Origin of the sequence: Nocardia sp. NPDC057668 (genome assembly GCF_042799795.1) — a bacterium.
Classification (GTDB): Bacteria; Actinomycetota; Actinomycetes; order Mycobacteriales; family Mycobacteriaceae; genus Nocardia.
Genome location: NZ_JBHVIC010000007.1, coordinates 342,917 through 573,102, shown reverse-complemented (window position 1 = coordinate 573,102; position 230,186 = coordinate 342,917). Strand labels below are relative to the sequence as shown.

Annotated in this window: 210 protein-coding genes, 1 tRNA gene, 3 pseudogenes and 1 riboswitch; of the genes and pseudogenes, 81 read left to right on the top strand and 133 right to left on the bottom strand. The window is 68.8% G+C overall.

Annotated elements, in window-relative coordinates; translation table 11 throughout:
• Positions 1–88 precede the first annotated feature (88 nt).
• The 3 genes from ACFVBH_RS35930 to ACFVBH_RS35920 all read right to left on the bottom strand — a co-directional run bounded on the left by ACFVBH_RS35930 (position 89) and on the right by ACFVBH_RS35920 (position 1,550).
• A tRNA-Thr gene (locus ACFVBH_RS35930) sits at positions 89–160 on the bottom strand.
• A 171-nt stretch (positions 161–331) separates the two neighbouring features.
• A complete protein-coding gene (locus ACFVBH_RS35925) occupies positions 332–574 on the bottom strand; it encodes an MbtH family protein (protein ID WP_019931522.1) in 243 nt (80 codons plus the stop codon).
• 142 nt (positions 575–716) lie between these two features.
• The gene (locus ACFVBH_RS35920; protein WP_354985888.1) at positions 717–1,550 is read right to left on the bottom strand and encodes an alpha/beta hydrolase; all 834 of its coding nucleotides are present in this window, start codon (positions 1,548–1,550) and stop codon (positions 717–719) included.
• A 230-nt stretch (positions 1,551–1,780) separates the two neighbouring features.
• On the opposite strand from ACFVBH_RS35920, the gene ACFVBH_RS35915 reads away from it, so the two are divergent.
• Together ACFVBH_RS35915 and ACFVBH_RS35910 are read left to right on the top strand one after the other, a co-directional pair.
• Entirely contained in the window at positions 1,781–1,951 is a 171-nt protein-coding gene (locus ACFVBH_RS35915) for a hypothetical protein (protein WP_354985889.1), read from the top strand.
• Complete coding sequence (locus ACFVBH_RS35910) at positions 1,887–3,443, top strand: trehalose-6-phosphate synthase (RefSeq protein WP_379008674.1); 1,557 nt, start codon at positions 1,887–1,889, stop codon at positions 3,441–3,443. The genes ACFVBH_RS35915 and ACFVBH_RS35910 overlap by 65 nt, the downstream gene beginning before the upstream one ends.
• 57 nt (positions 3,444–3,500) lie before the next feature.
• On the opposite strand, the gene ACFVBH_RS35905 is transcribed toward ACFVBH_RS35910, so the two are convergent.
• The 5 genes from ACFVBH_RS35905 to ACFVBH_RS35885 are packed head-to-tail and all read right to left on the bottom strand — an operon-like array spanning position 3,501 to position 7,670.
• On the bottom strand, positions 3,501–4,316 hold the full coding sequence (locus ACFVBH_RS35905) for a class I SAM-dependent methyltransferase (RefSeq protein WP_379008672.1): 816 nt from the start codon (positions 4,314–4,316) through the stop codon (positions 3,501–3,503).
• On the bottom strand, positions 4,313–4,777 hold the full coding sequence (locus ACFVBH_RS35900) for a nitroreductase/quinone reductase family protein (protein WP_379008670.1): 465 nt from the start codon (positions 4,775–4,777) through the stop codon (positions 4,313–4,315). Before ACFVBH_RS35900 ends, ACFVBH_RS35905 begins: the two co-directional genes overlap by 4 nt.
• The gene (locus tag ACFVBH_RS35895) at positions 4,774–5,484 is read right to left on the bottom strand and encodes an SDR family NAD(P)-dependent oxidoreductase (RefSeq protein WP_379008667.1); all 711 of its coding nucleotides are present in this window, start codon (positions 5,482–5,484) and stop codon (positions 4,774–4,776) included. Before ACFVBH_RS35895 ends, ACFVBH_RS35900 begins: the two co-directional genes overlap by 4 nt.
• 52 nt (positions 5,485–5,536) lie before the next feature.
• Complete coding sequence (locus tag ACFVBH_RS35890; RefSeq protein WP_379008664.1) at positions 5,537–6,475, bottom strand: 3-oxoacyl-ACP synthase III family protein; 939 nt, start codon at positions 6,473–6,475, stop codon at positions 5,537–5,539.
• A 16-nt stretch (positions 6,476–6,491) separates the two neighbouring features.
• Positions 6,492–7,670, bottom strand: a complete 1,179-nt coding sequence (locus ACFVBH_RS35885; protein WP_379008662.1) for a cytochrome P450 — start codon at positions 7,668–7,670, stop codon at positions 6,492–6,494.
• A 375-nt stretch (positions 7,671–8,045) separates the two neighbouring features.
• Between ACFVBH_RS35885 and ACFVBH_RS35880 the strand changes: the two genes are divergently transcribed.
• The gene (locus ACFVBH_RS35880) at positions 8,046–9,980 is read left to right on the top strand and encodes an AMP-binding protein (RefSeq protein WP_379008659.1); all 1,935 of its coding nucleotides are present in this window, start codon (positions 8,046–8,048) and stop codon (positions 9,978–9,980) included.
• A gap of 45 nt (positions 9,981–10,025) precedes the next feature.
• On the opposite strand, the gene ACFVBH_RS35875 is transcribed toward ACFVBH_RS35880, so the two are convergent.
• The 22 genes and pseudogenes from ACFVBH_RS35875 to ACFVBH_RS35770 all read right to left on the bottom strand — a co-directional run bounded on the left by ACFVBH_RS35875 (position 10,026) and on the right by ACFVBH_RS35770 (position 41,781).
• Positions 10,026–11,495 (bottom strand): flavin-containing monooxygenase, encoded by a 1,470-nt coding sequence (locus ACFVBH_RS35875; RefSeq protein WP_379008656.1) that lies wholly within the window; start codon positions 11,493–11,495, stop codon positions 10,026–10,028.
• A 9-nt stretch (positions 11,496–11,504) separates the two neighbouring features.
• Positions 11,505–12,629 carry an acyl-CoA dehydrogenase family protein gene (locus ACFVBH_RS35870; protein ID WP_379008654.1) on the bottom strand — a complete coding sequence of 375 codons (1,125 nt, stop codon included), beginning with the start codon at positions 12,627–12,629 and terminating at the stop codon, positions 11,505–11,507.
• A 26-nt stretch (positions 12,630–12,655) separates the two neighbouring features.
• On the bottom strand, positions 12,656–13,846 hold the full coding sequence (locus ACFVBH_RS35865) for an acyl-CoA dehydrogenase family protein (RefSeq protein WP_379008652.1): 1,191 nt from the start codon (positions 13,844–13,846) through the stop codon (positions 12,656–12,658).
• 34 nt (positions 13,847–13,880) lie between these two features.
• Positions 13,881–14,699, bottom strand: a complete 819-nt coding sequence (locus ACFVBH_RS35860) for an acyl-CoA thioesterase domain-containing protein (protein WP_379008650.1) — start codon at positions 14,697–14,699, stop codon at positions 13,881–13,883.
• Between the two features lie 39 nt (positions 14,700–14,738).
• A complete protein-coding gene (locus ACFVBH_RS35855) occupies positions 14,739–16,196 on the bottom strand; it encodes a polyketide synthase (protein WP_379008648.1) in 1,458 nt (485 codons plus the stop codon).
• Between the two features lie 20 nt (positions 16,197–16,216).
• Positions 16,217–22,429, bottom strand: coding sequence for an SDR family NAD(P)-dependent oxidoreductase (locus ACFVBH_RS35850; protein WP_379008646.1), 6,213 nt, complete (start codon positions 22,427–22,429; stop codon positions 16,217–16,219).
• A 49-nt stretch (positions 22,430–22,478) separates the two neighbouring features.
• Positions 22,479–26,783, bottom strand: a complete 4,305-nt coding sequence (locus ACFVBH_RS35845) for an SDR family NAD(P)-dependent oxidoreductase (protein ID WP_379008774.1) — start codon at positions 26,781–26,783, stop codon at positions 22,479–22,481.
• Positions 26,784–26,969: 186 nt separating this feature from the next.
• Positions 26,970–27,416: pseudogene (locus ACFVBH_RS35840) on the bottom strand (beta-ketoacyl synthase N-terminal-like domain-containing protein); the annotation flags it as partial.
• Between the two features lie 65 nt (positions 27,417–27,481).
• Positions 27,482–28,711, bottom strand: a complete 1,230-nt coding sequence (gene ccrA, locus ACFVBH_RS35835; RefSeq protein WP_379008644.1) for a crotonyl-CoA carboxylase/reductase — start codon at positions 28,709–28,711, stop codon at positions 27,482–27,484.
• 46 nt (positions 28,712–28,757) lie between these two features.
• Complete coding sequence (locus ACFVBH_RS35830) at positions 28,758–29,681, bottom strand: acyltransferase domain-containing protein (RefSeq protein ID WP_379008643.1); 924 nt, start codon at positions 29,679–29,681, stop codon at positions 28,758–28,760.
• Between the two features lie 441 nt (positions 29,682–30,122).
• Positions 30,123–30,617, bottom strand: coding sequence for a h domain protein (locus ACFVBH_RS35825; RefSeq protein ID WP_379008641.1), 495 nt, complete (start codon positions 30,615–30,617; stop codon positions 30,123–30,125).
• Positions 30,614–31,459: a hypothetical protein gene (locus ACFVBH_RS35820; RefSeq protein ID WP_379008639.1), complete on the bottom strand. Its 846-nt coding sequence runs from the start codon at positions 31,457–31,459 to the stop codon at positions 30,614–30,616. Before ACFVBH_RS35820 ends, ACFVBH_RS35825 begins: the two co-directional genes overlap by 4 nt.
• Positions 31,456–32,904: an MCE family protein gene (locus tag ACFVBH_RS35815; RefSeq protein WP_379008637.1), complete on the bottom strand. Its 1,449-nt coding sequence runs from the start codon at positions 32,902–32,904 to the stop codon at positions 31,456–31,458. Before ACFVBH_RS35815 ends, ACFVBH_RS35820 begins: the two co-directional genes overlap by 4 nt.
• 5 nt (positions 32,905–32,909) lie before the next feature.
• Complete coding sequence (locus ACFVBH_RS35810) at positions 32,910–34,133, bottom strand: MCE family protein (RefSeq protein WP_379008634.1); 1,224 nt, start codon at positions 34,131–34,133, stop codon at positions 32,910–32,912.
• Positions 34,133–35,377 carry an MCE family protein gene (locus ACFVBH_RS35805; protein ID WP_379008632.1) on the bottom strand — a complete coding sequence of 415 codons (1,245 nt, stop codon included), beginning with the start codon at positions 35,375–35,377 and terminating at the stop codon, positions 34,133–34,135. Before ACFVBH_RS35805 ends, ACFVBH_RS35810 begins: the two co-directional genes overlap by 1 nt.
• Positions 35,374–36,438: an MCE family protein gene (locus tag ACFVBH_RS35800; protein WP_379008629.1), complete on the bottom strand. Its 1,065-nt coding sequence runs from the start codon at positions 36,436–36,438 to the stop codon at positions 35,374–35,376. Before ACFVBH_RS35800 ends, ACFVBH_RS35805 begins: the two co-directional genes overlap by 4 nt.
• 2 nt (positions 36,439–36,440) lie before the next feature.
• Entirely contained in the window at positions 36,441–37,466 is a 1,026-nt protein-coding gene (locus ACFVBH_RS35795; protein ID WP_379008627.1) for an MCE family protein, read from the bottom strand.
• Complete coding sequence (locus ACFVBH_RS35790) at positions 37,463–38,638, bottom strand: MCE family protein (RefSeq protein ID WP_379008772.1); 1,176 nt, start codon at positions 38,636–38,638, stop codon at positions 37,463–37,465. Before ACFVBH_RS35790 ends, ACFVBH_RS35795 begins: the two co-directional genes overlap by 4 nt.
• An 85-nt stretch (positions 38,639–38,723) precedes the next feature.
• Positions 38,724–39,575 (bottom strand): MlaE family ABC transporter permease, encoded by an 852-nt coding sequence (locus tag ACFVBH_RS35785; RefSeq protein ID WP_379008624.1) that lies wholly within the window; start codon positions 39,573–39,575, stop codon positions 38,724–38,726.
• Positions 39,576–39,579: 4 nt separating this feature from the next.
• Positions 39,580–40,344, bottom strand: coding sequence for an MlaE family ABC transporter permease (locus ACFVBH_RS35780; protein ID WP_379008622.1), 765 nt, complete (start codon positions 40,342–40,344; stop codon positions 39,580–39,582).
• 301 nt (positions 40,345–40,645) lie between these two features.
• Positions 40,646–41,548 carry a 3-oxoacyl-ACP reductase gene (locus ACFVBH_RS35775; protein WP_354991148.1) on the bottom strand — a complete coding sequence of 301 codons (903 nt, stop codon included), beginning with the start codon at positions 41,546–41,548 and terminating at the stop codon, positions 40,646–40,648.
• A 44-nt stretch (positions 41,549–41,592) separates the two neighbouring features.
• A complete protein-coding gene (locus ACFVBH_RS35770; RefSeq protein ID WP_379008619.1) occupies positions 41,593–41,781 on the bottom strand; it encodes a ferredoxin in 189 nt (62 codons plus the stop codon).
• A 153-nt stretch (positions 41,782–41,934) separates the two neighbouring features.
• On the opposite strand from ACFVBH_RS35770, the gene ACFVBH_RS35765 reads away from it, so the two are divergent.
• The 3 genes from ACFVBH_RS35765 (at position 41,935) to ACFVBH_RS35755 (ending at position 44,721) form a co-directional block, all read left to right on the top strand.
• Positions 41,935–43,122 carry an acyl-CoA dehydrogenase family protein gene (locus tag ACFVBH_RS35765; protein ID WP_354991150.1) on the top strand — a complete coding sequence of 396 codons (1,188 nt, stop codon included), beginning with the start codon at positions 41,935–41,937 and terminating at the stop codon, positions 43,120–43,122.
• A 21-nt stretch (positions 43,123–43,143) separates the two neighbouring features.
• Positions 43,144–44,271 (top strand): acyl-CoA dehydrogenase family protein, encoded by a 1,128-nt coding sequence (locus ACFVBH_RS35760; RefSeq protein WP_354991151.1) that lies wholly within the window; start codon positions 43,144–43,146, stop codon positions 44,269–44,271.
• A 150-nt stretch (positions 44,272–44,421) separates the two neighbouring features.
• On the top strand, positions 44,422–44,721 hold the full coding sequence (locus ACFVBH_RS35755) for a hypothetical protein (protein WP_379008616.1): 300 nt from the start codon (positions 44,422–44,424) through the stop codon (positions 44,719–44,721).
• 33 nt (positions 44,722–44,754) lie between these two features.
• Here the strand turns inward: ACFVBH_RS35755 and ACFVBH_RS35750 are convergent, their stop codons facing one another.
• On the bottom strand, positions 44,755–45,450 hold the full coding sequence (locus ACFVBH_RS35750) for a maleylpyruvate isomerase family mycothiol-dependent enzyme (RefSeq protein ID WP_379008613.1): 696 nt from the start codon (positions 45,448–45,450) through the stop codon (positions 44,755–44,757).
• A gap of 51 nt (positions 45,451–45,501) precedes the next feature.
• A complete protein-coding gene (locus tag ACFVBH_RS35745; protein ID WP_379008611.1) occupies positions 45,502–46,698 on the bottom strand; it encodes a glycosyltransferase in 1,197 nt (398 codons plus the stop codon).
• A gap of 173 nt (positions 46,699–46,871) precedes the next feature.
• On the opposite strand from ACFVBH_RS35745, the gene ACFVBH_RS35740 reads away from it, so the two are divergent.
• Positions 46,872–47,291 (top strand): VOC family protein, encoded by a 420-nt coding sequence (locus ACFVBH_RS35740; protein WP_354991155.1) that lies wholly within the window; start codon positions 46,872–46,874, stop codon positions 47,289–47,291.
• A 117-nt stretch (positions 47,292–47,408) separates the two neighbouring features.
• Here ACFVBH_RS35740 and ACFVBH_RS35735 read toward each other — a convergent pair whose 3' ends face one another.
• The 3 genes from ACFVBH_RS35735 to ACFVBH_RS35725 form a co-directional block, all read right to left on the bottom strand.
• Positions 47,409–48,410, bottom strand: a complete 1,002-nt coding sequence (locus tag ACFVBH_RS35735; RefSeq protein WP_354991156.1) for a sigma-70 family RNA polymerase sigma factor — start codon at positions 48,408–48,410, stop codon at positions 47,409–47,411.
• 174 nt (positions 48,411–48,584) lie between these two features.
• Positions 48,585–50,231: an acyl-CoA synthetase gene (locus ACFVBH_RS35730; RefSeq protein WP_354991735.1), complete on the bottom strand. Its 1,647-nt coding sequence runs from the start codon at positions 50,229–50,231 to the stop codon at positions 48,585–48,587.
• Between the two features lie 197 nt (positions 50,232–50,428).
• Positions 50,429–51,466 (bottom strand): LLM class F420-dependent oxidoreductase, encoded by a 1,038-nt coding sequence (locus ACFVBH_RS35725; protein ID WP_354991734.1) that lies wholly within the window; start codon positions 51,464–51,466, stop codon positions 50,429–50,431.
• A gap of 62 nt (positions 51,467–51,528) precedes the next feature.
• On the opposite strand from ACFVBH_RS35725, the gene ACFVBH_RS35720 reads away from it, so the two are divergent.
• The 4 genes from ACFVBH_RS35720 to ACFVBH_RS35705 are packed head-to-tail and all read left to right on the top strand — an operon-like array spanning position 51,529 to position 55,153.
• Complete coding sequence (locus ACFVBH_RS35720; protein ID WP_379008607.1) at positions 51,529–52,494, top strand: Zn-ribbon domain-containing OB-fold protein; 966 nt, start codon at positions 51,529–51,531, stop codon at positions 52,492–52,494.
• A gap of 12 nt (positions 52,495–52,506) precedes the next feature.
• A complete protein-coding gene (locus tag ACFVBH_RS35715; protein ID WP_379008605.1) occupies positions 52,507–53,580 on the top strand; it encodes a thiolase domain-containing protein in 1,074 nt (357 codons plus the stop codon).
• Complete coding sequence (locus ACFVBH_RS35710) at positions 53,577–54,743, top strand: thiolase domain-containing protein (protein ID WP_379008602.1); 1,167 nt, start codon at positions 53,577–53,579, stop codon at positions 54,741–54,743. The genes ACFVBH_RS35715 and ACFVBH_RS35710 overlap by 4 nt, the downstream gene beginning before the upstream one ends.
• Entirely contained in the window at positions 54,740–55,153 is a 414-nt protein-coding gene (locus ACFVBH_RS35705; RefSeq protein WP_354991730.1) for a nuclear transport factor 2 family protein, read from the top strand. Before ACFVBH_RS35710 ends, ACFVBH_RS35705 begins: the two co-directional genes overlap by 4 nt.
• Positions 55,154–55,301: 148 nt before the next feature.
• Here ACFVBH_RS35705 and ACFVBH_RS35700 read toward each other — a convergent pair whose 3' ends face one another.
• Positions 55,302–56,573, bottom strand: coding sequence for a cytochrome P450 (locus ACFVBH_RS35700; RefSeq protein WP_354991627.1), 1,272 nt, complete (start codon positions 56,571–56,573; stop codon positions 55,302–55,304).
• 135 nt (positions 56,574–56,708) lie between these two features.
• Between ACFVBH_RS35700 and ACFVBH_RS35695 the strand changes: the two genes are divergently transcribed.
• Together ACFVBH_RS35695 and ACFVBH_RS35690 are read left to right on the top strand one after the other, a co-directional pair.
• Positions 56,709–57,875: a steroid 3-ketoacyl-CoA thiolase gene (locus ACFVBH_RS35695; RefSeq protein ID WP_379008599.1), complete on the top strand. Its 1,167-nt coding sequence runs from the start codon at positions 56,709–56,711 to the stop codon at positions 57,873–57,875.
• Positions 57,876–58,235: 360 nt separating this feature from the next.
• Entirely contained in the window at positions 58,236–58,652 is a 417-nt protein-coding gene (locus ACFVBH_RS35690) for a helix-turn-helix domain-containing protein (protein WP_011207048.1), read from the top strand.
• A 666-nt stretch (positions 58,653–59,318) separates the two neighbouring features.
• Here ACFVBH_RS35690 and ACFVBH_RS35685 read toward each other — a convergent pair.
• The 5 genes from ACFVBH_RS35685 to ACFVBH_RS35665 all read right to left on the bottom strand — a co-directional run bounded on the left by ACFVBH_RS35685 (position 59,319) and on the right by ACFVBH_RS35665 (position 64,881).
• Positions 59,319–60,341, bottom strand: a complete 1,023-nt coding sequence (locus ACFVBH_RS35685; protein ID WP_379008597.1) for a hypothetical protein — start codon at positions 60,339–60,341, stop codon at positions 59,319–59,321.
• Positions 60,338–60,850 (bottom strand): ImmA/IrrE family metallo-endopeptidase, encoded by a 513-nt coding sequence (locus ACFVBH_RS35680; RefSeq protein ID WP_354991624.1) that lies wholly within the window; start codon positions 60,848–60,850, stop codon positions 60,338–60,340. The genes ACFVBH_RS35685 and ACFVBH_RS35680 overlap by 4 nt, the downstream gene beginning before the upstream one ends.
• 10 nt (positions 60,851–60,860) lie before the next feature.
• Positions 60,861–62,237 (bottom strand): hypothetical protein, encoded by a 1,377-nt coding sequence (locus ACFVBH_RS35675; RefSeq protein ID WP_379008594.1) that lies wholly within the window; start codon positions 62,235–62,237, stop codon positions 60,861–60,863.
• A gap of 895 nt (positions 62,238–63,132) precedes the next feature.
• Positions 63,133–64,044 (bottom strand): SDR family oxidoreductase, encoded by a 912-nt coding sequence (locus tag ACFVBH_RS35670; RefSeq protein WP_379008592.1) that lies wholly within the window; start codon positions 64,042–64,044, stop codon positions 63,133–63,135.
• Between the two features lie 42 nt (positions 64,045–64,086).
• Entirely contained in the window at positions 64,087–64,881 is a 795-nt protein-coding gene (locus ACFVBH_RS35665; protein ID WP_379008590.1) for an SDR family oxidoreductase, read from the bottom strand.
• A 67-nt stretch (positions 64,882–64,948) separates the two neighbouring features.
• Between ACFVBH_RS35665 and ACFVBH_RS35660 the strand changes: the two genes are divergently transcribed.
• The 6 genes from ACFVBH_RS35660 (at position 64,949) to ACFVBH_RS35635 (ending at position 70,657) form a co-directional block, all read left to right on the top strand.
• The gene (locus tag ACFVBH_RS35660; protein ID WP_354989506.1) at positions 64,949–65,713 is read left to right on the top strand and encodes an enoyl-CoA hydratase family protein; all 765 of its coding nucleotides are present in this window, start codon (positions 64,949–64,951) and stop codon (positions 65,711–65,713) included.
• A 5-nt stretch (positions 65,714–65,718) separates the two neighbouring features.
• Entirely contained in the window at positions 65,719–66,594 is an 876-nt protein-coding gene (locus ACFVBH_RS35655; RefSeq protein ID WP_379008587.1) for a CoA transferase subunit A, read from the top strand.
• The gene (locus ACFVBH_RS35650; protein WP_379008584.1) at positions 66,594–67,355 is read left to right on the top strand and encodes a CoA-transferase subunit beta; all 762 of its coding nucleotides are present in this window, start codon (positions 66,594–66,596) and stop codon (positions 67,353–67,355) included. Before ACFVBH_RS35655 ends, ACFVBH_RS35650 begins: the two co-directional genes overlap by 1 nt.
• Positions 67,352–68,434: a nitronate monooxygenase gene (locus ACFVBH_RS35645; RefSeq protein ID WP_354989503.1), complete on the top strand. Its 1,083-nt coding sequence runs from the start codon at positions 67,352–67,354 to the stop codon at positions 68,432–68,434. The genes ACFVBH_RS35650 and ACFVBH_RS35645 overlap by 4 nt, the downstream gene beginning before the upstream one ends.
• 256 nt (positions 68,435–68,690) lie before the next feature.
• Positions 68,691–69,548 carry a metallophosphoesterase gene (locus tag ACFVBH_RS35640; RefSeq protein WP_379008581.1) on the top strand — a complete coding sequence of 286 codons (858 nt, stop codon included), beginning with the start codon at positions 68,691–68,693 and terminating at the stop codon, positions 69,546–69,548.
• A 143-nt stretch (positions 69,549–69,691) separates the two neighbouring features.
• Positions 69,692–70,657 (top strand): cation diffusion facilitator family transporter, encoded by a 966-nt coding sequence (locus tag ACFVBH_RS35635; protein ID WP_354989501.1) that lies wholly within the window; start codon positions 69,692–69,694, stop codon positions 70,655–70,657.
• Here ACFVBH_RS35635 and ACFVBH_RS35630 read toward each other — a convergent pair.
• Positions 70,645–72,075: a uracil-xanthine permease family protein gene (locus tag ACFVBH_RS35630; protein ID WP_379008578.1), complete on the bottom strand. Its 1,431-nt coding sequence runs from the start codon at positions 72,073–72,075 to the stop codon at positions 70,645–70,647. The two genes, ACFVBH_RS35635 and ACFVBH_RS35630, sit on opposite strands and share 13 nt — an antisense overlap.
• A gap of 462 nt (positions 72,076–72,537) precedes the next feature.
• Between ACFVBH_RS35630 and ACFVBH_RS35625 the strand changes: the two genes are divergently transcribed.
• A complete protein-coding gene (locus ACFVBH_RS35625) occupies positions 72,538–73,812 on the top strand; it encodes a hypothetical protein (protein WP_379008576.1) in 1,275 nt (424 codons plus the stop codon).
• Between the two features lie 91 nt (positions 73,813–73,903).
• Here the strand turns inward: ACFVBH_RS35625 and ACFVBH_RS35620 are convergent, their stop codons facing one another.
• The 6 genes from ACFVBH_RS35620 to ACFVBH_RS35595 all read right to left on the bottom strand — a co-directional run bounded on the left by ACFVBH_RS35620 (position 73,904) and on the right by ACFVBH_RS35595 (position 80,812).
• Positions 73,904–75,733 (bottom strand): multicopper oxidase family protein, encoded by a 1,830-nt coding sequence (locus ACFVBH_RS35620; RefSeq protein WP_379008574.1) that lies wholly within the window; start codon positions 75,731–75,733, stop codon positions 73,904–73,906.
• 187 nt (positions 75,734–75,920) lie between these two features.
• Positions 75,921–77,072 (bottom strand): acetyl-CoA C-acetyltransferase, encoded by a 1,152-nt coding sequence (locus ACFVBH_RS35615; protein ID WP_379008770.1) that lies wholly within the window; start codon positions 77,070–77,072, stop codon positions 75,921–75,923.
• Positions 77,073–77,192: 120 nt separating this feature from the next.
• Positions 77,193–77,801: a TetR/AcrR family transcriptional regulator gene (locus tag ACFVBH_RS35610; protein ID WP_379008572.1), complete on the bottom strand. Its 609-nt coding sequence runs from the start codon at positions 77,799–77,801 to the stop codon at positions 77,193–77,195.
• Between the two features lie 42 nt (positions 77,802–77,843).
• On the bottom strand, positions 77,844–78,596 hold the full coding sequence (locus ACFVBH_RS35605; protein WP_354989496.1) for a hypothetical protein: 753 nt from the start codon (positions 78,594–78,596) through the stop codon (positions 77,844–77,846).
• A gap of 180 nt (positions 78,597–78,776) precedes the next feature.
• Positions 78,777–79,571 carry an SDR family oxidoreductase gene (locus tag ACFVBH_RS35600; protein WP_354989495.1) on the bottom strand — a complete coding sequence of 265 codons (795 nt, stop codon included), beginning with the start codon at positions 79,569–79,571 and terminating at the stop codon, positions 78,777–78,779.
• Positions 79,568–80,812 (bottom strand): acyl-CoA dehydrogenase family protein, encoded by a 1,245-nt coding sequence (locus tag ACFVBH_RS35595; RefSeq protein ID WP_379008767.1) that lies wholly within the window; start codon positions 80,810–80,812, stop codon positions 79,568–79,570. Before ACFVBH_RS35595 ends, ACFVBH_RS35600 begins: the two co-directional genes overlap by 4 nt.
• Before the next feature lie 91 nt (positions 80,813–80,903).
• Between ACFVBH_RS35595 and ACFVBH_RS35590 the strand changes: the two genes are divergently transcribed.
• The 5 genes from ACFVBH_RS35590 (at position 80,904) to ACFVBH_RS35570 (ending at position 86,702) form a co-directional block, all read left to right on the top strand.
• Positions 80,904–82,451, top strand: a complete 1,548-nt coding sequence (locus ACFVBH_RS35590; protein ID WP_379008765.1) for a FadD3 family acyl-CoA ligase — start codon at positions 80,904–80,906, stop codon at positions 82,449–82,451.
• Entirely contained in the window at positions 82,448–83,356 is a 909-nt protein-coding gene (locus ACFVBH_RS35585) for an enoyl-CoA hydratase (protein WP_354989494.1), read from the top strand. The genes ACFVBH_RS35590 and ACFVBH_RS35585 overlap by 4 nt, the downstream gene beginning before the upstream one ends.
• Positions 83,357–84,487 (top strand): acyl-CoA dehydrogenase family protein, encoded by a 1,131-nt coding sequence (locus tag ACFVBH_RS35580; protein ID WP_379008567.1) that lies wholly within the window; start codon positions 83,357–83,359, stop codon positions 84,485–84,487.
• Positions 84,488–84,505: 18 nt separating this feature from the next.
• Positions 84,506–85,531 (top strand): acyl-CoA dehydrogenase family protein, encoded by a 1,026-nt coding sequence (locus ACFVBH_RS35575; RefSeq protein WP_379008565.1) that lies wholly within the window; start codon positions 84,506–84,508, stop codon positions 85,529–85,531.
• Positions 85,532–85,658: 127 nt separating this feature from the next.
• Positions 85,659–86,702 carry an acyl-CoA dehydrogenase family protein gene (locus tag ACFVBH_RS35570; RefSeq protein WP_379008563.1) on the top strand — a complete coding sequence of 348 codons (1,044 nt, stop codon included), beginning with the start codon at positions 85,659–85,661 and terminating at the stop codon, positions 86,700–86,702.
• Between the two features lie 61 nt (positions 86,703–86,763).
• On the opposite strand, the gene ACFVBH_RS35565 is transcribed toward ACFVBH_RS35570, so the two are convergent.
• Positions 86,764–88,161, bottom strand: a complete 1,398-nt coding sequence (locus tag ACFVBH_RS35565; protein WP_354989490.1) for an amino acid permease — start codon at positions 88,159–88,161, stop codon at positions 86,764–86,766.
• Between the two features lie 189 nt (positions 88,162–88,350).
• Here ACFVBH_RS35565 and ACFVBH_RS35560 point away from each other — a divergent pair, with 189 nt between their 5' ends.
• Positions 88,351–89,097 carry a DUF427 domain-containing protein gene (locus tag ACFVBH_RS35560; RefSeq protein WP_379008560.1) on the top strand — a complete coding sequence of 249 codons (747 nt, stop codon included), beginning with the start codon at positions 88,351–88,353 and terminating at the stop codon, positions 89,095–89,097.
• A gap of 66 nt (positions 89,098–89,163) precedes the next feature.
• Here ACFVBH_RS35560 and ACFVBH_RS35555 read toward each other — a convergent pair.
• The 7 genes and pseudogenes from ACFVBH_RS35555 to ACFVBH_RS35525 all read right to left on the bottom strand — a co-directional run.
• Positions 89,164–89,295 (bottom strand): annotated as a pseudogene (locus ACFVBH_RS35555) (type II toxin-antitoxin system RelE/ParE family toxin); the annotation flags it as partial.
• Between the two features lie 19 nt (positions 89,296–89,314).
• A complete protein-coding gene (locus tag ACFVBH_RS35550) occupies positions 89,315–91,132 on the bottom strand; it encodes an ABC transporter ATP-binding protein (RefSeq protein WP_379008557.1) in 1,818 nt (605 codons plus the stop codon).
• The gene (locus ACFVBH_RS35545) at positions 91,129–92,058 is read right to left on the bottom strand and encodes an ABC transporter permease subunit (RefSeq protein WP_354989487.1); all 930 of its coding nucleotides are present in this window, start codon (positions 92,056–92,058) and stop codon (positions 91,129–91,131) included. The genes ACFVBH_RS35550 and ACFVBH_RS35545 overlap by 4 nt, the downstream gene beginning before the upstream one ends.
• On the bottom strand, positions 92,055–92,951 hold the full coding sequence (locus ACFVBH_RS35540; protein ID WP_379008763.1) for an ABC transporter permease: 897 nt from the start codon (positions 92,949–92,951) through the stop codon (positions 92,055–92,057). Before ACFVBH_RS35540 ends, ACFVBH_RS35545 begins: the two co-directional genes overlap by 4 nt.
• 1,343 nt (positions 92,952–94,294) lie before the next feature.
• Positions 94,295–95,791: an ABC transporter substrate-binding protein gene (locus ACFVBH_RS35535; RefSeq protein ID WP_379008555.1), complete on the bottom strand. Its 1,497-nt coding sequence runs from the start codon at positions 95,789–95,791 to the stop codon at positions 94,295–94,297.
• Positions 95,792–95,945: 154 nt separating this feature from the next.
• Positions 95,946–96,683: a Sir2 family NAD-dependent protein deacetylase gene (locus ACFVBH_RS35530; RefSeq protein WP_354989484.1), complete on the bottom strand. Its 738-nt coding sequence runs from the start codon at positions 96,681–96,683 to the stop codon at positions 95,946–95,948.
• Positions 96,684–96,737: 54 nt separating this feature from the next.
• Positions 96,738–97,655: an AraC family transcriptional regulator gene (locus tag ACFVBH_RS35525; protein ID WP_379008552.1), complete on the bottom strand. Its 918-nt coding sequence runs from the start codon at positions 97,653–97,655 to the stop codon at positions 96,738–96,740.
• A gap of 118 nt (positions 97,656–97,773) precedes the next feature.
• Between ACFVBH_RS35525 and ACFVBH_RS35520 the strand changes: the two genes are divergently transcribed.
• Positions 97,774–98,964: a saccharopine dehydrogenase NADP-binding domain-containing protein gene (locus ACFVBH_RS35520; protein WP_379008550.1), complete on the top strand. Its 1,191-nt coding sequence runs from the start codon at positions 97,774–97,776 to the stop codon at positions 98,962–98,964.
• A 193-nt stretch (positions 98,965–99,157) separates the two neighbouring features.
• Here the strand turns inward: ACFVBH_RS35520 and ACFVBH_RS35515 are convergent, their stop codons facing one another.
• Both ACFVBH_RS35515 and ACFVBH_RS35510 read right to left on the bottom strand, forming a co-directional pair.
• Positions 99,158–99,487: a hypothetical protein gene (locus ACFVBH_RS35515; RefSeq protein WP_354989481.1), complete on the bottom strand. Its 330-nt coding sequence runs from the start codon at positions 99,485–99,487 to the stop codon at positions 99,158–99,160.
• On the bottom strand, positions 99,487–100,722 hold the full coding sequence (locus tag ACFVBH_RS35510) for a Rieske 2Fe-2S domain-containing protein (RefSeq protein ID WP_379008548.1): 1,236 nt from the start codon (positions 100,720–100,722) through the stop codon (positions 99,487–99,489). The genes ACFVBH_RS35515 and ACFVBH_RS35510 overlap by 1 nt, the downstream gene beginning before the upstream one ends.
• A gap of 214 nt (positions 100,723–100,936) precedes the next feature.
• Between ACFVBH_RS35510 and hsaA the strand changes: the two genes are divergently transcribed.
• Genes hsaA through hsaB form a run of 4 tightly spaced genes read left to right on the top strand, consistent with a single transcriptional unit; the run spans position 100,937 to position 104,494 of the window.
• Positions 100,937–102,106, top strand: a complete 1,170-nt coding sequence (gene hsaA / locus ACFVBH_RS35505) for a 3-hydroxy-9,10-secoandrosta-1,3,5(10)-triene-9,17-dione monooxygenase oxygenase subunit (protein WP_354989479.1) — start codon at positions 100,937–100,939, stop codon at positions 102,104–102,106.
• A 3-nt stretch (positions 102,107–102,109) separates the two neighbouring features.
• Positions 102,110–102,988 (top strand): 4,5:9,10-diseco-3-hydroxy-5,9,17-trioxoandrosta-1(10),2-diene-4-oate hydrolase, encoded by an 879-nt coding sequence (gene hsaD / locus ACFVBH_RS35500; protein ID WP_379008545.1) that lies wholly within the window; start codon positions 102,110–102,112, stop codon positions 102,986–102,988.
• 2 nt (positions 102,989–102,990) lie between these two features.
• On the top strand, positions 102,991–103,890 hold the full coding sequence (gene hsaC, locus ACFVBH_RS35495) for an iron-dependent extradiol dioxygenase HsaC (protein ID WP_354989477.1): 900 nt from the start codon (positions 102,991–102,993) through the stop codon (positions 103,888–103,890).
• Between the two features lie 25 nt (positions 103,891–103,915).
• Positions 103,916–104,494 (top strand): 3-hydroxy-9,10-secoandrosta-1,3,5(10)-triene-9,17-dione monooxygenase reductase subunit, encoded by a 579-nt coding sequence (gene hsaB, locus ACFVBH_RS35490; RefSeq protein ID WP_379008543.1) that lies wholly within the window; start codon positions 103,916–103,918, stop codon positions 104,492–104,494.
• A 54-nt stretch (positions 104,495–104,548) separates the two neighbouring features.
• On the opposite strand, the gene ACFVBH_RS35485 is transcribed toward hsaB, so the two are convergent.
• Together ACFVBH_RS35485 and ACFVBH_RS35480 are read right to left on the bottom strand one after the other, a co-directional pair.
• On the bottom strand, positions 104,549–105,421 hold the full coding sequence (locus tag ACFVBH_RS35485) for an esterase/lipase family protein (RefSeq protein WP_379008541.1): 873 nt from the start codon (positions 105,419–105,421) through the stop codon (positions 104,549–104,551).
• Positions 105,422–105,589: 168 nt separating this feature from the next.
• Positions 105,590–106,183 carry a QsdR family transcriptional regulator gene (locus tag ACFVBH_RS35480; RefSeq protein ID WP_379008539.1) on the bottom strand — a complete coding sequence of 198 codons (594 nt, stop codon included), beginning with the start codon at positions 106,181–106,183 and terminating at the stop codon, positions 105,590–105,592.
• A 53-nt stretch (positions 106,184–106,236) separates the two neighbouring features.
• Here ACFVBH_RS35480 and ACFVBH_RS35475 point away from each other — a divergent pair, with 53 nt between their 5' ends.
• Positions 106,237–106,827, top strand: a complete 591-nt coding sequence (locus ACFVBH_RS35475) for a hypothetical protein (protein WP_354989717.1) — start codon at positions 106,237–106,239, stop codon at positions 106,825–106,827.
• On the opposite strand, the gene ACFVBH_RS35470 is transcribed toward ACFVBH_RS35475, so the two are convergent.
• A complete protein-coding gene (locus ACFVBH_RS35470) occupies positions 106,824–107,018 on the bottom strand; it encodes a hypothetical protein (RefSeq protein ID WP_354989718.1) in 195 nt (64 codons plus the stop codon). The genes ACFVBH_RS35475 and ACFVBH_RS35470 overlap by 4 nt on opposite strands.
• Positions 107,019–107,337: 319 nt before the next feature.
• Here ACFVBH_RS35470 and ACFVBH_RS35465 point away from each other — a divergent pair, with 319 nt between their 5' ends.
• Both ACFVBH_RS35465 and ACFVBH_RS35460 read left to right on the top strand, forming a co-directional pair.
• The gene (locus ACFVBH_RS35465) at positions 107,338–108,204 is read left to right on the top strand and encodes an oxygenase MpaB family protein (protein ID WP_354989719.1); all 867 of its coding nucleotides are present in this window, start codon (positions 107,338–107,340) and stop codon (positions 108,202–108,204) included.
• A gap of 3 nt (positions 108,205–108,207) precedes the next feature.
• The gene (locus tag ACFVBH_RS35460) at positions 108,208–108,828 is read left to right on the top strand and encodes a TetR/AcrR family transcriptional regulator (protein ID WP_379008535.1); all 621 of its coding nucleotides are present in this window, start codon (positions 108,208–108,210) and stop codon (positions 108,826–108,828) included.
• A gap of 12 nt (positions 108,829–108,840) precedes the next feature.
• On the opposite strand, the gene ACFVBH_RS35455 is transcribed toward ACFVBH_RS35460, so the two are convergent.
• Entirely contained in the window at positions 108,841–109,515 is a 675-nt protein-coding gene (locus ACFVBH_RS35455; protein ID WP_379008533.1) for a hypothetical protein, read from the bottom strand.
• 96 nt (positions 109,516–109,611) lie between these two features.
• On the opposite strand from ACFVBH_RS35455, the gene ACFVBH_RS35450 reads away from it, so the two are divergent.
• The 3 genes from ACFVBH_RS35450 (at position 109,612) to ACFVBH_RS35440 (ending at position 112,483) form a co-directional block, all read left to right on the top strand.
• The gene (locus ACFVBH_RS35450; protein ID WP_379008531.1) at positions 109,612–110,796 is read left to right on the top strand and encodes an acyl-CoA dehydrogenase family protein; all 1,185 of its coding nucleotides are present in this window, start codon (positions 109,612–109,614) and stop codon (positions 110,794–110,796) included.
• Between the two features lie 16 nt (positions 110,797–110,812).
• Positions 110,813–111,928, top strand: coding sequence for an acyl-CoA dehydrogenase family protein (locus ACFVBH_RS35445; protein WP_379008529.1), 1,116 nt, complete (start codon positions 110,813–110,815; stop codon positions 111,926–111,928).
• 120 nt (positions 111,929–112,048) lie between these two features.
• Complete coding sequence (locus tag ACFVBH_RS35440; RefSeq protein WP_379008527.1) at positions 112,049–112,483, top strand: SgcJ/EcaC family oxidoreductase; 435 nt, start codon at positions 112,049–112,051, stop codon at positions 112,481–112,483.
• Positions 112,484–112,584: 101 nt separating this feature from the next.
• On the opposite strand, the gene ACFVBH_RS35435 is transcribed toward ACFVBH_RS35440, so the two are convergent.
• Both ACFVBH_RS35435 and ACFVBH_RS35430 read right to left on the bottom strand, forming a co-directional pair.
• Positions 112,585–113,520 (bottom strand): AraC family transcriptional regulator, encoded by a 936-nt coding sequence (locus ACFVBH_RS35435; RefSeq protein ID WP_354989724.1) that lies wholly within the window; start codon positions 113,518–113,520, stop codon positions 112,585–112,587.
• 38 nt (positions 113,521–113,558) lie between these two features.
• On the bottom strand, positions 113,559–114,494 hold the full coding sequence (locus ACFVBH_RS35430; RefSeq protein ID WP_379008524.1) for an NADP-dependent oxidoreductase: 936 nt from the start codon (positions 114,492–114,494) through the stop codon (positions 113,559–113,561).
• 197 nt (positions 114,495–114,691) lie between these two features.
• On the opposite strand from ACFVBH_RS35430, the gene ACFVBH_RS35425 reads away from it, so the two are divergent.
• Positions 114,692–115,381: a ZIP family metal transporter gene (locus ACFVBH_RS35425; protein ID WP_354989726.1), complete on the top strand. Its 690-nt coding sequence runs from the start codon at positions 114,692–114,694 to the stop codon at positions 115,379–115,381.
• Between the two features lie 16 nt (positions 115,382–115,397).
• Here ACFVBH_RS35425 and ACFVBH_RS35420 read toward each other — a convergent pair whose 3' ends face one another.
• The 3 genes from ACFVBH_RS35420 to kstD form a co-directional block, all read right to left on the bottom strand.
• A complete protein-coding gene (locus ACFVBH_RS35420; RefSeq protein ID WP_379008521.1) occupies positions 115,398–115,739 on the bottom strand; it encodes a DUF5713 family protein in 342 nt (113 codons plus the stop codon).
• 129 nt (positions 115,740–115,868) lie between these two features.
• Complete coding sequence (locus ACFVBH_RS35415) at positions 115,869–116,729, bottom strand: MaoC/PaaZ C-terminal domain-containing protein (RefSeq protein ID WP_379008518.1); 861 nt, start codon at positions 116,727–116,729, stop codon at positions 115,869–115,871.
• Between the two features lie 348 nt (positions 116,730–117,077).
• Entirely contained in the window at positions 117,078–118,793 is a 1,716-nt protein-coding gene (gene kstD, locus ACFVBH_RS35410) for a 3-oxosteroid 1-dehydrogenase (RefSeq protein WP_379008516.1), read from the bottom strand.
• A gap of 143 nt (positions 118,794–118,936) precedes the next feature.
• On the opposite strand from kstD, the gene ACFVBH_RS35405 reads away from it, so the two are divergent.
• From ACFVBH_RS35405 to ACFVBH_RS35390, 4 genes are all read left to right on the top strand, one after another.
• Positions 118,937–119,722: a 2-keto-4-pentenoate hydratase gene (locus tag ACFVBH_RS35405; protein ID WP_354989730.1), complete on the top strand. Its 786-nt coding sequence runs from the start codon at positions 118,937–118,939 to the stop codon at positions 119,720–119,722.
• A gap of 23 nt (positions 119,723–119,745) precedes the next feature.
• Positions 119,746–120,654 (top strand): acetaldehyde dehydrogenase (acetylating), encoded by a 909-nt coding sequence (locus tag ACFVBH_RS35400; protein ID WP_354989731.1) that lies wholly within the window; start codon positions 119,746–119,748, stop codon positions 120,652–120,654.
• 14 nt (positions 120,655–120,668) lie between these two features.
• Complete coding sequence (gene dmpG / locus ACFVBH_RS35395) at positions 120,669–121,721, top strand: 4-hydroxy-2-oxovalerate aldolase (protein ID WP_354989732.1); 1,053 nt, start codon at positions 120,669–120,671, stop codon at positions 121,719–121,721.
• Between the two features lie 348 nt (positions 121,722–122,069).
• Complete coding sequence (locus tag ACFVBH_RS35390; RefSeq protein ID WP_354989733.1) at positions 122,070–122,417, top strand: hypothetical protein; 348 nt, start codon at positions 122,070–122,072, stop codon at positions 122,415–122,417.
• 12 nt (positions 122,418–122,429) lie between these two features.
• Here ACFVBH_RS35390 and ACFVBH_RS35385 read toward each other — a convergent pair whose 3' ends face one another.
• The 8 genes from ACFVBH_RS35385 to zapE form a co-directional block, all read right to left on the bottom strand.
• Positions 122,430–122,879, bottom strand: a complete 450-nt coding sequence (locus ACFVBH_RS35385; protein ID WP_379008509.1) for a hypothetical protein — start codon at positions 122,877–122,879, stop codon at positions 122,430–122,432.
• A complete protein-coding gene (locus ACFVBH_RS35380) occupies positions 122,876–124,150 on the bottom strand; it encodes a DUF58 domain-containing protein (RefSeq protein ID WP_379008506.1) in 1,275 nt (424 codons plus the stop codon). Before ACFVBH_RS35380 ends, ACFVBH_RS35385 begins: the two co-directional genes overlap by 4 nt.
• Before the next feature lie 96 nt (positions 124,151–124,246).
• Positions 124,247–125,212 carry a MoxR family ATPase gene (locus tag ACFVBH_RS35375; protein WP_354989736.1) on the bottom strand — a complete coding sequence of 322 codons (966 nt, stop codon included), beginning with the start codon at positions 125,210–125,212 and terminating at the stop codon, positions 124,247–124,249.
• A 27-nt stretch (positions 125,213–125,239) separates the two neighbouring features.
• Positions 125,240–125,740, bottom strand: coding sequence for a hypothetical protein (locus tag ACFVBH_RS35370; protein ID WP_354989737.1), 501 nt, complete (start codon positions 125,738–125,740; stop codon positions 125,240–125,242).
• Between the two features lie 46 nt (positions 125,741–125,786).
• A complete protein-coding gene (locus ACFVBH_RS35365) occupies positions 125,787–126,722 on the bottom strand; it encodes a DUF4129 domain-containing protein (RefSeq protein WP_379008502.1) in 936 nt (311 codons plus the stop codon).
• 528 nt (positions 126,723–127,250) lie between these two features.
• Positions 127,251–128,723, bottom strand: coding sequence for a UDP-glucose dehydrogenase family protein (locus tag ACFVBH_RS35360; protein WP_379008761.1), 1,473 nt, complete (start codon positions 128,721–128,723; stop codon positions 127,251–127,253).
• A gap of 2 nt (positions 128,724–128,725) precedes the next feature.
• Positions 128,726–129,952: a glycosyltransferase family 4 protein gene (locus tag ACFVBH_RS35355; RefSeq protein WP_379008498.1), complete on the bottom strand. Its 1,227-nt coding sequence runs from the start codon at positions 129,950–129,952 to the stop codon at positions 128,726–128,728.
• A gap of 189 nt (positions 129,953–130,141) precedes the next feature.
• Complete coding sequence (gene zapE / locus ACFVBH_RS35350; protein WP_379008494.1) at positions 130,142–131,185, bottom strand: cell division protein ZapE; 1,044 nt, start codon at positions 131,183–131,185, stop codon at positions 130,142–130,144.
• 76 nt (positions 131,186–131,261) lie between these two features.
• On the opposite strand from zapE, the gene ACFVBH_RS35345 reads away from it, so the two are divergent.
• Positions 131,262–131,960, top strand: coding sequence for a TetR/AcrR family transcriptional regulator (locus tag ACFVBH_RS35345; protein ID WP_379008490.1), 699 nt, complete (start codon positions 131,262–131,264; stop codon positions 131,958–131,960).
• 176 nt (positions 131,961–132,136) lie between these two features.
• Here ACFVBH_RS35345 and ACFVBH_RS35340 read toward each other — a convergent pair whose 3' ends face one another.
• Both ACFVBH_RS35340 and ACFVBH_RS35335 read right to left on the bottom strand, forming a co-directional pair.
• Positions 132,137–132,445, bottom strand: coding sequence for a hypothetical protein (locus ACFVBH_RS35340; protein WP_354989742.1), 309 nt, complete (start codon positions 132,443–132,445; stop codon positions 132,137–132,139).
• Between the two features lie 84 nt (positions 132,446–132,529).
• Complete coding sequence (locus ACFVBH_RS35335; protein ID WP_379008485.1) at positions 132,530–132,877, bottom strand: DoxX family protein; 348 nt, start codon at positions 132,875–132,877, stop codon at positions 132,530–132,532.
• Between the two features lie 122 nt (positions 132,878–132,999).
• Between ACFVBH_RS35335 and ACFVBH_RS35330 the strand changes: the two genes are divergently transcribed.
• The 3 genes from ACFVBH_RS35330 to ACFVBH_RS35320 all read left to right on the top strand — a co-directional run bounded on the left by ACFVBH_RS35330 (position 133,000) and on the right by ACFVBH_RS35320 (position 133,918).
• The gene (locus ACFVBH_RS35330) at positions 133,000–133,200 is read left to right on the top strand and encodes a DUF5808 domain-containing protein (RefSeq protein ID WP_354989744.1); all 201 of its coding nucleotides are present in this window, start codon (positions 133,000–133,002) and stop codon (positions 133,198–133,200) included.
• 77 nt (positions 133,201–133,277) lie between these two features.
• Positions 133,278–133,487: a type II toxin-antitoxin system VapB family antitoxin gene (locus tag ACFVBH_RS35325; protein WP_379008480.1), complete on the top strand. Its 210-nt coding sequence runs from the start codon at positions 133,278–133,280 to the stop codon at positions 133,485–133,487.
• Positions 133,484–133,918, top strand: a complete 435-nt coding sequence (locus ACFVBH_RS35320; RefSeq protein ID WP_379008477.1) for a PIN domain-containing protein — start codon at positions 133,484–133,486, stop codon at positions 133,916–133,918. The genes ACFVBH_RS35325 and ACFVBH_RS35320 overlap by 4 nt, the downstream gene beginning before the upstream one ends.
• 82 nt (positions 133,919–134,000) lie before the next feature.
• On the opposite strand, the gene ACFVBH_RS35315 is transcribed toward ACFVBH_RS35320, so the two are convergent.
• The 6 genes from ACFVBH_RS35315 to ACFVBH_RS35290 are packed head-to-tail and all read right to left on the bottom strand — an operon-like array spanning position 134,001 to position 140,972.
• Positions 134,001–135,176 (bottom strand): lipid-transfer protein, encoded by a 1,176-nt coding sequence (locus ACFVBH_RS35315; RefSeq protein ID WP_379008474.1) that lies wholly within the window; start codon positions 135,174–135,176, stop codon positions 134,001–134,003.
• Positions 135,173–135,586, bottom strand: a complete 414-nt coding sequence (locus ACFVBH_RS35310; protein ID WP_354989748.1) for a MaoC family dehydratase — start codon at positions 135,584–135,586, stop codon at positions 135,173–135,175. Before ACFVBH_RS35310 ends, ACFVBH_RS35315 begins: the two co-directional genes overlap by 4 nt.
• A complete protein-coding gene (locus ACFVBH_RS35305) occupies positions 135,583–136,548 on the bottom strand; it encodes a bifunctional MaoC family dehydratase N-terminal/OB-fold nucleic acid binding domain-containing protein (protein ID WP_379008471.1) in 966 nt (321 codons plus the stop codon). Before ACFVBH_RS35305 ends, ACFVBH_RS35310 begins: the two co-directional genes overlap by 4 nt.
• 17 nt (positions 136,549–136,565) lie before the next feature.
• Positions 136,566–137,735, bottom strand: coding sequence for an acyl-CoA dehydrogenase family protein (locus tag ACFVBH_RS35300; protein ID WP_354989750.1), 1,170 nt, complete (start codon positions 137,733–137,735; stop codon positions 136,566–136,568).
• Positions 137,720–138,787 (bottom strand): acyl-CoA dehydrogenase family protein, encoded by a 1,068-nt coding sequence (locus ACFVBH_RS35295; protein ID WP_354989751.1) that lies wholly within the window; start codon positions 138,785–138,787, stop codon positions 137,720–137,722. The genes ACFVBH_RS35300 and ACFVBH_RS35295 overlap by 16 nt, the downstream gene beginning before the upstream one ends.
• A gap of 25 nt (positions 138,788–138,812) precedes the next feature.
• Positions 138,813–140,972 (bottom strand): acyl-CoA dehydrogenase, encoded by a 2,160-nt coding sequence (locus tag ACFVBH_RS35290; protein ID WP_354989752.1) that lies wholly within the window; start codon positions 140,970–140,972, stop codon positions 138,813–138,815.
• Positions 140,973–141,130: 158 nt separating this feature from the next.
• Here ACFVBH_RS35290 and kstR point away from each other — a divergent pair, with 158 nt between their 5' ends.
• The 5 genes from kstR to ACFVBH_RS35265 all read left to right on the top strand — a co-directional run bounded on the left by kstR (position 141,131) and on the right by ACFVBH_RS35265 (position 147,791).
• Positions 141,131–141,778 (top strand): cholesterol catabolism transcriptional regulator KstR, encoded by a 648-nt coding sequence (gene kstR, locus ACFVBH_RS35285; protein WP_354989753.1) that lies wholly within the window; start codon positions 141,131–141,133, stop codon positions 141,776–141,778.
• A 277-nt stretch (positions 141,779–142,055) separates the two neighbouring features.
• Entirely contained in the window at positions 142,056–144,626 is a 2,571-nt protein-coding gene (otsB, locus tag ACFVBH_RS35280) for a trehalose-phosphatase (protein ID WP_354989754.1), read from the top strand.
• A 333-nt stretch (positions 144,627–144,959) separates the two neighbouring features.
• Positions 144,960–145,934: a metal ABC transporter solute-binding protein, Zn/Mn family gene (locus ACFVBH_RS35275; RefSeq protein ID WP_379008464.1), complete on the top strand. Its 975-nt coding sequence runs from the start codon at positions 144,960–144,962 to the stop codon at positions 145,932–145,934.
• A gap of 10 nt (positions 145,935–145,944) precedes the next feature.
• Positions 145,945–146,916, top strand: a complete 972-nt coding sequence (locus ACFVBH_RS35270) for a metal ABC transporter ATP-binding protein (protein WP_379008461.1) — start codon at positions 145,945–145,947, stop codon at positions 146,914–146,916.
• Positions 146,913–147,791, top strand: coding sequence for a metal ABC transporter permease (locus ACFVBH_RS35265; protein WP_354991671.1), 879 nt, complete (start codon positions 146,913–146,915; stop codon positions 147,789–147,791). The genes ACFVBH_RS35270 and ACFVBH_RS35265 overlap by 4 nt, the downstream gene beginning before the upstream one ends.
• Positions 147,792–148,013: 222 nt before the next feature.
• Here the strand turns inward: ACFVBH_RS35265 and ACFVBH_RS35260 are convergent, their stop codons facing one another.
• Positions 148,014–148,883, bottom strand: a complete 870-nt coding sequence (locus ACFVBH_RS35260) for an A/G-specific adenine glycosylase (protein WP_354991672.1) — start codon at positions 148,881–148,883, stop codon at positions 148,014–148,016.
• Positions 148,884–149,013: 130 nt separating this feature from the next.
• On the opposite strand from ACFVBH_RS35260, the gene ACFVBH_RS35255 reads away from it, so the two are divergent.
• Positions 149,014–149,637, top strand: coding sequence for a carbonic anhydrase (locus ACFVBH_RS35255; protein ID WP_354991673.1), 624 nt, complete (start codon positions 149,014–149,016; stop codon positions 149,635–149,637).
• Positions 149,638–150,158: 521 nt separating this feature from the next.
• The gene (locus ACFVBH_RS35250) at positions 150,159–150,827 is read left to right on the top strand and encodes a hypothetical protein (protein WP_354991674.1); all 669 of its coding nucleotides are present in this window, start codon (positions 150,159–150,161) and stop codon (positions 150,825–150,827) included.
• A 639-nt stretch (positions 150,828–151,466) separates the two neighbouring features.
• On the opposite strand, the gene radA is transcribed toward ACFVBH_RS35250, so the two are convergent.
• The gene (gene radA / locus ACFVBH_RS35245; protein ID WP_379008455.1) at positions 151,467–152,858 is read right to left on the bottom strand and encodes a DNA repair protein RadA; all 1,392 of its coding nucleotides are present in this window, start codon (positions 152,856–152,858) and stop codon (positions 151,467–151,469) included.
• Positions 152,859–153,058: 200 nt separating this feature from the next.
• Positions 153,059–153,682, bottom strand: coding sequence for a hypothetical protein (locus ACFVBH_RS35240; protein WP_354988211.1), 624 nt, complete (start codon positions 153,680–153,682; stop codon positions 153,059–153,061).
• Positions 153,683–154,038: 356 nt separating this feature from the next.
• On the opposite strand from ACFVBH_RS35240, the gene carD reads away from it, so the two are divergent.
• From carD to ACFVBH_RS35210, 6 genes are all read left to right on the top strand, one after another.
• Positions 154,039–154,527 carry an RNA polymerase-binding transcription factor CarD gene (gene carD / locus ACFVBH_RS35235; protein ID WP_067569016.1) on the top strand — a complete coding sequence of 163 codons (489 nt, stop codon included), beginning with the start codon at positions 154,039–154,041 and terminating at the stop codon, positions 154,525–154,527.
• Between the two features lie 2 nt (positions 154,528–154,529).
• The gene (gene ispD / locus ACFVBH_RS35230) at positions 154,530–155,258 is read left to right on the top strand and encodes a 2-C-methyl-D-erythritol 4-phosphate cytidylyltransferase (protein WP_379008450.1); all 729 of its coding nucleotides are present in this window, start codon (positions 154,530–154,532) and stop codon (positions 155,256–155,258) included.
• 17 nt (positions 155,259–155,275) lie between these two features.
• Positions 155,276–155,743 carry a 2-C-methyl-D-erythritol 2,4-cyclodiphosphate synthase gene (gene ispF / locus ACFVBH_RS35225; protein ID WP_354988265.1) on the top strand — a complete coding sequence of 156 codons (468 nt, stop codon included), beginning with the start codon at positions 155,276–155,278 and terminating at the stop codon, positions 155,741–155,743.
• Positions 155,744–155,838: 95 nt separating this feature from the next.
• Positions 155,839–157,239, top strand: a complete 1,401-nt coding sequence (cysS, locus tag ACFVBH_RS35220) for a cysteine--tRNA ligase (RefSeq protein ID WP_354988213.1) — start codon at positions 155,839–155,841, stop codon at positions 157,237–157,239.
• A 228-nt stretch (positions 157,240–157,467) separates the two neighbouring features.
• Entirely contained in the window at positions 157,468–158,451 is a 984-nt protein-coding gene (rlmB, locus tag ACFVBH_RS35215; RefSeq protein ID WP_354988214.1) for a 23S rRNA (guanosine(2251)-2'-O)-methyltransferase RlmB, read from the top strand.
• A 227-nt stretch (positions 158,452–158,678) separates the two neighbouring features.
• Positions 158,679–158,957 (top strand): DUF4190 domain-containing protein, encoded by a 279-nt coding sequence (locus ACFVBH_RS35210; protein ID WP_354988215.1) that lies wholly within the window; start codon positions 158,679–158,681, stop codon positions 158,955–158,957.
• 34 nt (positions 158,958–158,991) lie between these two features.
• On the opposite strand, the gene ACFVBH_RS35205 is transcribed toward ACFVBH_RS35210, so the two are convergent.
• From ACFVBH_RS35205 to ACFVBH_RS35195, 3 genes are all read right to left on the bottom strand, one after another.
• Entirely contained in the window at positions 158,992–159,804 is an 813-nt protein-coding gene (locus ACFVBH_RS35205) for an enoyl-CoA hydratase/isomerase family protein (RefSeq protein WP_354988216.1), read from the bottom strand.
• Positions 159,805–159,934: 130 nt separating this feature from the next.
• A complete protein-coding gene (locus ACFVBH_RS35200; RefSeq protein WP_354988217.1) occupies positions 159,935–161,104 on the bottom strand; it encodes an acyl-CoA dehydrogenase family protein in 1,170 nt (389 codons plus the stop codon).
• 185 nt (positions 161,105–161,289) lie between these two features.
• Positions 161,290–162,069 (bottom strand): alpha/beta fold hydrolase, encoded by a 780-nt coding sequence (locus ACFVBH_RS35195; protein ID WP_379008443.1) that lies wholly within the window; start codon positions 162,067–162,069, stop codon positions 161,290–161,292.
• 73 nt (positions 162,070–162,142) lie between these two features.
• Here ACFVBH_RS35195 and ACFVBH_RS35190 point away from each other — a divergent pair, with 73 nt between their 5' ends.
• The 3 genes from ACFVBH_RS35190 to ACFVBH_RS35180 all read left to right on the top strand — a co-directional run bounded on the left by ACFVBH_RS35190 (position 162,143) and on the right by ACFVBH_RS35180 (position 163,668).
• Positions 162,143–162,457, top strand: a complete 315-nt coding sequence (locus ACFVBH_RS35190) for an antibiotic biosynthesis monooxygenase (protein WP_354988219.1) — start codon at positions 162,143–162,145, stop codon at positions 162,455–162,457.
• 204 nt (positions 162,458–162,661) lie between these two features.
• The gene (locus ACFVBH_RS35185; protein WP_354988220.1) at positions 162,662–162,859 is read left to right on the top strand and encodes a CbtB domain-containing protein; all 198 of its coding nucleotides are present in this window, start codon (positions 162,662–162,664) and stop codon (positions 162,857–162,859) included.
• On the top strand, positions 162,850–163,668 hold the full coding sequence (locus tag ACFVBH_RS35180; protein WP_379008440.1) for a CbtA family protein: 819 nt from the start codon (positions 162,850–162,852) through the stop codon (positions 163,666–163,668). The genes ACFVBH_RS35185 and ACFVBH_RS35180 overlap by 10 nt, the downstream gene beginning before the upstream one ends.
• Positions 163,669–163,782: 114 nt before the next feature.
• Here the strand turns inward: ACFVBH_RS35180 and ACFVBH_RS35175 are convergent, their stop codons facing one another.
• The 4 genes from ACFVBH_RS35175 to ACFVBH_RS35160 form a co-directional block, all read right to left on the bottom strand.
• A complete protein-coding gene (locus ACFVBH_RS35175; protein ID WP_354988221.1) occupies positions 163,783–164,226 on the bottom strand; it encodes an OsmC family peroxiredoxin in 444 nt (147 codons plus the stop codon).
• Positions 164,227–164,314: 88 nt separating this feature from the next.
• Complete coding sequence (locus tag ACFVBH_RS35170; RefSeq protein WP_354988222.1) at positions 164,315–164,761, bottom strand: SRPBCC domain-containing protein; 447 nt, start codon at positions 164,759–164,761, stop codon at positions 164,315–164,317.
• A 70-nt stretch (positions 164,762–164,831) separates the two neighbouring features.
• Positions 164,832–165,152 carry a multidrug efflux SMR transporter gene (locus tag ACFVBH_RS35165; RefSeq protein ID WP_354988223.1) on the bottom strand — a complete coding sequence of 107 codons (321 nt, stop codon included), beginning with the start codon at positions 165,150–165,152 and terminating at the stop codon, positions 164,832–164,834.
• A 1-nt stretch (position 165,153) separates the two neighbouring features.
• On the bottom strand, positions 165,154–165,801 hold the full coding sequence (locus ACFVBH_RS35160) for an FMN-dependent NADH-azoreductase (protein ID WP_379008437.1): 648 nt from the start codon (positions 165,799–165,801) through the stop codon (positions 165,154–165,156).
• Between the two features lie 103 nt (positions 165,802–165,904).
• On the opposite strand from ACFVBH_RS35160, the gene ACFVBH_RS35155 reads away from it, so the two are divergent.
• Complete coding sequence (locus tag ACFVBH_RS35155; RefSeq protein ID WP_379008435.1) at positions 165,905–166,507, top strand: TetR/AcrR family transcriptional regulator; 603 nt, start codon at positions 165,905–165,907, stop codon at positions 166,505–166,507.
• 47 nt (positions 166,508–166,554) lie between these two features.
• On the opposite strand, the gene ACFVBH_RS35150 is transcribed toward ACFVBH_RS35155, so the two are convergent.
• Positions 166,555–167,568, bottom strand: coding sequence for an ABC transporter permease subunit (locus ACFVBH_RS35150; RefSeq protein WP_379008432.1), 1,014 nt, complete (start codon positions 167,566–167,568; stop codon positions 166,555–166,557).
• Entirely contained in the window at positions 167,565–168,461 is an 897-nt protein-coding gene (locus ACFVBH_RS35145; RefSeq protein WP_379008430.1) for an ABC transporter ATP-binding protein, read from the bottom strand. The genes ACFVBH_RS35150 and ACFVBH_RS35145 overlap by 4 nt, the downstream gene beginning before the upstream one ends.
• A gap of 293 nt (positions 168,462–168,754) precedes the next feature.
• Between ACFVBH_RS35145 and ACFVBH_RS35140 the strand changes: the two genes are divergently transcribed.
• The 3 genes from ACFVBH_RS35140 to ACFVBH_RS35130 all read left to right on the top strand — a co-directional run bounded on the left by ACFVBH_RS35140 (position 168,755) and on the right by ACFVBH_RS35130 (position 171,745).
• Complete coding sequence (locus ACFVBH_RS35140; RefSeq protein ID WP_379008427.1) at positions 168,755–169,972, top strand: sensor histidine kinase; 1,218 nt, start codon at positions 168,755–168,757, stop codon at positions 169,970–169,972.
• Between the two features lie 154 nt (positions 169,973–170,126).
• Entirely contained in the window at positions 170,127–170,789 is a 663-nt protein-coding gene (locus ACFVBH_RS35135) for a response regulator (RefSeq protein WP_379008424.1), read from the top strand.
• A gap of 161 nt (positions 170,790–170,950) precedes the next feature.
• A complete protein-coding gene (locus ACFVBH_RS35130; protein ID WP_379008421.1) occupies positions 170,951–171,745 on the top strand; it encodes an LLM class flavin-dependent oxidoreductase in 795 nt (264 codons plus the stop codon).
• Between the two features lie 345 nt (positions 171,746–172,090).
• Here ACFVBH_RS35130 and ACFVBH_RS35125 read toward each other — a convergent pair whose 3' ends face one another.
• The 19 genes and pseudogenes from ACFVBH_RS35125 to ftsH form a co-directional block, all read right to left on the bottom strand.
• Entirely contained in the window at positions 172,091–174,652 is a 2,562-nt protein-coding gene (locus ACFVBH_RS35125) for an ATP-dependent Clp protease ATP-binding subunit (protein WP_354988231.1), read from the bottom strand.
• 280 nt (positions 174,653–174,932) lie between these two features.
• Positions 174,933–175,892, bottom strand: a complete 960-nt coding sequence (locus ACFVBH_RS35120; protein ID WP_379008418.1) for an esterase/lipase family protein — start codon at positions 175,890–175,892, stop codon at positions 174,933–174,935.
• Positions 175,893–176,120: 228 nt separating this feature from the next.
• Entirely contained in the window at positions 176,121–176,762 is a 642-nt protein-coding gene (locus tag ACFVBH_RS35115; RefSeq protein ID WP_379008416.1) for a DUF1772 domain-containing protein, read from the bottom strand.
• Positions 176,763–176,914: 152 nt separating this feature from the next.
• The gene (locus ACFVBH_RS35110) at positions 176,915–177,538 is read right to left on the bottom strand and encodes an FHA domain-containing protein (protein ID WP_379008414.1); all 624 of its coding nucleotides are present in this window, start codon (positions 177,536–177,538) and stop codon (positions 176,915–176,917) included.
• A gap of 198 nt (positions 177,539–177,736) precedes the next feature.
• Positions 177,737–178,099, bottom strand: coding sequence for an Lsr2 family protein (locus ACFVBH_RS35105; protein ID WP_354988234.1), 363 nt, complete (start codon positions 178,097–178,099; stop codon positions 177,737–177,739).
• A gap of 117 nt (positions 178,100–178,216) precedes the next feature.
• Positions 178,217–179,683, bottom strand: a complete 1,467-nt coding sequence (gene lysS / locus ACFVBH_RS35100) for a lysine--tRNA ligase (protein ID WP_354988268.1) — start codon at positions 179,681–179,683, stop codon at positions 178,217–178,219.
• 394 nt (positions 179,684–180,077) lie between these two features.
• Entirely contained in the window at positions 180,078–180,512 is a 435-nt protein-coding gene (locus ACFVBH_RS35095; protein ID WP_354988235.1) for a rhodanese-like domain-containing protein, read from the bottom strand.
• Positions 180,509–181,135 carry a cysteine dioxygenase family protein gene (locus tag ACFVBH_RS35090; RefSeq protein WP_354988236.1) on the bottom strand — a complete coding sequence of 209 codons (627 nt, stop codon included), beginning with the start codon at positions 181,133–181,135 and terminating at the stop codon, positions 180,509–180,511. The genes ACFVBH_RS35095 and ACFVBH_RS35090 overlap by 4 nt, the downstream gene beginning before the upstream one ends.
• Before the next feature lie 269 nt (positions 181,136–181,404).
• Positions 181,405–182,202 carry a type III pantothenate kinase gene (locus ACFVBH_RS35085; RefSeq protein ID WP_354988237.1) on the bottom strand — a complete coding sequence of 266 codons (798 nt, stop codon included), beginning with the start codon at positions 182,200–182,202 and terminating at the stop codon, positions 181,405–181,407.
• Positions 182,203–182,319: 117 nt separating this feature from the next.
• Positions 182,320–182,742 (bottom strand): aspartate 1-decarboxylase, encoded by a 423-nt coding sequence (gene panD / locus ACFVBH_RS35080; RefSeq protein WP_354988238.1) that lies wholly within the window; start codon positions 182,740–182,742, stop codon positions 182,320–182,322.
• Between the two features lie 13 nt (positions 182,743–182,755).
• Positions 182,756–183,682 carry a pantoate--beta-alanine ligase gene (gene panC, locus ACFVBH_RS35075; RefSeq protein WP_354988239.1) on the bottom strand — a complete coding sequence of 309 codons (927 nt, stop codon included), beginning with the start codon at positions 183,680–183,682 and terminating at the stop codon, positions 182,756–182,758.
• Positions 183,682–184,632, bottom strand: coding sequence for a Rossmann-like and DUF2520 domain-containing protein (locus ACFVBH_RS35070; protein WP_379008408.1), 951 nt, complete (start codon positions 184,630–184,632; stop codon positions 183,682–183,684). Before ACFVBH_RS35070 ends, panC begins: the two co-directional genes overlap by 1 nt.
• Positions 184,633–184,737: 105 nt before the next feature.
• A complete protein-coding gene (locus ACFVBH_RS35065) occupies positions 184,738–185,928 on the bottom strand; it encodes a DUF6779 domain-containing protein (protein WP_379008406.1) in 1,191 nt (396 codons plus the stop codon).
• Between the two features lie 138 nt (positions 185,929–186,066).
• Positions 186,067–186,537 (bottom strand): DUF3180 domain-containing protein, encoded by a 471-nt coding sequence (locus tag ACFVBH_RS35060; protein WP_354988242.1) that lies wholly within the window; start codon positions 186,535–186,537, stop codon positions 186,067–186,069.
• On the bottom strand, positions 186,534–187,118 hold the full coding sequence (folK, locus tag ACFVBH_RS35055; RefSeq protein ID WP_379008404.1) for a 2-amino-4-hydroxy-6-hydroxymethyldihydropteridine diphosphokinase: 585 nt from the start codon (positions 187,116–187,118) through the stop codon (positions 186,534–186,536). The genes ACFVBH_RS35060 and folK overlap by 4 nt, the downstream gene beginning before the upstream one ends.
• Positions 187,119–187,121: 3 nt before the next feature.
• On the bottom strand, positions 187,122–187,496 hold the full coding sequence (gene folB / locus ACFVBH_RS35050) for a dihydroneopterin aldolase (RefSeq protein WP_379008402.1): 375 nt from the start codon (positions 187,494–187,496) through the stop codon (positions 187,122–187,124).
• Positions 187,497–187,654: 158 nt separating this feature from the next.
• Positions 187,655–188,452: pseudogene (folP, locus tag ACFVBH_RS35045) on the bottom strand (dihydropteroate synthase); the annotation flags it as partial.
• A gap of 749 nt (positions 188,453–189,201) precedes the next feature.
• Positions 189,202–189,822 carry a GTP cyclohydrolase I FolE gene (gene folE / locus ACFVBH_RS35040; protein ID WP_354988245.1) on the bottom strand — a complete coding sequence of 207 codons (621 nt, stop codon included), beginning with the start codon at positions 189,820–189,822 and terminating at the stop codon, positions 189,202–189,204.
• Positions 189,823–190,109: 287 nt separating this feature from the next.
• A complete protein-coding gene (gene ftsH / locus ACFVBH_RS35035) occupies positions 190,110–192,509 on the bottom strand; it encodes an ATP-dependent zinc metalloprotease FtsH (RefSeq protein ID WP_379008399.1) in 2,400 nt (799 codons plus the stop codon).
• 305 nt (positions 192,510–192,814) lie between these two features.
• Here ftsH and ACFVBH_RS35030 point away from each other — a divergent pair, with 305 nt between their 5' ends.
• The gene (locus ACFVBH_RS35030) at positions 192,815–193,732 is read left to right on the top strand and encodes a hypothetical protein (protein ID WP_379008397.1); all 918 of its coding nucleotides are present in this window, start codon (positions 192,815–192,817) and stop codon (positions 193,730–193,732) included.
• A 55-nt stretch (positions 193,733–193,787) separates the two neighbouring features.
• Here the strand turns inward: ACFVBH_RS35030 and ACFVBH_RS35025 are convergent, their stop codons facing one another.
• Positions 193,788–194,648 (bottom strand): DUF1266 domain-containing protein, encoded by an 861-nt coding sequence (locus ACFVBH_RS35025; protein WP_379008395.1) that lies wholly within the window; start codon positions 194,646–194,648, stop codon positions 193,788–193,790.
• Positions 194,649–194,799: 151 nt separating this feature from the next.
• Between ACFVBH_RS35025 and ACFVBH_RS35020 the strand changes: the two genes are divergently transcribed.
• A complete protein-coding gene (locus tag ACFVBH_RS35020) occupies positions 194,800–195,063 on the top strand; it encodes a DUF2277 domain-containing protein (RefSeq protein ID WP_379008392.1) in 264 nt (87 codons plus the stop codon).
• On the opposite strand, the gene ACFVBH_RS35015 is transcribed toward ACFVBH_RS35020, so the two are convergent.
• Complete coding sequence (locus ACFVBH_RS35015; protein WP_379008389.1) at positions 195,060–196,346, bottom strand: PucR family transcriptional regulator; 1,287 nt, start codon at positions 196,344–196,346, stop codon at positions 195,060–195,062. The genes ACFVBH_RS35020 and ACFVBH_RS35015 overlap by 4 nt on opposite strands.
• 170 nt (positions 196,347–196,516) lie before the next feature.
• Between ACFVBH_RS35015 and ACFVBH_RS35010 the strand changes: the two genes are divergently transcribed.
• Positions 196,517–198,172, top strand: a complete 1,656-nt coding sequence (locus tag ACFVBH_RS35010) for an aldehyde dehydrogenase family protein (protein WP_354988251.1) — start codon at positions 196,517–196,519, stop codon at positions 198,170–198,172.
• Positions 198,172–199,011: an SDR family oxidoreductase gene (locus tag ACFVBH_RS35005; protein WP_379008386.1), complete on the top strand. Its 840-nt coding sequence runs from the start codon at positions 198,172–198,174 to the stop codon at positions 199,009–199,011. Before ACFVBH_RS35010 ends, ACFVBH_RS35005 begins: the two co-directional genes overlap by 1 nt.
• A 57-nt stretch (positions 199,012–199,068) precedes the next feature.
• Here the strand turns inward: ACFVBH_RS35005 and ACFVBH_RS35000 are convergent, their stop codons facing one another.
• The gene (locus ACFVBH_RS35000) at positions 199,069–200,499 is read right to left on the bottom strand and encodes a TerD family protein (protein WP_379008383.1); all 1,431 of its coding nucleotides are present in this window, start codon (positions 200,497–200,499) and stop codon (positions 199,069–199,071) included.
• Between the two features lie 52 nt (positions 200,500–200,551).
• Here ACFVBH_RS35000 and ACFVBH_RS34995 point away from each other — a divergent pair, with 52 nt between their 5' ends.
• The gene (locus ACFVBH_RS34995) at positions 200,552–201,598 is read left to right on the top strand and encodes a PfkB family carbohydrate kinase (RefSeq protein ID WP_379008380.1); all 1,047 of its coding nucleotides are present in this window, start codon (positions 200,552–200,554) and stop codon (positions 201,596–201,598) included.
• Here the strand turns inward: ACFVBH_RS34995 and ACFVBH_RS34990 are convergent.
• On the bottom strand, positions 201,583–202,266 hold the full coding sequence (locus ACFVBH_RS34990) for a nucleoside/nucleotide kinase family protein (protein WP_379008377.1): 684 nt from the start codon (positions 202,264–202,266) through the stop codon (positions 201,583–201,585). The two genes, ACFVBH_RS34995 and ACFVBH_RS34990, sit on opposite strands and share 16 nt — an antisense overlap.
• A 50-nt stretch (positions 202,267–202,316) precedes the next feature.
• Positions 202,317–203,258 (bottom strand): GlxA family transcriptional regulator, encoded by a 942-nt coding sequence (locus tag ACFVBH_RS34985; protein ID WP_379008374.1) that lies wholly within the window; start codon positions 203,256–203,258, stop codon positions 202,317–202,319.
• A 109-nt stretch (positions 203,259–203,367) separates the two neighbouring features.
• Between ACFVBH_RS34985 and ACFVBH_RS34980 the strand changes: the two genes are divergently transcribed.
• Positions 203,368–204,300, top strand: coding sequence for an NAD-dependent epimerase/dehydratase family protein (locus ACFVBH_RS34980; protein WP_379008370.1), 933 nt, complete (start codon positions 203,368–203,370; stop codon positions 204,298–204,300).
• 34 nt (positions 204,301–204,334) lie between these two features.
• Here ACFVBH_RS34980 and ACFVBH_RS34975 read toward each other — a convergent pair whose 3' ends face one another.
• Together ACFVBH_RS34975 and ACFVBH_RS34970 are read right to left on the bottom strand one after the other, a co-directional pair.
• Positions 204,335–206,614: a protein kinase gene (locus tag ACFVBH_RS34975; protein ID WP_379008367.1), complete on the bottom strand. Its 2,280-nt coding sequence runs from the start codon at positions 206,612–206,614 to the stop codon at positions 204,335–204,337.
• Positions 206,611–208,707 carry a serine/threonine-protein kinase gene (locus ACFVBH_RS34970; RefSeq protein ID WP_379008757.1) on the bottom strand — a complete coding sequence of 699 codons (2,097 nt, stop codon included), beginning with the start codon at positions 208,705–208,707 and terminating at the stop codon, positions 206,611–206,613. The genes ACFVBH_RS34975 and ACFVBH_RS34970 overlap by 4 nt, the downstream gene beginning before the upstream one ends.
• Positions 208,708–210,086: 1,379 nt before the next feature.
• On the opposite strand from ACFVBH_RS34970, the gene ACFVBH_RS34965 reads away from it, so the two are divergent.
• Positions 210,087–211,595: an amidase gene (locus tag ACFVBH_RS34965; protein ID WP_379008364.1), complete on the top strand. Its 1,509-nt coding sequence runs from the start codon at positions 210,087–210,089 to the stop codon at positions 211,593–211,595.
• A gap of 109 nt (positions 211,596–211,704) precedes the next feature.
• Here ACFVBH_RS34965 and ACFVBH_RS34960 read toward each other — a convergent pair whose 3' ends face one another.
• The 5 genes from ACFVBH_RS34960 to dacB all read right to left on the bottom strand — a co-directional run bounded on the left by ACFVBH_RS34960 (position 211,705) and on the right by dacB (position 217,793).
• Positions 211,705–212,601, bottom strand: a complete 897-nt coding sequence (locus ACFVBH_RS34960) for a LysR substrate-binding domain-containing protein (protein ID WP_354988261.1) — start codon at positions 212,599–212,601, stop codon at positions 211,705–211,707.
• A 434-nt stretch (positions 212,602–213,035) separates the two neighbouring features.
• The gene (gene hpt, locus ACFVBH_RS34955; RefSeq protein WP_354988262.1) at positions 213,036–213,590 is read right to left on the bottom strand and encodes a hypoxanthine phosphoribosyltransferase; all 555 of its coding nucleotides are present in this window, start codon (positions 213,588–213,590) and stop codon (positions 213,036–213,038) included.
• 16 nt (positions 213,591–213,606) lie between these two features.
• A complete protein-coding gene (gene tilS, locus ACFVBH_RS34950) occupies positions 213,607–214,614 on the bottom strand; it encodes a tRNA lysidine(34) synthetase TilS (protein WP_379008359.1) in 1,008 nt (335 codons plus the stop codon).
• A gap of 618 nt (positions 214,615–215,232) precedes the next feature.
• A complete protein-coding gene (locus ACFVBH_RS34945; protein WP_379008356.1) occupies positions 215,233–216,354 on the bottom strand; it encodes a zinc-dependent metalloprotease in 1,122 nt (373 codons plus the stop codon).
• A 14-nt stretch (positions 216,355–216,368) separates the two neighbouring features.
• On the bottom strand, positions 216,369–217,793 hold the full coding sequence (gene dacB / locus ACFVBH_RS34940) for a D-alanyl-D-alanine carboxypeptidase/D-alanyl-D-alanine-endopeptidase (protein ID WP_379008755.1): 1,425 nt from the start codon (positions 217,791–217,793) through the stop codon (positions 216,369–216,371).
• 183 nt (positions 217,794–217,976) lie between these two features.
• Between dacB and ppa the strand changes: the two genes are divergently transcribed.
• Positions 217,977–218,465, top strand: coding sequence for an inorganic diphosphatase (gene ppa, locus ACFVBH_RS34935; protein ID WP_354991491.1), 489 nt, complete (start codon positions 217,977–217,979; stop codon positions 218,463–218,465).
• A gap of 72 nt (positions 218,466–218,537) precedes the next feature.
• On the opposite strand, the gene ACFVBH_RS34930 is transcribed toward ppa, so the two are convergent.
• Positions 218,538–219,356: a crotonase/enoyl-CoA hydratase family protein gene (locus tag ACFVBH_RS34930; protein WP_379008352.1), complete on the bottom strand. Its 819-nt coding sequence runs from the start codon at positions 219,354–219,356 to the stop codon at positions 218,538–218,540.
• Between the two features lie 147 nt (positions 219,357–219,503).
• On the opposite strand from ACFVBH_RS34930, the gene ACFVBH_RS34925 reads away from it, so the two are divergent.
• The 3 genes from ACFVBH_RS34925 to ACFVBH_RS34915 all read left to right on the top strand — a co-directional run bounded on the left by ACFVBH_RS34925 (position 219,504) and on the right by ACFVBH_RS34915 (position 220,905).
• Complete coding sequence (locus ACFVBH_RS34925) at positions 219,504–219,824, top strand: 2-oxo-4-hydroxy-4-carboxy-5-ureidoimidazoline decarboxylase (RefSeq protein WP_379008350.1); 321 nt, start codon at positions 219,504–219,506, stop codon at positions 219,822–219,824.
• Between the two features lie 39 nt (positions 219,825–219,863).
• Entirely contained in the window at positions 219,864–220,337 is a 474-nt protein-coding gene (locus ACFVBH_RS34920) for a YbaK/EbsC family protein (protein WP_354991488.1), read from the top strand.
• 103 nt (positions 220,338–220,440) lie between these two features.
• Positions 220,441–220,905 carry a flavin reductase family protein gene (locus ACFVBH_RS34915; RefSeq protein ID WP_379008752.1) on the top strand — a complete coding sequence of 155 codons (465 nt, stop codon included), beginning with the start codon at positions 220,441–220,443 and terminating at the stop codon, positions 220,903–220,905.
• A 94-nt stretch (positions 220,906–220,999) separates the two neighbouring features.
• Here ACFVBH_RS34915 and ACFVBH_RS34910 read toward each other — a convergent pair whose 3' ends face one another.
• Positions 221,000–221,635 carry a LysE family translocator gene (locus ACFVBH_RS34910; RefSeq protein WP_354991486.1) on the bottom strand — a complete coding sequence of 212 codons (636 nt, stop codon included), beginning with the start codon at positions 221,633–221,635 and terminating at the stop codon, positions 221,000–221,002.
• 118 nt (positions 221,636–221,753) lie between these two features.
• Positions 221,754–222,413, bottom strand: coding sequence for a heme oxygenase (biliverdin-producing) (locus ACFVBH_RS34905; RefSeq protein WP_379008345.1), 660 nt, complete (start codon positions 222,411–222,413; stop codon positions 221,754–221,756).
• A 183-nt stretch (positions 222,414–222,596) separates the two neighbouring features.
• Positions 222,597–222,710: riboswitch (SAM riboswitch) on the top strand.
• A gap of 51 nt (positions 222,711–222,761) precedes the next feature.
• Between ACFVBH_RS34905 and ACFVBH_RS34900 the strand changes: the two genes are divergently transcribed.
• Positions 222,762–224,075, top strand: a complete 1,314-nt coding sequence (locus ACFVBH_RS34900) for an aminotransferase class V-fold PLP-dependent enzyme (RefSeq protein ID WP_379008342.1) — start codon at positions 222,762–222,764, stop codon at positions 224,073–224,075.
• A 130-nt stretch (positions 224,076–224,205) separates the two neighbouring features.
• Here the strand turns inward: ACFVBH_RS34900 and ACFVBH_RS34895 are convergent, their stop codons facing one another.
• The 3 genes from ACFVBH_RS34895 to ACFVBH_RS34885 form a co-directional block, all read right to left on the bottom strand.
• Entirely contained in the window at positions 224,206–224,394 is a 189-nt protein-coding gene (locus ACFVBH_RS34895) for a hypothetical protein (RefSeq protein ID WP_354991483.1), read from the bottom strand.
• 261 nt (positions 224,395–224,655) lie between these two features.
• A complete protein-coding gene (locus ACFVBH_RS34890) occupies positions 224,656–225,105 on the bottom strand; it encodes a DUF2752 domain-containing protein (RefSeq protein ID WP_379008338.1) in 450 nt (149 codons plus the stop codon).
• Between the two features lie 132 nt (positions 225,106–225,237).
• Entirely contained in the window at positions 225,238–225,870 is a 633-nt protein-coding gene (locus ACFVBH_RS34885; protein ID WP_354991481.1) for a TetR family transcriptional regulator, read from the bottom strand.
• 159 nt (positions 225,871–226,029) lie between these two features.
• Between ACFVBH_RS34885 and ACFVBH_RS34880 the strand changes: the two genes are divergently transcribed.
• From ACFVBH_RS34880 to ACFVBH_RS34870, 3 genes are all read left to right on the top strand, one after another.
• A complete protein-coding gene (locus ACFVBH_RS34880; protein ID WP_379008334.1) occupies positions 226,030–226,818 on the top strand; it encodes an SDR family oxidoreductase in 789 nt (262 codons plus the stop codon).
• Between the two features lie 13 nt (positions 226,819–226,831).
• Entirely contained in the window at positions 226,832–227,896 is a 1,065-nt protein-coding gene (locus ACFVBH_RS34875) for a diacylglycerol kinase (protein ID WP_379008331.1), read from the top strand.
• 393 nt (positions 227,897–228,289) lie between these two features.
• On the top strand, positions 228,290–229,033 hold the full coding sequence (locus ACFVBH_RS34870; RefSeq protein WP_379008328.1) for a DUF5131 family protein: 744 nt from the start codon (positions 228,290–228,292) through the stop codon (positions 229,031–229,033).
• A gap of 2 nt (positions 229,034–229,035) precedes the next feature.
• Here the strand turns inward: ACFVBH_RS34870 and ACFVBH_RS34865 are convergent, their stop codons facing one another.
• Complete coding sequence (locus tag ACFVBH_RS34865) at positions 229,036–230,034, bottom strand: three-Cys-motif partner protein TcmP (RefSeq protein ID WP_379008325.1); 999 nt, start codon at positions 230,032–230,034, stop codon at positions 229,036–229,038.
• Positions 230,035–230,186: the final 152 nt, after the last annotated feature.

Below are 230,186 nucleotides of genomic sequence, written 5' to 3'. Positions count from 1 at the left end.
CCCAGAACTCAGCCACCTTCGTAGGTGAGTCCGGGGATGAAACGCAATGGCCTCCCCGGCGACCGTAAAAGTCGCGGGGAGGCGGGGGAGCCCCCTGTCAGGATTGAACTGACGACCTTCGCTTTACAAGAGCGGTGCTCTACCACTGAGCTAAGGAGGCGGGAAAGCGGTGCCCATCATAACCAGGTAGGCCGGCTGCGCGGAAAAGCCGGGTTCCCCAGGTGATTTCGATACCGTCGGGGTCAGGGCCGAGCGGCGGCCGGGCGGGGCTTGTGGCCCCACCGGCCGCGTTCGGAATCGTTCCCACGCAGTATCGGGTCAACCGCTCTTGTCAGGACTGCGCCGCCTGACGGGCCGCGTCATCGGCGGCCATGGCATCACGCAGGCTCTTCGGACGCATATCCGTCCAGTTCTTCTCGACATACTCGACACACGCGGCGCGTGAGTCCTCGCCGAAGACGACTCGCCAACCCGCCGGGACCTCGGCGAAGGCGGGCCACAGCGAATGCTGCTCCTCGTCGTTGACAAGGACGAAGAACCGGCCGTCTTCGTCGTCGAAGGGATTGGTGCTCATTTCACCTCACTGGATACTGGCGCTGTGTACGGGAACGCTGACGGTTCGTCCGTCGACCACGGTAGGGCACCGCGGCGACGGGACTAGCCCCCGACGTTGATTCGACCCTAGCAAGGGTGGTGTTACGCCCGGGCGGTTACCTTCACGCGGCGAAGAATTCCAGCAGGATCTTGTTCACCGCTTCGGGTCGTTCCAGGTAGCCGAAGTGCCCGGCATCGGGGATCTCGTGGTACCGAGCGCCCGGGATGGCCTCGGCGACCTCGCGGGACAGATAGGGCGGAATCATGCGGTCATCGGCGAATCCGACCGACAGGCACGGCACGTTGATCGCCCGGTAGGCCGCCAGGCGCTCGAAGTCGTGGTCCATGCGGCGCTGGGCGCGCACGCCGGGCTTGGACGGCCCGCCGGTGAACTCGAACAGGTCCAGCCAGTCGCGCGCGGCGTTGACGTCGGCCATGGTCGCCGGGGACAGGTTCATCAGCGCGGTCAGCGCGGCCTCGTACTTGGCCGGCAGCTGCACCCCGGAATCGTCGAGCGCGTGCTCACCGAGCGAGAGCGTGCGCTGGAACTGGTCCAGGCGGGCGTGCCCGGCCAGGAAGACGGCCTTGCGCACGAGATCGGGTCGGGCCAGCGCCAGTTCCTGGGCGACCCGCGACCCCATGGACTGCCCGACCACCAGCGCCGGGCCCTCGTCCAGGAATTCGATGAGGGCGGCGGTGTCGCGCACCAGATCATCGATGGTCATGCCGTCGGCCGCCTCGTAGGACGGTGCGATGCCGCGATTGTCGAAGGTGCAGACCCGGTATCCGGCGGCCACCAGCGCGGGCACCTGATGCAGTTCCCACACGCGGCCCGGACTGCCGGTACCCATGATCATGACGACCAGCGGCCCCGCGCCCTTGACGTCGGTTCCCCGGGTGCGGTCCCCTTTGACCTGGTAGTTCAGCGAGATTCCGTTCACCGTGGCCAACGGCATTCTGGCTACCCCTTCATCCGATTCGAGCGACTGGTTTCCACGCTCACCGTAGCGGTCGCGATTCGGACCTGCTTCCGCACCGGTTGTCGGGTTCCGGCCCCGCGATGTTTCAGATCCCCGGTCCATTGCGTTTCCGGCTCGCTGTGTGCCGAGGGGTGCGGTTGAGGATCCGAGGCCAGATACGATGGACTCCGCGACACTCGAGCAGAATTCCCCGAGAGGACATCATGATGGCCGCGAAGAGCAGCGCAAACGACATCGCGGACGACGAACTGGAACCACTCGCCGACGAGACCGCGCGTCAGGCGCAGCGCGTCGTGGCCGCCTACGCCACCGATGCGGACGAATGCCGCATGCTGCTCTCGATGCTGGGCATCGCTCCCCTCACGCGAGGCGAATGAGAACGTGAACCCGGACAGTTCGGGCGCCGGTTCCGGCTTCGTCGTCGTAGCCAATCGGCTACCGGTCGACCTGGAACGCCTGCCCGACGGCACCACACGATGGAAGCGCAGTCCCGGGGGCCTGGTCACCGCACTGGAACCGGTCCTCCGCAATAACAAGGGCGCATGGGTCGGCTGGGCCGGTGTTCCCGACGTCGAGATGGACCCGATCACCGAGGACGGGCTGGATCTGCATCCGGTGCCGTTGTCCTCGGAAGAGGTCGCCGACTACTACGAAGGTTTCTCCAACGCCACGCTGTGGCCGCTCTATCACGATGTGATCGTGCGCCCGGTCTACGACCGCAAGTGGTGGCAGGCGTACGTACAGGTGAACCGCCGCTTCGCCGAGTACACCGCCAAGGTGGCCGCCGAGGGCGCCACCGTCTGGGTGCAGGACTACCAGTTGCAGCTGGTGCCCAAGATGCTGCGCATGCTCCGCCCCGATCTGACGATCGGCTTCTTCCTACACATCCCGTTCCCGCCGGTCGAGCTGTTCATGCAGATGCCTTGGCGCACAGAGATAGTCGAGGGTCTGCTGGGTGCGGATCTCATCGGCTTCCACCTCCCCGGTGGCGCACAGAACTTCCTATATCTGGCCAGAAGGCTTGCCGGGCAGCCGACTTCGCGCGGCAACGTCGGCGTGCGCTCGAAACTCGGTGTGGTGCAGGTGGGTTTCCGCACCGTGCGCGTGGGCGCGTTCCCCATCTCCATCGCCTCGACCGAGCTCGACGAGTACTCGCGCCGGCGCGGCGTGCGCGAACGCGCGGCGAAAATCCGTGCCGAACTGGGCAACCCGAAGACCATCCTGCTGGGTGTCGACCGCCTGGACTACACCAAGGGCATCGACATTCGGCTGGCGGCGCTCGAAGAGCTGTTGCACGAGAACAGGATCGACCCGGCCGACACGGTGATGGTGCAGCTGGCCACGCCGAGCCGCGAACGCGTCGAGTCCTACAAGCAGATGCGCGGCGACATCGAACGCCAGGTGGGCCGGATCAACGGCGAGTTCGCCCGGGTGGGCTACCCGGTGGTGCACTACCTGCACCGCCCCATCCCCAAGGAGGAGCTGGTCTCGTTCTTCGTGGCCGCCGACGTCATGCTGGTGACCCCGCTGCGGGACGGCATGAATCTGGTCGCCAAGGAGTACGTGGCGTGCCAGGGCGGCCTCAGCGGCGCCCTGGTGCTGTCCGAATTCACCGGTGCGGCAGCGGAATTGCGCCAGGCATACCTGTGCAACCCGCACGACCTGGACAGCGTCAAGGACGCGATCGCGGGCGCCATCGAGGACGACCGGGACACCCGCCGCCGGCGGATGCGCTCGCTGCGCCGCCAGGTCCTTACCCACGACGTCGACCGCTGGGCCCGGGCCTTCCTGGACGCCCTGGCGCACGATCGGGTGGCGGGCAGCGCCCTGCTCACCGACGACGACGTCGATCCGGACATCAGCGGCTAGGGCCGGCACACCACGGCGGCCTCCACCGATTCCGGTGGAGGCCGCCGTCGTCGCCCGTCACTCGTCGAATGTCAATCGCGCGATCAGGTGCCGGTGATTGCGGATCACCGGCGCCTTGCGCATCAGCGTGAGGACGGCCGGCCGACACCAACCGCGGCCGGGTGTCATCACCAGCTCGCGGTAGTGGCTGACACCGGGTATTCGCCGCGGCAACGCCCGGGTCTCGGCCACCGTGAGACCGAACGGCATCGGCGGTACCACGTAGGTCGAATTGCGGGCCAGCGTCGTGCCCTTGACGGTGCGGGCCGTGAAGGAGGGCGGAAGGACATCGAAGATCAAACTCGACCCGGGAAACCGCCGCGCCATATCGCCGATCAACCCGTAGACTTCATCCGGCTGCAGATACATGAACAATCCCTCAGCGGTGATCAGCACCTCACCCGCGGGGACCAGATCGAACCAGGAACGGTTCAGAGCCGACATCGCCACGCCGCGATTCCACGGCCCGGCCGGCAGCAATCGCTCGCGCAGCGCGATCATCTCGGGTAGGTCCACCGAAATCCAGTTCAGGTCCGGCGCGCCCAGTCGCCAGTACGTCGTCTGCAGGCCCTCACCCAGGGCGACCACGGTCCCATCGGGCGAAACTCGTTGGAAACGTGCGACTTCCGCGTCAATGGTGCGCGCCCGCAGCACTTGAGTCTGGGACGGGGTGCCGAAGCTCCGGTAGTCGAAGTCGAGGCCCGCGCACACCTGCTCCGCCAGTGGATCGGTGAATTCGCTGTCATTACGCGCAGATTCGACCGCACGGCTCCACAGGGTCCACAGCGCCGTCACCGGAACACCTTGCAGCGCGGCCGCGTTCACGTCGTTCACAGTTCGTGTAACCGCACCAGCGGAATCCGGCGCTCGGTCCGGGATTGGTAATCTCGGTAGAATTCCCGGTCCGTGGTCAACGCGTCCCACAACCGGTGATATTCGGGCTCCTCCACGATCTCGGGGCGGGCGAGCAGCTCACCGGACCGCAGTTTCACTCGAACCTTCGCGTTGGCTTCACTGTCGGTGAGGTTCCAGTACCAGGCCGGATGACGCGGTGCGCCGACGAAGGAAGCCACGACGACGCGGCACCCCGTCGAGTCGATCCAGAACGGAAGCGCCACCTTGTGCGGTTTGCCGCTCTTTCTACCCACGGTGCGCAGGAGCAAGTGTTCCATCCCCGAACTGATCCAGACCTGTTCCGCGTCGGTGTATTCCATACCCATCACGTGTTTACGTCCGAGTTCGATGAGCCGCTGAACCTCCGGCTCGATGAACGATTCGTTGCGCTGATCGGTCACGCCCACATCAAACCTCCATTGACATCGAGAACCGCTCCGTTGACGTAGGAAGCGTCAGCGGAAGCGAGGAAGACCGCCGCCTGTGCGGCTTCGCCGACCCGTCCGGCCCGACCGAGTGCGAATCGCTTGCGATACGCGGCCCACACACGGTCGTTCTCGGCCAGCCGCCCGCCCATACCGGCGTCGAGGATTCCCGGAGAGAGCGCATTTACCCTGATTCCGTACTGCCCCAGCTCTATTGCGCTGGTCCGGGTGAACATTTCGATGGCCGCCTTGGTGGCGCTGTAGCCGGCCGCGCCGACCGCTATCCGGCTGGCCATGGACGACGACATGTTGATGATCACGCCACCGTGATCGCGCATATGCGGCACAGCTGCGCGGGTGCACAGGAAGGTGCCGGTGAGGTTGGTGGTAACCATGGCATCCCAGGCCGCGGGCTCGAGATCCTCGATCCGACCGTCACAGCTGACCCCGGCATTGGCGACCACCACATCCAGTCCCCCCAGCGCTTCCACCGTCGCGGCCATCAGTCGCTCGACCGAGTTCGGGTCGGCGACGTCGGCCGGATGGAACAGACAGCGATCGGGGTATTCGCTCTTCAGGAGTTGAAAGTCCCCGGCGGTTCGGGCCGAGACCATGACCGAGGCACCTTCCGCGAGAAACGCTTTCGCGATCGCGAAGCCCAGCCCTCGGGTGCCACCGGTCACCACCGCGGCTCTTCCTTCTAGTCGCATCGGCTGGACTTCCTTCCGGTTCGCGTCAATACCACGTCAAGACCGCCGCCCCGGCGCTCATGCCACCGCCGACTCCGGCCAGCAGGATCCGCTCGCCACGCCGCAACGGGCGTTCCCGATGAGCGCTGTGCAGGGTGATCGGGATCGAGGCCGCACCGGTGTTCCCATAGCGGGGCGCGGTCAGCGGCACCCGATCCGGGTCCATGCCGAGTTCCCGGATCAGCGTCTCGAGCAGCCGAGTATTGGCCTGGTGCAGAATGATCCGGTCCATGTCCGCGAGTGTGAACCCAGATTCATCCAGCACCTCGAACACCAGTTTCGGCAGTGTCGTGCGAACGTAGTCGCGTACCGCGCGGCCGTCCATCCGGAACAGCCCCGTATCACCGGGAACCTCTACCAGCGAGCGCAACTCACCGTCGGTGACCAATCTGGACGCGAGCAGTCCATAGCCCGTCGGCACCTGTCCGACCAGGGTCGCACCGGCACCGTCGCCGAACAGGCTCACCGTCTTGCGGTCGGCCCGATTCATGATCCTGGAGTAGATGTCGGCCCCGACCACGAGAGCGACTCCGTCGTCACGGCCGCGCGCGATCAGCCCCGCAGCCACCTCGAACGCGAACAGATACCCCACGCAGACCGAGTTCAGATCGAACGCCGGTATTCCAGTCAATCCCAACTTGTCCTGCAACGCGGCGGCGGTGGCGGGCTGGGCCTGATCGCCGGTCGAGGTGGCGACGATGACACTGTTGATCCGGGGCCAGCCCTCGCGCGGGCCAAGCAGGTCGACGGCCGCCTGGAACGCCAGATCGGAGGTGGCCTCGCGGTCATCCGCGTAGCGCCGGGTGTCGATTCCGGTGCGATCGCGTATCCACTCGGGGGTGGTTCCGGCCCACTCGGCGATGGTCGTGTTGTCCACCGCCCGGGGTGGGACATACGCACCGGTGCGCAGGATTCCGACGGTCATCGGCACGATCCCGTTGTCATAGGTCAGCACCCTCGAACAGCACGGGTTCCTCGCGTCCGGCTGCTACTCCCAGATCCACCGGAAGTTCCGCCAGCTGCCAGACCGCCGAGCCGCTGTGCCACCGCACCTGGGCGGGATCGACCGCCAACCGAGCGTCCGGATAGTCCCGCAGCAGCATTCCGACCGCGACTTCCAGTTCCATCCGAGCGATCTGCGAACCCAGGCAATAGCGGGTACCGTGCCCGAACGCCATATGAGCCTTGGCGTTTCGACCGGTATCGATCCGGTCCGGATCGCTGAAGACGGCCGGATCCAGGTTGGCCGCACCGATGGCCGGTACAACGAACTCACCGGGCGTCAGATCGACTCCGCCCAGCTGGACCGGCTCGCGCACCCGCCACGGCAGTCCCTCACCGCCGGCCAAGGTGATGGTGCGCAGCAGTTCGTCTACCGCCGCCGGGATCCGCTCGGGATACGCGCGCAGCTCGGCCCGCAGGTCCGGGCTGAGCAGCAGTCGCAACACGATCTTGCTGAGCATGTGCGCGGAGGATTCGTAGCCGCCGACGATGAGAGCGAAAACCACGGTCACCAACTCCCACTTCTCGAGATCGTCGCCGTGGCGCACCAGGTCGGATACCAAATCCGAGGTGGGATTGGCCCTGCGATCACGAATGAGCTCCATGACGAAGGCACCGAGTTCGGTGAGTGCGGTCTCCGCGCCCGAGGCACCCTCTTCGGAGGTAGAGGCGTCGGACAGCAGCGCGCTCACTCGCTCGCCAGTGAGTGGTTGATCGGCTTCGGCGATACCGACGAGCTCGCCCAGCACGTTCAGCGAAAATGGTTTGGCGACAACGGATACGTAGTCGCCCCTCCGCTCGCTCGCGAGTTCGGCCAGGCGCCGAGCCATGATCGATTCGGTAGCGGTGCGCAACCCGGCCATACGCGCGCCGGTCAGCTCCCTGCCGATGACCCGGCGCAGTTTGATGTGAACGCTGTCGTCGAGACTGCCGATGCCACCCTGCAGCAGCAGGCCCGCCGTCAGTCGTGGCGCCGATTCCTGTGACATACCGGTGCGAGTGAATGCCTTCTTCGAATAGACGGCGCGGACGTCCTCGTAACCGGTGACCAGCCAAGCGGTGTCACCGTAGGGATATCTCACCCGCGCGATTCCGGATCCTGCACGCACCTCGTCCATTACCGGATCCAGGCCGAGCGATCGCGTCGCCGCCGACGGATATCGGTGCACCGGACAGTCGAATTTCTCCACGATATGCCCTCCCATCGGCGAAGCGCTCGTGCACAGCTCCGCCAATCCGTTTCACGTCCACAGCGCGACGTTGCGCATATACGTTGCAGCGCTTGAGATTTCGCTGCTCTTGTGATCAAGAACCCCACTCCGTCTTCGAGGCTATAACGTGTTCTACCGATCATGACAGTGATTCTTCGCAAAAATCCGCTGTGACTAAAGACATATGGACCATCTCCTCACTTTTCACTAGAACTCGTTCTATCTGTGCTGTGAGGCTTCACCGGAGACGGTGTGTGCCAGCCGATTTCACTGGGGAGCGCGATGAATCCGGTCACTAGTCCATACGCCGTCATCGAAGGCCGGCCCATGTACCGATTGCGGCGCTACTTTCCACAGCGGCCCGCGAGCGGACCGGCAGCCGTCCTGATACCGCCGCTGATGATGTCCGCCGAGGTGTTCGATCTCGATGCCGAGCAAGGGGCGGTCGCGCTCCTCCGCAATGCCGGAATCGATCCCTGGGTAATCGATTTCGGCTCGCCGGCGACCGAGGAAAACGGCTGGACGCGCACGCTGGACGATCACGTGCTCGCCGTGTCCGCGGTCGTGGACACGATCGGCAAGCAAACAGGCCGCGAAGTACACCTGGTCGGATACTGCCAGGGCGGTATGTTCGCCTACCTGACCGCGGCGTACCGGCGCGGCTCGGGGATCGCGAGCATAGTGGGCATCGGCAGCATGGTCGATTGGACTGCCGCCGGGCTGCCCTTCGGTCCCAGGGTGGCGAACTACCTCGCTGAGACCGTGCGCGAGGGCGCTCAAATCACCGATACCGTGCTGAAAACCTGGTGGGATCTGGTCGATCCGGTGAGCATGGTGCGTAACCGCGCGCGAAGCCTGCGGAATCGCTCGGCGCCCACGCTCTCGCCCGCGCAGGAGCGCAGGCGCCGGTTCATGGCGGGCGAGGGCCGGATCGGCTACCCAGGTCCGGCCGCATCGGATCTACTACGGCAGTTCGCCATCGGGAATCGTTTGCGCAACGGCGGGTTCGTGATCGGCGGCCGGGTGTACAGCATGGCCGAATCGACCTGTCCGATCCTGGGTGTGATCGGACATCGAGATCAACTCGCTCCTGCGGCGTCGGTACGCGGCATCACGCACGCGGCCCGTAGTGCTCCCGTCTACGAGATCGGCGTCGATGCCGGGCACTACAAGATGGTCTCCGGGGGCGATGCCGTCCGCGACACCTGGCCCACCATCGCCGATTGGCTACGCTGGCACGAGGGTGCAGGATCGCGGCCTGAGCAGATTGTGGAGATGGCCACGGCGACCGCGCCGGTTGCCGGCCGGAAGCCGGGCTCGAAAGGCGCGCTGTTCGCCCCGCCTCGACTCGTCCGGGCCGGCCGGATTCGCCCCGCTACTCGAATCTCGCTGGGCTTGACCTGGAGCAGACGCGCTTCCTCCCGGGATTGCCTGCTCCACGCCGGCCGGGCATATACCGAGTCGGATATGAACGGGCGGATCGACGCCATCGTGCGCGCGCTCATCGCGGTCGGCGTAACTCCTGGCGACCGTGTAGGGGTGGTGCCGGGATTGCGCCCTGGAACGCTGATCGCCATGGCCGCGTTATCCCGGCTCGGCGCGGTGGCGGTTCTGCTACCGGCCGACCAGCATCTCGCGGCCGCTGCGGCGCACGCCCGAGTCGGCACGGTCGTAGCGGGTCCGATGGATATCGACCGGATCGGTGAGCACGATTTCCGGCTCCTGGTGCTTGCCGACGACGAGTCGTCCGAAAGCCGAAAGCTGCTCACACACAACGAGATGTATCTCGACGAGATTGACTCCTCGCTGGTGCGGTTGCCGGACTGGTACGCCCCGAACCCCGGGACCGCGGACGAACCGGCTGTCGTCCTGTTCAGCTTCGCCACGGCGTCGCCGAGCGGCCGGGAGGCTCGGCCCGAGGCGGAGGTCTTCACCAACGCACAGTGGGCCGCCCGGGCCTACGCGGCTGTGTCCGTGACCAGTGTCGACTATCGCGACACCGTGTATTGCACAGGCGCGCTGGCCGATTCGGCGGTTCTAGCGGCCGCCGAGGCAGCCCTGGTCAGCGGTGCACGGATCGCGCTGGCGAGTTCGCAGCGATCCGAGACGATCGACGACGAGATTCGCCTCTACGGCCCGAGCGTCGTCGCCGGCGCCACGAACACGCCCGCCCGAGTGACCTCCCCGGTGCGTGGCGCGATGATCCGGCCGGAGTAGCGCGGTGGCGCACCGCGACTTCTCCGACCGAGTCTCGGCGTACATCTAGGTGATCGAATAGTTCTCGATGTCGAACACGCTGAGTTGCTCTTTCATGTCCCGAAGCGGTCCCGGCCACAGCGCCGTGTTCACACCACGATCATTGTGGAAGTAGCTCGAGCAGCCCCCGGCGTTCCATACCGAGGCGGCGAGCTTGGCGTCCTTATCCCGGTTCCACGCGCGCTCGGCAGCCAAGGTGACCTCCACGGTACGAACGCCCCTGCGGTGCAATGTGTCTATCGCCGACAAGATGTAACGAGTCTGTGCCTCGGAGACGAGAGGGTTGGAGGCCGTGATCCCGTTCGGCCCCACCATGACGAACATGTTCGGGCATCCGGCCATGGTCGTCGCCTTGTACGCGTGATCCGTTCCGGACATGTCCGCGCCGTCACGGCCTCGAATACGTTTGAGCACCTCGGTGTGCCCCGGCTCGAAGCCGGTTCCCCAAATGATCGTGTCCACCAAGAATTCCCGGCCATCGGCGGCGATGACCGAGTTCTCGGTTATCCTCACCAACCCGGCGGCGACATAGTCGACGTTGGCACTGGAGACAGCAGGGTAGTACCTGTTGGATTGGAGCACTCGCTTGCAGTTGATGCGGTAGTCGGGGGTGAGCGCCGCGCGCAGGATGGGATCCTTGATCGAGTCGCGTAGATGCTTGCGCGCGGCCCATTCCACCAGCCGCGAGCGCTCTGCGCGGGCGGCTACGAAATGGAACAGCTCCAGGAGCGTGAGCACCAGCCCGCGTAGCCGGCGTTGCCGGCGCTGCGCCCGGTGACGGTTCAGTTTCCTGTGGACCACATCATTTTTCGGCAGTACCCACGCCGGTGTGCGTTGCAGCACGACCAGGCGTTCGGCCATAGGCTGCACGGCCGGAACGAATTGCACCGCGGACGCACCATTGCCGACGACCGCTATCCGCCTGCCCGCTGGATCGAAGTCCTCCGGCCACTCCGAGGAGTGGAACATCGTTCCGGCGAACTCCGCCTTTCCCGCGATGGGCGGGATGTTCTTGTTGTGCAGGACGCCCGTCGCGAGGATGAGAAACCGTGCGCGAATGAAACCCCGGTTGGTCTCACAAATCCAGCGATGAGCACGCGAGTCCCACACCGCTTCCAGCAACTCGGTTTCGAATCGGATATGCCGGACCACGTCGTTGTCCGCGGCGACCTGCCGGAGGTAGTCGTGTATCTCCGCGCCCGGGGCGAACAGCCGGCTCCAGTCGTGCAGGGCGAAGCTGAAACAATATGCGGGAGAAGGAATATCGCAGGCGACGCCCGGATACCTGTTGTGGTGCCAGGTCCCACCCACGTCATCGCTCTTCTCCAGGACCACAACGTCCTCGATGCCATGGAGTTTGAGCGCCCGAGTGAGGCAGATCCCGGACATTCCCGCACCGACCACCACGGCTTCGGCCTCGCCTGGCCAGTCGCCGTCAGTGGTCCGCGCGGCGGCGTTCGACCGGACTTCACTCATTCCGTGCCCCTACAGGGCCGTGGCCAGCGTCGCGCCGAGCGCCCGGAGATGATCCGTCGCACCACCGAGCGCGAATTCATTGTGCTTGGCGGCGGTGAAGTACTGGTTCACGATGTGGTCCCGATCGATCCCGACCCCACCGTGCACGTGCACGACCGCGTGTGCGACCCGGTGACCCGCCTCGGCCGCCCAGAACTTCGCGGTGTGTACCTCGGCGGTGGCGGACAACCCCTCGGCCAGCCGCCACGCAGCCTGGGTCACCGTGAGGCGCAGGCCTTGCACATCGATGTAGCTGTCGGCCAGCCGTTGTGCAACCGCCTGGAAGCTACCGATCTTGCGCCCGAACTGTTCACGGTCGCGGGCATAGTCGGCGGCCAGCGTCAGCGCCCGTTCCAGGGTGCCCAGCTGACTCGCGGCGGTGCCGAGCCACGCGTGCTCGAGAAGCCGGTTCATGATATCCGCACCCTGTTCGACCGAACCCACCAATTCGCCCCGCACGGAGTCGAATTCCACCGCGTACTCGGCGCTACGGTCGGTCGGGACCTGCGGAGTCAGGGTCACGCCCTCGGCGCCGGGATGCACCAGGAACAGCGCGGTTGATCCGCCGACCGTTGCGGGCACCAGAATTCGTTCCGCCTGTGCCGCGAACGGTACGGCGTTCTTCGCCCCGGTCAGCTTCCAGCCCTCGGCGTCGGCCGCGATCGTGAGCGGCTCACGCGGTTCCCAATTCAGGGCCTCGCTCAGGGCGACGGTCAGAATGATCTCGCCGGACGCCGCCCTGGTAGCGAATTCTCGCTGGGTGTCCGAACCGAACGCGGCGAGGGCATCCGCCGCGAGCGCGATGGAGCACAGATAGGGCACGGCCGCGACGGATTTGCCTAGCTCTCGCAGGACGGCGGTCCGCTCCAGCACGCCGAAGTCGTCACCCCCCACCGTCGACGGCAACGCCGCGGCCAGGACGCCGGCGCCGGCGAGCGCTTTCCACAGCTGTTCGTCGAACCGTACGACCGCCTCGCCGTTGGCGTCGGCATTCCGGTCGAGCTCACGCAGCCGCTCCGGCGTGACCAGCTCGCGACATACCTCGCCGGTCAGCCGGGCAAGATCTTGCTGAGCTTCTGTTTGAGTGAAATCCATAGTGAATACCTAGCTTTCGAGAATATTCAGCGCACAGACGGCGGCTGCTTCAGGGCGAACATGGCGATAATGTCGCGCTGCACCTCATTGGTGCCGCCGCCGAAGGTCATGATGAGGCTGGCGCGATGCAGCCGCTCGAGGACACCGCCCAGTTGCGCCCCCGGCGAATCCTGGCGCAGATGCGCCTGCGGTCCGAGAATCTCCATCAGCAGCCGATACGCCTCGGTCGCCAGTTCGGTGCCGTATACCTTGCAGGCGGAGGCATCCCACGGGCGAGGGGCGGTGTTCCCTGCATCGACGCGCGCCGCGATCTCGTAGTTCAGTAGCTTCAGGTACTCGACTTTGGCGTGTACTCGAGCCAAATTCGTTCGCACCCACTCGCTGTCGATCACACGGGCGCCGTCGGCGGTCTTGGTTTCCCGGGCCCAGTCGATGGTGTACCGCAGCGCCATGACCAGATGTCCAGCGCCGCTGAGTGCGACACGCTCGAAATTGAGCTGGTTGACGATCAGGCCCCAGCCGCCGTTCTCCGGACCCACCATGTCGGTGTGTGCGACACGCACATCCTGGTAGTACGTGGCGGAGGTGTCCGGCCCGGCCATGGTGTGCACCGGTGTGGTGGAGAACCCCTCGGCGGTGGTCGGCACGATGAACATGGATATTCCGCTGTGCTTCTCGGCCTCGGGGGCGGTGCGCACCGCCAGCCACACGTAGTCCGCGTAGCCGATGAGGGAGGTCCACATCTTCTGCCCGTTGATGATCCAGTCATCACCATCGCGAACCGCCGAGGTGCGCAGCGCGGCCAGGTCGGTGCCGGCGCCGGGCTCGGAATAGCCGATGGAGAAGTGCAACTCGCCGGCGGCGATCTTGGGCAAGAAGAACTTCTTCTGCTCTTCTGAGCCGTAGTGCATGATCGTCGGCGCCACCGTGTTGATGGTCAGGAACGGCACCGGCACCGTCGCGATAGCTGCCTCGTCGGTGAAGATGAGCTGGTCCATGACCGAGCCGCCCTGTCCACCGAACTCTTTCGGCCAGCACAGCGCGAGCCAGCCGTCTCGGCCCATCTCGGCGATGACCTCGCGATAGGTATCGCCCTCGCCGTACTCGCCGACCGGAGCCGCTAGCGCCGCGCGCCGCTCGGGAGTCATCAGGCGGCCGAAATACTCACGCAGCTCGGCCCGCAGGGCCTCTTGTTCCGGTGTGAACGCAATCCGCATCGCGGTTACCTCTCATGGTCTATGTGGTGTCGAGTCAAGAGTTCAGAGCGGCTTCGTCAGCGGAGGCGGCCACCTCGGCGGCGTAGCTCGCGGGATCGACCCGGCGAACGTTGGAGACGCCGGTGGCGACGCATACGCCCAGTGGACCGCTCCGGTCGTACAGGGTCGCGGCAGCGATGGCCACCCCGCCGGTAGCCAGGTGTTCCTGGGCTTGCAGGCCGATCTCGGATCCCACGGGCAGCCGGGAAATCGCCAAGGTCGTGTCGCAATTGATGTAGCCGATTCCGTCGGTGCCCCAGTTGCACACCAGATTGGTCGTGTCCGCGACATAGGCCGCCATCTGAAACGGGCTGTTGACCTCGCCTTCAACCAGCGGAACCACGTCGTGCCAGACGCACTTTCGCTCGCCGTTCATACCGGCGGTGAGATCACCGGTCCATTCGAGCTCTCCCGATTTGAATCGCAGCGGATTCCACTCGCCCTGCTCCGGAACCGGCAATTGCCGCACCGGCTGCCACACCTGCCCGGGCGATTGCGCCGAGACGGACAGGTACATCAGGGTCGCGCGAACCCGCAACTGCTCGCGCTGCATGATCGAGACATCAACCACTCGAACCCGGGATCCGTCACGCACCACCTCGCTGCGCAATTCGATCGGTTCTGCGACCACCGGCCGGAACAGATCCACCGTGAATCGACCGGGAATGAATCCCGTTCCGGGGTCATGTGTTTCGGCCTGGCGCGCCAAAAGGCCGCACAGCGCGGTACCGCTCACCTGTCCGGCTGCCCACGGACTCGACGCCAGTTCGGTCGGTACATAGCGAGCCCCGGCCCGCTTGAAGAATGAAACCACCGTGTATTACCCATTCCGTCGGCTCTTCGAGTATTTGTTTCACTTCCGGCTGCCGGACGAACTACCGAGGAAGGCAGGTACGCAGGGCGTCCGGTTCCAGTCGGGGCGCGGAATCTCTGCTCGCGGCGGGGCGGCAGACTCGGGCGCCGGCCCGACGATGGCATGCGCGTTGGTACCGATGAGGCCGAACGAGCTCACTCCGGCCAACGGACCCGAATCCCCGAGATCCCACGACGCGGCCTGCCCGGATATCCGAATATCACTTCCTGCCAAATCGATTCGTGGATTCAAGGTCCGGAAGTGCGCTACCGGTGGCACCGTACGCTCACGTATGCACAGCAGCGCCTTGATCAGGCCGATCACGCCCGACGCCGCTTCGAGATGGCCGATGCTGGCTTTGGCCGACCCCACATGCAGACCTTTGCCACCATTGCGAGAGCCCAGTGCGGCGACGATCGCGCTGACTTCGATGGGGTCGCCGAGGGCGGTACCGGTGCCGTGGGCCTCCACCAGCCCGATCTCCGCGGGCTCGCACCCGGCATCGGCGAGCGCCGCCTCGATCACTTGCCGTTGGGCGTCGGCATTCGGCGCCGTGAAACCCGAGGACCCGCCGTCTTGGTTGACCGCGGTGCCGTGAATGATCCCTAGCACCGGATCGTGATCACGCTCGGCGTCGGCCAGTCGTTTCAGTACGACCATCGCACAACCCTCACCCCGGACGTAGCCATTGGCTCTCGCGTCGAAGGTCTTGCACAAACCGTCCGGAGCGAGCGCTCCGGTCTGCGCGATGACCTCGGTGGATCCGGGGGCCAGAACGAGATTCACACCGCCCGCGAGCGCGACCTCCGATTCACCACGCCGCAGCGCGCCGACCGCGTGATGAATGGCCACCAGCGATGAGGAACAAGCGCTGTCGAAAGCGACAGCGGCGCCGCTGAATCCGAAGTGATAGGCAATGCGCCCCGCGGCCAGGTAGTGGCCGTTTCCCAGTGCCCAGTGCGGGTCCATATGATCGCGGCCCCAGTCGGCGTAATCTTGTCGGCCCGTGATGCCGACGAAGGTGCTCACCGATTTCCCGGCCTCGTCGCGACCACGAATACCAGCGCTGGCCAGCGCTTCCCAGCTCACTTCGAGCAGCAGGCGATGCTGCGGGTCCATGGCCTGCGCCGCACGTGGTGTCAGGCCGAAGAAGTCGGGGTCGAAGTCGAGCGCGTCGTCGATGAAACTGCCGCTGCTGGGCAGGAATTCCCATTCGTCGGCGAACGGCCATGCGCGATGCCTCGGCATATCGGAGATGAGACTGCGACCTTCGAGCAGCGCCGCCCAGTAGCCATCCAGATCGTCGATACCGGCGGCCAGGCGGAGGCCGACGCCGACCACCGCGATCGGCCCGCCCACCGGTTGCTGGTTCGCCGCCTGTTCCCTCAGCTCCCTGATGGTTTCCGTGGCACGACGCAGAGCCGCGGCCCAGGCATCGTTCTGACCTGGTTCATCCATGTGTGCCTCCTGGTTTCTTGTCAGCCCTCGACCGTGGCGAGCGACTCGGCGAGCTGGTCGCCGATCGCCCCCGCCAAGGCTTCTGCGTTGCCGTAGGTCCACAGCAAAGTGGTGGAAAAGCGCAGTGCGAAAACCGATTCCAGTCGGTTTCGCATCTCCAGGCTCATGAGTGAGTCGAGCCCGAGCGCCTTGAACGAGGCTTTGGCATCCAGGTCCGCAGGGCGCATGCGCAGGACACGCGCGGCCACCTCGGCAATCTTGTCGCGCACCAGAATCCGGCGATCGTCGGCTGTCGACCCGGCGAGCGCGGCATGAAACTCTCCACCGCCCGCAGCAGTGCCGATCGCGGCCCGCCGCAGCAGCATCTGCCAGCTCGTCTGGGCCGCGGAATCGGGATACGCATCGAACCACTGGCGTGGTTCGAACGACGCGTAAGCGACCTGCGACCGGTCTTCGGCCAGGAACGTGGACAAGGCCGCCCATGCTTCCGCCGTACTGAAACTCGAAATGCCGTGTTCGATCAAACGCGCGCTGCGGTGTTCGGCCGCGGCGGCGAGCCCCACGTCGGCGAAGAACCCCCACTGGATGCTCAACCCGGGCCGGCCGTCGTACCGACGAGCCACCGCCAGCGCGTCGAGGTAGGTGTTGGCCGCCGCGTACGCGGCCTGTCCCGGGTTGCCGATCAATGCGGACACCGACGAGAACAGTACGAAGAGATCCAGCGGGTCATCGGCGGTGAGCGCGTCCAGATGCCTGGCGCCGTCCACCTTCGGGCGCAGGACTCGCTCGAACCGCTCGGCGTCGACGCCGAGAATCGTAGCGTCGTCGAGTATGCCCGCGGCGTGGAACACCCCGCGCAGTGGCGGCATGTCGGAGCGGATCGAATCCAGCACGCGGGCCAGCGTGTTCCGGTCGGCGACATCGGCCCGGAAATTGCGGACGGTGGCGGAGTCCACCGCGTCGGAAGCGCCGCGGCCCACCAGCGCCACCGCCCCCGCTCCGTTGGCGAGCAGGTGAGCGGCAAGGCTCTGCCCGAGTGCGCCACGACCGCCCGTGATCAGATAGGTGCCGTCCGAGCGGAAGCGACCCTGTGGCATGGGACTCGGTCCGATGTCCGTGACGCGCCCCGGATGGGTGAGCACGACCCGAGCGGACGATGCCCCGTCTCGCATCGCGGGCAACAGCGCTGCCGCGCAGTCGAATTCGTGCGCTTCAACAGGTTCGGCAGTGTGCCCTCCGGCCCAGATCTTCTGCCACGCGGTACTCAACGCCGCAGCGAAGCGGGTGGGACGACGGGCCATCAGTCCGGCGAGATCCGCCGCCGCGAACATGATTCCTCGCGCGAGGGGAGGCACGCCGATCCGGCGATCCTCGCGAACTCCGGCATCGCCGAGTTCGATGAAGCGGCCGTCCGCGGCCAGCAGATCCAGGCCCGCACCGATCGCCGCGCCGGTCAGGGAATTGAGCACGACGTCGACACCCTGTGCGCCCGCCACCGCCCTCACCTTGTCGGCCCAGGTCCGCGAGCGGGAATCGAAGACGTGCTCGATATCGTGCGTACGTCGCAGGTGATCACACAGATCCGCGCCCGCGGCGGTCGCGATGATCCGGGCGCCGGTGCTTCGGGCGATGGTGATCGCAGCCGATCCCACTCCCCCGGGGTCCGCATGAATCAACACCGTCTCCCCGGGTGCCAGCCGAGCGAGAGCGTCGAGCGCGTACCAAGCCGTCGCTACCGCCATCGGCGTAGCCGCCGCCGTGGTGTGCGCCATGCCGTCCGGGATCGGCTGGGTGTGGTCGGCACGCACCGTCACATGCGATGCCGGAGGACCGAATCCGCAGGCCACCACACGATCTCCCACCGCGCGATCCCGCACCTCGTCCCCGATGGCCCGAATCACGCCCGCGCATTCGTGCACGAGCCGATCGTGCCCAGGTTCGTCAGCTGCGCGAATAGCGGTAGCCGCGGCGGCGAACGAATTCAGGATGGATGCTTCGACCTCGATCACCACCTCGTCCCGTGCGGGCGACCGCACCTCCAGCGGCGCGAAGCGTACGACCTCGCCCTCGTCACCGGGTGTGAGTTCGAGGCGGAACGGCTGCGGCGCGGAACACCACGGACGGCGAGCAGCACTCGGCTCCCTTCGCCGCCCCTGCGCGATCCAGCCGATATAGCGCTGCCCGGAACGCAGCGCGACCTGGTCCGCGCCGACCCCCGCGACGAGTTCGGCCGCACAGTCGTCGAATTCGCCGTCTCGCTCCTGTCCGTCGCCATACAACGTCGTGAGATCGATGATCTCGGCGGACAGCCCGGGATGCTCACGCCGCGCCACGCGCACCAGTCCCCAGAACATGGCTCCGCCCGGATCAGGTGATTCGGTGGTGTCCACCGCTTGTGCCCGGCTGGTCACCACGACCAGACGCGTTGTCGCCGAATTGGTTCGGGCACACAAGCCGATGAGCTCGGCCAGGTCGACCAATCCGCGACGTTGCGCGTCCAGCCCGGCCACCTCCGAGGGCGCGACATAGACAACGGTTCCCGCCCTGGCCGCCGCGCCGGGTTCGGCCGGAGTCGAAACCTCGGTGCCGGCCCGGCGCAACGCATCGGACAAGGCTTCGACGGCGGTGCCGGCGCCGATGATTGCGAAAGAACCGGGGACCGCATCCGTTTCCGCGCGCTCATCGGGACTCCAGTCGAACCCGAACTCACGGTCGTATGCCCGGTCCTCGGTTCGCTCGTCATCGACAGCGTGCAGTTCCAGACCGAGAATGCGGGCCAGCGGTGCGCGCCGGGTATCGAAGAGATGAATATCGGCCGAGTTGTCCGAGCGCCGGATCGCATACGCCCACGCGGTACCGACGGGCTCGGACGGCACCCCGTCCAACAGCAGTTCACCGATACCGGCGGGAAGCACCGCACGTTCGTCGTCGAACAGCGCGAGGGCGGTCTGCATGGCGCAGTCCACCAGTGTGGCGTGGAGTTCACCCGGTTGAACGTGGACACGGGCGCGTTCACCGAGCACGATCTCGGCCAGCACACGATCGCCCCGTGCGTCGCGCAGGCGTCGGATGTCGCGGATACCCCTGAAGTCGGGCCCGTAGTTCAGGCCACGCCGCGCGCAGTGCGCGTAGAAATCGTCGATCGAAAGTACCTCGCCGGGCGCGGGGACATCGGCGGCGTCCACCGGGAAGGGCAACGGTGCGGCGAGCTGCACGGCCCGATGCCTGGCGTGCCCGTGCGCGTACAGGCTCCAGCTGTTCGATCCGGCATCCAACGCAGCGACCTCGAAGCTGATCTCGTCCGAGAGGTCTTGGCGCAGAGTCACTTCGACCCTGATCGGATCGTCGCCAATGGTGAGTACATCCAGGAAGCGCAGCCCCGAGAGCTGCGCGGGAAGGACACCGAATCGAGTACGGACGACCGCGATGGCCAGCGCGGCCTGCATCGCACCCGGAATTACCACCGCGTCGCCGACCCGATGATCGGTCAGCCAGGGCATGGCCCGAAGCCCTATGGGAATGGACGCCTGCCAGGCGCCGGGCTCGATGGAACTGGGATACACAGGCACCCGCAAGGTACCCGTTCCCACTTCGCTGCCGGACGCGATATCCGGCAGCCAATACGCCCGCGCCTGCAGCGGATACGGCGGCAACTCGATCGCGGAATCGGCGACCGCGCCGAAAGGACGCAGACCCGAGACGAAGGCGCGCGCCCGCGACCGGTTCAGTTCTGCGACCGGATCGCAATCCCGATAGAACGACGGCAGCACGACCGGGGGATCGGGACGCTCGGCTGCCTGCTGCTCCACCGCGGGCAGCAGCACCGGATGCGGGCTGATCTCTACCACGTGCGTCACGCCGGAATCGAACAGTTCTGCCATGGCGTCGGCGAAAAGCACCGGCCGGCAAAGGTTTTCCACCCAGTAGTCGCCGGTCAGGTCCACCGCGGTGACCGTGCCCACGCGCACGGTAGACATCATCTCCACGGCGCCCGCCAGCGGCGCGACGCCGGTCAGTTCGGCCCGCAGCGGGTCACGCACCCGCGTCATCAGCGGGCTGTGTGAGGCGTAGTCGACGTTCACCATGCGGCAGAACACACCTCCGGCGGTGAGCACTTCGCCCAGCGCCTCGATGGCGTCGGCGTCACCGGACAGCACACAGGAGGTCGGCCCGTTGTGCACCGCCAGAGCCACCAGGCCCTCGAATCCTGCTATGGCGCCGGGAACCTCGGCCGCGGACAGCTCGACGGACAGCATGCGGCCGGTCCCGGCCACCGAACGTAACAGAGCGCTGCGCCGGGCCACGATGAGTGCGGCATCGTCGAGGCTCAGCAGCCCCGCCACGGTCGCGGCCGCGATCTCGCCCTGACTGTGTCCGATAACGACGTCGGGCACGATTCCGGCGCGTTGCCAGCTCGTCGCGATCGCGACCGAAAGCGCCCATAGCACCGGCTGCACCTCATCGACACGCTCGAGCCAGCCCGGACCCGAAGCGCCGGACAGCACCGCGACCGCATCCCAATCGACGTGCGGTTTCAGTGCGCGCGCACAGGCGTCCACGGTCTCGGCGAATACCGGGTCGTGTTCGTAGAGAACAGCGGCAAGGCCGTGCCACTGGCTGCCCTGACCGGGAAAGACGAAAGCTGTCCGGTCGGCCGTACGAGCTCGGCCGGACAGGATCGCGGGCGACTCACGTTCCGCATCCACGGCGTGTGCACGTAATTCAGCCATCACCTCGCCGGGTTCAGCGGCCAGGATCGCACAACGCAGCGGCAGTGTCGGCGCGCGCCGGGCCAGCGCCGCGCTGATCTCCGCCAGCCGGGTCGGCGCGTCCGCCACCAGGTCCGCGATGTCGCCGCAGCGGAGCCGCAGCGCATCGCCGTTGTGCGCCGAGATGGGCACGAAGCCCGGGCTGCGTGGCAGTGCCGTCGCCATCGGGGGGGCCACGTCGGCATCGGACCTGCGCAGGACCACGTGCGCGTTGGTGCCGCCCCAACCGAAGGAGTTCACACCGATGAGGGCGGTGCCGTCGACGGGAAGTGCGCTGTGCTCGTGGACGATTCGCACGTTCAGCGCGTCGAACGCGATGTCGGGATTCGGAACCTCGGAGTGCAGGCTCGGCGGCACCGTGCCGTGTTCGAGGCACAGCACCGCCTTGACCAGACCCGCGATGCCCGCGGCCGCTTCGAGATGACCGATGTTGGACTTGACCGAACCGATCAGCAGCGGACCGTCGGCCGGCTCGCGGGCCGAGCCCAGGATCTCGCCCAGCGCCCGCGCTTCGATCGGATCGCCACGACGCGTACCGGTTCCGTGTGCTTCGACATAGGCGAGCCGCCCGACATCCACCGCGGTTCGCAGGTATGCCCTGCGCAGTAGATCACGCTGACCGTCGAGGCTGGGCGTCACCAGGCTCTCGCCACCGCCGTCGTTGTTCACCACGGTCTCCACGATCACCGCCCGCACCCTGTCACCGTCGCGTCGCGCGGCGCGCAGCGGTTTCAGGTAGAGGGCGATCACACCCTCACCACGGACGAAGCCGCTGGCCCCCGCACCGAACGCCGCGCAGCGACCGTCCTGGGTCAACCCGCCAAAATGCGTAAAGCCGATCGAAACATCCGGTGTGAGAAGCAGATTCACACCGCCGACCAGGGCCGAGTCGACATCCCCGGACCTGATCGCCCGAACCGCCAGATCGAGTCCGACCAGCGCAGAGGAACATCCGGTCTCCACCGTCATGCTGGGTCCGGTCAGCCCGAGCGTGTAGGACAGCCGCGAAGCGATGACGTCCAGCTGGGTTCCGACCAGACTGTGCGGACCGGCACCCAACCCACGACGCTGACGCAGGGTCTCGTAGTCGTGCCACGACGCCCCGACGTATACGCCGGCGCGGGTCCCGCGCACCCTGTCCGGTTGCACCCTGCCGTCTTCCAGGGCTCGCCAGGCCATTTCGAGCATGAGACGCTGCTGCGGATCCATCTCGGCCGCTTCGCGCGGTGACACTCCGAAGAAGCCCGCGTCGAATTCGTCGACGCCGTCCAGAAATCCGCCCATCGACGGAATTGGCTTCTCCGGATCCAACGGCACACTGGTGTCCCACCGCTCCGGTGGAACGGGCCGGATTGCGTCACCACACGAATTCAGCAGCTCCCACAGCGCGTCGATACTCCCCGCGCCTGGGAACCGACCCGACATGCCGACGATCGCGACGGGTTCGCCCATTGGGGTGGTCATCCGGTTCTCCTGCTTCGCAGTATCAGAATCGTTGGCGCCGACACCGAACTCATGGCCGGCTCGCCGCCGGTCCGTGCGGCTGCGGTCGCAGACGTGACAGGCTCGCCCCCAGGCGGGTCACCAGTTCCGCGGGGACCGGGGCATCGGCGTGTACGACGGACAGGCGATCGAACAGCATCTCGATCTCGGCGACGATCGGCGCGGCGAGTTCGGCGGTGCGCGGCGTGATCTGCTCCAGCACTCGACCAGCCAGCAATCGCACGGTCGGGTACTGGAAGATCACCGCGTTGCCCAGCTTCACACCGGTCAACGCCCTGATGCGAGCACCGAGCTCGATGGAATTGAGGGAATCCAAACCCATATCGGCGAACTGACGATCCGGCTGCACTGCCTCGGGCGTCGCGTAGCCACACACCATCGCGACCGGCTCCCGGACCAGTTCGATCAGTGCCTCGTGCTGCGCCTCTGGGGTGAGTCCCGCCAGCCGCGCGCCGAGCGTGCCCTGGTCGCTCACCTGCTGACTGCCGCGAGGGCGCACATTGGGCAGGGCGTGGAAAAACGGTGGCAGTTCGGTCTCGGGCTCGGCAGCTCGCAGCACCGACACATCCATTCCGATGGGGAGGGCGCACGGCTCGCCGGTGCGCAACGCGTCATCGAACAGGCTCAGGGCGGCGGATGTCGGAATCGGGGTTATCCCCATGCGGCCCAGGCGTGCCCGGTCTCGGTCGTCGAGTCCGGCGGTGTTGGCGGTTTCCTGTCCCCACCAACCCCACGCCAGGGCCGTGGCGGGTAGACCGGCACGGTGCCGATATCGGGCGAGCTCGTCGAGGAAGACGTTGGCCGCGGCGTAGTTGGCCTGCCCGGCGGTGCCGAATGTGCCGGCAGCGGAGGAGAACAGCGCGAACACCGACAAGTCCATATCCCGGGTGAGCTCGTGCAGGTACCAGGCCGCAGCGGCCTTCGCAGGCAGCACAGCGTCGAGATCGCCGGGGGTGAGTGCGGCGAAGGTCGCGTCGGCGAGCGTGGCCGCGATGTGGACGACCGCGCCTACCGGATGGGAGGGGGGCACGTCCGCGATCACTCGGGCCAGCGCGTCACGATCGCTCACATCGCATGCCGCCACCGACACATGCGCCCCAGCTGCTTTCAGTTCCGTTGCCAGTTCGGTGATTCCCACCGCCGCCGCGCCACTGCGCCCGAGCAGTAGCAGATGCTTCGCACCGTGCGCCGCGACCAGATGCCGGGCGATGATCGCACCGATCGTGCCGGTGCCGCCGGTGATCAGTACCGTCCGGTCCGGCTCGAAGGAGCCGAAGCGGGCGAGTGCCTGATCGCCGGGCGGGCCGACAATCTCTGCCGGCCCGCCGTCGCAGAGCAACCGCCTGCCGAAGAACTCGCCGTCGCGCACCACGATCTCGGGTTCGGCCGCACGCAGAGCGATGGTCAGCTGATCCAGGCCTATATCACCGGCGCCGATGTCTACCTGCACGATCCGGCCCCGATGCTCGGATTGTGCGCTGCGCACCAGTGCCGCGACCGCGGGCGCAATCAAGCTCGCCGCGTCGTCGGTGGCTTCGACCGCATGGACACCACGGGTGAGAACAATGAGCGAGGTGTCGGCGAATCGTTCGTCTGCGAGCCAGGTTTGCAGTTCGACCAGGGTTCGGCCGAGCTCGTCGCGCAGCCCGCGCACCGGAGAAACAACCGACTCCCCCGCTACCCGGGACAGCACCACCACCGGTGGCACCGGGACGCCGGAAGCCACTGCCGCGTAGAGATCGTCGAGAACGGAATAGGACCTGAGGCCTGGTTCGCCGCGAACACCGGCGGGTGCCGGACCGACCACCGCCCAGTCACCGAGCCTGGAGGAGTAGCGTGCCCGCCATACCGGAAGCGGAAGCCAGCCGACGCGATAGCGTGAGTCCGGCCGACCAGCGATTGCCCGGGTGTCGATTGCGGCGGTATCGAAAGCACCCACCCGCACATGCCCCTCGGCCACAACTCGACCACCGGGATCCGCCAACGACCACGCGAAACGATCAACGCCCGCGGGGGTCAACCGCGCTCGGACGGCAGTCACGCCCAGCACGCGTAACTCGACGTCCTCCCACTGCACCGGCAAGCGTGTAGCGCCGACTTCGGCAGGGACGGCCGCCACTACCGGCCGCACAGCCGCGTCCATCAGGGCGGGATGCAGGCAATAGCCCGTCGAATCAGCACTGCCGCTCGGCAACTCGACCTCGGCGAAGAACTCCTCGGCACGCCGCCATACCGTCCGCAGGCCTTGAAACAGCGGGCCCAGCCGTTGCCCGAGGGCTGCGGGATCCGCATCCACGGCCTCGAGATCCCTGGCCCGATCCGCGCCGACCGGCGGCCAGACGCCGAACCCGCGGCCAGCTATTCCCGCGCTCCCGGACGCCGGGCCGAGCGCCCCCTCCGCCTGCAGGCTCCAGCGGGCCTGCCGGTCCGCATCCGCCGGTCGCGAATAGACCGATACCGCGCGCTTTCCCCCCGCCCGGGGATCTCCGACTACGACCTGTACCTCAACGACGGCGTCGACCGGCAGAGCGACCGGGGAGTGCACGATCAGTCGCTCGACCCGTGGCACACCGAGTTGTTCGCCGGCGTGCAACGCGAATTCCAGCAGGGCCGTACTCGGCAGCACCGGGGTCCCGCGCAAGGAGTAATCCGCCAGCCAGGGGTGGCTCACCGGCGAGACTCGAGCGCGAAAGAGGACGTTCCCGGTTCCCGGTACCTCGATCGAGTCGCTGAGCAGCGGATGCGCCGACAGCTTCGTGTCGGCCGCGATCCGCGTAGCACCCCCGCCGCCGGTGGCGAAGTTGGGCCGGTAGGTTCGACGCTGAAAAGCGTAGGGCGGCAGCGGAATCGACTGCACGGAACCCCTGGGATAGATTGTCGACCAGTCCGGGGAGACGCCTCCGACATGCGCCCGGGACACTGACGACAGCAGACGCCGCAGCCCGGAGTCCGCACGTTCCAGAGAATCGACGACCAGACAAGAATCCGCCGCAGGGCCGAGAGATTCGTGCACAGCGGCCGTGAGGACCGGGTGCACGCTGATCTCCAGAAAAGCGTCGTATCCGGCGGACGCGGCCGCCAGTACCCCTTCTTCGAAACGCACCAGGTCACGCATATTGCCGAACCAGTAATCGGGGCCCAGCTTCTCGGTCGCCAGCGCGCCGCCGGTGGTAGTCGAGAAGAAGACGATGTCACGGGCTATTGCGGTGATCGGGGCCATCGCGTCATCGAGCCGCTCGCGTAGCGAATCGACGTGCGAGGTGTGTCCGGCGCACGACGCCGGAACCCGCCTGGCTCGAATCTTGTCGCGATCGCAGGCCTCGATGATTCGGTCCACGCCCGCGATGGCGCCCGCGACCACGGTCGCGGACGGCGAGTTGATCGCGGCGATGTACAAATCGTCGATCCCGGCCAGGAGTTCACGCACCCGCGCGACCGGTGCGCCGATCGAGGCCATGCCGCCGGTGCCGTCGAGTTCGCGCAGAAGCTTGCTGCGCAGTGCCACGACCCGTGCCGCGTCGGAAAGCGTCAGCGCACCCGCGACATACGCCGCGGCGATTTCGCCCTGCGAATGCCCGAGCACCGCTGCGGGTTCGATGCCGAACGAACGCCATAGGGCCGCGAGTGACACCATGGTCGCGAACAGCGCGGGCTGGACCACGTCGATCCGTTCGAGCGACGGCGCTCCCTCGGCTTCGTGCAGTACCGCGGTCAGCGACCAGTCCACGAACTCCGACAACGCCGCCTCACATTCGGCGATCTTCGCTGCGAATACCGGAGATTCGGCCATCAACCGCACCGCCATCCCCGCGTACTGCGGACCCTGCCCGGGGAAGACGAAGACCACTCGGCGTGGGACAGCTGTGCCGCGAATCGGCCCGCGCGGCCTGTGCTCGGCCAGCGCGGAAAGCCCACCGAGTAGCTCGATCGTGTTCTTGCCCAGTACCACCGCGCGATGGGCAAGATCGGTCCGTGTCGCCGTGAGAGCGTGCCCCACCTCACGCGCGGTGAATTCCGGATGCGTCCGGACGTGGTGCGCCAAACGTTCCGCCTGTGCGGTGAGCGCTTCGGGGGTATGGCCTGAAAGCGGCCACAAGGCCAGCGGCACACGCAGTCCGGCCGAAACCGGGGCGATAGGCGGGGTCGGGGGGGCCTGTTCGAGGACCAGGTACGCGCCGTCGGAACCGGACTGCGGTACCACCACACGCCGCGGGTGATCCGGACCGGACCAGGCGGCACCGCCGACGGCCGGATAGGGCGGTGCGATTCCCGATCCCAGAGCCTCGATCAGGGTGATCACAGTTGCAAGCCCCATCACACCGTGAGCCGGTGGAATCACCACCTCGAACTCATCGACCTCCGCTCCGCTCCGCGGGCCGACAGCCTCGTGTTGCACGGCCAGCACCCGGTGACCGAGCCGATGGGCATCGGCAAGCCGCTCCAGCACGAGGACGGCAACACCATCGGGAGCATCGTCGGCGTCACAATCGCCGCGAGGCAATGCAATCGAGACTGCACCGGCCAGAGCAAGGGAACACTCCCGCGCGACGAGCGCCCTCGCGGCCAGGCGTAGCGCGCCCAGTGCCGACGAGTCGGCCATGTCGACACCCAGCGCAGGCCCACTCAATCCCAGCAGCCCTGCGACGGGGCCGGGCAACGCGCCACGGCCGACACCGGTGTTCGCACCCACGTACATGCCGGTCGCGCTGTCGCACAGTTCTGTCGGCAGAATCCCCGCGGCTTCCAGTGCATGCCAACATGATTCGAGTAGAAGTCGCTGTTCCGGATCCATCGCCGCGGCGATATCCGGCCCGGTTCCAAAGAAATCGGCATCGAATTCCTCCGCGTCCGCGATCGCACCGGAGATCGACTTCCCTGCGACCACCGAGCCCCACAGCTCTTCTGGTGACTCGATACCACCTGGGAAACGGCATGAGATTCCGACCACGGCGATAGCACGATCGGAAACGAGATGATCTGTCACAACTGGATCCAATCCGGGCCTGTCGCCCGTCAGCTATCCGACCGAGCGTTGACAAGCACAGCCATGTTCCCCGGGGGCTGCCGGTTGTCACACATCAGCTGATGCAATTTGCCGATTTCCGAAAACGCGCCGACCTGGGAAAGACAGGGATCCACATCCCCGGCCGAGACCAGTTCGGTAATCGCACGGCATTGTTGAAGATTCGCGAAATGCGAACCCTGCAAACGCTTCTGCCGCATCCACAGGTAGCGGAGATCGATATCCGCGTTGTACCCGGTAGTACCACCGCAGATGACCACCATGCCGGCGTTGTCACACAGATAGATCGAGGTCGGAATGGTGTCCTGACCGGAGTGCTCGACCACGATCCTGGGCGCTCGCTGGGATCCCAGCGCCGCCCGATACGCGCCGCCGAATCGGCGCACCTCGGAGAGCCATTCGCCCATCCCGCATTCATCGCCGATATCGGGCAAACGTCCCCAATGCGAGAAGTCCCGGCGATCGACGACGCCGACCGCGCCCAGATTCGCGCAGTGTTTCTCACGCTCGGCACTCGACACGACAGCCACCGGACGCCCGCCGTGTGTCCTCGCGATTTGAATAGCCATGGAACCGAGCCCACCTGCCCCACCCCAGATCAGAACAGGATCTCCGGGGCGCACCACGTTCGGATACCACCCCAGCAACTGCCGGTACGCGGTCGCGCCCGTCAGTATGTACGCGGCGGCCTGTGCCCAGGAAAGCCGGTCGGGCTTGGGATGACACTGGTAGTCCTGAACCACTGTGAACTGCGCGAAAGAACCGTAATTCTGTTCGTAGCCCCAGACGCTCTGGCTCGTCGACGTCATCTGGTCCGCGCCCATCCTGATGTCCTCGGCCGACTCGTTCCAGACGCAGGACGACAGCACGACGGCGTCGCCGACGCGGACGCCGTGTGCGCGATCGCCCACCGCCCAGACAATGCCCGCGCCCTCCGAGCCGCCGATGTGAAAATCTTCCGTCTCCCCGCGCCGGCGTCGGGCGGCGATCACGTCGAGTGGTGTGCCGCGCGCGGCCCAGACATTGTTGAAATTGATTCCGGCCGCCATCACATAGACGAGCACCTCACTCGGCCCGATCGGCGGCACGCCGACGACCTCTTCGCGAAACGCGTCGGCCGGTTCGCCATACCGTTCCGGCCGGATGACCGAGGCCAGCATTGTCTCCGGTACGTAGCCGACCGGCGGCAGCTCACCCAGCTCGTACAGTGCCTTCTTCAACGATTTCCCCTAACCGCGAATGCCCCCGACAGGCCCGTACTCCCCACTACCTCAGGGTTTTCGCGGCCACTTCGAGTTCGCCGGGGGTCAGAATCAATGTCATCGTCAACGGCGCTACTACCAGACCCTGCGGCAGCCCGGGCCCGAGACCGACCACCGCGCTGGCACCCGCGCGTTCCACCTCGACCATCAGCGGCTTCACGCCGACAGGCCGAACATGGTTGTGCAGAAACAGATCTCGCACCGTATCGGCGTCTGTAACCACGCCCGCACTGTGCGAGGAGAACAGCGGCAGCTTCGGGTCTCGGAACGTCATCGAGGCGATGTGTGGCGCCATGTAGTCGACCGCGTACTGCGCCAGTGGACTATGGAAGGCACCCGGGTATTCGTCCAGCATCTGCATCTTGCGGGGATGCTCGGCGACCAGGTCCTCGAGGGCGTCCACGAATCCCGATAGCACGATCACGTGCACATCGCCCCCGTACGCCGCGTCGTAGTCCGCGGCGAGATATACCCCAGGTCGGCGGTCTCCGTAGTAGGCAAGTGGATCGTCGCCCAGCCTCAGGGCCGCCACGGCCATCCCCTGCGGGGGCGAATCGGCGGGCAACGGCGGAATCAGCCGGTGGTGGTGCAGCATCTCGAACAGTTCACGGCGTTCGACGGCGCCCGCCAGACAGGCGCCAACCAGTTCACCGAGGCTGATTCCACCCAGTGCGCCCGGATGCACGCCGGACTCGGCCAATACGTCGTGCAACCCGATCACCAGCGCCGACTGCCGCAGCGCGTCGTAACTGTGCAGCACTTCCCGTTCCTGATGCTGCCCGCCGGCGAGCAATTGCGCGACCGACAGCCCCGTCCACTCGGAAGCCTTTTCGAACGAGCGGCGTATCGCTGAGAATCGATCGTGAAATTCCCGGACAGACGAATCGGTCAGCGGAATATGCCCGCCGAGCAGGTATGCCGTAGTCACTTCGAACAGCCCTCCCAGCTGTCGCGGGGTCGCCGAACCCACCCCTGATCAGCCTTGAAATACGTTCGCCCGCAAAAGTTCTCACATGATGGAGCTTCAAGAAGGAAGCCATCGATGCCCGCGGCGCCTGCGCGCCGTCTCCCCACCCGGTTCAGGATGTACCACCGAACTTAGAACCGGTTACAGTTGCTGTCAAGTCGAACCGCTCACGAAAGTTGCTGTAACTCAACATACTCCGGCAGCGGTCGAATAGAAGTGCTCGAAAGTTGCTAATTATCATCGGCATTCAAATAACTTGCCTGCGCGATGCGCGAAATGCGCTGCAAACTAACCGATTTCAGTCTCGGCCGTTGTCGAAGGAATGCTGCAACAAGCAGAAAAGCCCGGGTACACACCTCAGTAGGTGCGTACCCGGGCCGTAGGAGTCGGTTTTCGAGTGCTCTAGACCGGCGTCACCTCGGCGACCAGCCAGCGATCGCCATCCTTGTCGAGAGAAACCTTGACGCGGCTGCCGCTGGTGGTGGCCTCCGGTTTGTCCTTGCTGGTGGTTACCTGATTGAGGAAGAGCAGTACCTCGGCGTGCTCGACATCGACGCTGATCACGCCACCGGCCTGCGCGGTCGCCTGAACCGTCAGGCTTTTTTCCTTGGCGCCGGGCGCGATCGCTTCCTTGACCAGCTTGAGGTAGTCCTCTTGAAAACCGGGTGCGAGGTTGTCAGCGACCTTGGGCAAGGTCGCGTCGACGGTCTTGAAGTCGTAGCTGAACATGGATTCGACAGTCTTACGTGCGGCCGTCACCGAGTTCTCACGTGCCTGCTCGAGCCGGTCGTATTCGTAGGCTCGATAGCCCAGAAATCCCGCGCCGGCCAGCACGGCGGCGATGGCCGCCAGAGCGATCGCTACGACAGGCCAGGTGAGGGTGTGCTTGATTCTCATGCCACGAACTCCAACTGAGAGGCGGTGAAGTGGTCGCCGTCGCGGGTCACGGTGACGCGAAAGCGGTAGTACCGCTGTTGCGGATCGGCGGACCCGGCATTGGTCAGCGTCTGCTTGGCCGCGATCAGCACTTGGGCCGTGTTCTCATTGGAGGACTCGATGGCCACCTCGATGATCTCGCCGGTGGCCTTCACATTGGCGGTCTTGACCACATCGGCGTAGGCGTCCTTGCGCGAAGAATACTCGGCCGCGAGCTGCCCCGAAGCCACCGCGAGCACGCGGTCGATATCCTCAGCGGCACTGTCCGCCTTGATCGTAGTGATGTTCAGGATCGCCTGTTTGGCTGTCTGGGCGTAATCCGCGCGCAACTCGTCCACGTTGCCGCTCTCGCGGTAGGCCGGGACCCAGAAGGCGAGGCTGACGATCAATGCGATGATCGCGACGGCGGCAGCGGCGGCCAACGCGGTAACGGTCCAGTTGCGGGGGATCTTCTCGCCCGCCGGAGCGGTCGGTTCATCCGCCGTGCCGGCCGTGGACTCGGCAGCCGGCGGCCCGGCCCCCTCCGAGCTCCCCGCTTTGCTGAGACTCACGACTTCAGCTGCTGCTTCTTCCTTCGGGACCGCGTCGGCGACAGCTTCGTCACCACCGGTCGTGGAGTCGGCATCCACGGCCGGAGTGGGTTGCTTATCGATCTTCACGGTGTCCGCCGCCGCAGGGGCGGCAGGCTTCGCCGCGGAGACCTTGACATCGACCTGCTCGGTGACGTCCGTCGCCGGTGGCGGCCCTTCGGACCGCTGTGCCTTGCGTCGGTTCCGACCGTTCACCGAACTGGTTTCACTCATTTTTGCTGCTCCTGGAGCATTGACTGCCAATTCACCGGAACGGTTCCCGAACCATCTTTCGCGATGTCTGCCTGTCGATAAAGCAGACCGTCTGGTCCGACATACGTACCGTTCTTCGGATCATACGTGCGCGTCGTCACACCGGCAGGTTGGGTATCCGGTTGGCCACTCGCGGGCTGCTGATTGTTCGCTGGCGCCACGCCGCCGGCGGCGGCATCACTGCGCGGCGGCACCGAAGGTGAGTTCGGGCCTTCCGGAACATAACCCTGCGGGTCCCGGCACAGCTCCGGCGTCGGCGCCCGCTTGCCCGGCACCTCCATACACGGGACGTTGCGCAGGCCGCGGACTTCCTCCTTCGAATCCACCGGAGTCTTGCAGTACATCCCCCGCGGCGTCTCCGGCGTGGGGCCGCGCCAATCATCCGCGCCACGACGCTGTTCCGGCGCCAGGAAGCCGACGGTGCAGCCGGGCGGGTCGTTGAGGCTGACCATGAAGTCCACCCGCACGCCATAGTCCAGCGGGCTCGTCTTCGCCGAAGTCATCAGCGCCGCCACGAGCGGCGGGTACACGACGAGGAGTTGTTCGATACCGGCGTTATAGGTGACTGCGACCTGTCCGACACTCACCAGATTGCGAGCCAGCAGCGGCAGCGTTGGTTGCACGTCCCGGAAGAGCTGCGACGCCTTGCTCAGCGCGCCGGGTGCGTTGTTCAGCACGCCGCGCAGGGCCGGATCATGTTCGCGCAGTTGATCGGTCACCGTCGCCAGATTCGCGGTCCAGGCCCGCATCGCGCTGTCGGACTCGATCTGGGTGTCCAGCAACGGCCCGATCTGATCGAGCAGATCCTTGGTCACCTGGGTGTTGTCCTTGGCCTCCTGCACCAGCAGCGCAGCGGAGTCGATGAGCCGGGCCAGTTCCGGTCCTGCGCCGTCGAACGCCTTGAACGCCTCGTCGATGACCAGGCGCAGCCGGGTGTCGGCAACGCTGGAGAGCAGGCGATCGGTCTGATCGAGCAGGGTGCCGACATCCTGGGGCAGTTTGGTGCGATCCACCTGGATCACCGAACCATCGGACAGATTGCCGCCCTTGGGATCTTCGACCGGCTTCAAATCGACGTACTGTTCGCCGATGGCCGAGACACTGCGAACCCAGGCGTCCACATCGGCGGGGATCTTGTAGTCGCTGTCGATGGAGAGCTTTGCGTCCACACCCTCACGGGTGAGCCGAACCTCTTGTACCTTGCCGACATTCAAGCCTCGGTAGGCCACATTGGCATGCTCGTACAGGCCGCCGGTGGCGGCCAGTTTCACGGTCACCTCGTAATGACCGATACCGAAGAGCATGTTGGGCAGACCCACATAGGTACCGCCCATGACGAACAGTCCGATCACCGTCAGTATCGAGAACGCGATGAGCTGGAACTTGACGAAGCGGGTGAGTTTCATGGTCCTTAACCCCCTTGCGGCACAGTGATACCCGGGATCGCGGGCAGACCCGGGATCGGGGGCAGACCCGGGATGCTCGGCACCGGCTGGGTCGTCGGATCGGACGGGGGCGCCGGCTGCAGCGGTGCGACGGACGGGTCGTTCTTTTCACCGGCGGGACCGGAGAACGCGCCCAGCGCGCCCTCGATACCGCCGAAGCGCCCGCCCAGCGGGGTGCCGGTCAGGAAGTTCGCGTCCAGCCGGGCCGCGGTGATGTCGTACATGATCTTGACGTTCATGTAGTCGCCACGCATGTACTGATCGAGGTGCTTCAGCGGGAACGGGAACGACAGCATGATGTCCAGCGCGTCGCCGAAGTTGGAGCCGGTATTGGCCAGCGCCTCCAGGGTCGGCCACAGGTTGGCCAGGTTGGCCTTCAGATCGTCGCCACTCTCGGTGATGATCCGGTGCACGATATCGCTGAGACCGGCCATGGCCGTGAGGGTTCCGGTGATGTTCTCACGCCGATCGGCGAGCACCGTCAGTGCCGGATGGATCTGATCGATGGCAGCGCCGAGCCGGTCCTTCTCCGCCGCGAGCGTTCCGGTCAATCTGTCCAGCCCGCTCATGGCGTTGATGATGTCGGTGGTCTGCGCGTTCAGATTGGTCGTGAGCGTGGCCAGCTGCGGCAGCAGGTCCGCGATGGCGTCGGTGCGGCCGTTGAAAGCGGTGTTCAGCTCTTTGGTGATGTTCTCCAGCTGGCTGATTCCGCCGCCGTTGAGCACCACGGACAGCGAAGAGAGAACCTGTTCGGTGGTCGGAAAGGCCCCGGCACGGTCGAGCGTGATGCGATCTCCGGCGTGCAATTCACCCTGTGCCGCCACGTCGGTAGGCGGACCCAGCTCCACGTGATTGCTACCGAGAAGGCTGGTCTGCCCGATCTTGGCGATGGCGTTGGCGGGCAGCTTGACCGCCTTGTCGAGACTCACGGTGACCAGCGCATGCCAGCCCTCGACCTCGATCCCGGTCACGGTGCCCACGGTGGCGTCATCGACGCGCACCGGTGAATTCCTGGTCAAGGTGGTCACATTCGGCATTTCGATCTGGACCTGATACGAGTCGCCATCGGTGCCCGTGGTGCCGGGCAGGGGCAGCGAGTTCAAACCGTCCCATTCGCAACCGGAGGTGCCCAGGGCGAGCGTCACACCCAGTGCAACGCCCGCTACCCGCATGCGTCGTGCGCGCGTCATCAGTTCCCTCCCGGAACGGCGAGTCCGGCGATGCCCTGGGGCACGCTCACCGGTGCACCACGCTGCGCGGCCGCCGCGGCGGCGACATCGGGCGTGCTGTAGACGAGTTGATCCGGCGTAGCACCGGCCGAGGTAGCCGGGCCCAGCATCAGCGCCGGGTAGTTGATCGCCATCTGCTGCATGACCGGCGCGAGGTAGGTCGCGCAGAGGTCGGCGCTGCGGTCGGAGTCGTTGGCTTCGAGGGCCTTGACGCCGCCGCACAGGAAGCTCAGCGGGTCGGCAAAATTGGTGAACACCGGGTAGCCGGTGAGACTGCCGGTCGCGGGCTTGTAGATCTGGTAGAAGTTCACCAGCGCGGTGGGACCGCTGTGCAGCACCTGCTCGATCTGGGGCTTCTTGTCCACCAGCAGCTGGACGACATCGTTGAGCCGCTCCAGATCCTCGGTCAGCGCACCGCCGCGACTGTCGATGAATCGCTCGACATCTCGAACCGCGGTATCCAGGTTGTCCAGACCGGCGCCGAGATCGCTGGAAACGCCGGCCAGTACATCGGTCACCGAGGCCAGGCGGCCACCGAACTGCACGATCTGGTCATTGCTCTTGGAGAGCACATCCACGAACTTCTGCAGATTGCGAATCGTAGAGAAGAGATCGGTCCGGCCATCCGAGAGCGTTGCCATGGTGTTGGACAGCTCTCGCAGGGTCGAGCGGAACGCGTCGCCATTGCCGTCGAGATTGTTCGCGGCGGTATCCACGAAGCGCCCGAAGGAGCCCTGTTCGTCATCGCCGACCGGTCCCAGAGTGGTTGCCAGCTTGGACAGCTCGGTCTTGATGTCATCCCACTCCACCGGAATCGCGGTGCGCTCGATGGGCACCACCGCACCGTCCTCCATCTTCGCGCCGCCGTCGTAGGCGGGCGCGATCTGGATGAACCGCGCAGCGACCAGGGACTGCGAGACCACGACGGCCTTGGCGTCAGCAGGTAGGTCGATGCCCCGATCGATGGTCATCTTCACAACGACCTCATCGGCGTTGGGCTCGACCGAGTCGATGGTCCCGACCTTCACACCGAGAATGCGCACATCGTCACCGGCGTAGAGACCACTGGTGGCCTGGAAGTGCGCCGTGATCTGCTTGGTGCCCACGGTTGCCACCGCGGTATAACCCAGGCCGATCACCAGTGCGGCGAGCACGGCCACCGCGACGACCCGTGCCCAAGTGGGCAGGCTTGCGAGTGCTTTCATCGCGGCAGCTCCGGAAGGGGAAGGTTGGGATCGAACGAGGGCAGGGGCAGGAAGCTCTTGCGCAGCGTCTCGGGCAGGTGCTCGGGCCAGACCAGCGCGTCGACCAGCGTCTGCAGGTAGTAGCTGGCGGCGTTGGAGATGTACGCCTGGAAGTACGGGCCGCTGCCGACCTGTTCGCCGAGCGCGCCCGCGTACGGTCCGAGCTCGTCGAGGGCATCGGAGAGGTTCTGCTTGTTCTTCTGCAGCAGAGCCAGTACCGAATTCAGCTTGTCCAGCGTCGGGCCGAGTTGCGCCTCGTTGTCGTTCACGAAGCCGGTGAGCTGCTGAGCCAAGCCGTTGATATAGACGATCATCTGACTCAGCGCGCTACGACGGGCATCGAGTTCACCGAGCAGGTTGTTGCCGTCCACGATGAGGGCGTTGACCTTCGCCGCCCGGTCCGAGAGAACGCTGGTAACACCCTGCGCCTTGGAGAGCAGGTCGGTCAGTGCTTGATCGCGGGTATTGATGCTGCGAGACAGAGCGGAGATGCCGTCCAGGGCAGAGCGCAGCGGCGCCGGGGTATCGGCGAAGGTCGTGGACAGGGTGTCGAGTGTCTTGTTGACCGACTCCATGTCGAGATCCCGCACGGTGGTGGACAGGTCCCCCAGCGCGTCATTGAGCGAGTATGGAGAAGTGGTGCGCTCCAACGGGATCGGCTCGTCACCTCGGATGGCGCCGGAACCCGATGGCGTGACCTCCAGCGACTTACGACCCAGCATCGTGTTGGTCTTGATGGCTGCGGTCGTCTTGCCGCCCAGCTCGATTTGCTCGTTCAGTCTGAAGCGAACCTTCACTTTCGGACCGTCCAGCTCGACCGACTCCACCCGGCCGGACCGGACGCCGGCGACCTGCACCGGATCTCCGGTCACCAGCCCGCCGGCATCGGCGAAGTATGCCGAGAAGGTAGCGCCCGAAGCGACGAGCGGCAGCCGATCGAACTGCAGCGAGGACAGCGAGATCGTCACCGCCAGCACGATTCCGACAATGCCGATATTGATTACGCGGTTTCCGGTGCTCATGGTTACGCACACCTTCCCGTGTCCTGATGGGCAGCGAGGTTGACCTTCACCGGCTTTCCGTTCGGACCGTCGATGAGCAGGTCGGTGCCGCACACATAGATGTTCATGAACGAGCCGTATGCACCGACGCGCGCGAACTTCCGGTACGCGTCCGGCAGCTGCTCCACCGTCCACTGCACCATGTCGGAGTTGCTGTCGATAGTGGTCGCTGCGCGGCCCAGCTGCTCGACGGTCGCCTTCAGATCCGGGCGGGCCACGGTCAGCAACTCGGTGAGATCGCCTGTGGCCCCCGCGATCCGCGGGATGGCGTCGGCGATCGGATCCTTGTCCGCCGCCAGGCCGCTCACCAGCCGCTGCAGCTCGTCGATGGTGGTGGCGAACTGGTCCGACCGCGAATCGATGGTATCCAGCACGGTGCGCAGATTGTTGATCACGCTACCGATCAGCGCATCGCGATCGCCCAGGGTCTTGCCGAAGTCGCCGCCACTGTTGAGCAGGGTGACGAGGGTACCGCCCTGGCCCTGGAAGACCTGCAGCAACGCCTCGGTGAGGCTGTTGACCTGATTCGGATTCAGGCCACGCAGCAGGGGTTTGAATCCACCGAGCAGCATGTCCAGATCAAGGGCAGGCGCCGTGCGATCCTTGCCGATGGTGCTGCCGTCGCCGAGGACTCGCGCGTTTCCGGGGCCCTCGAGCATCTCCAGGTAGCGGTCGCCGACGAGGTTCTCGTAGCGAATCGCGAGCCGGGTGCTTTCGTAGATCCGGTATTTGCGGTCCACGTCGAACTCGACATGCGCGAGATCGTCGTCGCCGACGAAGACCCGCGATACCGAACCGACCGGGACGCCCGCGATGCGCACCTTGGCCCCGGGCAGGATGCCCGAGGACGAGGTGAAGACCGCCTGGTAACCGTTCTCCCGAGCGAAGCGCGCCTGGCTGAAGATGACCGCCAGCATGCCGAGCACCAGAATCATGGTCAGCGCGAATATGCCCAGCTTGACGCTGCTGGCGTGTGGCTTGAACTTCACTTGGTCACCCCCGGCAGGCCCGCGAAGAGCACTTCGAATACCGACTTGTTGAGGTGGAGACCTTCGGTCTCCGGCGTCCAGATATGTCCTTCGGAGGTGTCCGTGACCAGGTAGTCGGCCCGCGTGTACGGGGAGGGCCGGTCCATGACGTTCTCACAATGCGGACCACCGCTGGCGTTCACCTTGGGTAGATCCTGTGGGTACTGGTACGGGGTACCGCCCGGCATGAAGCTGGCGTTCATCTGGAAGCCGGGGAACTGACCGCCGATCATCGTGTCCATCAGCTCGCGATTCGAACCCAGGCCGTCGATGACACAGGCCACCGCGGTCCGGTACTCCTTGAGCAGCGCGGTGGTCGGGGTGAGCAACTGCAGCGCCTTGACGAGATCGCTCTCGCTGGCGCCCAGGACGGCGCCGGAGGTGTCGGCCAAGCCGATCAGATTGACGAGCAGATCGTCCACCTGCGACTTGTTCTCCACCAGGGTATCGCCGGTGACAGCGATGTTGTCGGTCGAACGCAGCAGATCCGGCACGGTGTCGGCATAGGTGCCGGCCACCTGTGCGGTCTTGCGCAGATCCTGCTGAAGTGTCGGCAGACTCGGATTGATGTCCTTCAGGAACTGATCACCGTCGGCGAGCATCGTGCCGAGCTTTTCGCCGCGGCCTTCGAGAGCGCTACCCAGCGCGAGCAGGGTGGCGTTGAGCTTCTCCGGTTGTGCCATGGCGAGCACGTCACTGAGCTTCTGAAAGATCGTATTGAATTCGACGGTTACGTCGGCGGCCGCGACGGTCGCACCCGGCTTCAGCGAGTCCGACGAAGCATTCTGCGGTGCGACGAAATTGATGTACTTCGCGCCGAAGATAGTGGTCGATCGAATATCGACGACGGCGTTCGCCGGGACGAGCTCCAGTTTGTCGGGATCGAGCGCGAGAATGATGCGAGCGCCATTCCCGTTGGTCTCGATCTTCGACACCTTGCCGATCTCGACGCCACGAATCTTGACCTTCGCGTCGGGATCCAGCACCAGGCCGGCTCGCGGCGACGCCACGGTCACCTCGGCGGTGTTCTGGAAGCCGCCGGCGAAACTGACGAGCGCGACCACGACGAGCATGACCAGGCCGAGCAGCATGCCGATCCCGGCGAGCTTGATCGCCCAGCCCCGCTCCATGATTCGCTGCCGTCGCGGTTGCGGGACGACTGCCGGAGCAAACCGGCCCGAAACGGTTTCGTTCTGTGTTCCCACCATGTCGTCTGCCCTACCCCGAGAGATGGAAATTGCCGGAGGTGCCGTAGATGGCCAGCGAGACCAGCAGCGTCACGGTGACCACCGCGATCAGCGAGGCCCGCACCGCATTGCCGACCGCGACGCCCACGCCGACCGGGCCTCCGGAGGCGTGATAGCCGTAATAGGTGTGAATCATCATGACGGCCATGGCCATCAGAATCGCCTGCGCGAACGACCAGAGGATATCGCTGGGAATCAGGAACGTCTCGAAGTAGTGGTCGTAGACGCCGGCCGACTGGCCGTAGATCTGCACGGTAGCGAAACGGCTCGCGACGAAAGACATGATGACGGCCAGTGAATAGAGCGGGATGATCGCGATGATGCCGGCGAGCATCCTGGTTCCGACGAGGAACGGCACCGGTCGGATCGCCATGACCTCGAGCGCATCGATCTCTTCCGACACGCGCATGGCACCCAGCTGAGCGGTAGTTCCCGCGCCCAGGGTCGCCGCCAGCCCGATTCCCGAGATCACGGGTGCGGCCACGCGCACATTGATGAAGGCGGCGAAGAAGCCGGTCAGGGCCTCGACACCGATATTGCCGAGCGAGCTGTAACCCTGCACCGCAATGGTGCCGCCGGCGGCCAGGGTCAAGAAGCCGACAATGACGACGGTGCCGCCGATGACAGCCAATGCGCCGGTGCCCATGGAGATTTCGGCAATGAGCCGAATGGTCTCGGTGCGGTAGTGGATCAGCGCCTTGGGCACCGAGGCAAACGACTGTGCGTAGAAGACCGCGTGTTTGCCGACGGAATCGAAGCCGTCGGATACCCGCCGTACCCGGCGCGTCACCTTGGGAAAGCGAGACTGCAGAACAAAGGCCACCGGATCACCGCGCCGTGAACTTGATGCCGGCCGCGGTGAGGACAACGTTCACCACGAAAAGCGCCATGAAGGAGAAGACAACAGTCTGGTTCACCGCGTCGCCGACGCTCTTGGGACCACCCTTGACGTTCAGGCCGAGGTAGCAGGCGACAAGTCCGGCGATGAGCCCGAACAGCGTGGCCTTGACTTCGGAGATGACGAGCTCGGGCAGGTGGGTCAGCAGCGTGATGCCACTGACGAACGCGCCAGGGTTCACATCCTGCAGGAAGACCGAGAACAGGAAGCCGCCGAGAATGCCGATGGTGGAGACCAGGCCGTTGAGCAGCATGGCCACGAACATGGACGCGAGTACGCGCGGAACCACCAGGCGCTGGATCGGGTCGATGCCCAGGACGCGCATGGCGTCGATCTCTTCGCGGATGGTGCGCGCGCCCAGATCCGCGCAGATAGCGGTCGCGCCGGCACCGGCCACGATGAGCACCGTGACCATCGGCCCGACCTGGGTGATCGCGCCGAAAGCGGTCGCCGCACCGGAAAGGTCCCCGGCGCCGATCTCGCGCAGGAGGATGTTGAGAGTGAAGATCACCAGAACGGTGAAAGGAATCGCCACCAAGAGAGTCGGAACGATCGACACCCGGGCGACGAACCATGCTTGATCGACGAATTCGCGTCGCTGGAATGGTGGCCGCACCGCGGCGCGGGCGACTGCGCCGACGAGTTCGAAGAACCCCCCGACCGCCCGCAACGGTACAGCGAGGACATCATTCATTCCCGCGATTCCTCCTGCCCTGCCTAGCTATAGCTCACGAGATCAGAATGTGATCTCGATCCCGCCCAGAGATTAGAACACGTTCTCGTGCCGTCTGGGAAGGTTTCAAGGGTTATGAACTGGGGATCTTTCTGAACTGTTGTCCAGTTTTGGAAACATGTTCATCGGCAGTTCCGCCCCGCGTGCGGGACGTCTTTGTGAGACGTCACACATAGATGAACCCCCTTCCTACCAACTATTGGTCACATGATCAACCAAGCAACCGGGCGCAACGGCCCGGCTACCGGTAGGAAAGGGTGTACTAACCGAGATCCATCAGGGCCGATGCGGAAAACGTAGCGTCCGAACCGCGTTCGGCGAAGTATCCGCCCAGTGTGTCCGCGAGATTCGCGGTGCTCCATTCACCGTCGGCGTCGAAGCGACGTTCCACGACAGGGGCGGCCATGAGCGCTACCATCGGCCCGTAGACGACGAACAACTGCCCGTTGACGGCGTCGGCGGCCGGGGAGGCCAGGAAGGTCACCAGGCGCGCCACATGGTCGGGAGAGAGCGGATCCGGACCCTGCTCCGGGGCCGCGGAGAAGACCTTCTCCGTCATGGACGTCCGCGCGCGCGGGCAGATGGCATTGGAACGGACGCCGAAGGCCGACAGCGACCGCGAGGCCGACAGGGTCAGGGCGGTGATGCCCGCCTTGGCGGCGCCGTAGTTCGCCTGCCCGGCGGGGCCCAGCAGACCGGCCTCGGACGAGGTGTTCACGATCCGGCCGTAGACCGGCGCGCCGGCCTCCTTCGACTTCGCCCGCCAGAACGCGCCCGCGTTGCGGGTCAGCAGGAAATGGCCGCGCAGATGCACCGCGATCACCGCGTCGAAATCCTCGTCGGACATATTGAAAAGCATCTTGTCGCGGGTGATTCCGGCATTGTTGACGATGATGTCCAGACCGCCGAAGGTGTTCTCGGCGGTACTGATCAGGGCGTCGGCGGTGGACCGCTCGGCAATGCTGCCCGCGACGAATTCCGCCTTCGCGCCGAGGGCGCGGATATCGGCGAGGGTCGCGCTGACCGCGTCGTTCTCGGCCAGGTCGTTGACGATGACCGAAGCGCCGGCGCGGGCCAGCTCCAGGGCTTCGGCCCGGCCCAGGCCGGCGCCCGCGCCGGTGACGATGGCCACCCGGCCGGCAAGACTCACATCAGATTCGCTCACCGGCCGACTCTAGAACGTGTTACACCCGGCGAGCAAGGCCGGATTCAGACGATCTTGAGGGCCGCTTTGGGGCACTGCGCCACCGCGGTCTCGACATCGGACTCGCTACCGGTCGGTACCTCCGCGCCGATGATGTGGAGGACATCGTCGTCATCGAGATCGAACACGTCAGGTGCGATTCCGACGCAGATTCCGTTCGCCTCGCACTGGTCGAGATCAACAGTGACCTTCATAGCCAACTCCTTTGCACAACAGTGGGGCGAGCGTAACAACACCATCGGCGCGAGGGGTAGCAAGTGCGGCCTTACAAGCGCCGATACTGGAACATGTTCCACCCGCTGTGTCATGATCGGCAGAACCCTGACACGAAGGCTAGAGGTGCCAATATGCGGATCGCATACACGCCGCAACAGGAACAGCTACGCGCTGAGCTGCGTGAGTATTTCGCCCGCCTGATCACTCCGGAGCGGCGGGAAGCGCTCTCGGCGCAGACCGGTGAGTACGGCGAAGGCAATGTCTACCGCGAGGTCGTCGAGGAGATGGGCCGCGATGGCTGGCTCGCCCTGGGCTGGCCCAAGGAGTACGGCGGCCAGGATCGGCCCACCATGGATCAGCTGATCTTCACCGACGAGGCCGCCATCGCGGGCGCGCCGGTGCCGTTCCTGACCATCAACTCGGTCGCGCCGACGATCATGCACTACGGCACCGAGGAGCAGAAGAAGTTCTTCCTGCCCAAGATCGCCGCGGGCCAGTTGCACTTCGCCATCGGCTATTCCGAGCCGGGCGCGGGCACCGACCTGGCCTCGCTGCGCACCGGCGCGGTGCGCGACGGTGACGACTGGGTCGTCAACGGGCAGAAGATGTGGACCTCGCTCATCGCCTACGCCGACTACGTCTGGCTGGCGGTGCGCACCGACCCGAGCGCCAAGAAGCACAAGGGCATCTCGATGTTCATCATGCCCACCGATGCCGAGGGCTTCTCCTGGACGCCGGTGCACACCATGGCCGGTCCGGACACCAGCGCCACCTACTACCAGGACGTGCGCATCCCGCACGCGGACATGGTCGGCCCGGAGAACGGCGGCTGGGCGCTCATCACCAACCAGCTCAATCACGAGCGGGTCGCGCTGACCTCGGCCGCGCCGCTGCAGCTGGCCGTCGCGCAGACCACCGAGTGGGCGCGCAACACCAAGGCCGCCAACGGTTCCCGCGTGATCGACCAGGAATGGGTGCAGGTCGCCCTGGCCCGCGTGCACGCCAAGGTCGAGTTCCTCAAGCTGCTGAACTGGGAGCTGGCCTCGGGCGCCGACGCCGGTGCGGCCCCGCGCCCGTGGAACGCCTCCACCTGCAAGGTGTACGGCACCGAACTGGCCACCGAGGCGTACCGCGCGCTCATGGAGGTGCTCGGGCCGCAGGGCTACCTGCGCCAGGATTCCGCGGGCGCGCAGCTGCGCGGCCGGCTCGAGCGCATGCACCGCGCCTGCCTCATCCTGACCTTCGGCGGCGGCACCAACGAGGTGCAGCGCGACATCATCGCCATGACCGCCCTCAAGCAGCCCGCCGCCGCGCGCTAACCCGAATTCAGGTAACCCATCATGGATTTCACTCTCACAGAGGCGCAGCAGGACCTCGCCCGGCTGACGGCCGAGGTCACCGGCAAGCTCGTCACCGCCGACCGGCTGCGCGAACTGGACAAGAACACCGACGCCGCCGGTGCGCGCACCGTGCGCTTCGACGACGGCCTGTGGGGCTCGCTCGCCGAGACCGGTGTGCTGGCCGCGGCGCTGCCGGAAGCCGTGGGCGGCAGCGACTTCGGCGTGCTGGAGCAGACCGCGATCCTGCGCGAGCTCGGCAAGTCCGTCGCACCCGTGCCGTACCTGTGGTCGATCGTGCTGGGCGCGGGTGCGCTGGCGAAGTTCGGCGACGAGGCCCAGCGGGCCGCGGCCGCGCAGGCCGCGAGCGGCGAGATCATTCTGACCGCCGCGCTGACCGAGGAGCGCAACTGGGAGCCCGCCGCCCCGGCCACCACCGCGGCGGACAACGGCGGCTGGCAGCTCACCGGCGTGAAGACCGGTGTGCCGTTCGCCCGCCAGGCCGCCCGGATCCTGGTCTCCGCCAGCGTCGACGGCGCGCCCGCGGTGTTCCTGGTCGACGCCGCCGACGCCTCGGTGCGCATCGAGGACCAGATCATCACCGACCGCTCCCCCGCCGCCGAGGTCGAATTCGCCGGTACCCCAGCCGAATTGGTCGGCACCGTGGAGCAGGGCGCGGACATCCTGAACTGGCTGCTCGAGCGCGGTTGGCTCGGCCTGGCCGCCACCCAGCTCGGCACCGTGGAGAAGGGCCTGGAGCTGGTCGCGGACTACGCCCGCGAGCGGGAGCAGTTCACCCGCAAGATCGGCAGCTTCCAGGCCGTGGCCCAGCGCCTGGCCGACGCCTACATCGACGTCCAGGGCGTGCGCCTGGCCGTGCAGCAGGCCGCCTGGCGCCTGGCCGAGGACCTGCCCGCCGCCGCGGAGGTCCACACCGCGAAGTTCTGGGCCGCCGACGCCGGCCACCGCGTGGCCCACACCGTGGTCCACGTGCACGGCGGCGTGGGCATCGACCGCGACCACATCGTGAACCAGTACTTCACCGCCGCCAAGCACAACGAGTTCGTCCTCGGCGGCGCGAACGACCACCTCCGCGCCCTCGGCGCGATCCTCGCGGACCCCGCGAACTGACTTTCGCCTGAGAACCGAAAGATACTGAGCGGCGGCACTTCCGGGTGCCGCCGCTCAGTTGTGTGAGCCCACAGAAATCATGGCGTTTCACTTGTTCCGGTGACAGGTACTTTCGACCGACCACAGTTCGTGACGAAGGGTGAATCCACGATGTCGATCGGTACGAAACTCGTTGCGGCGATAAGCGCTTCCGCAGCCATCCTGATCGCAGGCATCGGAACGGCCGCCGCCACAACCGTTCCCGCCGCCGGCCAGGTCGCCGGCTCCGGCTCCAGCGCGGGCAGCTCGAAGTTCGCCGACACCGGCTCCACCGGCACGACCGGCGACCCGCTCGCCCTGCTGGTGTGCATGTTCACCGGCGGCACATACATCACGGGGCAGGCCTCGCACGTGGGTGAAGCTATTCCCTACGGCTGCCACGGCGGTCTCCTCGGTCGCGCCGAGCACTAGCGGTTGGGCGAACCGGCTCCCGCGACCCGGCGCCTAGGGCACCAGCGGACCCGCGAGGATTCGTTCACCGGCGGCACGGTCGCCGTTCCAGGCCGAGGCCGGGTCGCCGGCGGGTTTGCGGCCCCACAGCACGAGCAGCAGATCCGATGCGGGACCGGCTATTTCGGCTACCGGGGTACCGGGGCCGTAGGTCCAGGTGCGGTCGGCGTCGGTGGCGCGGACCGTCAGGGCCGCGGCGGGCCCGGGGGCCAGGCCGCGGGAGACCATGCGGGGGGCGAAGAGTTCGAAGACCTCGGTGATGCCGTCGGTCGCGAGGGCGAGGTCGAAGGGCTCGGGTTTGCCGAGCGCAGCTTGGGCGTCCCACAGGTGCATCAGGGTTTCCTGGGCGCGGCGGCGGCGCCAGAAGCCGACATTGCGGGGCATGGCGCTGGTGAAGGTCCAGGCGGGGGTCTCCGGGTCCGCGGACAGGGACTCGACTATCGCCGCGGCGCTGGCGTCGAAGGCCGCGCGCAGGCCCTCCGCATCGCGGGGCGCGGGCTCGCCGCGGTGATCGCCGCGGCCTTCCGCGACCGCGGTCACGACCCACCGATTGCCCTGCACCAGGTGGTCGGTGAGGTCGTAGAGGGTCCACTCGCCGCACGAGGGCACCGGCGCGGTGAGATCGGCGTCGGGGGTCAGGAGCGCGCCGTAGGCGGTGAGCTTGTCGCGCAGTACCGGCAGGAAGTCCATGCGCCTCACGCTAATCGCGCGGGGCCGCGCCCGCGCGGGTTGTCGCGATGATCAGGACTCGAACTCGCGGATGTGCGCGATGCGCTCGGCCACCGGGCCGGGGTGATCGGGCGAGGGCTCGAGCTCGCGCATGAGCAGGTCGCCCATGGCGTCGCGCCGGATCACCCGCCCCAGTTCGGCGGCAGACCGATAGAGCGCCGGGGTGCGCAGCGCGCGGCGGACCGCGGCGGCGATGCGCTGCGGAGTCGCGGTGCGGTGCAACAGGATCGCCGCGCCGTGCGCCCGCGCGCGAGCGGCGATATCGGCGTCGTCCCGCCCGTGCGGCAGCACCACCGCGGGCAGATCGGCGGCCAGCGCCTTGAGCAGGGTGCCGTGCCCGCCGTGCGTGATGACCAGGCTGGCGTGCCGCATGACCTCGTGATGCGGCGCCGCCGCCAGCACCCGCACGTTGGCCGGCGCGACGATGTCCAGCGGGGAGACCGCGGGCCCGGTGGTGATCACCCCGCGCACCGGCAGCCTGCCCAGACCGTCGGCGATGCGCTGCAGGCACTCGGTCTGCCCCGCGAACGTGGTGGACAGCGACGCCAGCACAAGCGGATCCCCGCCGTCCGGAACCTCCCAGTCCGTCTCCAGACTCCAGTGCGGATCGTCCAGGATCGGACCGGCCCAGCGCACCCCGTCGGGCCGCTGCGCGGGGAAATCGAAAGCCTCACTGGACAATACGAGCTGCCGATACGCCAGCCGCGCCTGATCCTGATAGTGCGCCAGCCGTTCCAGCCCGAACCCCGCGCGTAGCGCATTGAGCTGGGGTAGCAACTCCTCGTCCCAGCGCCGCTGCACCAGACCGCCCACCACGCGATCACGCCAGCGGGTCACCGGCCCGTGCGAGAGCCCGAAACCCGACCCGGGCGGCGGCGCGCCCTCCATCGGCAGCGGATAGATCCCCGGAATCAGCACCACGAACGGCACCTCGCAGGCCTGCGCCGCGACCATGGCGCCGAAGGCGAAGTACGAGGCCAGCACCATATCGGGCCGTTCACCGTCGATCTCGTCGGCGATGTCGCGGGCGAATCCGGCGCCCGCGCGCGGCCGCAACCGCGCACCGGTGGCGGTGATCGCCGCGGTCAGCGACTCCTCGGCCAGCACGGTGACGCGATGCCCGCGAGCCACTAGGCGGCGCACCACCCCCAGTTCCGGCGGCACCGTGCCGCCGCTGCCGGTGAGCGCGACCAGGTAGCTGTACTTCATCAGGCACCTCCTGTTGGTCACTCTGTCACGGCCGGGCCGCACGCGACCGACCGATGACGAAATCGTGTGGCGCAGGCCACATCGAGCACGGCCGATGAGTTTCCCGCGCCCGGTTCGTCACTACCTACGAAACGCGCACACGCAAACGGATTGCGGAGGAAAGGAACACCACCATGGCCAGCAAGATGATTTTCATCAATCTCCCCGTCGCCGACCTCGACAAGTCCAAGGACTTCTACGAGGCGCTGGGCTGGAAGGTGAACCAGGACTTCACCGACAGCAACGCCGCCTGCATCGTCATCGACGACAATATCTGCCTCATGCTGCTGACCAAGGAGTTCTTCCCGACCTTCAGCAAGCGTCCGCTGGCCGACACCCGTTCCAGTATCCACGCCGCCTACGCGCTGGCGCTGGGCAGTGCCCAGGAGGTCGACGCCCTCGTCGACGCCGCGGTCGCCGCGGGCGCCACCGAGGAGGTCAACGACGACAAGCGCGCCCAGGAGGCCCAGGCCGGCATGCACGGCCGCACCTTCATCGATCCGGACGGTCACCAGTGGGAGCCCTTCTTCATGGATTACCCCGGCGCGAACTGAGCCCGTACCCCTGAAAAGCGAACGGCCCGCCGGGTTTTCACCCGGCGGGCCGTTCACGAATGTCGCCGCGGTGCGCCGGTACCACCCCGGCGCGTCCCGCCTGTGCGGCGACGGGGCCTAATCCTCGCGGTATTCCTTGGCGAGGCCGAAGAGCGGGAAGAGCTTATCGGTGTCGAGGAAGAAATTGAGCCCCGCGACCCGATCGCCGTCGAGCTCGAGGACGGTGATGGACCACGGCACCCACACCCCGGGCTCGTCGCCGGGCTTGTAGTGGCCGAACGCGGGCAGCCCGTTCGCGCCCTCGAGCCGCACCAGCCGCGAGTCGCGGCAGGCCGAACCGGTGGAGAGCATGAACGCGGCCACGTTCTCGGGCCCGGAGATCCACAGCGAGAAGGGCGGCATCGACAGCGCCACATCGGCTTTGAGCAGTTCGGTCAGCGCGGTCATGTCGTACGACTCGAAGGCGGTGACGAAATCGTCGATGAGTTTGCGCTGCTGTTCGTTCGATTCGTCGAGCACATCGGACGGGGTGGCGGTCTCCTGCGCCTTGGACATGGTGGCGCGCGCCCGCTGCAGCGCGCTGTTCACCGAGGCCGGGGACACGTTGAGCATGTCGGCGGTCTCGCTGGCGGAGAAGCGCAGCACCTCGCGCATGATCAGGATCGCGCGCTGGGTGGCGGGCAGATGCTGGACGGCGGAGACGAAGGCCAGCCGCAGGGTGTCCTTCGCGCTGGCGGCCTCGGCCGGATCCGCGCCGAAGGCCAGCGCGTTCGGAATCGGTTCCACCCATACGTAATCCGGCTCCGGCGGCGGCAGCGGGGTGTCGGGGGTACTGGCCCCGGACAGGTCCATGGGCCGGGCCCGGCGCTGCGGGCCGTCGAGCATGTCGAGGCAGACGTTGGTGGTGATCTTGTACAACCAGGACCGCAGGCTGGAGCGACCCTCGAACGAGTCGTAGGACTTCCAGGCCCGGGTGAAGGTCTCCTGTACCGCGTCCTCGGCCTCGAAGGAGGAGCCGAGCATTCGGTACGCGTATGCGCACAGTTCGCGCCGATGGCCCTCGAAGGAGCGCAGCACGTCATCGGTGATAGTGGCCGACCCTCCGGCCTTCTCGGTCATGTCCAACACTCTTGCACAACCCACCGACAAGCAGAACGGAACGAAACCACACTGTGGAGTGTGTGGCGCGAGGTGCGAAACGGGCCGTGCCCGCCCGCGGTCGCGGGCGGGCACGGCTCGTGCGGGGGCTCCGGTGCGCCGTTCATCGGCGGCGCGCCCGGAACCGCGCATGCGCTACTTGCTGACGGGCGCGGGCGCGTCCTCGTCGGCGGGGCGCTGCTCGGTCTGCTCCTTGGCCCAGCGGTAGTCCGGCTTGCCGGCCGGATTGCGCTTGATCTGATCGACGTACCACAGGCTGCGCGGCAGCTTGTAGGACGAGATCTCCTGTGTCAGAACGGGACGCAGGTCCTCGAGCGTCGGCCGCTGCTCGCCGCGGCACTGCACGACCGCGACCACGCGCTGACCCCAGCGCTCGTCCGGCACGCCGACCACGAGCGCGTCGAAGATCTCCGGGTGGCACTTGAGCGCGCCCTCGACCTCTTCGGGGTAGATCTTCTCGCCGCCGGAGTTGATGCTGACCGAACCGCGGCCGAGCATGGTCACGGTGCCGTCCTCCTCGACGCGGGCGAAGTCGCCCGGGATCGAGTAGCGCACGCCGTGGAACTCCTTGAACGTGGCCTTGGTCTTCTCTTCGTCCTTGTAGTAGCCCTGCGGGATGTGGCCGCTGCGGGCGATGAATCCGGTCTTGCCCGAGCCGGCCTCGATCGGGTGGCCGTCGTCGCCGAGCACCTGGGTGGAGGCGTCGATCTTCACGCGCGGGCCGCCGGTGTGGGTCTGGCCCTTGGTGACCATGGACAGTCCGCCGAAGCCGGTCTCCGAGGATCCGATGGAGTCGGTGATCATGCGGTTCGGCAGCGCGTCGAGCAGCTTGTCCTTGAGCGTCGGCGAGAAGAGCGCGGCGCTGGAGGCGATCATGAACAGGCTCGAGAGGTCGTACTCCGCACCGGTTTCCGGGTTCGGCTGGTCGATGGCGTCGCACATCGGGCGGGCCATGGCGTCGCCGGTGATGAAGATCAGGTTGACCTTGTGCTTCTCGATGGCCTGCCACAGTCCGTGGCCGCTGAACTCCGGCAGCATGAGGGTCTTGCCACCGCTGAACAGCGCCATGAAGGTGGCCCACTGCGAGCCGCCGTGGATCATCGGCGCGACCGGGTAGCGCACCATCTGCGGGTTGGCCGCGCCGAGCTTGGCGTGCTCCCACTCGTCGGTGACGTACTCCCCGGTGAGGAAGTTGATGCCGCCGCCGAGCACGCGCCAGACGTCCTCCTGGCGCCACATGACGCCCTTGGGCATGCCGGTGGTGCCGCCGGTGTAGAGGATGTACAGGTCGTCGGGGGAACGCTCTTCGAAGTCACGCTCGCCGGACTGGGTGGCCAGGGTGGCCTCGTACTCGGTGGCGCCCTCGGGCAGCGGCAGGTCGGTGCCGTCCTCGACCACGATGACGGACTTCAGCAGCGGCAGGTTCGGCCAGATGTTGGCGACCTTGTCCACGTACCGGCGCTCGACGACGAGCGCGACCATGTCCGAGTTCTCGAAGATGTACTGCAACTCGTTCTCGACGTACCGGTAGTTCACGTTGATCATGACCGCCCGGGCCTTGAACACCGCGACCATGGCCTCGACGGCCTCGATCGTGTTGCGCGAGTAGATACCCACCTTGTCACCGGGCTCGACGCCCTGTTCCCGCAGGTAGTGGGCGAGTTGGTTGGCTCGCACCTCCAGCTCGGCATAGGTGACCGAGCGAGTGTCGTCGACCAGAGCGACGTTGTCCGGCATGAGGTCGATTGCGTGCTCTACAAGGTCCGCTATGTTGTGGCTCACACGATGAAAATAGAACGTGTTCTCGTCAGTTGCAAGGTGTGATTTGTCCGCCCCACCAGCAAAACTTGTGTCCCCAGTCACAGACTAGCGGGTCAAATGTCCGATTGCCACCCGGGATCGGGCGCCCACTGAGCGGGAACGGGGAGGTCCGGCGCCGTCCCGCCGCAACCTCCCCCGCCCCGGTAGTGAAACGAGTTCTACGCCTCGATCAACGGCCGCAGCCGCTCGAACTGCGCCACATCGCGCACGCCGACGAGCAGCATCGTCACTCCCGCCTGCTCCCAGACCTTCAACTGCTCACGCACGTGCGCCTCGTCGCCGATGATCGTGGTGTCCAGGATCAGCTGATCGGGCACCGCGGCCGCGGCCTCGTCCTTGCGGCCGGTGCGGAAGAGCTTGGTGATCTCCTCGACCGCGTCGCCGTACCCCATGCGCCGGTACACCTCGGCGTGGAAGTTCATGTCCTCCGCGCCCATCCCGCCGATGTACAGGGCCATGAACGGGCGCAGCCGATCGAGTTCGCCCTTGACGTCGTCGGTGAGGATGACCTGCGCGGTCGCGGCGATCTCAAAGTCCTCCCGCGAACGCCTGGCACCCGCGCGCGCGAAGCCCTCGTCCAGCCATTCGTTGTACATGTCGGCCAGGCGCGGGGTGTAGTAGATCGCCAGCCAGCCGTCGGCGATCTCGGCGGTCAGCGCGACGTTCTTCGGACCCTCGGCGCCCAGCCAGATCGGCAGATCCTTGCGCAGCGGATGGGTGATCGACTTGAGCGGCTTGCCGAACCCGGTCGCGTTCGCGCCGTTGTAGGGCAGCGGGAAATGCGGTCCGTCGTTGACTACCTTGCCCTCGCGATCGAGCACCTGGCGAATGACCGAGACGTACTCGCGGGTGCGCTGCAACGGTTTGGCAAACGACTGGCCGTACCAGCCCTCGACCACCTGCGGCCCGGAGACGCCGAGCCCGAGGATGTGCCGCCCGCCGCTGAGGTGATCCAGGGTCAGCGCGGCCATCGCGGTGGCGGTGGGCGTGCGCGCCGACATCTGCACCACCGAGGTGCCCAGGCGCACCCGGCTGGTGCTCGACCCGAGCCACGCGAGCGGGGTGTAGGCGTCCGAACCCCACGATTCGGCGGTGAAGACCGCGTCGAATCCGACCTCCTCGGCGGCCGCGACCAACTCCGCGGTATTGGCGGGCGGCTGCGCGCCCCAGTATCCGAGTTGCAACCCAAAGCGCATGTTCGGTTCCCTTCCCAAGTGGGCTCTTGCACCCTTCTTTAGAACCTGTTCTACTCGATCGCGTGACTCTGGGGAACACCGAAGTACTCGCCGCGCCGCTGCGGATGCAGTTCGATTACACCCGCTCCACCGGTCCGACCATCGGACGCTTCCTCACCGGGTTGCGTTCGGGCCGGGTCGTCGGAGTGCGTGGTTCCGATGGGCGCGTCATCGTGCCGCCCGCGGAATTCGATCCGATCACCGCGGAACCGCTGACCGAATTCGTCGACGTAGCCGATGTGGGCACCGTCCAGTCGTGGAGCTGGGTGGCCGAACCGCTGCCCGGGCAGCCCTTCGACCGGCCCTTCGCCTACGCGCTCATCAAGCTGGACGGCGCGGACACCGCGCTCCTGCACGCGGTGGATGTGGCCTCGCCGGCCGACATCTCCACCGGCCTGCGGGTGCGGGCGCGCTGGGCCGGCGAGCGCCGCGGCGACATCCATGACATCGCCTGCTTCGAACCGGGCGAATCCTCCAACGCGCCCGCGGATTCCGCGGCCGACGCCGAGCCCGTAACCGGCATCATCACCCCGATCGACCTGTCCTTCAAGCACACCGCCGCACCCCAGGAAGCCGAATTCCTGAAGGCGATCATGGAGGGCAGGCTGCTGGGCGCGAAGGCCTCCAGCGACGGCAAGGTGTACTTCCCGCCGCGTGGCGCCGACCCGCGTGACGGCTCCCCCACCGATGATTATGTCGAGGTCGCCGACACCGGCACCGTGACCACCTTCTGCATCGTGAACGTGCCCTTCATGGGGCAGAGCATCAAGCCGCCGTACGTGGCGGCCTACGTGCTGCTGGACGGCACCGATATTCCGTTCCTGCACCTGGTGCTCGGCTGCGACGCCGGCGAGGTTCGCATGGGCATGCGGGTCAAGGCCGTGTGGAAGCCTCGCGAGGAGTGGAGCCTGAGTATGGGCAATGTCGACCACTTCGAGCCCTCCGGCGAGCCCGATGCCGCGTACGAGTCCTTCTCGCACCACCTGTAAAGGCTGAATACGTTGACGAACAACGAAATCGCGGTGGTCGGGTTCGCCCACGCACCGCATGTGCCCGAGACCTTCGGCACGACCAACGGCGTGGAAATGCTCGCGCCGTGCTTCCACGAGTTGTACGGCAAGCTCGGCATCAAGCAGACCGATATCGACTTCTGGTGCTCGGGCTCCTCGGATTACCTTGCCGGGCGCGCCTTCTCGTTCATCTCCGCGATCGACGCCATCGGCGCGGTGCCGCCGATCAACGAGTCGCACGTGGAGATGGACGCGGCCTGGGCGCTGTACGAGGCGTGGCTCAAGCTGCGCACCGGACAGGCCGAGACCGCGCTGGTGTACGGCTTCGGCAAGGCTTCGGCCGGTACGCTGCGCCAGGTCCTGACCCTGCAGACCGACCCGTACCTGGTCGCGCCGCTGGGCCCGGACGCGGTGTCCATGGCCGGTTTGCAGGCCCGCGCCGGTATCGACGCCGGTCGCTGGACCGAGCGCGATATGGCCGAGGTCGCCGCCCGTGCCGCGGCCCACGCCGCCGCCAAGGGTGGCAGCGCGACCGCGCGCACCGAATCCGATGTCGAAAAGCTCTTGGCCGCCGACTATGTGGCCAATCCTTTCCGCTCGCACGACATCGCGCCCATCACCGACGGCGCGGCGGCGATCGTGCTGGCCGTGGGCGACAAGGCCCGCGAGCTGGCCGAGCGACCGGCGTGGATCAGCGGTATCGCGCACTACATCGACACCCCGGTCCTCGGCGCGCGCGATCTCACCGTCTCGCAGTCCACGACCCGAGCGGCCAAGGCCGCGATCAACGGCGGCGCGAGCGATTTCGATATCGCCGAGCTGCACACCCAGTACAGCCACGAGGAACTGATCCTCGCGCAGGCGCTGGGGCTGAACGGCTCGACCAAGATCAATGTGTCGGGCGGCCCGCTGTCCGGCAACCCCATGTTCTCGGCCGGCCTGGAGCGCATCGGCTTCGCCGCCACCGAAATCTTCAATGGCACCGCGAATCGCGCACTGGCACATGCCAGCTCGGGTCCCGCGCTGCAGCAGAACCTGGTCGCCACCCTGGAGGCACGCTCATGACGAACCCCGCTGCCGTCCTCGGCACCGGCCAGACCCATCACGTGGCCAAGCGCTCGGATGTGTCCATGGCGGGCATGCTCCGCGAGGCCATCGATCGCGCGCTCGCGGATTCCGGTCTGACCATGGCCGATATCGACGCCGTGATCATCGGCAAGGCCCCCGACTTCTTCGAGGGCTCGATGATGCCGGAGCTCTTCCTGGCCGACGCCATCGGTGCGACCGGTAAGCCCATGCTGCGCGTGCACACCGCGGGTTCGGTCGGCGGCTCCACCGCCGTCGTGGCCGCCTCGCATGTGCAAGCCGGTGTGCACGGCAAGGTGCTCGCGCTCTCCTGGGAGAAGCAGTCCGAGTCCAATGCCATGTGGGCGCTGTCGAATCCGGTGCCCTTCACCAAGCCGGTCGGCGCGGGCGCGGGCGGCTACTTCGCCCCGCACGTGCGCGCCTACATCCACCGCTCGGGTGCGCCGCTGCATGTCGGCGCGATGGTCGCGGTGAAGGATCGCAAGAACGGCGCGCGTAATCCCTTCGCGCACCTGCAGCAGTCCGACATCACCATGGATTCGGTCATGGCGTCCCAAATGCTGTGGGACCCCATTCGTTTCGATGAGACCTGCCCGTCCTCGGACGGCGCGTGCGCCATCGTGATCGGCGACGAGGCCGCGGCCAAGGCCGTGGAGGCCACCGGCAAGAAGGTGGCGTGGATTCACGGCACCGCCATGCGCACCGAGCCGCTCGCGTACACCGGTCGCGACCAGGTGAACCCCCAGGCCGGTCAGGCCGCTGCCGCCGCACTGTGGAAGCAGGCCGGGATCACCAACCCACTGGAAGAGATCGACGCGGCCGAAATCTACGTCCCCTTCTCGTGGTTCGAGCCCATGTGGCTGGAGAACCTCGGCTTCATGCCCGAGGGCGAGGGCTGGAAGCTCACCGAGGCGGGCGAAACCGCCATCGGCGGAAAGCTTCCCGTCAATCCGTCGGGCGGCGTGCTCTCCTCCAACCCCATCGGCGCCTCGGGCATGATCCGCTTCGCCGAAGCCGCCAAGCAGGTCATGGGCCGCGCCGGCGACTACCAGGTGGAGAACGCCAAGAAGGCCTTCGGCCACGCGTACGGCGGTGGCTCGCAGTACTTCTCGATGTGGGTCGTCGGAAGCGAACAGCCGTGAGTGCCGAACATCCTGCGCGCGTAGCGGGTTCGGCTTCGCAGGCCGCCGTCCGCGCGCGGGACAAGGCGGCCTGGGTGGCACTGTTCGCCGCCGACGGCATCGTCGAGGATCCGGTCGGGCCCTCGTTCTTCGATCCGGACGGTAAGGGCCACCGCGGCCCCGAAGCCATTGCGGCGTTCTGGGACAAGGCGATTGCCGCGACCGAACAGATCGAGTTCCTCTTCGACGACTCCTTCGCCTGTGGCAGCGAGGTGGCCTACACCGGCCGCATCCGCACCACCATGGGCGGCGGGGCCACCGTCGACGCCGAGGGCGTATTCACCTACCGGGTGGATTCCGACGGCAAAATCGCTGCGCTGCGCGCGTTCTGGGAAACCGAGCGGGCGATGAAGACGCTGAAGCAGCCGTAAGCAGTAGTACGAAAAAGGAGCGGGGCGATCGGAATTCCGATCGCCCCGCTCCTTTTCTTATGCCCTGAGTTGTGAGAGGCAGGGCAGTCCGAGATTCAGTTGTATCGGGCGCCCGGCGATTTCGCCGAGCGCCCGATAACGATCATGCTCAGTGCGCGACCGGGCAGCCGCCGCCGGCCTTGGGCTGGTAATCGACCTGGAATTCCTTGACGCCGTTCAGCCAGCCCGAACGCAGGCGCTTGGGATCGCCGAGCGCGGTGATATCGGGCATGTAGTCGGCGATCGCGTTGAAGATGATCTCGACCTCGAGCCGGGCCAGGTTCGCGCCGACGCAGTAGTGCGCGCCGGTGCCGCCGAAGGACAGGTGCGGGTTGGGATTACGCAGGATGTTGAAGGTGTGCGGGTCCTCGAACACCTCGTCGTCGAAGTTGGCCGAGCGGTACGAGAGCACCACGCGCTGGCCCTTCTTGATCTGCACGCCCTCGATCTCGACGTCCTCGAGCGCGGTGCGCTGGAAGCTGCTGACCGGGGTGGCCCAGCGGATGATCTCGTCCGCGGCGGTCTTGGGCCGCTCCTTCTTGAAGAGTTCCCACTGGTCCGGGTTCTCCAGGAAGGCGATCATGCCGTGCGTGGTCGCGTTGCGCGTGGTCTCGTTGCCGGCCACGGCAAGCACCATGACGAAGAAGCCGAATTCCTCGGGCAGCAGCACGTTGCCGTCCGCGTCCGGCTGGATCAGCTGGGTCACGATGTCGTCGGCGGGCTCGTTCCGGCGCGCCTCGGCCATCTGGTACGCGTAGCCGAGCAGCTCGGTGGAGGCCACCAGCGGATCGGCGTCGCTGTCCGGATCGTCGTAGCTGGTCATGTCATTCGACCACTTGAACAGCTTCATGCGGTCGTCCTGCGGCACACCGATCAGCTCGGCGATCGCCTGCAGCGGCAGTTCGGCCGCTACCTGCTCGACGAAGTCACCGGTGCATCCGGCGGCCGCGGCCTGCACGATCGACTCCGCGCGAGCGGTCAGCTCGGCGCGCAGCCCGTTGATCACGCGCGGGGTGAAGCCCTTCGCGATGGTCTTGCGCAGCTTGGTGTGCTCAGGCGCATCCTTGTTCAGGAGCACGAAGCGCTGCAGCTCGATCTGCTCGCGAGTGATGTCGTCATTGAAACGAGGAATCGCGGTGTTCTCGAAGGTCGAGAAGACGTCGTCGCGGCGCGAGACCGTCTTGACGTCGGCATGCTTGGACACGACCCAGAAGCCGTCGTCCTGGAAGCCGCCGGTCTGCGGCGACTTGGGATTCCACCAGATGGGCGCGGTAGCGCGAAGTTCGGCCAGTTCCTCCACGGGGACTCGATGGGCCCAGAGATCCGGGTCCGTGACGTCGAAACCCTCCGGCACGTTCGGACGGCTCTGTGTATCCACCACCAGTTGTCTCCTTTGACTAACTGAAACACGTTCTACCGTTATTGAAGCACAAGCGGTAAGACTAGGGAAGGAGCCTCAACCGGCTTACGTTACACATGAAGAACTTGTTTCAGTTCTTACCGGAGGGAAGACACCGTGGGTACACCTGTCATCGTCGAGGCCGCACGTACGCCCATCGGCAAGCGCAACGGCTGGCTCGGCGGCCTGCACGCCGCGGAGATCCTGGGCGCGGCCCAGAAGGGCGTCCTGGAGCGGGCCCAGCTGGACCCGCTGGCGGTCGAGCAGGTCGTCGGCGGCTGCGTCATGCAGGTCGGCGAACAGTCCAACAATGTCACTCGAACCGCTTGGCTGCACGCCGGACTGCCGTGGCAGACCGGCGCGGTGACGATCGACAACCAGTGCGGGTCCGCGCAGCAGGCCGCAGGCCTGGTCGCGGGCCTCATCTCCACCGGCGCCATCGAGGTCGGCCTGGCGTGCGGCATCGAGTCCATGAGCCATGTTCCGCTGGGCGCCAACGTCGGAACGCACGCGGGCCCGCGCCGGCCGGCCACCTGGGACATCGACATGCCCAACCAGTTCGAGGCCGCGGAGCGGATTGCCAAGCGGCGCGGCATTACTCGCGACGACATCGACGCGCTCGGTGTGCGCTCGCAGCAGCTGGCCGCGCAGGCCTGGGCGCAGGGCCGGTTCGATCGCGAGGTGCTGACCATCGCGAACGCGCCGCAGATCGACAAGGAGGGCAACCTCACCGGTGAATTCCTCGATGTCACCCGCGATCAGGGCCTGCGCGAGACCAGCCTGGAGAGCCTGACGAAGCTGAAGCCGGTGCTGGAGGGCGGAATCCACACCGCCGGCACCTCCTCGCAGATCTCCGACGGCGCCGCCGCGGTGCTGCTGATGGACGAAAAGGCCGCTGAGCGTGCGGGTTTGCGCGCTCGCGCCCGCATCGTGTCGCAGTGCCTGGTGGGCAGCGAGCCCGAATTCCATTTGGACGGACCGGTGCAGGCGTGCGAGCGCCTGCTCGAGCGCTCGGGCATGAGCATCTCCGACATCGACTTGTTCGAGATCAATGAGGCTTTCGCGGCCGTGGCGCTGTCGTGGGCCTCGGTCCACAAGCCCGATTTCGACCGCGTCAATGTCAACGGCGGCGCCATCGCACTCGGGCATCCGGTGGGCAGCACCGGATCCCGGCTCATCACAACGGCTTTGCACGAGCTCGAGCGCAGCGACAAGCAGTTCGCCATGATCCTCATGTGCTGCGGCGGCGCGCTCGCGACCGGCACCATCATCGAGAGGTTGTAGTCGCTTCAATCATTTTCGGCCTAGGTTGAACGTTCATCCCACTTGTCGTGAAACGTGGCGTACGCCACACAATCCGCGATACAGACAAGAAGATGAGACGTCAGCTATCTTAGGGTTACCGACGGCCCGTCGTGGAAGACCTTCGCGACGGGCCAGAACCGGGACTCTTAAGCCCTCCGCAAGAACGGTGAGGCTAGCCCGCAAACACCCAAGCCACGGCGGCTTCACCGGATCACCGTCTAGAAGCTTCAAGGAAATCGTGGATCAGGCGTAGGTTTTCAGTTACTGAGCCGCTAATATCAATGATACGTATCCGAGATAACGACTGTTAGTACAGCGAAGGGAATTGGGCGGCTCACAATGGCTGATTTCGCGGCGCGGCTGAACAAGCTGTTCGAAACCGTGCATCCCCCGGGGCGCAAGCCGCACACCAACGCAGAGGTGGCGGCTGCACTCACGGCCTCCGGCCATCCGATCTCGAAACCGTATCTCTCGCAGTTGCGGTCGGGACAGCGCACAAACCCGTCAGACGAGACGGTCGCGGCGCTGGCGAAGTTCTTCAAGGTAAAACCGGACTACTTCTTCAACGACATCTACGCGGCCAAGATCGATCATGATCTCGAGCTGCTGTCCCAGCTGCAGGGCTACGGACTTCGTCGGCTGTCGAGTAGGGCGTTCGACCTCTCCGAAGAATCTCAGAATCTCCTCACCTCGATGGCGGAGAAGTTGCGGGCAAGCGAAGGTTTGCCCGAAATTCCTCCGGACGGCACGGAATAGGCCCTGCTTCAAGGCAACACGGTGAGGCTGGCTCGGAGGCCGCACCGCGTTGGGTTGTCGCAGGACTGCACCATGCTCGACCTGACGGGTGTGGGCGCACGGCGTTGCTTGCAGGGCGGCGCCGTGCTCCCACGGAGTCATGTGGTTCGAACGAAGAGTGTTGCACCGACCTCAGGGTGCTGAGGCCGTGTGGCGTAGACCTCTGCGCCCGTGCATTATGCACAAACCTGGCATTACCCATCCCGGGTCACTCGGGATGATTGATCCGACTGCTTTGTGCACTATGTCGTTTTGCGTGCCATGAGCGTTTCGTCCGCAATGCACGAACATCGACAATCGCGCCTCAGTGCTGCGTTACCGCGGTTACGACAAATAGGGCGCTTCTTATCGGCACCGGTGTTCAATACCGGTGCCGATTCGTTTGAAATCACCCGGATTTATATACCGACCGGACGGCATGGATACCGGCGAGCATCCACTTGCACCGAGATCGTTCGGTGATCTGCGCACACCGCCGCTGTGCGATGATCTTCCGTTCGGTGGAGTTTCAATTGGAAGCGATCCGCCGCACCCGTGGCGCGGCTGTCAGACGCCCGTATCGGGGCGCCGGCGCGCACTCGTATCGGTAAGGCAATCGGTCACCGGATCGATGACCGATACCGCGTCTCAGCGCCGGGCGGTCGCGCCGGTCGTCGCGTCCGCGCTCGCGTCGTAGGCCCGGGCGATGGCCTGGACCCAGCCGCGCGGGCCCACACCCGGCGGCGGCGCGATCCAGCGGCCGTCGACCAGGACGTCGCCGAACGGATTGCGCGCCCACTCCGCGACCTTCGCCGCGCGTTCGGCCACCGCGTCCGGCGGGGTGCCCGCGGCCGCGAACTCGATGCCGCCACCGGACTGCAGGTAGAGCGCGTCCATGATCTGGGCGATCTGGTCCGAGGCCTTCAACTGGGTCGCCGAACCGGTCTGCTCCTTGGCGACCACCTCCGGGAAACGCGCGATGAGCACCCGGTGCAGCGTGCGAATCTGCTTGAGCAGCAAGCGCGCTCGCGCCCACAGCTCGATGACGATCCAGACCGCGCCCACCGCGATGAGCAGACTCGCCAGCTGCCACATCGGCCAGTACCAATCGCCCTGGCCCGCCGCCGCCATGGGCTGCTCCTGTATCTGGCGCCGAACCGAGAGCAGCGCGAGCACGCCGACCAGCGCGGTGCCCGAGGTGTACAGCGCGATGCCGCGGCCCAGCGCGGTCCAATCCAGGTTGCGCACACCGGTGATCACGATGAAGAGGCATTCCAGCGCGACGATCACCCAGCCGAAGGTGACCGACCACAGCAGGGTCGCGATCATGGCGAGCACGCCGCCGGCGTAGATGATCCAGGCGATCTGGCGCAGATTCCGGCGCGAGACGACCGGCCACGCGGCGGCGGCCACCACCGAGGTGGCATTGCCGAACAGGATCCACGCGGCGGTGACCAGCCGGTCCGACAACCAGACCCCGCGCACGCCACCGGGCAGCAGATGATCAACCGCCACACCGATTTCCGGGACCGCGACGGTGGCCGCCGCGGCGACCGACGCCACCGCGACCACGATCGCCACCCGGGCGGTGGTCGCCGGTTTCACCAGCACCCGGCCCACCCGGCCGCCCGCGGCCATCCAGACCAGCATGGCAAGCAGCCAAAAAGTCATCCGAGTGCCTCGTCGAATCGAAGGACCGAGACGCCTGCGCCCCGGCTGTTGAATACGCGCAGTCGGGTCATGAGCATGCTCGCGAAGGTCTCGGCCTCCCATTCGCACTGCTCGTCCTCGCCGAGGTCGACCGCCTGCTGATGTGCGCGCTGGCTGAGCATGTAGGCGATGAGGTCATCGCTGGCCTCGAGCACCACCTCGGTCGCGGCCTCGCCCGGATGGTCGAACACGATGTGGCCCAGTTCGTGGGCGAGGGTGTGATCGCGGCTGGGCAGCGCCGAGGCCAGCACGATCACGTCCTTCTCCGGATAGCTGCGGCGCTGGCCGCACACGCCCGGACCCAGTTGGGCACTGGCGATCTCGATGGGACGGCGGCGCTCGGCGGAGATCGCGAGCACCACCTCGTCCAGGGTGGTGGCGTCGAAGTCGGCGGCCACCGCGCACACCGCGTCCACGGCCGCAGCGACCCGGCGGTAGGACCCGATGCTATGCGCCTTGCTCTCGGTCATCGCGGTTCCCTCACACCCTCGGTCCGAAGAAGGCGGCGCGGGCGGCGTCGATCCGCCCCTGCGCCGCGGCGGCGCTCTGGAAGCTGACCGCACCCGATCCGGTGCCCAGCAGCGCCATCGCGATCAGGCCGCCGATCACCGACAACACCTTGACCGGCGGCAGCGGCTTATTGCTCGAGGTCGGAACGAAGTCCGGATTCGGTTGCGCCAGAACGGGTGCCGGGGCGGGCGGCGGTGGCGGCGGGGCCGGGGCGGGCGCGGGTTCCGGCACGGGAGCCGCGGGAACCGCGACGGGCGCGACGACCGGCGGCTGCACCACCGGTGCGGCCGGTATCTCCAGCGGTACGGGCGGATCCGCCGCCTCCGGGCTCGGGATGGGTATCAGCAGCAACAGCAGTGGTGAGGCGCAGATCGCGGCCGAGCCGACGCCCGCGGAACCCACGGCCGCGGAACCCGCTGCGGCGGAACCGGCCCCGGCGCTGCCCGCCGCGGCCGAACCCGCACCGGCGGACCCCGCACCCGCCGAACCCGCAGCCGCCGACCCCACTCCGGCGGAACCGACCCCGGCCGAGCCCGCACCCGCGGAACCGACCCCGGCCGAGCCCGCGGCGGCGCTGCCGCCGACGGCCGAGCCCAGCCCGGCCGAACCCACCGCCGCCGAACCGACCGCGGCGGAACCGGTGCACAGCGCACCCACGCCGGCCGAACCGACAGCGGCCGAACCCACTGCGGCAGAGCCGGTTCCGGCCGACCCGACCCCGAGCAGCACGCCCAGCAGCGCCGAACCCGTGCCGAGGCCGGCCGAACCCGCCGCGGCCGAACCGGTGCCCAGTGCCAGCGCCGAGCCCACACCCGCCGAACCCAGCGCGGATCCGGTGCCGAGGCCGGCGGAACCGACTGCGGCCGAACCGGTTCCGAGCGCCGCGGAGCCGGTGCCGAGGACCGTCGCGCCCGCACCGAGTCCGGCGGAACCGGTGACCGCGCCGGCGGAACCCACGGCGGCGGAACCGGTGCCGAGCACACCGGAACCGGTGGCGCCCAGGACCGCGCCCACTCCGGCGGAGCCGGCGGCGGCGGAACCGACGCCCGCCGAACCCGCGCCCGCGGAACCCACCGCGGCCGAGCCGGTGCCGACGCCGAGAATGGCGGCGACCAGATCTTGGGGCCCGGCAACGGGATTCACGGGCACGGAGTTCACCGGCGCGGAGTTCACGGGGGCGGAATGCGCGGGGACGGGATCGCCGGGCGTTCCGGCCTGCGGCTGCGCCGAGCTTGACCCGCCCTCACCCGGCGCGGGGTCGAGTTCGATGCCCGGCTGGCCCGCGGCGGTCGCCGGCCCGAGCAGCGCGGACCCGGCGACAGCTGTCGTCACCGCCACCAAGCGCATTGCACGACCAAAGATCACGCGACAGCCATCCCCTCATCTGGTACTGCGCAGTCGGCTTACTCCAACGTCGTGGAGCGATTCACAAGACGTCCGGCAGCCCCGATTGCCGAACCTTTGCGGAACGCGGCCATCCTAACGGCGACCACGCCACCCCGCACAAGTCTTCATCGCATTAGGGAGCCCCCCAAACCGTACGCTCGCCCCCGTCGCGCCGCACCGAATATGGCCAAGCGGCCCAGCACAATTGGCCTTTCCCGCCAGCCACCCCCCTCCCCATCCGTCCCACCGGCCCCGCGATTCCCCTCGAAATCGCCCCCTAACACGGACATTCGCGACCAACACGACAGCAAACACTCGGCCCCCGACCACTCCCCCCATTCGGTGACCCGCGCCACATTTCACAACATGGACGAATGCCCAACTAACCGCGCGAACGTGACGGGTAACACTCTTCCGGCACCGGCCCGAGCCCCCCGAACCCCTCGCGATACGAGAAATCGCCGGCACTCACACGAGCACCGGCGATCGATTTGCGACAACAAGTTTCCCGTCGCCCGCCGACAACGGGTCGAGTCGGACCGGCCCACGCCCGGCCCGACCCATGATCGAATCCCGAATTCCCGCACCCCACACGAACCTCGAAAACGAAAGACCGCCGGCACTCTATCGAGTGCCGGCGGCCGAGTCGAGTCGCGACGACGCCCCTCGTTGCCCGAGTCCCCCAACCACATTGGTTCGGGCCGGGCCTCGTCACCCGAGTCCCCGACCGCACTGGTTCCGGCCGGGGTAACTCCGGGGGTACGCCCAAAACCTGGCCCCGCACCGATCAGTGACCGCGAGGACCAACCCTCGCGGCTCCCAGGTACCGCCAAAAGATTCGGGGAGGCGGAACAGCTCAGGCGCCGTATACGGGTTCCGGGGTCGGGGCCTTGGCCAGCAGGTCGCGGACGGCGGGGCCGAGCTCGGCCGGGTTCCAGCGCGCGCCGCGGTCGACCGACTCGCTGTGGCGGTGGCCGTCCATGACGGTGACCTTGCCGGCCTCGACCTCGAACATCCGGCCCGTGACACCGGCGGAATCGGCGCTGCCGAGCCAGACCACCAGGGGCGAAACGTTTTCCGGGGCCATGGCGTCGAAGCTGCCGTCCTCCGGGGCCGCCATGGTCTCGGCGAACACGGTTTCGGTCATGCGGGTGCGCGCGGCCGGGGCGATCGCGTTGACGGTGATGCCGTAGCGCGCGAACTCGGCGGCGGCGGTGATGGTCAGGCCCGCGATGCCCGCCTTGGCGGCGGCGTAGTTGCCCTGGCCGATCGAGCCGAGCAGGCCCGCGCCGGAGCTGGTGTTGATGATCCGGGCCTCGGGCTGCCGCCCGGCCTTGGACTCGTTGCGCCAGTGGTCTGCGGCGTGGCGCATGGGCGCGAAGTGACCCTTGAGGTGCACCTTGATGACCGCGTCCCACTCGTCCTCGCCGAGGTTGACCAGCATCCGGTCGCGCACGATGCCGGCGTTGTTGACCAGCACGTCCAGCCGGCCGAAGGTCTCGACGGCGGTTGCGACGAGGCGGCGCGCGCCCTCCCAGTCCGAGACGTCGTCGCCGTTCACGACGGCTTCGCCGCCGGCGGCGCGGATCTCCTCGACGACCTTGGCGGCGCCGGAGTCCGGCTTCGGGGTGCCGTCGAGCTCGGCGCCCAGATCGTTCACCACGACCTTCGCGCCCGCGGCGGCGAAGGCCAGCGCGTGTGCCCGGCCGATGCCCTGGCCCGCACCGGTGACGATGACGACGCGGCCGTCGCAGATCTTCTCGGTCATTCGAAATACCTCGCTGATGAGTGGAGTGGGAATTGTGCCGGTCTAGTTGCCCGCGACCGCGGGAACGTCCGCGGTGGAGGCGCCGAGGAACGCGGGCTTCTCGCCGCCGCCGTGCACGAGCAGCGACGAACCGGTGACGTATCCGGCCAGGGGGGAGGCCAGGAAGGCGGCGGTGCGGCCGATGTCCTCGGGGCTGGCCATGCGCTGCATGGGCACGGTCCCGCTGACCGCGGCGATGCCGTCCTCGTCGCCGTAGTGCAGGTGCGAGGACTCGGTGTTGACCAGACCGCACACCACCGAGTTCATCCGGACCTTGGGCGCCCATTCCACGGCGAGCGAGGAAACCAGGCTGTCCACACCGGCTTTGGCGGCGCCGTAGGCCGCGGTGCCGGGCGAGGGGCGATGCCCGCTCACGCTGGAGATCATCACGATGGACCCGCCGGTGTCCTGGCGCTGCATGACGTCGTTCGCGACCTGCGAAACCAGCAGGGGCGCGAGCAGATTCAGCTGAATGATCTTGGAGTGGAAGTTCGGGCTGGCGTCGGCGGCCAGGGCGAACGGCGCACCGCCGGCGTTGTTGACCACGGTGTCGAGCCGCCCGTGCCGCTCGACGATGGCGTCGATCAGCGCGCGCACCGAATCCGGGTCGCGCACATCGCACGGCAGGAACTCGATCGCCCGCCCACCGCTTTCCACGGGCACGTCGGCGGGCCTGCGCGCGCAGGCCACGACGGTCGCGCCGGCGTCCAGGAATACCCGGCTGATACCGGCCCCGACTCCCCGGACGCCGCCGGTGACCAAGACGACCGATCCGGAGAGGTTCACTTCGATTGCCACCGTGCTAACCTACCAAGCACTTGCTTGTTTTGCCAACGATGGGCTGGCACTTTCCAAAGGGAGCGCGATGGGGATCATCCGTCACACCGAAACCGAGGGCGTGGAAGTAGTCACCGTTGACTACGCGCCGGTCAACGCCCTGCCCTCCGACGGCTGGTTCGCGCTCGCCGACGCCGTCCGCGAGGCCGGGCGCAACCCGGAGACCCGGGTCGTCGTGCTGCGCGCCGAGGGCCGCGGGTTCAACGCGGGCGTCGATATCAAGGAGATGAACGCGGACACCGGGCACACCGCCCTGATCCGCGCGAACCACGGCTGCTTCGCCGCCTTCGCCGCCATCTACGACTGCGAGGTCCCGGTCGTCACCGCCGTGAACGGCTTCTGCCTCGGCGGCGGCATCGGCCTGGTCGGCAACTCCGATGTCATCGTCGCCTCCGACGACGCGACCTTCGGCCTCCCCGAGGTCGACCGCGGCGCGCTCGGTGCGGCCACCCATCTCTCGCGCCTGGTCCCCCAGCACCTCATGCGGACCATGTTCTACACCGCGGGCACCCTCACCGCACAGCAGTTGCACCACTACGGCTCGGTCTTCAAGGTCGTGCCGCGCGCCGAACTCGACGCCGCCGCCATGGAGGTGGCCAAGAACATCGCCAACAAGGACGGCCGCGTCATCCGCGCCGCCAAGAAGGCGCTGAACGGCATCGACGTGCAGGACGTGCACCGCTCCTACCGGTTCGAGCAGGGCTTCACCATGGAGCTCAACCTCGCCGGCGTGGCGGACGAGATCCGCGCCCGGTTCGACGACGACATCGCGGCCCAGAAGAAGGGGAAGTAGAAGCCATGCGCGACAAGCGGATGACGCTCGACGAGATCGTCGGCGAACTGCGCAGCGGAATGACCATCGGACTCGGCGGCTGGGGTTCGCGCCGCAAGCCGATGGCGCTGGTGCGGGCAATTCTCAAGTCGGACATCAAGGATCTGACGGTCGTCACCTACGGCGGACCGGATCTGGGTCTGCTGTGCTCGGCGGGCAAGGTCAAGAAGGCGTACTACGGCTTCGTGTCCCTGGACTCCGCGCCGTTCTACGACCCGTGGTTCGCCAAGGCGCGCACCGCCGGTGAGATCACCGTGCGCGAGATGGACGAGGGCATGGTCAAGTGCGGGCTGCAGGCAGCCGCCGCACGTCTGCCCTTCCTGCCGATTCGGGCCGGACTGGGTTCCGCCGTGGTCGATTTCTGGGAGGGCGAGCTGAAAACCGTTCAGTCGCCCTATCAGACCGACGGCAAGACCGAGACCCTCATCGCCATGCCCGCGCTGAATCTCGATGCCGCGTTCATGCACCTGGACCTGGGTGACAAGCACGGCAATGCCGCCTACACCGGCATCGACCCGTACATGGACGACCTGTACGCACTGGCCGCCGAGAAGCGCTACCTGTCGGTGGATCGTCTGGTCGAGACCGACGAACTGGTGAAAGCCGTTCCGCTGCAGTCGCTCATCCTCAACCGGCTGATGGTCGACGGCGTGGTCGAGGCCCCCGGCGGCGCGCACTTCACCTTCTCCGGCAGCTACGGACGCGACGAGAAGTTCCAGCGCCACTATGTCGAGGCCGCCAAGACCCCCGAGTCGTGGGCCGAGTTCAAGGCCCGCTACCTGGACGTGTCCGAGGCCGAATACCAGGATGCCGTCAAGGCTTTCGCCGAGGAGCAGAAGTAATGACCGACACCACCACCACCATTACTCGGGCCGAGGTCTGTGTCGTCGCGTCCGCCGAGATCTTCCGCGGCGCGGGCGAGATCGTGGCCTCCCCGATGTCCACCGTCACCACCATCGGCGCGCGACTGGCGCGGCTCACCTTCGAGCCCGACCTGGTGCTCTCCGACGGTGAGGCGCGGCTGTTCGCCGAGGTCCCGCCGATCGGCGGCCAGGCTCCGCTCGAGGGCTGGTTCCCGTTCTCCAAGGTCTTCGACGTGGTGCAGTCCGGTCGCCGCCATGTGGTCATGGGCGCCAACCAGATCGATCGCTTCGGCAACCAGAACCTCTCCGCGTTCGGGCCGCTGCAGCAGCCGACCCGGCAGATGTTCGGTGTGCGCGGCGCGCCCGGCAACACCATCAACCACGCGACCAGCTACTTCGTGCCCAAGCACAACAGGCGAGTCTTCGTGGACCAGGTCGACATCGTCTCCGGAATCGGTTACGACAAGATCGATCCCGAGAACCCGGCCTACCGGTTCCACCACCTGCACCGCGTGGTCTCGAACCTGGGCGTGTTCGACTTCAACGGCCCGGATCACACCCTGCGCGCGCTGTCGCTGCACCCGGGCGTGAGCGCGGACGAGGTCGCCGAGAACACCTCGTTCGAGGTCGCGGGGCTGGCCGAGGCCGGCGAGACCCGGCTGCCCACCGAGGAGGAGCTGCGGATCATCCGGACCGTGCTGGACCCCAAGGGCTTCCGTGAGAAGGAAGTGACGGCGTGACCGCGCGGCTGCGGACTCCGCTGACCGAACTGGTCGGCATCGAGCATCCGATCGTGCAGACCGGCATGGGCTGGGTCGCGGGTCCGGCCCTGGTCTCGGCCACCGCGAACGCGGGCGGTCTCGGCATTCTGGCCTCGGCGACCATGACCTTCGAAGAGCTCGAAGTGGCCATCGCCAAGACGAAGTCGCAGACGGACAAGCCCTTCGGCGTGAACATTCGCGCCGACGGCTTCGACGCCACCGAGCGCTGCGAGCTGATGATCCGGGAAGGCGTGAAGGTCGCTTCCTTCGCGCTGGCCCCCAAGAAGGAACTCATCGCCCGGCTCAAGGACAACGGCGTCGTGGTGGTTCCGTCGATCGGAGCGGCCAAGCACGCGGTGAAGGTCGCCTCCTGGGGCGCCGACGCGGTGATCGTGCAGGGTGGTGAGGGCGGCGGGCACACCGGTTCCGTCGCGACCACGCTGCTGCTGCCCTCGGTGCTGGACGCGGTGGACATCCCGGTCGTCGCCGGCGGCGGTTTCTTCGACGGTCGCGGCCTGGCCGCCGCGCTCTCGTACGGCGCGGCCGGCGTCGCCATGGGCACCCGCTTCCTGCTCACCCAGGAGAGCAGCGTGCCGGAGGCGGTCAAACGGGAGTACCTCGCCCGCGGCCTGCAGGACACGGTCGTCTCCAAGAAGGTCGACGGCATGCCGCATCGCGTGCTCAATACCGAACTGGTGCAGAAGCTCGAGAACTCGGGCCGGGCGCGCGGATTCGCCGCCGCCGCGTCGAACGCGCTGAAGTTCAAGGGCATGACCGGCATGAAGTGGTCGACCATCGTCAAGGACGGTCTCGCCATGCGCAAGCACAAGGACCTCACCTGGTCCCAGGTGATCATGGCCGCCAACACCCCGATGCTGCTGAAAGCCGGTCTCGTGGAAGGCAACACCCAGGCGGGCGTCCTGGCTTCGGGCCAGGTCGCCGGAATCATCGAGGACCTGCCCACCGTGCAGGAACTCGTCGACCGCATCGTCGCCGACGCCGTCACGCGCATCGAGGCCCTCGCCGCCTACCGCATCACCGACGAGGCCACCGCGTAAAACCGTCCCACCCGTTGTGGATTCATCCACAACTCCCGAGCCGCGCGGCCCGACACAATCGGCCGCGCACCCCAGGATCCGACCGACCTCGGATCCTTTCGGCGCACGGCCTCGCCGCCGTCCGCGCCCCGGCCGCCCCGGAACCTCTCGCCCGGGGCGGCTCGGGCCGCGTCTCCGCGAACTGCGGGCCGGACTCCCGGCATGCCCGGAGAAATCGGGGATGCCGATGTCGGGCGGGACTGCCACCATGTGGGCCATGGGGAACGTCTTGATTGCCGGTGACCTGCACGGGAATACCGGGCACGCGCTGAACGTGGTGCAGGCCGCGGTGCGGAACGACTGCTCGCGGGTGTTCGTGGTGGGGGATTTCGGCGCCTGGGAGCACATGCCGTCGGGGAAACGGTATTTCGACGTCGTCGACAAGGCCGCACGGAAGGCCGGCGTGCCGGTGTATTTCCTCGACGGCAATCACGACAAGAGTTCGCTGCTGCACGAGATGTACGACGAGCAGCGCGACGACGAGGGATTTCTGCGGTGCCGCAGGAATGTGCGGTACGCGCCGCGCGGGCATCGCTGGACCTGGGAGGGAACCACTTTCGCCGCGTTCGGCGGCGCGCGTTCCACCGACAAGGGGTGGCGGCTGGCACGCGAGGCGCGCACGCGGGAACAGGATCTGCGGCGCCGCCGGTACGGCTCCGCGCGGGTGCGCGCGTCCGCGGGCACGCTGTGGTTCCCGGAGGAGGAGATGACCGACGACGAGCTCGCCGAACTGCTCTGCGCCGACGCCTCGCCCGTGGACATCGTGCTCACCCACGACAAGCCGCGCGCCTCGAACCCCAAGTTCAACCGCAAGGACAAGCCCGAGTGCTTCCCCAATCAGGACCGCATTCAGGAGGTGGTGGAGACCTTGCGCCCCGGCGTGCTCTTCCACGGGCATCTGCACTACCGCTACACCGAGCTCATCGCCTGCGGCGGTGCGGGCTGGACCCGGGTCGAGGGCCTGGCGTCGGACCCGGAGTCGGCCGCGCACCCGTCCTATTCGATAGAGCAGTCCTGGTTCGTGCTGTCGCTTCCGCACACCACCGCGGAGGTCGCCGAGCCCGCCGCCGGATAGTCCCGCGCGGTATCCGGGTACCCCCGCGACGCGCCGCCCGCGCACCTCGAAACCCGCTCGCACGCTGCGACGACGATCGACGATCTTGCATACATAGCGATGCGTGCATATGATCGCCTGCGGTCGCAGGAGAGGAGATCGACATGGGTGCAGGGCACGCGCACGGCCACGATCACGGGCATTCGCACGGCGCCACGGCCGACAGCGACAAACGCCTGCTGGCGGGAGCGCTGGCGCTCATCGTCGTCTTCATGCTCGGCGAAGTCGTGGTCGGGTTCATCTCCGGATCGCTGGCGCTGCTCTCCGACGCCGCGCACATGCTCACCGACGCGGCCGCCATCGCGCTGGCGCTGTGGGCGATCCGGCTGGCCGCGCGGCCCGCGGCCGGGCGCATGACCTTCGGCTGGAAACGCGTGGAGATCCTGTCCGCCATGGCGAACGGCGCGACGCTGCTGGTGCTGGCGGCCTGGCTCACCTTCGAAGCCGTCGAACGCCTGCTGAATCCGCCGGAGGTGACCGGCGGGCTGGTGCTGATCACCGCGCTCATCGGCGTGGTGGTGAACCTGATCGCCACGCTCATGATCAGCCGGGCCAATCGCACCAGCCTGAACGTCGAGGGCGCGTTCCAGCACATCCTCAACGATCTGTACGGCTTCATCGCCACCGCGGTCGCGGGCGCGATCATCATGGTCACCGGGTTCGTGCAGGCCGACGTCATCGCCACCATGATCGTGGTCGTGCTCATGGTCAAGGCCGGCGTCGGGCTGGTGCGCGCTTCGAGCCGCATCTTCCTCGAAGCCGCGCCGGAGAACCTGGACCCCACCACCATCGGCGCTGCCATGGCCGCGCGCGAGCATGTGGTGGAAGTGCACGATCTGCACATTTGGGAGATCACCTCGGGCTCCCCCGCGCTGTCCGCCCACGTCCTGGTCGAGCCCGGCCAGGATTGCCATGCCGCCCGCGAGGATCTCGCGGGGTTCCTGGCGCACGAGTACCACATCGACCACGCCACCCTGCAGGTCGATCACGCGCAGCCCGGGGTGATCGGGCTGGGCCGCGCGGCCGCTTCACACTGCGAGCAGGCGCACGGCCCCGCTCACATCGGCTGATCGCGGCCGGTCGGCGGCTGCCCGGGCCCGGCCGAATCATGGTCGCCGGGTGCGTCATAGGACGAGGTGCCCTCGTCCAGCAGCGGTTCCCCGTCCCGGAAATGCGCGGGCGCGAGGCGGCGCAGCACGTGGTAGCCGGTGATCACGACGAGGGTGCCGAGCGCGATGCCGCCGAGGGTGAAATTGTCGGAGAACTCGATGCTCACATTGCCGATGCCGATGATCAGGCCGGCGGCGGCCGGCACCAGATTGAGCGGATTGCGCAGGTCCACACCGGCATTGGTCCAGATCTGCGCGCCCAGCAGGCCGATCATGCCGTACAGGATGACGGTGATCCCGCCGAGCACGCCGCCCGGAATGGCCGCCACGACCGCGCCGAATTTCGGGCACAGACCGAACAGCAGCGCGAAACCGGCTGCGGCCCAATAGGCCGCGGTGGAATACACGCGGGTCGCGGCCATGACGCCGATGTTCTCCGAGTACGTGGTGTTGGGCGGACCGCCGACTGCGGTGGACAGCATCGAGGCCGCGCCGTCGGCGGCGATGGCGGTGCCGAGTTTGCCGTCGAGCGAGTCACCGGTCATCTCGCCCACGGCCTTCACGTGGCCCGCGTTCTCGGCGACCAGCGCGATCACCACGGGCAGGGCGACCAGGATCGCCGACCATTCGAACGCGGGCGCGTGGAAGCTCGGCAGGCCGATCCAGTCCGCGTGCGCCACCCCGGACAGATCCAGCCGCCAGTGGTCGACGACCTCGCCGCTGCCGTCCGCGGAGTGGATGCGGCCCAAGACGCGGTCCAGCAGCCAGGACAGGCCGTACCCGAAGATCAGGCCCAGGAAAATGGCTATGCGCGAGAAGAATCCGCGCAGCGCCACCACCGCGAGACCGGTGAACAGCATGACCAGCAGCGCCGTCCACTGGTCCTGCGGCCAGTACACCGAGGCCGTCACCGGCGCGAGGTTGAAGCCGATGAGCATGACCACCGCGCCGGTCACCACCGGCGGCATGGCGATGTGAATGATGTGCGCGCCGAATTTGCGCACCGCCACCCCGACCAGGAACAGCGCCGCGCCCACCACCAGGCAGGCCCCGGTGACCGTCGCGCTGGTGCCGCCCTGCGCCCGGATCACCGCGGCCACGCCGACGAACGACAGCGAGCAGCCCAGGTAGCTGGGCACCTGCCCCCCGGTGGCCAGCAGGAAGATGGCGGTCGCGACGCCGGACATCATGATGGCGAGATTGGGGTCCAATCCCATGAGCACGGGCGCGACGAAGCTCGCCCCGAACATGGCCACCACGTGCTGCGCCCCGAGCCCGAAAGTGCGCGGCCAGGACAGCCTCTCGTCGGGCCGGACCACCGCCCCGGGCGCGGGGGTCCGCCCGTCCCCGTGCACTTTCCAGCGGACACCAAGGTTCATAAGCCGCCGCTTTCTCACCGGACCGGGATTCGAATTCGGCCAATAGTAGTGCGGGCAAACGTTCAGTTCTCGCCATCCCCGCGCCCCGCCACGCGCGCCCGCCATCAGCACCCGCGGCCGACCCGACCCGCGCACACGGTGCCGGATCGGTCACCGCTCACGAACCGCGGCCCGCCCCGTACCGCCCCCGCAACTCACGCGAGCGCGCGGACGGACTCGAGCACCCGCTGCAACCACGCCCGCCACATCGCACCGCCTGCCGCCCCGCACCTCGTGCGGGTTCGAACCGCCACCGCGAACCCGCCGTTGCGCGGACCGTGACCAGCCCGCCCACGCTCCGGCCGACGACGCCGGTACCTGTTCGCCGGACGCGCGATCGCCAGGAAACCCGAGCGGTGCTGCCGCGCGGGTGTATTCACACGGAGTTCGGGCATCATGGTGCGGACACGGGAGGGGATGGGGATGGGTGTGGGGCGGTGGGCGCTGCGCGGGGTGGGGATCGTGGTCACGGTCCTGGTGCTGGTGGGGGCGGGGCGGTTTCTGTGGCCGCAGCCGGGAATCGACGAGCAGCCCGGGAGTGCCTGGCGGCAGCTGGCTTTCGTGCGGGCGGCGATCGACGGCGGGGCCGACGTCGAGGCGCAGGGGCAGTTCCCGGAGGGGTACTACTTCTCGAACGCGCTGTACGGGCTGGCCTGGGTGCAGGTCGGGCTGGCGGACCCCGGGACGCGGGACGAGGCGTTGCGCGAGGCGCGGTGGGCGCTGGGGCGGGTCGAGTCCGAGCGGGGGCGCGAGGTTTTCAGCCCGGGGCTGCGGCCCGCGTACGGGATCTTCTGGGCGGGGTGGACGAATTGGCTGCGCGGGGGCATTCTCGCGCTCGGCGGAACCGGCGACGCCGCGGAGGTCGAGCGCTTCGTGGACGGCGCCGCGGAGATGGCGGCGGCGTTCACGGGGTCGGCGACGCCGTTCCTGCAGGCCTATCCCGGACAGGCGTGGCCGGTCGATTCCACGGTGGCGATCGCGGCGCTGCGCCTGCACGACAGTCTGTTCGCGCCGCGCTTCGGCACCGAGGTGGCGAATTGGCTGACCGCCGTGCGCGAACGGCTCGACCCGGCGACCGGCATGCTGCCGCACCGGGTGTCCGCCGCCGACGGCACGCCGGTGCAGGGCGCGCGGGCCACCTCGCAGTCGGTCATCCAACGCTTCCTGCCCGAGATCGACGCCGACTTCGCGGCCCATCAGTACGCCCGCTACCGCGGCGAATTCCTCGCGTTCCCGGGCGGTTTCGGCCCCGCCCTGCGGGAGTATCCACGCGGCGTCCCGGGCAGCGGTGACGTGGACTCCGGTCCCCTGGTCGCCGGTGTCAGCCTGTCCTCGACGGTGGTGGCGCTGGGCGCGGCCCGGGTCAACGGCGACGAATCCCTGGCCACCGCACTGGGTTCGGCGGGCGAGCTGCTCGGCCTGCCGCTGACCCTGCCCGGCAGCAAGCGCTACGCGTTCGGCCTGGTCCCCATCGGCGACGCCTTCGTGGTGTGGTCCGCCACCGCCCGCCCGTTCACGACCGCGCCGCCGCCGGCCGGGACGCGGGACCTGCCGTGGTGGTGGCGGCTGCCCTGGCTGGCCGTGCTCTGCCTCGGCGCGAGTGCGCCGTGGCTACCCCGCGTGGCCGGACTGTGGCATCGCCGCCGCGAATCCGCTCCCAAGGATCCGCGACCGGCAGCCACGAGCACGGCTAACTAGCTGATCGGTTGCCATCTCCCGGTCCGGCACGCCGAAGAACCGGCGAAACGGACGTGCCCCGGGTCGGACTATGCGAACCGAAACCCCGGCCTCACCCGGTGATCCGGATCTGCTGCATCATGTCGTGGTCCGCGTGATCGAGGTTGTGGCAGTGCCACACGTACCCCCGTATCTCCGCGTGCCCGCCGCCGTGCGCCGTCCCGTGTCCCCCGGCGGGCGAAATCGCTTCCGCCCCAGCGGGAACCGGCACGACCGCGTCCGGATCGAAGCCCAGTTCGGCGATCGAGGGCCAGTACACCAGGATTCGGGTGATCGTGTCGGTCGGGCATTCGACGGTGTCCTTCCACCCCGCCTCCCACGGCGGCGGCGACTGCGCCGGCCCGAAGGCATAGGCGTCCGCGGACGGCTGCCAGCGGGCGCCGAACGCGGGCGGCGGGTTACCCAGCCAGTACGCCTGGGTGAGGATGGGCTGGCGCGACAGCACCCGGATGCGCGCCAGGTGCAGGTGCACGGGGTGATCGAAGGGCGTGGCGTTGACGATGTCCCACTGCTCGATCGTGCCCGCGCGCGCCACATCCACGTCGGTGGTCAGGAACGGCAGGTTGTTCAGCGCCATCATGGTCGGGAACACCGCCGCGGACCGGGCGTCGTCGTTGAGCCCGATGAGCGTCATGGTGCGCACGCGTTCGGGCGGTTCCGGTGGCGCGAGCGGCTCGGGGAGTCCGGGCCCGCCGCGCAGCCGGGGCGGCACCCGCGCGGGCGGCCCGGCCCCGGCGACGGTGAACCGCATGATCCGGCGCACCTCGGGGACCATGAACACGGTGTTGCCGAAGTCGTTGAGGGCGGTATTGATCAGGTCCGCCTCCGTCCCGTCCGGCAGCGCCCCGAAGTCGACCAGCAGGTCCACCCGCTCCCCCGGGCTCACCCGCACCGCGCCGGTGGGCACCGGCGCGTCCAGCAGTCCCAGATCGCCGCCGATCACCCAGAACGGCAGTCCGCCCTCGAATTCGAGGATGTAGGGCCGGGAGTTGGAGCCGTTGAGCACCCGGAACCGATAGAGCGTGCGGCGCACCCCGAGTCGCGGCCAGACCTTCCCGTTCACACACGCCACGTCGCCGAGCTGCCCGGATTGGTTGTAGCCCTGCGGAATATAGACCCCGACCATCGGCTGCACCGTGCCGTCGGCGTTGAACGTGCGGTCCTGCACGATGAGCGGTATCTCGAATTCGCCGCTCGGCAGTCCCAGTGGGTTGTCCGCCGCACCGGTGTCGAATTCGTCCCGCACGTAATACATTCCGGCGAGCCCGGCCTGGATGTTCAAGCGCGTGATGCCCATGACGTGGTCGTGGTACCAGAGCCCGGCCGCCTCCTGCCGATTGCCGTAGGCGAAAGCGGGCGTGCCGCCGTTCCGCCAGCCGATCAGCGGATGCCCGTCCGCCGCAGGGGTATTCGCGCCACCGTGCAGGTGAACGGTGAAGCGCGGATCGGTGCGGTCCAGCTCGGTGGTGCCGTGCATGGTGAGGTCGACGTGCTGCGCGAGCACGTGCGGCCCGAGTTCGTTGCGGAAACTGATGCGCGACTCCCGATTTCGCCACGCCTCCAGGTTCGGCCCCAGCACCGGCCGGTCGAAGCCCCAGCTGCGCGCCTCGGGCAGGTCCCGGTGATAGCTGTGCGTGCCCGCGATCGCGCTCAGTTGTCCCGTCGCGGGCCGGGTTTCGGGGATCGGCAGTTCGTCCACGAACGGCTGCAGCGGCGGTGAGTGGTAGTTGAACGGCGTCACCGGCAGCGCGGGCAGCGGCGGCAGCGGGAGCGGAGCGGGCGGCAGCGGTGCGGGATCCGCACCCGCCCCGGCCGTGAAACCGGCTCCGAGAATCCCGAGGGTCCCCAGCAGGAACCCGCGCCGGGGCAGGTCATCGCTCATAGCTCAAAAGATTCGCCGGGCCGGCGGGTGCCGGGTGCGTCCGTTTTTCGACTACCCCCGATTCTCCGCTCGAACGCCGGATCACGCCCGGGAACGCCGAAGGCCGCATCCGCGGAACGGGATGCGGCCTCGATGGCGGCGCGGGCGCTGCGCCCCGGTCGAACTCGGCTCGAACGAGCCGGGCCGATCAGCCCAGGCGCTCGATGATGGTCACGTTGGCGGTGCCGCCGCCCTCGCAGATGGTGAGCAGGCCGTAGCGCCCGTTCACCCGCTCGAGCTCGTTGAGCAGCGAGGCGAACAGCTTGGCGCCGGTCGCGCCGAGCGGGTGGCCCAGCGCGATGGCCCCGCCGTTGACGTTGACCTTGTTCGGGTCCGCGCCGGTCTCCTTGATCCAGGCCAGCACGACCGAGGCGAAGGCCTCGTTGATCTCGATGACGTCCATGTCGTCGATGGTCAGCCCGGTCTTCTCCAGCGCCCACTTGGTGGCCGGGATCGGCGCGGTGAGCATGTAGATCGGGTCGGCGCCGCGCGCACTCACGTGGTGGATGCGGGCGCGCGGGGTGAGCCCGTACTCCCGCACCGCCCAGTCCGAGGCCAGCAGCGTGGCCGCGGAGCCGTCGGAGATCTGGCTGGCGAGCGCGGCGGTGACCCGGCTGCCCTCGGCGAGCGGCTTGAGCCCGGCCATCTTCTCCATGGTGGTCTCGCGCGGGCATTCGTCGATGAAGAAGTCGCCGACCCCGACGATCTCGCGATCGAAGCGGCCGTCGACGATGGCCTTGCGGGCGCGATCGTTGCTGCGCAGCGCCCACTCCTCCATGTCCACGCGGGAGATGTCCCACTTCTCGGCGATCATGTGCGCCGAATTGAACTGCGACACTTCACCGGTGCCGTAGCGGTGGTCCCAGCCCTGCGCGCCGACGAACGGGGATTCGAAGCCGTACTGCTGGCCCGCGAGCATCGCCGAGGAGATCGGGATGGCGCTCATGTTCTGGATGCCGCCGGCCACGATGACCTCCGACGTCCCGGACATGATGGCCTGCGCGGCGAAGGTGATGGCCTGCTGCGAGGAGCCGCACTGCCGGTCCACGGTCACGCCCGGCACCGATTCCGGGTAGCCCGCGGCCAGCCAGGCCGTCCGCGCGATGTTGCCCGCCTGCGGCCCGATCGTGTCGCAGCAGCCGAACACCACGTCGTCCACGTGCACCGGGTCGATGTTGTTGCGGCCCATCAGCCCCCGCAGTGCGGCGGCGCCCAGGTCGGCGGGGTGCACGGCGGCGAGCGACCCGCCGCGCTTGCCGACGGGCGTGCGCACGGCGTCGATCACATACGCCTCCCGCATCGGCGAATACTGGCGACGGGACGGTGCAGACATTGTGAACTCCTACTGCTAACTGCGGGCTGTAATTTTTCACCGGTCGGGCACGCGGCCCGTTGCCGATCCTGGTGGGATCGAAAGCTGTTATCGGGCTTCGGGATTGGTGAGTCCGTCGAGCACGATGGTGAGGTATTGCTTGGCCAGGGCGTCGACGGTGATGCGACCGCCGGGCTGATACCAGCGCACCGAAACCCATACGGTGTCGCGCAGGAACCGGTATGCGAGTTCGATATCCATTTCCGCGCGGAAACTGCCGTCGGCCACACCATTGGCGAGCACCTGGTGCCAGAGTTCGCGGAACTCTTTGTTGTACTCGTCGATATAGCCGAATGGCGCCGCGCCGCTGAGGCGTTTGGCCTCGGCCTGGTAAATGGCGACCGCGGCGTGCCACTGATCGAAGGACTCGTACGACGCGAGCACCAGCGCCTCGAGGGTGTCGCGCGCGCCGAGCCCGGAGGCCACGATCTCGCGGTAGCGCCCGAAGAGGTCGTCGAGGAAGCCGCGCAGGATCTCGTCCACCATGGCTTCCTTCGAATCGAAGTGGTGGTAGAGACTGCCCGATAGAATCCCCGCGGCGTCGGCGATATCGCGAACCGTGGTGGCGCGCAGTCCTCGCTCGGCGAAGAGATTGGCGGCCAGGCCGAGCAGCTCGCTGCGGCGAGCAGACTTCGAGGGCTCCGAGGGTGGGGTCACGAAGCCCAATATACAACCAAGCATTTGCTTGGTCGAGGGGGGTCAGCGCACCGAATAGCGGAGCGGCGAGGAAACGGACAGATCCGCCAGCAGTCGATCGCAGATCACCACCGGTGAGATCCCCGCCCGGGACAGCCTGGCCACCAGGGCCAGCCGCCGCTCGGGACTGTCCCACTCGACGGTCAGCGGCTCACGCCCCGGCCCCGCGTCCACCGTGGCCATCACCCGCGGCGGCTGCCCGTCGGCCTCGGACTCCTCGCTGAGCTTGAGCACCATGCCGCGCTGCCAGGCCCGATAGGTCTCCATATCCGCACCGGCCACCAATTTGTCCGTGGCCGCGCACAATCCCCGCGCGATGCCGTCGGTGAACGCGATGTGGTCGAAACGCAGCCGGCGGCACTCGCGCACCACCGCGAGCAGATCGGAGCGAACCTCACACAGCAGCGCCGTCTGCCTGCGGCGGTGCAGTTCGAGCTCGGAGACGCCGTTCCTGGTCTCCGCGGTCAAACCCATGCGCCGGGCGCGTTCCCGATCGCGGATCATGTCCCGGCGCAGCGCGGCCTGTGGATCGCGGGAGATTTCTCCCTCGTCCACGGCGTGTTGTTCGAGAATCTCTGCGGCGCGCGTCGCGGTCACGCGTTCGGATTCGTGCTCGAGTAATTCCGCGCCCAGCGTGAGCGCGGCCATTATGACGTTGTCGAGTCTTCGGCGCGCGAGGACGACCTCGAGAACCAGCTCGAGTTCCAATTCGCGTACACGTTCGGTCAGTGCTTCTGGTTGGCGTTCCGGACCCATGGGTCGTGCCCTTCGACTATGCGGAACCGGCCTAAACCAGGATTACACAGCCGTACGGGGGTCGCGCCACAATATTTTTCGCCCGCTCCGCGCGCACGCGGATTTTCCGGCGACGCGGGTGCGAAATACAAAGCGGCCCGGCATGTTTCCACATACCGGGCCGTTCGAGACGGGCAATTCTCAGGCGCGCTGGCTCGAGATGGAGACGACCTCACCGGTCAGGTAGGTGGTGTAGTCGCTCGCGAGCATGGCGATGGTCGCGGCGACCTCCCACGGCTCGGCCGCGCGGCCGAACGCCTCACCGGCGGCCAGGCGGTCCAGCAGATCACCGGAGGTGACCTTGTCCAGGAAGGCGTGCCGGGCGATGGACGGCGCGACGGCGTTGATCCGTACCCCGTATTCGGCGGCCTCGACCGCGGAGCAGCGGGTCAGCGCCATGACGCCGGCCTTGGCCGCGGCGTAGTGCGCCTGCCCGTGCTGCGCGCGCCAGCCCAGCACGCTGGCGTTGTTGACGATCACGCCGCCGTGCCCCGCGTCGCGGAAGTACGCGAGCACCGCGCGGGTGGCCCGGAAGGTGCCGTTCAGCGTGATGTCGATGACCTTGTCCCACTGCTCGTCGGTCATGTCGACGACGGGGGTCTCACCGCCGAGTCCGGCGTTGTTGACCATGATGTCGATGCGGCCCAGGGCCTGCACCGCGCCCGCGATCAGCTGGTTGACCTGTTCGGTCGAGCTGACGTCGCAGGGCACGGAAGCGATTCGGCGGTCCGGGAATTCGGCCTGCAGCGCCTCGGCGGTCTCCTTCAGGCGACGCTCGTGCCAGTCGGAGACGACCACGTCGGCGCCTTCGGAGAGCAGCCGACGGGCGGTGGCCGAGCCGATGCCGGTACCGGCGGCGGCGGTCACGACCGCGACCTTGCCCGCGAGCAGGTTGTGGCCGGGGGTGATCTCGGGGGCGGTGGACAGATCGGTCACGGACGAGCCTCTCGGGGAAGTCCGAGCACCCGCTCGGAGATGATGTTGCGCTGAATCTCGTTCGAACCGCCGTAGATGGTGTCCGCGCGAGTGAACAGGAAGAGCCGTTGCCAGGCATTGAGATCGGACTTGCCGTCGTGGTCGACGGCGTCGGCGATCAGGCCGGGCGCGCCGAGCACGTCCATGGCCAGCTCGCCCAGATCACGATGCCAGTTGGCCCACAGTAGTTTGGTGACCGAGGCCGAACCGGCGGCGGTGCGGGCGTCCACGGTGGCGCCGTCGTGCCCGGATTCGAGGGTGCGCAGGACATGGGCGCGCAGCACGCGCAGCCCCACCCAGGCCCGGTCGAACCGATCGGCGATGACCGCGTCGCTCAGCACGCCGCGCTGCTGCGCCACGGCCTCGAGGTCGGCGAGTTCCCGCGCGTAGCGGATCTGCTGACCGACGGTGGAGATGCCGCGCTCGAAGGTGAGCGTGCCCATCGCGACCGCCCAGCCGTCACCGGGCTCGCCGACCACGAGATCGGCTGCGGTGCGGGCATTGTCGAAGTAGACCTCGTTGAATTCCGCGGTCCCGGTGAGCTGGATGATCGGCCGCACCTCGACGCCCGGCTGCTTCATGGGCACCAGGAGATAGGACAGGCCCTTGTGCCTGCTCGACCCCTTCTCGGTGCGCGCGACCACGAAGCACCAGTCCGACAGATGCGCCAGCGAGGTCCACACCTTCTGCCCGGTGATCGACCATTCGTCGCCGTCCAGGTGCGCGGCGGTGGTGACCGCGGCCAGGTCCGAGCCCGCGCCGGGTTCGGAGTAGCCCTGGCACCACAGTTCGGTGACATTGCGGATGCCGGGCAGGAAGCGCTGCTTCTGCTCTTCGGTGCCGAAGGCCAGCACGGTCGGGCCGAGCAGTTCCTCGCCGAGGTGCGACACGCGGCTGGGTGCGTCGGCCTTGGCGTATTCCTCGTGGAAGATGACCTGCTGGGCCAGGGTGGCATCGCGGCCGCCCCATTCCTTGGGCCAGCCGAGGCAGGTGAGTCCGGCGGCGGCCAGGGCGCGGTCCCATTCGAGACGCTCCTCGAAGGCCTCGTGCTCGCGCCCGGGACCACCCAGACCGCGCAGTTCACGGAACTGTCCGTTCAGGTTCTCGGCCAGCCATTCCCGCACCTCGGCGCGGAATTCGGCGTCCTCACGGGATTCACGGCCAACCGTGATCCCGCTGGCCGGTTCGGGGGTCTGGATCATGCTCACCAACGTAGAGTAACCTACCAAGCACTTGCTTTGTTAGACCCATTCCCGGACGTTCGGAGCCCCCGTGACATCCCCACCGCAGACCGTGTCCGCGCTGCCCCAGACCACTCCCCTGGCGCTGCACGCCGCAGCGCAGGCGTACGGTTCCGCACCCGCCGTCACCGACGGTTCTGTGCGGCTGAGCTGGGCGCAACTGCTCGACTCGGTCCGTGAGACCGCCCGCGTGCTCATCGCGCAGGGCGTCGAGCGCGGCGACCGGATCGGCATCTGGGCTCCCAACACCCATCACTGGATCACCGCCGTACTGGCCACCCACTACGTGGGCGCGGTCATCGTGCCGCTCAACACGCGGTACGTGGCCGACGAGGCCGCCGACGTGCTGAGCCGGGTCCGGGCCAAGGCACTGTTCATCGTCGGGGAATTCCTGGGCCGCGACCGCCTGGCCGAATTGCGCGCCGACGCACCCGAACTCACCATCGACACCGTCATCGTCATTCCCGGTGACCGGGACGCCGCGGTCGAGAACGCCATCGCCTGGGCCGAATTGCCGAAGCTGGCCGAGGCCGTCACCCTCGGCGACGCCATCGCGCGCGCGGAATCGGTACTGCCCGACGACGTCTCGGACATCCTGTTCACCTCCGGCACCACCGGCCGCAGCAAGGGCGTGCTCATTCCGCACACCCGCGCGCTCACCAGCGCCCGCGCCTGGGCCGACTGCGCGACCCTGAACCAGCAGGACCGGTACCTGGTGGTGCCGCCCTTCTTCCACAGCTTCGGCTACAAGGCGGGCATTCTCGCCTCGCTGGTCACCGGCGCGAGCATCGTCCCGCAGGCCACCTTCGACGTGCCCGAGACCATGCGGCTCATCGCCGCCGAGCGGATCACGGTGCTGACCGGGCCGCCGACCATCTTCCAGACCATCCTCGAACATCCGGCCCGGGCCACCGCGGACCTGTCGACGCTGCGGGTCGCGGTCACCGGCGCGGCGACCGTGCCGGTCGTGCTCATCGAGCGCATGCGCGACGAACTGGACTTCGACGTGGTGCTGACCGCGTACGGGCAGACCGAATCCGGCGGTTTCGGCACCATGTGCCGCCCCGAGGATTCGGCCGAGACCATCGCCAACACCTGCGGCCGGGCCATCGACGGCTTCGAGATCAAACTGGCCGACAACGGTGAACTGCTGCTGCGCAGCTCGCAGATCATGCTCGGCTACCTGGAGGATCCGCAGGCCACCGCGGACACCATCGACAACGACGGCTGGCTGCACACCGGCGACGTCGCGGTGATCGACGAGCGCGGCTACATGAAGGTCACCGACCGGCTCAAGGACATGTACATCTCCGGCGGCTTCAACGTCTATCCCGCCGAGGTGGAACAGGCCATGGCGCGCCTGGCCGGGGTCGCCGAGACCGCGGTCATCGGCGTGCCGGACGAGCGCATGGGCGAGGTCGGCAAGGTGTACGTCGTCCGCAAGCCCGGCGCCGAGCTGACCGCCGACGACGTTCTCGCGCATGCCAAGACGCTGCTGGCCAATTTCAAGGTGCCGCGGTTCGTGGAGTTCCGCGATCAGCTGCCCTACAGCGCCGCCGGCAAGGTACTCAAGCGGCAACTACGTGAGGAGAAGGCGTGAGCGCCACCGACTCGGCACCGGGGCCCATCCCCGACGAGGGCGAGGTCGTCCTCTACGAGAAGCGCGGGCCGATCGCGGTCGTCACGCTGAACCGGCCGGACTACCGCAATGCCCAGAACTCCGTGATGACCTACGCCCTGGACGCCGCCTTCGTGCGCGCGGTCGAGGACGCCGAGGTCAAGGTGATCGTGCTGGCCGGCGCCGGAAAGCATTTCAGCGCGGGGCACGACATCGGCACCCCGGGCCGCGATCATCACGTCAAGTACGAGAACCAGGCCGCGCTGTGGTGGGACCACACCGAACGGCCCGGCGGCGATCAGCGCTTCGCCCGCGAGACCGAGGTCTACCTCGGCATGTGCCGGCGCTGGCGCGAGATCCCCAAGCCGACCATCGCCATGGTGCAGGGCGCGTGCATCGCGGGCGCGCTCATGCTGGCCTGGTCCTGCGACATGATCGTGGCCTCGGACGACGCGTTCTTCTCCGATCCGGTGGTGCGCATGGGCATTCCGGGCGTGGAGTACTTCGCGCATCCGTGGATGCTCGGGCCGCGCCGCGCCAAGGAGATCCTGTTCACCGGTGACCGTTTCTCCGCCGCGCAGGCGTACGAGTGGGGCATGGTGAATCGCGTCGTCGAGCGCGCGAATCTGGAGACCGAGACGTTCGCGCTCGCCGAGAAGATCTCGGCCATGCCGCAATTCGGATTGGCGCTGACCAAGAAGGCCGTCAATCAGTGCGAGGACCTCATGGGCATGCGCGCGGGCATGGATTCGGTCTTCGGGCTGCACCATTTCGCGCACGCCCACAATGCCGAGGTCGGAGCGGATTCGCTCGGCGGCATGAATGCCAAGTCTATGAAGAACACCGCGACGGCCACGGCCGACGCGGAGAGGAACGGGGCGAAGTAAGTGGATCTCGAATTCGACGCCAAGACAGCGGCTTTCCGGCAGGAGGTCCGGGAATTCCTGGCCGCCAACGTGCCCGCCGCTCCCCTGCCGTCCATGGACACCGCGGCGGGCTTCGAGGCGCACCGCGAGTGGGAGGGCAAACTGGCCGACGCCCGGCTCTCCTGCGTGGCCTGGCCCGCCGAATACGGCGGCCGCGACGCCTCGCTGATCGAATGGGTGGTGTTCGAGGAGGAGTACTACGCCTCCGGCGCACCGGGACGGGTCTCGCAGAACGGCATCTTCCTGCTGGCCCCGACGCTGTTCGAGCACGGCTCGCCCGAGCAACTGGCCCGCATCCTGCCGAGAATGGCTCGCGCGGAGGATATCTGGGCGCAGGCGTGGTCCGAGCCCGAGGCCGGCAGCGACCTGGCGGGCATCCGCTCGAGCGCCAAGCGCACCGAGGGCGGCTGGATCCTCAACGGCCAGAAGACCTGGAGCTCGCGCGCCTCGTACGCGGATTGGGGCTTCGGGCTCTTCCGCAGCGACCCGGAGGCCCAGCGGCACAAGGGTTTGACGTACCTGATGTTCCCGCTGACGGCCGAGGGCGTCACCGTGCGCCCGATCCCGCAGCTGGACGGCGAGCCCGGGTTCGCGGAGATCTTCCTGGACAACGTGTTCGTGCCGGATGCCGATGTCATCGGTGAGGCCAACAACGGCTGGAAGGTCGCCATGGCGACCTCGAGCAACGAGCGCGGGCTGTCGCTGCGCGCGCCCGGCCGCTTCAACGCCACCGCCGCCAAGCTCATCGAGCTGTGGCGCACGACCGCCGACGAGTCCGACACCGCCGTGCGCAACAGCGTCGTGGACGCGTGGGTCGGGGCCGAGGCGTACCGCCTGAACACCTGGGCCACCGTCACCCGGCTCGCCGACGGCGGTCAGCTGGGCGCGGAATCCTCGGTGAACAAGGTGTTCTGGTCCGATCTGGACATCGCCATGCACGAGACCGCACTGGACATCCGCGGGGCCGCCGCCGAGCAGGAATCGGAGTGGACCGACGGCTATCTCTTCGCGCTGGCCGGCCCGATCTACGCGGGCACCAACGAGATCCAGCGAAACATCATCGCCGAACGCCTGCTCGGCCTGCCGCGCTAGAACCACGGAGAAACCGACATGCGCTTCGCATTGACCGCAGAACAGATCGATTTCGCCGCCAGCCTGCGCAAGATGGGCGAGGCCGCCAAGACCCCCGCCGTCGTGCGCGCGTGGGGCGAGGGTGAGCACGCCGCCGGGCTCGCGCTGATCCGGCAGCTGGCCGAGGCCGGCGCGCTCGGGCTGACCGTCACCGAGGAGAACGGCGGCTTCGGCGCCGGGCCGGTGGAGCTCATCGTGGCCTTCACCGAGATCGGCCGGGCCGCCGTGCCCGGTCCGCTGATCGAGACCGCCGCCGCGATTCCCGCACTGCTGCAGGCGCTTCCGGACGTCGGACCCGCCTCGGAATGGCTGCCGGACTTCGCCGAGGGGTCCAAGCTGGGCACCCTCGCCCTGCCCGATCAGGGCGCGGCCGTGGCGCTGGACGCCGATGTCGCCGACCTGCGGCTGGTCGCCTCGGGTGACCGGATCGTGCTGGCGAGCGCGGGCGAGATCGTCCGCTCGGTGGACGCCGCGCGCCGGCTGTTCCCGCTGACCGGGGACGACGTGCTCGCCGAGGGCGACGGGGTGGCCGCGGCCATCGAACTCGCCTTCGACACCGGCGCGCTCGCCGCGGCCGCGCAGCTGCTCGGCGCGGGCCGGGCCCTGCTGGACACCAGCGTCGAGTACGTGAAGCAGCGCCAGCAGTTCGGCAAGCCGATCGGGCAGTACCAGGCCATCAAGCATCACCTGGCCAACGTCATGATCGGCCTCGAGATGGCGCAGCCGCTGCTCTACCGGGCCGCGCTGACCCTGCAGGACGGGGCCGAGGCCGGCATCCGCGCCCGCGACATCTCCGCCGCCAAGCTGGCCGCCGGGGAAGCGGCGTACCAGGCCGCGCGGATCGGGCTGCAGGTGCACGGCGCGATCGGCTACACCGCCGAATGCGATCTGTCGCTGTGGCTGACCAAGGTCAACGCGCTGCGTTCGGCCTGGGGCACGCCGGATCTGCACCGCGCCCGCATCGCCGCCGCGCTGCGCGCCGGCTCCCCCGAAGCCGCCGCGTGAGTCCGCGCGGCGGGAACGGTCCGGCGCCGCAGGCGGTTTCGGCCGTGGCCGCCGGAGCTCGACCGCCGCGCGCACACCGCCACGGCAGCACAGTCATCACCTACCTGGACAGGATCGGAGCCGACGCATGAGCATCACGGCTGAGCAGCAAGAACTCGTCACGACCGTGCGCGCGGTGCTGGCCAAGCACGGGGACAGCGCGGCTATGCGGCGCGGGCTGGACGCCGAGCGCGGATACGACGAGCAGCTCTGGAAACTGCTGTGCGAGCAGGTCGGCGTCGCGGCGCTGGCGATTCCGGAGGAGTTCGGCGGCGTCGGCGTCGGACTGGTCGAAGCGCTGCTGGTGGTCGAGGAGCTGGGCCGGACCCTGGCCGCACCGCCCATGCTCGGCTCGGCGGTGCTGGGCGTGCAGGCCCTGCTGCTGGCGGGCAACGCCGAGGCCAACGAGCGGCTGCTGCCCGAGGTGGCCGAGGGTGCGCGCACCCTGGCGCTGTGCTGGGCCGGGACCACCGGCTGGGACTCGTTCGGCGTCCGCGCCGAGGGCGAAACCCTCACCGGTACAGCGCATTACGTCCTGGACGGCTCGCACGCGCAGTCGCTGCTGGTGCTGACCGCCGAGGGGCTGTTCGAGGTCGACGACGACGCGGCGGGCATCACCCGCACCTCCGTTCCGACCATGGACCCCACCCGGCGGCTGACCACCGTCAAGTTCGCGGGCGTGCCCGCGACGCTGCTGGGCGCGGTCGACGTCGCGCGACTGCGCGACATCGCCTGGGCCGCGGTCACCGCCGAGCAGCTCGGCGCGGCCGAGCGGTGCCTGGACATGACCGTGGAGTACAGCAAATCCCGCGTGCAGTTCGGCCGCCCGATCGGCAGCTTCCAGGCGCTCAAGCACCGCATGGCCGACATGTACGTCCTGGTGGAGTCCACCCGATCCGTTGCCTACCTGGCGATTTCGGGCCTGGCAACCGGCACGGCCGACCCCGTCGACGTCGCCGCGGCCCGCCTGCACGCGACCACGACGCTGAACTCGGTGGTCTCGGAAACCGTTCAGCTCCACGGCGGCATCGCCATCACCTGGGAGCACGACGCCCACCTGTTCTTCAAGCGGGCACACGGCGACGCCCAGCTCTTCGGCGCCCCGGCTCGTCCTCTCCCCCGTCCCGCGTAGGCACGTCGGCCGAAAAGGCCGGGGCCGCGGCGTCTTCGCCGTGGCCCCGGCCTTTCGCGGTTCAGGGGTGCAGGATCTCCACGTCGCGGGTCGGGGGCTTGCTGCCGAAGCGGGCGCGCAGCGGATAGAGGGCGGCGACCACCAGGAGGGAGGCGGTGGAGGCCAGGAGCTGGTTGCGCTGTTCGGGCACGCGGGCCATGGCGACGAAGACCGCGACGATCGCGATGATCACCAGCCAGCTCAGGTAGGGGTAGCCCCACATGCGGTAGGTCAGGGCCGAGGGATCCTCGCGGCGCAGGCGGGCGCGCAGGCGGAGCTGGGAGATCATGATGGCCACGTAGACGTAGGCCAGGATCACGCCGATCGAGTTCAGCAGGAACGTGAACACCTGGTCCGGGGAGATATAGGACGCGATGACCGCGCCCCAGGCCGCGACCGTTCCGAGCAGCACCGCGCGGGCGGGTACGCCGCGCCGGTTCACCTTCACGAGCGCGGCGGGCGCGTCGCCGTCCCGGGTCAGCACGTAGAGCATCCGGGAGGAGACGTAGATGGCCGAGTTGAGCACCGAGAGCACGGCGGTGAGGATGACGACCTGCATGATCGTGCCCGCGGCCGGAATGCCCATGTGGTCCAGGGCGCTGACGAACGGGCTCTGCAGGATCTCGGCGTCGTTCCACGGCAGGATCGTCACCACCAGGAAGATCGAGGCCACGTAGAACAGGCCGACCCGCCACAGCACGTTGTTGGTGGCGCGGGCCACGGCCTGTCCCGGCTCCTTGGATTCGGCCGCGGCGACCGTCACGATCTCGGTGCCGCCGAAGGCGAACAGCACCACCACGATCGCGGAGAAGATCCCGCCGATGCCGTTGGGCGCGAAGCCGCCGAACGCGGTGAGGTTTCCGAAGCCGCCGTCGGAGTCCGGCCACAGGCCGAAGACCCAGGCCGCGCCGATCACGATGAACAGCACGATGGCGACGACCTTGATGGAGGCGAACCAGAATTCGAACTCGCCGAACGACTTCACCGACACCAGGTTCACGGCCGTCATGAGCACCAGCAGCCCGGCCGAGAGGGTCCATTGCGGCAGGTCGATCCAGGTGGCCAGGATCGCCGCGCCCGCCACCGCCTCCGCGCCGACCAGGATGACGTAGAGGTACCAGTAGAGCCAGCCGACGGTGAAACCGGCGAACGGGCCCATGGTCATGCGCGCGTATTCGGTGAGCGATCCGGCGACCGGGCGGGCCACGACCATTTCGCCCAGTGCCCGCATGACGCACAGGACGAGCAGACCGGCCGCGCCGTAGGAGAGGATGGCGGCCGGGCCGGCGGTTCCGATGACCGAGCCGCTGCCCACGAACAGGCCCGCGCCGACCGCGCCGCCGATGGCCAGCATGGTCATGTGGCGGCGACGCAGTCCGGTGCGCAGGCCCGCCTGCTCGGCGCCGGTCGGTTCCGACATCTGACCATCCTCCGTACAAGTTGCTCGAATGTTGCGGGCTAACCATATCGGGGCTGGTCAGGCGACAAAAATCCCGGGTCTGGTCAATCGACCAGGTCGGCTCGGCGGGCGCGGGCGGCCGCGCGGGACCGGTCCGGTCCAATTCCTTTCCGCGACTGCTCCTTCCGCGCCGGAGTACCGTCGGCGGGTATGGCAGAGACGAATACCGGGCCGATCCGCGTCGAGCCGTGCGCCAAGCGGGTGCGCGCCTATCTGGGCGGGCATCCCGTCGCCGACACCGTCGCGTCCCGGCTGGTGTGGGAGCACCCCTACTACCCGACCTACTACATTCCGGTCGCCGACCTGCGGGCCAAGCTCGAACCCACCGGGGTGACGCGCGAGCATCCGGCGCTCGGCGCGGGCACCGAGTTCGACGTCGCGGGCGACAGCGGCGTCGCGCCCGCGGCGGCCGTGCGCTATCTGGATTCCCCCGAACTCGGCGATCTGGTGCGCCTGGATTTCCCGGCCATGGACGAGTGGTTCGAGGAGGACGAGCCGATCTACGTCCACCCCCGCGATCCGTACAGCCGAGTCGACATCCTCGCCAGCTCCCGCCGCATCCGCGTGGAGCTGAACGGCGAGACGCTCGCCGATTCCCGCTCGGCCCGCATCCTCTTCGAAACCGGCCTCCCGCCCCGCTACTACCTCCCCCTGACCGACGTCCGCCAGGACCTGCTCCGCCCGTCCCCGACCAGCTCGCAGTGCCCGTACAAGGGCACCGCCGAGTACCGCCATGTCCGCCTCGGCGAAGAGGAGTTCCGCGACCTGGTCTGGCTCTACCGCACCCCCCTGCCCGAGAGCCAGAAGGTGGCCGGCCTGGCCTGCTTCTACAACGAGAAGGTCGACATCTACGTCGACGAGGTCCTGCAACCCCGCCCGAACACCCCGTTCAGCTGATGAACTCGCCGGCGATTCCTACGGGGGCGCAACGGATTTCAGCTGTCCGGCACGCAATACGTGCGGTCAGAGATCGCGGTACACGTCGCGTCTCCACCCGACCTTGATCACCAGGATGACCAGGACGTTGTCCTGCACCTGGTAGACGATTCGGAAAGAACCGACCCGCAATCGGTAGGCGTCGACGCCCGAAAGTTTGCGGCGGTCGCCGCTCGTCTCAGGACCCGGCCGGGGTCGATGCGCCGAGTAGGGCGCGGGTGACCTCGTGGGACGGGTTGGCGAAAACCGTTGGGGTGGGACCGGACTCGACCGGGCGGCCCGCGTCGATGACCAGGACCGTGTCGGTGTGGGCGGCTATCAGGGGGAGGTCGTGGGCTATCAGGACCAGGGACAGGTTGTGGCGGGCGCGGAGGGTGGAGAGCAGGTCCATGATCGACGTCGCGGTCCGGGTGTCGAGGGCGGAGGTGACCTCGTCGCAGATGAGGATGTCCGGGTCGGCGGCCAGGGCGCGGGCGATCGAGACGCGCTGGCGCTGGCCGCCGGAGAGTTCGTGCGGGTAGCGGGCCGCGAACTCCGCGCCGAGGCCGACCTGGTCGAGTAGTTCCGCGACCCGGGCGGGCACTTCGCGCCGGGGGCGTCGCCGGTGTAGCAGGACCGGGCGGCCCAGGGTCGCGGCGACCGTGCGGCTGGGGTTCAACGCGCCCAGCGGGTTCTGCGGCACCAGCTGAATCCGCCTGCGCTCCTCGCGCTTTCGCCGCGCCGATGCGGGCCGCAGTCGCCTGCCCGCGAACTCGATCACCCCGGCCCCGGCGGGCTGCAACCCCACCATCGCCCGCACCAGACTCGTCTTCCCAGCGCCCGAGGGCCCTACGATCCCCGCCGACGCGCCGGCCGCGACGACTAGGTCGATGTCTCGCACAACCTGCGCTCCGCCGGACCAGACGCGCAATCCCCGCACGACGAGCAGCGAGTCCGGCCGCGGGTCGGCCGATGCGACCGCGGGCGCTTCATCAGCGACCGCCGCATGCGACGCCACCGCATCATCGGGGGAGCCGGGCGGATCGATCGCGGGAGCGAGCACCCGGTCACCGTTCTCCGACGCCATCAGGGTCGATTCACCGGCCCCTGGCGCGATGGAATCGGTCGTCGACTGCGAATCCGGCTCTCCCGCCGGTGATTCGGCGATCTCGGCGAGTGCGCGGGCGGCGGACGGGTTCGAATCTCGGCCGGAGTTCGCCGCGCGTGCAACGACGCTCGGCGAGTGTGGCGGGGTCAGGTCGTGGACCTCGTCGGCTATGCGGGCCACGAGATCGGTGTCGTGGCAGGCGAAGACGACGGCCAGGTTGCGGTCGCGGGACAGGCGGAGCAGGAGGTCGCCGATCTCGTCGCGGAGGGCGGGATGCAGGCCGGCGGTGGGCTCGTCGAGCAGGAGCAGGTCGGGGTGGCGAGCCAGGGCGCGGGCCAGGGCCACGCGGCGTTGCTGACCGCCGGAGAGGGCGCCGGGGCGGCGGGTGGCGAAGTCGGCGTCGGCGGGTAGGCGGACCTCCCGCAGGAGGGTGGATACGGCGGTGGGATCGGGGGCGAGCTCGCGGACGAGGGTGCGCACGCGCATGCGCGGGTTGAGGCTCGAGCCCGGATCCTGGCCGACGAAAGCTATTCGGGTGCGGCGCAATTCGCGCAGCTCCTCGGGGCTCAGCGCGAAGACGTCCGAGCCGAGCACCTCGACCCGGCCCGCACGGCGCGAGGTCTCGGGCGGGAGCACCCCGAGCAGGGCGCGCAGCAGCGTGGTCTTCCCCGATCCGGACGGCCCGGTCAACGCCAGCAGCCGGCCGGGCTCGACCCGGAAACCGGCGTCGCGCACCAGGAATCGGTTCTCGCCGCCCGCGATCGACAATCCGTCCACGACCGCAACCTCACGCGAGGCACACCCGGAACCGCCCGGCGACTCGACAACGGCATCGCGACCGGCACACTCGGATTCGACCTGCGGCGCGGCCAGAACATCGCGAGCGGAGTCGTCGGATTCGATACTCACTGTGGGCTCACCGCTTTTCGTCCGGCCTGCGGCGCGAGGGCGGCCGCGGCGAGGTTCACGCTCAGTGCGAGCAGGGCGATCAGGACGCTGGGGGCCACCACCGCCCAGGGATTGAGCAGGATGCCCGGGCCGTTCTCGCGGATCATCAGGGCCCAGTCGGCGGCGGGGGGTTGCGGGCCTATCTGGAGGAACGCGGCGGTGGCGACCAGGTAGACCGCGGCGACGAAGCGCAGGCCGAACAGGGCCAGCAGGGTCGCGCGCAGATTGGGCAGCACCTCGCGTAAGACCAGATGCCACAGGCGTTCTCCGCCCGCGGCGGCCGCCTCCACGTAGCCGGACGCCGCCACCGGCGCGGCCGCGCCCGAGACCAGCCGCACCGCGTACGGCGAGCCGAGCACCACCGCGGCCGCGATGATCGCCAGCCGCCCGCCGTCCCGCCACGACATGGCGATGAGCAGCAGCCCGAGCACCGACGGCAGCAGGATCAGCATGTCCGTGGCCCGGTCGACCACCCGCCCCACTCCCGGCCGCAGCGCGCCGACCGCCCCGAGCACCGCCGCCACCGCGGTCACCAGCACCGCCGCGACCAGCGAGGAGATCACGAGATCCCGCCCGCCCGCGAGTAATCGGCTGACCACGTCGCGCCCCAGCATGTCTCCGCCCAGCGGAGCCGCCCCGCCCGCTCGCGCGTACGGCTCGGTCACCGGCGCGTCGATGGCGTGCGGCGCGAGCAACGGCCCCACCAGGGCCGCGGCTATCAGCAGCACCGCCGGTGCCAGTCGAACAACGGTGCCGAACAAACGATCTCGGCGAATCACGGAGCTCAGCCACCCGCGCCGGGTGACCCTGGCCCCGCCACCGCCGTGTCCGCTCCCGGCGGCACCTCGATCATCGCCGACGCCGCGCACCGGTTCCGACTCGTTCATCGCCGACCTCCCGAGAGCGCGTCGCGCACCAGATCCGCGGACAGCAGCACCAGGGTGATCGCCGCCCCCGCCAGCGCGGTCACCCCCGCGATCAGCGGGGCATCGCGGTCGGCGACGGCCGAGGCCAGCACCGACCCGATGCCCGGATAGTTGAACACCACTTCGACCGCCACGGCCCCGCCGAGCAGCACCCCCGTGGAGGTGGCCAGCCCCGTGACGATGGCGGGCAGCGCACCCGGCAGCACATGCCGCAGCAGCACCCGGTACGGCGAGAGCCCATCCAGCACAGCCGCTTCCACGTGCGGCTCCCGCGCCTCGTCGGCCAGCGCCGCGCGCACGATCCGCACGTTCCACCCGATCTGCGGAATCGTCAGCGCCAGCACCGGCAGCACCAGCATGTCCCAGGAGGCGGGCCGCCCGTCGGCCCCCGCGATGGTCACGGCGGGCAGCCACCCGGTCCACAGCGCGAACACCAGCACGAGCACCACCGCCACCACGAACTCCGGCAGCGCGAGCACCACCGTCGCAGCCCCGGACACGATCCGGTCCACCACTCCCCCGGCCCGCACCGCGGCCCAGCCCCCGAGCACCACCGCCCCGGCCCCCGTCAACACGAGCGCCGCCCCACCCAGCAGCAGGGTGTTGGGAAACGCCCCGCCCACCAGCTCCAACACCGGCACCCCGCGCGCGGAGACCCCCAGATCCCCCCGCACCAGCCCGGTCATCCATTCCCAGAACCGTTCCAGCACAGGCCGATCCAATCCCAGCTCCGCCCGCCGCCGCGCGACCTCCCCCGCCCCGGCCCCCCGCTCCCCGGTGGCCAGCGCCGCGTCCCCCGGCAGCAGATCCACCGCCACGAACACCATCGCAAGCAACCCCAGCAACAGAGCCACCCGCCGCGCGGCCAACGCCCCCGCGTAAGCCCCCACCCGCAAGCCCCGGGCCCACCCCCTCCGCCGAGGCCGCGCACCCCCGCTCCCCGCCCGCCCGGCCAAAACCCGAACCCCACCCCGCCCGGCCCGCACCCCCACCCGAACCACCCGCCCGAACATGTTCCCGGAGAGCCTGTTTCGCCCTCGCGCACCACCTTCGATCAGCTGATTCTCCGCCACTCCGTGCACCGCCCCGGCCTCGAGAGACCCGCCGATCGACTCCCGATCCGGCCCCATCGGACCAGATCGACCCCGTCGCCACGAACGTGATGGTCGTCGTCCGAACTCACCCCTACTCGGCTCGGCCGATCGCGCCGGGGCGACTTCCCCGCCGGCCCCCGGTGCGGCGCGATCCGCTCCCGTGTCGCCCCTGTCCGGCCCCTGTCGCTGACCGCTCAGCGACGTCACCACACCGCCCACACCACTCGGCTTCGCCTCGGCGGCATCGCCGTTCGTCACTCGGGGCAGCTCATCCGGTTCGACTCGCGCAGTGTCGTGCGCCGCGTCTTGTTCCACTTTGAGCCGCCCGACCTCGCCCCGGCGACGCCACCGACATCGCTCGGCCCTGCCCTCCCGGCCGATATCTCGCCCGTCGGGCATCCGGACTGTCATGGTTCGTGGAAGCTGCCGCACACTCGCCCACCTGGCTGAGCCTCCGAACTGCCACCTGCCGCCCCGCCTTCGCAGGGCACCGCTACCCCGAACCGCCTCACTGTGATCGACGACCGGGGCTGGCGCGGGCGGCCCGTCCGCCCGAGGTAGCCGACTCGCATCGGACCCGCCGGGCTGCGACCGCACGGCTTCGACCCCACCGCCTACCGCGTCGGCGACTGTCGCGACCGGGTCCGCCGTCTTCGGCTCGCCCCACTGCGGCGAGACCCGGGCAGCCGCCGGGCCGGTAGCCGCGATCCCGCACACATCAGTGACCGGTGCGCCTTGTCGGCGCCACCTGACGTCTACGGCACCTCGCTCGGCGGACACAACCATGGCCGCCCGGGACAGGAGAGCCTCGACCACACCCGCGGCGCGTCGCCGCCACACTGGCCCACCATGGTCGGTGGGCGGCGGCGAAAGTCCTGCTCGCGGAGGGTACGGGCCGGACCCATGCTCGCTTCGGCGCAGTCGAGCGAATGCGCCGTCACGGAACCAGAGTTCGGATCGACCACTGAAGATCGTCCCACCGGGCACGGTACGTCCGGTACGAAGCGGCTCCGGCGATCCGTCCCGATGCCGGCGGCGATGCTCGAAGCGTTTGCCGCTCAACACCTCCCGAACACGGCCGTCCGACCCCGCACCACCGGGACTCAGCGGGCCAGCCATGTTCGCTCGAGCTGGACGCGGCCGAAGCCGGGGAGGGTGGGCAGGGCCTGGACTCGGCGGTGGGCCAGGTCTATGCCGTCGGCGACGCCCCAGACTATGTAGCCGGAGCGGTCGTATTGCAGGCGTTGCAGATCGGTGAGGGCCGTGGCGCGAGCGGCGGGGTCGGGTGCGCCGACCGCGCGCTGGTAGGCGGCGTCGAACTCCGGGTCGTGCCAGGCGGCCTCGTTGCGGCTGCTGTCGGTGAGCATGATGCGGCCGGCCAGGAACAGCACCGAGTCGTTCGTGCCCCAGTAGGTGGTGTAAAGGTCGCCTTTGAGCCAGGTGTCCTCCCAGAACGACCCGGACTCCTGTTTGACCACCTCGATCCGCACACCCGCCTCGCGGACCTGGGTGGCGAACAGGGTCGCCGACTCCGCCAGTCCGGCAATGTCCTCTGTGGTGGACAGCCGATAGGTCTTACCGGTGTCGAAACCGGCTTCGGCCAGCAGCTTTTTGGCCCGGTCGAGGTCGCGGACGCGCTGCGGCAGCCCGCGGGCGAAGCCGGGATCACCGGTGCCGAGCACATCGTTGCCGACCACTCCGTACCCGGACAGGGCCTGCGCGACCATGGCCGGGCGGTCCACGGCCAGCCGCAGCGCCTCGCGCACCCGCGCGTCGGCGTACGGGCTGCCGGGAGCGGCCCGCATGACGATCGGCATCGCCATATCGTCCGTCCGCCGCAACGTCTGGATATCCTTGCGCCCCTGTGCCGTCCGCGCCGCCACCGCCCCGGCGTTCGATGCCAGGTCGATCTGCCCGGCGAGCAGCGCCGTCGCCATGGCCTGCGGGCTCTCGAAAACGCTCACCTCGACCGCGTCGAGATACGTCTCGCCGCCGTACCATTCGCGGTTGCGCACCAGTCGCGCGTTGCCGCCCCGGAACCACTCCAGCGCGAAAGGCCCGGTCCCGGGCGCGTTCTCGATGTCGGTCGTCCCCGCGGGTACCACGAAGGTGGCGAGCCGGGTCGACAGCGGCAGTTCGGCATTGGGGTAATCCGAGACGAGCACCACTGTGCCGGGCCCGTCCGCGGTGATGGACTGCGAGCGCACGCCCGGCAGCCGCGAGGGTCCCGCGGGCATGTCGCGTAATCGGCGTAGCGAGAACACCACGTCTTCGGCGGTAACCGGTTTCCCGTCATGGAATTTCGCACCGGGCGCGATGGTGAAGCGCCAGGTCCGCAGATCCGCCGACGACTGCCACGCGGTGGCCAGGCGCGCCTTGGTCAGCACTTGCCCGCCCGGCACGGTCAGGGTGTCGTAGCGCAGGCTGAGAATCAGGTAGTCGCTCTCGTTGGCCTGGGTGCCGTGCGGATCCCGGCTGATCGCGCCCGGTCGGCCGAGCGCGCCGACGCGCAGGGTGCCGCCCGGCTGCGGCGGGCCCGAGACCACCACCGGCCCATCGTCACCGGAACCGCACGCGGCGAGCATCGCCGCGAATCCCACACCCCCACCGGCTTGCAAGAGCTGACGCCTCGACAGATTCACGACGACCTCGATTCACACGCGCTGACGATCGACCACCACCGGTCTCCCGACCGGTTTTTCCCGCACGACACCTCCCTTCGAGCGCACCGGAACAGTTGCGCCGGCCCGTGGATCAGGCCGCGAGCAATTCCTCGACCAGCCGCGGCAGCGCCGCCCCGATGGGTTCGCGCACCAGTTCGGCGGCGTACGCGTCGTAGGGCGTGGGCTCGGCGTTGACGATGATCAGATCCGCGCCCGCGTCCACCGCGAGCGCGCAGACCGACGCCGCGGGCTCGACCTGGAGCGAGGTGCCGATGGCCAGGAAGATGGCACTGCCCTCGGCGATCTCGATCGCCGCGCGGATGGCCTCGGGGTCCAGTTGCTGGCCGAACATGATGATGTCGGCCTTGAGGATGCCCCCGCAGTCCGGGCAGGGCGGGTCCGGCTCCCCGGCCGCGACACGGTCCAGGGTGGCGCGCATGGTGGCCGTGAACTCGCAGTCGACGCAGACCACGTCGAACATGTTGCCGTGGATCTCGACCACCGATTCGGACCCGGCGCGCTGGTGTAGCCGATCGATGTTCTGGGTGATGATGCCGACCTCGCGCCCCGCCCCGGCCAGCCGGACGAGTGCGTCGTGCGCGGAGTTGGGCCGGGCCGCCCAGGCGGGATTGTCGCGACGGGCCCGCCAGGAACGCACGCGCAGTTCGGGGTCGGCCACGTAGTTCTGATACGTCGACAGCAGTTCGGCAATGGGATCGGACTTCCAGACCCCGCGCGGACCACGGAAATCCGGAATTCCGGAATCGGTAGAGATACCCGCTCCGGTGAGGACCCCGATCGGCCCCGTGCGCCTTCGCCAATCCGTCATCTTGACCAGGGTAGAGCGCTTTTCGCGCGCACATCCACTGCGATTCGAGAAGCCTTACACCGCAATGACATCCGGGGCGTCGATCGCACGCCGATACTGTCCGGGCGCGAGGGAGTACTCGCGTTTGAAGGCTTTCGCGAACGCGAATTCCGATTGATATCCGACTTTTCGGGCAATTCCGGCCAACGGCGTATCGGTTTCCCGCAGCAGGCGCGCGGCGGTGAGCATGCGCCAGCGGGTGACGTACGCCAGCGGCGGCTCACCGACCGTGGCGGTGAAGCGCCGCGCCAGGGTCGCCCGCGACACCCCGGCCAGCTCGCTGAGTTCAGGTACCGTCCAGTTCTTTTCGGGCGCTTCGTGAATCGCCCGCAGCGTCATGGCCACCGCCGGGTCGGTGAACGCGCCCGCCCAACCCGCCGCGCGCGCCGCCGCCTGCTCGTCGAACCAGGCGCGCAGCGCGAACAGCAGCAGGGCGTCCAGCAGTGCGGGCACCACGGCGTCCGATCCGGGCCGCGGCTCGGACAGCTCCCCGGCGAGCAGATCGACCGCCGAGCGCAGCGCCGGATGCCGGCCGGGCCGCGCGGGCAGGTGAATGAACTCGGGAAGCTCGTCCAGCATGGGATGACCGCGCCGCCCGCCCAGCGCGTAGGCGCCGCACAGCAGCGCCGTGCGCGGACCCGGGCCGACGATCTCGCGCGGCTCCCCCGGCCGGGCGATCTCGGTGATGGGCGTGCCCGGATCGTCGGCCAGCAGATGATCCGCGCCGCGCGGCATGAGCAGCACGTCCCCGGCCCCGAGCGCGATCGACTCGCCCGCCGGGGTCAGCACCCAGCACGAACCCTGCAGCACCACATGGAATCCCGTGCCCGGCACGATCGGATAGCTGCGCCCCCACGGCGCGTGCCGGACGAACATCCCCGAGGTGGGATTGGCGGTGCGAATGGCCGCGATGGTCTCGCTGAGGATGTCCACGCCGCCAGACTAGCGCGCGGGTGACATGACTTCCACACTCGGCATCTGAGCGAATCGGATATCAAAGCGAGCAATACAGCCATTCAAATGCTCATATTCGCTCATTAATCTCGAGAACATGACATCGACCAGCGTCACCCCGGCAGCCACCCCTTCCACCACCCCGGCAGCCACCACGTCCACCACCCAGGGCGGTGCGAGCACCTCCGCCACGTCCCCCAGCGGTGCAGCCACCCCCGCCACTTCCCCGGGCGGTGCGCCCACCGCGCCCCGCGGGCCCGCCACGATCGCCCTCTACGGCGCGACCGGCCACACCGCCGGGTACATCCTCGACCGGATTCGCGCGCTGGGCGCGACCCCGATCCTGGTCGGCCGCAACGCCGACCGGCTGCGGGCGGCCGCCGCCGCGGCGGGCCTGCCGGACGCCGAGATCCGCATCGCCGACCTGAACGATCACGCGGCCCTGGTGGCCGCGTTCACCGGCGCGGACGTCGTGATCAGCGCGCTGTCCGCCTTCGTGAAGACCGGCGCGGCCGTGGTGGCCGCGGCCGTCGCCGCGGGCGCGCACTACACCGACACCTCGGGCGAGCAGCTGTTCCTGCAGCGCGTCTTCGAAAACCACGGCGCGGCAGCCGAAGCCGCGGGCGTCACGCTGCTGCCGGGCATCACCGACAACAACCTGACCGGCGATCTCCTGGGCCACCTGGTCGCCCGCCGGGTGCAGGGCCCGGCCGAGCTGGTGCTGAGCCATCTCAGTCGCAGCGGCGGCAACGGCTCCAAGGGCAGCGCCAAAACCGTGCTGGCGAGCCGGGATTGGTTCATCGGCGGCGGCTACCACTACGAGGACGGCGTGCTCCGGACGAGCGTGGCGACCAAGCACCCGGAGCTGACCTTCCCCGGGGACACCGCGCCGACCCCGGTGGTGAAGTTCCCGCAGTCCTCGGTGCTGACCATTCCTCGACATTCGGAGGTGGCCTACGTCGCGGGTGCGGTGGCGGCTTCCATCAACGCCCATCTGAGCGGATTCACCGACGCGGCACTGGATTCCATGCCGGAGGCGCCGGACGCCGATCTGCGCTATTACATGATCGTCGACGCGCACGGCGCCGATGGCGCGGGCGTGCGCGGACTGGTCGACGGCGTGGATTCCTACCGGGATTCGGCGATCATGGCGGTCGAGGTCGCGATACGACTGGCGGCGGGCGGGATCCGGCCGGGCGCGCTGGCGCCGGCCGAGGCCTTCGACCCCGCGGAGTTTCTGAATTCCCTCGTGCCGCACGGCATCACGTGGAGCATCGAGGAACTGTGACGTACGAGTGCGGGCCTACTGCCGACATCGGGGGTGGGGAGATCATCCTCGATCCCGATGTCCAGCAGGGGCGTCGAGCCCCGGGCGGTGGCACCCGATGGGTGTGCCGATCCGCCCGCCCGGTGGACGGCGAACATGCCTTGGTGAGCGGTGTCGCCGTTCCGGGTTCCGACCGCGCCGGCTCGCGCCGGTTCTAGTCGTCTATTTCGAGCAGACCCTCCGCGACCGCGTGGTCGATGGTCTTCTCGAGGTTCGGGCAGGAGTCCGGCTTGCCGAAGATCGGCCCGGCCTCGGCCATCTTGCGAAAGACCGGGCAGTGATCGGCCGGGTTGACCGTCCACTGCACCGTCTTCTGGTTCGAGCTGTGCTTGCGAACCATGACTTCGGTCCCGCAGGACTGGCACGCGATCGGCGTCAGCCCGGACTCCATGTAGTGCGCTTTGTCGATGACCGTCTGGGCGCGCACCTGCGCTTGCCGCTCGGGACGGTCCGCGAAATCGGGTGCCTTCGCCCAGGTGGTCATCAGACGTTCGCCTCCTGCGAGGTCTCAGCGCCCGCGGCGTCGGCGGCCTCGGCAGCCTCCTTGGCTTCGCGCTTCTTGGCCATATTCTCCTCGACCTCGATGGCCCAGGCTTCATTGGCCTTGGTGGTATCGACCTCGAACTCGAAGCGCTGCGTCGACTTCGGATCCACGTCGGCGACGTCGACGTAGAACTGGTCGTACCAACGGCGCAGCTGGTACACCGGGCCGTCTTCCTCGGTGAGCAGCGGGTTGTCGATCTTGGACTTGTGCTTCCAGATCTCGACGTCCTGCAGGAAGCCCTCGCTGACGCCGTCGGTCATCTTGCGGGCGAAGCTCTCCGCCTGGTCGTCGGGCAGACCCTTGGGCTTCTGCAACGCGACGCCCCACTGCAGCACGAACGAATTCTGCGTGACCGGGTAGTGGCAGTTGATCAGCACGGTCTTGACCTCGAAGCCGCTGTAGATGTTCAGCAGCGGGTTGACCATGTACGACGGCCCGAAGTACGAGGCTTCGGACTTGAGCAGCGTGTCGATGCCGGCCTCGGCCGCCGCGCCCTTGTCCGGACGCCCCTTCGTCTCGAGGTATTGGGTGGCGATATGGCCCTCCAACACGTTCTTGAAATACGTCGGGTACGCGTAGTGGATGTAGAAGAAGTGAGCCATGTCCACGACGTTGTCGATGATCTCGCGGCAGTTGGCGCCCTCGATCAGCAACGAGTTCCAGGTCCAGTCCGTCCACTCGCCGGACAGCTCCTCGAGCTGGTTGCCCTGCGCGTCCTTGAACGGCCCGTCGATGTACGGGATGGTGACCTCGTCGGTGGGCTTGCTGCCCTCGTGGTCGTGCCAGACGAACAGCTGCCCGTTGCGCTCGAGCGTGTGCCAGGACCGCGTGCGCGCCAACGGCGGAACGCGCCGCGCGTACGGGATTCCGGTGCACTTGCCATCGCCGCCCCAGCGCCAATCGTGGAACGGGCACGCGATGGAATCGCCCTTGACCTCGCCCATGGAAAGATCGCCACCCAGATGCCGGCAGTAGCCGTCCAGGATCTTCAGATCGCCCTTGCTGTCCATGAATACGACCAGCTTGGTCCCGAAGGCGCTGACCGAGTGCGGCTTGCCATCACGGAAGGTTTTCGCGAGACCCAGGCAATGCCAGCCCCGGGCGTACCGGGTGGGCATGGCACCCACGTCGATTTCGCGAACCTTCCCACGGGGACCCGGCGGGGTTGTCGACATTGTCATCCTCCTCTGGAAGTACTAGAACACGTTACAAAACAGCGGCGCTTCACGCCAGCTGTCCGCCCAAACAACGGACAAAAGTCCTTGTGAGGCACGCCGCGCCCGGATCGGTCCGGCCGACGGCCTCTGTTCTCGACATAAATAAGAACGTGTTCTAGTCTCAGAGACAAACGAGAACCGCCCGATTACCCAGGCAGGAGCAACTGGCGCGATGACGCAAGAAGTAGTTGAGCGGGTCGAGGCACTGCTGCCCACTCTCCGCGAGCGGGCCCAGCAAGCCGAGGACCTGCGGCAGATTCCCGAGGAGTCCATCAAGGAACTCCAGCAGGCCGGCTTCTTCAAGCTGCTGCAGCCGCGCCAGTGGGGCGGCTACGCTGCGGACCCGGTCGTCTTCTACGACACCGTCCGCAAGATCGCCAGCGCGTGCGGTTCCACCGGGTGGGTCGCCGGCATCATCGGCGTGCACAACTGGCACCTGGCCCTGTTCGACCAGCGCGCGCAGGAAGAGGTGTGGGGCGAGAACACCGACGTCCGCATCTCCTCCTCCTACGCGCCCATGGGTGCGGGCCTGGTGACCGAGGACGGCAGCGGCTACACCGTGAACGGTTCCTGGGCCTGGTCGTCGGGCTCGGGCCACGCGGACTGGGTCGTCGTCGGCGGTCCGGTCATCAAGAACGGCAAGCCGGTCGACTTCGGCAGCTTCCTCATCCCCCGCAGCGAGTACACCATCAACGATGTGTGGAACGTGGTCGGCCTGCGCGGCACCGGCTCCAACACCATCGTGGTGGAGAACGTCTTCGTGCCCAAGCACCGCTTCCTGAGCTTCCGCGCCATGGGCGAGCTGAAGTCCCCGGGCCTCGAGCTGAACACCGATCCGGTGTACAAGATGCCGTGGGGCACCATCCATCCCACCACCATCTCCGCGCCGATCGTCGGCATGGCCTACGGCGCGTACGAGGCGCACGTGGAGCACCAGGGCAAGCGCCTGCGCGCGGCCTACGCCGGCGAGGCCGCCAAGGACGACCCGTTCGGCAAGGTCCGCATCGCCGAGGCCGCCAGCGACATCGACGCCGCCTGGCGTCAGCTCTCGGGCAACGTGGCCGACGAGTACGCGCTGCTGGTCGCCGGTGAGGACGTGCCGTTCGACGTGCGCGCCCGCGCCCGCCGCGACCAGGTCCGCGCCACCGGCCGGGCCGTGGCCTCCATCGACAAGCTCTTCGAGGCTTCGGGCGCCACCGCACTGGCCAACGGCACTCCGCTGCAGCGCTTCTGGCGTGACGCGCACGCCGGCCGCGTGCATGCCGCCAACGACGCCGAGCGCGCCTACGTCATGTACGGCACCCACGCGTTCGGGCTCCCGATCACCGACACGATGGTCTAGCCCATGACCACTGTCGAGGAGATCACCTTCGAGTCCACCTCGAAGTTCGCCCAGGTCCGCCCGGACCTGAAGCTGCACTACCACGAGGCGGGCGTCGGCAACGGCCCCACCATCGTGCTGCTGCACGGCGGCGGCCCCGGCGCGTCGTCGTGGTCCAATTTCGCCAGGAACATCCCGGTGCTGGCGCGCGAATTCCACGTGCTCGCGGTGGATCAGCCCGGCTTCGGGCTGTCCGACAAGCCGGTCGATCATCCGCAGTACTTCGTGCACAGCTCGTCCGCTCTCAAGGACCTGCTGGACACCCTGGGGATCACCGATCGCGTTCACCTGCTGGGCAATTCGCTCGGCGGCGGCGCGGCGACCCGGTTCGCGCTGGACTACCCGGACCGCGCCGGCAAGCTCGTGCTCATGGGCCCCGGCGGGTTGTCCACCAACCTGTTCGCGCCGGACCCCACCGAGGGCGTCAAGCTGCTGAGCAAGTTCAACTACCAGCCGACCCGCGAGAACCTCGAGGCGTTCCTGCGGATCATGGTGTTCGACCAGAAGCTCATCACCCCCGAGCTGATCGAGGAGCGCTTCGCCTCGGCGTCGCTGCCCGAGTCCCTCGAGGCCACCCGCGCGATGGGCAAGTCCTTCGCGGGCGCGGACTTCCAGAAGGGCATGATCTGGCGCGACGCCTACAAGCTGCGTCAGCCCGTGCTCATGGTCTGGGGCCGCGAGGACAGGGTGAACCCGATCGACGGCGCGCTCATCGCGCTGAAGATGGTGCCGCGCGTGCAGCTGCACGTGTTCGGCGGCTGCGGGCACTGGGCGCAGCTCGAGAAGTTCGACGAATTCAACCGCCTGGCAACCGACTTCCTGCTCGGCGTCAAGGAGAAGTGACCATGGGTATTCGAGCTCTCGGATACATGCGCATCGGCGCCACCGACATGGCGGCCTGGCGCGACTACGGGCTCAAGGTGCTCGGCATGATGGAGGGCACCGGACCCGATCCGGACGCCCTCTACCTGCGGATGGACGATTTCCCGGCGCGCCTGGTCATCGTGCCGCACGAGAGCGACCGGCTGCTCGTCTCGGGCTGGGAGGTCACCGACGGGCCCGCGCTGCAACGACTTCGGGAAACTCTCGCCAAGCACGACGTGAGCTTCGTCGAGGGCAGTAAGGAAGAGCTCGCCGAACGTCGCGTCGAGGGCATGATCAGGTTCTCGGATCCCGCCGGCAACGTGCTCGAGGCGTTCTACGGCATGCAGTACCTGGGCCGCCGCTTCGTGAGCCCGTACGGCCACAAGTTCGTGACCGCCGAGCAGGGTCTGGGCCACGTGGTGCTCACCTGCACCGACGACGCGGCCGCACAGGCGTTCTACCAGGACGTCCTGGGCTTCCGCCTGCGTGACTCGATGCGGCTGCCCCCGCAGATGGTGGGACGCCCCGCCGACGGTGATCCGGCGTGGCTGCGGTTCTACGGCTGCAACCCGCGCCATCACGCGCTGGCGTTCCTGCCGCTGCCGAACCCGACCGGCATCGTGCACCTCATGGTCGAGGTGGAGAACTCCGACGATGTCGGGCTGTGCCTGGACCGGGCCAACCGCAAGAAGGTCAAGATGTCGGCCACCCTCGGTCGCCATATCAACGACAAGATGCTGTCGTTCTACATGAAGACGCCGGGCGGATTCGACATCGAATTCGGCTGCGAGGGATTGGAAGTCGACGATTACTCGTGGATAGCCCGGGAGTCCACGGCGGTCAGCCTGTGGGGTCACGACTTCACCGTCGGATTCAAGTAGCGCGAACGAAGAGGGCGACGAACCAATGACCACGACCGACGAACAGCCGGGCATCGATCCGCGGCAGTTCCGAAATGTGCTGGGCCAGTTCTGCACCGGTATCACCGTCATCACCACCTTCGGCGAGGACGGTGCGCCGATCGGCTTCGCCTGCCAATCGTTCGCCGCCCTCTCCCTCGAACCGCCCCTGGTCCTGTTCTGCCCCACCAAGGGTTCCAAGTCCTGGGCGGCCATCGAGGCCAGCGGCAAGTTCTGCGTCAACATCCTGGCCGAGGAGCAGCAGCCGGTCTGCGCCCGCTTCGGCTCTCGCGAACCCGACAAGTTCGCCGGGGTCGGCTGGCGCACTTCGGAACTGGAGCTCCCGGTCCTGGACGACGCGCTCGCCACCATCGAGTGCGTCGTCGACCGGGTGGTGGACGGCGGCGATCACTACATCGTGATCGGCCGCGTGCGGGCGCTCTCGGAGTCCACCGATTCCGGGCGTCCGCTGCTGTTCTACCGCGGGCAGTACACGGCCATCGAGCCGGACAAGACGGTCCCCGCGCCGTGGCGCGCCGACCTGGAGCACTTCCTGACGAATACCACGCTCGACACCTGGCTCTGAGCCCGCTGCCGATCGTCCCGCGCCCCCGGTGATCATCACCGGGGGCGCTGTCGTTCAGATGCCCGGACCGTATCCGGTGCAGTCCGGCGCGAAGCCGGGATCGTTGGGCCCCAGCAGGTTCAGGATGTACTGCATGGTCGGGCCGTCCTTGTACATGCCGATGTGCCCGACCGGGTCGCCGGGACACCGGTCCTGCAGCAGGATGTTCGTGACGTCGCCGCCGCTCAGGAACGCGTTGGTGTACGGGGTGATCACCGCGTCGTTGCGGGTCTGGATGACCGCGTAGCGCACACCCGGCACGGTGTCGCCGTCGGCGTACAGCTCGGTGACCACCGGCGAGGCGATGGACTGCTGGGCGAACGCGGGGGTCTGCAGCACCCCGAACATCCCCGCGAGCGGATCGGTCAGGCCGAGTGCGCCCGCGAGCCCGGCCAGCCCGAAGGTGGTGGTGCCGTGGTTGCTCGGCGCCATCGCGACCAGCGCGTGCACCTTCGCCGCGCCGCCGAGGCGCTTGATGTAGTAGTTGGGCAGCACGCCGCCGCCCTGGGAATGCCCCACCACGTCCACCTTTTCGGCTCCGGTGCGTTCGAGCACCCGGTCCACGAAGTCGGACATGGTGCGGGCCGAGGCGGGAATGTCGCCGAGCCCCTTGAAGATTCCGAGCGAGGCCGGGGTCTCGCCGTAGTCGAAGGCGAACACGCAGTAGCCCGCGGCGCTCAGCAGCGGGGCGAGCGTGACCCAGTTGGCGGCCGACGAACTGCCGGTGCCGTGGGCCAGGACGACCGGGCGGGGATTGGCGGCGGACGGCGTGCAGGACCAGTCGTTCACGGCCGCGGGCGCCGGTTCGGCGAAGGCGGGGGCGGCGGCGGTGAGCAGGGCGAGCGCGGCGGTGACGGCGAGCCGTCCGGCCGTGGTGCGGCGAATCATGTTCTCTCACAGGTGATATCGGCCGGGTACCGGACGAGCGGGTACCCGGGTGATGACCGCGCCGCGGGCCCTGCGGAGTGGTCCGGGTCACGCCACTGAAACACATTCCGAATGTGTTTCACAAGGGGTGGGTTCGATTCCGGCCGAACAGGTTCGGGTGCGCAGGCCTTAGCGGGGAATTTGCACGGCGCCTTCCACCAGCTGCCGCAGCAGCAGCGTCACCTTCGGGAAGTGCTCGGTGTGACCAGCCATGATGTCGGAGTAGAAGAGCGCGTCCGCCAGGCGGACGACGGCGAAGGCCAGGGTCTCCAGATCGACCAGGGGGGTGAGCCCGGCGTCGGCGACGTCGCGGGTGAGCAGCTCGAGGTGCGCGGCGATCAGGCGCGGCTGGACCGCGCCCGCCGGATCGGTCAGCACCCGCATGGCGGTCAGGTGGTCGTTCTCCAGCAGCCAGACGAAGCCCTGATCGCGCATGATCGCCAGGCCGTAGCGCTCGAGAATCCACAGGTAACGCAGCCGGCCCTCGTCGTTGCGCACCACGCCGCCGTAGTCCCGCTCCCAGCGGCTCCGGGCTCGATCCAGCGCGCCGCGCGCCAGCCACCACAGCGCCTCGCCCATCAGCTTCTCCCGATTGCCGACCCGCCGGAACAGGGTCGACCGGGAGATCCCGAACCGGGCCGCGATCTCACCGGTGTCGAGTCGCACCCGCGCCTGGATCAATCCGGCGGCATATTGCACGATCTCATCGGCGTAAGCAGGCACCACCGCACCCTACGACGTTGTTACCCTGGGTTATTCCTCTCCCGGGGGCAACGATGATCGACAGCTTCTTCTCCAGCCTCATCGAGCCGATATCCACCCATGTCGTACCGCAGCTGAAAAAGATCCCGAAACGCGTCTGGATCGTCATCGGATGCGTCGCGGCTTCGGCGCTGCTGCTGTTCGCCGGATTCATTGGCGGGCAACGGTATATGACGAGTAAGACGAAACCGGCCGCCTCGGTGGCGATCGGCGGGCTCGACCTGGCCCAGCACTGCATCTCCTACGGGTTCACCGGCGTCAACGGCACCCAGTGCATGGCCGAGATCCAGCTCGACCAGGCGTGCAACTGGCAGTACAAGCGCACCGACATGCAGTTGCGCTTCTCGCGCGACGATCCCTACAGCGGTGTCTGCTACCGGCCGGACGACGTGGCCGTCAGCGGCATCAAGGACATGCCCGGCTACTGCCGAGTGACCTTCCCGACCAGCGACAACGTCCAGTCCGCGGTCGTGACCCTCGCGGGTGACACCAAGACCTGGGTGTGCCAGTCCGAGATCAACACCCAGATCGCGTGCATCTGGCAGTACCAGTCCCCCAACGTCCAAGCCCGCAAGGTCGAGGAGAACTGGGTCTGCTACCGCTAGCGGCCGCGCAGCTCCCGCCGCCGCACCTCCGCCACCAGATACGCCCGCATCTCACACAGTCCGCCCTGGCAGCCGAGCGGATGGTCACCCAGCCACGCCTGCAGGTCCCGGTCGGAGAACACCGCGTAGCGGGATGGGGTGCCGTGATAAATGGCCGGACGCGACGCGGGTGCGATATACGGACGGGTCATGATCGACTCCTTCGTGCGGTACGCGGAATCGCCGAATCATCCTTCGAAACTGTACTGCTTCAAAATATTCAAAACCGAAGAGTACGAATGCATTACGGCGAACCCATTACCGAGTTCTTCTGATTGGACCACGAAATAGTTACCGCACCTGGCCGTTTCGCGAGGTTTACACGTTTTTGACCGGTCCCGAGTCGCCAGATTGCGTCGAATCGAAGCCGCGCGCGACCGGGGCCCGCGGATCCGGGCGATCGAGCGGGCCTTGCCTCGGACATTTGCGACAGTTATCGTAATTTTGTCGCACAGCCGAGAGGGGTCAACGATGACCGCACACCCGTACGCCGTTCCGGACGCCGCCGCGGAGGAGCCCGCCCTGGGCTTGGACACGCTGCTGTGGCGCTACCTGGGCGATCAGCGCATCTTCCTGGTCGCCGCGCCCTTCGGGCTCATGGAGTTGATGCATCCCGCCGTGGCCGCGGGCGTCACCGACCACTCCGACTTCTTCGGCGATCCGTGGGACCGGGTGCTGCGATCGATTCCGGAGATCATCGGCACCGTCTACGACCCGGCCGACGCGGGCACCGGCGCCCGGGTGCGCGACTACCACCGCGACATCCGCGGTACGGACGTGCACGGGAAGCGTTATCACGCACTGCATCCGGAGACCTATTTCTGGACGCACGCGACCATGGTGCAGGCCGTCATCGCCGTGGCCGATGTGTTCGATCGGGGATTGAGCGACGCCGAACGCGAACAGATGTACCAGCAGACCAAGACCTGGTACCGCCGTTACGGCCTCAGCGATCGCCCGCTGCCCGAGGATTACGCGGCCTTCGCGCAGTACTTCGAGGACATCAGCGCCAACGTGCTCGAGAACACCGCCGAAGCGCGCTGGCTGCTCGACCGGGTGCGATTCACCAGTTCACTGCGGTTGCCGTATCTGCCGCCGCCCGTGGAACGGCTGCTCCGGCCGCTGATCATGAACGAGTTCCGGGTGCTCATCGCGGGACTGCTGCCCGAATCATCCCGGCGGACATTGGGATTGCGCTACAACGCCGCCGATCGACTGCACTTCCGCGCGCTGACTACCGCGCTGCGCACCGCTTGGCCGCTGCTGCCCGAGACGGTGCGCTACCACCCGCGCGCCCTCGCGGGTATGCGCCATGCGCGGGCGGTGAGGCAGAGTTAGCCCATGCGCAGCACCCCGCAGCAGCCTGCAGCCTTCGCACTCGCCCCGCCGGCGGGCGAGTCCGAGACGGACCCGCAGGTGCTGCGGATCATCGACGCGGCGCTGGCGGAGTTCCGTGAGCACGGCATCGACCGCGTGCGCATGGAACACATCGCCCGCCGCGCCGGCCTGCATCGCGCCACCGTCTACCGGGCCTTCCCCAGCAAGGACAGCGTGGTGACCACCGCGCTCACGACCTGGCTCGGCCGGGTGCTGAGCGAGGTGTCGGCCGCGGTCGCCCAGCACACCGACGTGCGCGACCGCGCGGCCGAGGGTTTCGCGATCGCGCTGCGGACCCTGCGCGCGGATCCGCTCACCAACCGGGTCCTGCTCGCCGACGAAGGCGGCCGCCCCTTCGTCATCACCTACGGCGCGACGCTCCTGGCGACCGCCCGCACGTACTTCGCCGACCAGCTCCGCCAGGCCGAGGACATCGAAGGCATCGACCCCGAAGCCGCCGCCGAGGTGGCGGCCCGCCTCTCCCTGACCCTGCTCCTGATCCCCGACAGCGTCTTCCCCCTCGACACCGACGACCAGGCCCGGACCTTCGCCCGCACCCACCTCCTCCCCGCCACCCAGGGCTGACCCCCGCCCGGGCTATTCCGGGCGTAGCAGGCCCAGCCGGGCCGCGTGCACCCCGATCTGGAAGCGGGTCGAGACCTCCAGGCGGGTCATGAGATCGGCTACGTGGCGGCGGTAGGTACGGACCGACATGGCGAGTTCGCGGGCGGCCACCTCGTCCGTCAGGCCGCGATCGAGGGTGTGCAGGACCGAACGGGTGCGCTCGTCGAGCGATACGAGGGGCGAGTCGGGGCACAGTGGTGGTCGGACGGCGGATTCCCAAGTCATGGTGGCGAATTGGTGGAGGGCTCCGATCAGAGCGGCATCGCGGACCATGACCATGTAGGGCCGGCGGGCGCCCGCCCCGCTCCAGAGCACGGCGGCATGGCGGTCGATGATGAACGTGTTGTGGAAGTCGGTGGCGGCGACCCGGATGGTGGGGCCGAGACTGGCGTCTTCCAGCAGTGGGCGACGATCTCGCGCGTCCAGGTAGTCGGCCGAATACAGCAGTCGCAGCTGCTTTCCGGTGGCCATCAGATCGCGAACCGCGGTGTGGCCGAGGCCCCGGTGCCGAGGCAGGCGGACCGGACTGGAGATCGCGAGCACCGCCTCGCTGCGCACCCGGCTCAGCAATTTCCGCACGTCCCCGTTCAGATCCGCGCTGGGGCGCAGCCGGACGATGCCGGGCGCAATAGCCTTGTGCTGCCGCATGTTCCCATCATGTGCCCGCACGGGGCCGGACCGCGCCCGATGGCAGCTTCCTGCCAGATCGGGCTGCGCGCCGGGTCCGCGTGCCACATTCGGCCGATGCACATCAGCTTCACCGAGGAACAGAATCGGCTGCGCCGGCGGCTAGTTGACTACTTCGACGAACTCATGACGCCGGAGTTGCGGGCCGGGTTGACCGGCGGGCCGGGGGGCGAGCACGGCGACGGGGTCGCGTACCGGGAACTCGTGCGCACCCTCGGCCGGGACGGCTGGCTGACGCTGGGCTGGCCCGTGGAGTACGGCGGGCAGGGCAGGCCGATGGTGGAGCAGCTGATCTTCACCGACGAGGCGGCGCGAGCCGGCGTGCCGATTCCGTATCTGACCGTCAACACGGTGGGACCGACCATCATGCGGTACGGCACCGAGGCGCAGAAGGCCGCGTATCTGCCGCGAATCGCCAAGGGCGAGTTGCATTTCTCGATCGGCTACTCCGAGCCCGAGGCGGGCACCGATCTCGCGTCGCTGCGCACCCGGGCGACGCGCGACGGGGACGAGTACGTGATCGACGGCGAGAAGATGTGGACCAGTCTCATCGAGTACGCCGACTACGTGTGGCTGGCCGCACGGACCGACCCGACCGCGGGCAAGCACCGCGGACTGTCCATTCTCATGGTCCCCACCGACGTCGAGGGCTTCTCCTGGACCAAGGTCCACACCATGGCCGGGGTGGGCACCAGCGCCACCTACTACACGCGGGTCCGAGTGCCCGCCGAGAATCTGGTCGGCGGGGAGAACCTGGGGTGGCCGCTGATCACCAACCAGCTCAATCACGAACGAGTGGCGTTGAGTTCGGCCGCACCGTTGCGTGAGTCCCTGCGGCAGGTGCTCGCGTGGGCGCGGGCGACGCGCCGGGCCGATGGCGCCCGGGTCATCGACTCCGAATGGGTGCGGATCCACCTGGCCCGGGTGCACGCGCACGTCGAGTACCTGGAGTTGCGCAACCGGCGTACCGCCTGGGCCTTCGAATCGGGCGAACTCGGACCCGAAGAGGCCTCTGCCACCAAGGTTTTCGGCACCGAGTTCGCCATCGCGGCCTATCGGCTGCTCATGGAGGTGCTCGGGACCGATGCACTGATCCGCACCGACTCCCCCGGGGCGCTGCTGCGCGGTCGCATCGAGCGCTACCACCGCTCGGCCTTGATCCTGACCTTCGGCGGCGGCGTGAACGAGGTCCAGCGCGACATCATCGCCAAGACCGCGCTCGGCCTGCCCGTCACCCGCTGAATCACGAGGAACCGTCATGGATTTCGAACTCACCGAGGCGCAGCAGGACCTGTCCGGCCTCACCCGCGACCTGGTCTCCGCCTGGACCGCCGCGCACCCGCACCCCGATACCACCGGCTTCGATCCGGCCCTGTGGCGCGCTTTCGCCACCGCCGGAATCCTGGATGCCGCACTGCCCGAACCGATGGGCGGCGGCTTCGGCGTCCTGGAGCAGTGCGCCGTCCTGACCGAGATCGGCAGGGCCGCGGCGCCGGTTCCCTATGCGGCGAGCGTCTCCGTCTGCGCCGCCGCCCTCGCCCGCTTCGGCGCACCGGCGCAGGTCGCGCGCTGGGCGGCTCCCGCTCTACGCGGTGAAACCACCCTCTCCCCCGTGTTGAGCGGCGAGTATCCCATGGTGACCGCCACGCGCGACGGGGCCGGCTGGCAGCTGAGCGGTGCGCGCGGCGTCGTCCCCGGGGGTGCGCACGCCGCCGCGTTCCTCGTCGAGGCGCACACCCCGGACGGCCCGCTGCTGGCCATGGTCGACCGTGGCACAGCCGGCGTGACCGTCCGGCGACAACGAGTCGTCGACGCCGAGGACGCCGCCCTGCTCGAGTTCGACCGCGCCGTTGTTCCCAGCGTGGCTGTCGTCGGGCCCGAACCCGCCGGATCGTCCGACGGCACCGCCGGCATGGGGACTCCCGCCGCCTGGGCGCGACGACGGTCGACCCTCGCCACCTGCGCGCATCAACTCGGCGTACTCGAACGCGCCCTGGCGATGACCGCCGAATTCGCCGTGCTTCGAGAGCAATTCGGCAAGCCGATCGGATCGTTCCAAGCGGTGCGTCAGCGCCTGGCCGACGCCCTGATCGACGTGGACGCGGTCCGCCTCTCACTCTGGCAGGCGGCCTGGCGCGAATCCCAGGGGCTACCGGCGGATTCGGAGCTCGCGGTGGCCGCCTTCTGGGCAGCCGAAGCCGGCCATCGGGTGGCGCACACCGCCGTGCACATCCACGCCGGCTCCGGCATCTACCTGGACTTGCCACTCCAGCGGTACTTCCTGGCCGCCAAGCGCAACGAGTTCGCGAGCGGCAATGCCACGTCTCACCTGCGGGTGCTGGGTGATCGGCTTGCCGTCCAGGCCGGCTGTTGACAGCGGCTCGACCCCGCTCGTATTATCTTCTTTGACGCAGATACTTCTTTTAAGAAGAAATATCTCTCGCGTCGAGCGAGCCGGGGCGAGCCTCGCCCTGAACAGCGAGAGGAGAACACCGTGGACACCGTGGACACCGACGCCATCACCGCGCTCATCCGGCGGAGTCAGGACGCGTGGGAGCGGGGGGACGGCGGCGCCTATGGCGAGTGCTTCACCGCCGACGCCAGCGACGTCACCTTCGCCGGGACCGTGTACCGGGGCGGCGGCGAGATCGGGCGGGCTCATCAGGCGTTGTTCGACAGCTTTCTGAAGGGCACGCGGCTTACCGTGCGGGTGCTCGAAATCCGGAGGTACGGAAGCGATACCGCCATTGTCATGACGCGGGGGGAATCGTCGAAGAACGAGCCGAAGAAGCTCGGCAAGCTCGCCACCTACACCGTCGTTCGCGACGGGGAGCGATGGCTGATCGCCGCGGTGCAGAAGACGCAGCGCAAGCCGCTCATGGAGGCGCTGTCGTTCCGGTTCCAGCCCGCCACCCGACCCGCCGCCTGACGATCACGATCACCGCGATATCAACCGCGCGTCCGCGGCGGACGCGGCGCGCACCGACGATCCACGAGTTCGCTTGCCGCCCGGGCTGTTTCGCTACCGGGTCAAGCGGCGGCGTGCGAACGGCGGCGGTACTGGCCGGGGGCGAGGCCGTACTCGCGTTTGAAGGCCTTGCCGAAGGCGAACTCGGAGGTGTAGCCGGTGCGGGCCGCGACGATGGAGACGGGGAGGTCGGCTTCGCGCAGGAGTTTGGCGGCGGTGGTCAGGCGCCAGTGCGTCAGGTAGGACAGGGGCGGTTCGCCGACCATCGTGGCGAAGCGTTTGGCGAAGGCGGCGCGGGACAAACCCGCGTGGTCGGCCAGGGATTGGACGGTCCAGGGAGCGGCGGGGTCCTCGTGCATCGCGGCGAGGGCGGGGGCGATCATCGGATCGCGCAGAGCCGCCGCCCAGCCCACGTTCACGTCCGCGGGCTGGTCTTCTATCCAGGCGCGCAGGATGTAGAGCAGCAGCGAGTCGATGAGGGCCGGGACGATGCCGTGCGAGCCGACGCGCGGATCGTCGAGTTCGGCGCCGAGCAGCTGGATCGCGGCGGTCAGGCCGGGGTGGTGGCCGTGCCGGGCCGGCAGGTGAATGAACTCCGGAAGCTGGCGCAGCAGCGGATGCCTGCGGGCGCCGTCCAGGTGATAGTTGCCGCACAGCAGGCTGGTGAGCGGCCCGTCGCCGCCGAGGGTGACCGCGCCGATCGGGGGGCGGTGCGCGGAGTACTGATCGGGGCGCGGGACCGCCGCGGGGGTGTCCGGATGATCCGCCAGGATGTGGCCCGCGCCGTCGCGCAGGAAGATCACATCGCCCGCGCTCAGGGCGATGGCCTGAGCGGTCTCGGCGTTCGGGATGATCCAGCAGGCGCCCTGGAGCACCACGTGGAAACCCGCGCCCAGCACCGGCGGGAGCAGCATCCCCCACGGGGCCCGGCCCTCGGTGCGCACCGAGGACGGCACGCCGGTCCGCATCGACGCCAAAGCCTCCGTGAGGACATCCATTTCGCCGCTCTCCTCGATTCGCACCGCCGGGGCCCGGATCAGTTCCGGTCGCCCACGGTGAGCACCACCTTGCCGACAGTCTGCCCCGATCCCACCGCCTCGTGCGCGCGGGCCACCTGCTCCAGGGGGAACACCGCGGAGACGTGCGGGCGCAGCTGCCCGGCGTCGATCAGCTCGGCGAGGGCTTCGAGGGCGGCGTAGTCCGGTTCGACCGAGACGCCCGCGAATCGGCGGCCCGCGGCCGCGACCTGGGCCGCTCGCTCGGGCGAGACGTGCTCCATGATGCTCACCAGCACACCGCCGGGCTTCAGCACCGTGAGCGCGCGCTCGCCGTCGGCGTTGGAATCGAACACCACCTCCAGGTCCCGCAGCACCTCGGTGTAATCCGTTGTGCGGTAGTCGATCACCTCGTCCGCGCCGAGCGAGCGCACGAAGTCGTGCTTGGGTTCGCTCGCCAGCGCGATGACGTACGCCCCGCGCGCCTTGGCGATCTGCACCGCGAAATGCCCGACCCCGCCGGCCGCGCGATGCACCAGAACCCGGTCACCGGAACCGATTCCGGCCCGGTCGACCAGGCCCTGCCACGCGGTCAGCGCCGCCAGCGGCACCGCCGCGGCCTCGACGTGGGTGAGCGATGCCGGCTTGCGCGCCACCTGCCGCGACGGTGTGGCCACGTATTCCGCGTAACCGGTTGCGGCCCTCGGGAAGAACGGCATGCCGAACACCTCGTCGCCGACCCGATACCGCGCGCCGGGCCCGACGGCTTCCACCACCCCGGAGTAGTCCCAGCCGACGCTGAACGGCGGCTGCCCCAGCAGCGGGAAGTATCCCGCCCGCACGGCCACATCCACCGGATTCACCGATCCGGCGTGCACCCGCACGAGCACCTCGCCGGAGAGCAGTTCCGGCTTCGCGACCTCGACCACCTCCAGCACCTCGGGCCCGCCGAATTCCTTCTGCACAACCGCACGCATGACAACCTCCCGGATAACTTTGCCGATCTGATGGCGTCAACGCTATGCAGCCGATCGAAGACTTTGAATGCCTCCGGATCTTCTGTTTTTGTCCATGAGTCCACCGACGGAGATCTGCGAACGACCTCGCGGGGCCGGGTCGCGAAACGCCGCTCACGCTCGCGCGGACCGCCCCGGGAGGCGGCCTACGATGCGGCATGGTGAAAGCGCTCTGGTACGGATTGGGCACGGCCCTACCGCTTTTGATCGGAGCCGCGATCGGGCTGCGCTGGACCCTGCCCCGCCCGCTGCTCGCCTCGCTGCTGGCGTTCGGGTCCGGCACCATGATCGCCGCGGTCTCGGCCGAACTGTTCGAGCCCGCGTTCCAGCGCGACGGGCTCGTCGTGGCCGGGGTCGCGCTGCTGAGCGGTGCGGGGGTCTACGTCCTGGCCGACCACTGGATCGACCGCCGCCTGGGCGCGGCCGCCATCGGCTGGGCGCTACTGCTGGGCACGATCCTGGATGGCATCCCCGAAAACATAGCGCTGGGAACATCGTTGAACGACGGCGGCGGCCTGGTGCTGCTGGTCGCGGTGGCCGTCGGCAACACCCCCGAGGCGATCAGCGGCGCGGCCCTGATGCGCGAGCAACACGACTTCCGCCCCCGCCGCGCCTTCGCGCTGTGGTTCGCCACCGCAGTGGTCCTGGTGGCGGTCACCGTCCTGGGAAACGCCCTGTCGGACAACCTCTCCGGTACGGGCGTCAGCGCCGTGCAAGCCTTCGCCGGCGGCGCGACCATAGCCGTCCTGGCCACGTCCCTGATGCCCGAGGCGTACCGCGAAGGCGGCTGGTGGGTGGGCATGGCGACCGCCGCCGGTTTCCTGGTCGCCTACCTGGTGGGCGGCTGATCCGGCAACGCCCCGCCTACCACTCGCGGGTGGCGATCAGCTCCTCCGAGTCCGCGTCGTGAAACCCGTAGGCGTTGGCCAGGATCCAGAACTCTTCACCGATCCACTCCCGGGCCACGGTGTCGAATTCGCTACCCCCGGCACAGAACTCGCCCTCGAGGTCGTTGAATTCCTCGGTGGCGGCGTGCGTGAGCACATACAGGGCCGCGAGATCCCCGGGCTGCTCGGCCTCGATCCGCTCGCACAACCGCACCAGGATCGCCTTTCCCAGCTCCACCAGATGGTCCGGGTAATACTCGTCCTCGTACATGAGCTGCAGGAATTCGTGTGTGCGCAACTGCGCGTTGGTGATCGGCACTACCGCCCCGTTCTCGATCCTCGGCTCGACGATCCCGGAGTATTCCGGATCGCACCGACACCCACCGGGCGGAAGACGATGGGCCGCGACCGAATTCCGGTCGCGGCCCATCGTCGGGTGCAGCCTGGATCAGGCGTAGGTCAGGACCACGTCGGCCAGGACCGGGGCGTCGTCGCGTTCGACCACGGTCGCGGTGATCAGCAGCTCGTTGCCCTGCTGCCAGATCCGGGTGCGCAGGGTCTCGCCGGGGTAGAGGACGCCGGCGAAGCGGGTGCGGAAGGCGCGGACCCGGGTCGCGTCGGAGGCCAGGACCGCGTCGGTCGCGGCCTTGCAGACGATGCCGTAGGTGCCGAGGCCGTGCATGATCGGGTTCGGGAATCCGGCGTTGCGGGCGAACTCGGGGTCCGAGTGCAGGGGGTTGCGGTCGCCGCACATCCGGTAGAGCAGGGCCTGCTGCGGCAGGGTGGGGGTCAGCACCTCGAAGTCGGGGGCGCGATCGGGGAGCTCGGTCTTGGTGCTGGGGCCGCGGTCGCCGCCGAAGCCGCCTTCGCCCTTGGCGAAGATGGACGAGCGCGCCGTCCAGAGCAGCTCACCGTCGGAGCTGGTGGCGGTGTGCTCCTGCCAGATCACCGCGGCCGAGCCCTTGTCGAAGATCTCGCTGATGCGGCGCTCGAACACCGCCTTGCCGGACGCCGGAATCGGGTTGTGCACCACGATCTCCTGGCTGCCGTGCACGACCTTGGCCAGGTCGATGTCGATGCCGGGGAACTGCACCTTCGGCGGCTCGGTCTCGTGGAAGAACGGCGCGACGGTCGCGAAGGTCGGCAGCACCTGCGGGGCCCGATCGTCCAGGTAGCGCAGCTCGGCCGGATCGGTCCAGCGCGCACCCGCACCCAGCGCCAGGTGGTAGATCTGCACGTCGTTCGGCGTCCAGCTGAAGTCGACGGACGGAAGCACCGCGCCGAGAGCGATATTCGGATCGATGGGCATGACATTCTCCTGGTGAGTTCGATGGGTGCGCGCGCCCGCGCGCGACCCCGCTACGTGCTGCCGTCAGCGCGAACGAGCCCGGCGCGACCCACAGGGATCCGATCCTGCGACGCGACTCGCTCGCCCGCAAGCCGCGCGCCCGCTCGGCGGGACACCGCATGCGGCCGTGCCACCGGGCCGAGCCACGCGACTCAGCGAATAGCACCGTGCCGGAAGCGTTTACATTCGTTTGTCCCGTCCGCACCGGCGCCGGAGAGCAACCGGCGCCGGTGGGGCGGGTGGGTTGGGCGCGGATTCGACGTGACCCGGACGCGCGCCCAACCCGATCCTGAACCGGGTTGGGACGGTTCAGGAGGCTTTCTCGGCGACCGGCGCGGCACCGTTCTTCGCCTTGGCGGCGATGTCGAGCGCCGCCAAGTAGCCGAAGGTGATCGCGGGGCCGATGGTCGCGCCGGGACCGGCGTAGGTGTGGCCCATGACCGGCGAGGAGTTGTTGCCCGCCGCGTACAGCCCCTCGATGACCGACCCGTCCGCCCGCAGCACGCGCGCGTCGTTGTCGGTGACCAGACCGCCCTTGGTGCCGAGGTCGCCGGGCACCATCTTGACCGCGTAGAACGGCCCGACCTCGAGCTTGTTCAGGCACGGGTTCGGCTTGATGGTCGGATCGCCGTAGTACCGGTCGTAGGCGCTGTCGCCGCGCTGGTAGTCCAGGTCCTTGCCGGTCTCGGCGAACCCGTTGAAGCGCTCGATGGTCGCGGCCAGGCTATCGGCCGGCACACCGATCTTCTCGGCCAGCTCGGCCACGGTCGGGGCCACCACGATCAGGTCGTTTTCCATCCAGCGGGACGGAATCCGCTGGCCAGGCTGCAAACCGGCGAAGATGTAGCGACTCCGGTAGCGATTGTCGAACACGAGCCAGCACGGCACGTTCTCGCCCGGACCCTCACCCTGCCCGTATTCGCCGCCGTACATGGTGTGCACGGCCTCGACGTAAGGAGCGGACTCATTACCGAATCGCGCGCCGTCGTCGTTGACCATGATGCTGCCCGGCAGATTGCGCTCGGCCAGGGCGAACCAGGGCTTGCCCTGACCCTTGAACGTGGTCGGACCCCACCAGGCGTCCTCCATGAAATCGGTGTCCGCGCCGACCGCGATGCCGGCCTCGATGCCGTCGCCCTCGTTGGCCTTGGCGCCGGTGGTCCACTCGGTGGTGATGGGCTCGCGCTGGTACTTGTGCCGCATTTCCGCGTTGTGCTCGAACCCGCCCGCGGCCAGCACCACGCCGTACTTGGCGTTGAACCGCACGGTCTCGCCGTTCTGGGTGGCCTCGATGCCGGTGATCACGCCGTTGTCCACGATCAGCCCGGTGAGCGGGGTGTCCAGCAGCACCGGCACATTCGCGTCCATGAGGCCCTTGCGCATGCCGGAGATGATGGCCTGCCCCATGCCGACCAGCGCCTTGCCGGTGACCTTGCCCCACGCCCAGCGGGTGCCGACCCGCAGCACGCGGGCGATGCCGACGGGATGGCGGCGAATCAGGTTGAGCTTCTTGAAGTCGGCCTGCATGACGACCACGTTCAGCGGCGCCTTGCTGTAGGGCGGCTCCAGCTTGAAGCGCTCGTCCCCGAGGATCTTGGTGTCGAAGGGCTTGGGTTCACACGAACGGCCGTCCGCCTTGCCGCCCGGAGCCTCCGGGTAGTAGTCGGAATAGCCCGGCACCCAGGTCATCTTCAGCGGCGAGTTGTCCAGCACGAAGTCGAACGCCTCGGCGCCGCGATCGAGGTAGGTATCGATCTTCTCCTTGGGCACCACGTCGCCGATGATGCTGTACAGGTAGGTGCGCGCCTCGTCGAGGTCGTCGCCCTTGCCCGCGGCCTTGAGCACCTTGTTGCCGGGAATCCAGACGCCACCGCCCGAACGCGCCGTAGAACCGCCGTAGTGAGCGGCCTTTTCGATGAGCACCACGCGCAGACCGCGGTGTGCGGCGGTGAGGGCGGCGGTCATACCGGCGGCACCGCTGCCGACCACCACCACGTCGTAATCCCGATCAGTCATGTAGAACACGTTATAGAATCAATCCTGGTTTGGTCTATGTTGGTCTGGCAGATGGGACTGAATAGGCGATGTTGTTCACAAAAACTCGTTTCAGTTTCTAGGCTCTCAACTGCATGGCCCGCAGCCTGGCCACCTGATGGAAGGAACACAGCGTGCTGACCGACGCGCTTCGGATTCAACTGGCGGAAGAACTCGCCGTCGCGGAACGGGACCGCATCGCGCTCGACCCCCTGGTCGCGCGGCATCCCGAGATCGACGTCGTCGACGCCTACGAGATCCAGCTGATCAACATGCGCCGCCGATTCGCGGGCGGCGCCAAGGTCGTCGGCCACAAGGTGGGCCTGTCCTCCAAGGCCATGCAGCAGATGATGGGCGTCGACGAGCCCGACTACGGGCATCTGCTCGAGGAGATGGAAGTCTTCGAGGACGTCGCCATCGACACCGCCAAGTACCTGTTCCCGCGCGTCGAGGTCGAGGTCGGCTTCATCCTGGGCGCGGATCTGCCGGGCGAGGACTGCACCGAGGAAGACGTGCTGAAGGCCACCGTCGCCTACGCGCCCTCCATCGAGCTGATCGACACCCGCATCAAGGACTGGAAGATCGGCCTCTGCGACACCATCGCCGACAACGCCTCCTCCGCCGGCTTCGTGCTCGGCAAGCAGCGCGTGGCCCCGGATCAGTTGGACATCAAGGCGATCGACGCCGTGCTGACCCGCAACGGCGAGGTCATCGCCGAGGGGCGCTCGGACGCCGTGCTGGGTGATCCCACCATCGCCGTGGCCTGGCTGGCCCGCAAGGTCGCCTCCTTCGGCGTGCGGCTCAAGGCCGGCGACATCATCCTGCCCGGGTCCTGCACCCGCGCCATCGACGCCCGCCCGGGTGACGAGTTCATCGCCGAGTTCACCGGGCTCGGCAACGTCCACCTGTCTTTCAGCTGAGCTCACCGAAGTAGGAGAAAGCCGTGACCGCAAGCAAAGTCACCGCCGCGATCGTCGGGTCCGGCAACATCAGCACCGATCTGCTCTACAAGCTGCTGCGTTCGGACAAGATCGAACCGCGCTGGATGGTCGGCATCGACCCGGAGTCCGAGGGCCTCAAGCGCGCCCGCGGCCTGGGCCTCGAGACCTCCCCCGAGGGCGCGGACTGGCTGCTGGCCCTGGACGAGAAGCCCGATCTGCTGTTCGAGGCCACCTCCGCCTACGTGCACCGCGCCTACGCGCCGAAGTACGAGGCCGCGGGCATCCGCGCGGTCGACCTCACCCCCGCCGCCGTCGGCCCCGCCGTCATTCCGCCGGTGAACCTGGATTCGCTGCGGGACGCCATGAACGTCAACATGATCACCTGCGGTGGCCAGGCGACCATTCCGATGGTCAACGCGGTCTCCCGGGTCGTCCCGGTGTCCTACGCGGAGATCGTGGCCTCGGTGTCCTCGGTCTCGGCCGGCCCCGGCACCCGCGCGAACATCGACGAGTTCACCAAGACCACCTCCAACGGCGTGGTGAGCATCGGCGGCGCCGAGCGCGGCAAGGCCATCATCATCCTGAATCCGGCCGAACCGCCGATGATCATGCGCGACACCATCTTCTGCGCGATTCCGGAGGACGCCGATCGCGACGCGATCTCCGAGTCGATCTTCCGCATGGAGAAGTCCATCCAGGAATACGTGCCCGGCTACCGCCTGCTGAACGACCCGCAGTTCGACGAGCCGTCGCTGGTTTCCGGTGGCCTGGCGAAGGTTTCGATCTTCGTCGAGGTCGAGGGCGCGGGCGACTTCCTGCCGCCGTACGCGGGCAACCTCGACATCATGACGGCCGCGGCCACCAAGGTCGGCGACGTGCTGGCCGATCAGATCCTCTCGGCTCGGGTGTAAGGGAGAACTCAACCATGAGCAATGTGCTGAAGCCCTACTCGGGCGAAATCGACGTGCGCGTCACCGACACCTCGCTGCGGGACGGCTCGCATCACAAGCGCCACCAGTTCACCGTCACCGAGGTCCGGGACATCGTGGGCGCGCTCGACGCGTCCGGCGTGCCGGTCATCGAGGTGACCCACGGCGACGGCCTCGCCGGATCCTCGTTCAACTACGGGTTCTCCAAGACCCCGGAGCAGGAACTGATCAAGGCCGCCGCCGAGACCGCCAAGCAGGCCAAGATCGCCTTCCTGATGCTGCCCGGCGTGGGCGTCAAGGAAGACATCAAGATCTCGCAGGACAACGGCGCGTCCATCTGCCGCATCGCCACCCACTGCACCGAAGCCGATGTGTCCATCCAGCACTTCGGCTACGCGCGGGATCTGGGCCTCGAGACCGTCGGCTTCCTGATGATGGCGCACAGCACCACCCCGGAGCTGCTGGCCAAGCAGGCGCGGATCATGGCCGACGCGGGCTGCCAGTGCGTGTACGTCGTCGACTCGGCGGGCGCACTTGTGCTGGAGCAGGTTTCGGACCGCGTCTCCGCGCTGGTCGCCGAACTCGGCGATGACGCGCAGGTCGGCTTCCACGGGCACGAGAACCTCGGTCTGGCCGTGGCCAACTCGGTGTACGCGGTGCGGGCGGGCGCGACCCAGATCGACGGCTCCGCACGGCGTTTCGGCGCGGGCGCGGGCAACCTTCCGGTCGAGGCGTTCATCGGCGTGTGCGACAAGCTCGGCGTCAAGACCGGCGTCGACTTCTTCGCCGTCACCGACGCCGCCGAGGATGTCGTCCGCCCGGCCATGCCGTCCGAGTGCCTGCTCGATCGGCAGGCGCTGATGATGGGCTACGCGGGCGTGTACTCCAGCTTCCTGCGACACGCCGAGCGCCAGGCCGAGCGTTACGGTGTCTCCGCCGCGGAGATGCTGGTGCGCGCGGGCAAGCGCAAGCTGGTCGGCGGCCAAGAGGATCAGCTCATCGACATCGCCCTGGAACTCCAGCGTGAGCGGGCGGCGGTCACCGCCTGATCCGCTGGCAGGAACGCACTGGGCCGCAATCGATTCCGGTTGCGGCCCAGTGCGTTTTCAGTATCGCCGGCACCGGCCGCGGCCGTGACGATGCGCATCGTCCGCTATCGGGAGAATCTTCGCAAACTTTCGGCGTACTTCGCGCCGGAACCGGTCGGTAAGTTGCTGTTATAGGCCCAAATTCGGCAGTTTTTGACCGATGTGGTACTGGCCCAATGCACCCCCTCGGTCGTATGGTGAATATCTAGCGAACTACGCGGTATCCGCTGTACCGGGTGGAACGCCATAACCGATAGGCCGAAGTAACCGCTTACCCGATCTACATCCGATAGACGAGAAGGTGAACCAATGGCCGGCTGGCAGGTGTTCACAGCCACCCTGGCAATGCTCACGATCATGGCCGTCACGTACGTGAGCCTGCATCATCCACATCGCGACCCGGACAGACTCTCGGTGGAACGGATTCGTCAGCGAATCAGCAACGAGGACACCGGATCCACCGATCTGCTCCTGAGACGCTCCGACTGGTCCCACGGCGCCCCCGACAATCCGCTCGGGCTGTACGAGGCGCACCGGACCATGCAGCAGCACCGCCGCTGCACCGTCGCGGAGTGCCCGCGCAAGGCAGCCGCCTTCCGCCTCCTGATCGACGCGGGCCGCATCAAGCCGACCCGCATGCCACCGGCGCTGCAGTAGCACCGGATCCGGCTACCCCGTACCCACCGCGTCGACCGGCCGCCGATCCTGGGACAGGCCGCGAACGATCAAGGCGTACAGCAGAATCACCGCGATCGGCGCGGCGATCGGAATCCACGCCAGCCCGGTGGGCAGCAATGTCGCGGCGCCCGCCGCCACGGTGAACACGAGTGCTCCGGCCACCGAGGGGATGGTGGTCGGAACCACTCCCACCGGGGCGGAGACCGTCGCGGTGTTCAGCAGATACGTGGTGGCCACCAAACCGATCGCGCCCGCGATCAGGGCGCCGGTATCGGTGAGGGTGAGCACGGCCAGGGCGACCAGGACCGCGCCGACCGCGCACACTCGCCACCGCCACCCGGCCACGACCAGGACCAGGGCGGGCACCACCGCCCAGGGCTCGACCAGAGCCACGGCCAGGGTCAGCAGCAGCCCCGAGAGCACCGCGAGGAATCTGGTCATCGGCGCACCCGCACGGTGCGACGGTGTTCGGGGATCAGGCGCATGACCTGATCGAGCCGCGCATCACCGGGCCAGGGCACGATATCCACGCCCACGGTGCCCATGTCGCGGTACATGGAGGTGCGCTCGAGCTGCCACATGCGCGCGAGCGTGGAGTCCAGATCGGCGTGGAAGGGCGGGCCCCGCAGGACGTCCACCACCACGACGACGTGCCCGCGCTTGCGCAGATCGATGAGCCCCAGGGCGAATTGGGTGTCCAGCAGCGTCGAGAACGCCACCACCACCGCGCCGATGGGCACGGCCCCGTGCGGGGCCAGCGTGCCCGAGGTCGGAATGTGCTCGTCGCCGACGTCCAGCACCGTGTCCACGATGCGATAGAACTGGCGGCGGCCGATGTCGGGGCGCAGCCAGCGCGGCGAACGGCCCAGGCACACCACCGCGGTGCGGTCGCCCGACTGCAGCGCCGACTGCGCGACCTGTGCCGCGCCGCGCACGGACAGCTCCAGCGACTCCGAGGCCGGGCCGGGCGCCTGCATCGAGGTGTCCACCAGCACAACCACATCCGCGGCGCGGTTGGTGAAGCGCTCGGTCACGAAGAGCCGGCCGCGGCGCGCGCTCACCGCCCAGTTCACGGTGCGCATCTGGTCGCCGGGCGCGTACACGCGCACGTCGCCGAATTCCACGCCGGGACCGTGCCGGCGAGTCAGGTGCGTACCGATGCGCTCGGGAAGTTCGGTGCGCGGCAACCGCATCGGCTGCGGATCGGTGATCGGGTACACGTACACCTCACCGGCGGGCAGCCGCACCGAGGCGACCGAGAGCCCGGCCGGGCTCAGCGCGGTCACCCGCACCGGCACCGGGTAGCGGCCCCACCGTACGGCCGAGAGCGCCAGCCGCAGTCCGGCGGGGGCGGCCCCGGAGTCGAACGCCTCCTCGACCCGCATCTCCATGGCGGGCAACGGTTCCGAATGCACCCGCAGCAGCGCGTGCCCGGACTCCACGAACGCGGACGCGGTGAGCACCACCTCCTCGGTCTCGAAGCAGCGCACCACCCCGCCGCCGTCGACCTGGATCCGGGTGCGGCTCTGCTGCAGCGGCGCGGTGGCCAGCACCCCGAGCATGGGCGCGGCGAACACCACCAGCTGCCACTGCCCGAAGATCACCGCCAAGATCAGCGCCGGGGCCGACACCGCGGCCAGCATGAACACCAACGGCGCGGGCCGCCACTGGAGTTCGGCCTCGATGGCGGTGGACAGATCACGATGTCTCACGGGCGCACCCCGCGATCACGGCCCGGTCCGGCGCCCGGCCGCGAGCACGCCGTCAGCGCGCGGGCGGCGCTCATGTCGCGACGAATCATGCGCGCCTCACGCCGGGGTGCTGGCGCGCGGCACCGGAAGCCGGCGCAGCAGTTCGGCGATCACGTCCTCACCGCGAATGCGGCGCACCCACATCTCCGGGCGCAGCGTGATGCGATGCGCCATGGCCGGAATGGCCAGCGCCTTCACATCTTCGGGCACCACGAAGTCGCGGCCGTTGAGCAGGGCGCGGGCCCGGGCCATCTGCACCAGGTCCAGTTCGGCGCGCGGGCTCGCGCCCACCTCCACCTGCGGGTGGCCGCGGGTGGCGTGCGCGAGGGCGACCACGTAGCCGACGACGTCGGGGTGCACGGTCACGTATTCCACCGACTGGCGCATCTCCATCAGCCCCTCGGCATCGACCACCTGGCCGACCTGCCCGGGCTGGGAACCGCGCTCGAGGCGGCGCCGGATCATCTGCATCTCGTCGCTCTCCGACAGATATCCCAGCCGCAGCTGCATGGCGAACCGGTCCAGCTGCGCCTCCGGCAGCGGGTAGGTGCCCTCGTACTCGATGGGATTGTCGGTGGCCATGACCACGAAAGGCTGTGGCAGCTGGAAGGTCTCGCCGTCGATCGAGACCTGGCCCTCGCCCATGGCCTCGAGCAGCGCCGCCTGGGTCTTGGGCGGGGTGCGGTTGATCTCGTCCGCGAGCAGCATGTTGGTGAAGACCGGGCCGCGCCGGAAGGTGAACCGGCCCGAATGCATGTCGTAGATCGTGGAACCGATGAGGTCCGCGGGCAGCAGATCCGGCGTGAACTGCACCCGGGTGAAGTTCAGCCCGAGCGCCGTCGCGAACGAGCGCGCGATCAGCGTCTTACCCAGGCCGGGCAGATCCTCGATGAGGATGTGACCGCCGGAGAGCACCGCGATCATGATGAGCTGCAGCTCATCCCGTTTGCCGACCACCACCCGGGACATTTCGCGCAGCACCGCGTCGGTGCGCTTGATGGTCACGTCCATCGGTGAACTCATATCAGTACTCGCATCTCAAACCCTGTTTCACATGTTCTGGAGGCGGCGCAGGATCTCGTCCAGCGCCGGACGGCCCGGCGCCGGACTGGTTTGATCGCGCAGCGCCGAATTGGCCGGATCCACCCAGCGCCACAGTTCGGGACCGAACTGCAGCAGTCCGGCGGCCTCGGTGGCGCGCCGGTTCTTCGCCATGCGGTGGCCGCTGGTGAGTTCGAACTCCTTCGCCAGCAGGGGCCGCAGGTGGCGATCCCAATCCGCGCGCGAGCCCTCGGAGCGGTCGGCGAGCATGGTGGCGCGCGCTTCCCAGCGCCGCAGCATCTCCGCCGGGCCGTTGTCGATCTCGTTGTCCTCGAGGCTCGGTCCCTGCCTGCGGGACCGCTCGAGCAACGTCCACACCAGCAGGCCCAGTGCCCCGGCGACCGGTATCCCGGCCAAGGGCAGCAGCGTATCCCGCTCGCCGCTGTAGGCCGCGAACTCCAGGGCCGCGACCACTATCAGCGCACCGACGACTATGCCGATCCGGTTCATCCCCCACACCCCGATTCCTGCTCGATACACAGTGCGACAACGTTTTTCATGCCGCCTGCCCCTGCAGGTCCGCCAATACGATACGGAGCAGTTGCTCGGCCCGCATCCGCTGCCACTCCAGCATGGAGTGCGGACTGAAGCGAGCTTCCTCGAACAGCGACACCAGCTCGCGCGCCGAGGCGTCGCGCAGGAAGCCGCGATCGAAGGCGCGCGCCAGCACTTCGGACGGGGTGTCCGAGGCGAGCGGCGCGACCTCGCGCGCCTGGGCCAGACCGCGTTCCATGGCCACGTAGCAGGCGATGATCGCGGTGCGCGGATCCTGACCCGGCGCGATCATGGCCGCCAGGCCCATTTCCGCGACCTTGGCCAGCGAGACCGCCTCGGCGGGCGTCGGCGCTTCGGGCGCACCGGCTTTCGCGGGCGGGCGGCGGGTCGAGCTCACCGCGACCACCACCAGGCCGGTCATGGCGACCAGCACCAGCAGGGCCGCGCCGAGACCGACCAGGATCAGGGCGGTTCCGCTCAGCGGCGGGTTCTCGATCACGTCCGGCGGCGGGGGCAGCGGTTCCACCGGACCGGTGGTCTCGGTGCTCGATACGCCGGGCGTATCGGTCGTGGCGTCCCGGCCCGGGCCGACCAGGTACACCGACACCACCGCGGTGCACAGCAGCGCCAGTGCGGTCACGCCGATGAGCACCAGCAGGCCGAGGCGGCCCAGTTTGCGCGGGCCGCGCGCGGGGGTGACGTCGGGCTCGGGCATGGACAGCGGCAGGCGATGCTGGGAATTGATCACTCCCGCCGCCAGGATCACCACCGAGACCAGCAGCAGCACCGGCATGAGCGCCACCGCGACGGCCGACGGGGTGTGCGGCGCGGCGGGACCGCCCGCGCCGGGAATGTGGCCGCGCAGGGCGACCACGGCCAGCACCAGCAGCGCGATCAGTCCGATCGCGCGAGATGCCAGCGTCCCCACCCCAGTCACATGTGCCCCTAACCAGAGTCCTGCAAATCAGGCACATAGTTACATGCCGGTAGGTCCGTCAGGGGGGAAATGGATAACACCGGTTACATATATGGATTACGCATATATCCCGGGGCCGAAGCAGCACTAACTGGCACGGGTTCTCCTGTGAACGCGCACAATTAGCCACGCGCGAGCGAGCGTTCGGCGACCACTGGACGCACCGCCGCGAGCCCCCGGCCCGACCGTGCGCGGGCCCGCCGCCGGGGCTGCGCGTGCACGTGCCGACTGCTCGCGACGACCGCGCCGGCGAACCACGCGCGAACACCGTGAACGCCAACGGGTCACACCGATGCGGGGATTGTCGCCCGGCGCCGACAAGGGCAGCCGGCCGACCAATGCTGCGCGGCGGCCACGTACACGCCCGTGTACGACCGAATCCGGTGGACCGCCCGCCGCGGCGCCGGCACGGGTTCGGACAGCGACTCCGTGCCGGCCCTGGGCGAGGTGCGAAAGCGGGCTCGGCCCCTGCCGAGCACCGGACGAGGTTCAGGCCGTGCGGCGGACTCGGGCGCGCAGGCGGGTGAGGGCCGAATCCGTGGGCGCGCCGGGGACTTCGGGCTGGGCGCGGCGCATCCGGGCGCGGGCCGCGGTGTAGTCCCGGACCGGGATGGACGCGGGGGCGGTGGTCGAGGCGTCGGATTCGATCAGGCGGCCCAGGGCACGGAAGTCCCAGCCCGCGGCCAGCCACGGTGTGGGATCCAGGGTGTTGCGGGCGTCGATCAGGATCCCGCCGCGGACCACCGAGCGCAGGAAAACCGGGTCCAGTTCCCGGAATTCGTTCCATTCGGTGAGGTGCAGAACCACGTCCGCCTCGTGCAGGGCGGCGGCCGCGGTCGCGGCGTAGACCAGCTGCGGGGCCACCGCGCGGGCGGGCGTCGTCGCGGCCGGATCGAAGACCGTGACCTCGAGGCCCGCCGCCTGCAGGCGAACCGCGACGTCCAGGGCCGGCGAATCGCGCACGTCGTCCGAGAGCGGTTTGAAGGCGACGCCGAGAATGCCCACCCGGCCGCGGGGGCGACGGCCGTTGCCGCGCAACAGCTCCAGGGTCATGTCCACCACGCGTTCGCGGCGGCGCACGTTGATGGCGTCGATATCGCGCAGGAAGTCCACCGATTCGCTCGCCCCCAGCTCACCCGCGCGGGCGATGAGCGCGCGCACGTCCTTGGGCAGGCAGCCGCCGCCGTAGCCCAGTCCGGCGCCGAGGAACTTGCGGCCGATGCGGTCGTCGTGACCGAGCGCGTCGGCCAGCTGGGTCACGTCCGCGCCGGTCAGCTCGCACAGCTCGGCCATGGCGTTGATGAACGAGATCTTCGTGGCCAGAAAGGCGTTCGCGGCGACCTTGATCAACTCCGAGGTCGGCAGATTGGTGATCACGACCGGTGCGCCGCCCGCGATCGGGGTGGCGTAGACCTGGCGCAGCGCCCATTCGGCGTCGGGCGTGGTGACCCCGAAGACCAGGCGGTTCGGGTGCAGGGTGTCGTGCACCGCGTGGCCCTCGCGCAGGAACTCCGGATTCCAGGCCAGATCCACCGAGATGCCCTCGGGGGCCAGCTCGGCGATGCGCGCGGCCAGCGCCTCGGCGGTGCCGACCGGCACCGTGGACTTGCCCACGATCAGGCAGTTGCGGGTCAGATGCGGGACCAGGCCGTCCAGCGCCGAATAGAGCTGGGACAGATCGGCGGCGCCGTGCGGGCCGGGCGGGGTTCCGACGCACAGGAAGTGGATATCGGCGAAGCGCGCGGCCTCGGGCAGCGAGGTGCCGAAGCGGAGTTTGCCGGCCGACACGTGCCCGGACAGCAACTCCGGCAGGCCCGGCTCGTGGAAGGGCACCAGCCCGGCCGCCAAGGCCGTGGCCTTGGCCGGATTGTTGTCCACGCCGAGCACGTCGAAACCGAGTTCGGCCATGCCCGCGGCATGGGTGGCACCCAGATAGCCGGTGCCGATGACGGAAATGCGCAGCATCAGGACGCCTCCTTGGTCAGCGGGGCGCGAAGCTCACCGCTACCTGGCAGAGAGTGGCGCTGTCCGATCACCTCGCGGTAGTGCCGGATCAGCAATTCATTGACGGCGGACCAGGATCGGTCGCGCACACTGCGCTGTGCCGCGACGGCGGTCCGCTCCCGCAGGCGTGGATCGTCCACCAGGCGGCGCACGTGGTCCACCAGGGCAGCGGCATCGCCCGGGGGGTACAGGAATCCGGCCCCGGGGTCGACCACGTCGATGGGGCCGCCCGAGCGCGGCGCGACCACCGGCACGCCCGAGGCCAGCGCCTCCTGGGCGGCCTGACAATAGGTTTCGTGCCGGCCGGTGTGCACGAAGACGTCGAGCGAGGCGTAGGCCGCGCCCAGCTCGTCCCCGTGCAGCACACCCAGGAAGGCCGCGCCCGGCAGCAGTTTGCGCAGCCGCTTCTCCTCCGGGCCGCCGCCGACCACGACCAGGCGCACGCCGGGCAGCGGTCGCAGATGAGCCAGGAGTTCGAGTTCCTTCTCCGGGGCCAGGCGGCCGACGTAACCCACGAGGGTTTCGCCGTTGGGCGCGAGGCGTTCTCGCAGTTCCGCCGAGCGGCGGAAGGGACCGAACTGCTCCAGGTCGACCCCGCGCGGCCAGCGCGCCAGGCCGGGGATACCCATCAGCTCCAGCTGGCGCAGGCTCGCGGTGGACGGGGCCAGGGTGCGATCCACCTGAAGGTGGATGCGGCGGGTGAGCGCGGCCATGGTGCGCGCCCCGCCCGGCAGGTCGTAGCGTTCGGCGAAGCCGACCAGATCGGTCTGGTAGATGGCCACCGTGGGGACGTCGAGTTCGCCCGCCACCCGCGCGGCCTGATAGCCCAGGGTGGCCGGGGAGGCGATGTGCACCACGTCAGGCTCGAATTCCCGCATGATCCGGCGCAATCGGCGCCGGGTCTCGAGACCTATGCGAAAGTCTCGGTAGAAGGGAAGTCGCGCCCCCCGCACCACGTGGACGCGGAAACCCGCGTACTTGGGTGGCCCGGTGGGCGCGACCAGCACCGCCTCGTGGCCCTTGGCGGCCAGGTGATCGAGCACCCGGCGAACGGAATTGGTGACGCCGTTGACCTGGGGAAGAAAGGACTCGGCGACGACCAGTACCCGGAGCCGGACGCCCGGGACGCTCGGATTCCGGCTGCCGGAACCCTGGAAGTGCCGGGCCTGCTGTTCGCGGATTCGCATCGGTCCCCTCCGGTTCGGTGCTGCCTCCTCCAGCACGGTAGAAAGCGGCCCGCAACGAAAGACCCCGTCCGCGTTGACGGGACATGAATCCCGCGCGTCGATCTGGTCGGCCGGTTCACCCGGGCGTCGCCGGGCGGTTGTGCGCCGGTCCCCGCCGGCCGTTGGCTGCGGGTTCGCGAAGCGAGCGGCCTATCGGGTGGCGGCCGCCGGCTCGGGGGTCAGTTCGCCGAGTCGGCTGAGGGTGCGGTAGAGGTCGGGGACGCGGGACACCTGCGTGCCGAGGGCGGATCGGGGGACGTCGGCGTAGAGGGTCAGGTCCAGGTCGGCGTCGTAGAGGATGTCGACCAGGTTCACGAAACGCATGACCCATTCGGCGTCGACCGTGGTCAGGTCGGGGACGGCGCAGACGGTCCAGTGGCGGTAGCGCTCGCACAGGGGCAGGTAATCCGCGGCGGCGACCGGGATGCCGCAGAGATCGGCGAAATCGACCGTGAGGGAGTCGGTTCCGGCTGCCCGCGCGGTGAGGGTGCGGTGGGCGATGGGTACCTCGGCGTGCCCGGTCAGGGGGCAGGGGCCGACTATGTAGCGGCCGGCCGCGAAGCCGGTGGTGCGGTCGCCCAGGGTGCGGTAGTCGACCGGGCCGTTCACCGGCAGCACGTCCAGGTGTTCGAGGATGAGGTCGATGGTCGGCTCGAACATGGTGTGGAACAGCGGGTTCGGGAGGAGTTCGCGGGGCGGGTAGTTCGAGGTCAGCACCAGGGTGACGGAGCGGGCGAACAGCAGTTCCAGCAGGCGGGCGACCAGGCGCGCGTCGCCGCTGTCGTGCACGTGGAATTCGTCGAAGCAGATGAGCTCGGCATCGCCGAGCAGGGCGAGGGCGGCGGCGTCGACGTCGCCGTGTTCGTGGATGGCCGCGTTCAGCCGGGCATAGAAGCCGTGGAAGTGGAAGCGGCGGGCGCGTTTCGGGTCGACGCCGGCCAGGAAGCGGTCCATGAGCATGGTCTTGCCGCGGCCGGGGCCGCCGTGCAGGTAGAGGCCGCGCGGTGCGGGGGTGCGGCGTGTGCGGGCGGGGTGTGCGTGCGGCCGGGCGAGGCGGTGGCCGAACAGGCCGGAAAGGCGTTCGCCCACTCCCCCGGTTCCGGTTCGGCTCCAGCCCGCGGCAAGGGCCAGCGCGGCGAGCCGATCCGCGGCAACGCGCTGATCGGGGTCGAGAACGATCGCCCGGGTATCCATCACTGCCTCCGTTCCTCTACATCCGTAGAGTCTCCTCTATAGTTGTAGAGGATTACGACCCCGCAGAGGAGCGAAGGTGACCACCTCCACACTCGATCGGCGCACCCGCATCGTGGACAGCGCCATCGATCTCGTTGCCGCACAGGGGCTGCGCGCCCTCACCCACCGCGCGCTCGACACCGCGCTCGAGCTGCCCCCGGGTTCGACGTCGTACTACTTCCGCACCAAACGCGCTCTCATCGAAGCGATCGTGGATCACATAGCCCTGCGCTCGCGCTCCGATTTCGCGGCCGCGGGCGAGACGCTGCGGGTGCCGGGTATCGAGCCGGGAGCCGGCACGTCGCCGGGAACCGAGCCGAGCGTCAACGGGCCGAGCAACAGCCGAGCAGGTGGCGGCACGCCGGGTGACAGCACGTCCGGCGACATCGATATTCCGGCGCTCGCGCTAGGTATCGCCGACTGGCTGGATCGCCTACTGGCACAACGCCGCAATCACCTGATAGTCCGGCACGCACTGATCATCGAGCTACAGGGCGACGAGGAGTTGCACGCGAAGCTGGTCGGCTGCCTGTTCTCGCATCGGCATGCGACCGAGCTCTACCGAGCTCTCGGCTCCCGATCCCCAGCCGAGGCTGCGGCCGATTTCATCGCGGTCATCGAGGGCCTTGTCTTCGACCGATTCGCAGGCGCGAGAACAACTCTCGTCCCGGGTACACCGGAAAGCCGGCGGCAGCTCACCCGTGTGCTGACAATCCAACTCCGCGCGCACGAGTAGAGCGGCGAAGTTCTACAACCACGCGCGCCGGCGCGGAAAACGACGCTGCCGCTGACCCACATTCCTGCCGGCTCGCACAGTGGCTCATCGACCGCGGCGGCCCCGGCATGCAGCCCCGGAGTACCGGGCGCGAGACGTGCGCGCGGGTTCGAGTGCGGTGTGCGCGGCGCGATTCCTCAGCTGTTGCTGGTGATCCGAATATCCGGCCACGGCGGCCTGCGTAGCATCGCGCCGGTCGCGAAGGCGGCCGCGATCAACCCCGTCAGCACACCCAGCAACGCGACCAGCTGTTTGTCGGTCGCGGGCTCCCAGGTCACCTCACCCCCGTGCACCACGAACACCCCGAGCGGGCGCGGGCGCGGCCGGAAGAACCCGCCGGTCCCGGTCACCGTGATGATGGTGGCCCCGTCGGCGGTCTCGTGCGGCGGCCCGTAGATGAGCGAACCATCCACCGCCGCAATGTCTCTGAATCGATCCTGAATCATCCCCAGCCCCTTCCCGTGCCCGGCCATCTCCCAAACTACGCCCACCGGCCGGGCACGACATCCCCTGACGAAACTTCGCACCCCTCACACCGCGAGCTGCAGCACCAGCGTGGCGATGGCCGGAATCATGTACAGCAGCGGGAACGGCAGCGTCTTGTACGACCGCGCCCGCAGGATGGTGATCTCCGCCCCGGCGAAGTACAGGATCAACCCGATCGCCGCCGCGATCCCCACGGCCGGCACGAAGAACCCCACGATCAGCCCCAGCGCCCCGGCCGCCTTGGCCAGCCCCAGCCAGTTCCACCAGCTCCCCGGCACGCCGTACTCGACGAGCGGCTCGGCAACAAACGCCTGCCTGGTGACGATCGAGTACGCCGAGAACCCGATCCAGAGAGCGGCGACAACCCCGACGACGTGGTAAGCGGTGTTCATGGTCGTGTCCTTCCAACGGTGTGAATCCCTGTTCACGAGAAGGACGACGCACCCCGCCGAGGTGTGACATCCCGGCCACGCGGTTCCACCCCCGCCCCGCCGAACCGTTGTTAACTGGCCTCATGACCGAACCCGACTCCGGCCGCGTGCCACCCCCCGATCCCCAGGGCCACTTCCTCGGCATGCCCTACGACTGGCGCCGCCCGACCCTGGCCCGCACGAAGGCCCGCTGGTGGAATCCCGACGACCCCCGCTTCCTCACCCCCAAGACCTTCGGCTGGGGCTACGACTTCAACCTCTACCGCCTCTTCCACCGCCGCTGACCCATCCACCAGGCCCGTCGCCCCGAGTCCTCCAGCAATATTGCTGAGAATATTGCTGGAGACATATAATGAGACATATGAAAACCATGATCGACCTGAACGACGAAGCGCTGGCGCTGGCGGCCAAGGAACTCGGGACGACCACGAAGAAGGACACGGTCAACGCGGCACTGGAGTTCGTGGCGCAGCGCCGGCGGCGGATAGAGCAGGTGCTCGATGACCCGTACGGCTTCGGTGTCGGGCCGGACATCGGCGATCCGGAAGTCATGCGCAAGGCTCGCCGTTGACCGACCCCACGCCGTTGCGGCTGCATTTGATCGACACCTCCGCGGCAGCACGATTGCGCCACGAGTCCGTGCGCAATGTTCTGACCGGCCTCATCGCGGACCGAGCCGCAGCGACCTGCGTGACGGTGGATCTGGAAGCGGGCTACTCGGGCCGAAACCTCGCCGACGTGCAGAACATCGCACAGCGCCGCCGCGCCATGTACATCAATCTGCCGATCAACGAGGCCATCGCCGACCGCGCCCGGGAAGTGCAACAACTGATGGCCCGCCAGGGTTTACACCGAGCCGCGGGCATCGTCGATCTGTTGACCGCGGCGGTGGCCGAGTACCACGGCGCCGTTCTGGTCCACTACGACGCCGATTTCGAACACATAGCCGCCGTGACCCGGCAGTCCCAGGTCTGGGTCGCACCTCCCGGCAGCGTGGACTGAAGCGTGCAGTGGTGACGAGGAGCCTCGAACACGAAAATGCCTGAGCGGCAACGTGTCCACTCAGGCATTCGCGCGGCTCGGCTCAGTTTGTGGTCAGCACCAAGCCCGAGGTCGGGACGCCGGTGCCGGCGGTCACCACGATGTTCTCCAGGCCTTGGACCTGGTTCACGGACGTCCCGCGGATCTGGCGGACGCCCTCGGCGATTCCGTTCATGCCGTGGATGTAAGCCTCGCCGAGCTGACCGCCGTGGGTGTTCAGGGGGAGGCGGCCGCCGAGCTCGATCGCGCCGTCGGCGATGAAGTCCTTCGCCTCGCCGCGGGCGCAGAAGCCGAGTTCCTCCAGCTGCATCAGGACGAAGGGGGTGAAGTGGTCGTAGAGGATCCCGGCCTGCATGTCCTCGGGGCGGAGGCCGCTCTGGGACCAGAGCTGGTCGCCCACCAGTTTCATCTCCGGGAGGCCGGACATGCCGTCGCGGTAGTAGCTGGTCATCACGTACTGGTCCGCACCGGAACCCTGTGCCGCACCGGCGATCAGGGCCGGCTTGTTCGGCAGATCCTTCGCGCGCTCGGCCGAGACGACCACGATCGCCACGCCGCCGTCGGTCTCCTGGCAGCAATCCAGCAGGTGCAGGGGCTCGGCGATCCAGCGGGACGCCTGGTGCTCCTCGAGGGTGATCGGCTTGCCGTAGAAGTGCGCCGCCGGATTCACCGCCGCGTGCTTGCGGTCGGCGACCGCGATGCGGCCGAAATCCTCGCTGCGCGCGCCGTATACGTGCATGTAACGCCGGGCCACCATCGCCACCTGCGCGGCCGGGGTGCCCAGGCCGTGGGTGTAGGAGAAGCCGTTGTCCACGCCGGACGAACTCGGATTGCCGGTCGCCAAGTGAGTGGCGAACTGCCCGAAGCGATTTCCGGATCGCTCGTTGAACGCGCGGTACGCCACAACGACATCCGCCACACCGGTCGCGACCGCCATGGCGGCCTGCTGCACGGTCGCCGCGGCCGCGCCGCCGCCGAACGGGATGTTGCTGAAGAACTTCAGGGACGGGATGCCCGCGGCGCGCGCCACGGCGGCCTGGGTATTGGTGTCCATGGTGAAGGTCGTCAGGCCGTCCACGTCGGCGGGGGTGAGACCGGCGTCGGCCAGGGCGGCCGTGACCGCCTCGGCGGCCAGGCGCAGCTCGCTGCGGCCGGAGTCCTTGGAGAAGTCGGTCGCGCCGATGCCGACGATCGCGGCGGCGCGGCTCAGGCCACTCACTGCGCCTCCTTCAGGGAGATAACGGCTTTCGCCGTGATGTGATCGCCGAGCGAATCCTTGCCGACCACATCGATGGTGATATCCGCGCCGTCCACGGCCGCGACCGTGCCCGACAACGTCAGGGTGTCCCCCGCGTACAGCGGCACGCCCAGGCGCAGCGCGATCGACTTCACGCGGGCGCTCGGCCCGGCCCAGTCGGTCACGAACCGCTGCACCAGACCGGTGTCGGTCAGGATGTTGACGAAGATGTCCTTGGACCCGCGAGCCAGCGCCTTGTCCCGGTCGTGGTGCACGTCCTGGAAATCCCGGGTGGCCAGCGCCGTCGAGACGATGAACGTGGTGTCGGCGTGAATCACCAACTCCGGCAACGTTGTTCCGACCTCGATGGCCGACAACTCGACTGTGGTCATTTGACGGCCTTCCAGTACGGCACGGTGTTGTCCTCGTCGAGCTGCAGGAACCCGGCTTCGACAGCCATCCCGATCTCGACCTCGGCCGGATCGACGCCGGTCAGCTCACCGAGCATCCGCACGCCCTCCTCCAGCTCGACCAGCGCGACCACGTACGGCAGCTGCCGTCCGGGCACGCGCGGCGCGTGGTGCACCACGAAACTGAAGACGGTGCCGCGCCCGGAGGCCACGACGTAGTCGCTCTGCTCGGTGTGGTCCTGCCACAGCGCCGGAACCGGCGGATGCTGCAGCGAGCCGTCGGGCCGCCGCTGAATGCGCAACTCGCCGGCTTTGACGCCGTCCCAGAAGAATTCGGTGTCCTTGGAGACCGTCGGCCGCACCCGCTTGGCGAGATCCTCGGCCGGCACCGCACCGGAATCCGCGGGGGCAGCCGATTTTCCGGTCCCGGGCGCGAACTTCAGCATCCGGAACTTCATCTCGGTGACGAGCTCGTCGCCCACGTACCAGTTGGTGAGGTAGGTGGTGAACCAGCCGTCGCCGAGCCCGGTCTTCTTGGGTCCCACGATGTCCCCGATGCTGGAGCGCACCGTGACCTGCTCGCCGACCTCGAGGTAGCGGTGGTAGACCTGCTCGCAGTTGGTCGCGACCACGGAGGTGAACCCGGCCGCGTCGAACAGATCGTTGGTGCGGGTCATCGGGTCGTCGTCGGCGCGAATACCGCCCAGGCCCAGCATGGTCCACACCTGGGCCATGGCCGGCGGCGCCACGATGCCGGGATGCCCGGCCGCCCGCGCGGCGGCCTCGTCCACGTAGATCGGGTTCGCGTCGCCCAGCGCCTCGACCCAGTTGTTGATCATGGGCTGATTGATCGGATCGCGGCCCGCGCGGGGCGCGGACTCGCCGTCGGCCTTGATCTTCTCCAGGCCGTCGCGGATCTCGTCGGCCGTGAAACTCTTACTCACGCTCACTCCTTCGCGAACTAGCGCGGCACCCGCGGCAACCGCAGGCCCATCTGGGCGATCAGCTCACGCATCACCTCGTTGACGCCGCCGCCGAAGGTCACCACCAGGTTCTGCTTGGTGCGGCGGTCCAGCCACACCAGCAGCTCGGCGGTGGCCGGTTCGGCCGGGTCGCCGTAGCGGCCCACGATCTCCTCGGCGAGGCGCCCGGCCTCCTGCAGCGCCTCGGTGGAGAACACCTTGGTCGCGGAGGCGTCGGCGATGACATCGGCCGGATCGGCGTCCGGGCGCTCCATATTGGAGGACACCTGCCAGTTCAGCAGTTCGTTCAGCCGCACCATCGCGTGCAGGCGGCCCAGCGAGCGCCGCACATCGGTCTCCCCGAGCACGCCGTTGGCCTGCGCCCAGTCGCGCGTGCGCTCGTAGAGCTGCTCGATCTTGCCGGACGGGCCCAGGCCCACCCGCTCGTGGTTGAGCTGGGTGGTGATGAGCTTCCAGCCGCCGTTCTCCTGCCCGACGATCATGTTCGCGGGAACGCGCACATTGTCGAAGTAGGTGGCGTTGGTGTGGTGCGCGCCGTCCGCGGTGATGATCGGGGTCCAGGAGTACCCCGGATCCTTGGTGTCCACGATCAGGATCGTGATGCCGCGGTGCCGCGATTCCACCGTGCCGGTGCGCACGGCCAGCCAGACGAAGTCGGCCTCGTGCGCGCCGGTGGTGAAGATCTTCTGCCCGTTGACGATCCAGTCGCCGTTGGCGTCCTTGACCGCGCTGGTGCGCAGCGCCGCAAGGTCGGTGCCCGCGTCCGGCTCGGAGTAGCCGATCGCGAAATGCACGTCACCGGTGAGGATACCGGGCAGGAACTTCTTCTTCTGTTCCTCGGAGCCGTAGGTCTGCAGGGCCGGGCCGACGGTCAGCAGCGTCACCAGCGGGACGGGCACGTCGGCGCGCACCGCCTCGTTGTAGAAGATCTGCTGCTCGAGCGGGCCGAAACCCTGCCCGCCGAACTCCTTCGGCCAGCCGACGCCCAGCTTGCCGTCCGCGCCCATGCGCTTGACGACGGCGCGATAGGCATCGCCGTGCCGGTTCACCAGCATCTCGGCCTCCTCTTCGGGAGTGACGAGACTGGTGAAGTACGAACGCAATTCGTCCCGCAAACCGCGCTGTTCGGCGGTCAGTTCGATGAACATCTGGCTCCCAAACGGTCCAGCCGGAACGATTCGCCGCCCAGCCAGCGCGCGATGTCCTTGGCCTGTGAGTAGTAGCGGTGCAGCGGATGGGTGATATCGACGCCCAGGCCACCGTGCAGGTGATGACACTTCTGCATGGCCGCCGGCAGCTCCGAGGCCACCGTGTAGGCGAGCACGTCGAGATCGTCGTCGGTGCGCTCGCGGTGTTCAGCGCCGGTCTCGTCCTGCGCCAGTGCCCAATTGGCGGAGGCCGCGGCCGCGTGCAGCGTACGCGAGACCACGTACACGTCGGCGATCTGCTGCGCGACGGCCTGGAACTCGGCCAGCGGGCGGCCGAACTGCTCGCGGGTGCGCACGTGCTCCGCGGTCAGGGCGAGGACGCCCTTGAGCAGGCCGTCCGCGACCGCGCCGATGCCCGCCACGGCCAGCCGGTGCAGATCGGCGATACCGCCGGGCAGCAGCTGCTCGGCCGGAATCGACACGCCCTCGAAGCGCACCGAGAACTCGGGCACCCCATCGGAAGTCGGCCCCGCGGTCTTGACGATGCCCGCCGCCTCGCCGTCCACGACGGCGAGCCCGGAGTCTGTGGGCACCAGGATCCAGCGCGCGGTGCCCGCGTAGGGCACCGCGACCTTGGTTCCGGTGATGCGCACCGTTGCGCCCTCGGACACCGCGGTGGTCTCCGGCTTCTCGGTGAACGGCGCGCCCGCCTCGTGCAGCGCGGCGGTCAGCACCGCTCCCTCGGCCACGGCCGGAAACACCTTCTCCGCCAAGGCATCCGGGATACCGGCGGCCAGCAGCGGCAGCACGCCGAAGGCCAGCGTGCTCAGGGCCGGAATCTGGACCGCGTCGGTGGCGAGCTCGGTGAGCATGGCCGACACCTCGAGCAGGCCCATCTCGTCGCCGCCGAAGCGCTCCGGTAGCGGAACGGCCAGCAGACCACTGCCCGCGAACACCGGCCAGAGGGCGATATCACGCGCGCTTTCACGTTCTAGCAAACTTACGACAACCTCGGCGACAGCGTCCTGGCTCTCGTCCCTGGTGAAGTCCAATGCAATGCTCCCGTTGAGGTGTGGACTAGCCGTGCGACTCGCGCGGCAGCCCGAGAATTCGTTCACCGGCGACGGTCAAAAGAATCTGCTCGGTACCGCCCGCGATGGACAAACAGCGCGTGAGCAGGAATTCTTTCACCACATCGGTTTCCAGGGCACCCGCCGCGCCAGCCACTTCAACGGCAAATTCGGCGACCGCCTGACGGTGTCGGACACCGACCAGTTTGCGTACGCTGCTCTGCGGACCCGGGTCTCCGCCGGACAGCAGCTTCTGCGCTGCGCGCGCATCTAGCAACGTTCCAGCTATCGATTCGGCGACCAGGCCGCCGAGTCGGTCGGCCACCAATTCGGCGCCGGGACCGGACTTCGGGGCGGCGGCGATCAACGCCTCCAGCTCCGCGCCGATTCCCTTGCCGCCCATGGCGACCCGTTCGGCCGAGAGCGTGGAACGGGCGATCTTCCACCCGTTGCCCAGCTCCCCGACCAAACAGTCGTCCGGAACGAACACGTCGTCCAGGAAGACCTCGTTGAAGCGCGCCTCGCCGGTGATCTCGATCAGCGGCCGGATGTCGATACCGGCGCTCTTCATGTCCACCAGGAAGTAGCTGATGCCGCGATGCTTGGGCGCGCTCGCATCGGTGCGCGCCAGGCAGATGCCCCAGGTGGCCTCGTGCGCCAGCGAGGTCCAGACCTTCTGGCCGCGCAGCGTCCAGCCACCCTCGACCCGCTCGGCGACCGTGCGCAGCGCCGCCAGGTCCGAACCGGCGCCCGGTTCGGAGAACAGCTGGCACCAGATGACCTCGCCGGTGAGCGTGGGCAGCGCGTAGCGCTCGATCTGCTCGGGCGAACCCCACTGCAGCAGTGTGGGAATGGCCCAGTTCGCGATGGCCAGTTCCGGCAGTTCGATGCCCGCCTTGCGAATCTGGTCGTCGAGCCAGGTGCGCTGGATCGGGCCCGCGCCCCGGCCGTACGGCGCGGGCCAGTGCGAGGCCAGCAGACCGGCCTCGGCGAGCGCGTTGCGCTGCTCGCCGCCGGACAGCGCCGCGATCTTGGCCAGTTCACCGGCCAGTACCGCGGCCTCCTCGGCGCTGGAACCCACGGCGTCCCAATTGGGTTCGCCCGCATCGCCATCGGCGGTCAGGTCCAGTCCGACGGTGCGGCGCACACCCGCGACGGTGAGCTCGGTGACCCGTGCCCGCCAGTGCGCGGAACCGCCCAGCAACTGCCGCGTCGCGGTGGCCCGGCGCAAATACAGGTGGGCGTCGTGTTCCCAGGTGAAACCGATTCCACCCAGGACCTGAATGCAGTCCTTGGCGGTTTCGACCGCGGCGTCCAATGCGATCGCCAGTGCGACGGCCGCGGACAACTGCAGTTCGGCGCTTCCACTATCGACGGCGGCAGCGGCGTCGGCCGCCACGGCGCGAATTTGTTCGGCGCGGCACAGCATCCACGCGCAAATGTGTTTCACCGCTTGGAATTCGCCGATCTTTCGACCGAATTGTTCACGCACCTTGGCGTATTCGGTCGCGGTCTCCAGACACCAGCCGGCAATTCCGGCGGCCTCAGCGGCGGCCAGCGTGGCGGCGATGTCCAGGACCGAGTTGGCGGGCTCGAAGATGTGATCCGGCGCCACAGCAACATTCGCGCATTCGACGCGGGCGAGCGGCACGCTGCGGTCGATGGTGTCCAGCGGCTCGATGGTCAGCCCGGCGGTTCCGGCGTCGACCAGACACCAGAGCGCACGGTCGCCATCACGCACGGGGACCAGAACGGCGGTTCCGGGGGCCGCGCCGGGCACCGAATCCCAGACCCCCGTCAGGGTGAGGCCCGATTCACCCGCCGATATCGCGATTTCGCCCCCGAGGGCGACACCGCACGGCGTATTCTCGTCGAGCATCTCCCCGGCAACGAGGCCGGCGAGCGCCGTGGTGAGTACCGGTCCGCCGACCAGATCGTGCGCCGCCTGCTCCACCAGGACAGCGAGATCGCCGACCGAACAACCGGCGCCCCCGGCTTCCTCCGGCACCGCGACCCGGAAAATTCCGAGATCGGCCAGACGCGACCAGTATTCGCGCCAATAGTCGGGCCCACCGGAACGCATTGTTGCAATTGGGCGCACCGACGCCGCCCATCCGCGCATGGACTCCTGAACGGCTTTATGCTCGTCAGTGGTGGCTATGGTCACACTCCATACCGCCTTTCTGGGGTGACTTCCACTCCTAGAACATGTTCTAATGTTCGAGCCGGGCGTAAGTCAAGCGCCGCCCGGCTGGTACGAACTCGTAGCCAGCCGACGCTGGGTGAGTGCACCGAACGATTCGTGCAGGAAAGGACTCTCAACCGATGGCCAGTCCCTCCCGATCGCAGGCTGCCGACGGGGTTGCCGCCGCGCGCACCGCGCCCGCCACCACGCTGAGCGAGGAGGATCTGAGTTCCGCCGCCCAGCGTGACCGGCGCAAACGCATCCTCGACGCCACACTCGCGCTGGCCTCCAAGGGCGGCTACGACGCGGTCCAGATGCGCGCGGTCGCCGAGCGCGCCGACGTCGCCGTGGGCACCCTGTACCGGTACTTCCCGTCCAAGGTGCACCTGCTGGTCTCCGCCCTCGCCCGCGAGTTCGAGCAGCTGGAGGGCCGGCGCAAGCCGCTGCCGGGCAACGACCCGCGCGAGCGCATGCACCTGATGCTGCACCAGATCACCCGCGCCATGCAGCGCGATCCACTGCTGACCGAGGCCATGACGCGAGCGTTCATGTTCGCCGACGCCTCCGCGGCGGCGGAGGTCGATCGCGTCGGCAAGGTGATGGACCGCTTCTTCGCCCGCGCGCTGTCCGACGAGACGCCCGATGATCGCCAGCTCGCCATCGCCCGCGTCATCAGCGACGTGTGGCTCTCGAATCTGGTTGCCTGGCTGACGCGGCGGGCCTCGGCCACCGATGTCACCGAACGCCTCGAGCTGACCGTCGATCTGCTCATCGGCGACAAGAAGTAAGCGAGATCACCCCGGGGCGAACGCAACCCGGGCTTTCGCACGTATGACAGGAGGGTCACCCACCCCGCGGGGTAGGGTCGGCCCTCCTTCGTCGTTCCGGAACGTGACTGGTCACAGCCACGAAAGCCGGGGCGCACGAGCGGAAATCGGACATCGAATGAACGGTGCGCAAGCGTCTTGTAAACGCTATGTATCACCGTCAAAACGAGCGGGCAATCAACACCCAGTAGAGTCACGCTCGCCCTGAAGAAACTCCTCCGATCAATAGGTTGGATGCGTGAGCGCACAGGATTTGCCACTGGAACTGCGCCGTGCGTTGGCGGCTGTCGCCCGCGTGCCACGGCTGCTCGTCGCTTCGGACTACGACGGGACGATCGCGCCCATCGTCTCCGACCCCACGAAGGCCTATCCCCATAGGGAGTCCGTGAACGCGCTGCGCGCGCTCTCCGGACTCACCGGTACCACCGCGGCCGTCATCTCCGGCCGCGCGCTGCGAGATCTCGCAGCACTGTCCCGATTGCCCGTCGAGGTGCAACTCATCGGCAGCCACGGATCCGAATTCGACGTCGGCTTCGTGCACGCCATCGACAACGACGCCAAACAGCTACTGCAGGAAGTGCAGTCGACACTGACCCAGGTCGCCCAGGACAACCCGGGCGCCACGGTCGAGATCAAACCCGCCAGCGTCGCACTGCACGTGCGCAACGCCAGCCCCGAAATCGGCCGTCGCGCACTGGTTCAGGTCCGCCAGGGTGCGGCCAGCTGGGTCGGCGTGCAGACGACCGAGGGCAAAGAGGTCATCGAACTCGCGGTGATCGAAACCGACAAGGGCGCGGCGCTGGACATCGTCCGGCACCAGCAGGGCGCGTCCGCGGCGGTCTTCATCGGTGACGACGTCACCGACGAGAAGGCGTTCAAACGCCTGTCCGGGCCCGACGTGGGCATCAAGGTCGGCGAGGGCGACTCGCTGGCAAAGCACCGGGTCGCCAGCACCGAGGAGGTGTCCAAGGCGCTGGCCTTCCTGCTGGAGGAGCGGCGCACCTGGCTCGCCGGCGCCAGCGCGCCCCGCATCGAGCGGCTCACGATGCTCGCCAGCCCGCGCACCAAGGCGCTGGTCACCCCGGACGGCACCATCACCTGGCTGTGCCATCCGGAACCGGATTCGGCGGCGGTGTTCGCGCACCTGCTCGGCGGACCCGGCGCGGGCCACTTCACCATCGCGCCCGAACGCACCGGGCTGCCGCTCTCGCAGCGGTACATCGACGGCACCATGACCGTCGAAACCCGTTGGTCCAGTTTGTCGGTGGTGGATTATCTGCCGCACGACGTGGTGGCCGAGCGCACCGACCTGACCCGTGTCATCAGCGGTGACGCCAAGGCGGTCGTAACCTTCGCTCCCCGACCGGAATTCGGCCAGGTGCCGGTGCGCATCGTGCGCGATCCGTCCGGCCTGCGGGTGCAGGGCACCAACGATCCGATCGTGCTGCGCTCCCCCGGCGTGGAATGGGAGATCATCGACGACGGCAACCACCACACCGCACGCGCGGTCGTGGACCCGAGCCAGGGTCCGGTGGTGCTCGAAATGCGGTGCGGCACCTCTGATCTCGCGCCGTGCATGACGCCCGAGAGTGATCGCCGGCGGCTCGCCGAGCGGTACTGGGCCGACTGGGCGAGCACGCTGGAACTGCCGCCGCTCAAGCCCGATCTCATGAAGCGGTCCGCGCTCACCCTGCGCGGACTGGTGCACGCGCCGTCCGGCTCCATCATGGCCGCGGCGACGACCTCGCTGCCCGAGGACATCGGCGGCGTGCGCAACTGGGACTACCGCTACTGCTGGCTGCGCGACGCCTCACTCACCGCGTCCGCGCTGGTATCGCTCGGCTCGCTCGGCGAAGCCGAGGAATTGCTCGCCTGGACCCACCGCGTCCTCGAGACGCTGCCCGGGCCCGAGCGGCTGCACCCGCTCTACACCCTCTATGGCGAAACCCTGCCGCCCGAGGCCGTCATCGACCAGCTGCCCGGCTACGCCGGATCGCGGCCGGTCCGGGTCGGCAACGCGGCGAACATGCAGGTCCAGCTGGACGTGTTCGGGCCCATCGTGGATCTGATCTCCCAGCTCGCGACCGCCCGCGAGCGCAAGGGCATCACCGATCCGGCCAAGGCGCTGCCGGACGCGGACTGGGATCTGGTGCACGCCATGGTCTCGGCCGTACAGCGGCGCTGGCGCGAACCCGACCACGGCATCTGGGAGATCCGCGGCAACCCGCGGCATCACGTCTACTCCAAGGTCATGGGCTGGCTCACCGCCGACCGGGCGATCACCCTCGGCCGCCAGTTCGGCCGGACCGTCGACCCGGAGTGGGAGAAGCTGCGCGACACCATCTCCGACGAGGTGAAGGTCGAGGGCTGGAACGAAGAGGTCCAGTCCTACACCGCCGCCTACGAGGGCACCGATCTGGACGCGGCCACCCTGCACATCGGCCTCAGCGGGCTCATCGATCCGCAGGATCCGCGCTTCGCCGCCACCGTGGTGGCCACCGAAGCCGAACTCCGCAGCGGCTCGACCGTGTACCGGTACCACCACGACGACGGGCTGCCCGGCGGCGAGGGCGGTTTCCACCTGTGCGCGGCCTGGCTGGTGGAGGCCTACCTGCTGATCGGCAAGCGGGAGGACGCCGAGGCGCTCTTCGCCCAGCTCGTGGACGTGGCGGGCCCGACCGGCCTGCTGTCCGAGGAGTACGACCCGGTCGCCGAACGCTCGCTGGGCAACCACCCGCAGGCGTACAGCCACCTGGGCCTGCTGCGCTGCGCGCAGCTGCTGAGCCATCCGGTGGGTGCGTTCACCTAGGTCCCGATCGGACCCGAGAGATATCCGGCCCCCGCGAACGATCGTTCGCGGGGGCCGGACTCGTGAGGGTGGGGCACGCTGTCGCCGAGCTAGCCTCGGGAACGGGCAGCGGAGTCGTCTGCGACGACGGCTCGCGGAGGCGGTAGAACCGCGGTTCGCACGACGCGGCTCCGGAACACGGCGACGAGGGCGGCAGCGAGGGCGGGACCGGCGCGACGGGTGCGTGGTGCGCACCACACCTACCGGTCGGAATTCGTCGGGTCGCGGATTCGTGGGTTACATTTTATTGGCAATCGTTTTCGTTTTTGTTAGGCAGCTTCAGGAGTGGTTCGCGTGCGCAACAGCTATGCCAGAGGATTCGCGGTCGTGGCCGCCGGACTGGCCGCCGTGGCCACCCTGACCGCCTGCGGCACCTCGAAGACCGATTCCGGCGCGCTCACCATCGTGGCGTCGACGAACGTCTGGGGCAGCGTCGCCCAGGCCGTCGCCGGACCCGACATCAAGGTCGAATCACTCATCTCCGACCCCACCGCCGACCCGCACTCGTACGAGGTCACCGCCGTCCAGGCCGCCCAGATCAGCGACGCGGCCCTGATCGTCTACAACGGCGGCGGCTACGACGAGTTCATCGACAAGGCCATCTCCGGCAAGAACAAGCGCAACGTGAACGCCGTCGAGATCGCCGAGGAGGGCGAGCACGCCACCGGCGAGGCCGGGCCGAGCCAGGCTCCCGTCAGCAACGGCAGCGGCAGTGGCAACGAACACGGCCACTCGCACGACCACGACGGCGCGAACGAACACGTCTGGTACGACGCCCATGTCGCGGCGCACGTCGCCGAGCACATCGCCGAATCCCTCGGCGAACTCGACCCGGCCAACAGGCAGGCCTACGCCGACCGCGCCGCCGCCTTCGGCACACAGCTCGCGGGCGTCGAGGCCATCACCGCGAAGATCGCCGCCGAACACCCGAACCAGCCGGTGCTGCAGACCGAGCCGCTGGCCTACTACCTGCTGCTCGCCGCCAAGGCCGACGACCGCACGCCGAAGTCCTTCCAGGAATCGGTGGAGCAGGGCACCGATCCCTCGCCCGCCGACGTCGCCGCGGTGCGAGACCTGCTGAAGGCCAAGCAGGTTCGCGCCCTGGTCTACAACATCCAGACCGAGGACAGCACCACCAAGGACATGCGCGCCACCGCGCAGGCCAACGGCATCGCCATCGTCGAGGTGACCGAAACCCTGCCGCAGGGCCTGGATTACATTCGGTGGATGACCGGCAACGCCGAGGCACTCGCCGCGGCGCTCGCCTAGGTCCCGGCCCATGCCCGCTACCGCCGCACCGACCGAGGGAGTCGCGCTGACCGAGCCCACCGAACGGGTCACCCGGCAATCTTCGAGCGCCGCCCCCGCGCCCGAACGCTCCCCCCTGCCCGAAACCCGTTCCGCCGCAGTCCCGGACACCACTCCCGCGGTACGGCTCTCGAACGCGCGCCTATCGTACGGCGACCGCACCCTGTGGCAGGGCCTCGACCTCGAGGTCGCGCCCGGTGAATTCATCGCGGTGCTGGGACCCAACGGGTCCGGCAAGACCTCGCTGCTTAAGATGCTGCTCGGGCAGGTCCCCCTGTCCGCGGGCAGCGCGGAGATCGCGGGAGCGCCCACCCGCGTGGGCAACTCGGATATCGGCTACATCCCGCAGCAGAAGACCATGGACGCCGGGGCGCAATTGCGCGGGGTCGACCTGGTCGGGCTCGGCGTGGACGGGCACCGCTGGGGCCTGGGGCTGCGCGGGCGAGCCGAGCGCAAACGCAAAGTGGCACAGGCGATCGCGGCCGTGGGCGCGGAGAAGTTCGCGTACGCGCCGATCGACGCCCTCTCCGGTGGCGAACAGCAGCGCCTGCGCGTGGCCCAGGCGCTGGCCGGCGACCCGCGCGTGCTGCTCTGCGACGAACCGCTGCTGTCGTTGGACCTGGCCAACCAGCGCCTGGTCTCCGAACTCATCGACAAGCGCCGCCGCACCAGCGACACCGCCGTGCTGTTCGTGACCCACGAGATCAATCCCATTCTGCCGCTGGTGGATCGGGTGCTGTACCTGGTCGACGGCAAATTCCGGATCGGCACCCCCGACGAGGTCATGACCACCGCGGTGCTCTCGGAGCTGTACCGCACCGAGGTCGAGGTGCTGCGGGTGCGCGGGCGACTGGTCGTGGTCGGCACCGGCGACGCCATGGACGCCCTCGGCGCGGCCGGAGCGCACTGCCACGGTGAACAGCGTCCGGAGGGCCGCAAGTGATCGACAAACTCGCCGACGTCTTCGGCAAGATGTTCGACTTCTCCACCACCGCACACCTGCTCGGCTACGACTTCGTCCAGCAGGCGGTGCTGGCCGCGGCGCTGCTCGGACTGCTGGCCGGGGCCATCGGCCCGCTCATCATCAGCAGGCAGATGTCCTTCGCGGTGCACGGCACCAGCGAACTCTCGCTCACCGGCGCGGCCGCGGCGCTGCTCGCCGGGGTGGGCGTCGGACTCGGCGCCATCGCCGGCTCGGTGGTGGCGGCGGTGCTGTTCGGCGTGCTGGGTTCGCGTGCGCGCGAACGTGACTCGGTGATCGCGGTGGTGCTGTCCTTCGGCCTCGGCCTGTCCGTGCTGTTCCTGTGGCTCGGCCCCGAACGCGCCGGCTCGAAATTCTCGCTGCTCACCGGCCAGGTGGTGAGCGTCGGCTACAACGGGCTCACCCTGCTGGCCACCTGCACCGTCGGGGTGCTGGTGGTGCTGGCCGCGATCTACCGCCCGCTGCTGTTCGCCAGCTCGGACCCGGAAGTGGCGGTGGCGCGCGGGGTTCCGGTGCGCGCGCTGTCCATCGTGTTCGCGGTGCTGCTGGGCATCACCGCGGCCTTCGGCGTGCAGATCGTGGGCGCGCTGCTGGTGCTGGCGCTGCTCATCACGCCCGCCGCGGCGGCCTGCCAGCTCACCGCGAGTCCGGTGCGCGCGACCGTCCTGGCCGTGGTGTTCGCCGAAATCGCTGCCGTCGGAGGGATTCTGCTGTCGCTGGCCCCCGGCGTGCCGGTGTCGACCTTCGTCACCACCATCTCGTTCACGATCTACCTGATCTGCCGGATCGTCGGCTCGCGCACCCGCAACCGCCGCCGCGAGCTCGTGCCCGCCTGATCCGCCGCGCGTTCACGATCATGAACCCGGGTTCGCCCGGAACGCGCGGCCCTGCCCCGCCGAGGATTCGATCTTCGCCATCGGGGTAACCCATGCCCGCGATCTACCGCGTGAGGGGCTGTAGATCGCGCCCGCCGCATCCCTCCCGGGGCGAACGCCCCCTCGTCCCGTCCCGGGAGGAATGCGTGCCGCACAGCGCTTTTCGGGTGACCCCGGGGTTGCTCAGCCTTCGCCCGCCAGCGCGAACAGGCCGTCCGCGGTCTGCTCGATCAGGCCGTCGACCAGGAGCGAATCCAGCGCGCGGGCGCGCTGGCCGGGATCGCGGGTCCAGGCCAGGTCCAGGCGGGTCTGTTCGACCGGGCCGGTCGCGTCGCGCAGCACGTCGAGCAGGCGGCCGCGGGCCTGGCGGTCGGTGCCCTCGAACTTCTGCACCTTGCGGACCACGTCGGAGGGCGGGCGGCCCGCCGCCACCCAGGCGCAGGCGGGCAGGGGGCAGCGGGCGCAGTCGGGGGTGCGGGCGGTGCAGACGGTCGCACCCAACTCCATGATCGCCGCGGAGAAGATCGCCGCGCGGGGCACGCTCACCGGCAGCAGCGCCTCGGTCTCGCCCAGATCGCGGGCCGCGGGGTTGCCCGCCTCGGCGCGGCCGTGCACCGCGCGGGCCACCACGCGCCGAACGTTGGTGTCCACCACCGGAACTCGCTGCCCATACGCGAAGCACGCGACCGCGCGGGCGGTGTACGCGCCGATGCCGGGAAGGCCGAGCAACACCTCGACATCCGCGGGCACCTCGTCACCGTGGTGCTCGGCGAGCACCCGCGAGCACTCGTGCAGGCGCAGCGCCCGGCGCGGATAGCCGAGTTTGCCCCACGCGCGCAGTACGTCGCCCTGCGGCGCGGCGGCCATGGCCGAGGGCACCGGCCAGCGCGCCACCCACTCGCGCCAGATGGGCTCCACGCGGACCACCGGGGTCTGCTGGAGCATGATTTCGCTCATAAGAATCTGCCAGGCCGTGACGCCCGGCCGCCGCCACGGCAGGTCCCGGGCGGTGTCCCGGTACCAGTCGATCAATACGTCACTGTCCACTGTCATCAGCCGTCCGCTGTCGTTCCGATCCGCGCCGCGGGCTCACCGCCCGGGCGGTCCTGCGGTCAGTGGCCGGTTGCCGGACCGTAACGTCGCGGACTCGCCAGTAACCGATGTCGTATGCAAAATGGGACACATGCCGCATTCCAACCCGATCAGTGCCTGGAAGTCCCTGCGTGAGGGCAACGAGCGCTTTGTCAACGGCACGTTGCAGCATCCTAGCCAAGGCGCAGCCGACCGAGCCAAGCTCGTGGCCGGTCAGCAGCCCCAAGCGATTCTCTTCGGCTGTGGTGACTCCCGCGTGGCCGCCGAAATCATCTTCGACCAGGGCCTCGGCGACATGTTCGTCGTCCGCACCGCCGGTCACGTCGTGGATTCCTCGGTCCTGGGATCCATCGAGTACGGCGTGCACGTGCTGAACGTGCCACTCATCGTGGTGCTCGGCCACGACAGCTGCGGCGCGGTCCGCGCCACCATCGACGCCCTCGATCACGGCAACGTCCCCGGCGGATTCATCCGCAGCGTCGTCGAACGCGTCACCCCGTCCATCCTGCTGGGCCGCCGCGACGGCCTGGAGTCGGTCGACGAGCTCGAAGCCCGCCACGTGGAGGAGACCGCCCGCCTGCTCATGCAGCGCTCGGTGATCATCTCCGAGCGCGTGGCCGCGGGCGAGTGCGCCATCGCCTGCGTCACCTACAACCTCGGCGAAGGGCAGATCAAGCTGCACCGCGTCATCGGCAACATCGGCGAGGTCGTCTAGCTTCTCGCTGAAATCTCCCGGGCCCCGCTGCCGAACGCAGCGGGGCCCGGACCCGTTGCGGGGAGGGATCTCCGGGCACGGAGACGACGGTCGCGCCGTTGCCGGAAGGCACCTTCCACCACGAGTGACGACGACTGTCGAGGCGCGTTGCCGAAAGGGGGAGACGATATCGGGCCGGGCCGGTGGGGATGCGTCTCCGCCGTCGGGCGGGCCGGGCATCGAAGGACGTCGAGGACTTCCCGAGGCGGGCCGGGCGCGGGGCGGTGCGGCAGGGCGGGAGAGGCGGCCGGAATGGGGCAGATCGGTCGACACGGGCACCGGGAGGTTGCCGGGGGTTGACGGGGCGGCAAACGGGACGGTCGGTGCGCCGGAAGTTCGGGCGGGCAAGGGTATTCGCGGAGATCGGGCCCGAACGGACGTTCCGGAGCCGGGGAAATCTACCTGTGGTGCGGCCCTTTTCAGCTCCGACACGCCGAGACCCTGCGCCGGATGCGCCCGACGGTGCCCTTACCGTTGTCAGCGTGCTGGAACCGAATGGACCGCTGCCGCCGGAAATCTACTGGCGCCGTCGCCTGATCGCGATCGGTGCCGTGGTGGTCGCTCTCGCGCTGGTCATCTGGGTGGCGTTCGCCCTGGTGCGCGGCGGTGGCGACGATAAGCAGGCCGAGGGCGAAGCCACGACCACCGCCCAGGCGTCCCCGAGCAAGAGCGCTGCGAGCCCGACGTCGGGCGCGCCCGAGACGAGCAAACCCGCCGGGAGCGCGGCTCCCAGCGCCGCACCCGCCGGCGCGCCCGCGGGTCAGTGCCCCGACCAATCGCTGGCCGTGAAGGTCAATGTCGGCCAGCCCACCTACAAGGCCGGGGAACAGCCGGTCTTCGGCATCGTCATCACCAACATCTCCAGCGGCGCCTGCGAACGCGACATGGGTTCGGGCCTGCAACTGGTGTCGGTGCAGTCGCTCGACGGCCAGCGCCGGCTGTGGTCCAGCACGGACTGCTATCCGGAGGGCACCCCGGACATGCGCACGCTCAGCCCGGGGCAGCAGGCGGCCTTCACCGTCACCTGGTCCGCGCAGTCGTCGCAGCCCGGCTGCGCGGGCGAGCGGATACCGGTGCCCGCGGGTCCCTACACCGTTGTCGCCCAACTCGGTTCGGTGCGCAGCGCACCGGAGCCCTTCAATATCGCCTGATCCCCAGCACCCCCGCTTCGAAGGCCGGAACCGCCAGGCGGTTCCGGCCTTCGCCGTTCCGGCAGGGGCGCAGCGCGTTTCCTGGCATGCGCGGCGCGTTTCCCCGGCGGCACAGCGCGTTCGGGCCGAGGCACCGCAATCCGCGCTGTGCCGCACGAGTTTCAGCACGATGCTGCCGGATAACGAGCGCCCACACCCATTTTCGGTGAATTGCACAATCGGCGCGAGGCGAATTCCGCGCGCCAATTCGAATCGGCCACCGGATCCGTCGATGCACTCGTGATATCACCGTATGCCGAACGCTATGAGTCGGGCTGTGTTCGCCCGCAGAATCCGAACGATTCCGGGCCGCAATTGCGGGCCAGGAAACGGTCGTTTGATCATCTGCGCGCCGGTAGCCGGAATTCGGCGCGATCCCCGCGAATCGTCCCGCGCCGAACGATCCACAGGTCTCCACAGCCGGACGTACGCGGCGCGGTATCGCGAAATTGCGAATCGCGCCGGCATTCGAATGTGGGCTGCGATGCGGTGAGATACGTCCCCGACAGGAGTCAAGGCCCCTTACGCCGACACGCCTGTGCGCCACGCGGGTGTTATGCGATTTCCACACCGCCGCCGGGGCAGCGGAGCGGTCCGCGCTCAGGCCTGCGCGGCCGCACGGCGGCGCGGCCGCAAGCCGCACATGGACAGCGCCGCACCGAGATCGGCGACCTCGCGCAGGGTCATGCTGCGTCCCCCGCGATCCACCCCCGGCGGCACCAGCGCCTCGGTGAACCCGAGCCGCTCGGCCTCGGCCAGCCGCCGGGTGAGCCCGGTGACCTGCCGCACCTCCCCGGCCAGCCCGACCTCGCCGAGCACCACCATCCCGCTGGGCAGCGCCCGGTCCTGGCTCGCGCTCGCAATGGCAAGGGCGACAGCCAGATCGGCCGCGGGCTCGGTGAGCCGCATACCGCCCACGGTGGCCGCGTAGACGTCCTGCTTGCCCACGTAGACCCCGCAGCGGCTCTGCAGGACCGCCAGGACCATGGAAACGCGGTTGTAGTCCAGCCCGCTCACCGCGCGCCGGGGCGCGGGCACGGCGGTGTCGACCGTCAGACCCTGCACCTCGCCGAGCATGGGGCGCTTGCCGTCCATCGCCACGGTGACCGCGGTACCGGGCACCGCGGTGCCGCGATGATGCAGGAACAACCCGGAAGGGTCGTCCACGCAGGCGATTCCGGCCTCTTTCATCTCGAAGCAGCCCACCTCGTCGGTGCTGCCGAAACGATTCTTGATGCCGCGCACCATGCGCAGCGAGGTGTGCTTGTCGCCCTCGAAGTGCAGCACCACGTCCACCAGATGCTCGAGCGTGCGCGGACCCGCGACCGAGCCGTCCTTGGTGACGTGCCCGACCAGCAGCACGGCGATGCCGGTGGCCTTGGCCAGCGAGGTGAGCGCCGCGGTCACCGTGCGCACCTGGGTGACGCCGCCGATCACCCCGTCCGCGTCCGCGGCCAGCATGGTCTGCACCGAGTCGACCACCAGCAGCGTGGGCCGCACCTGCTCGACATGCCCGAGAATCGTGGCCAGATCGGATTCCGCGGCCAGGTAGACCTTTTCGTGCACCGCGCCCGTGCGGTCGGCCCGCAGCCGCACCTGCCCGGCCGATTCCTCGGCCGTCACGTACAGCGCGATCTCGTCGCGGGCCCGCGCCCAGCGGTGCGAAACCTCGAGCAGCAGCGTCGATTTCCCGACCCCGGGCTCCCCGGACAGCAACACCACCGACCCGGGCACGATGCCGCCGCCCAGCACCCGGTCCAGCTCGGACACGCCCGTGCTGCGCGACTGCGTGTGCTTGGAATCGATCGCCGAGATCGGCGTGGCGGCCGTGCTGGGCAGCATGGCCCGCCGCCCCACCCCCACGGCCGCGGCGGCCGCGCCGTTCACTTCCTCGATGGTGCCCCAGCCCTCGCACGCCGGGCACCGCCCCACCCACTTGGCGACCTCGTTCGAGCACGCAGCGCACCGATACAGCGATTTCACCTTGGCCACGCGCGCAGCCTACGGATCGACCCCGACAGAACCGCGCGGCCACGCCATCGGCGCGGCCGAATCACCGGCGGGCACACCCCGAATCCACCGGGCGCACCCCCGAATCACCGCCGGGCGCACCCGGATCACCCGGGCCCGCGGACGACCGCGCCCCGCTCCGGAATCGGAGCGGGGCGCGGTTCGAGGCGTGCGGCCGGGGCTCAGTGGCCGCCGGACTTCTTCTCGCCCTCCTGCTTCACGGGCTCGGGCCGGGCGAGGTCCGGGCCGGCGTCGACCGGCACGTTGATCGCGACGGTGCCGTTCCGCTTGAAGTTCATGGTGATCTGGTAGGTCAGGCCGGGGGTGACGTCCTTGGTCAGGCCGGTGACCTCGATGAGCAGCGGATCGGCGTCCGGATCGGCCGTCTTCTCCGCGGCGGTGGTGGCCGGGGCGGCGTGCGAGTCGTCGTGCCCGCCGGCGCCGTGGTCGTCCGCCTTGGCCGCGGACTTGTTCGGCAGGTCCGCGACCAGGGTGGCCTGCGGCTTGATCTCGGCCTTGCCGTTGACCTTCACCTGGCCGATGTCGGTGGTGATGCTGACGAGCTCGTCGGGCTCGTATTCGCCGAGGTTGGCGGCGCTGAACGCGAGAACGGCCTTGCCGCCCTTGGCGTTCTGGTACTCCTCGCTCTGCGGGAGCAGGAAGCGCACGTCGCGCAGCGCGATCTTGCCGACCTCGGCCGCGTTGCCGTTGACGGCCGCGACCTGGTCCGCGGTCTGCGACACCTGTCCGGCGCCGCAACCCGTCAGCACTAGCGCCGCGCCCGCGGCGAGTGCAGCAACTGTCACGGCACGCGCCTTAGACAAGGTGGTGGCTTTCAGGGCAGTCACGGGTTGTCCTCCATGTCGACCGGGCTCACTCCACTATGCAGAGTAGTAGTCAATGAGAGTAATGCGTGCGATCGGACGCCTCGCGCGGGGGCAGTGTCGTTTATGCGAGGGTGCCCGCCGCGTATGCCGAGAGGGCCCCCGCATATGCCTGCGAACATCGCCGCGCGCTATCCCGTTATGCCACAACGAGATGCACACGATTCCTGTTCTGTCAACCCCCGCCGCTGGCTCGTTGTGGCCCTGACCTGCGCCGTTGATCGCGCCGTTACCGAGTCGCATGTTAAACTGTGAACATCGAAAGGGGCACGGGACAGATGATTTTTAAGGTCGGAGACACCGTCGTTTACCCCCACCACGGAGCGGCGCTGATCGAAGCTATCGAAACTCGCACCATCAAGGGTGTACAAAAGGAGTATCTGGTCCTGAAGGTCGCGCAAGGCGACCTGACCGTTCGGGTTCCCGCAGAGAACGCAGAGTATGTCGGCGTCCGCGACGTCGTCGGCCAGGAAGGCCTCGACAAGGTCTTTCAGGTACTGCGTGCACCGCACACCGAAGAGCCCACCAACTGGTCTCGCCGCTATAAGGCCAACCTCGAGAAGCTCGCCTCCGGCGATGTGAACAAGGTGGCCGAGGTCGTTCGCGATCTGTGGCGCCGGGAGCAGGACCGCGGCTTGTCCGCCGGTGAGAAGCGCATGCTGGCCAAGGCCCGCCAGATTCTCGTCGGCGAGCTCGCGCTCGCGGAGGGCACTGACGATGTCCGTGCCGAGACCCTGCTCGACGAGGTTCTCGCAGCGGCTTCCTGATAGTGAACGCATCACGCGGCGCGAGCCGTGTTGTCGCGCTGGTGCCTGCCGCCGGTCAGGGCGTACGCCTCGGTGAATCGAGGCCGAAGGCATTCGTCCCGGTCGGCGGCATTCCCATGCTCCGCCTGGCAATAGATGGCCTGCTCGCATCCGAGTCCGTCGACGAGGTCGTGGTGATCGTGCCCGCCGACCTCCTCGACGAGACTCGCGCCCTGCTGCCGGTCAGTCCCATCCCCGTGCGGGTGGTCCCCGGCGGCGCCGAACGCACGGATTCGGTCCGCGCCGGCCTGGACGCCGCACCCGCTGCCACGCACGTGCTCGTGCACGACGCCGCCCGCGCCCTCACCCCGCCCGACCTCGTGTCGCGCGTGGTCGAACAGTTGCGCTCGGGTTCGGTCGCGGTGGTTCCGGCACTGCCGGTCACCGACACCATCAAATCCGTGGACGCCGCGGGCGCGGTCACCGGCACGCCCGACCGTTCGGCCCTGCGCGCGATTCAGACGCCGCAGGGATTCGACGCGGAATTGTTGCGCGCCGCCCACGCCACCGGCGTGCAGGCGACCGACGACGCGGGACTGGTCGAATTACTCGGCGCGGTCGTGCATACGGTGCCGGGCGCGGCCATGGCCTTCAAAATCACCACTCCCCTGGACCTTGTGCTGGCCAATACACTGGTGGCGCAACGCGAGCCAGGTCCGAACGAATCCAGAGAGGCGGTGCCGGCGCCATGAGCTTCGATCCCACCTCTCTGAGGGTCGGCGTCGGCAGCGATGTGCACCCGATCGAACCCGGCCGTCCCTGCTGGATGGCCGGTCTGCTTTTCGACGGCGACAGCGGTTGTGCTGGGCATTCCGACGGTGACGTGGCCGCGCACGCGCTCTGCGACGCGCTGCTGTCCGCGGCCGGGCTCGGCGATGTCGGCGCGGTCTTCGGCACCGGCCGACCCGAATGGGCGGGCGTCTCCGGTGCGGCCATGCTCAAAGAGGTCCGGCGGCTGCTGGATGAAGCGGGCTTGACGATTGTCAATGCCGCTGTACAAGTAATCGGGAACAAGCCGAAGATGGGCCCGCGACGCGCCGAGGCGCAACAGGTACTCGGGGAAATTCTGGGTGCGCCGGTATCGGTGTCCGGCACCACCACCGACGGCCTGGGACTCACCGGCCGCGGCGAGGGCGTGGCGGCCATCGCCAACGCCCTGCTGTGTTGTCGGGACTGACCCGACCCGCTGTCCCGCCTCAGAAATCGCACGCGGCCGCCCGAAGCCGCATCCGCCCGTCTTCCGCCATATCCCAACAGCTAGGATGCCTTGTCGTGACTCTGCGCCTGTTCGACACCGAGACGCGGACCCTGCGTGAATTCACTCCGCTGGTCCCCGGCCACGCCTCGGTGTACCTGTGCGGCGCGACCGTTCAGGGCGAACCCCACATCGGCCATGTGCGCAGCGGCGTCGCCTTCGACGTGCTGCGACGCTGGTTGTCCGCCAACGGTTTCGACGTCGCCTTCATCCGCAATGTCACCGATATCGACGACAAGATCCTGCACAAGGCCGCCGAGGCCGGGCGGCCGTGGTGGGAATGGGCCGCCACGCACGAGCGCGCCTTCGATCGCGCCTACGAGACCCTCGGGGTGCTGCCGCCGTCGGCGGAGCCGCGCGCGACCGGGCACATCACCCAGATGGTCGACATGATGGAACGGCTCATCGAGCGCGGGCACGCGTACCCGTCCGAGGGCAACGTCTACTTCGACGTCGTGAGCTTCCCCGAGTACGGCAAGCTGTCCGGGCACCGGCTCGACGACGTGCACCAGGGCGAGAGCGCGGGCCAGGGCAAGAAGGACCAGCGCGACTTCACGCTGTGGAAGGCCGCCAAGCCGGGCGAGCCGAGCTGGCCGTCACCGTGGGGCCCGGGCCGCCCGGGCTGGCACCTCGAATGCTCCGCGATGGCCGAGTTCTACCTCGGACCGGAATTCGATATCCATTGCGGCGGAATGGATCTGGTCTTCCCGCATCATGAGAACGAGATCGCGCAGTCACGCGCGGCCGGGGACGGGTTCGCCCGCTACTGGCTGCACAACGGCTGGGTGACCATGAGCGGCGAGAAGATGTCCAAGTCGCTGGGCAACGTGCTGTCCATCCCGAACGTGCTCGCCCGCCTGGACGTGCGGCCGGTCGAGCTGCGCTACTACCTCGGCAGCGCCAACTACCGCTCCATGCTCGAGTACTCCGATCACGCGCTCACCGAATCGGCGGCCTCCTACCGCCGGATCGAGGCGTTCATCCATCGGGTGGTCGAGCGGGCCGGGGACGCGCCGATCGGCGACTGGACCCCGGGCTTCGCCGACGCGCTCAACGACGACCTCAACGTCCCCAAGGCCCTGGCCGAGATTCACGGTGTGGTGAACGAGGGCAACAAGGCCGTGGACGCCGGCGACCTGGACACCGCCCGCACCCTCGCCGGACAGGTCCGGGCCATGCTCGGCATTCTCGGCGTGGATCCGCTCGACGCCCACTGGGTGGCCCCCGCCGACTCCTCGTCGGCGCTGGCGGCCCTGGACGTGCTCATCGGCGCGGAACTCGAACGGCGGCAGCAGGCCCGGGCCGACAAGGACTGGGGCGCGGCGGACGCCGTCCGCGATCGGCTCAAGGCGGCGGGCGTGGAGGTCACCGACACTGCCCGCGGTGCCGAATGGGCGCTGACCAAAGCGGATCGTTGATTCGGCCGGGGTCTCCCGGCAGTACCGGTCTCGAACTCGTTCGAGGCGACACCCGGCGCGGTTCCCGCCGCGCCGCACCCCGCGCCACGAGGCAGTGGCGCACCAGAAGAACAGGGCGCAGCCGTTTGCTGCGCCGACCGGATGCAGGTTTCCCGCATGATCGACCGAGAGCGGGTTCTCCCGTGACCGGCCGATGCGGGTTTCCCGCGTGATACGGAAGGCGAAGTAATGGCAGGCAATTCGGCGCGACGCGGTGCGGTGCGCAAGAGCGGCAGCAAGAAGGGGCAGGTCGTCGGCTCCGGCGGCAAGCGCAGCCACGGCCTCGAGGGCAGGGGCGCCACGCCGCCCGCCGCCGAGCGCACCAAGCATCCCGCGGCCAAGCGGGCCAGGGCCGCGGCCAAGGCGCAGAACGCCACCGCGAACACCCGGGCGCGCAACGCGAGCCGCCCGATCGCGGGCCGCAAGGACAACGCGGGCCCCGAGCTCGTGCTGGGCCGTAATCCCGTGGTCGAGTGCCTGCGGGCCGGGGTGCCCGCCACCGCGCTGTACGTCGCGGTCGGCACCGAGAACGACGAGCGGCTGACCGAGGCGGTGAAGATCGCGGCGGACACCGGCATCAGCATTCTCGAACTGCCGCGCACCGATCTCGACAAGATGAGCCACAACGGCATGCACCAGGGCCTGGCCCTGCAGGTGCCGCCGTATCGCTACGCGCACCCGGACGACCTCGTCGAGAAGGTGCGCGCCTCGGGCGAACCGGCCCTGCTGGTCGCGCTGGACAACATCACCGACCCGCGCAACCTGGGCGCGGTGATTCGCTCGGTGGCCGCGTTCGGTGGTCAGGGCGTGGTGATCCCGCAGCGCCGCAGCGCCAGCGTCACCGCGGTCGCGTGGCGCACCAGCGCGGGCGCGGCGGCCCGGCTGCCCGTCGCGCAGGCCACCAATCTGACTCGGACACTGAAGGATTGGGCAAGCAAGGGGTACCAGATCGTCGGCCTGGACGCCGGCGGCGACACCACCCTGGACGAGTTCGACGGCACCGCACCGACGGTCATCGTGGTCGGCTCGGAGGGCAAGGGCCTGTCCCGCCTCGTGCGCGAGAACTGCGACGCGATCCTGAGCATTCCCATGGCGGGTCCGGTCGAGTCGCTCAACGCCTCGGTGGCGGCGGGTGTCATTCTCGCCGACATCGCGCGCCAGCGCCGGTCCTGATCGCCGGTCCGCCGGACCCGAGCGGGCACCGGCGGCAGCGGTGAAAACCGCTGTCCACCAAGTATTTCCACGAACTCCCCGGACCGCCTCGGCGCCGGGGAGTTCGTGCGTTCACACCCGGGCCGGCCCGGGTCCGGCGGCCTCGGCACGGCCGTGGAATCAAGTGCCGCAAGGGAACACCGCGCGTCTGCCTGTCGCGCGGGCGGATTCGACCGTAAAATCGGGCGGTGGCCATCCATCATCAGCCCATCGGCTCACCGATCGAGCACGAATATGCCACGACGGTGCTGTTACTCGGGGTGCTCAGCGTGTTCTGTTGCGGGGCGCTGGGGCCGGTGGCGTGGGCCATGGGCCGCCGTGCGATGAACGACATCGAGGCCTCGGGCGGTGCGATCGGCGGCGGCGTTCAGGTGCGCGTGGGCCTGCTGCTCGGGATCCTCGGCACCATCTTCATGATCTGCTTCGGCATTCTGTTCTTCATGATGGCGATCAGCGGCCGGGGCTGAGCGCCCGGGGTTCCGGTCGCAGCGCGCCCGGGATTCAGTCCAGGCCGGGGCGATCCGCTCCGCCGGTGACCGCGTCCCAGGCCGGCCATTCCCCGCTCACACTGCCCGTCCACTTCGGTGAGCGCCTGTCCTTGAGCGCGGCCACGCCCTCGCCGCCGTCGGCGCTCTTGGCGACGTAGTCGTTGAGCTCGGTCTCCAAGCGGCCCACCGTCTCCGGGGACATCGCGGGCGCCTCCCACAGCAGTCGCTTGGACAGCGCCACCGGCAGCGGCGCGGAGCCGTGCGTGATGTCGTGCGCGACCGAGAGCGCGGTGGGCAGCACCTCGGTGGCGGGCAGGCACGAGTTGGCGATGCCGAGGACCTGGGCCTCTTCCCCGTCGAAGGTGCGGCCGGTGAGCAGCAGATCGGCGGCCACCGAGCTGCCGACCAGGCGGGGCAGGGTCCAGTGCGCGTAGCCGCCCGCGATCGCGCCGCGGCGCACCTGATTGAGGCCGTAGACCGCGTCCCGCGCGAAATACCGCAGATCGCACTGCAGCGCGATCTCCAGGCCGATGCCCACCGCGTGCCCGTTCACCGCCGCGATGACCGGTTTGCGAATACGGAAGGGCGCGGGATCGATGAGGCCGTTGACCTCGCCGGTCTTGAGGGAAAGGTCCGCGCCCGCGCAGAACGCGGGGGCGGTGCCGGTGATGACGACCGCGCCGATCGCGTCCTCGGTGTCGCAGCGCCGCAGCGCCGCACCGAGTTCGGCCGCCATGGCGGGTGTGAGCGCATTCTGCTGAGCGGGCCGGTTGAGCGTGAGCACCGCGACTCCGCCGGACACATCCACATGCAGTTCCGAGCTCATGCGGGGAATGCTAATGCACCTGCCTGGTTCGGCTGCCCGGAACCACTCCCCCGCCCCGGTTCGGCCGCGGCCGGCGGGCGGGGGTGTGATTCTCGATCATCGTGACCGCGCCCGAGCGGGCGCGGCGGCGTCAGCGCAGGATCTGGCGGCCGATGGCGTACTTGTGCACCTCGGTGGGCCCGTCGTAGAGCCGGAAGGCGCGCATGTCGCGGAAGATCATCTCCACCACGGTCTCATCGCTGATGCCGATGCCGCCGAGCACCTGCACGCAGCGGTCGGTGACCTTGAACAGCTCCTCCGAGACGTACGACTTGGCGATCGAGCTCTCGTGCCGGGCCTTGTCGCCCTGATCCATCAGCCAGCAGGCGTGCCAGATGGTGAGGCGGCACTGGTGCAGCGCGATCTCGTTGTCCGCCAACATGAACGACACGCCCTGGTGCTCGCCGATGGTCTTGCCGAAGGCGGTGCGGGTCTTGGCGTAATCGATGGCGATGGCCTGCGCCCGCTCGGCCGCACCCAGCCAGCGCATGCAGTGCGTGAGCCGCGCGGGGGCCAGGCGCAGCTGGGCGTAGCGCAGGGCCTGGCCGGTCTCGCCGAGCACGGCTTCGCGCGGCAGCACGAGGTTCTCGAAGTTGACGACCGCGTGCCCGCCGACGTAGTTGCGGTCCATGGTGTTCATGATGCGTTCGATGACGATGCCCGGGGTGTCGCCCTCGCAGATGAACAGGGTCGGGCCCGCGGGCAGGTGCGCGTTGTCGGCCAGGCGCGCCATGATGATCCAGGTCTTCGCGCCGTCCGCGCCCGTGATCAGCCACTTGCGGCCGTTGATCGTGAAGTTCTCGCCGTCGAAGACGGCCTCGGTGGCGAGCTGGTTCGGGTCCGAGCCCGCGCCGTTCGGTTCGGTCATGGCGAAGACCGAGCGCTGGTGACCGTCGATGACCGGCTGCAGGAAGCGTTCGACCTGTTCCGGGTTCGCGATCTTGGAGAGCATGAACATGTTGCCCTCGTCGGGGGCGGCGCAGTTCATGGCGACCGGGCCCAGGGTGGACCAGCCCGCCGCCTCGTACAGCACGGCCTGCTCGATGTGGCTGAGGCCGCGTCCGCCCAGTTCGACGGGGGCCTGCACGGTGAGCAGCTTCTCGGCGCGAGCCAGCTCGACCAGTTCCTGCCGGAGCTCGTCGGTCGGGCCGTGCTGGGTCAGTCGCGGATCCCGCTCGTACGGGACGATCTTGTCGATGACGAATTGCCGCACTCGATCGCGTTCGGCGGCGAGGTCGGCGGGAATCGTGAAGTCGATCATCGTTGGTCACCATTCATTCCGGGTCGGCTGCTCGCCGAGCATACGACGGCGACGGCACAAGACTGAAGGCACCCGCCTTCACAAAGGCCGGCGGCCGCCGAGCCGGGCGGCGTACCGCATCGAATTCGCAGGTCAGCGTACTCCCAGCCGGGCGAGCGCGGATCGGGGCGGGCGAGCGCGGAGGCCTACGGCGAACTCAGCACCCGGCGCAGGAACAGCTCGACCTCGGCGCGGTAGGCAGCCGGCTGATCGTCGTGCACCAGGTGCCCGGCACCGGCGATGACCACGTGCCGGGCATCGGGATGCACCGCGGCCATCTCGGTCATCTGCCCCGGCGGGGTGATCGTGAACTCGCCCTCGAGCAGCAGGGCCGGGACGGTGATCGACTTCCACTGGGTCCAGAAGTCGCGGGTGCCCCACTCCTCGGAGATGTCCCGGAAGGTGTCGACCTCGCCGTGCAGGTGGTAGCCGTCGGGCTCGCGGCGGAAGGAGTCCAGGAAGTAGCGGCCCGCGACCGGGCCGAAGAACTCCAGCATCGCCGCCTCGTCCGGGAACGGCTGCGGCCAGGCATGAACCATGGCCGCCCAGTCCGCGGCGGTGCGGCCCTGGAAGTCGGGGGCGATGTCCTCCACGACGAGCGCGCGCACCCGGTCCGGATGCGCGGCGGCGAAGACCCAACCGTGCAGCGCGCCCATCGAATGCCCGATCACCACCATGGGTTCGGTGATGTGCGCGGTGGCCGCGGCCAGATCGGCCACGAACGCCTCGGTGGTCAGCTCGGCCGGGGCCGGGCGGCCGTGGCCGGCGGCGTCGAAGGTGTAGACGTGGCCGAACTCACGCAACCAGCCGAGCTGACTCCGCCAGGTGCGGGCGCTGCCCATGAGCCCGTGCAACAGCAGCAGCGGCACACCGCTGCCGCCTTCGTCGTGCAGGGCGCTCACGGCGGGATCTTCGTCATGCGACACGCCACCAATGTAGGGCGCGCGAAGCATTCGCGGGTGTGTCGTCTCACGGTGCGGGCGGCGTAGATTCGGACATATGGCTGTCGTCAAGATCAATGCAATCGAAGTTCCGGAGGGCGCGGGCCCCGAACTGGAGAAGCGGTTCGCCGCCCGCGCGCACGCGGTGGAGAACTCGCCCGGTTTCCTGGGCTTCCAGCTGCTGCGCCCGGTCGCCGGGGACCAGCGCTATTTCGTTGTCACCCAGTGGGATTCGGAGAGTTCCTTCGAAGCCTGGCGGGACGGCCCGGCCCGCTCCGCACACGCGGGCAGCGAACAGCGCAAGCCCGTTTCCACCGGGGCCTCGCTGCTGGAATTCGAGGTCGTCCTCGACGTTCAGGGCAAGAACGCCTGATCAGCCCGTGTTGACGAGTGGCCAGCGGGGATGTCACAGTTCGAGGTGAAGTATGCGACGGTGACGCGTAAGCCGGTGTGAATCCGGCGCGGTCGCGCCACTGTATCCAAGCATCGAATCCTTCGGGGAGATGCCGGGAAAGCCAGACACCGGCATCGTCGCACCCATCTCGACAGGGACGCGAATTCCCTTAGGAGGATTCGAATGGCCACCATTCACTCTCCCAGCGAGGCATCGGGCGACGCGCTGAAGGCGCTGTTGATCTCCGCTGCCGTCGTTCTGTTTGCGCTGCTCACGCTGTACCTGGTCGGCTTCGACCAGGGTGCGGTCTCCCGCACCGGCATGTACATGCACGAGCTCATGCATGACGGACGGCACCTGCTGGGTGTCCCGTGCCACTGAGCGAAGCAACCGAGCCGCGCACCGCGGTGGGCGCCCTGACCGGTTCGCTCAAGACCCTGTTGATCCGCGGCCTGCTGGCCGGGCTGATCGCCGGACTGCTGGCGGCCACCGTCGGCTACTTCGTCGGTGAGCCCAAGATCGACGCGGCCATCGCCATCGAAGAGGCCGCCGGCGGCGGTCACACCCACGGCGAGGCCGCCGAACCCGCCGCCGCGGGCGCTCCGGCGGAAGAAGAGGAAGCCGAAGTCAGCCGGCCCGGCCAGAAGGCCGGGCAGTTCCTGGCCCTCGGCCTGGCGGGGATGGCCTTCGGCGCCCTGTTCGCCTGCGCGGCCAACGTGGCGCGCCGGCACACCACCCTGTCCGGTCCGCGCCTCGCGCTCGGTCTGGCCGCGGGTGGCTGGCTGGCGATCGTCGCCGTGCCGTTCTTCAAGTACCCGGCCAACCCGCCCGCGGTGGGTGATCCGGAGACCATCAACGACCGCACCTGGCTGTGGGTGGCGGTGGTCCTGCTCGGCTTCGCGGCCGTCGGGCTCGCCGTGTACGCCTACCGCCTGCTGAACGGTCAGCTCGACACCGTTCGACTGATCGGCGCGACAGCGGTATTCGTGCTGGTCACCGCGATCGGCTACATCCTGCTGCCGGGCATCGACGAGGTGAAGGCCGACTTCCCGCCGTCACTGCTGTGGCAGTTCCGGGTGGCCTCGCTGGCCGAGACCGCGACCCTGTGGGCCGCACTGGGTCTGGCCTTCGCGGCGCTGACCGAGTTCGCCGCGCGCGGCGTGCGCGAACCCGCGGCGGTCGCCGCGTAGTTCGCACCCTCGCAACAGAAATGGGCAGTGCCGTAGGAACCGGCACTGCCCTTTTCGTTGTCCGGGCCGGATCCGGGCGAGCGGGTCGCCCGAATCCGGTTCAGCCGGGGAGCATCACGCCTCGAGCGTGGCGTCCAGCTCGATGGTGTCCACGCCCGCGAGGGCCTTGGAGACCGGGCAGCCGGCCTTGGCGGCGGCCGCGGCCTCGGCGAAGCCCGCGGCGTCGATGCCCGACGCGCGGCCGACGACCGTCAGCTTGATCTTGGAGATGCGGAAGCCGCCGGCCGGATCCGGGCTCAGCGAGACGTCGGCGGTGACGTCCAGGCTCTCCGGGGTGCCACCGGCATTGCCGATCTGCGCCGACAGCGCCATGGCGTAGCACGAGGAATGCGCGGCGGCGATCAGCTCTTCCGGGCTGGTGGTGCCGTCGGCATTGTCGGCGGCGCGCTTGGGGAACGAGACGTCGTACTTGCCGACGCCGGAGCTCGCCAATTCGACCTGACCGGAGCCGTCCTGCAGGCCGCCGGTCCAAGCGGTGCGCGCGGTACGTGTGGGCATCACTGTCCTTTCACTCGAGGAATAGGGACGAAACTACCCCGTCGCCGAAAGTGCGGGGCGGCAACCATATAGGAGACCGGGCGGTGGGTTACACCGCGGCGGCGGTCCGCAGGTCGAGCTGCTCCAGAACGGCGGGCCAGGACTCCCGATGCCGGTCCCGGGCCGCGGCGTTCGGGAATCCGGCGTGCGTGAGCAGCAGGGCGGTGCCCGCGCCGTGCGGTGAGAGTTCCACCGTCAGTACGGTTTCCGCGCCTTCGGTGCCGTCCGGGCCGGTCACCCAGGTGAGTTCCACCAGGCGTTCGGGGATCAGGCGCAGGTAGCGGCCGTAGTGCGGGTGGCCGCCGCCCGCGGTGAAGAAGAACGGCTCGTTCACCGCCGGGCGGGACAGCACCGAGCCCGGATCGGCGAACCACAGGCTCAATCGGCGGGTGCACATGAGGTAGAGCTCATCCGGGGAGGCGGCCATGATGCGCTCGGCGACCAGGGCGAACGGTCGCGCGGAGAGGTCGGGTGGCCGGATCGGCGCAGCGTCCATGCGCGAGCACGATACCGGTCGCCGTCGCCGTCCCCGCGCAGTGCCCGAGGCGGGTCGGCGAACCCGGCCGTCACTCCGGGTTGGTCACCCGGGCCAGCACGATGCCGCCGATGATGAGCGCGAGCGCCAGCACCCGGCCCGCCGAGAGCGGATCCTTCTGCAGCACCACGCCCAAACCGATGGCCCCCACCGCGCCGATGCCGGTGAAGACCGCGTACGCGGTGCCGACCGGCAGGGTGCGCATGCTGTAGGACAGCAGCCAGACCGCGACCGCGGCCAGGACGAAGCAGACCAGGGTGGCCAGCGGGCGGGTGAAGCCCTGTGTCGGTTTGATCGACTGGGACCAGGCGATCTCCACGATGCCGGCGAAAATCAGGACCAGCCAGGCCATGTCAGTACTCCTTCCCGAGCCGCCGGGCGGTGTCGAGCGCCGCGGCGTAGGAGGCGTCGTGCTTGCCACGGGCCTGCGCCAGGTGCGGGTCCTGGCGGGCGTTGGCCCATTCGGCGGTGACGAAGACGGTGTCCTCGACGGCGAAGTGGCCGGCGAAGAAGTCGCGCAGATAGCGCTCCTGATAGTCGAAGGCGGCCTTGGGCGCACCCGGGGAGTACGCGCCGCCGCGTGCGGTGGCGACCACGAAACGTGTGGGGGCCAGCGACATTCGGGGGAAGGTGATCTGGTCCAGCCAGGCTTTGAGCGCGGCGGGGATCGAGTAGTTGTACATCGGGGCGCCGATGAGCACCACGTCGGCCGCGCACACCTGGGCGAGCAGCGGCTCGACCACCGCCCAGGCGGCGGCCTGCGCCGGCGAATCCACCAGGTGCGCAAGGTGATCCAGGTCGGTGCTGCCGTGCGCGAGGACCCGGTCGCAGAGTTCGGTCCAGCCTTCGCCGATGAAGGGGATCGGGTCGGCGGCCAGGTCGCGGTAGTCGTAACCGCCGGCCGGGTGCGCGGCGCGCCAGGACTCGGCGAAGGCGGCGCTCAGCTCGCGGCTGATCGAGGCGCGGCGGGCACTGGCGTCGAGGTGCAGCAGGGTCGGCATGACGGTCTCCGATCTAAGTGGACATTGTGTCCGTTTATTCTCGAACGATAGACACTAACCGGACAGGTTGTCCACTTATTCCGGACCGGGTTACAGTGGCCGTATGGACCCCGCCGGATTGCCACTGCTCGACGGCGCGGACGGAACCGCCCCGGCCGAACGCGCCGACGCGGCCCGCAACCGGGCCAAAGTCCTCAGCGCCGCAGCCGAACTCTTCGCGAGCAAGGATCCGCGCACCGTCACGATGGACGAGGTGGCCAAGGCCGCCGGGGTCGGGCGCGGCACCCTCTACCGGCGGTACCCGGACGTGGTGTCGATCGCGGTCGCGCTGCTGGATCAGCACGAACGCGAACTCCAGGAGCAACTGCTGCGCGGTGCGCCGCCGCTCGGACCCGGCGCGCCCCCGGCCGACCGGCTGGCCGCGTTCTTCACCGCGATGGTCGAATTGCTGGACGCGCACGCCGATCTGGTGCTGGGCGCGGAGACCGGGGGCGCGCGCTTTCGCACCGGGGCGTATCAGTTCTGGCGCGTGCACGTGCGGTCACTGCTCGTGGAAGCCGGTGTGGCCGAGGTGGATTCCCTGGTGGACGCGCTGCTCGCGCCGCTGGCGGCCGAGGTGTTCCGGTATCAGCGCGAACACGGGCTCGACGCCGCGCGGATCAGCGCGGGGCTGACCCGCGTCGCCCACGGCGTACTCGGGCCGTAGAGATCGCCGGGCCGGAGCCACCCGGCCGGCGACAGCGGATTCGGCGCTCAGACCAGGTCGCGGCGGCGGATGAGCCAGGTCGTGCCGACCGCGAAGGCCGTGATGTACAGGGCGAGCAGCGCCAGGGACTCCCCTCGGCTCAGGATGTCCAGTACGCCGGGGGTGGCCGGACCGGAATCGACGCGCAGGGACCCGGCGAGCGAGCCCGCCGCGGTGCCGGGGAGGTGATCGGTCAGGGGGCGGATCGGATCGAAGATCGCGGCCACGCCGCGCAGGAGGTTCTCCACCACCAGGACCCACACCAGGCCGAGGCCGACCGCGAGGGCCGGACCCCGGGCGATCGCGCCGATCAGCGCACCCGCCACGGTCCACATGCCGAGAATGGCCGTGCCCGAAGCTATTCCGAGCAGCGCCCGGCCCGCGGACGGCAGCGCGAGGGACTCACCCCGGGTCGCCGCGATCAGTGCCGCCACCCCGGTGTCGACCACGAAAGCGGTCAGCACCAGGACGATCACCGTCAGCGCGAGGGCGACGATCACCCCACCCAGCACCGACACCCGCGAAGGCCCCTGGGTCAGAACGGTTTTCCAGCTGCCCCACCCGTACCCGGAGCCGATCGCCAGCGCGCCCAGCACCAGCATGAGCGCGCCGCCGAACATGGCCATGCCCTGGGTGAAGACCTCGGGCACCGCGGCGGGCAGCAGCTGGCGCAGCAGCACCTCGCGGGGCTGACCGTTCGACATCCGGCTGTCCGATCCACTCGTGTAGGCCAGATAGTTGAACAGGTAGGCGAAGGTCAGATTCAGCAGGATCCAGGTGCCGAGCACTATCCAGAACGCGGGCCACTTACGCAGGCGCAGCAGCTCGGCTCGCGTGCTCGCCACCAGATCGCGCGCGGTGGATCCCGGCCGGGGGCGCGGCGGGACGACGGGCGGCCCGGCAGCCGGGGACCCCGCGTCCGCCTCGGCTGCCGTCCGATGGTCCGTACCTCGCGCCGGCCACGTATTCGTGGCTGCGCCGGGCGCCGTCGCATCGCCCGGATTCATTGCCCGATCCGTCATGTCGTCGTCTCCGTCATCTCGAAAAACACTTCCTCCAGGGACTTTTCGTCGGTGCGCAGCTCGAGCAGGTCCGCGCCGGACTCGATGACCGCGCGTGCCACCGCGGGCGCCATTGCCACACCGGCGTCGACCTTGATGCCGGTGGCGGTGAGCAGCGCGGATCGATCGCCCGCCACCCGGCGCACCGCCGGGAAGGCCGTATCGAGGGGTTCGGCGCGCACGAACAGCGATGCCGTACCGCGCAACTCGCGCACGGTGGCTTCGGTGAGCAGGCGGCCGCCGGAGATGACGCCGACGCGGTCGCAGATCTCCTGCACTTCGGCGAGCAGGTGACTGGACAGCACGACGGTGTGCCCGTCGGCGGCGAGACCGGTGATCAACTCCCGCATCTCGGCCATGCCCGCGGGGTCGAGGCCGTTGGTGGGTTCGTCGAGAATCAGCAGGTCGGGACCGCCGAGCAGGGCGGCCGCAACGCCCAGGCGCTGCTTCATGCCGAGGGAGTAGGAGCGGAACTTGTCGTCACCGCGCGCGCCCAGACGCACGCGATCGAGGACGCGGTCCACCTCCGCGCGATCCGTGCCGCGGTAGCGGGCCAGCACCCGCAGGTTGTCGCGCCCGGACAGGTAGGGGTAGAAGCCGGGCCCCTCGATGAGAACGCCCATGCGGCTCAGGGCTTCCGGTGCGCCCGGGGGCTGCCCGAGCACCGTGGCGGCGCCGCCGGAGGGACGGATGAGGCCGACCAGCATGCGCAGGGTCGTGGTCTTGCCCGCGCCGTTGGGTCCGAGGAACCCGTAGATCTCACCGCGCCGCACCCGCATGCTGACCGCGTCCACCGCCAGGTGCGATCCGTAGCTCTTGGTCAACCGCTCGGTGTCGAGGATCGCTTCGTTCATGGTTCCAGCGTCCGCCCGGGGCGATCGGGAAACATCCGCCACACAACCCGATTCGATGTACGCACCGCGACGTATGTCCGGCCGGAGACACCGCCGCCGGCCGGCCCTGTCCCTGTGCCCGGCGCGCTCGAGCACGCGTTCGGCACCTTCGCCGACACCCGCCTCGACTCCACCGGCGGCCGCCCGTCCGGGCACCGCCCGCGCGGACACATCCGGCGCGACCCCGTACGTACGCGGACGTATTTCCCGCCGAGACGGTGTCGCGGAAGCTCGCACGGCGCTACCGTTCAGCCATGGGTGCGGCGCGGTGGGGTCTGCGGAGCGGGGGCGTACAGGGCGGGGATGTGCTGCTCGCGCTGGTCATAGCCATCGCCCAACTCGGTGGCGGGACGGCGGCCAACGCGCACCAGGACGTGCTGCGCGAACTGGACCCGCTCGGGTACGCGCTGCTGGCGGCGGGGCCGCTGCTACTGCTCGTGCGGCGGCGGTATCCCGAACCCGTGCTGTACGGGACCATCGCCGCGGCGGCGGCGTATCTGCTCCTCGGGTACGGGTACGGGCCGATCTTCCTGTCGCTGGTGGTCGCGTTCCTGACCGCAGGCATCCGCGGATCACGGTGGCGCACCTATCCGCTGGTGCTCGCCGGGTACCTGGTGATGGTGTGGCCGGCGCCCGGATGGCGGGGCTACGCGAGCAACAGCTGGCAGCAGTTCGGGCTGCTCGCGTGGCTCATCGTGCTGGTGGCGATCGCCGAGGGCATCCGGCAGCGCCGGGCCGCGCTGCGCGCACGCCGCGAGCAGGAGGCCGAGGCGCTGCGCAACGCCGAAGCCGAACGCGCGCGCGAACTCGCCGAGCAGGAGCAGCGGGCCGGCGAGGAACGGCTCGCCATCGCGCGCGAACTGCACGATGTGCTCGCGCACAGTCTCTCGCTCATCAATGTGCAGTCCTCGGTGGCGCTGGAATTGCTCGACCGCAAGCCCGAGCAGGCGGCCACGGCGCTGGCGGCGATCAAGACGGCCAGCAAAGACGCACTCGGGGAAGTGAATTCGCTGCTGCGCTCGATACGCGGCGGCACGGCCACGGTCTCCGCACCGGTCACGCCCACGGTCGGCATCGGTGACCTCGACGCGCTCACCGGGCCCGCCCGCACCGCCGGGGTGCAGGTGCGGACCATCGTGACCGGGACGGTCCGGCGGCTGCCGACCGTGGTGGAGGTGGCCGCCGCGCGGATCGTGCAGGAGGCGCTGACCAATGTGGTGCGGCACGCTCCGGGCGCGAGTGTGCTTGTGACCATTCGCTATTCGGCGGACCGACTGTTCGTGTGCGTCGAGAACACCCCGCCCGCGCGGGCCGCGACCGAGACGAGCGGGGGCGGGCACGGCATTCGCGGGATGACCGAGCGGGCCAACGCGCTGGGCGGGCGGCTCGCGGCCGCGCCCAAACCCGACGGCGGATTCCGGGTGGAAGCGCGGCTGCCCGCACATCTGACGCAGCCCGAACCCGCGACGTAGCCGTGCCCGGCGAATCCCGCGCACACGAGCCGTGGACCGGCGGGCGCGTAGGTTCGAGGCAGCCGCCGGTCGGCGGCCCCGGCGCTCACGCCTGCGGCCGTCGGCCCGCCCGGCCCGTCCCGGATACCGAAAAGCATGCGCACCCGGAGGTTTCGTGAGTATTCGAGTCGTGATCGCCGATGATCAGGCGCTGGTGCGCGCGGGTTTCGCGGCGCTGCTGAACGCACAGGACGACATCGAGGTCGTGGGCGAGGCCGAGAACGGCGACCAGGCGGTGCGCCGGGCCCGCGAGCTCACGCCCGGCGTGGTGCTCATGGACATCCGCATGCCGGTGCTGGACGGGCTGGCCGCGACCCGCGCCATCGCCGCCGACCCGAAGCTGGCCGGGGTGCGGGTGATCGTGCTGACCACCTTCGAACTCGACGAGTACGTCTTCGAGGCCATGCGCGCGGGCGCCACCGGGTTCCTGGTCAAACACACCGAACCGGCCGATCTCGTGAAGGCCGTGCGCGTGGTCGCCGAGGGTGACGCACTGCTGTCCCCCGGCGTGACCCGCCGCCTGGTCGCCGAGTTCGCCGCCCACGCCAAACCCGCGCCGGCCGCCGCCCTGTCCGTCCTCACCGACCGCGAACGCGAGGTCATGACCCTGGTCGCCGAGGGCCTCACCAACGCCGAGATCGCCGCCCGCCTGTTCATGAGCCCCGCGACCGCCCGCACCCACGTCAGCCGCATCCTGGTGAAGCTCGGCGCGCGCGACCGCACCCAACTGGTCGTGATCGCCTACGAGTCGGGCATGGTGCGACCGGGCTGGCAGTGACGCCCCGGCGCGAGGCCCACCGGGGCGTGCCCATCGGGCGGCCGGAAACCGGCGCACGGCTCCGGAACGGTTCCGCGCGCGTTCGCGTACGCCCGCGGACGTAGTCCGAACACCACCCGCGCGCAGATTCCGGGCGATGCGAACGCGCGCATGCTCGAAAAATGAACATGCACTTCGGAATCGTCCTGACTCCCCGTTCCGGCGCCGAATGGGTGCGATCCGTCCGGGAGGCCGAACAGCAGGGGTACGCCACGCTCATGCTCCCCGACACCCTGTACACACCTTCGCCGTTCCCCGCGCTGGCGGCCGCGGCGGCGGTGACCGGCACGATTCGACTGCGGCCCAACGTGCTGGCGGTACCCATGCGCACGGCCGTCGCGACCGCCCGCGAAACATCGGCGCTGCAACTGCTTTCGGACGGCCGCTTCGAACTCGGCCTGGGCACCGGCCGTCCCGACGCGAGCCGTGAGGCCGAAAGGCTCGGCGTGCCCTGGGGCTCGGCCGCCGAGCGCCGCGCCCAACTGCTGGCGACCATCGAAACCGTCCGCGCCACAGTCCAACCCGCTCCGCCGATCATCATCGCCGCCAGCGGACCGCGCATGCTCGCCACCGCCGCCGCGCACGCCGACCGCATCCACCTCGCGGTCCAGCCCACCGCCACCGAGGACGACCTGGCCGCGGTGATCGCCACCGTGCGCGATCACACCGACCGCGCGATCCCCTGCTCGCTCCAACTGGTCGGCGTCGGAAACCAACTCCCCCACTACATGACCACCCACATGGGGATCACCGCCGCCGGCCTCCGCGAGGTGGACGCCGCCGCCCTGCTCCCCGCCGACCCCGCCGCGGCCGCCGAACTCCTGGAACACCGCCGCGAGAAGTACGGCATAGACGAACTCCTGGTCCCCGGCGACCTCGCCGCGGCCTTCGCTCCCATCGCCGCCCGCTTCCACTGAACACCTCGCGCGCGAGGACCACCTGTCCCGGGCACTGCACCGGGACAGGACGAAGCCGGAGCCGCACACGGTCGCCCGAACCTCAGCGCCGTGCGCGAACGGCCAGGGCTGCCGCCGTGGCGGCGTGAATCCGCTGGCCGCCGATGTGTGCCGATCCACGGCGGGCAGGGCGAACGCCGGCCGCCCGGATCACACAGCCGACCTCGTGCCGCCGACCGCCGCCGCGCAACCGACTTCGTACTACCGCTTGCGTGCCGCCGAGCGCGGGCCCGCCGACACGCGCCTATCCCCGCACACGCGAAAGCCCCGCTCACCCGAAGGTGAGCGGGGCTTTCGGTGGAACTATTACTCGCCGGAGGCCGCGGGGGTCGCCGGGGTGTCACCGGCGGCGGCGACCGCCACCGGCTCTTCCGGGGCATCCTTCTTGGTCAGCTTGGCGCGGGCGGCGAAGGTGAACTTCGCCTTGTCGCCCTGGCCTTCGCCGTCCCAGCCCTCGACGTCGACCTTCACGATCTGACCGGCGCCCAGCTCGCCGAAGAGGATCTTCTCCGACAGCTGGTCCTCGATCTCACGCTGAATGGTGCGACGCAGCGGGCGCGCGCCGAGCACCGGGTCGAAGCCGCGCTTGGCGAGCAGGCTCTTGGCCTGTTCGGTCAGCTCGATCTCCATGTCCTTGTTCTTCAGCTGCTTGGCGACGCGGGCGATCATCAGGTCGACCATCTGGATGATCTGATCCTGGGTGAGCTGGTGGAACACGATCACGTCGTCGATGCGGTTGAGGAACTCGGGGCGGAAGTGCTTCTTCAGCTCGTCGTTGACCTTGAGCTTCATGCGCTCGTAGTTCGAGCCCTCGGCGTTGGACTGGGCGAAGCCCAGGCCCACGGCCTTGGAGATGTCCGAGGTGCCGAGGTTCGAGGTGAAGATCAGCACGGTGTTCTTGAAGTCGACCGTGCGACCCTGACCGTCGGTCAGGCGGCCGTCCTCGAGGACCTGCAACAGGGTGTTGTAGATCTCCTGGTGGGCCTTCTCGATCTCGTCGAACAGCACGACCGAGAACGGCTTGCGGCGCACCTTCTCGGTGAGCTGGCCGCCCTCTTCGTAGCCCACGTAGCCCGGAGGGGCACCGAAGAGCCGCGACGCGGTGAAGCGGTCGTGGAACTCGCCCATGTCGATCTGGATGAGCGCGTCGTCGTCGCCGAACAGGAAGTTCGCCAGCGCCTTGGAGAGCTCGGTCTTACCGACACCGGACGGGCCGGCGAAGATGAACGAGCCCGAGGGACGCTTGGGGTCCTTCAGACCGGCACGCGTACGGCGGATCGCCTTGGAGACGGCGCGAACCGCGTCCTCCTGGCCGATGATCCGCTTGTGCAGCTCGTCCTCCATGCGGAGCAGACGGGTGGTCTCCTCCTCGGTGAGCTTGAACACCGGGATACCGGTCCAGTTGGCCAGCACCTCCGCGATCTGCTCGTCGTCGACCTCGGCCACGACGTCCAGATCGCCCGAGCGCCACTGCTTTTCGCGCTCGGCACGCTTGGCGACGAGCTGCTTCTCCTTGTCGCGCAGGCGCGCGGCCTTCTCGAAGTCCTGCGCGTCGATCGCGCTTTCCTTCTCGCGACGCGCGTCGGCGATCTTGTCGTCGAACTCGCGCAGGTCCGGCGGTGCGGTCATCCGGCGGATACGCATGCGCGCGCCCGCCTCGTCGATGAGGTCGATCGCCTTGTCCGGCAGGAACCGGTCGTTGATGTACCGGTCGGCCAGCGTCGCCGCCGCCACCAGCGCGGAATCGGTGATCGAGACGCGGTGATGCGCCTCGTACCGGTCGCGCAGGCCCTTGAGGATGTTGATCGTGTGCTCGACGGTCGGCTCGCCGACCTGCACCGGCTGGAACCGGCGCTCGAGCGCGGCGTCCTTCTCGATGTACTTGCGGTACTCGTCGAGGGTGGTCGCGCCGATGGTCTGCAGCTCACCGCGCGCCAGCTTGGGCTTGAGGATCGAGGCCGCGTCGATCGCGCCCTCGGCCGCGCCCGCACCCACCAGGGTGTGCAGCTCGTCGATGAACAGGATGATGTCGCCGCGGGTGTTGATCTCCTTGAGCACCTTCTTCAGGCGCTCCTCGAAATCACCGCGGTAGCGGCTGCCCGCGACCAGGGAACCCAGGTCGAGGGTGTACAGCTGCTTGTCCTTCAGCGTCTCCGGGACCTCACCGTTGACGATGGCCTGTGCCAGGCCCTCGACCACGGCGGTCTTACCGACACCGGGCTCGCCGATCAGTACCGGGTTGTTCTTGGTACGGCGGCTCAACACCTGCATGACGCGCTCGATTTCCTTCGAGCGGCCGATGACCGGGTCGAGCTTGCCCTCGAGGGCGGCCTGGGTCAGGTTGCGGCCGAACTGGTCGAGCACCAGCGAGGTGGACGGAGTGCCCGCACCCTCGCCACGCGTACCCGAACCCTCGACCGGCTCCTTGCCCTGGTAGCCCGAGAGCAGCTGAATAACCTGCTGGCGCACCCGATTCAGGTCCGCGCCGAGCTTGACCAGCACCTGCGCCGCGACGCCCTCACCCTCGCGGATCAGGCCGAGCAGGATGTGCTCGGTGCCGATGTAGTTGTGGCCGAGCTGCAGCGCTTCGCGCAACGACAGCTCGAGAACCTTCTTGGCACGCGGGGTGAAGGGGATGTGACCGGACGGCGCCTGCTGGCCCTGCCCGATGATCTCCTCGACCTGCGACCGCACACCCTCCAGCGAAATGCCCAGCGACTCCAGCGACTTCGCTGCGACGCCCTCACCCTCGTGGATCAGGCCAAGCAGGATGTGCTCGGTGCCGATGTAGTTGTGGTTGAGCATCCGGGCCTCTTCTTGGGCCAGGACAACGACCCGCCGCGCGCGGTCGGTGAACCTCTCGAACATCGCTCCCTCACTTCCTGCTCCGCTTGCTACGGCATCCGGCGCTTCAGACCCTGTGCTGCCCTTCTGGTCGCCAGCCTGCCATGAAGCCCTGGGGTTGCATCCCCCGCCTCCACTCTAGTTGGCAGGGGTCACGCACGTCGTCCGTCCACCCTATTGCGAACAGGCGACAGTACGACTCATTCCCTCATAACGGAGCTGTAGCCGGAATCGTTTCCGCCCCGGCTACGCCCACAGCTGAATTTTCTGCTCCCGCTCCGCGACGGCGGAGTTCGCCGGGGTTCTACCCGGTGAAGGGTGGGATGAACGTGCACTCGACCGGGCGCGGGTGGGCCGGGTCCAGGGCGTTCAGGACGTAGGCGGCCGCGCGCGAACTGCCGGCGATCGCCAGGTGGTCGGAGAAATCGGTCGCGCAGCCGTCCTGGACGACGATGTTCGTCGCGTTCGGGCCGGGTATCAGGCCGGCGGTGTGCGGGAACGCGATCTCGTCGTAAACAGTGGCGATATTGGTATACGTGATCTCCGGCGCGTAGATCCCGTCGGCGTTCAGGGCCGCCAGGAAGGCCGACCCCGCCGTCAGCTGCGGGACGGCGGGCATGGGGAAGTTCACGGTGTCGAGGTCGATGCCCAGGCGCAGGGCCGTCTCGCGGATCACCGTCATCGAGTCACCGCCGACGCCGACCCAGGGTCCGGCGATGGAGACGAACTTGTCAACCTTGGCCGCCCCGCCGAGCCGCTTGACCATGTACTGGCCGACGATCCCGCCCTGGGAGTGGCTGATGAAATCCACCTTCGCCGCACCGGTGGCCGCGAGCACGCGGTCCACGAAAGCCGAGACCTGGGCGGCGCTTTCGGGGATGGGCCGCATCCCGCCCATGGCCGAGAGCGGCCACGGGACATCGGCGCTGCCGTAGGTCAGGGCGTACGCGCAGTAGCCCTCGTTGGCCAGCAGCGGCGCGTACGCGCCCCAGTTGGTCTGCGCCCCGCCCGCGGTGCCGTGCAGCAGCACCACCGGATTGGGGTGCGCGGCGGTGGGCACGCACGAGAAGTCATTCGCACCGGGCAGCGAGCCGCCGGGGTTGGACAGCTCGTACGGAATGCCGGCGAAGAAGTTGAAGTCGACGCGGTACTCGGCGTGCGCGACGCCGCTCGTCCCCGTCCACAACATGGCCAGTACCGCCATGATCAGCAGTGATCCGGGTGTCCGGCGGGCCGCCGGTCCCCGCGATCGGCGGATCGGCATTCCCGGTGCTCGGCGCTGCGGCGCACGACGCATGGTCCCTCCCAAAATAGAACGCGTTCCATCAAGTTAATGGGAATTCGCGTCCGCTGAGGGACTTACCGACGGGTAATTTCTAGAACTTGTTCTTCCGAATGGAAGCGGTGCGGTGCACCCCCCGAACGACGGCGGCGGCCGGAACCCACCGCGGCAGCGCGCCGCACGATGGGTTCCGGCCGCCGCCGGATCGAGTCAGGACCAGCCGGGCGCCGAGCCCCGCGGCGCGGACCCGTGCGGGGCCGCGATCGGAGCCGAGAAGCCGCCGGGCACCTGCGGGAAGGCCGGGGCCGCGCTCTGCCCGGCCGCGGTGGCGGGCAGCGCCGCGCTCTCCGCGCGGCCGTGCTGCAGACCGGCCACGAACAGCGCGCCCAGCAGCACCAGGAAGGCCAGCGTGTGCAGCACCGCGCGCACGGTGTTCCAACGCACCCAATCGGATTCGAACTGGGCGCGCACCGCCGCCAGATCCGGGATCGCGTTCACATCGCCCGCGGCGGCCAGCTGATCGTTGAGCGGGACGTTCAGTCCGGAGGTCACCCCGAACGCGATCACGTTGAGCACCAGCGCCACCGCGATCCAGATCAGGGTGGTGCGCACATCCTTGCCGAGATGCAGGGCCGCGGCGACCACCGAGAAGCCGACGGTGCCCATGAACGCGATCATGAACCACGGATTGATGATGACCACGTTGATCTTCTGCATGACGTCCACGAGGGTGCGGTCGTCGGCGCGGTTCAGCGCCGGCATCACCGAGATCACATACCCGTAGAAGAGTCCCGCGATCAGACCCGTCGACGCAGTGGCCGCCACCAGGGCCGCGATCCGAAGTCCGAACATGTCCTTCTCCTGACTGAAAATCCGTCACCCGCGAAAACACCGGGTGCTCAACGACTTCTAGTCAACACCGGGACGGACCCCGCATTCCATCGCCGAGACGCTCGGCAACATCCGCGGTCGTCTCACGCGTCAGGACGCCGCGCGGGCGCGCATCACAAATCGCGTTCGGAGATGATGCCGCTCTGCAGGGCCAGATTGGCCAGGCGCACGCGCTTGGCGTTCTGCGGCAGATCCTCCACGCCGAACTTGGCGAACAGCGCCCGCAGATGCGTCTTGATGGCGTCCACGCTGAGGAACAGCTCGGCGGCGATCTGTTGATTGGACGCGGGCGAGGCGAAGCCGTCGTTGCCGCGCAGCGGGCGGCACAGGGCCACCAGCACCGAGCGCTGGGTCTCGGTCAGCGAGCGCAGCGTGGGCAGGCCGCCGGTGGAGGTCTGGGTGATATCGCCTGCGGCGCCGGAGAAATCGTGGAAGGTCACGCGCGAGGTGCCCATGCGGATCACATCGCCGGGCTGCAGCCGATGCCGGCCGACCAGGCGCACGCCGTTGACGAAGGTGCCGTTGCGCGAGAGGCCGTCGTCCACGATGGTCCAGTGCGCGCTCAGGTATTCGGCGGTGGCGTGCAGGCGCGAGACCTCCACGTCCCAGGACAGCGAGAGATCGGCCTGCGGGGAGCGGCCGATCGTGATGCGGGGCTGGTCAGGGGTCAGCATCAGCTCGTGCTGACGACCCTCTTGATCCTTGACCCGCAGGAATGAACCGTGGAATGCGGTCACTGCGCCGATACCTCGTCTCTACATCCAGCCAGTGACATCGTCCGCACAGGTTCAATGGTGCCGTGCCGCCTCGGCACGAGCAAGATCGCACCCGGTATATGGGCAGAACCCGCCCCACCGAGTTATACGCAAAGCGTATGAATAAACCACTGCCGCCCGGGCTCGCACGAATCACCCGAGCGGCAGTCGTAAAGACAACTAGTTCTTCGACGCGGCCTTGTTGTAAGCCTCCGTGATGTCCGCGGAGATACGACCGCGCGCCGACACCTTGTGTCCATTCCGGCGCGCCCATTCACGAATCGCCGCGCTTTGTTCGCGATCGATCGAGACCCGGCTCTTCGGACCCGTGGCCGCGGCGGCCGCGACCTTGGTGCGGCGGCGGCCGCTCACGCGACGCGCGTTGGAAACCCAGACTTCCAAACCGTCCCGCAGCTTGGCCGCATTCGCCGTCGACAGGTCGATCTCGTACGAGACGCCATCGATAGCGAACTCGATGGTCTCGTCCGCGATGGACTCACCGTCGACATCGTCGATCAGGCTAACGGTGACCTTCTTTGCCATGAGATGAACGTCCTCTCGAAATCGTGCGACCCGCATAGTTAGGCCGATTACCCAGAGCCAGAATACCGCTGAATTCGATAGTCCCAGAACGGGCACCGACAATGCAATCCAGCGAACTCAACGAGCAGCCGGACGCACAATTGGAAAGAGTATCGTTTCTCGGATTCCCAAGCCAGTCAGGGCCATCAGCAACCGGTCGATTCCCATACCGGTTCCGGTCGTCGGCGGCATACCATGCTCCATCGCGGCCAAGAAGTCCTCGTCCAGGCGCATGGCCTCGTCATCGCCCGCGGCGGCCAAACGCGCCTGATCTTCGAAGCGCTCCCGCTGGATGACCGGATCCACGAGTTCGGAATATCCGGTGGCGAGTTCGAAGCCGCGCACGTACAGGTCCCACTTCTCGGTAACCCCGGGCTTGCTCCGATGCTGACGCGTCAGCGGCGAGGTCTCCACCGGGAAGTCGCGAACGAAAGTCGGCGCGTACAGCTTGTCGCCGTACACGTGCTCCCACAGTTCCTCGACCAGTTTCCCGTGACCGTAGCCCTTGTCCTGCGGAATTTCCAGACCTACGCGATCGGCGAGCTCCAGCAATTCCGCCACCGACGTTTCCGGCGTGACCTCGACACCGATCGACTCGGACAGCGACGGGTACATCTCGACGGTCGTCCACTCGCCCGACAGATCGTATTCGGTGCCATCGGCGAGCGTGACCACCAGCGTTCCGTAGACCGCCTGAGCGACTTCCTGGATCAATTCACGCATCATCTTCGCGGAATCGTCGTAGGTGCCGTACGCCTCGTAGGTTTCCAGCATTGCGAACTCCGGGGAATGCGTGGAGTCCGCGCCCTCGTTGCGGAAGTTCCGGTTGATCTCGAAGACCTTCTCGATACCGCCGACCACGCAGCGCTTGAGGAACAGCTCCGGCGCGATGCGCAGGAACAGCTCCAGATCGAGCGCGTTGGAGTGGGTGACGAACGGCCGGGCCGCCGCACCGCCGTGGATGGTCTGCAGCATCGGGGTCTCGACCTCGAGGAAACCCCTGCGCTCCAAGGCATCTCGCAGCGCACGCACCGCGGCGACGCGGGTGCGGGCCATCTCCCGGGCCTCCGGGCGCACGATGAGGTCCACGTAGCGCTGGCGCACCCGGGACTCCTCGTTCATCTCCTTGTGCGCCACCGGCAGCGGGCGCAGCGACTTGGCCGCCATCTCCCACGCATCGGCCATCACGCTCAATTCGCCGGTGCGCGAGGAGATCACCTCACCGTGCACGAACACGAAATCGCCCAGGTCCACGTCGGCCTTCCAGGCGGCCAGCGACTCCGCGCCGACGCCGTTCAGGCTGATCATGGCCTGCAGCTTGGTGCCGTCGCCCTCCTGCAGGGTGGCGAAGCAGAGCTTGCCGGTGTTGCGCAGGAAGATGACCCGGCCCGCGACGCCGGCGACGAGGCCGGTCTGGGTGTCCGGGGCCAAATCCGGGTAGGCGGCCCGGATTTCGGCGAGGCCGTGGGTGCGCTCGACGATGACCGGGTAGGCCTCGCGCCCCTCGGCCAGCAAACGCTCCCGCTTCTCTCGGCGAATCCGCATCTGCTCCGGGACGTCCTGTTCCACGACAGGGGCTGCGGCAGCCTTCTGACCGGCGGCGGACTTGGTTTCAGCGGAAGAAGAGGAGGTGGGGGTGCTCACGGATGTCTAGCCTAGCTGCCTCGTCCACCCGAATACTCAGCGCCCGGTCGAGAGCGGTGACGCCCCCGCACCGGCGAAAAAGCGCCGCTCGCCCGCGCCCGCGACCCACGTCCGGGCAGCGCCGAATTCCGGGCGCCGCGCGAGCCGTCCGGCCCCACCACAGCATTTCCCGGGAACGGGACCGCAAATAATCGGCAATACGCGTCGAACGCCTATGGCGCGGACCGCCGACTCGGAAACAAAAGTCGCTCCCGCACCGTGAAACAGGCCGCCCGCGCGATCTCGGGCCCCGCCGTCACAACCAGGCGAGCGTGGCGACCTCGCGCTGAAAATGCGGGGCGGTGGTCGCGGCCACGGTCAGCAGCCCCGCGGCCTTGAGCGCCTGGTAGCCGCCGACCAGGTCGGTGGCGCGGCGCAGGCCCAGCTGCTGCAGCGACGACGCGGCCAGGCTGGAGGTGTAGCCCTCGGAGCAGGCGATGACCCACTCCACGTCATGGTCGGTCGCCAGGGCCAGGCGGGCGCTGCTGGACGGGTCGAGCCGCCACTCCAGCACATTGCGCTCGATCACCAGGGCGCCCGGCAGGGTGCCTTCGCGCAGGCGCTGGGCCTGCGGCCGGATATCCACCAGAATCGCGCCGCGGGCCAGGGCCTGCGGCAGTTCGATCGGGTAGAGGCGGCTCAGGCCCGCGCGGGCCTGGGCGAGCATGCCGTCGATCGTCAAGTGGGTCATTCGAGTTCGCCTTCGGGCTGGTCGGTGAGGACGGAACGGGTGCGCCGCAGGGTGCCGTGGCCGGTGACCTCGTAGTAGGACATGGCCGTCAGCGGCGGTGAGTAGGCATGCACGCTCAGGGTGGGATCCAGCGGTCCGGCGATGCCGGCGGCCGCGTCCGGGGCACGCACCACGTCGTGCACCCAGCCCAGCGGGAAGGAGGCCTGGTCACCGGCCACCAGGGTCCGGGGCCGCAATTCCTTACCGTTCCAGCGGTATTCGGACAGCGCGCCGGACAGCACGGTCAGCGCGCCCAGCGAGCCGGCGTGATCGTGCAGTTCGGTGTACTGATCCGCGACCCAGCTGATCAACCAGACGTCCACCTCGTCGTCCGCGTAAAGCCTTACGGCCCAGCGCTTCTCGGCGGGCCAGAGGCCGTCGGCGGGGAGCAGGTGATCGTAGCGGCCGAGCAGCACGTCCTCGGCGCCCTCATCGGTCAGGCGCAGCAGATCGGCCGGGCGCAACCGGGTGGGCAGGGCGGAGGCGGTGGCCCGCTCGGTGATCTCGGCGGGCAGCGGCTCGGACACGGCCGCGTGCGCGGACTCGGTCACAGCCTTGGCAAGGGAAAGGACAGAAGATCGCATGAGCGAAACTCCAAAGAGTGTGTTTACGGTCGAGGGCTAAAAACGCGGCCTCGACAAAATCGAGGCAATCAGCCTCGACAACACTCCTGGGCGCTCACACGGATGGACACGAGGGCGAGCTTAGCAAACGCTCCCGGCGAAGCAACAGCCCCGCCGGGATCGACTAGGTCACAAACCGGCTGGTCTGACATCTGCCGGGGCCGGCCCGGCGACCGCACACCCACCGCGCGGGTGCGAATCACCGTTCACCTCGGAGTCCGGCGCCCCGGTCATCTCGGGGTGCGGCGCTGCTGATTGCGCTCGTACACCAGCCGCAGCCCGTCCAGGGTCAGATGCGGCTCGTGATGGTCGATGGTCTCCGATTCCGGGACGATCAGCGGGGCGCTCGCGCCGGTCGCCACGACGGCCACCTCGGCGCCGGAGAACGCGTCGAACTCGTCGCGAATGCGATCGATCAGCCCGTCGACCAGGCCGGCGAAACCGAAGATCGCGCCGGACTGCATGCACTCCATGCTGTTCTTGCCGACCACCGACCGCGGGCGCGCCAATTCCGTGCGGCGCAGCGCGCTGCGCTCCACCAGTGCCTCGGTCGAGATCTCCACCCCGGGCGCGATCACCCCGCCCAGGAACTCACCCTTGGCCGAGACCAGGTCCACACAGATCGCGGTGCCGAAATCGACCACGATGGAAGGACTTTGGAAGCGGTGATAGGCGGCCAGGCAGTTCACGATGCGGTCCGCGCCGACCTCCTTGGGATTGTCGACCAGCAGCGGAATCCCGGTGCGCACACCGGGTTCCACCACCACGTGCGGCACGTGACCCCAGTAGCGGTTCAGCATCTCGCGCAACTCGCGCAGCACCGGCGGCACCGTCGACAGCGCCGCGACGCCCACCACCTGCTCGGCATCGGCGCCGATGAGCCCGCGCACCTGCAGCGCGAACTCATCCGCGGTCAGCAACGGATTGGTGTGCATTCGCCAGTGCCGCACCAGTTTCGCGTGTTCGCCGCTGCCGGAGAACAGGCCGAGCTCGATACTGGTGTTGCGGACATCGATGGTCAGCAGCATCGCTGATCCTTCCTTCGCATGAACGGAGCGCCCGCGCGGTCACGCTCCGCTATCGCCCCGGCGAACCGGCCGTACGAGACCGGTCCGCGCCCCGCTCAGTGCACGAACGTCAGCGCTTCAGTGCGCGAACGTCAGCGAACGGGGTGAGATCAGATCCGAGCCCTCGGGCGCGTGCGCCGGATCCGAGCCCAGCTCGACCTGGCGGTTGCGATCGTCGACGAAGACCACGCGCGGGGCGTAGCTCTTCAGCTCCTCGGCATCCATCATGGCGTAGGCGATCAGGATCACCAGGTCGCCCGGGTTCACCAGATGCGCTGCGGCGCCGTTGATTCCGATGACTCCCGAACCACGCTCACCCGCGATGATGTAGGTCTCCAGGCGGGCGCCGTTGGTGATGTCGACGATGCAGACCTGCTCGCCCTCGAGCAGATCGGCGGCGTCGAGCAGATCCTGATCGACCGTCACCGAACCCACGTAGTGCAGGTCCGCGTGGGTCACCGTCGCGCGGTGGATCTTCGACTTCATCATGGTGCGCAACATCGTCGTCGCCTCCTTAAACGGTTGCCCGGTCGGACAGGTGGGGTGTGGTCGGATTGCCGTCGATCGGGGTACCGAGGCTGATGGGAAGGTTGTCGAGCAGGCGGGTGCCGCCGACCCGGGCCGCGACGAGCAGCCGGGCGTTGCCGCTGGCCTGCACCTCGCCGAGATCGGAACCGCGCAGCGCCAGGTAGTCGACCTCGATGCCGGGCGCGGTGTCGAGCACGGCGCGCGCCGCGGCCAGCACCGCGTCCGCGCCCAGGCCCGAGGAGTGCCGGCCGGCCGCGAGCGCGGCGGACAGCGTGGTCGCCAGTTCGCGCTGCTCGGCGTCGAGGAAGCGGTTGCGCGAGGACAGCGCCAGGCCGTCCGGCTCACGCACGGTCGGCACCGCGACGATCTTCAGATCGAAGTTCAGGTCGCGCACCATCTGCCGGATGAGCGCCAGCTGCTGGTAGTCCTTCTCGCCGAAGAACGCCTGGTGCGGGCGGCAGATCTGGAAGAGCTTGGCGACCACGGTCAGCATGCCCGCGAAATGCCCGGGGCGGACCGCGCCTTCGAGTTCGTCGCCGATCGGGCCGGGGTGCACGGTGGTGCGCGGGCCGTCCGGGTACATCTGCGCGGCGCTGGGCGCGAAGACCAGTTCCACGCCCTCGGCGCGCAACAGCTCGACGTCGGCGTCCAGGGTGCGCGGATACTTGTCCAGGTCCTCACCGGCCCCGAACTGCAAGGGGTTCACGAAGATCGACACGATGACGACCTGGTTGGTCCGCTTGGCCTGCCGCACCAGTTCCAGGTGCCCCTCGTGCAGCGCGCCCATCGTCGGGACGAGCGCGACCGTGCGGCCGACCTGACGCAAAGCCTTGGCAACCGAGTTCACGATCGCCGGATCGTGCAGCACGGTCAGCTCGCCGCGCTTGTAGGTGCCACGCAGTTTCGGGTCCATCAGCGGTTTCCTTCTTTCGGCAGATCGGATCCGAGCAGCTCCAGCAGCGCGGGGTTGGTGGCGGCCCGCTCGGCCGTGCGCAGGGACATCGCGCGATATCCGGCGGCGATCCGCGGATCCACCGACTCCAGGGCCGACAGGTGCGCGGCCACCGCGGCCACGTCACCGCGCGCCACCGGACCGGTCAGCGCGGCCTGGCCGCGGCGCAGCGCGTTGTCGAGCGCGGCCGAGGCGAGCGGAGCCAGCATTCGCTCGGCAAGCCCGTTGGGCTGATCGTCCACCGCCTGCTGGCCCAGCAGGCCGGGCCCCGCGAGCGCGGACCGCAGCGCGGCCACCGCGTCGACGATGAGCGTCACCAGGTGATTACTGCCGTGCGCCAGCGCGGCGTGATAGAGCGTGCGGTTCTCCTCGGCCACCCGCACCGGCTCACCGCCCATTTCGATGACGAGCGATTGCGCGATGGCGTAACCGATCTCGTCACCGGCGGTCACACCGAAACAGGCGTTGGCCAGCCGGGCGACATCCTCGTCGTGGCCGGTGAAGGTCATGGCGGGATGGATGGCCAGCGGCAGCGCGCCCAGTTCGGTGAGCGGGGCCAGAATTCCGATGCCGTTCGCGCCGGAGGTGTGCGCCACGATCGCGCCGGGCCGCACGGCTTTCGCCGCCGCCAAACCCGCCACCAGCCCGGCCAATTCGCTGTCCGGCACCGCCAGGATCAGCAGTTCGCTGCGCGCCGCGACCTCGGCCGCGGGCAGCACCTGCGAATCCGGCAGTCGCGTGGCGGCCCGGCGCAGCGAGGCGTCCGAAATCGCGGACACCCCGAAAACCACATGACCGGCACGTTCGAGTGCCACACCCAGAGCGGAGCCGACGCGTCCCGCCGAGACGATTCCCACCGTCAGTCGTGCAGGCGCAAGATCGGTTCCACAGACATCCTCGTCCGAGGTCACCCTTGTCCTCTCGAAGTTCGTTCCAGTCCCGCTCCCGCGGGTACCAGACGTTACGGCCCGAGAATATCGGCCCCGATTCCGCGGGGCCACCGACTGTGGGATGTCTTACAGGTCGCCCTCGGATCGCAGGTTCGCCATGATCTCGGCCACCGACAACCGCCGGCCCGACTCGGGATCGGTGTCCTCGTCCGACCGGCGGCGACGCCGGGCACTGGCGGTGCCCATGGCCGGGGCCGTGGTCGGCTCGGGCATCAGGCGCGGGGTCGCGGGCGCGGGCGCGTCGGATCCCGGCTCCGCGCCGAAGGACTTGTCCGCGAAGGGCTTGTCGAGGGGCTGCGGGCCCGCCGCGGCCAGGGCGGCTTCGACCTGTTCGGCCTCGCGCGCCTCGGCGGCGAGTGCGGCGTCGGCGGCGCTCTTCGCGTCCGCGGCGGCCTTCGCCTCCGCGGCGCTCGCGGCCTCGGCCGCGCTCTTGGCCTCCACGGCGGCGACCGCCGCGGCGGCAGCGGCCGCCACCCCGGAGGTCCGCGCGGTGCCGAAGGTCATGTCCTGTTCGAACTCGTTCATCTCGTCGTCGAGCTCGTCGAGGCCGACCGGCACGTCGAAGAAGCGCGGCTGCTCGCCCGGCTTGGACTTCATGGCCGCGGCCATGATCCGGTCGATGTCGAGCTGATCGACGCTCTCGGTGACGATGGAGGTCTCCGCGGTCACCGGGTCGTCGTAGGGGCTCGCGAAGGCCGGCGGCTCGGGATGATCGTCGTGGAAGATCGGCGTGACCAGGCTGCGCGGATCGGGCTCGGACGGCTCGGGCAGCTCCGGCTGGGACCACGGGTCCCAGGAGTCGGTGTTCTGCCAGCTACCGTTCGCCGTCGCGTCACGCGATTCGGCGCCGCTGCTGGGCAATTCCTGCACTCGGACCGCGTCGGCCCGCAGGGCGACCCGTTCCTGGGGCAGATCGCCGTCGAACAGGCGCTGCAGGCTCTCGCGCAGAACCGCCAGTTCACCGCGCAGCGCGGCCATCTCCTCGGCGTCCGCGCCGACCTCTTTGCGGACCCGGGACTCGACGCCGAGCTCGTATTCGCGGCGGGCGGCAACCTCCCGCTCGAGCTGGAGGTGGTAGACCTTCTGCAGGTCACCTACTTTGGCCTTGTCCACCGCCGATTCCCTGCGGTAACGGGTCGCGGCCAGGGCTCCGATCGCGGCCGCCCAGAGCGCCGCGACCAAGCCCACCCGGACCATATGGACATTGTCGCTGAAGACCAGGAAAACACTGGCAACCAGTCCGAGGAGGAGAAGCACGCCGGTGAAGAATTTTCCCGCGTCGACCCGCCGACGACGGGAAGCAGTGCTACGGGAGGGTGAAACCATGTCAGCCAGCGTAGCGGGTAGTACCGACTCCGGGTCCAACCTTGCCGATGATCATTGTCAATAAGTTAGCTAGGAAGTAGCCGCTTCATCGGGCGGATCGATCGGCGCCCGGCAGCAATATTCCAGCCACAGCGCCGCGGCCACCAGCGCCAACCCGGCCAGCAGCCCGACCACCGCGCCCGGGGTGTCCGAGGCGGCCGCGCGCAGCTCCGACCGCTCGGGCAGCAGCCAGATCAGGAAACCCAGCCAGATACCGCCCACCAGCGAACCCACCTGCACCGACGCCTTCGCCAGCGCCACCGCGCGCGCCACCGTGATGGGATGCAGCTGACGGCCGCCCGAACCGATCCCCCGGTTCTCCATGCGCGCGCGAATCACGAAGGCCAGCACCAGTTCCAGCACCGCCACCGGCAGCAGCGAGGCGCCGGAGAACACCGAGATCGGCGGAAAGCTCGAATACGCGATATTGGTGACCACCCAGGCCACGACCGCCGCCAGCAGCAGATTCGCGCACAGATCCAGAACGCGGGTCGGCCTCACCGCATCGGCTCCCAGCCGCGGTTTACCGGCTCCCAGCCGCGGTTCGCCGGCTCCCAGCCGAGTGACAATTCCGTCCGTCGCACGCCCCGCACCTCGTCCGCGCTCAATTCGGTCAACAGCTCACGTATCGGGCGCGGTGCGCCCGCGATCACCTCGAGGGTCGCCCCGGGCTCCACCTCGGCCCACGGCGTCAGCACGAAGGCGCGGTTGTGCGCCTGCGGATGCGGCAGTGTCAGGGTGGGATCGGCACTGCGGCAGACGGTTTCGCCCGCGCCGCGCGACTGCGCGGCCCATACGATGTCCACGTCGAGAGTCCGTGCGCCCCAGCGCACCTCACGCACCCGGTCGGCTGCCCGCTCCAGATCCTGGCCCAGGTGCAGCCAATCGCTCGGCTCGAGCTCCGGATCCCGCGCCACCAGCACGGCGTTCAGGTAATCCTGTTGCGGCACACCGCCCCACGGCGGCGTCGAGTACACCGAGGACACCGCGATCAGCCGCGGTCCCAGGGCCCGCACCACCCCGCGCAGATGCTCAAGCCGATCGCCGAGATTGGAACCGATGGACAGCACGACCCGGGTCATCGGCTACGCCGCCGATTCACGACGGCGCGAGGTGACGACGCGGACATCGGAGAACGCGTGCGGGATCGGCGCGGAAGGCTTGTGCAGCACCACTTCCACGGCGCTGATCCGCGGATCGGCCAGTACCGCGTCGGCGAGTTCGGCGGCAACGGTCTCGATGAGATCGCGCGGCGGGCCACCGACCACGCGCACCGCGAGGTCGGCGAGCTCGCCGTAGTGCACCGTGTCCGCGATGTCGTCGGACTTCGCGGCGGCGGTGAAATCGGTCCACAGCGTCAGGTCCACGACGAATTCCTGGCCGTCGCGCTTCTCGAAGTCGAAGACGCCGTGATGGCCGAACACGCGCAGCCCGCGCAACTCGATGCGATCGGTGCTCAACGCTCTTCCCCCCAGGTCCAACGGTTCGAGTCCGTGCCGTCCGCGCGCCGGGCCGCGATGCCGGGCGCACGCACTCCGGCCGCATCCGAGGCCGGAGCGTGGCCGGCCGAATAGTGACCGGCCCGATCGCCGCGCTGCCCGGCCCCGGCCAGCCGCCGGGCAGCGGCGCGCCATGCGTCGTTGACCGCGATGGCGTCGAGCGAGGCGCGCACATCGTGCACCCGCACCCCCCAGGCCCCGTGTTCGGCGGCCAGCGCCGAGATGGTGGCGGTCGCGACCTCGCGGCCGTCGGGCGGGCGCGGGGTATCCGCTTCGCCCAGTAGCGATCCCAGGAAACGCTTGCGCGACGCCCCGACCAGCACCGGCAGGCCGGTGTCCACGAATCGCGGTAGCGCGCCGAGCAATTCCCAATTGTGGTCCGCGTTCTTGGCGAAACCCAACCCCGGATCCAGCACCAGTCGCGCCGGGTCGACCCCGGCCGCCACCGCCAGATCCGCCTGCACGCGCAGTTCCCCGAGCACCTCGGCGACCACCGAGCCGTAGGAGTCGGCGGCGCCGGTGTGCCGGTAGTCCGCGGCCGCGCGCCAATGCATGAGAATCCACGGGACACCGGCCGCGGCAACGACTTTCGCCATATCGGCATCGGCCCGGCCACCGGAGACGTCGTTCACCACCACCGCGCCGGCCGCGACCGCGGCCTCGGCCACCCGGGCGCGCATGGTGTCCACACTGGTCGGCACGCCGAGCGCGACCAGCTCGCGGATGACCGGCACAACCCGCTCGGCCTCGGTCGCCGGATCGACGCGGGTCGCGCCGGGCCGGGTCGACTCGCCACCGACGTCGACGATGTCCGCGCCCTGTTCGTACAGCCGCAGGCCGTGGGCCACGGCGGCGTCCACATCCAGATAGCGGCCGCCGTCGGAGAACGAGTCGACGGTGACGTTGACGATGCCCATCACCACGCAGGAGCGGCCCGCGCGCGGAGCGATCCCGATGGCGCTCGCGGCGTGCGCCGAACCACCCGAACCGGTGGCCGCCCGCGCGACGACATCGGTGCCCCGCCCGCCATCGAAGCGCTCGCCGGTCGCCGATTCGCCGGGTCCGGCTACCGCGCCACGAGTGGCTCGTTTCCCGTGGTCGATCCGGTACTCGCCACCGGCGGCGGCAGTTCGTGCGCCGAGTTCGGGCGTCGCGGAAGACACTTCGCCGAGTCCGGCGGGCACGGCACCGGATCCGGCGGGCATATCGTCGCCGAAAGCAGCGACGGGGCCGATCGATTCGGCGGCGCGCTGGTCGCCGGATGCCACCGCACCGGCGGGTGAGGCCGGCGCATGCCCGTGGGCCGCGTCGCCGCGCGCTCCCCCGTTCGCGTTCTCCGCGTCGGCACCGAGAGCGGCTGCGGGGTCACGTGATTCGGCAGCGAAGCGGTCGGCAGCTCGCACCGCGCGCTCGGATGCGGACGGCGCGCGACCGTCCGCCGCGTCGCCGCGCGCTCCCCCGTTCGCGTTCTCCGCGTCGGCACCGAGAGCGGCTGCGGGGTCACGTGATTCGGCAGCGAGGCGGTCGGCAGCTCGCACCGCGCGCTCGGATGCGGACGGCGCGCGACCGTCGGCCGCGTCGCCGCGCGCTCCCCCGTTCGCGTCCTGCGCGTCATCCGGTCCGGGAACGAGATGAGCGGTGAACGCGTCGGAGATGGCCATCGGACTCACTTGCGCAGAATGAGGTCCAGGGCCTCGGAGCGCGAGGCCGCGTTGGTCTGCAACAGGCCGCGCACCGCCGAGGTGGTGGTGCTCGCGCCGGGTTTGCGGATGCCGCGCATGGCCATGCACAGGTGCTCGGCCTCGACCACGACGATCGCGCCGCGCGGATCCAGCTTGCGCATGACGGCGTCGGCGATCTGACTGGTGAGGCGCTCCTGCACCTGCGGGCGCTTGGCGTACAGATCGACCAGGCGGGCCAGCTTGGACAGTCCGGTCACCCGGCCGTGCGCGCCGGGGATGTAGCCGACGTGCGCGACACCGTGGAAGGACACCAGGTGGTGTTCACAGGTGGAGTACATCGGAATGTCGCGGACCAGCACCAGTTCCTGATGCCCCTCGTCGAACGTGGTGTTGAGCACCGCGTCCGGCTCGGTGTAGAGCCCGGCGAACATCTCCCGGTAGGCGCGTGCCACGCGGGCCGGGGTGTCGGCGAGCCCGGGACGATCCGGGTTCTCGCCGACGGCGAGCAGCAGTTCACGTACTGCGGCCTCGGCGCGCGCCTGGTCGAACGGCCGACCGGTATCGAGCGCGATCGGGCCGGAGACGACGGTGTTGTTGGTCGTCATTCGACACCTCCTGTATTGAAGCTGCCGCACCTGGCGGGGCGCGGCTTTCGCCGACTGCTGATATTCCAGGTCGGCCCAACCTCCGGAGGCTGCGAACCATTCCCGCGTACCGCGCGGCGGCGCACTCCGCGTCAACGGTGTGCGCCACGCCGGACGACACCCGCCACGCCGAGAACGGGTGGTGCACCCGCCCGCGCGCCGCGCGTTCGCCCGGCGAATGGTCTCACCCTCCGGACCGGGCCCGATCCTGCCGGGCCGCGAACCCCATGAGCCTATCCGGGCCGTGATCAGCGACGGCCGTTCGGTCCGCCGTCCCACTCGTTGCCGGCCTCGTCGGCGGGCCCTTCGGGCTGCTGCCCGGTGTGCTGATCCGGCTGCGGGTAGCCCTGAGGTGCGGGCTGGCGGCCGTATTCCGGCTGCTGCCCGTACGGCTGCTGCCCGTATTCCGGCTGCTGGCCGGGCTGGTAGCGCTGGTTACCCGCGCGTGCCCAGCCGCCGTAGCCGGGGCGGGCCGGCGGCTGCTGCGGATCCTCCTGCGGCGGCCAGCCGGGGGCGGACCAGCCGGCCGGAGCGCCGTAGTCCGGACGCGAGCCGTGCGTGCCGCCGCGTCCCGGATAGGCCGGCTGCGGTGCGGGGTAACCGGCCGGGGCCGGGTAGCCGTACTGCGGCTGCGGCTGGCCGGGCTGGCCGTACGCCGGATCCGGGTAGCCGTTGGCGGGCGGGATCACGTGCACCGGCTCCTCCGGGAACGGCTCGCCACGTTCGGCGGCCAGTTCGCGCGGGGTCTTCACCGGCGGGCGATCGGACGGCACGCGGCCGCCGAAATCGTTGAAAGCCGTGATGCGCGGGCGCTTTTCGACGGTGCCGAGCACTTCCTCGAGATCCTTGCGGTGCAGGGTCTCGCGTTCGAGCAGGGCGGTGGCGAGGGCGTCGAGCTCGTCGCGGTACTCGTTGAGGACCGACCACGCCTCGGTGTGCGCGGCCTCGATGAGGTTGCGCACCTCCTCGTCGATCTCGCGGGCGACCTCGTGCGAGTAGTCCGAGCCGTTGCCCATGGACCGGCCCAGGAACGGATCGCCCTGTTCCTGGCCGTAGCGCACCGCGCCGAGGCGGGCGCTCATGCCGTACTCGGTGACCATGGCGCGCGCGGTCTTGGTGGCCTGGTCGATGTCGGAGGACGCGCCCGTGGTCGGCTCGTGGAACACCAGTTCCTCGGCGGCGCGGCCACCCATGGCGAACACCAGGCGGGCGATCATCTCCGAGCGGGTCATCAGGCCCTTGTCGTCCTCGGGCACGGTCATGGCGTGGCCGCCGGTGCGGCCGCGGGCCAGGATGGTGACCTTGTAGACGGGCTCGATGTCGGGCATCGCCCACGCGGCCAGGGTGTGCCCGGCCTCGTGGTAGGCGGTGATCTTCTTCTCGTGCTCGCTGATGATGCGCGACTTGCGGCGCGGGCCGCCGATCACGCGATCGACCGATTCCTCGAGCGAGGCGCCGGTGATGAGCGTGCCCTTCTCACGGGCGGTCAGCAGCGCGGCCTCGTTGATGACGTTGGCGAGATCGGCGCCGGACATGCCGACCGTGCGCTTGGCCAGACCGTCGAGATCGGCGTCGGGGGCGATGGGCTTGCCCGCCGCGTGCACGCGCAGGATCGCCCGCCGGCCCGCGAGATCGGGGTTGCCGACCGGGATCTGGCGATCGAAGCGGCCCGGGCGCAGCAGCGCCGGATCCAGGATGTCGGGGCGGTTGGTTGCGGCGATGATGATGACGTTGGTGCGCTCGCCGAAGCCGTCCATCTCGACCAGCAGCTGGTTCAGCGTCTGCTCGCGTTCGTCATGACCGCCGCCGAGGCCCGCGCCGCGCTGGCGGCCGACCGCGTCGATCTCGTCGACGAAGATGATGCAGGGGCTGTTCTGCTTGGCCTGATCGAACATGTCGCGCACGCGGGACGCGCCCACGCCGACGAACATCTCGACGAAGTCCGAGCCCGAGATCGTGAAGAACGGCACCCCGGCCTCACCCGCGACCGCACGGGCCAGCAGGGTCTTGCCGGTGCCGGGCGGGCCGTAGAGCAGCACGCCCTTGGGGATCTTGGCGCCCAGCGCGGTGTACCGCGACGGGTTCTGCAGGAAGTCCTTGATCTCGTACAGCTCTTCGACTGCCTCATCCGCGCCGGCGACATCGGCGAAGGTGGTCTTGGGCATGTCCTTGGACAGCTGCTTGGCCTTGGATTTGCCGAAGCCCATCATTCCGCCGCGCCCGCCGCCCTGCATGCGGGACATGACGAAGATGAACAGGCCCAGCAGAATCACCATGGGCAGCATGAAGAGCAGAATCTGACTCAGCCAGGAATCCTGCTTGACCGAGGTGTTGACCTTCGCGCCGGAATCCTGCGCGGCCTTGAAGATGGTCGCGGAGTTCTCACCGCCGCCGGGGTACTTGGCGATGATCTTCTTCTGGCCGTCGGTGGCATCGTTGCCGTTCTTCAGCGTGATGCGCAGCGCCTGCTCTTTATCGTCGATCTGAACCGAGTCGACGTTGTCCTTGTTCTGCAGTTGGGAGAGCGCCACCGACGTGTCGACGCTCTTCCAGCCGCGCGTGTTGTCACTGAAGTAGCTGACCAGATAGATCACGAGCAGGAAGCCCGCGACTATGGCCAGGTTGCGGAACACAAGCTTGCGGTTCATAGAGCGTAGGCCGGCGGCCAGTCCTTTCCGGGGGGTGTATCCGGTTTGCCTGCGATGCGTTCGTGGCGCGCCCGTTCCAGGGAACGGATGCGGACATGCCACGTTACCGCGTACGGTCTAGTCGATACATCGCGCAGTTCGGCAGCTAGTGCAGTTCGAAACGTAAACGGCTGGAGAACGCGGGTGGTTCCCCGACCATCTGCGGCAACACATCGGGTCGATCACCCCCTGGTGTCGGACCGAGTGGTCACAATCATGGCATGGTCGTCCTATCGTGAGCGACGACACAACAGAGCGCAGGGGGTATGGACATAGTCGAGCTACGGACACCCACAGCGATAGTGCGGCACGGCAACGGGCGACTGACGGTGCTGCGCCCCGGAACGGACGGCGAACTCGTCCTCGACGTCCCGGTCGGCGAACTCCTCAAGGTGCGGTTGAACCGGCGCGCCGACGACGCGGTCGTGATCGAGATCTACCTCCGCTACCCCACCCCGGTCCTGACCGGCGTCCCCGCCGACCGGACCCCCCTGCCGGTGCTCATCGCCGAACACGACGTGCCGCCCGCCACCGTCATCGTCGAGCGGATCAACAATCAGATCCTGGCCACCCAGCGCCTCGACGTGGCCGCCCCCGATCTGGTTCCGCCCACTCCCTCCTGGGGCCGCAACGGCCCCGTCCGCGCCGACGTGGATCGCGCGGTGCGCCGCATGGCGCCCAAGCGTGACGCCAAGTCCGCGGTCGCCGCTCTGCACCGCTACGTCACCCCCGGCGAGTACGTGCTGGAGACGGCCGTGGTCACCGGCCGCCCGCCCGCGACGAAAGGCGCTGGGCTGCTTGCGGTCACGACCACCCGGATGATTTTCGTGTCCACCGGCGCGACCCGGCGGTTCGCTCACGAACTGCCCGTGGCGTGCCTGCTGTGGGCGCGCAGCACCGACGATTCGGCCAGTCCCGGCGAATACGGCGTCGAGGTCAACGACGGTAATCAGACCTGGTATTTCACCGGCGCGGATCGCGCGGACACCGAGCGCATCACCGGTGCGCTGAATTTCGCGGTGCAGCGCGAATCCGCCGACGGGGCCGCGGGTCCCGCCGATCCGGGCGTTTCCAAGCTCTACTCCGAATGGGAGTTGCTGGTGGAGCGCCATTCGCTGGGAATGGTCGACGACGCGCAATTCCAGCGCTACGGGCGCGGAATTCTGCGGTCGCTGCCCGACTGAGTTTCCGCGCGCCGGCCCCGGGGGCACAAACCCTCGGGGCGTGCGCGGGCGAAAGTTATTCGGCGGGTTCCGCTTCCGGATCCGGATCCGGCTCGGTGTCGGGCTGGAGTTCGATACGCCGCCACGGACTTGTCGGGCGCATCCACAGGCGCAACAGTTCCATCCGCCGATCCACGCCGCCGGACTTGAGTTCGGCGAGATCCTCGCACGCCTGCCAGTAGGTCCAGCCGGCCAGGTAGGCGTCGCCGAATTGCCGCCAATTGCGATATTTCCGCTGTGCCAGCGGCAGGGCGCGCATGAGGTAATCCCACGCGACATCGGCTTCCAGATATCCGGCGGTGTAGGCCATGCGGGCCACCGCGACCACGCGCGCCAGATCCCAGGCCTGGATATCGGTGGGCAGCGGGCGGACCAGGTGATCGGTGAGCCCGAGTTTGATGGCCTGGGCCCAGATGTCGTAGTCGCGGACCAGCGCCTCGGTGTTCTCCATGCCCCGGAACGAGCCGACCTGACGCAGGAACGCGCGGTGCCGGTCGGCGCGCTCACCGAAGCGATCGCGTTCAGGGGAATTGATGCCCGCCATGACGAGCGGATGCACGAGCGCGTAGAGCGGTGAGTGCATCCCCTCGAGCAGTTGCTCCATGGATGCCATGGCCTCGGTGCCGTCGGTGATGCCCCAGGCCCCGGTGAGGGTGTCGATGGCGAGTTCGCGGCGATCGCCGAGCGGGTGTTCGCGTTCGGGCCCCAGCAGGAGGGCGTCGTGGAAGGCGTCCCAGCGCGTGGAATAGAAGCCGCCGAGCGCCAGGGCGCGCAGTTCGTCGTCGGAGACCTGCGCACCGGACCAGTGGTCGTCCTCGCGCTGGTCGAGCTCCGGGTAGGGGAATGTCGTCAGCGTTGGCACGTCGCGGGCGGGCATACCCCCGATTGTGTCTCATCGATCTTGGAGTGGCCACGCATTCGCCGATAGCAGTGTGGCGGCGCGCTCGAGTGCCCTATTCAGGTGACTCGAGAGCTATCTCCGGATTTCGACCTGTCACACAAGGAAATCCGGCACTAGTCTCGGCGCCATGAGTGGGTACATCACCATCCTGCGCGGGCTGGAACCAGCCGCCACGGAACAAGAAATCTACGCGGCGGCACAAGAGTTCGTGCGCAAGGTCAGTGGGGTCTCCGGTTTGACGACGGCGACCAAACCCGCGGTCGACAAGGCGGTGGAAGCCATCGCCGCGGCGACCACGCAGTTGCTGGCGGAGTTGCCCGATACCCGGGTGCACGCCGCGGCAAGCGACGAGCCACCGTCGCGGCGGCGGGCGGCACGCGACACGGACTAGTTCCGGACGCCGTAGACGGCTACGCAGTCGAGGGCGATTTCCAGCTTCGGCCCGCGCTGTTCGACGGTGTGGCCGAGGAGATCTTCGATGCGCTGAATTCGGTAACGCACGGTGTTCTTGTGCACGCCGAGCATTTTCGCGGCGGCGTCCGGACTTCGGCGCGCGCGCAAATAGGCGTGCAGTGTTTCGCGCAAGCGCTCCGAATGCGCGCCGGGGCCGGCCAGCGCCCCCAATTCGCGGTCGATGAGCGCCCGCATGGCGGTGTCGTCGCCGCCGGCCAGATAGGCCACTTCGACGTCGGGATAGTGCAGCACGCGTGCGGTCTCGGGCCGGGCGCGCTCGGCGACCTGGCGGGTCGCGACCGCTTCGCGGTGCGCGCCGCGGAATCCGGCGACCTGGGCAGCGGGACCGCCCACCGCCATCCGCACCGGTGATTCGACCGGCCAGGAGGCCCCGCGGAGGTCCGCCGGTTCCTCGTCCACCCCGATCCAGGCCCACAGTGCCGTGGCGCCGGCGGGCACGGTGAGCAGACTGCCGTTGCCCAGCGCGCTCGCGCAGCGCGCGGCCACCCGGTCCAGCAGGCCGGCCGCGTCGTCGTCGCCGTCGAAGCGGGCGACGGCCGCGTCGTCCTCGATCCACAGCACCAGGGCCGCGTGCCGCTGGGCAAGGCGGTAGCCGAGCCGGGCCGAGGCGTTCTCGACCTCGAGGTCGGAGCCCGCGAGCAGCGCGGACACGATGTCGGCGCGCTGGTTCAGGGCCGCGCGCAGGCCGCGTTCGCGCTCTTCCATGTAGGTGTCGGTGAGCTGTTCGATCGATGTGCTGACCCACCGGGTGGTGCGGTCGAAAAGGCGCAGCAGCAGCGAACGTTCGATGTCCTGCGGGAGTTTGCGCTGATCGATGACCTCGGCCATGTAGTCGATGACCGCTTCCTGGCCGAGGTGGTAGACCCGCAGCAGCAGACGCACGTCGTAGCCCCGGCGGGCGATCGTGCGGGCGAAGGCGTGCGCGTCGGCGGGGACCGGATAGTCGAAGCGGTCCTGGGTGAGCCCGCTGAGCACCTCGAGGGCGTGCGCGCGGCTGCTGGCGGTGAGGTCGCGGCGCATATCGCGGTCACGCAGTTCCGGGATGCGGGCGATGATGGCATTGTCGAGCCGGGTGACGACCTGTTCCAGGGTGTCCGCGCGCAGGGTCTCGGCCACGAAATCGGCGATCCATTCGCGAATGACGGGGTCGGCGGGGCCGACGATCGGGCCGGTGGGCCCGGCAATGGGACCGGTAGCCACGGCCCTACCTCCGATTTTGTACTCGGAGCACAAACCCGGCCGCGAGTATTGAGCTCATTGGCCAAGAATGTGCCGGTCGAATTGTGTCACGATCATAGTTCAGTGAGCTGTCGCACACGGCTCATCAAGCATGCACCCTTCGCAACGCAGCGCACGTGGGAGAGCACATCGTGACCAATACCGAATCCGCCGCGGGTACGCCCCGCAAGAGCCCGGCGCGCAAGCCCGCCGCGGCCAAGACCACCAAGGCGGCGCCCGCGGCCCAGCCGAAGGCGGTGGCGACCCCGCCCGAGCCCACCGAACTCGAGGTGCGCAATCCCGCGACCGGCGCGCTCGCGGGCACGGTCCCGATCGATTCGGCCGAGACCGTGGCGGCCAAGGTGCGGGAACTGCGTGTGCACCAGGCCGAATGGGAGGCCATCGGGCCCGACGGCCGCAAGGAATGGCTGCTCAAGCTGCAGGACTGGCTGGTGGACAACACCGATCACCTGGCCGACGTGCTGCAGTCCGAGACCGGCAAGGCGCGGGTGGACGCCCTCATCGATCCGGCGTTCTCGGTCGACCTCACCGGCTACTACGCCCGCCGGGCCGCGAAATTCCTTGCGGACGAACATCCTTCGCCGCACAGCCCGCTGGCCCGGGTGAAGACGCTGACCCGCGTCTTCCGCCCGTACCCGGTGGTCGGGGTGATCACGCCGTGGAACTTCCCGCTCGCCATGCCGGTCATCGACGTGATCCCCGCGCTGGCCGCGGGTGCCGCGGTCATCCTCAAGCCGTCCGAGGTGACGCCGCTGTCGGCGCTCGAGCTGGTGCGCGGCTGGCGCGAGATCGGCGCGCCGCCGGTCCTGGACATCGTCACCGGTGCGGGTGCGACGGGTGCGGCCGTGGTGGACAACGCGGACTACATCCAGTTCACCGGTTCCACCCCGACCGGCCGCAAGATCGCGGCCGCCTGCACCGAGCGCATGATCCCGTACAGCCTGGAGCTGGGCGGCAAGGATCCGGCCATCGTGCTGGCCGACGCCGATCTGGATCGCGCCGCGGCGGGCATCGCCTTCGGCGGCCTGTTCAACGCCGGGCAGGTGTGCATCTCGGTCGAGCGCGTATACGTGGAAGCGCCTGTCTACGAAGAGTTCCTGAAGAAGCTGACCGCCGCCGTCAAGGAGGTGCGCCAGGGTGTGGACGGGCGCGAGCCCAAGTACGACATGGGCGCGCTGGCCAACGAGAACCAGGCGCAGATCGTGCAGCGGCACGTCGAAGAGGCCGTGAAGCAGGGTGCGCGGGTGCTCACCGGCGGCAAGCGCACGGGCGTCGGCACGCTGTTCGAGCCGACGGTGCTGGCCGACGTGGACCACACCATGACCTGCATGACCGAGGAGACCTTCGGCCCCACGGTGCCGGTCATGAAGGTCGCCGACGAGGCGGAAGCCGTTCGACTGGCCAATGATTCGATCTACGGCCTGTCCGCGTCGGTGTGGAGCGGGGACAAGGATCGCGCCGAACGCGTTGCGCGCCAATTGAACGCGGGCGCGGTGAACATCAACGACGTGTTCTCCAACATGTTCAGTTTCGCACTGCCCATGGGCGGCTGGGGCCTGTCGGGCGTGGGTGCGCGCTGGGGCGGGGAGAACGGGGTGCGCAAGTACTGCCGCCAGCAGGCCATCACCAAGCCGATCCTGCCCACGCAGACCAAAGAGCTGCTGTGGTTCCCGTACAACACCACCAAGCTCGGAATCGCACTGTCCGCGATGCGGGCCGCGGGTGCGCGCGGCGTGCGGCGGCTGAGCGTGCAGGCGGTTTTCGACACGGTGAAGGGGACCAAGTAATGACCGACTTCGGTGCTATCAGGGGCAAGGTCGTCGTCATCACCGGTGGCGCGCGCGGCATCGGCCTGGCGACGGCGACGGCGTTGCAGGCGCTCGGGGCGAAGATCGCCATCGGCGACGTGGACGAGGTGACGGTCAAGGAGTCCGGCACCACCCGCGGGTTCGAGGTGTTCGGGCGGCTGGACGTCACCGATCAGCAGTCGTTCGAGGCGTTCCTGGACGAGGTCGAGAAGCAGCTCGGGCCGATCGACGTGCTGATCAACAATGCCGGGATCATGCCGACGGGCCGGCTCGTGGACGAGTCCGACGTGATCACCCGCAGGATTCTGGACATCAACGTGTACGGGGTGATCCTGGGGTCCAAGCTGGCGATCACGCGCATGCTGCCGCGCGGGCGCGGGCACGTCATCAACATCGCGTCGCTGGCCGGGGAGACCCATATTCCGGGTCTGGCCACCTACAACGCGTCCAAGCACGCGGTGCTCGGGTTCACCGACACCCTGCGCGAGGAATACCGGGGCACGGGGGTGCGGTTCTCCTCGATCCTGCCGACGCTGACCAAGACCGAACTCGGGTCGGGGGTCAATCCGCCCAAGGTGCTGCGGCCGGCCGAGCCGGATGAGATCGCCGACGCCATCGCCAAGGTGATCGTCGAGCCGCGCAGCAAGGTGCGGGTCACGGCGGTCGCCGGTGCGATCTCCCAGGTCGTCGGGCTGCTGCCGGAGTCGTGGGGCGACGCGCTGGGCCGGGCGCTGGGCGCGCAGAGCGCGTTCCTGGACGACGTGGACTCCGCGGCGCGCAAGGCGTACGAGTCGCGGGTGCGCGGCAACGGCGGCTGAATCGCCGAGGGGTGAGGCGAGGGCCGTGACCGGTACCGGTCACGGCCCTCGCGGCGTCTAATGCACTGTCGCCGTGACGAATCGCTTGCCCGGGTCGACCATGGCGTTGACGGTCGCGCCGTCCCCGTAGTCGCCGAGCGCGGTCATGTTCCAGCCGTTGGCGGCGCGGGTGAGCATGCACATGAACAGGCCGGTGCGGCGGTCGCCGCGCGAGAGTTCGAAGCGCACCAGTTCCGCGCCGGTGTAGTCGTCGACCAGGCGGCAGAAGGCGCGGGAGATCTGGTCGAACTTCTGGCCCGAGTACGAGTTCACGGTGAACAGCAGGGCGTAGACGTTGGCGGGCAGGGCCGGCAGGTCGACGGTGATGACCTCGTCGTCGCCGTCCCCGTCGCCGGTCAGGTTGTCGCCGGAATGCTTGATGGCGCCGCGGAATTCGCTGAGGTTGACGAACCAGACCTTGCCGAGCTTCTTGGCCCGGTTGTCGTAGGCGACCACGGACGCGTCCAGGTCGATGGACTTGCCGCGCTTGGCCGGATCCCAGCCCAGGCCCATGCGCACCCTGGTCAGGGTGGCGACGCCGCCCTTGGTGAGCGAGACGGTCTCGTTCTTGCTGAGCGAGACGACCTTGCCCTTGTCCAGGCTGACGGTGGCCTCGCCGAAGCGGGGGGCGGGCTGCTGCGGGTAGCCGGGGTTGGGCGAATGCTGTTGCGGGGGTGATGAATACGGCTGCTGTGGCGGCGGGTATGCCGGTTGGGCGGGTGGCGGGTACGACTGCGGCGGGTACTGCGGCGGCGGGTACTGCTGCGGCGGCGGGTAGGCGGGCGGCGGCGAATACGGCTGGGACGGAGCCGCATACGGCTGTTGCGGGGGCGCGTACGGCTGTTGCGGCGGCGGGTAGGACTGCTGCGGGAACGGCGCTGTCGCGGGGAACGGCGCGGTGGGCGGGTACTGGTTCGCGGGCGGCGGGTACGGGCTCGCCTGCGGGGCGGGCTGCGGCGCGTCGTCCACGGTGATGCCGAAGTCGGTGGCGATGCCCGCCAGGCCGTTGGCGTAGCCCTGGCCGACGGCGCGCACCTTCCAACTGCCCTGTCGCCGATAGATTTCCAGTCCGACCACCGCGGTCTCGGTGCTGAGGTCCGAGGGGGTGAACGTGGCGATGGTGGTGCAGCGCAGCGGGTCGACGAGGGCGAGCTGCAGTCGCCCGGCCCGCCCCCAGTTCGGCGGGCCGCTGCCGTCGAGGCTGGCCGTGACCACGATCTTGTCGATGTCCGCGGGCACCTCGCGGGTGGCGATGCGGATCCGGTTGGGCGGCTGCACGGTGACGCCCGGGCCGCGCGGCTGGTTGTAGAAGATGAAGTCGTGGTCGGAGCGGACCTTGCCGGCGGCGGTCAGCAGCAGCGCGGCCACATCCACCTGCGTCGAGGCGTTCACCTCGACGACGACCTCGTCCGTCGTGAGCGGCGCGTTCGCGCCCTTGGTCAATTCCATTGCTCGCCTTACCTCCCCGTTCCCTCCACGGTAGCGCCGTAGGGTCGGCGGCATGGAAGTAAACGGCGCCGTCTTCGTCGGACTCGCGACTCTCGATCTCGCCTACACCGTCGACCGGTACCCGGCCGAGGACACCAAGACCCAGGCCGCGGAGCTCTTCCTGGGCGCGGGTGGACCCGCCGCGAACGCCGCGGTCGCCTACGCCCACCTGGCGGGCCACTCCCCCACCCTGATCACGGCCCTGGGCGAACACCCGCTGGCCGAACCGATTCGCGACGACCTGCACCGCTACGGTGTCGCCCTGACCGACCTGACCCCCGACTCCGAGACCCGGCCGCCGGTCTCCTCGATCGTGGTGGCGACCGCGTCCGCGACCCGGACGATCGTCTCCCTGGACGGATCGCGCGCCGACCCCCGCCTGCCCGCCGGGCCGGCCGGGCACGCCGCCACCGGCACGGTCGCGCCGGAGCACGCCGGGCCCGGAGATCGGTTCGAGGTCGCCGGGCCGGGTTCCGATGCCGCGGCGGCCGAACTACTCGGGAACGCCGCGATAGTCCTGGTGGACGGCCATTACGCCGAACCCGCGCTGCGGATCGCGGCGGCGGCGCGGGCGGCGGGGATCCCGGTGGTGCTCGACGCCGGGCGCTGGCGGCCGGTGCACGCCGAACTCCTCCCCCTGGTCGATATCGCGATCTGCTCGGCGGCCTTCGCCCCGCCCGGCGTACCCGCAGGCTCGGCCGCCGAGGTCTTCGACTTCCTGCACGCGGCCGGTCCGGCCTACGCGGCCATCACCAATGGCGCAGAGCCCATTCGCTATTCGTTCCGGGGAACGGACACGGGCGTCGTATCCGCCGGCCGCGATCCCGGGCGGTCTCCGGTGCAGGGCGAAACGGCTTGTGCGCGTGGCGAAGTGGCGGTGCCGAAGGTGGCGGCGGTGGACACGCTGGGGGCCGGGGACATTCTGCACGGGGCGTTCTGCCATTTCCATGCGCTCGGGGAGGCGTTCCCGGTGGCGTTGCGGCACGCGGCCGAGGTCGCGGCGCTGTCCTGCGCGTCGGTGGGGACGCGGGGGTGGATGGGGGGTCAGACGATCTTGTAGTTGCGGCCGGATTTGCGCAGGACCAGGTCGGCGCGGGCCCGGGTCGCCTCGACCAGGCGGGCGTTGAGCAGATCGCTCTGCGCCACTTTGGTTTTGGCGTCCTCGGGGCTGCGGCCGCCGCGAATGTGGCGGCGCACCAGGCGCTGTTCGATGACGGGACGGGGTACGTCGAGGTACCAGGTTTCGTCGAGCAGGGGGCGCACGGCGGACCAGCCGGGGGCGGCGTCGTCCGCGAGCAGCAGGTAGTTGCCCTCGGTGATGATGATGGGGTGCGCCTCGAAGACGACGCCGCCGGGCACCGGCTCGTGCAGTTCGCGCGAGTAGGTGGGCCAGGGCACCGGGCGGCCGGGTGGGGTGTCGCGCAGGGCGCGCAGGGTCGCGACATACGCAGCGGCGTCGAAGGTGTCGGGTTCACCCTTGCGGGCCAGATCGCCGGCGGCCCGCAGGCGCGCGTTGCTGAGGTGGAATCCGTCCATGGGCGCGACCTCGGCGAGTTCGGCCCCGGCCGCGGCGTTCAGCTCGTCGCGGACCCCGCGTGCCAGTGTGGATTTGCCCGCGCCGGGCGGGCCCGCGATCCCCAGGATGAATCGCCCGGAATGTCCGTCCGCTCGCCGTCGCAGGCGCGCCGCAAGCTCCGACAGGGTCGTTTCGACGCCGATGCGAGCCACCCCAGCACCCTACTGCCGGGCACACCCCTGCGGCCCGCGACACCGCGAGGTCAGCGGCGGCTGAACGCTTTTCGGTACGCGCTCGGCGGCAGCCCGTGCCGCCGGGTCAGGTGCAGCCGCAGCGATTCGGCGGTGCCGAGCCCGGACCGGCGGGCCACCTCGTCGATCGGCAGATCGGTGACCTCGAGCAGTTCGCGGGCCCGGTCCACGCGCTGGTGCAGCAGCCACTGCAGCGGGCTGGATCCGGTCTCGGCGCGGAAGCGGCGGGTCAGCGTGCGGGTGCTCGTGTGCGCGTGCGCGGCCAGCTCGCGCAGGCCGATCGGTTCGTCCAGCCTGGCGAGCGCCCAGGCGCGGGTGGCCGCCAGCGCGGCGCCGGTCTCCGGCGGCAGCGGCGTCTCGATGAACTGCGCCTGCCCGCCCGGGCGGATCGGGGCGACCACGGCCAGCCGCGCGACCGTATTGGCCACCGCCGCACCGTGATCGCGGCGCACGATGTGCACGCACAGGTCCAGCCCGGCGGCCAGGCCCGCGGAGGTCAGCACCTGGCCGTCGTCGACGAAGAGCACGTCGGGTTGCAGGTCCACCGTGGGGAAGCGCTCGCGCATCTCCTGCGAGTACAGCCAGTAGGTGGTGGCGGGGCGGTGATCGAGCAGACCTGCCTGGGCCAATGCGAACGCGCCGGTGCAGATCGAGGCGATGCGGGTGCCCGCAGCGGCGGCCGCGCGCAGGGCCAGCAGCACCCGGGGATCGCAGTCGTCCCGGGAGCCCGCGCCGGTGACGATGACGGTGTCGGCCGCGGCCACGGCTTCCAGGCCCGCGTCGATGAGGTACGAGCGCCCGGTGTAGCCGGGCACGGCGCCGGGATCGGCGGTGCACATCACCACCTCGTACGCCGGGCGTCCGTCGACCCGCACTGCCGGAAAGACGATTTCGGGGATGCCCACGTCGAAACTGATGACGGGCGGGATGGCGAGGACGGCGATCCGGTGCATGGCTCGATCCTTGGGATATGTGGCTTTCCGGCCACTACCGTAGCTCGATTCGCGGGAGCAGGCTCGATGCGGGCCGTCGAGCGGCGGCCCGGAAACGAGGGGAATCACCATGTCTCTGCACGTCGTCGCGGGTGCGGGCAGCACCGGCTCCCGCACCGCCCTGTTGCTCGCCGAGTCCGGGGAGCGGGTGCGACTGGTCAGCCGGCGCGGGCTCGGGCCCGCGCATCCGCTCATCGAGTTGGCGGCCGGGGACGCCTCGGACGCCGAGCGGCTCACCGAACTCGCCACGGGCGCAAGCGCTCTGATCAACACCGCCTGGCCCGCCTACAACCGGTGGCCGACGGACTTCCCGCCCATCGCCGCCGCGCTGCTGAGCGCGGCCGAACGCACCGGGGCGACGCTGGTGTCGCTGAGCAATATCTACGGCTACGGGCGGGCGGACGGGCCGCTCACCGAGGATCTGCCCATGGCGCCGATCTCGGTGAAAGGGGCTGTGCGCGCGCAGATCTGGCTGGACGCCCTGGCCGCGCACGCGGCGGGCCGGGCCCGGGTCGCCGAGGTGCGCGCCGCGGACTTCCTGGGCGGCGACGCCGGGTCGCTGTTCAATCTCCTGGTGACCACACCCGTGCTGGCCGGCGAACCCGCCGCGTACCCGGGTGATCTGGACGCACCGCACAGCTGGTCCTTCGTGGACGACGTGGCGCGCACCCTGGTCACCGTGGCCCGGGACGACCGCGCGCCGGGCCACGCCTGGCACGTGCCCTCGACCACGGTCTCGGTGCGGGAGCTGACCGCCCGGCTGGCCGCGCGAGCGGGGGCGCCGGAGCCGCGGCTGACCTCGATGTCGTTGGGGGACATCGCCTGGGCGGGCGCGCAGGACCCGATCGTGGCCGAGCTGATCGAGATGTCGTACACCATGACCCATCCCGAACTGCTCGATTCCACCCGCACCGAGCGCACCTTCGGCCTGTCCCCCACCCCGCTGGAGGACGTGCTGGCCGACACCGTTACGGGCAACCTGGCGGGCGCCGCGCGCGCGTAGCCGAACAGGGCGGGCCGGAGCCGGGCGCGAGGGATCACGCGGCCCGGCCGCCGGATCCCGAACGCGCTGCGGCGCGGCCGCGTTCGGCCGGGATCGCGCGCACCAGGGACAGCAGGTCGGCTTCCAGGAGCCGGGAGAGCCAGTAGCTCGCCGCGAAGGCCAGGACACCGCCCACGCTGAGCCAGCGGACGGTGTCGATCACCAGGGCCAGGTCGGCGCGGGAGACGAACGTCGCCGACGCGACGCCGAGCAGCGGAACGGACGCCGCGACACCGAGATACCAGTTGCTGCGCCGGGCCAGCCGCCGCATGCGATCGCGGTCGGCGGGGCCGACGGTGCCGTGGGAGAGCAGCGGCGGATACAGCGACCGCACCGAGTACACGGTGATCAGGAAGAACGGATAGGCCAGCGCCATGGCGGCGCAGACCAGCTGGCCGATCCAGATCTGCGCGAGTGCGTTGTCGGGCAATCGAACTCCGGCCAGCACCAGCGCGGTGGGCCAGCCGATGCCCGAGGCTATCCAGGCCCCCGCCGACACCCACACCGCGCGCTCACCGACCAGCAGGGTGTCGGCGCGGGCACGGGCGAGTTCGGCATCGGAGAACCGGTGCCCGCGCGCGAGCCGGTAGGTGACGGTCAGCGGCCGCCGGGCCAGCCAGAGCAGCAGCAGCCCGGCGAGCGGAAACGCGATGAGGTTGGCCACCAGCACCGTATGCGCGTAGGTCTGCTGCTCGGCGACGGTCAGGTGCTGCCCGATCAGGCTCCCACTGAGATTGATCTTGTACACGCTGGCGAGCAGATTGGGCAGCCCGAGGCACAGCGCGGCGATGGGCACCGCCCACCCCCGCGCCCGCGCCCGCCAGCTGCGCCGCGGCGGGTCGACCAGGTCCCGAGCCCGCGCGTCCAGGCACAGATCGAACTGCCCCGCCAGCTCGGCCCCGCTCGATCGCCGGTCAGCCGGTTCGGGTTCCAGACACTCGAGCAGCACCCGCCGCAGCGCATGCGGTGTGTCGGCGGGCAACGCCGCCAGCGCGGCCGCGGGCACCCCGGCCCGCCGCCGCTCGAGCATGTCCGCAACCGTCGACTGCCCGAAAGACTTTGTCGGCGTGACTGTTTCGGCGTGGCCGGGTGTCTCGCCGGGCTCGGAATCGCCGAACGGTGGTGCGCCGGTGAGCATCTCCCAGAGGAGGACGCCGAGGGAATAGATGTCGGCGCGGGTGTCGGGGAGGGGGGCCGCGGGGTCCAGGGCGGCGGCCAGGGACTCGGGGGCCCGCCAGCGGAGGTCCGCCACCTGGGCCGGGGTTGCCTGCGCCATGCCGGCCGACGCCGGATCCCAATAGCGCGGGCCCAGGGCGAAGTCCGCGAGCTTCGGCACGCCCTCGGCGGTGAAGAGCACGTTCGCGGGGCGAATGTCGTGGTGCAGCACGCCTTCCCGGTTGGCGTGGTCCAGGGCCGTCGCGAGCCTGCGGCCCACCCAGGCCACGGTTTCGGGCCAGCTCGCGGCCGCGAGCTCGGCGCGCACCCGCGAATCGACCGGCCGGATCTCGCCCCGGGTCTCCATGGCCGCGTCCACCGCGCGCAGCAGCACCGCGCCGCCGCCATCGCTACCCTGCTCGCGGCGCAGGCGCAGCACGCCCTCGGCGTTGCCGCCGGGCAGGTACTGCATGTACAGCAGCCGCAACGGTTTTCCGGCCGCGCCGGTGAGCAGCCGCTGATCGAAAACCCGCACGATGTAGTCGTGTTCGAGCTGGGCCACGGTGTGGGTGTCGCTGTCCGCGCCCGCGTCCACCCGGACCGCGACCAGGCGCTGCATGGAGCGCTGACGGGCCAGGAACATGCGGCTGTGCGCGTGCCCGCCGAGATCGGTCAGCAGATCGAAGTCGTCCAGGGTGCGGCCCACGGTGATGTCGGCGGGCAGATCCGCGGGCGGCGCGGCCGGAGTCCGCGCACCCGCGCGCAGGCGCTCGCGCAGCTCCCCCGCGACCTCCGGATAGTCGGCGGCGAAGACCTCCGGGTCCACCGGCCGGTAGCGGCCGCGGATCAGAAACTCCTCGTACACCAGCTCCGCGTACTCGGGACTGCCGGTGAGCTCGGGAAACTCGGTGCGGTACGCGAAGACTCGCTTCTCCAGACCCGCGCGCCGGCGGCGCTGGGAGATGTCGACCCGCACCAGTTCGACGAGCACGGCCAGCCGCGCGACGGCCGCGTCCGGCACGAACCGCGCCGGTGACGGGGGCTCCCGGCGCTGCCCGCGCAGTGTCGACTCCCACTCGGCGGCGAAGCGGGCCAGCGCCTGCGCCGCGTGCTCACTCACGATCGGCTGCCCGCTCGCTCCCGCGTGTCGTGGGACCGCACCGGCGTACCGACCCGTTCGAGGGCTCGCAAATCCGCTTCCAGGGCACGGAACATGATGTACACGACGACGAACGCCGCGATGCCGCCGACACTCAGCACCCGTACGGCGACGATCACCAGCGGGATGTCGTCCGGCGGCAGGAAGGTCACCCCCGCCACCGCCAGCAGCGGCACCGAGGCGGCCACCGCCAGATAGCTGGTGCATCGCCGGCCCAGCCGATGCAGCAACGCGACGTCGTCTGCGCTGACGCCCTCGCGCAGGAACATCGGATAGATGCAGCGCACCAGATAGAAGGTCACCAGGAAGAACGGATAGGCCACCGCCATGGCCCCGCACACCACCAGCGACACCAGGAAATGCACCATGCCGCGGGCCGGTATCTCCCCCGTCGCCAGCCGCAGCGCGATCGGGAAGGTGATGCCCGCCAGCACCCAGAGCGAGAACACCACGAAGGAAATGCGCTCCCCGCACAGCAATACGTCGGTGCGCGCGCGGCGCAGGGTCTCCGCGTCGTACTCGCGGCCCTTGCGCAGGCCGCGCGGCACCGAGATCACCAACCGGCACAGATAGATGATGATCGCGATGCCGATGGGATAGAACAGCGAGTTCACGGTGGCCGTGGTCAGGGTGAAACTGCGCTCGGCCTCGGCCGACAGCCTGCTCACGATCAGGGTGTCGTTGTGCAGGATGTTGTACACCGAGACCAGGATGTTGGGAATCGCCACCGCGAGGGTCACCAGGGGAACCAGCCAGGGCCGCAGCCGCATTCGCCAGCTGTTCGGCGGCGGGTCCACCAGGTCGCGGGCGCGTGGATCCAGGCACAGGGCGAACTGCTCGGCCAGCACCGCGCCGCTGCGCCAGCGCTGTTCGCGATCGGGGGCCAGGCAGGTCAGCAGCACCCGGCGCAGCGCGGCCGGGCAGTCCTGCGGAATCCGGTCCAGGGCCGGGCCCTCGACGCCGCCGCGCCTGCGCGCGAGCATGGCTTCCAGGGTGGTGCGGTCGCCGTGATCGCCGGGACCGGCGGTGGAGTCGTCGAACGGCTTTGCGCCGGTGAGCAATTCCCACAGCACCACGCCGAGGGAGAAGATGTCGGCGCGGGTGTCCAGGTCCGCGGCGGTGTGCGCGTGACCGGGATGGCAGGCCTCGAGCTGCTCGGGCGACATGTAGGACAGCGAGCCGCCGAAGTACGAGACCGGGCTGGCGTCCTCCAGATTCCGCGCGAAGCTGATGTTGAAGTCGGCCAGCTTGGGCACCGCCTCGGCGGTGAGCAGGATGTTGGCGGGCTTCACGTCGCGGTGCAGCACGCCGTGCCCGTCGGCGTAGTCCAGCGCCTCGGCCAGCCGGCGGCCCAGCCAGGCGACGGCTTCCGGCCAGCTCAGGCTCGCGATCTCGGCGCGCACGCTGGAATCGGTGGGCCGGATCTCACCCTTCTCCTCCATGGCCGCGTCCACGGCGTCCAGCAGCAGTTGCCCGCTGCGCTCGGCGACCGGGGTGGCGCGCACCCAGCGCAGTACGCCCAGCAGGGTGCCGCCGGGCAGGAACTGCATGTACAGCAGCCGCAGCCGCCGCCCGGACTCGAATCGGATCCCGGAGATCAGCCGCTGGTCGAAGACCCGCACGATGTAGTCGTGGTCGAGCTGGGCCAGGGTTTGCGGCTCGGTGCCGTGGTCGGCGGAGATCTTCACCGCCACCAGGCGCTGCAGCGACCGCTGGCGGGCCAGGAACACGCGGGCGAAGGCGCCGCTGCCCAGCCCCGTGAGCAGGTCGAAATCGTCTATGCTCTGGCCGATTTCGATGCGGTCGAGCAGATCGCTCATGGCGGGGGCGGCCAGCCCGCCGGTGGCGCGGGTCTCGGCCAGGACCTCGGCGGAGTCGGGAATCCGGGTGGAATCCTCGGCGGGCGGATCCTCGGCCCGGGTGGCGTCGTCGCCGGGCGCGTCCCCGGCCCGCGTGGCGTCACCGGGGCCCGAACCCGCCCGGGTGGACTCGTCCGGCCCGGAACCGGCGCGAGTGGCCTCATCCAGCGCTCCGAACCGCGTGGACTCGTCCAGCGACCGTGCCCGGGTGGGCTCACCCGGTCCCCCGGCCCGCGTGGCCTCTTCCGGCGCTCCGGTCCGGGCTGACGCGGCCGGTCGCGCCCCGCCGCGGGTGAGTTCGCCGAAGAAGTCCTCGGCGCGCGTGGGCTCCCCGAGGGGATCGCGGCCGCCGCGGGTCGCGTCGCCGAACAGCTCGCCGATCGGGATCGGGTCGCCGGACTCGTTCCCGGCGCGGGTCTGCTCGCCGGGCGGCAGGCCGCGGCTGGTGGGTTCACCCTCGTCCTGCGGCCCTGGGCCGAGCTGCGTGGGTTCGCCCTCGTCCTGAGGCCCCGGGCCCAGCTGGGTTGCCTCGCCCTCATCGTCCGGCGCCGGCCCGAGCCGGGTGGGTTCACCCTCATCGTCCGGCCCGGGACCGAGCTGGGTCGCTTCGCCGTCGTCTCCCGGCGGGGAGCCGAGCCGGGTGGGTTCACCCTCGTCCTGCGGCCTTGGACCGAGCTGCGTGGGTTCGCCCTCGTCCTGCGGCCCCGGGCCCAGCTGGGTTGCCTCGCCGTCGTCGTCCGGCGTCGGCCCGAGCCGGGTGGGTTCGCCCTCATCGTCGGGCCCGGGACCGAGCTGGGTCGCTTCGCCGTCGTCGATACCCGGCCGCGCGGCGTCGCCGAGCCCGGCGCCGGTGAACCGCTTCGGCGCGGGTCCGACACGCGTCGACTCACCGAGGTCGGCGGGCGGCTCCGGCGTGTCCCGGGTGGCCGTTTCCAGCAGTCCGGGCGCCCGGGTGCTCTGGTCCACGTCATCGGCGATGAGCAGTTCCCGCAGCTCCGCGGCCTGATCCGGATACTCGCGCAGGCACTCGCGGGGATCGACGCGCTCGCCGCTGTGCCGGCGGATCACGAACTCCTCGTAGACCAGCCCCGGCGGCAGATCCCGGGCGTCGAGCTCGGAAAATTCGGCGCAGTACTCGGTCAGGCGCTTGCGCAGACTGCCGGGCGGCAGGTGCGGCGCGGTGCGGCGCAGCCAGCGATGGCGCATGTCGACGCGGATCAGTTCGAGCAGGGCGTCCCGGCGCAGCGTGCTGGCGTCGGGCAGGAAGTCCGCGATGCTCGGCGGATCGGCTCCGGCGCCGGAGCCCCAGGCCGCGGTGAAGGCCGCGACCGCGCTGAATTCCGTTCCCGCCGAGTGCGGGCCGGAGTGGCGCTCGGAACCTGAAGCCATGTCCGCACCTATCTGGCTCGGCGCGGACATCCTCGAACGACGTCCGCACTGTCGAACTCTTGCTGTCGCGGATAATTTCCCGCCACACCCGACACCATCATCCCCGAGCAATTGCGGGAAATGATAACTTGCGCCTGCACAGCGGATCACCCGATTTCGACACGAGGCGACGGGGGAACACCAGCATGTACGACGAGGGCACCGCGCTAGCGGACCGCACGGCGGTGAACGGGGTACTGATGACCATGGACGACTCCACCGGCGCGAACATCGACCACGAGCCGCTCGACCGCACCGATGCCCATCCGGCGAGTTCCGCACCCGATTCCTCCCCCTTCCTCGATCCGCTACCGCCCGTGGACGCCACCACCGCGACCGGAATCGCCGCCGCCGTGCAGCAGGGTTCGGTCACCGCCGAGCAGATGGTGCGCGACGCCCTCGACCGGATTCACGCTCGCGACCGGAAAGTCAACGCGTTCAGCGTGGTTCGCACCGAGGCCGCGCTCGCCGAGGCCCGCGCGCTGGCCGACCGGCCGGACCTGGACATGCTGCCGCTGGCGGGGGTGCCGGTGGTGGTGAAGAACAACGTCGACGTCGCGGGCGAGGTCACCCGGGCCGGGTCGCTGGCGGGCGACGGCCTGCCCGCCGCCGGGGATCACCCGGTGGTGCGGCGCCTGCGCGCGGCGGGCGCGGTGGTCGTCGGGCTGACCAGCGTCCCGGAACTCGGGCTGTGGGGCGTCACCGATTCGACCGAGGGCATCACCCGCAGCCCCTGGAATCAGCGGTTCAGCGCGGGCGGCTCCTCGGGCGGTTCGGGGGCGGCGGTCGGCGCCGGCATGGTGACCCTCGCGCACGGCAACGACGGGCTCGGCTCGGTGCGCATTCCGGCGGCGTGCTGCGGCGTGGTCGGGCTCAAGCCCGGGCGCGGCCTGGTGCCCGCCGAGGTCGGGGTGGATTCCTGGGGCGGCATGACCGAAAACGGTGTGCTGGCAACGACTGTCGCCGACGCGGCGCTGATGCTGTCGGTGCTCGCCGATCGTGCGGCGCTGGCCGATCTGGAGCAGCCGCCGACCCTGCGCATCGGCCTGGCCACCGCCCCGCCGCTGGCCCTGGGCCGGGTGGATCGCGCCTGGACCACCGCGGCGGATCGGGCCGCCGCGGCCGCCGCGCGCGCCGGGCACACCATCGGCGTATCCGAACTCCCGTACCAGGGCGCGACTTTCGCGCTCATGCTGCGCTGGGTGGCCAACGCCGCACGCGAGGCCGCCGCGGTCCCCTACCCGGAGATGTTGCAACCGCGCACCCGCACCCACGTGGCCCTGGGCAAGCTGGCGCTGCGCAGCGGTCTGGTGCGGGCCGCGCAGGTCGATCGGATCGAGGCCCGCCTGCTCGACTACTTCGAGCGCTACGACGTGGTCGTCACCCCCACCCTGGCCACCGCGCCGCCGCGCGCGGGCCGCTGGCACCGCCGTCCCTGGCTCGCCAATGTGGTTGCGAACGTGAGCTATTCCCCGTTCACCCCGCTGTGGAACCTGGTCGGCTGGCCCGCCATCTCGGTGCCGACCGGGCTGCATCCGCGCACCGGCATGCCGCTGGCCGCCCAGCTCGCCGGTCCGCCCGGCAGCGAGTCGACCCTGCTCCGCCTGGCCGCCCAGATCGAGTCGACGCTCCCCTGGCGGCGCACCTGCCCCTGAGGCGGGCACACGAAAAAGGCAGTCCCCCACGGGGACTGCCTTTTCTGTCGGAACCACGATCGGCAGTGGCCTTGCCTCCGACTCGAGGCCACTACCGTGCGGGTGCTGCCTAGGCGGACTGACCCGACGTAGCGGGAACCCGGACCGCGAAACCGCCGTCGAGCACGCGGGCCGCGAACTCGAGGATGGTCGGGCGGTCGTCGTCCGCGCGCCAGGCGACGGCGAGTTCGCAGGGGGCCAGGCCGGCCACGGGGCGGGCGGTCAAGCCGGGCCAGCGGTACATCGGGACGTTGTTCTCGGCGAGCAGGCAGACACCCAGGCCGAGGGAGACCGCCTCGAGGCGCTCTTCCGCGGTGGCCGCTTCCGCGCCGATCTTGGCCTGGCGGCCGTTGCGGGCGTCGGCGCCGAGCCAGAAATCGCGGGCCGCACCGGCTTCGGCGGGCATGGCGATGAAGGGCTCGTCCACCAGATCCGCGAACTCGATGGTCTCCTGACCGGCGAGCGCGTGGTTCTCCGGCAGCAGCACCCAGCGCGGCTCGGTGCGCAGCACCTGCCACCGGTAGCGACCGGTGTCGGGTACGGGCAGCCACATGAGCGCCAGGTCCGCCTGGCGCCCGGCCAGGCCGCTGGACGGGTCGGTCCAGGACGCGGAGTGCAGGGCGAGCCGATGGCCGCTGGCGCTCTCCAGGTCGGTGATCAGGCCGCGTCCGATGGAGGACTGGATGCCGACGCGCAGCACCTCACCCGCCTCCTGGAGTGCGACGTTGGTGACTTCCCACAGCTCCAGAATGCGGCGTGCGCCTTCCAGGAGTTCCTTGCCCGCGACAGTGAGCGCGACGCTGCGCTGATTGCGGTCGAACAGGACCACGTCGAGCTGGCGTTCGAGCTGCCGAATCTGCCGGGACAGGGTCGGCTGTGCGATGTGCAGCCGCTGGGCGGCGTTGGTGAAGTGCAGTTCCTCAGCGACGGCGACGAAATACCGCAGGTCGCGCAAATGCGGGTCCATAGCCCCTTGCTATCAGAATCGGTCTTGAATTACCAGCCGTATCTGGTTCGAAAGTCGGAAATCGACTCAGAAAACAGCCATCAGGTTTGTTACAGAGAGCATAGGGGCAGGCCGTAACATTCCGGTAACCGGTGGGGCGAATTCCTGGCCATTCCCGCTCGTGGCGGAGGCGAGAATTCATGCAGGTATGTGACCAGCAGTAACACACACCACGCTACACACCCCCGCCGACCGGCGCGACTCGAGCGCGGCCGCCCAGCAACGCCCTCGGGTTAACCGGATCACAGCGCTCGGCCGCCGAACGTGAGTTTCGTCACAGGAAGGGCGAATCGGCCGCGGAATGACGCGCCGCACACCCCGAACCGACGACGCCGCCCGCCGGAAACGAGCGGCGGGCGGGTGCGGAAGATCGGACCGGGCGGGCGCCCGCCGGACTAGCCCCCGTAGACGTTCGGATGCAGGGTGCCGATGTACGGCAGATCGCGGTAGCGCTCGGCGTAATCCAGGCCGTAACCCACCACGAACTCGTTCGGGATGTCGAAGCCGACCGCCATGACATCCACCTGGGTGCGCAGCGCGTCCGGCTTGCGCAGCAGCGTGACCACCTCGAGCGAGGCGGGATTGCGGCTGGACAGGTTGCGCAGCAGCCACGACAGCGTCAGCCCGGAGTCGATGATGTCCTCGACGATCAGCACATTGCGGCCCGCGATGTCCTTGTCGAGATCCTTCATGATGCGCACGACACCCGAGGAGGAGGTCGAGGAGCCGTACGAGGAGACGGCCATGAACTCCATCTGGGTCGGCACGGTGAGCTTCTTGGCCAGATCGGTCATGAAGAAGATCGCGCCCTTGAGCACTCCCACCAGCAGCAGATCACCCTCGGGTGCGTCGGCGGGATAACGCTTGGCTACCAGAGCCGCGAGCTCGTCGACCTTCGCCGCGATCTCTTCTTCGCTGATCAGCACCGACGCGATGTCGTCCCCGTACACGTCCGCTGGTATCCCTTCACTGATGGTGTCGACCGCCGTCGGTGTCGACGCGGTCCCAGCCAAGTATGAGCGTGCCATGTTCACGCGCGGCAACCAACCTCGTCCCACTCGGTGAACCGCCGAGCGCCACCCCGCCCTGCCCGCGCCATCGCGTGACCAGCGCGTCGACCGCTCGTAAATTGCTGTCCGTCAATGATTTTGCGCCACCCTCGTGCAACCAGGCGCGAATGACGCGGCGGCGAATCGCGGCCGGCGCAGTGGCGAGCGTCTCGATCTCGAGCCCGCGCTCATTACGGGACGCGGTCAGCAAACTTTCAGCGAGCGCGTCCAGCACGTCGCCGTCCTCCCGCAGCTGCGCCGCGGTGCGGGCCAGCGCCGGGGCCACGCCCCCGTGCAGCACCTTTTCCAGCAGCGGCAGCACCTCGGTCCGCAGCCGCACCCGGGTGAACTCGGGCGCGAGATTGTGCGGGTCCTCCCACGGCGTGAGCCCGGCGTCCGCGCACAGCTGCCGCGTCACCGCCCGCCGCACCCCGAGCAGCGGCCGCCCCCACGGCTCGTCGAACTCGGCCATCCCCCGAATCGACCGCCCACCCGACCCCCGCGACAGCCCCAGCAACACCGTCTCGGCCTGATCGTCGAGGGTGTGCCCGAGCAACACCGGCAGCCCGTCGCGCGCCCGATCCAGTGCCTCGTACCGCGCCCGCCGCGCGGCCGCCTCCGGCCCGCCCGCCCGCCCGACCTCGACCCGCAACACCCGCGCCGACCGGCACCCCAGCGCCAGCGCGGCCGCCGCCGCGGCCTCGGCGACCTCCGCCGACCCGCCCTGCAACCCGTGATCGACCACGAGCGCGTCCACCCCCTCGGCTTCGACCACGGCTGCGGCGGTCAGCGCCAGCGAATCCGCACCCCCCGACAACCCCACGGCCACCGCCCTCCCGGCCGCGTACCGCCCAACCCACTCCCGCACCGCATGCCGCGCCGCCAACACGGCTCGCGTCTCAGGCAGTCGCCGACGGTCACTCACCCCCCGATCGTCGCACGCCCACCCACCACCCCCACCGGTACCGGGCCCACGAAGCCCGCCCCGTTGAATGCGCACGCACGCAACCCACCGACGCCTTCGGTCCGGCGCTCCAACGGGTTAGGCGACCCCGCCCGACGCGGTCGCAAACACGCTCGAACGAGCCGCACACCGCCGATGGGAATCTCGATCCGCGGACAGAAGCCTTACAGCGTTGCGCCGGGCGACAACCGATCTCGCACCGACCGGGGTAACGCCCCGGGTACGAACGAACCCGAGCACCGCGTGTCCACGAGCGGCCGAAGCACGGGCCGCACCACCCGAGCCAGGGGTCTTACGGCGTTGCGCCACGCGACAACCGATCTCGCACCGACCGAGGTAACGCCCCGGGTACGAACGAACCCGAGCACCGCGTATCCGCAAGCGGCCAAAGCACGGGCCGCACCACCTCAGTCAGGCCCGCAGGCTGGAGTCTTTCGGCGTTGCGCCAGGCGACAACTGATCTCGCACCGGTCGGGGTAACTCCCGGGGTACGAACGAACCCGACCACCACGTATCCGCAAGCGGCCGACGCAACGGTCGCACCGCCTAAGTCAGGCTTTAATTCCCGGAGAGGCGGTCCTAGCCGAGGACCCGGGTCACCCAGAGCTGGGGATCGCTGATTTCCGCTGGGCGGGGCAGGGTTTCGGCGTTGGTCCAGATCGTGTTGAAGTGGTCCATGCCCACGGTGTTCACCACCTCGTCCACGAACGCCTTGCCGCGCACGTACTGCGCGACCTTCGCGTCCATGCCGAGCAGCGCCCGCAGCAGGCGCTGCAGCGGGTTGCCGGGGCGCTGGCGGCGCTGATCGAAGGCCGAGCGGATCCGGGCCACCGAGGGCACCACGGCCGGGCCGACCGCGTCCATCACGTGATCGGCGTGGCCTTCGAGCAGGGTGCCGAGCATGAGCAGCCGGTCCAGCGCCTCGCGCTGGGGTTCGGCCTGGGTGGCGCGCAGCAGGCCGACTATGCCGCCCGCCGGATCCTGCTCACCGCGCCGGCGATCCTTCACCGCCTCCAGCAGCCGGCCGAGCATCTCCTGGAACGGCTCGTCACCGGCCTCGCCGAGCAGCTCCACATTGCGCTGCATGTACTCCGCCAGCCACGGCGCGGAGGAGAACTGCACCCGGTGCGTCACCTCGTGCAGGCAGACCCACAGCCGAAAGTCGCTGGGCGGCACCCCGAGTGCGCGCTCGACCGCCATGATGTTGGGCGCGACCAGCAGCAGGGTCCCGTCCGGCCCGCTGAACGGGTCGTACTGGCCCAGGATCGCGGTGGACAGGAACGCCAGCATGGCCCCGGCCTGCACGCCGCCGGGCTTGCCGGCGAACCGGCCCTGTTCGGCCGGATCGACCCCGGTCCCGGTGAGCTGGGCCATGGAATCGGCGGCCGCGGAGATCCAGCCCGGCCGGTCCACCACCCGTGCCGCCGGAATCGCGCCGTCGTCGATGAGCCCGCTCACCTCGCGCACCGGGCCCTCGGCCCGGATCGAGGCGGCGGACAGCTCGGCGACGGCCTGTTCGGCGGCGTGCCGCGTGGTGCGCGGGCCCGCGGGCACCAGCGCGGCGCCGGTGCGGGCGGCCAGCGCCCAGTCCACCGCGCCGGTCAGCGCCGAACGGGAGCGGGCGCCGGTCTCGACCAGCACGCCGTCCCGATGCTCACCGGCGGGCACGCCCGGGGCCGAACTGTCTCGAGATTCGGTCATATTCAATCCACCCGTCAGGAGCAGCCACAATTGCGCAGGACCGCGGTGAAGGCGTCCAGGGCCGGACGGCTCGCTGCGGGGAGCCGCTGGTTCGACATCAGCGCGAAGGTGAGTACGCGCCCGTCGTTATCGAGCACATACCCCACCAACGAGCTTGCCACGTCCAGAGTTCCGGTCTTGGCGCGAACCCAGCCGGCGGCCGCGCGATTGCGCTCGGTGTAGCGCTCGGCCAGGGTCCCGGTGGCGCCCGCGACCGGGAGATAGTCCAGCAGCGCGGCGAGCGGATCCGCGGCGCCGGCGTCCGCGCCCGAAGTGGCTTGCGCACCAGCGTTGTACGGCAGCGCTGCGACCGCGACCAGGCGATCGAGCAGGCGCGGCGGAATCAGATCGTCGACCGAGAGGCCGCTGGTGTCGAACAGCGCGAGGCCCGTGGTGTCGAATCCGGCGGCGCGCAACGTGGTCCCCATCGCGGTGACCGTGCCGTCGAAGGACAGCTCCGCGCCGGCCGCCGCCGCGATCTCGCGCCCGATGGTCTCGGCCAGCACGTCGTCGGAATGAACCATCATGTCGCGCAGCCGATCCCGCAGCGGCGCGGAGTGCACCGCGGCGACCTCCACCGCGCCCGGGGAAGCGGTGCCGATCCGGGTCTTGTCCGGGTCGACGCCCAGCTCCCGCGCCAGCCGCCGCCCGGCGTCCAGCGCGGGGGTGGTGGTGCGCGGGGAGTACTCGACCATCGGATCGAGCCGCCCGCCGTCGATCATCACCGATTCGATGGGCGCGATGGACCCGCCGCCGATATCGACCGGATCCCAGCCCTTGGCCAGGGTCGGCCCCGCGTACGCGGAGGTGTCCACCACGATGGTGTCGAACTTGCGGCCCGACTTCTTGATCTGCTGGACCAGGTCCGCGATCCGGGGACCGTTCTCGTAATACCCCTTGCCATCGGGCTGCGCGGTGAGCGTGGGATCGCCGCCGCCGACCAGCACCAGCTCGTTGCCCACCGTCCCGGCCACCACCCGGGTGGTCACCCGGTGATCCGGCGGCAGCGCCAGCAGCGCGGCGGCGCTCAGCAGAACCTTGGCGTTGGACGCCGGAATCATCGGCTTGTCGGGATCCATTGTCCAGAGCACGTTTCCGGTCTCGGCGTCGGTCACCGACGCCGCGAAGACACCCAGATCCGGCGTGGTCGACACCTGCGCCAGCGCGGCCGCCAGCCCGGCGGCCGAGGGCGCGGGCGCGGTCGCGGGCGCCGGGCTCACCTGCGGCATCGGTCGCACCGCCGCCGGCGCCGCGGCGATCGTCAAGCCACCGTGGCGGAACTCCTCGGTCCACGGCTGCACCGTCAGCACCACGGCCGTACCCGCCGCCAGCACGACGACCAGCACCGATGACACCACGATCCAGGTTTTGCGACGCCGCTTGGCTTCCAGCCCACCCATGTTCTGCTTGTTCCGAGCCACCTGCCGCCGTCTCCCTGATGTCTGCCACGGGCGTCGATGTCCGCCTCGGGCGTCCCTGCCGAACCCACGCACCCGGGTCCCACACTATCCTCGTTGCGCAGTCGTTCCCCCGAACGAGCTGGCGAGTCGGCAGCCCTACCGCCCACCGAAAAAGGAGATGACGTGGAGTTCGACGTCACCATCGAGATCCCCCGGGGTCAGCGCAACAAATACGAGGTTGATCACGAGACCGGACGCGTGCGGCTGGACCGCTACCTGTACACCCCGATGATGTACCCGGCCGACTACGGCTACATCGAGAACACCCTCGGCGGCGACGGCGATCCCCTCGATTGCATGGTGCTGCTGCCCGAGCCGGTCTTCCCGGGCGTGATCGTGGAGGCCCGTCCCGTCGGCGTGCTCATCATGAGCGACGAGGCCGGCACCGACGAGAAGCTCGTCGCGGTGCCCGCCGGCGACAAGCGCTGGAACCACATCCAGGACGTCGAGGACATCCCGGAGTTCCAGCGCAAGGAGATCTCGCACTTCTTCGAGCGCTACAAGGACCTCGAGCCCGGCAAGTGGGTCAAGGTCGAGGGCTGGGAAGGCCGCGAGAAGGCGGAGAAGCTGGTCACCGAGGCGTACGCGCGCCTGCAGGAGCAGGGCCACTGAGCACGCGCTGACACGACGAAGGGTGGCACGGAATTCCGTGCCACCCTTTCGTTTTCACGGCTACGAGAGTCGTTACTTCCCCTGGAAGCGCGGCGCGCGCTTCTCGAACACGGACTGAATCGCCTCGGTCAGATCCTCCGAGGGCAGGAACGCCGAGTTCCACGCCGACACGTAGCGCAGCCCGTCCGCGACCTTGCCCGCCTTGGGCTGCTCGAGCACGTCCTTGATGCCCTGCACCACCAGCGGCGGGTTGTCCGCGATCTCGCGGGCCATGACGTGCGCGGCCGCCAGCATGGCGTCCTGATCCTCGAACACGTCGTTGACCAGGCCGATCTTCTCCGCACGCGCGGCGTCGATGTCCTTGGCGGTGTACGCGAGCTCGCGCAGATGCCCCTCGCCGATGATGCCGGGCAGCCGATGCAGCGACCCGATGTCCGCCACGATGGCGACCTTGGCCTCGCGCAGGCTGAACTTGGCGTCGGCGCTGGCCAGCCGGATGTCGGCGGCCGCGATCAGGTCCAGGCCGCCGCCGATGCACCAGCCTTGCACGGCCGCGATCACCGGCTTGGTGCAGGCAGCCACCGCGGTGACCGAATCCTGCATGCTGCGCACCTGCTTGAGGAAGTCGGTGCGCGGCCCGGCCAGCGCGCCGCCGAGCAGCGGCCCGAAGACCGGCGCCATGGCGGGCAGGTCCAGCCCGTAGGAGAAATGCTTACCCGAACCGGCGAGCACGACGGCCCGCACCTCGGGGTCGGCGTCGAGTTCGCCGAAGATGAGCGGCAGCTCACGCCAGAAGTCCGGGCCCATGGCATTGCCCTTGCCGGGGCCGGTCAGCGTCACCGTCGCGACGTGGTCCTTGCTCTCGACCTCGAAAGCCTTCCAATCGGTCATCGGTCCAGCGTATCGGGGGTGCGGGCGGTCCGGGCGGGCGGTGTAAACCCTGTGCTAAATCTGCTGCGCCGCACTGGTTTCCGGCGGGTCGCGGGATCGAGGATTGACGGACCCTCCGAAAACCCGCCTCTACCTGTGGAGACCTTGATGTTGATGCATCACGGAATCGGCCTCGACCACTTCAATTCACTCCCCCGCCGCCGTGCGATCCACGCCCTCTACGAATGCTGCTGCAGCGTCACCTGGGCCGAGAAGATCGCCGACGGCAGACCCTATCCGGGCTACGAAGCCCTCCACACCGCCGCCGACGCCGAACTGCACGCCCTGTCCGCCGCCGGCCTGGCCGAAGCCTTCGATTCCTGTGCGCACGAATCCGTTTCGGAACGCTCCGTGATCGAGCTGGCCCGCATCACCCGTGCGCGCCTCACCCGCATGCTCGGACCGGAAGAGGGATATCCCGAATACTGAACCCCGGCACATCCACCGCAATCGCTCTACCCTTGTCCCATGCGCAGGTCCTTACCACCGGTCGCTGCCAGAGTCTCCGACACACTCATCGCCCGCGGGCATCACGGGGTGATCCTCACCCAGCCCCGTCCCGCACACACCGCGCAGGACGCCGCCCAGGCACTGGGGGTCGATCTGGGAGCGATCACCACATCCCTGGTCTTCCTGCTGGACGACGATCCGGTGCTGCTCCTGGTCTCGGGCGCGCACCAGGTGAATCTGGAAACGACCGGCCGAAGATTGGACGGGACGCTCTGCCGCGCCCCCGTCGCCATGGTCCGGCGGTTGACCGGGCAACCGGACGGCGGGATCGCGCCGGTCGGGCATCCGCTCAATCTGCCGACCTTCATCGATACCGCGCTGGCCGCCCACGGGGAGCTGTGGGCAGCCGGCGGGCATCCGAACACGGTCTTCCGCACCACCTTCGGCGAACTGGTGCGCATCACCGCCGGGCTGGCCATCGACGTGGACTGAAAGGGCGTAGGTTCGGAGCGTGACCGATTCTCCGACGCCCGGCGCCGAGCTCCATGTGCCCGACGACCTGAGCGGCATCACCGCCCAGCAGTACCGAGCCGCCATGCGGCACTATCCGGCGGGCGTCACCATCGTCACGCTGAACTCCGAGAACGGGCCGGTCGGTTTCACCGCGACCTCGTTCGCCTCGCTCTCCGCCCAGCCACCGCTCATCTCGTTCAACATCGCGGCCACCTCGTCGAGCATCGCCGCCATGACCAAGGCCGAATCCTTCGTCGTGCACTTCCTCGGCGAGCATCAGAAACACCTCGCGCAGCGCTTCAGCCGGTCCGCCGACGACCGGTTCACCGACCGTTCCCTATGGACGTCACTGGAGACGAGCGAACCGGTGCTGCACGGCACCCCGATCTGGGTGCGCGCGAACGTGCACCAGCTGATTCCGATCGGGGATCACACCCTCGTCATCGGACTCGTCACGCGGGTGCACGACAACACCGAGGACGCGCCCGCGGTCGGGCCGCTGGTGTACTACGACGGGGCATATCACCGTGCGGAGATCGCGGACTGATTTCGAGCCGCGCCGTGGCGGGTCGCCGCCACGCCGGTGCGCTGAACCGCCGCCACCGTGCGGGTGCACCGGGTCGCGAGGCCGTTCGGGTGCCCTAGGTCGCCGAGGCCGCGGTGCCCACGCCCAGGGCCGCGAGAATTCCCGCGCTCAACTGCTCCAGCCGGTCCCGCACCCGCGGTCGCTTCAGCAGTTCCACCGCCCGCGCGGCCGCCATGGCCAGCAGCACCATTTCGATTGCGGCGATGACGGATTCGATGGCGCCCAGGGCCAGGGTGTTCGCGAACGTCACCTCGGTGAGGAACTGCGGCAGCACCGCGAGATAGAAAAGCCCGACCTTCGGGTTCAGCACGCAGGACAGCAAACCGGCGGCGAATGCCGAGCGAATCGACGCCGCACGGCCCTGCGGGGCGGCCTGCGCGAGTTCGGACTCCGCCTCCCGCCGGGCCCGCCTGTGCGCGAGCAGCGCCCGAACGCCCAAGTACACCAGGTAGATTCCGCCGATCACCTTCAGCGCGCGATACGCGGTGGCCGACTGTTCCAGCAGCGCCGCGACGCCCGCAGCCACCACCAGCGCCCAGACTATGCCGCCCGCCGCCGAACCCGCCGCGGCCGCGATCGCCGGGCGCGGCCCGGCCATGGCGTAGCGCAGCACCAGGAAGGTGTCCGGACCGGGGGTCAGGGCCAGCAGCACGCACAACCCGATAAAGCTCAGCAGCAGAGCGGGACTCACTCACCCATGGCAGCGCATCACCGGGGTGAATGCAAGGGAATACCGCCATGGGTGAGCTCGGCGCGGGCCGCCGTCCGCCCTGATGAAACGGGCCGGCGGCCTTCCGGGCGTCCGGAATTCAGATTCGCGCGCCGAATTCCGTGCCCAGTTCACGGAACACGTCGGTGTTCAGGGAGAAGGCGAGGCGGGCCTCGTCCAGCACGCGCTCGACCTCGTCGCCGGCCAGCGGCAGCGCGTCCAGGCTCGCCCGGTACTCGCGCTTGAAGGCGGCCGGATTGGCGATCTCGTCGAAGACGTAGAACCGCACGCCGTCGCCCTTCTTGGGCAGGTTCCACAGCTTCTCGGCGGTACCGCGAATGACCTGGCCGCCCGAGAGATCGCCCAGGTAGCGGGTGTAGTGATGCACCACGTAGCCGGCGGGCCAGGTCTGCGCGCATTCGCGCACCCGGGCCGCGTAGGCGGCGGTGGCGGGCAGCGCGGTCAGCTCATCGCGCCAGTTCGGGCCGCCCAGATGGGCGAGATCGGTCTCCAGCGCGGCCAGGCGCGCCAGTTCCGGGCGGATGAACGGACCCGCCGCGGGGTCCGAAGCCAGTGCGGCCGTGTCCTTTTCGAGTGCCTCGTAGACGAACCACAGCTGCGAGGTGTACCGGTAGAACGCCTCGACGCCCAGCTGACCGGTGAGCAGGTCGCGCATGAACGTGGAATGCTCCGCCTCGGCGTGCTGCTGCTCGGTCGCGGTGCGGATGAGCGTCGAGAACGGTGTGCTGGTCTCCAACATGATCGAGCATCCTCGCTTCAACTCCCAGGGCGCACTACTTTGGCTACCCTAACTTCTACATCGACTGTACGGGTCAGCAACGTTCTCGCGATTCGACCTTTCCGCCCCTGCCCTTCCAACTTTCGGATGATTTTCCGGAAGGGCTTGACAATCCCGCCGAACGTCTGCCAGCCTTCTCAATCAGGTCATGAGTACCAGCGCAAAGCCCTGGCTAGCTGGTCGGCAACCCTCCTCCGCGGTGGGGTGCTCCAGGTGACGACCGGGCCGCCGCCCGACCGGGCGCGGCAAGCGCGGACTCTCGATCACCCATTTCTGATCGCGCGTCCCTTGCCCCGATGGGATTTCGTGATGACTGCATTCGCCGACCGCTCCTGTGCCCCGCTCGCCACCGTCTCCGGTTGCGACCTGCGGGTTCCCCTCGTCCAAGGTGGCGAGACCGGCTACGCCAACTTCGACTACGCCGCCAGCGCACCGGCTTTGGCGCAGGTCACCGACCGCGTCGCGGCGCTGCTGCCGTACTACGCCAGCGTGCACCGCGGCGCGGGCTACGCCTCGCGCATCTCCACCGACTGCTACGAGGCCGCGCGGGGTTCGGTCGCCCGCTTCCTCAACGCCGACGACGACCAGGTCGTGGTGTTCACCCGCAACACCACCGACGCGCTGAACCTGCTCGCCGCCTGCGTGCCCGGTGACACCGTGGTGCTCGATGTCGAGCACCACGCCAACTTCCTGCCGTGGACCCGGCACGGCCGCCGGGTGGTGCCCGCCGCGGACACCGTCGAGGAGACCATTCAGCGCGTGGTCGCCGAACTCTGCGCCAAACCCGCAGCGCTGCTGGCGATCACGGGCGCGTCCAATGTGACCGGCGAACTGCTCCCGCTCGAGCGGCTGGCCTGGATCGCGCATCAGTGCGGGACCCGCATCCTGGTGGACGCCGCACAGCTGGCCCCGCACCGGCGCATCGACCTGCGCGCCGCGGGCATCGACTACCTGGCCTTCTCCGGGCACAAGGCGTACGCGCCGTTCGGCGCGGGCGTGCTGGTCGGCCGCCGCGACTGGCTCGACGCGGCCGAGCCGTACCTGGCCGGCGGCGGTGCGGTGCGCGCGGTCAGCGCGGACGGCGTGGAGTGGGCGCCCGCCCCGCAGCGCCACGAGGCCGGGTCGCCCAACGTCCTGGGCGTGGCCGCGCTGGCGGCGGCCTGCGACGCCCTGGCGAGCCTGGACGAGACCGAGGTGCTCGAGCACGAGCGGTACCTCACGCACCGGCTGCGCTACGGCCTGAAAACCGTTCCGGGCGTGAACTTCCTGCGGATCTGGCGGGACAGCGCCGACGCGGTAGGCATCGTCGCGTTCACCGTGGACGGCTTCGAACCCGGCCGGGTCGCGGCGTATCTGTCGGCCGAACACGGCATCGGGGTGCGCGACGGGCGGTTCTGCGCCCACCCGCTGCTGGCCCGCCTCGGCGTGGACGCGGCGCTGCGGGCCAGCATCGGGCTCGGCACCACCGCGACCGATGTCGATCGCCTCGTGGACGCGATATCCACACTCGTCCACAAGGGTCCGAGCTGGGACTACGCCGAGACCGACGGCCAGTGGAACCCCGCCCCCGAAACCCGCCCCTTCGCCGCCACCGACGCGGGCGCGGCGCCCTGCGGGTTCTGACGTCCCGGCCGTGCGGTCGCATCGAAGTCGGATTCGGTGCGACCGCGCGCGGCGCGTGAATCACGGCCACCGGGAACAGGACCGGTTCGAGATCGCGGGTGCACCGCGATCCGATCCGCCGATGATCGCGCTACGGCACCAGGTACCGCGCGGCGAGCTCCTCCACCACCGGGTCGTCGTCGCCCACGGCGTTCAGCAGATCGAGATCGTCCTGCACGGACAGCTGCCGCCCGTCCTCCTGCTCGATGTCGGGCGGACCGTCCTCCGCCAACTGCCGGATCAGCTTGGCCCGCACCCGCTCCCGCAACGAATCGCTCATAGCGAGAGCATGCCCCGGCCGCCGGTTCTCATTCCCCCGGCACGCCGCCGGAGGCCGGTACTCGCTGCCCACCGCAGGGTCCCGACCGTGCCGCACCGCAGAACTCGATGCCAACCGGAATTCGATGCAACGCCGAGTTATCCACAGCTGTGCACAACCTGCCGACCGGCACTGAGCGCACGAAATGTCCGATACATCCCGTTCAAGAGGCGATCCGCCGACGAATCATCCACAGGTGCACGGTCCGCCACGACCCGTCTCTCACACCGGTGCGAGCCACGTCCCCCACGGGGTATTGCGCAGCACGGTGAAGGCGAAGAGCAGAACCAGGACTATCCACAGCGCGGAGCGCGGCAGCACCTTGGGTAGTCGAGGCTTCGGGTTGCCGCGCCAGGCGCGGACCAGCCACACACTCCAGAAAGCGAGGAAGCCGAGCAGCAGCGGGACGATCAGCACGTTGCTCTGGATCGCGTCGAGCACCCGGCCGTCGGTCAGGTTGTGCAGGCCGCGCAGGCCGCCGCAGCCGGGGCACCAATATCCGGTGAGCACCTGGAAGGGGCACAGCCCCCACGATCCCTCCACGTGCGGATCGCGAAAATGCAGGGCCGCGAACCCCGCCGCCACCCCGGCGCCCACGAGCAACGGAAGGCCCACGCCCCACCGGTTGGGGCGGGTCCTGGATTCGAAGCCGAGAGCGGTGTCCACGAGCATCAACGTTAGCGGCGACCATCGGGACCTGCCAGGTCACCGCCGACTTCGCACCCCCGGGGACCGGAAATCGGTGTGCGGGAAATCAATCGACTCGCACCCGGGCTCGGCTCGGCTCGGCTCGGCCAGGGTCGGTCAGCGCAGCGGCACGCGGGTGCTGACCGGCGCGGTGAGCGCCCCCGCGAGCATGTCCACGATTTCTCCCCAGGCATCCACATCCCCCGCGGCGATCCGACCGGCTTCCACCGCGCGCTCGTGATCGGCGAGCAGCGCGAACAGCGCCGTGGACAGCGCGCGCAACCGCCGCACCCGCAGGCGCGGGGTCAGCTCCGGCAGCGCACCGTCCAAGCGCTGCATGATGACTCGCACCGAGGTGCGCGCCTCGCTCTCCAGATTGCTCGCGTCGGTGACCGCCGGATGGGTGTGCACCTGCTCCAAGAAGCGCGCGTAGTGGTTGATCCCGTGCCGCTCCCCCAGCTCGAACATGGGGATGACCAGTGCCTCGAGCAGTTCGTGCACCCCGACTTCGGCGCCCGAACCCGCCTGCTCCGCAAGCAGTTCCAGCCGCCGCACCTCGAGGGTGCCCATCCGCAGTTCGACCACCGCTTCGATGAGTCCGTCCCGCGAGCCGAAGTGATACTGGATCGCCGAATTGTTCCGCTGCCCGGCCGCCGCGGCGATGTCGCGCAGCGGCACGCTCTGCCCGCGCTCCGCGATCAGCCGTTCCGCCGCGAGGATGATCCGTTCCCGCGCCTCGGTCACCGCCACCGCCGCACCTCCCTCATCGCCAGCCGACCGCACGCCCGGGCGCGGTTCCACCGTAAGCAGAATAGCCGCCACCAGCGCGGAAAGAACTCCTCCTTGACAGTTAAGCGAATGTTCTTAAAGCTTCGTGTGACCGTCATCACCGAGAGGGGACCGCACCCGATGATTCTTGATTCTTTCCGACTGGACGGCCGCGTGGCCATCGTGACCGGCGCGGGCCGCGGCATCGGCGCCGCCACCGCGCTCGCGCTCGCCGAAGCGGGCGCCGACGTGGCCCTGGCCGCCCGCACCCCGGCGCAGATCGAGGAGGTGGCGGGCAAGATTCGCGCCCTGGGCCGCCGGGCGATCACCGTGCCCGGCGACCTGTCGGACCTGTCGAACGTCACCGCCTTCGCGGACCGGGCCGCCGCCGAACTCGGCCGCCTCGACATCGTCGTCAACAACGTCGGCGGCACCATGCCGAACACCTTCACCACCACCTCGCCGCAGTTCCTGGAAGACGCCTTCCGCTTCAACGTCTCTACCGCGCACGCCCTCACCCAGGCCGCCGTCCCGCACCTGCTCGAGACCGGCGGCGGTTCGGTCGTGTCCATCTCCTCCATGCTCGGCCGCACCGCCGGCCGCGGCTTCCTGGCCTACGGCACCGCCAAGGCCGCCCTCGCGCACTGGACCCGCATGGCCGCCACCGACCTGTCCCCGCGCATCCGGGTGAACGCCATCGCCGTCGGTTCGGTGCTGACCTCGGCCCTGGACGTCGTCGCCCAGAACCCGGAGATCAAGGCCCGCATGGAGTCCGCGACACCGCTCAAGCGTCTCGGCGAGCCCTGGGAGATCGCCGCCGCGATCGTCTTCCTGTGCTCCCCCGCCGGCGGCTACATCACCGGCAAGATCCTCGAGGTCGACGGCGGCATCGAGGCCCCCAACCTCGAACTCGGCCTGCCCGACCTGTGAACCGGAGTCCGTCATGACATATCGCGTAGTCCAATGGAGTACCGGCAACGTCGGCCGTCGGGCCCTGCGCTCGATCCTGGCCCGGCCCGAACTCGACCTGGTCGGCGTCTGGGTATCCGGCCCCGCCAAGGCGGGTAAGGACGCGGGCGAACTCGCGGGCCTGGATCGCGAAACCGGCATCCTCGCGACCACCGACGCCGCGGCCCTCATCGCCTTGAAACCGGACTGCATAGTCCACACCGCCATGGCCGACGACCGCCTCATGGAATCGGTCGAGGATCTGAAGACGTTCCTGCGCGCGGGCATCAACGTGGTCTCCAGCAGCCCAGTCTTCCTGCAATTCCCCTACGGGACCCTGCCCGACGAGGCCATCGCCCCCATCATCGAAGCCGCCGAAGCGGGCAACGCCTCGCTCTGGGTGAACGGCATCGACCCCGGCTGGGCCAACGACTGGCTGCCCCTGGTGCTCTCCAGCGGCTCGGAGCGGATAGACGCCATCGTCTGCTCGGAGATCATGGACTACTCCACCTACGACAACCCCAAGGTCGTCTTCGACATCATGGGCTTCGGCAGCGCCCTGGACGACCTCCCCCTGCTCCTGCAACCCGGCGTCCTCACCCTCGCCTGGGGCAGCGTCATCCGCCAGCTCGCCAACGCCCTCGATGTCGAAATAGACACCGTGACACAGCATTTCGAACGCATTCCTGCCACCGAACCGATCAAGGTCGGCGACCGGGTCATCGAACCCGGCACCGCCGCGGCCCTGCGCTTCCAACTGCACGGCGTCCGCGGCGACCGCACCCTCCTGACCCTCGAACACGTCACCCGCCTGCACCCCGACCTCGCCCCCGACTGGCCCCAACCGGCCGGAAAGGGTTGCTACCGAGTGGAAATCAAGGGCGAACCCGACTACACCCTGGACCTGCAGCTCTACAGCAACGGCGACCACGCCGAGGCCGGCGTGGTCGGCACGGCGGCCCGCCTGGTCAGCGCGGTCCCCGCGGTGGTCACGGCCCGCCCCGGCCTCCTGACCGCCACCGACCTCCCCCTGACGACCGGCCGCGGCCTGTTCTCCTGACCGGTCCGCCGGATCCATCCCCGCCCGTCCCGAACCTGTGCACAACGCCCGAAAACCCCACCCCACCACACGAAAAGGCCCCCGATACCGAAGTATCGGGGGCCTTTCCTAGCCGCCGGGGAGATAGCCCTCGAAACGGCGGGCGAGGGAACGTGGCACTCCCCCTTGACGTCGAGTACTGCCCGACGGCAATCATCCACCTCCAAAGACGCCATCAGCTGACTACTCTCAGCAATCGAACACACATTCGCAGCACGTAGGAGTAATGCACTTCGACGGGACTTCGCTGGGGTTCAAGAGCATCGGCGGCCGCAGCCCTCGAGCTGATCCATCACGCACTGCGCCCGTCCTACCGAATGTACTGTCAAGACCAAATTCAAGAGGGGAGGTGTCATGGCGGACAAGTCGAGTATCGAATGGACCGAAGCGACATGGAACCCGGTGACCGGATGTGACAGCGTTTCACCCGGATGCGATCACTGCTACGCGATGACCCTAGCAAAGCGCCTCAAAGCGATGGGGGCGGAAAAGTACCAAAACGATGGAGATCCGCGCACGTCAGGTCCAGGATTCGGCCTAACTACTCATCCTTCGGCACTGGATATTCCACTGCGCTGGCGACAGCCGCGCGTCGTGTTCGTCAACAGCATGTCGGACCTGTTCCACGCCAAGGTCCCTATCAGCTTCATCCGCGACGTCTTCGATGTGATGCGCGAAACCCCACAACACACATACCAAGTGCTCACCAAACGATCATTGCGATTGAAACGCATTGCGGATCAACTAGATTGGCCCAGCAACGTATGGATGGGAGTCTCAGTCGAAACGTCCGACTACCTGAACCGCGTCGAGCACCTGCGCAACGTACCTGCCGCCGTCCGATTTCTATCGTGCGAACCGTTGCTCGGCCCACTCGGCTGCTTGCAACTCGATGGTATCGGCTGGGTGATCGCCGGCGGTGAATCTGGCGTCGGCCACCGGCCGATGGATCCGGCATGGGTGCGCGACATTCGTGACGCCTGTGAGGCTGCCGCAGTCCCCTTCTTCTTCAAGCAGTGGGGCGGCCGGACCCCGAAAGCCATGGGGCGCGAGCTCGATGGTCGCCTCTGGGACGGAATGCCCGTCCTGACGGCGTGATGTCACGGCCGAGCGCCGAGTCCCCGGTCGCGCTCGGTCCACCACTTCCGAGTTCCAGGTTGCCAATACGAGGTTGGCCGCCAGAGCTTGTCGACCTTGACCTGCGGCGTGACGGGAGGCAGATCGAACAGCGCGAACTTGCCTGATTGCTCTTCCTGCTGCAAGGCCTTCAGCCGGCAGGCTTCGGCCATCATTTCAGGCTCGCGCTCGGCAGCCTTGTTGTACAGGTGCTGCATGATCTTGTCGCCCACGTCGTGGTCGCCAGCGAAAACCATGTCGTAGATGGTGCTCTTGTTCGTCATCCGCATCGGGATCCGCTGCGTGAACTTGTATCCGAGCCGCTCCGCCAGCTGGTGGCGGATGAGGTTGACCATCTCGTCGCGGTACTCCTCGCCGGAGATCTCGCGAGCTTCCCTCGCTTCTTGAATGTTCAGCCAGTTGCAGGTGCCGTAGAAGCGAGTGACCTTCTCCCGGAAAGCGTGCGACTTTCTGCCGCCGACACCACGAGCGACGAAGGCCGGCGAGACCAGAAGCCACAGCTCAGGTTTGGTTTTCGCTCCTTCTCCCTTGAACCGGGCCAGCTTAACCAGTGTCTCCCACTCGACCTCTGCGGCTTGCTGATCAATGAAGACGAAGGTGGGTGCCCACCGGAAGTCCCGCAGTTCGGCAAGCACACCGTCGATCGTGCGATTGCAGTCGCCGGATACCACACGGAAGTTTTTGAGCGGGAAGTCTTTCCGAAGTACGGCATCGAGCTCGCCAGCGTTCGAAGGAAGCTCGAAGAAGTAGTGACGCGTAAATCCGGGGGCTGCGGACAGCACGCGCCGCGGCGAACCATCGATCACTTCTCCCGTGAGGCGCTGAACATTCTCCGGCCGACCGGCCATCAGATCGAGGTAGAGTCGCTCCTCACTCCGCTTCGACGCCGTGTTGAAAGCAGGTATGTAGTCGCCGAGTATCTGGAGCTTGTTGCTCGTCCAATAGGACCATTCGCGTGCCACGCGAGCCTCCTGCCGCCCCTGCAGGCCTGCTCCACCCAAGCCTGACCCCCGGAGAGTACTGAACTCGTCTCATTTCTGTTGGCCAACAAGATGACTCTCGGTGCCACAGCCGTGACGATGCATGCCCTATTTGTCCGATCATCGAAAGAAGC

Coding starts and splice junctions, on each gene's coding strand:
- panC (WP_354988239.1), bottom strand. CDS start 183,682: ATGGACCCGAAACTGCGTGGCACCTACAAGCGCGGCGAGCTGACCGTG.
- ACFVBH_RS35155 (WP_379008435.1), top strand. CDS start 165,905: ATGGACCCCGCCGGATTGCCACTGCTCGACGGCGCGGACGGAACCGCC.
- ACFVBH_RS35805 (WP_379008632.1), bottom strand. CDS start 35,377: ATGAAAGCACTCGCAAGCCTGCCCACTTGGGCACGGGTCGTCGCGGTG.
- ACFVBH_RS35160 (WP_379008437.1), bottom strand. CDS start 165,801: ATGCCGACCCTGCTGCACCTCGACGCCAGTGCCCGCCGCGCCTCGATC.
- ACFVBH_RS35300 (WP_354989750.1), bottom strand. CDS start 137,735: ATGTTCATCGAACTGACCGCCGAACAGCGCGGTTTGCGGGACGAATTG.
- ACFVBH_RS35435 (WP_354989724.1), bottom strand. CDS start 113,520: ATGGATGTCCTCACGGAGGCTTTGGCGTCGATGCGGACCGGCGTGCCG.
- ACFVBH_RS35875 (WP_379008656.1), bottom strand. CDS start 11,495: ATGAGTGAAGTCCGGTCGAACGCCGCCGCGCGGACCACTGACGGCGAC.
- ACFVBH_RS34945 (WP_379008356.1), bottom strand. CDS start 216,354: ATGACCGAATCTCGAGACAGTTCGGCCCCGGGCGTGCCCGCCGGTGAG.
- ACFVBH_RS35485 (WP_379008541.1), bottom strand. CDS start 105,421: ATGATTCGCCGCACCACGGCCGGACGGCTCGCCGTCACCGCCGCGCTC.
- ACFVBH_RS35510 (WP_379008548.1), bottom strand. CDS start 100,722: ATGTCGACAACCCCGCCGGGTCCCCGTGGGAAGGTTCGCGAAATCGAC.
- ACFVBH_RS35890 (WP_379008664.1), bottom strand. CDS start 6,475: ATGACCGTCGGAATCCTGCGCACCGGTGCGTATGTCCCACCCCGGGCG.
- ACFVBH_RS35870 (WP_379008654.1), bottom strand. CDS start 12,629: ATGGATTTCACTCAAACAGAAGCTCAGCAAGATCTTGCCCGGCTGACC.
- ACFVBH_RS35370 (WP_354989737.1), bottom strand. CDS start 125,740: ATGAACCGGATCGGCATAGTCGTCGGTGCGCTGATAGTGGTCGCGGCC.
- ACFVBH_RS35885 (WP_379008662.1), bottom strand. CDS start 7,670: ATGGACGAGGTGCGTGCAGGATCCGGAATCGCGCGGGTGAGATATCCC.
- ACFVBH_RS35595 (WP_379008767.1), bottom strand. CDS start 80,812: ATGATCCAGACCCCCGAACCGGCCAGCGGGATCACGGTTGGCCGTGAA.
- ACFVBH_RS35825 (WP_379008641.1), bottom strand. CDS start 30,617: ATGAGAATCAAGCACACCCTCACCTGGCCTGTCGTAGCGATCGCTCTG.
- ACFVBH_RS35325 (WP_379008480.1), top strand. CDS start 133,278: ATGAAAACCATGATCGACCTGAACGACGAAGCGCTGGCGCTGGCGGCC.
- ACFVBH_RS35000 (WP_379008383.1), bottom strand. CDS start 200,499: ATGGAATTGACCAAGGGCGCGAACGCGCCGCTCACGACGGACGAGGTC.
- ACFVBH_RS35820 (WP_379008639.1), bottom strand. CDS start 31,459: ATGAGTGAAACCAGTTCGGTGAACGGTCGGAACCGACGCAAGGCACAG.
- ACFVBH_RS35635 (WP_354989501.1), top strand. CDS start 69,692: ATGGGTGCAGGGCACGCGCACGGCCACGATCACGGGCATTCGCACGGC.
- ACFVBH_RS35385 (WP_379008509.1), bottom strand. CDS start 122,879: ATGACCAGATTCCTCGCGGTGCTCTCGGGGCTGCTGCTGACCCTGGCC.
- ACFVBH_RS35710 (WP_379008602.1), top strand. CDS start 53,577: ATGACGAACCCCGCTGCCGTCCTCGGCACCGGCCAGACCCATCACGTG.
- ACFVBH_RS35260 (WP_354991672.1), bottom strand. CDS start 148,883: ATGACAGTGGACAGTGACGTATTGATCGACTGGTACCGGGACACCGCC.
- ACFVBH_RS34915 (WP_379008752.1), top strand. CDS start 220,441: ATGCGGCACTATCCGGCGGGCGTCACCATCGTCACGCTGAACTCCGAG.
- ACFVBH_RS35740 (WP_354991155.1), top strand. CDS start 46,872: ATGGCCAGCAAGATGATTTTCATCAATCTCCCCGTCGCCGACCTCGAC.
- folE (WP_354988245.1), bottom strand. CDS start 189,822: ATGACGACCAACAACACCGTCGTCTCCGGCCCGATCGCGCTCGATACC.
- hsaA (WP_354989479.1), top strand. CDS start 100,937: ATGACGCAAGAAGTAGTTGAGCGGGTCGAGGCACTGCTGCCCACTCTC.
- ACFVBH_RS35415 (WP_379008518.1), bottom strand. CDS start 116,729: ATGCCCATCGATCCGAATATCGCTCTCGGCGCGGTGCTTCCGTCCGTC.
- dacB (WP_379008755.1), bottom strand. CDS start 217,793: ATGGGTGGGCTGGAAGCCAAGCGGCGTCGCAAAACCTGGATCGTGGTG.
- ACFVBH_RS35105 (WP_354988234.1), bottom strand. CDS start 178,099: ATGGCAAAGAAGGTCACCGTTAGCCTGATCGACGATGTCGACGGTGAG.
- ACFVBH_RS35115 (WP_379008416.1), bottom strand. CDS start 176,762: ATGTTCGGACTTCGGATCGCGGCCCTGGTGGCGGCCACTGCGTCGACG.
- ACFVBH_RS35670 (WP_379008592.1), bottom strand. CDS start 64,044: ATGACCGAGAAGATCTGCGACGGCCGCGTCGTCATCGTCACCGGTGCG.
- ACFVBH_RS35030 (WP_379008397.1), top strand. CDS start 192,815: ATGGACATAGTCGAGCTACGGACACCCACAGCGATAGTGCGGCACGGC.
- ACFVBH_RS35760 (WP_354991151.1), top strand. CDS start 43,144: ATGGATTTCACTCTCACAGAGGCGCAGCAGGACCTCGCCCGGCTGACG.
- ACFVBH_RS34880 (WP_379008334.1), top strand. CDS start 226,030: ATGATTCTTGATTCTTTCCGACTGGACGGCCGCGTGGCCATCGTGACC.
- ACFVBH_RS35020 (WP_379008392.1), top strand. CDS start 194,800: ATGAGTGGGTACATCACCATCCTGCGCGGGCTGGAACCAGCCGCCACG.
- panD (WP_354988238.1), bottom strand. CDS start 182,742: ATGTTGCGCACCATGATGAAGTCGAAGATCCACCGCGCGACGGTGACC.
- ACFVBH_RS35880 (WP_379008659.1), top strand. CDS start 8,046: ATGAATCCGGTCACTAGTCCATACGCCGTCATCGAAGGCCGGCCCATG.
- ACFVBH_RS35330 (WP_354989744.1), top strand. CDS start 133,000: ATGACCGAACCCGACTCCGGCCGCGTGCCACCCCCCGATCCCCAGGGC.
- ACFVBH_RS35125 (WP_354988231.1), bottom strand. CDS start 174,652: ATGTTCGAGAGGTTCACCGACCGCGCGCGGCGGGTCGTTGTCCTGGCC.
- ACFVBH_RS35445 (WP_379008529.1), top strand. CDS start 110,813: ATGGATTTCGAACTCACCGAGGCGCAGCAGGACCTGTCCGGCCTCACC.
- folK (WP_379008404.1), bottom strand. CDS start 187,118: ATGACCCGGGTCGTGCTGTCCATCGGTTCCAATCTCGGCGATCGGCTT.
- ACFVBH_RS35780 (WP_379008622.1), bottom strand. CDS start 40,344: ATGAATGATGTCCTCGCTGTACCGTTGCGGGCGGTCGGGGGGTTCTTC.
- dmpG (WP_354989732.1), top strand. CDS start 120,669: ATGAGCAATGTGCTGAAGCCCTACTCGGGCGAAATCGACGTGCGCGTC.
- ACFVBH_RS34890 (WP_379008338.1), bottom strand. CDS start 225,105: ATGCTCGTGGACACCGCTCTCGGCTTCGAATCCAGGACCCGCCCCAAC.
- ACFVBH_RS35755 (WP_379008616.1), top strand. CDS start 44,422: ATGTCGATCGGTACGAAACTCGTTGCGGCGATAAGCGCTTCCGCAGCC.
- ACFVBH_RS35545 (WP_354989487.1), bottom strand. CDS start 92,058: ATGAACGAGTCGGAACCGGTGCGCGGCGTCGGCGATGATCGAGGTGCC.
- ACFVBH_RS35520 (WP_379008550.1), top strand. CDS start 97,774: ATGACATCGACCAGCGTCACCCCGGCAGCCACCCCTTCCACCACCCCG.
- ACFVBH_RS35575 (WP_379008565.1), top strand. CDS start 84,506: ATGCGCTTCGCATTGACCGCAGAACAGATCGATTTCGCCGCCAGCCTG.
- ACFVBH_RS35750 (WP_379008613.1), bottom strand. CDS start 45,450: ATGGACTTCCTGCCGGTACTGCGCGACAAGCTCACCGCCTACGGCGCG.
- ACFVBH_RS35850 (WP_379008646.1), bottom strand. CDS start 22,429: ATGACCACCCCAATGGGCGAACCCGTCGCGATCGTCGGCATGTCGGGT.
- ACFVBH_RS34930 (WP_379008352.1), bottom strand. CDS start 219,356: ATGACCGATTGGAAGGCTTTCGAGGTCGAGAGCAAGGACCACGTCGCG.
- ACFVBH_RS34870 (WP_379008328.1), top strand. CDS start 228,290: ATGGCGGACAAGTCGAGTATCGAATGGACCGAAGCGACATGGAACCCG.
- ACFVBH_RS35690 (WP_011207048.1), top strand. CDS start 58,236: ATGGCTGATTTCGCGGCGCGGCTGAACAAGCTGTTCGAAACCGTGCAT.
- ACFVBH_RS35205 (WP_354988216.1), bottom strand. CDS start 159,804: ATGAGCTCGGAACTGCATGTGGATGTGTCCGGCGGAGTCGCGGTGCTC.
- hsaD (WP_379008545.1), top strand. CDS start 102,110: ATGACCACTGTCGAGGAGATCACCTTCGAGTCCACCTCGAAGTTCGCC.
- ACFVBH_RS35170 (WP_354988222.1), bottom strand. CDS start 164,761: ATGGACGCTGCGCCGATCCGGCCACCCGACCTCTCCGCGCGACCGTTC.
- ACFVBH_RS34920 (WP_354991488.1), top strand. CDS start 219,864: ATGCGCAGGTCCTTACCACCGGTCGCTGCCAGAGTCTCCGACACACTC.
- ACFVBH_RS35150 (WP_379008432.1), bottom strand. CDS start 167,568: ATGACGGATCGGGCAATGAATCCGGGCGATGCGACGGCGCCCGGCGCA.
- zapE (WP_379008494.1), bottom strand. CDS start 131,185: ATGGATACCCGGGCGATCGTTCTCGACCCCGATCAGCGCGTTGCCGCG.
- ACFVBH_RS35005 (WP_379008386.1), top strand. CDS start 198,172: ATGACCGACTTCGGTGCTATCAGGGGCAAGGTCGTCGTCATCACCGGT.
- ACFVBH_RS35925 (WP_019931522.1), bottom strand. CDS start 574: ATGAGCACCAATCCCTTCGACGACGAAGACGGCCGGTTCTTCGTCCTT.
- ACFVBH_RS35865 (WP_379008652.1), bottom strand. CDS start 13,846: ATGCGGATTGCGTTCACACCGGAACAAGAGGCCCTGCGGGCCGAGCTG.
- ACFVBH_RS35660 (WP_354989506.1), top strand. CDS start 64,949: ATGGGGATCATCCGTCACACCGAAACCGAGGGCGTGGAAGTAGTCACC.
- ACFVBH_RS35800 (WP_379008629.1), bottom strand. CDS start 36,438: ATGAGCACCGGAAACCGCGTAATCAATATCGGCATTGTCGGAATCGTG.
- lysS (WP_354988268.1), bottom strand. CDS start 179,683: ATGCGGATTCGCCGAGAGAAGCGGGAGCGTTTGCTGGCCGAGGGGCGC.
- ACFVBH_RS35270 (WP_379008461.1), top strand. CDS start 145,945: ATGCCCGCTACCGCCGCACCGACCGAGGGAGTCGCGCTGACCGAGCCC.
- ACFVBH_RS35615 (WP_379008770.1), bottom strand. CDS start 77,072: ATGCGGGAGGCGTATGTGATCGACGCCGTGCGCACGCCCGTCGGCAAG.
- ACFVBH_RS35025 (WP_379008395.1), bottom strand. CDS start 194,648: ATGCCCGCCCGCGACGTGCCAACGCTGACGACATTCCCCTACCCGGAG.
- ACFVBH_RS34980 (WP_379008370.1), top strand. CDS start 203,368: ATGTCTCTGCACGTCGTCGCGGGTGCGGGCAGCACCGGCTCCCGCACC.
- ACFVBH_RS35465 (WP_354989719.1), top strand. CDS start 107,338: ATGACCGCACACCCGTACGCCGTTCCGGACGCCGCCGCGGAGGAGCCC.
- ACFVBH_RS35565 (WP_354989490.1), bottom strand. CDS start 88,161: ATGTCGGAACCGACCGGCGCCGAGCAGGCGGGCCTGCGCACCGGACTG.
- ACFVBH_RS35815 (WP_379008637.1), bottom strand. CDS start 32,904: ATGAAACTCACCCGCTTCGTCAAGTTCCAGCTCATCGCGTTCTCGATA.
- kstR (WP_354989753.1), top strand. CDS start 141,131: ATGGCCAGTCCCTCCCGATCGCAGGCTGCCGACGGGGTTGCCGCCGCG.
- ACFVBH_RS35685 (WP_379008597.1), bottom strand. CDS start 60,341: ATGACTTTTTGGCTGCTTGCCATGCTGGTCTGGATGGCCGCGGGCGGC.
- ACFVBH_RS35770 (WP_379008619.1), bottom strand. CDS start 41,781: ATGAAGGTCACTGTTGATCTCGACCAGTGCGAGGCGAACGGAATCTGC.
- ACFVBH_RS34965 (WP_379008364.1), top strand. CDS start 210,087: ATGTACGACGAGGGCACCGCGCTAGCGGACCGCACGGCGGTGAACGGG.
- ACFVBH_RS35130 (WP_379008421.1), top strand. CDS start 170,951: ATGAACATGCACTTCGGAATCGTCCTGACTCCCCGTTCCGGCGCCGAA.
- ACFVBH_RS34985 (WP_379008374.1), bottom strand. CDS start 203,258: ATGCACCGGATCGCCGTCCTCGCCATCCCGCCCGTCATCAGTTTCGAC.
- ACFVBH_RS34875 (WP_379008331.1), top strand. CDS start 226,832: ATGACATATCGCGTAGTCCAATGGAGTACCGGCAACGTCGGCCGTCGG.
- ACFVBH_RS35145 (WP_379008430.1), bottom strand. CDS start 168,461: ATGAACGAAGCGATCCTCGACACCGAGCGGTTGACCAAGAGCTACGGA.
- ACFVBH_RS35570 (WP_379008563.1), top strand. CDS start 85,659: ATGAGCATCACGGCTGAGCAGCAAGAACTCGTCACGACCGTGCGCGCG.
- ACFVBH_RS35920 (WP_354985888.1), bottom strand. CDS start 1,550: ATGCCGTTGGCCACGGTGAACGGAATCTCGCTGAACTACCAGGTCAAA.
- ACFVBH_RS35845 (WP_379008774.1), bottom strand. CDS start 26,783: ATGGGGCTTGCAACTGTGATCACCCTGATCGAGGCTCTGGGATCGGGA.
- ACFVBH_RS35340 (WP_354989742.1), bottom strand. CDS start 132,445: ATGATTCAGGATCGATTCAGAGACATTGCGGCGGTGGATGGTTCGCTC.
- ACFVBH_RS35335 (WP_379008485.1), bottom strand. CDS start 132,877: ATGAACACCGCTTACCACGTCGTCGGGGTTGTCGCCGCTCTCTGGATC.
- hsaC (WP_354989477.1), top strand. CDS start 102,991: ATGGGTATTCGAGCTCTCGGATACATGCGCATCGGCGCCACCGACATG.
- ACFVBH_RS35090 (WP_354988236.1), bottom strand. CDS start 181,135: ATGCGATCTTCTGTCCTTTCCCTTGCCAAGGCTGTGACCGAGTCCGCG.
- rlmB (WP_354988214.1), top strand. CDS start 157,468: ATGGCAGGCAATTCGGCGCGACGCGGTGCGGTGCGCAAGAGCGGCAGC.
- ACFVBH_RS35625 (WP_379008576.1), top strand. CDS start 72,538: ATGGGTGTGGGGCGGTGGGCGCTGCGCGGGGTGGGGATCGTGGTCACG.
- ACFVBH_RS35910 (WP_379008674.1), top strand. CDS start 1,887: ATGCGGACGAATGCCGCATGCTGCTCTCGATGCTGGGCATCGCTCCCC.
- hsaB (WP_379008543.1), top strand. CDS start 103,916: ATGACCACGACCGACGAACAGCCGGGCATCGATCCGCGGCAGTTCCGA.
- ACFVBH_RS35655 (WP_379008587.1), top strand. CDS start 65,719: ATGCGCGACAAGCGGATGACGCTCGACGAGATCGTCGGCGAACTGCGC.
- ACFVBH_RS35530 (WP_354989484.1), bottom strand. CDS start 96,683: ATGACGGATTGGCGAAGGCGCACGGGGCCGATCGGGGTCCTCACCGGA.
- ACFVBH_RS35095 (WP_354988235.1), bottom strand. CDS start 180,512: ATGACCCACTTGACGATCGACGGCATGCTCGCCCAGGCCCGCGCGGGC.
- ACFVBH_RS34925 (WP_379008350.1), top strand. CDS start 219,504: ATGTTGATGCATCACGGAATCGGCCTCGACCACTTCAATTCACTCCCC.
- ACFVBH_RS35375 (WP_354989736.1), bottom strand. CDS start 125,212: ATGAGTTCACCGATGGACGTGACCATCAAGCGCACCGACGCGGTGCTG.
- ACFVBH_RS35725 (WP_354991734.1), bottom strand. CDS start 51,466: ATGCGCTTTGGGTTGCAACTCGGATACTGGGGCGCGCAGCCGCCCGCC.
- ACFVBH_RS34995 (WP_379008380.1), top strand. CDS start 200,552: ATGGAAGTAAACGGCGCCGTCTTCGTCGGACTCGCGACTCTCGATCTC.
- ACFVBH_RS35460 (WP_379008535.1), top strand. CDS start 108,208: ATGCGCAGCACCCCGCAGCAGCCTGCAGCCTTCGCACTCGCCCCGCCG.
- ACFVBH_RS35605 (WP_354989496.1), bottom strand. CDS start 78,596: ATGGGTCCGGAACGCCAACCAGAAGCACTGACCGAACGTGTACGCGAA.
- ACFVBH_RS35735 (WP_354991156.1), bottom strand. CDS start 48,410: ATGACCGAGAAGGCCGGAGGGTCGGCCACTATCACCGATGACGTGCTG.
- ACFVBH_RS35085 (WP_354988237.1), bottom strand. CDS start 182,202: ATGCTGCTGACCATCGATGTCCGCAACACCAGTATCGAGCTCGGCCTG.
- ACFVBH_RS35640 (WP_379008581.1), top strand. CDS start 68,691: ATGGGGAACGTCTTGATTGCCGGTGACCTGCACGGGAATACCGGGCAC.
- ACFVBH_RS35560 (WP_379008560.1), top strand. CDS start 88,351: ATGGCAGAGACGAATACCGGGCCGATCCGCGTCGAGCCGTGCGCCAAG.
- ACFVBH_RS35745 (WP_379008611.1), bottom strand. CDS start 46,698: ATGAAGTACAGCTACCTGGTCGCGCTCACCGGCAGCGGCGGCACGGTG.
- ACFVBH_RS35680 (WP_354991624.1), bottom strand. CDS start 60,850: ATGACCGAGAGCAAGGCGCATAGCATCGGGTCCTACCGCCGGGTCGCT.
- ACFVBH_RS35915 (WP_354985889.1), top strand. CDS start 1,781: ATGGCCGCGAAGAGCAGCGCAAACGACATCGCGGACGACGAACTGGAA.
- ACFVBH_RS35175 (WP_354988221.1), bottom strand. CDS start 164,226: ATGCCCACACGTACCGCGCGCACCGCTTGGACCGGCGGCCTGCAGGAC.
- ACFVBH_RS35355 (WP_379008498.1), bottom strand. CDS start 129,952: ATGCGAATCCGCGAACAGCAGGCCCGGCACTTCCAGGGTTCCGGCAGC.
- ACFVBH_RS35810 (WP_379008634.1), bottom strand. CDS start 34,133: ATGACGCGCGCACGACGCATGCGGGTAGCGGGCGTTGCACTGGGTGTG.
- carD (WP_067569016.1), top strand. CDS start 154,039: ATGATTTTTAAGGTCGGAGACACCGTCGTTTACCCCCACCACGGAGCG.
- ACFVBH_RS35765 (WP_354991150.1), top strand. CDS start 41,935: ATGCGGATCGCATACACGCCGCAACAGGAACAGCTACGCGCTGAGCTG.
- ACFVBH_RS35190 (WP_354988219.1), top strand. CDS start 162,143: ATGGCTGTCGTCAAGATCAATGCAATCGAAGTTCCGGAGGGCGCGGGC.
- ACFVBH_RS34900 (WP_379008342.1), top strand. CDS start 222,762: ATGACTGCATTCGCCGACCGCTCCTGTGCCCCGCTCGCCACCGTCTCC.
- ACFVBH_RS35310 (WP_354989748.1), bottom strand. CDS start 135,586: ATGACCACAGTCGAGTTGTCGGCCATCGAGGTCGGAACAACGTTGCCG.
- ACFVBH_RS34960 (WP_354988261.1), bottom strand. CDS start 212,601: ATGGACCCGCATTTGCGCGACCTGCGGTATTTCGTCGCCGTCGCTGAG.
- ACFVBH_RS34895 (WP_354991483.1), bottom strand. CDS start 224,394: ATGAGCGATTCGTTGCGGGAGCGGGTGCGGGCCAAGCTGATCCGGCAG.
- ACFVBH_RS35140 (WP_379008427.1), top strand. CDS start 168,755: ATGGGTGCGGCGCGGTGGGGTCTGCGGAGCGGGGGCGTACAGGGCGGG.
- ACFVBH_RS35650 (WP_379008584.1), top strand. CDS start 66,594: ATGACCGACACCACCACCACCATTACTCGGGCCGAGGTCTGTGTCGTC.
- ACFVBH_RS35475 (WP_354989717.1), top strand. CDS start 106,237: ATGATCGACAGCTTCTTCTCCAGCCTCATCGAGCCGATATCCACCCAT.
- ACFVBH_RS35120 (WP_379008418.1), bottom strand. CDS start 175,892: ATGCCGATCCGCCGATCGCGGGGACCGGCGGCCCGCCGGACACCCGGA.
- ACFVBH_RS35455 (WP_379008533.1), bottom strand. CDS start 109,515: ATGCGGCAGCACAAGGCTATTGCGCCCGGCATCGTCCGGCTGCGCCCC.
- ftsH (WP_379008399.1), bottom strand. CDS start 192,509: ATGAACCGCAAGCTTGTGTTCCGCAACCTGGCCATAGTCGCGGGCTTC.
- ACFVBH_RS35855 (WP_379008648.1), bottom strand. CDS start 16,196: ATGGATGAACCAGGTCAGAACGATGCCTGGGCCGCGGCTCTGCGTCGT.
- ACFVBH_RS35185 (WP_354988220.1), top strand. CDS start 162,662: ATGGCCACCATTCACTCTCCCAGCGAGGCATCGGGCGACGCGCTGAAG.
- ACFVBH_RS35630 (WP_379008578.1), bottom strand. CDS start 72,075: ATGAACCTTGGTGTCCGCTGGAAAGTGCACGGGGACGGGCGGACCCCC.
- ACFVBH_RS34905 (WP_379008345.1), bottom strand. CDS start 222,413: ATGTTGGAGACCAGCACACCGTTCTCGACGCTCATCCGCACCGCGACC.
- ACFVBH_RS35425 (WP_354989726.1), top strand. CDS start 114,692: ATGGTGAAAGCGCTCTGGTACGGATTGGGCACGGCCCTACCGCTTTTG.
- ACFVBH_RS35620 (WP_379008574.1), bottom strand. CDS start 75,733: ATGAGCGATGACCTGCCCCGGCGCGGGTTCCTGCTGGGGACCCTCGGG.
- ACFVBH_RS35470 (WP_354989718.1), bottom strand. CDS start 107,018: ATGACCCGTCCGTATATCGCACCCGCGTCGCGTCCGGCCATTTATCAC.
- ACFVBH_RS35165 (WP_354988223.1), bottom strand. CDS start 165,152: ATGGCCTGGCTGGTCCTGATTTTCGCCGGCATCGTGGAGATCGCCTGG.
- ACFVBH_RS35255 (WP_354991673.1), top strand. CDS start 149,014: ATGCCGCATTCCAACCCGATCAGTGCCTGGAAGTCCCTGCGTGAGGGC.
- ACFVBH_RS35430 (WP_379008524.1), bottom strand. CDS start 114,494: ATGCGTGCGGTTGTGCAGAAGGAATTCGGCGGGCCCGAGGTGCTGGAG.
- ACFVBH_RS35450 (WP_379008531.1), top strand. CDS start 109,612: ATGCACATCAGCTTCACCGAGGAACAGAATCGGCTGCGCCGGCGGCTA.
- ACFVBH_RS35390 (WP_354989733.1), top strand. CDS start 122,070: ATGGCCGGCTGGCAGGTGTTCACAGCCACCCTGGCAATGCTCACGATC.
- ACFVBH_RS35675 (WP_379008594.1), bottom strand. CDS start 62,237: ATGCGCTTGGTGGCGGTGACGACAGCTGTCGCCGGGTCCGCGCTGCTC.
- ACFVBH_RS35200 (WP_354988217.1), bottom strand. CDS start 161,104: ATGATCGACTTCACGATTCCCGCCGACCTCGCCGCCGAACGCGATCGA.
- ACFVBH_RS35515 (WP_354989481.1), bottom strand. CDS start 99,487: ATGACCACCTGGGCGAAGGCACCCGATTTCGCGGACCGTCCCGAGCGG.